Below are 223,896 nucleotides of genomic sequence, written 5' to 3'. Positions count from 1 at the left end.
TTCGAGGTGATGGGCAAGTTCGCGCTGAGCCTGGTCGACAAGCACATGCCGCAGCTGCGCGTGCCCTTCATCAAGGACGAGGCGGTGCCGTACTGCGTGCTGCTGGAGAACTCCGACAACGAGTCCGAGGACCACGCCCGCGCGCGCTTCGAGGCGCTGCTGGAAACCGCCTTCGAGGACGGCTGCGTGACCGACGCGGTGGTGGCAGAGAACCTCACGCAGGCGCACCAGCTGTGGCACATCCGCGAGAGCATTCCGCTCGCGCAGGCCGAGGAAGGTCTGAACATCAAGCACGACATCTCGATTCCCGTGTCGCGCATTCCGGCTTTCGTGGAAGAGACCGATGCGCTGCTCAGGCGCGAGATCGACGGCGTGCGCCTCGTGAACTTCGGCCACCTGGGCGACGGCAACCTGCACTACAACGTGCAGGCGCCGGAGAACATCGACACCAAGGCCTTCCTGAAGAACGAGGAAGAGCGCATCAACACGCTGGTGTACGACGCGGTCGAGAAGTTCGGCGGCTCGTTCTCCGCCGAGCACGGCGTGGGTTCGCTGAAGGTCGACAAGCTCGAGAAGCACAAGTCGCCGGTGGCGCTGGAGATGATGCGGGCGATCAAGCGCGGGCTGGACCCGAAGAACATCCTGAACCCGGGCCGGGTGATCCGCGTCTAGCGCGCGGGGTCGCGGGGTATTTCTCCCTCCCCTTCCGGGGGAGGGTCGGGGTGGGGGCACGGCGGCCTCGACCCATTCATTGCGCTCGTTGGGTGCTGCCCCCATCCCCCCCCTTCCCCCAAAGGGGGAAGGAGCAAGGCAAGACGCTCAGGCCGGAAAGTCTTCGCCGCGCAGCTCGATCGGCTGCCCATGCGGCGTGCGATCCGCCGCGTGGTCCCAGGCATGCCGATAGCGCGCGAGTTCGTCGTGCGAGCTCGCGCCCTTGCGGGCCACCAGCGTCTCCAGCGCCGCAAGCCAATGCCGGTAATAGGTCTCGCCCGTGTCCGGGTCGCCCGCGGCCTGCGCCATCGTGATCTGCGCGGCCAGCGTCTCGGCCCATTCGGGCCAGGTGAACAGGCCGCGCTCATGCAACGCGAGCGTCATCGCGAAGGCCTGCGCCTCCCACGGCGCGCTGAACACGGGCCCGTCGGCATCGCGCGGCATGCCGGGTGCGAGGGGCATGCGATCGCCCGTCATGCGGTGGCCTCCAGGTAGCTTTCCCACGCATCGACAGACACCGACAGGTTCTGCCGCGGCGCGGTGTCGCCCCACAGCTCGGCCTCGTCGAACGCCACCGTGTAGAGCCACTGCGGCTGCTCGCCGAGCCCCTGTGCATTCGCGTCGGCGAACACGTGGGCGCCATGCAGATGCACGACGGTGCCGCGCTTGCCCTGCACGTAGCCGGGCAGCCGCGTGTGATGGTCGACCTTGCCGAGGTGCATGCGCACCTGCTGGCCGAGAGTGAAGCGCGCCGGCGCCGGTTCGGGTCGTTCCGTGGGCGAGCCCTTCGCGAGCACGGCGGGCACGTTGGCCGCCTGCAGCACGCGGGCCACGGGCGCGGCCGGGTGGTGCATCTCGCCATCGGCGATCTCGTCGGGAAAGATCTGGCCGCGCTGCAGCATCAGCTGCTCGAGCGCGCCGAGCCAGATCTGGTAGTAGCTCAGGTCGCGGTAGTCGGGCAGCGTCTCGCGCACGGCGCGGCTCGCATCGATGTTCCACGAGCCGGTCGCGCCCATGGCCAGCACGAGCGCCAGCGCGCGCGGCTCCCAGCCGGCATGGAAGAGCTCGCCCTCGGCCTCCGGCACGACCTTGCCGAAGCCCGGCTGGCCGCCGAGGTCGGCCTGCGTGTCGTAGCTCATGCCGGGCTCCCCTGTGGCACCGGTGCGTCCACCAGCCGCGTGCCGATCATCGAATCGCGCGAGACCAGCGCGGCGAGCTCGTCTTCGCCCAGCCCTTCGGTGCCCGCGGGCCGCTGCGCAATCACGAGGTAGCGCACCTCGGCGGTCGAGTCCCAGACGCGGATGCGCGTGGCCTCGGGCAGCGTCACGCCGAAGTCGGCGAGCACGCCGCGCGGGTCTTTCACCACGCGCGAGCGGTACGGCGCGCTCTTGTACCAGGTGGGCGGCAGGCCCAGCACCGGCCACGGGTAGCAGCTGCACAAGGTGCAGACCACCATGTGGTGCAGGTCGCCGGTGTTTTCCACCGCCACCATGTGTTCGCCCTGGCGGCCCGTGTAGCCCAGCGAGGCGATGGCCGCCGTGGCATCGGCCAGCAGCCATTCGCGAAAGGCCGGGTCGACCCAGGCCCGCGCCACCACGCGCGCGCCGTTGCGCGGGCCGATGCGGGTCTGGTAGGTGTCGATCAGCGTGTCGAGCGCGGCGGGGTCGATGTAGCCCTTCTGCGTGAGCACGGTTTCGAGCGCGCGCACGCGCAGGTCCATCTCGCCGAGCGCGCCGTGGTCGTCCGGATGCGCGTGGGAATGGTCGTGGGAGTGGTCATGACCGGTCATCGGCCGATGCTAGCGCCGGACCGTAAAATTCCCAACATGACCTCGCCCGCCCGCCCCACCCGCTCCCAGTACGAAGACTTCATGCGCCACGTCGACACGCACGGCGTGTTCAAGAGCGACCGCACGGGCACCGGCACCAAGAGCGTGTTCGGCCACCAGATGCGCTTCGACCTGAACGAGGGCTTCCCGCTGGTCACCACGAAGAAGGTGCACCTGAAGTCCATCATCCAGGAACTGCTGTGGTTCCTGACAGGCTCCAGCAACAACAACTGGCTGAAGGAGCGCGGCGTGTCCATCTGGGACGAATGGGCCCGCGAAGACGGCGACCTGGGCCCGGTGTACGGCGTGCAATGGCGCAGCTGGCCCACGCCCGACGGCGGCCACATCGACCAGATTGCCGACGTCATCAAGACGCTGAAGAGCAACCCCGACTCGCGCCGCATCATCGTGAGCGCATGGAACGTGGCCGAGCTGTCGAAGATGGCGCTCATGCCCTGCCACGCGTTCTTCCAGTTCTACGTGGCACCGCCGCAGGCCGAGGGCGAGCGCGGCAAGCTCAGCTGCCAGCTCTACCAGCGCAGCGCCGACATCTTCCTGGGCGTGCCCTTCAACATCGCCAGCTACGCGCTGCTCACGCACATGGTGGCGCAGCAGTGCGAGCTCGACGTGGGCGACTTCATCTGGACCGGCGGCGACTGCCACATCTACAGCAACCACGCCGAGCAGGTGGCGCTGCAACTGAGCCGCACGCCCTACCCGTACCCCACGCTGAACATCAAGCGCAAGCCGGCGTCGATCTTCGACTACCAGTACGAAGACTTCGAGGTGCTCGACTACCGGCACCACGACCCGATCAAGGCGCCCGTGGCGGTTTGAGCCGATGAACACGCCCCGCATCAACCTCATCTTCGCGCGCGCAGCCAACGGCGTGATCGGCGCCGGCAACGCCATTCCCTGGCACCTGCCCGAGGACATGGCGCACTTCAAGCAGCAGACCGCCGGCGCGCCCGTGGTCATGGGCCGCAAGACCTGGGACTCGCTGCCGCCGCGCTTCCGGCCGCTGCCGGGCCGCCAGAACATCGTGGTGACGCGCCAGGCCGACTGGCAGGCCGAAGGCGCACAGCGCGTGGGCAGCCTGCAGGAGGCGTTCGCGTCCTGCGCGCAACCGGCGCTCCAGGAGGTGTGGGTCATCGGCGGCGCGCAGATCTATGCCGAGGCCGAGCCGCTCGCGCAACGCGCCGTCGTCACCGTGCTCGAGCGCGACTACGAAGGCGATGCCTACGCGCCTGAGCTCAACCCCGCCGCCTGGCGCGAAACGCAGCGCGAGTCGCATGTCTCGGCCAAGGAAGGCATCGGCTTCAGCTTCGTGACCTACGAGCGCGCCGCGTCCACCGCCCAGGAATGAGTTTCCGCGACCCGCACCACCCGCCCGCCCCGCCGCTGCGGCGACGGTCCGTGGTGGCGGGTGTGGGCGTGGCGCTGTTCGCCGGCCTGGCGCCGCTGCGCGCCGCGCAGGCCGCCCCCGAGGCGCTGGAGCCCGACGAAGAAGCGCTCTTCATGACCGGCACAGCGCGCCCCACGGCCGACGGGCGCCTCGAGCTCGACGTTCACGCATGGATCTTCGAGCGCGAGCACCGCTGGGGCCTGAACACCGCGCTGGCGCGCTACCTCGGCCTGAACCTGAAGAAGCTCTCGCCCGCCGCGCGGCTGCGCTTCAACCAGCGCACGGCGCTGTTCCACGCGGAGTCGGAAGAAGACAAGGTCATCGGCATCGATGTCGACGGCAGCCCCACGCGCATCACGATGCCGCCCTCGGGCAAGGACGGGCGCTGCAACCTGCGCACCGTCATCGATGCACCGCATGCACCGCTGCTGTCCATCTCTTCCATCTCTGCTACGGCGCCTGGGCAATGGGTGCAGTTCCATGGCGTCACGGGCCCGGGCGAGCTGCTGCACCGCTTCCGCGGCCAGGCGCTGATCGTGCCCGCGCAGGGCGTGTCGGTGATCTCGGACATCGACGACACCATCAAGCACACGCAGGTGCGCGACCGCCGCGAGATGCTGCTCAACACCTTCTCGCGCCGCTTCGAGGCGGCGCCTCGCATGGCGGGCTGGTACCGCGAACTGGCGAAGGCGCCCGACACGCGCTTTCACTATGTGTCAGCAAGCCCGATCCAGCTGTATCCGCCGCTGTCGGACTTCATTCCCAGCGCCGGCTTTCCCGCGGGCAGCATGCACCTGCGCGAGAGCACCACATGGCGCACGCTGGTACCGGGCGACGAGGATTCGCGCACGCACAAGCTCGGCGTGATCGAGCGGCTGCTGGCCGAGTTTCCGCAGCGCCGCTTCGTGCTGGTGGGCGACTCGGGCGAAGCCGATCCGGAGATCTATGCGCAGGCGTTTCGCGCGCACCCGCAACGCATCGACGCCATCGTGATCCGCGACGTGACCGGTGAAGACCGGCGCGCCGATCGCTACCGCGCCACCTTCGAGGGCATCGACCCGGCGTACTGGCACATCCTGCTGCCCGGCACCACCGCCTGGCCGGCCACGGCACGCAGCTGATCCGCAAACAAACCGGCACCTCGCCGATCTACCGGACGGCAGATGAAAACTTCGGTACAAGCGTGTGAAAGGCATGCGCCGCGCAGGGTCTAGGCGGCGTTTGGACAGCGCTAATTGTTTGTGCGCACAATGTCCTTCACGCCCTCAAACCCAAGGAGACGGCCCATGTCCATGGAGTTTCTTCGGACCATCGCCGAGCAGAGATTGCCATACGTCGTCCACACGCCAGCGGACATCGACAGGCTGCGCGTGCTGCGTGCGGCGCAGCTGGTGACGGCCTTCATTCCCCCGTCGGACCGCGCGCACGAGTCGCGCGCGATCCGTCAGCTGGCCCAGGTCGAATCGATCACCGTGAAAGGCCAGCTGGCCTTGAACAAGGCCACCTCGGCATTCATCGAACTCTGAGCAGGCGCTGCGTGAACAGGCGCCGTCAGACGACGCCCTGCGCCAGCATCGCGTCGGCCACGCGCACGAAGCCCGCGATGTTCGCGCCGTCGACGTAGCTCACGCGCTTGTCCTTGCCTTCGCCGTAGTGCATGCACGAGGCATGGATGCCCTGCATGATCTGCAGCAGCCGGCCGTCGACTTCCTCGCGCGTCCACGACAGGCGCGCCGCGTTCTGGCTCATCTCCAGGCCCGAGGTGGCAACGCCGCCCGCGTTGCTCGCCTTGCCCGGCGCATACAGCACGCCATTGGCTTCGAACACCTTCACGGCTTCCATGGTCGAGGGCATGTTGGCGCCTTCGGCCACGCAGACCACGCCGTTCTTCACCAGCGTGCGCGCGTCTTCCTCGTTGAGCTCGTTCTGCGTGGCGCTCGGCAGCGCCACGTCGACCTTCACGTGCCACGGCGTCGCGCCGGCCACGAAGCGCGCGCCGGTGCGTTCGGCGTAGTCGCTCACGCGGCCGTAGAGGTGATTCTTCACGTCCATCAACACGGCGAGCTTCTCGGGCGTGAAGCCGTCCTCGTCGATCACGGTGCCGCTGGAGTCGGACACCGTGACCACCTTCGCGCCCAGCGCCATGGCCTTCTCGACCGTGTACTGCGCCACGTTGCCCGCGCCCGAGACGCTCACGCGCAGGCCTTCGAAGCCGATGCCCTTGCGCTTGAGCATTTCCTGCGCGAAGTAGACGTTGCCGTAGCCCGTGGCCTCGGGGCGGATCAGCGAGCCGCCGAAGCTCAGGCCCTTGCCGGTGAACACGCAGTCGGCGCGGTTGGTGAGCTTCTTGACCATGCCGGCCATGAAGCCGATTTCGCGCCCGCCCACGCCCACGTCGCCCGCGGGCACGTCGGTGTCGGAGCCGATGTGGCGGAACAGTTCGCTCACGAAGGCCTGGCAGAAGCGCATCACCTCGCCCTGGCTCTTGCCCTTGGGGTCGAAGTCGGCGCCGCCCTTGCCGCCGCCCATCGGCAGCGTGGTCAGCGAGTTCTTCAGGGTCTGCTCGAACGCCAGGAACTTGAGGATCGACAGGTTCACCGACGGATGGAAGCGCAGGCCGCCCTTGTACGGCCCGATGGCCAGGCTGTGCTGGATGCGAAAGCCCCGGTTGACCTGCACCTCGCCGTGGTCGTCCACCCACGACACACGGAACATCAGCACCCGCTCGGGTTCGACCAGGCGCTCGAGCAGGCTGTGGGCCACGTACTTCGGGTGCTGCTCGATGTAGGGCCACAGGCTTTCCATCACCTCGGTCACGGCCTGCAGGTACTCGGGCTGTCCGGGGTTGCGTTGGGCGACATGGGCCAGGAAACCCCCGACGGATGCGTGCTTCATTCCAATCCTTTGTTCAAAATCGGTGCATAAGGTTATGCGGATCTTGCATTCTGCCGGATTGAAGAACCAAATTGAGGCACATAGCCCCATTACGGTGCAGACAAAGCGCGTGCGCCTTGCACTGCGGCCCAAAGAAGACAGTGGCGTGTCGTTTTTCGGAAAAAGGCTCAGGCCGCCGTCGCACCCATGCGGCTTTCCTGCTCGATCCAGCCCGCCAGCCGGGCGGCCGGCATCGGCCTGGCGATCAGGTAGCCCTGCAGCTCGTCGCAGCGGGCCGCGCGCAGCGTGTCGGCCTCCTCGGGCAGCTCCACGCCTTCGGCCACCACGCGCAGCCCGAGCGTGTGGCCCAGGCCGATGATGGCCCGCGCGATCGCCATGTCGGTCGGGTCGCCGAGCATGTTGTGGACGAAGGAGCGGTCGATCTTGAGCTTGTCGATGGGAAAGCGGTTGAGGTAGTTCAGGCTCGAGTAGCCCGTGCCGAAGTCGTCGATCGACAGCATCACGCCCAGCGACTTCAGCGCATGCAGCTGCGCCAGCGTGCGCTCGGCCGCGTCCATCAGCGTCGATTCGGTGAGCTCGATCTCGATGTCGCCCGGCGGCACGCCGTGGGTGGCGAGCGCCTTGCGCAGCACCTCGACCAGGTCGCCGTCGCGCAGCTGCAGCGCCGACATGTTGATCGACACCCGGATCGCGCCCAGCCCGTCGCGGCGCCAGGCGGCGTGCTGCGCGCAGGCCTGCTCGATGACCCAGGCGCCGATGGCCACGATCTGGCCCGACTCCTCCGCGATGGGGATGAACTCCGCGGGCGGCACCTGCCCGAGCTCGGCGCTCTGCCAGCGCAGCAGCGCCTCCACGCAGATCAGCTCGCCGCCGTGGGCGTCGATGCGCGGCTGGTAGTGCAGGCTGAGCTCGTTGCGCTCGATGGCGTGGCGTAGGCTGGACTCGCGCTGCAGCCGATGCTGGGCGCGCTCGTTCATCTCGGGCGTGAAGAAGCGCGCGGTGTCGCGCCCGCTGGCCTTGCTCTGGTACATCGCCACGTCGGCATGCCGCATGAGGGCGTCGATGTCCTGCGCGTCGTCGGGATAGACCGCGATGCCGACGCTGCACGAGACATGGATCTCGGCGCCGTCGATGTCGTGCGGCTGCCGTATCAGCCGGATCAGCCGGCGCTCGACCAGCGCCAGGATCTCCTCGCCGTCGGCCACGTTGTTGAGCACCACCACGAACTCGTCGCCGCCGAGCCGGCTCACGGTGTCGCCCGGCCGCACGGCCTGGCTCATGCGGGTGGCCACCGAACGCAGCAGCGCGTCGCCCACATGGTGGCCCAGCGAATCGTTGATGTTCTTGAAGCGGTCCAGGTCGATGAACAGCACGCCCACGCGCTGCCCCTTGCGCTGCGCCTGCTGCAGCGCGAGCCCCAGGCGCTCGATGCACAGCGAGCGGTTGGGCAGCTCGGTCAGCACGTCGTGGTGCGCCAGGAAGCGGATGCGCGCCTCGCTGCGCTTGCGGTCGCTCACGTCGATGGAGGTGAAGATGTAGTGCGAGATGCGCTCCGGCCCGTCGCGCACCACGCTGGCGACCAGCCACGCGGGGTAGCAGTCGCCGTTGCGCCGGCGCACGCTGACCTCGCCCTGCCAGGTGCCGCGCTGGTCGAGCACCGGCCAGAGATCGGCGAACAGCATGCTGTCGTCGCTCATGAGCTGCTCGGGCGGCTCGCCGACCAGGTCGGCCAGGTCGTGGCCCGTGAGGCGGCACAGCGCCCGGTTCACCGTGAGGATGCGGTGCTGCTCGTCGATGATCAGGATGCCTTCGGAGGAGGCCTCGAACACCTTGGCCCAGAGCATCAGCCGCTGCTCCATCAGCTTCAGGTGGTTGATGGGCGTGAAGGCCGTGAGCAGCGCGTCCTGCCCGTGGTAGACCAGCCGCCGCGCCGACAGCACGGCCCACGAAGGCTCCGCGCCCCCGAGCCAGCGCACCTCGAACTCGTCGACGGCGCCGCGGTCGGCCAGCTGCTGGAAGAAGCGCGAGCGCACGCCGGGCGCCACGCCCAGCGCCCACGGGTCGCGCGTGACGCCGCCGAGCCAGGCCTGCGCGCTGGGGTTGGCGTTGAGCACCTCGTGGTTCGGAATGGCCGTGACCATCAGCGGAATCGGAATGGCCGCGACCAGGTCGCGCTGCGCCTCGGCCGCGCGGGCGCTGGCCGCAAGCTCCTGCTGCGCCTGGCGCTCGCGGTCGAGCTGCGCGAGCATGTCGTTGAAGCCCAACACCAGCGAACCGATCTCGTCGCCGCTGTCCCAGTGCGCGCGCAGGCTGTGGTCGTTGGTGCGGCGCACCGTGTCGACCACGCCCGACAGCCGCCGCAGCGGCAGCGAGATCTGGCGCGCCACGTAGAACACCGCCGTGAGGATCATCAGCAGCAGGAAGAGCGCCGTGCCCAGGTGCAGCCACATGCGCGCGAAGAAGCCCTTCTCGCGCGAAGTGAGCATGGCGTCGAGCTCGCCGATGGCGCCGGACCAGGCGTTGTCGAGCTCGCCGAACAGCGCCTGCTGGGCCGTGTCGAACGCGGCCAGGCCGCGGCTGTTGCCACTGTTGTCGCTGCTGTCGCTCGACTCCAGCACGTTGCGCGAGGCCCGCCGGAAGGCGTCGATGCTTGCCAGCAGCCGCGCGCGCGACGGTTCGAGCCGTGCCTGCAGCGGCCCCTTGGCGGCGGCGAAGGCCTCCGCGTAGTCGCTCCTGATGCTGGCCGCGATGGCGTCGATGCGCCCTTCCAGGATGAAGTACTGCGTGCGCGCCTCGGTGGCCGCGAGCGCCTTCGCACCGGGGGCGTGCAGCCGCGCGGCCATGTCGGAGCCCAGCTCGAGCAGCTCGGGAAAACGCAGCAGCACCAGCGACATCGTGTAGTAGCTGTCGAGGTCGGGGTCGAGGATCAGGTTCGACTGGTTGCCGATGCGCGTGACCAGCGCGCGCCCCTGCTCGAGCGCCGCGCGCGCAGCCGCCTCTCGCCCGGCGGGGCCGGCCTCCTGCACCGACGCCAGCGCGTCCTTGAACTGGCGGCTGAGCTCGGCGCTTTGCATGCCGTCGCCGTACTGCTGCTCGAGCCGCTCCAGCGCCTGTGGCGGCGCGGCATGGGCGCCCTGCCAGCCGGCGGTGGCCAGCAGGGTCTCGCGCATGCGGTCGATGTAGGCCGCGCCGGCCATCTCCTTGCGGCCGAAGTCGATCGCGATGAATTTCTCGCTGATCAGGATGCCGCTGATGAAGATGACGGCACTCAGGTCCAGCAGATAGATGACCAGCAGCTTGCGGCCAACGCTGAGCCGGCTCAGGCGACGGGTAACGAATTGCACCATATCCCTCCAGGATCGGGCTCATGCATGCAATCTTTAGGCCTCTTTTGCGCGGATCGCGACAGATCGTTCGGAATGCGCGCCGTCGGACCCGAAAAAGCCGGAGCGAGGTTACCAGGCGTAGCAACGGGGCCGTGGTTTTCGGATGCTGGCCGCGGCCCTTTGCTAAGCTGTCCGCCGACTCAACGAAACCAGTGCCGTCCAAACGATCGGCACGCCGACAGCCCCATGAAAATCGCCACCTGGAACGTCAACTCCCTCACCGCGCGCCTGCAGCACGTGCTCGACTGGCTCATTGCCAACCCGGTCGACGTGCTCTGCCTGCAGGAGCTCAAGATGACGGACGACAAGTTCCCCCTCGAGGTGCTCAAGTCGGCCGGCTACGAGGCCGCGGTGTTCGGCCAGAAGACCTACAACGGCGTGGCCATCCTGAGCCTGGCGCCGATGCGCGACGTGGTGAAGAACATCGGCGGCTTTGCCGACGAGCAGTCGCGCGTGATCGCGGCCACGGTCGAGACGCCCACGGGCCCGCTGCGCGTGATCAACGGCTACTTCGTGAACGGCCAGGAGCCGGGCTCTGAAAAGTTCGCCTACAAGATGAAGTGGCTCGAGGCGCTGCACGAGCTGGTGCGCCAGGAGATGGCCGCGCACCCGAACCTGGTGCTGCTGGGCGACTTCAACGTCACGCCCGAAGACCGCGACAGCTTCGACCCCGTGGGCCTGAAGGAAACCATTCACCACACGACCGAGGAGCGCAACCATTTCAAGGCGCTGCTGGAGCTGGGCCTGACCGACAGCTTCCGCATGTTCGAGCAGCCCGAGAAGAGCTTCTCGTGGTGGGACTACCGCATGCTGGGCTACCAGAAGAACCGCGGCCTGCGCATCGACCACATCCTGGTGAGCCAGCCGCTGCTGCCGCGCGTGAAGGGCTGCGTCATCGACCGCGTGCCGCGCAAGTGGGAAAAGCCGAGCGACCATGCGCCGGTGGTGCTCGACCTCGACCAGGGCGCCTGAGCCGATGGCCGCGCTCACCCGCACCGCAGGCCGCCTCGCTTGGGTGGCGGCCGCGCTCGCGCTGTCCGCCTGCTCGCTGCTGAAGCCTTCGGACAAGGCGGAAAGCGGTACGGCGGCCACTTCGGAATCGCCTGCCGACGAAGCCTCGAGCAGCGGGCGCGAAGTGGCCACCGTGCGGCTGATCACCGCGCAGACGCCCGCCGTGCGGGCCTACCGCAAGATCGGCGCGCGCCACATCTACAACAAGTACGCCAGCCGCATCTACAAGGGCAAGATTCCGCCGCTGGTGTATGCGGTGGTGGTGGTCGAGACCGACATCGACGCGACCGGCAAGGTGGTCCGCGTGGGCTTCAGCCGCACGCCGAGCCACGCGCCCGAGGTGGCGCCGATGATCGCGGAGCTGATCAAGGCCACGTCGCCGCTGCCCAGCCCGGGCAAGCTGGGCGCGCACACCTACGTGGACACGTGGCTCTGGGACAAGAGCGGCAACTTCCAGATCGACTCGCTGACGCTGGGGCAGCGCAGCAGATAGACAGAACGGCAGGTCGACGGAAGCGCTCCAAAAGAAAAAAGGCCCTGAGGGCCTTTTTCATTCGATGCCGAGTTCCTGGATCTTCCGGGTGATGGTGTTGCGCCCGATGCCCAGCTTCTGCGCGGCCTCGATGCGGCGGCCCCGCGTGTTGGCCAGCGCCGTGAGGATCAGCCTCGACTCGAAGCGGCGCGAGAGCACGTCCCAGACGTCGGTGCGGCCGGCCGCCAGCAGCGCCTGGGCCTCGACCTCGAGGCCGCTCTCCCAGCTGCTGACGCCCGCGTGGGCTTCGGCGGTTTCGGCGACGGCATGCGCGGCAGGCGCCGCTTCGCCGCCCGCCACCGGCGGCGAGGCCATCGGTTGATGCGGTGCCGGAACCGGCGCGGCAGCCAGAGCCTCGGGCGCATGGATGGGCGCATGAACCTCGGCACCGCCGGCCATCACTTCAGGCGGCAGGTCCTTGGCTTCGATCAGTTGCGCCGGCGCCATCACCGTCAGCCAGTGGCAGATGTTCTCGAGCTGGCGCACGTTGCCGGGGAAGCTGAAGGCCGCGAGCTTGGCCAGCGCCGCATCGGAAATGCGCTTGGGCTCCACGCCGAGCTGACGCGCGCTCACCTGCAGGAAGTGGCGCGTGAGCGCGGGCACGTCTTCGCCGCGTTCGCGCAATGCCGGCAGGCGCAGGCGGATCACGTTGAGGCGGTGGAACAAGTCTTCGCGGAAGCCGCCGAGCTTGACGCGCTGCTCCAGGTCCTGGTGGGTCGCCGCGATCACGCGCACATTGGCCTTGACCGAGTTGTGCCCGCCCACGCGGTAGAAATGGCCGTCGCTCAGCACGCGCAGCAGGCGCGTCTGCAGGTCGAAGGGCATGTCGCCGATTTCGTCGAGGAACAGCGTGCCGCCCTCGGCCTGCTCGAAGCGGCCGCGGCGCATGGTCTGCGCGCCGGTGAAGGCGCCGCGCTCATGGCCGAAGAGTTCGCTCTCGAGCAGGTCCTTCGGAATGGCGGCGGTGTTGATGGCCACGAACGGGCCGTTGGCGCGCGGCGAGTGCTTGTGCAGCGCGCGTGCGACCAGTTCCTTGCCCGAGCCCGATTCGCCGGTGATGAGCACCGTGACGTTGCTCTGCGAGAGCCGGCCGATGGCACGGAACACGTCCTGCATGGCGGGGGCCTGGCCGAGCATCTCGGGCGCGGCGACCATGCGCTCTTCGGCGACTTCCTCGCGCTGGCTCTCGTCGACGGCGCGGCGAATGAGCTCGACCGCGCGCGGCAGGTCGAAGGGCTTGGGCAGGTATTCGAAGGCGCCGCCCTGGAAGGCCGAGACGGCGCTGTCGAGGTCGGAGAACGCCGTCATGATGATGACGGGCAGGCCGGGGTGCTTGGCCTTGATCTTGTCGAGCAGGTCGAGCCCGGAGCCGCCGGGCATGCGGATGTCGCTCACCAGGACCTGCGGCCCTTGCTGTTCGTCGTCGGCCGCCTGTTCGAGTGCGGCAAGCACTTCGCGCGTGTTCGTGAAGCTGCGTGTCGGGAGGTCTTCGCGCAGCAGAGCCTTCTCGAGCACGAAGCGAATCGATTGGTCGTCATCAACTATCCAGATCGGCTTCATGCATCTCCTCTGTTGCCGGGTGCTGCGCTAGGGCAGCGGTATCAATATCTTGAAATCGGTTCGGCCCGGGACGCTGTCGCACTCGATCACGCCGTGATGCTGTTGCACAAAAGTTTGTGCGAGCGTCAATCCCAGCCCGGTCCCGCCTTCCCTGCCCGAAACGAGCGGATAGAAGATGCGGTCCTTGATCGTGTCCGGCACACCCGGTCCATTGTCAATGACATGCAATTCCAGTGCCAGTCGATACCACTGCTTGTTGAAGATCACCTGGCGGGCCACCCGCGTCTTGAAAGTGATCTGCGCATCGCCCGCCGCGCGCCGCTCGGCCAGCGCCTGCGCCGCGTTGTGCGCGATGTTCAGCGTGGCCTGGATGAGCTGCTCGCGGTCGCCGCGAAACTCGGGAATCGAGACGTCGAAGTCGCGCTCGATGTGCAGGTCGCGCGGGAACTCCGCGAGGATGACGGAGCGTACGCGCTCGCACACCTCGTGGATGTTCACGTCGCCCACCACGTGCGGGCGCCGGTGCGGCGCCAGCAGCCGGTCGACCAGCGTCTGCAGCCGGTCGGCCTCGTGGATGATGACCTGGGTGTATTCGATGAGGTCGCGCGACTCGACCTCCATCTGAAGCAACTGCGCCGCGCCGCGGATGCCGCCCAGCGGGTTCTTGATCTCGTGCGCGAGGTTGCGGATGAGTTCCTTGTTGGCCTGCGCCTGGTCGATGAGGCGCTCCTCGCGGTCCTGGCGCACCTGCTGCTCCAGCGGCGACATCTCGATGATGAGTTCGCCCTTCTTGTCGCCGTGCGCCAGCGTCACCTGCACCGGCATCAGCTCGTGGTTCACGCGGCGCAAAAAGGCCTCGTAGCGCAGCGTTGCAAAGTCGTTGCTGCTGGCGCCATCGAGGGCCGTGCGCAGCACCTGCGGCTCATGGAAACATGCGCCGAACTGGGAACCCTCGAGCGTGCGCCGCGAGGTGCCCAGTGCGTCTTCGAGACCTGCATTGGCAAACAGCACGGAGCCGTCGCTGTTGACCACCGCGATCAGCGTGGACAGCAGGTCGAAGGACTGGAAGCGCAGGTTGGCGCCGTTCGCCTTCTTCCCGAACACCATGTTATTGGGGCTGCTTGACGGGCAGGCGGCCGATTTCGCGGCGGATGCCGGCGATGTCGCTCTCGTTGCGCGCCAGCTCGGCCTTCATTTCGGCAACACGGTCCAGGTACTTCTGGTAGTTCTTGCCTTCGCTGCCCTGCTTCTCGGGCTCGCCGTTGTTGTATTCCTTCTGCAGCTCGGCCTGGCGCGACTCGGCCTTCTTGAGCTCGGACTCGAGCACCGAGCGCGCCTCGCCGTCGCGGGCACGCTGGTCGACGCCTTCGACGCGCGGGCTGCCGGCCGGCGCACGCGCCGCGGAAGAGCCCGACGACGATGCGGAGCCGCCGCCCGAAGGCTTGGTGCCTTGCACGACCGTCACGTTGCCGCCTTCGAGCAGCTTGCAGCCCTTTTGCTGGGCCACGGAGGCGTTGTTGGTGTATTCGTTGCCGCAGCGCCAGACGCGTTCTTGCGCGAGCGCCGGCAGCGCGATCAGGGATGCGGCCAGGAAAATGAGAGAAGCAGTCTTCATGTGTATCGGGTGGATGGCGCGACAAAGGCGCATTTTCGTGCAATTCGACGCCACTGGTGACAAGATGTTCCGCCCCCATGAAAAAGGACGGCCGAGGCCGTCCTTTCGACTTACATCCCCTCGGAAGGCCGAGGGGAATGGCTGCGTCGCCGTGGCGATTACAGCGAGTAGTACATGTCGAACTCGACGGGGTGCGTCGCCATGCGGAAGCGCGTGACTTCCTGCATCTTCAGTTCGATGTACGCGTCGATGTAGGCATCGGTGAACACGCCGCCCTTGGTCAGGAACGCACGGTCCTTGTCCAGGTATTCCAGGGCCTGGTCGAGGCTGTGGCACACGGTCGGGATCAGCGCGTCTTCTTCCGGCGGCAGGTGGTACAGGTCCTTGCTGGCGGCTTCGCCCGGATGGATCTTGTTTTCCACGCCGTCGAGGCCGGCCATCAGCAGCGCGGCGAAGCCCAGGTACGGGTTCATCAGCGGATCGGGGAAGCGCGCTTCGACGCGGCGGCCCTTGGGGTTGGCCACGAACGGAATGCGGATCGAGGCCGAGCGGTTCTTGGCCGAGTAGGCCAGCTTCACCGGGGCTTCGAAGCCGGGGACCAGGCGCTTGTAGCTGTTGGTGCCGGGGTTCGTGATGGCGTTCAGGGCACGTGCGTGCTTGATGATGCCGCCGATGTAGTGCAGAGCGAAGTCGCTCAGGCCGGCGTAGCCGTCGCCTGCGAACAGGTTCTTGCCGTCCTTCCAGACCGACTGGTGCACGTGCATGCCGGAGCCGTTGTCGCCGACGATGGGCTTGGGCATGAAGGTGGCGGTCTTGCCGTAGGCGTGGGCCACGTTGTGGATCACGTACTTCTGCAACTGGACCCAGTCGGCGCGCTGGACCAGCGTGCTGAACTTGGTGCCGAGTTCCATCTGGCCGGCGTTGGCCACTTCATGGTGATGCACTTCGACCGGGATGCCGAGCGATTCGAGCACCAGGCACATTTCCGAACGCATGTCCTGGAAGCTGTCGACCGGAGGAACCGGGAAGTAGCCGCCCTTGACCGCCGGACGATGGCCGGTGTTGCCGTGTTCGTATTCCTTGTCGGTGTTCCACGAGGCTTCTTCGGAGTCGATCTTCACGAAGCAGCCCGACATGTCGTTCTTCCAGCGAACGCCGTCGAACACGAAGAATTCGGGTTCCGGACCGAAGAAAGCGGTGTCGCCCAGGCCCGAAGCCTTCATGTAGGCTTCCGCGCGCTTGGCGAGCGAACGCGGGTCGCGCTCGTAGGCCTTGCCGTCGGCGGGGTCGATGACGTCGCAGGTCAGGATCATCGTCGTCTCTTCGAAGAACGGATCGATGTTCGCGGTATTCGGGTCGGGCATGAGCTGCATGTCCGAAGCTTCGATCCCCTTCCAGCCGGCGATGGACGAGCCGTCGAATGCGTGGCCCGAGGTGAATTTGTCTTCATCGAAATGAGACACGGGCACGGTCACGTGCTGCTCTTTGCCGCGGGTGTCGGTGAAGCGGAAGTCGACGAACTTGACCTCGTTTTCCTTGACGAGCTTGAGTACATCGGCGACGGTCTTTGCCATCAGTTTCTCCTGAGTTGGATGGTGGTTAGGAATACGGGGACGAGGGATGCAGTTTCTGTGCCATTGTCACCTCAGGCGATGAGGCTTTGGTGAACACTGCAAACCCCAAATAAAGGCAGTAATTCCCTATTTTGGTGCGATTGAAATTAACGCACCAATTCAGGGCCAAGCTTCGCATCGAAACCGTGCAGGCCTTCGATCAGCTGCGCATAGGCCGCATCGAGCCGGCCGGGGTCGCCCTTCACGCCCAGCTCGATATGACGGCCATATTCGGGGTGATCGACGCTCGGCAGGCTGAACACCTTGATGCCGGCGTGCTGGTCTTCGATGGCCTGCATCAGCGGGGTCAGGGTGGCCTCCATGGCACCGAAAACGATCACGGACTTCTCGGCGACCGCGTTTCGGGTGAAAAGATCGGCGTAGCGGCCGTCGAGCACGGACTCGACCATCGGCCAGGCCATGACCGGGAAACCCGGCACGAAATGCACGTCGCCGACGCTGAAGCCGGGGATCTTGTTGTACGGGTTGTGGATGAGCGCGGCGCCCTGCGGAAACACGCCCATGTTGAGCCGGTGCACGTTGTCCGACCGGTCGGGCTCGTAGGGCACGCCCTGCTCGCGCGCCGTGTCCTGCATGCGCTCGCGGATCAGCAGCTCGGCCTCGGGGTGCAGCGCGAGTGGCACGCCCAGCGCCTTGGCCGCGCACTGGCGGGTATGGTCGTCGGGCGTGGCGCCGATGCCGCCGGTCGAGAAGACGATGTCGCCCGAGGCGAAGGCGCGGGCGAGCGCGGCGGTGATGCGCGCCGGCTCGTCGCCGACGTACTCGGCCCAGCTCAGCTGCAGGCCGCGCGCGGCGAGCAGCTCGATGACCTTGGCCATGTGCTTGTCGGCCCGCTTGCCGGAAAGAATCTCGTCGCCGACGACGATGAGACCGAATGCGCGTGTCATGGTGAACCCCATTGAGAAAGAGCGGCCCGGTTGGCTTGCGCGGTCTGCGCGGCCTCCAGGGCCGGCATGCCGGTCGCGCCCGACGCCGCGGCCGCCGCGCGCTGCGCGCGCAGTTGCGCGAGCGCGTCGAGGCAGTAGTGGGCGAACCAGAGCGCCGAGAAGGCGAAGACCAGTGTGTAGATCCAGATGGCGATCGGCACCAGCACGAAGAAGGCGGCGGCAAACAGCAACCCCGACGCCCAGACGATGCTCGGCGCGGCGCCCAGGTAGCCGCACAGCACGCCGACGCACAAGAGCGGCACGCGGTGCGCGCGAATCAGCGCGGCGCGCTCCTCGGGGTTGGCGTGCTCGGCCAGCGCGTCGAAGCTCATCACGCGGTAGGTGAGCCAGCCCCAGATCAGCGGCGGAAGAATGAGCACCAGCGGCGGAATGAGCCACAGCGGCATCGACACCACCAGCGCAACCAGTGCCAGCACGGTGACGCCGAGCGAGCGCATCACACTGCCGAAGAAAGAGGCGCCCTTCTTCTGCTCGAGCGAGGGAAAGCGCCGTTCGGCCACCAGCTTGGTGAGCGCCGGCGCCATGAAGCCGGCCACGATGAGCAGGCAGATCACCACGATCAGCGGCGTGGCCGCCAGCACCACGACCATCGGCGCGAGCACGCCGGTGATATCGCCGGAGAACAGCCGGCCGATCCAGGCCCAGAAGCTCGAGAGCAGCGGCCAGGCGTCGAGTGCGCCGTGCGTCCAGGCCACCGCGCCATCCCAGAAGAAGTACCCGAGCCCGGCGGCCAGCACCACCATCAGGCCCAACGGCAGGAGCGACAGCACGATCACGCGCGGCAGCATGCAATACGCGACCGCGCGCCAGAAGGAGTCGAGGAGCAGGCGCATGAGGCAGCGAGGATAACGCCTCGGGCGAGGCTGTCAGGGGCCGGAGCCCCTCAGCCGCGACCGACCATTCGCTTCAGGCCGAGCCACTGCTGCGCCCAGAAGCCGCGCCCGTACTCGCGCACGCGGCCGTCGCCGCCGGGTTCGACCTGGTCGCGGATGCCCGTGGGGTCGTAGCGGTTCTCGAAGTTGGCGGTGCCGAACATCATGTCCCACCACGGCAGCAGCACGCCGAAGTTGTGGCCGCCGAGCGTGCTCTTGCCGTTCGACTCGTGGCCCAGGCCGATGCTGTGGTGCAGCCGATGGAAGCGCGGGCTGATCCACAGCCGCTCGCCAAGGGCACCGAAGCTCAGCCGCAGGTTGGCGTGTTGCAGGCTCTCGCTGAGCTGCGTGAACGCGACGAAGGCGATGAACTGCCCCGGCGCCACGCCGATGAGCTGCGCCACGACCACGATCAGCGTGTCGTGCACGATGTCGTCCAGCAGGTGGTTGCGGTCGTCGCTCCACATGGTCATCTGGCGCTGCGAGTGGTGCAGCGAATGCAGCCCCCACCACCAGTTGAACTGGTGCTGGCCGCGGTGGATCCAGTAGCCGACGAAGTCGAGCACCACCAGGTAGATGGCAAACGCGAACACCGGCACGTCGGTCACGCCGGGCCACACCTCGTCGAGGTGGAAAGTGCCCCACCCCGCCGTGCGCAGGCCGCCCATGGCGTCGTCGAAGAAGGGCTGCAGCGTGAAGAAGATGGCCAGCCGGAACAGGCCGAGCCGGTGGATCAGCGTGTAGAGCACGTCGATGCGGATGGCGTGCCGGTCGACCACCGGCTCCACCGAGCGCCAGCGCTGCAGCGGGCCGATGACCGCGATCAGCACCACGATCTGGATGGCGCCGACCAGCAGCCAGCCGGTGGCGTCGAAGGCGTCCTCGGTCCAGCCGCCCAGGCCCACCGCGAAGACCAGCGGCTGCACCACGGTTTCGAAGAACCAGCCTTGCATGGCCGAAAAGATGTCCGTCAACCAGTCGATCACGACACAAGCCTCAGGGATGGGATGCGATCCAGGCGCGGAAATCGGGGTGCTGGCGCAGGGTCTCGAAGCAGAAGCCCTTGGCCTTGAGGCCGACGATCAGCGGCTCGAGGTTGGCCGGCGCCCACGGGTCCTTGCGCGACCAGATGCCCAGGTGCGCGAGCAGGATGTCGCCGGGGCGGATGGTGTCGAGTGCCTGCGTGAGCAGCCTGGCGTTGCTGAACTTCTCGCTCGGCAGTTCGTCGCCGAGGAAACCAGCAGGCGCCCAGCCGACGTACTTGTAGCCGCAGCCCTCGGCGGCGGCCAGCAGCGCGGGAGAGGTCTTGCCGCCCGGCGCGCGGTACAGCGGCAGCGGCTTCTTGCCGGTGATGGCGGCCAGCCGGTCGGACGACTTGCGGATGTTGGCGCAGTACTCGGCCGCGGTCCAGGTCGATTCCTTGCCGTCCTGCGGCCCGGCCGACGGCTTGATGCGAAAGCTCGGCGGCGTGCCCTTGACGTCGGCGCGCCAGTAGGCGTGGTCGTAGGTGTGCGAGCCGAACTCGTTGCCTTCGGCCGCCCTCGCCTTCCACCAGGCGGCCCAATGGTCGTCGAGGCTGTCGCCGTCGGTCTGGGTGCGCTCGGCGGCGGCAAAGAAGGTGACGCGCACGTTCTGGCGCTTGAGCACGTCGGCCACCAGCGGGGCGATGCCCATGTGGCCGGTGTCGAGGGTCAGGTAGACCGGCTTTTCGCAGCTGGCCGCGCCCTGCGCCGCCCAGGCGGCGGGCATGACGCTGCCAGCCAGCAGCAGCGCGAGCGCCGCGCCGGCGATCTTACGTGCGCTTGCCATGGTCCAGGGTCCAGACGCCGTGCGGCGAACGGCCGACGTTGACCTGGCGCACGACCTTCTGGGTCACGAGGTCCACCACCGTGAGCTTCTTGGCCCAGCGCGAGGTCACGTACAGCGTCTTGCCGTCGGCCGACACGTCCATGCAGTCGGGGCCGCCGGGCACGGCGTAGTTGGCCACCACCCTGAGCGTGCCCAGGTCGATGCGGCTGATGGTGTTGGCCACGCGGTTGCTCACGAACACCGTCTTGCCGTCGCCGGCCGAGCGGAAGGCGTGGGCGCCCTTGCCGGTGGGAATCTTGCCGACCAGCTTGGGCTCGGCGCCGGCCACGTCGTACACCTGCACGCCGTCGCCGCCGGTCAGGCCGACCAGCAGGGTCTTGTCGTTGTGCGTGCCGAAGATGTCCGCCGGCATCGGGCCGGTGGCGGTGCGCCACTTCACGGTCTGCGTGGGCAGGTCGACGGCGATCATCTCGTCGCTGTCCTGCATGGTCACGTAGGCGATGGTGCTGGTGTTGTCGATCCAGATGTGGCTGGGCGTCTTGCCGGTGGCGATGCGCTTGGCCAGCTTCAGGTCCTTGCCGTCCCAACGGTACACGTCGACGTGGTTCAGGCGGTTGCCCGCCGTGACGAACCACTTCATGTCGCGCGAGAACTGCAGCTGGTACGGATCGATGATGCCGTAGACCACGCGCTGCACTTCGGCCGTCTTGGGGTTCAGGAAGGTCAGCGAGTCGCCCGCCGAATTGGCCACGATGACCGACTTCTCGTCGGGCGTCATGTAGAGGTGGTGCGGCTCCTTGCCGGTGGCGATGCGCTGCTTTTCGGTCCAGTCGACCGGGTTGATCACGCTCACGCTGGCGTCCAGCGAGTTGAGCACGAAGATCGGAGGGGGTTCGGCCGGGGCGGCGGCGGCGGCCGTCGCATGTACCGAAAAGGCCGCAAAACAGGCAAGCAGGAAGGCCGCAAGGCGGCCGTTCGGTCGGGCAGAAAGTCGCAAGGGGAGGTTCCGGGAGAGAGCTTGGCGAGATTAACGGTCGAGCCTTAAGACTGGCTGACCATCCGGGGGCTCTTTCTCGCGCTTATTTAGGGGGTTTGGCGGGTTTGGCAGGGGCCCGCAGGCCCGCCACCTCGTCGGCGGTCAGCCAGCGCCACTGTCCCGGCGCCAGCTCGGCCGGCAGCGCCAGGTCGCCGATGCGCGAGCGGTGCAGCCCTTCGACCCGGTTGCCGACCGCGGCCAGCATGCGCTTGACCTGGTGGTACTTGCCCTCGGTCAGCGTGAGCCGCAGGTGCAGCGGGCTGTCGGACTCGCAGGCGGCCGCGCGCACGGGCTTGGGGTCGTCGTCGAGCACCACGCCGGCCAGCAGCTTGGCGATCTGCGCCTCGTCGATGGGGTGCTTGGCCGTCACCTCATAGACCTTGGGCACGTGGTGCTTGGGCGAGCCCATCTTGTGGATGAACTGGCCGTCGTCGGTCAGCAGCAGCAGCCCGGTGGTGTCCTGGTCGAGCCGGCCGATGGCCTGCACGCCCTGCACCGCGCCCTTGTTGGGCCGCAGCCGCAGCGGCGACGGCAGCAGCGTGTAGATGCTCGGGTAGGTCGAGGGCTTCTGCGAGCACTCGGTGCCGGCCGGCTTGTGCAGCATCAGGTAGGCCTTCTCGTGGTACGCCCACGGCGTGCCCTGCACGGTGTAGAGCAGGCCTTCGGGGTCGAGGTCGGCGAACGGGTCGGTCACGGCCTGGCCGTCGATGGTCACGTGGCCCTGCTGGGCAAGGCCCGCGCACACGCGGCGCGTGCCGAAGCCCTGGGTATAGAGGATGTCTTGCAGATGCATGGGAAATGAAAAAAACGGCCGCGCCGCCAAGGGCCCGACCGCCTTCTAGTGTGCCGCAGGATCAGTAGCCTGCCGCCAGGCCGGTGTTGCGGCGCGGGTCGTTGGCGCCGTAGAAGCGGTTGTTGCCCACCGGCTTGCCGCCCAGCGCGGGTGCGCCCACGATGATGGCCGCCAGGTGGTTGGCCGGTTGCGGCACACCGAGGTTGTGGCCCATGTCGGTCAGGATCTTGCGCGTGTCGGGGCTGATCGCGAAGGTCTCGACGTTGGTGACATCTGGCAGCCATTGCTGGTGGAAACGCGGCGCGTCGACGGCTTCCTGCACGTTCATGCCGTAGTCGACCACATTCAGGATGGTGTGCAGCACGGCCGTGATGATGCGGCTGCCGCCCGGCGTGCCGACCACGAACACCGGCTTGCCGTCCTTGGAGACGATGGTCGGGCTCATCGAGCTCAGCGGGCGCTTGCCCGGGGCGATGGCGTTGGCCTCGCCCTGCACCAGGCCGTACATGTTGGGCACGCCGATCTTCGAGGTGAAGTCGTCCATCTCGTTGTTCAGCAGCACGCCGGTCTTGGCGGCCGTGACCTTGGCGCCGAACCAGTCGTTCAGCGTGTAGGTCACGGAGACGGCATTGCCCCACTGGTCGGTGATCGAGTAGTGGGTGGTGTTGCTGCCTTCATGCGGCGCCACGCCGGGCTTGATGTCCTTGGAGACGCCGGCCTTCTTCGGGTCGATGGCCGCGCGGATCTTCTCGGCATAGCCCTTGTCGAGCAGGCGGTCGAGCGGGTTCTTCACGAAGTCGGGGTCGCCCAGGTAGCTGTTGCGGTCCACGTAGGCGTGGCGCATGGCTTCGATCTGGTAGTGCACCGACTGGGCCGAGCGAAAGCCCAGGTCCTTGAGCGGATAGCCCTCGAGGATGTTGAGCATCTCGCAGATGATCACGCCGCCCGAGCTGGGCGGCGGTGCCGACACCACGCGGTAGCCGCGGTAGTCGCACTCCACCGGCGCGAGTTCGCGCGTCTTGTACTGGTCGAGGTCGGCCTGCGTGATGATGCCCTTGCCGGCCTGGCTCGACGCCACGATGGCATCGCCCACCCAGCCCTTGTAGAAGCCGTCGGGGCCGTTCTTGCTGATGGTGCGCAGCGTCTTGCCGAGGTCTTTCTGCACCAGCTTCTGGCCGACCTGGAAGGGCTCGCCCTTGTTCAGGAAGATGGCGCCGGAGACGGCGTCCTTCTGGAAGTCGGCGGTGGAGGTCCACAGCATGTCGATGTCGCCCTGCTCCAGCGCGAAGCCCTTTTCGGCCAGCTGGATCGAGGGCGCGATGAGGTCGGCGCGCTTCATGGTGCCGTACTTCTCGCGTGCGTATTCCATGCCCGAGACCGAGCCGGGCACGCCCACGGCCAGGTGGCCGTTGGTGCTCAGGCCCTTGACGACGTTGCCGTCCTTGTCGAGGTACATGTTGGCCGTGGCGGCCAGCGGTGCCTTCTCGCGGAAGTCGAGGAAGGTCTTGCGCCCGTCGGCCAGCTGCACGGTCATGAAGCCGCCGCCGCCGAGGTTGCCCGCGGCGGGGTACACCACCGCCAGCGCATAGCCTACGGCCACGGCCGCGTCGACGGCATTGCCGCCGCGCTTGAGCACGTCGACGCCGACCTTGCTGGCCAGGTGCTGCGCGCTCACGACCATGCCGTGCTCGGCCGCGACCGGCGCCTGCGACGCGGCATTCGACGCGCCGGCGGCCAGCGCGAGCACCGCCGCCACGGCGGTGCTCAGCTTGGGTGTCCATTGGATTTGTTGCATGTAAAAGTCTCCTCTGTGGGTGCGATGAAGAATCGGGTGCGGGGATGTCGTCTGGAAGGGCTTGAGAGCCTTGAAGTTCAGGCCGTGAGCAGCGCCTTGCGCCGCAGGCTCGCCAGTGCCAGCGCGACCTGCTGGCGAGAAAACTCCTTCACCGCCGACGGCTCGGTCAGCGGCTTGTCGTCCTTCACGAAGCGCAGGCGGTCGCTGCGCACTTCGCCCTCGAGATGCTCGGCGAGCGCCTCGTGCGAATGCGTGCCGTCCAGCAGCGGCAGCAGGCTGCGCTCGAGCAGCGACAGCACGACCGACTCATGCCACTGGTTGCAGATGCTGAAGGCCTCGCCCGCGCTGTGCCCTGCCCCTGCGCGCAAGGCGGAAGACGAGCGCACGGCAGGCAAGGCACGGGGCTGCTCGGACACCGCGGCGACCGCGGGCACCGGCGTGCGGCGGATGCGCAAGGCGCCGAGGATCAGCAGTTCCTCCAGCATGGCCATCACCACGGGCTCGACGGCGGCCGAGGGCTGGTCCGTGAGCTTCGACGCGCCTTCGATCAACGCCCGCGGCGACATCGATGCGGGGTAGTTCGCTTCGAGCAGGCCGGCCACGGCCTTGTGCACCGGCAGCCGCAGCGTGACCTTGAGGCCGCGGATGGCATGGCAAGGCTGCTCGCGCGCGTCGAGCGTCAGCGCGCCGCCGCCTTCGGCGGAGAACAGGCCCGCGAACTCGAGCTCGCGGATGCGTGCCGGATCGAGCCGGTAGCGGATGCCGGCGGCATTCGCCTGCTTCACCAGCACCGTCTGGCGGAAGGTGCGATTGACCAGGAAGTCGAGGTACTGCTCCATGAGGATCTGGCTGCCGCCGCACTCGCGCAGCAGCGGGCCGTGCACCTTCTCGCCGTAGTTCTGCACGAACATGGTCGAGGGCTCGGCGTCGCACAGATAGGCCAGGCCCTGCGCATCGGCGCGCGCGACGAACTCCTTGAAGTAGCACGGCGCGTTGCAGGGCTCGAGGAACTCGTGCAGCAGGTAGGCGCTGTTGGCGCTGCGCACGATCGGCATGGTCTCGTCGAGCGTCTTCTTCAGCACGCTGTCGGCGCGGGCCGACTGCTCGAGAAATTCGAGCATGCCGCGCGCATAGGAGAGCTTTTCCTCGGGCGTGTCGCGCGGGCCGCCGCGCAGGATCATGGCGTCGCGCACGATCTCGCGCGCCTTCCAGCCCGGGTAGACGTTGTAGCTCACGTAGGCCACCCCGTTGTGCGCGAGGTTCTGCGCGCAGATGCGCAGGATCGCCTCCTGTACCGGGCCGGGCACCCAGCTGTACACGCCATGGCAGACGATGTAGTCAAACTGGCCGAACGAGGCGTCGATCTGCGAAATGTCGAAGACCTTGAGCTCGATGTTCGACAGCCCCGCGCGCTCGATGGCCGCCACGCCCTGCGCCACCTGCACCGGCGACAGGTCGACACCGACGGCACGGGCTTCGGGGTGGCGCGCCGCAAAAGGAATCAGGTTGCCGCCTGCGGCACATCCAAGCTCGAGCACGCGGGCTTTGGATGGGTCGGGAGCGTCGAGTCCGAAGAGGTAGGCCAGCGCTTCCAGGTGCTCCATCGCCGACTGAGGGAACGGGTGCGACTCGTAGGGCACCTCGTCGTAGTAACGGGTCAACGTGGAGGTCAGGGAATCCGGCACGGGTGTCCTTGTTCGGGATCTGGCAGGCAAGACGCCTTGCCTTGTGTAGCGGCAGATGCTTGCAGCGAGTGCAACGTGACAGCGCTGGCCGACTATAGCGTTGCGTCCGGGCAAAAAAAAGCGGGGCCGTGCGGGGCAGCGAAGGACAGCCGCGTGCAAGGCAAAAAAAAGCCCAGCCGTGTGGCTGGGCTTCAAAAGCCTATCGGCGTGGCGCGCGTCAAGGCCCCCGCACAGGTTGACCAGCGGGGGACGGCTTACCCGTCAAGGAGAAATTCGAGGCGGTGGTGCAATTAGCGACCGAAGTGGTGCCGCAAGTGGTGGTGGAACTGCTGGAGGTGATGGGCCGCAGCCAGTCGGCGGCGGCCTCTTCGGGCCACATGGCGCGCAACCGGTCGTCGCGCCACAGGTCGCGCGCGACTTCTTCGAGTTCGAGCACATCCACCGTGTGCCAGCGCTGCTGCAGCCGGTGCGCGCAGGCAGCGATCCAGAGCGTGGCGGGCATTTTTTCCATGCGCCCAGTTTACTGTATATTTGTACAGTCTTTCAATAAGGATGTTCGCCATGCCCGAAGCCGAGGAAACCACTGCGCCACCCAACCTTGCGCTCAAGGAAGCGCTGGCCTGGATCTCGAAATTCGCTCACGCGTGGAAGGCGATCGAGCCGGCGCCAGGAAGCCTGAGCATCGACGGCTTCATCATCTGGGGACCGGTGCTCTACGAGAAGCACAGGCATGAGGATCCGGTGCTGCTCGCAGGGCGGCTGTTCGGCAATTCGGGGCACTACTTCAAGTATCTCTACCCGGGCCGCCAGCGCAGTTCGAACGATGCCCGGTCTTAGAATGCCCCGATGAATTGGCGCACACTGCTTCCGCTTGCCCTCCTGGTCCTGGCCGGCTGCTCGACTCCCCCCAACGAAGTGACACAGGTGCGCGAAGGCGTCCTGCGCGCCATGACCTACGTACAGGCCTCGGACTACTGCGACGCAAGAAGCAAGTCACCGCGATGGCTTGGCAAGGCGCCTGCGGAACAGGGTGTCCTGTTCCAGTGCAACTGAAGAACTGCTGAGCCGCAATCTCCGGGCACTGCGCAGCGCCCGATGGGGCCAAAGCTCGCCCTGAGCCAAGGAATGGCCCGGTACGGGCGACTCTGACGTACCTTATCGCCGCGGCATGGAACAGAGAAACGAAAAAAGACCCTGCCAGCGGTTCGCGGCAGGGTCCGAGTTTCAGGTCAAGCGCCAGCGTTTGCAGCTGACGTCAACCGTCCGAGATAGTGGTGGAGCTGGGGGGATTTGAACCCCCGTCCGCAAGCCTTCATCGCGCAGTTCTACATGTTTAGTGATCTGATTTAAGTCTCGCTTCCGGAATCGCGCAGTCACACGCTACACCGGACGCCAGCACCCTATTTTCTTGCCCCGACCCAAGGTACCCGGATCGGAGCCAGCCCATGTAATTATCCTTGCAGCCGGGAGGTCAGGATTGCTCCAGACCCCCTTGCCCAGCCCATCGGCCAACTGTTGCAAGGCTCACTGGCAATTAAGCAGCGAGTGCGAAACGTTCGTCGTTTGCAGTTAGTTTGTTTGAATCTGTTTTACGAGCGCATTCAGCTCGACATGCCCCGCTGCGATTCCGAACCCACGTCGAAACCAGTGCAGCCCCAAGCGACCTATTTTAGGCGCTATTGAGCAACTTCAAGAGCTCAAGAGGTGAAGAGATTGAAGCATCTGCGTTCCAGAGCGTCGCGTCGGCCTGGGAACCCATGTAGCCATAGGTGGCGGCGACCGTTTTCATGCCCGCGGCGCGGCCCGCAATGATGTCTCGCTCGTCGTCGCCGACGTAGATGCACGCCTCGGACGCCACGCCGAGCCGGCGAGCGGCCTCGTGCAGCGGCTCCGGGTGGGGTTTCGCGAAGGGCGTGGTGTCGCCGCTCACCACCGCGCCCGCGCTGGCGAACAGCGGGATCGCGCGCGTCAGCGGATCGGTGAAGCGCATCGACTTGTTCGTGACGACGCCCCACAGCAACCCCTGCTCCCGCAGCGTCTCGATCAGCACCTGGATGCCCTCGAACACCTGCGTGTTGAGCAGCATGCGGCGCTCGTAAGTCACGAAGAACTCTTCGCGCAGCACCTCGAACTCCGGCGACTCGGGCGTGATGCCGAAGGCCACGCCGAGCATGCCTCGCGCGCCGGCGCCGGCCATGGGTCGATAGCGCTCCAGCGGGTACGACGCAAGGCCGCGATCGGTGCGCATCTTGTCGGCCGCGGCACCGAGATCGGGGGCGCTGTCGATCAGCGTGCCGTCCAGGTCGAACAGCACGGCTTTGGTCTCGGCGCCCATCATCCTTGCGATTCCTGCTTTGTTGGCTCCGCGGGCTTCTGCGTGGCGAACATGTAGTTGACGCTGGTATCGCCGCTGAGCCAGTACCGCCGGGTCAACGGGTTGTGCTCCATGCCGCGGGTGTGCCGCAGGTCCAGGCTGGCAGCACGGCAATAGCCGGCCAGTTCGCTGGGGCGAATGAGCTTTGCATATTCATGCGTGCCGCGCGGCAGCATGCCCAGCACGTACTCGGCGCCCACGATGGCCAGCATGAAGGACTTCAGGCTGCGATTGATGGTCGAGAAAAACACCCAACCGCCGGGCTTCACGAGCGTGGCGCAGGCCTGGATGACCGAGGCCGGCTGCGGCACGTGCTCCAGCATTTCCATGCAGGTGACCACGTCGAAACTGCCCGGCTGCTCGGCGGCCAGCGCCTCGGCGCTGATCTCTTGGTACTTCACGCCGCGCGTACCTGCCTCAAGCGCATGCAGTTGCGCGACCTTGAGCGCCTTGCCGGCGAGGTCGATGCCCAGCACGTCGGCGCCCTTGCGCGCCATCGAATCGGCCAGGATGCCGCCACCGCAGCCGATATCGAGCACACGGCGCTGCGAAATAGGCGCAATACCGTCAATCCATTCCAGTCGCAAAGGATTGATTTCATGCAGCGGGCGGAATTCGCTCTCCAAATCCCACCAGCGGTGCGCGAGTTCTGAAAACTTGGCCAGTTCGGCCGGATCGGCATTCACGTTTTCTGTCATGCACAGATTATGAAACGAGCAATGTCCGATAAACGCCGGATGGACTTTGGCAAAGGCCAATCGCCAATTCGACGGCCATAAAAAAACCCCGCCTGAGCGGGGTTTTCATGGTCGATGGAATCGATCGATCAGTTGGCGCGGGTGCCAACCACTTCGATTTCCACGCGACGGTTCTTGGCGCGGCCTTCCTTGGTGCGGTTGTCAGCCACTGGCTGCTTCTCGCCCTTGCCTTCGGTGTAGACGCGGTTGCGTTCGATGCCCTTCGAGACCAGGAAGGCCTTGACGGCTTCGGCGCGACGCACCGACAGACGCTGGTTGTAGGCGTCCGTACCGATCGAGTCGGTGTGGCCCACAGCGATGATGACTTCGAGGTTCACACCACGGATCTTCTCGACCAGATCGGTCAGCTTGGCGCGACCTTCAGGCTTCAGAACCGACTTGTCGAAGTCGAAGAAGGCGTCAGCAGCGAAGGTCACCTTGTTGGCGGCGACTTGCGGTGCGGCCGGAGCAACCGGAACGCCAGGGGTCGGAGCAACAGCGGCCGGAGCAGCAGGAACCAGAGCACCGTCGCAACCAGCGGCAGCCGTAGCAGGCGTCCAGTTGGCATCGCGCCAGCACAGTTCATTCGTGCCGTTCTTCCAGACCAGTTCGCCGGTGCCGTTTTGCCAGTTGTCGATCGTAGGACCGCCGTCCGCAGCGGTGACACGGGTCTGCGCGCCGGCGGCAGTGGCGAGCGCAGCGACTGCAAACATCATCGCCACTTTATTCAGTTTCTTCATGGTTCTCCTCTTGGGGAAAAAGCCGCAGCCGCGCTGCGAATCAAGGACGCTTTAAGTGACCACCACCCAAAACGTTGAGGCGATTGTGCCATAGGGTCTTTGGCAAACAGGCCGCTGGACACTCGGGAAACGTAGGACGGAGGCGGAATAGGCGCCTTGTGTTGCGGCGGTGCGACACCCCTCACAGCGTAAAATTTCGGGTTCCTGCCGCCAGCCCCTTGCTCATGACCTCCTTCGCAAAAGAAACCCTGCCCATCAGTCTCGAAGAGGAAATGCGCAGCAGCTATCTCGATTACGCGATGAGCGTGATCGTGGGCCGAGCGCTTCCCGATGCCCGTGACGGCCTCAAGCCGGTACACCGCCGCGTGCTCTACGCGATGCACGAGCTCAACAACGACTGGAACCGGCCGTACAAGAAATCGGCCCGTATCGTCGGCGACGTCATCGGTAAGTACCACCCCCACGGCGACCAGTCGGTCTACGACACCATCGTGCGGCTGGCCCAGGACTTCTCGATGCGCCACATGCTGGTGGACGGCCAGGGCAACTTCGGGTCGGTCGATGGAGACAACGCGGCCGCAATGCGTTATACGGAAATCCGGCTGGCGAAAATCGCGCACGAAATGCTGGCCGATATCGACAAGGAAACTGTCGACTTTCAGGACAATTACGACGGCTCCGAAAAAGAGCCCAAGGTCCTGCCGAGCCAGCTGCCGAATTTGCTGGTCAATGGCTCCGGCGGTATTGCGGTCGGCATGGCCACCAATATTCCGCCGCACAACCTCAATGAAGTGGTGGACGCCTGCCTCCACCTGCTGCGCAACCCCGAAGCCAGCATCGACGAGCTGATGGAGATCGTGCCCGCGCCCGACTTCCCCACCGCCGGCATCATCTATGGCATCAACGGCGTGAAGGACGGCTACCGCACCGGCCGCGGCAAGGTCGTGATGCGCGCCAAGTGCCACTTCGAGGACATCGACCGCGGCCAGCGCCAGGCGATCATCGTCGACGAGCTCCCCTACCAGGTCAACAAGAAGACGCTGCAGGAGCGCATGGCCGAGCTGGTGCACGAGAAGAAGATCGAAGGCATCAGCCACATCCAGGACGAGTCCGACAAGTCGGGCATGCGCCTGGTGATCGAGCTCAAGCGCGGCGAAGTGCCCGAGGTGGTGCTCAACAACCTGTACAAGCAGACGCAGCTGCAGGACACCTTCGGCATCAACATGGTGGCGCTGGTCGACGGCCAGCCCAAGCTGTGCAACCTGAAGGACCTGATCCAGGTCTTCCTGCAGCACCGCCGCGAAGTGGTCACGCGCCGCACCGTCTTCACGCTGCGCAAGGCCCGCGAACGCGGCCACGTGCTCGAAGGCCTGGCGGTGGCGCTGGCCAACATCGACGAGTTCATCCGCATCATCCGCGAGTCGCCCACGCCGCCCGTGGCCAAGGCCGAGCTCATGACGCGCAGCTGGGACAGCAAGCTGGTGCGCGAAATGCTCACGCGCTCGCGCGCCGACGGCGGCGTGATCAACGCGGACGACTACCGTCCCGAAGGCCTCGAGCGCGAATACGGCATGGGCGGCGACGGCCTCTATCGCCTGTCGGAAACGCAAGCCCAGGAAATCCTGCAGATGCGTCTGCAGCGCCTCACCGGCCTCGAGCAGGACAAGATCGTTGCCGAGTACAAGGACGTCATGGCAGAGATCGACGACCTGCTCGACATCCTGGCCAAGCCCGAGCGCGTCTCGACCATCATTGGCGACGAGCTCGGCACCATCAAGCAGGAGTTCGGCCAGTCGAAGGTGGGCGCGCGCCGCAGCCAGGTGGAGCACAGCGCCTACGACCTCTCGACCGAAGACCTGATCACCCCGACCGACATGGTGGTGACGCTCTCGCACAGCGGCTACATCAAGAGCCAGCCGCTGGGCGAGTACCGCGCGCAGAAGCGCGGCGGCCGCGGCAAGCAGGCCACCGCCACCAAGGAAGACGACTGGATCGACCAGCTCTTCATTGCCAACACGCACGACTACATCCTGTGCTTCTCCAACCGCGGCCGGCTCTACTGGCTCAAGGTGTGGGAAGTGCCGGCGGGCTCGCGCGGTTCGCGCGGCCGCCCCATCGTGAACATGTTCCCGCTGCAGGAAGGCGAGAAGATCAACGTCGTGCTGGCGCTGACCGGCGAAAAGCGCGTCTTCCCGGCTGACCAGTACGTGTTCATGGCGACCTCGATGGGCACCGTCAAGAAGACCGCGCTCGACGAGTTCAGCAACCCGCGCAAGGGCGGCATCATTGCGGTGAACCTCGACGAGGGCGACTACCTGATCGGTGCCGCGCTGACCGACGGCAAGCACGACGTGATGCTCTTCAGCGACGGCGGCAAGGCCGTGCGTTTCGACGAGGAAGACGTCCGTCCGCTGGGGCGCAATGCACGCGGCGTGCGCGGCATGTCGCTGGACCCGGGACAGGGCGTGATCGCCATGCTGGTGGCCGAGGACGAGCTGCAAAGCGTGCTCACCGCCACGGAAAACGGTTACGGAAAGCGCACAAGCATTACCGAATACACGCGTCACGGCCGCGGAACCAAGGGCATGATTGCGATTCAACAGAGTGAGCGCAACGGCAAGGTCGTGGCTGCCACTCTCGTTCATGCCGATGATGAGATCATGCTCATCACCGACAAGGGTGTGCTCGTGCGCACCCGGGTTGCCGAGATTCGCGAACTGGGTCGCGCAACGCAAGGCGTTACGCTCATCGGTCTCGACGAAGGCGCCAAACTCAGCGGTCTTCAACGCATTGTCGAAAATGACGCCAACGGCGAATCTGAGCCGGACGCGGACGATGCATCCTCATCTTCAACGGAGAATCCTCAGTGAAAAAAATCAAACTCGCACTTCTGACGGTCGCCCTGGCTGGCAGTTCCATGGCCGCAATGGCCCAGGACAAGGCCGCGCTCATCAAGCAGTTCATCGACATCCAACGCCCCGGCATCGAATCGCTGGCGCGCGGCCTGGTCGAGCAGTCGAGCGCTCCGATCGCACAGGCGGGTTCGCAGTACCTGCAGACGCAAGTGCCCGAAGCCAAGCGTGAATCGGCCGCCAAGGCTGCCGACGCAGAGCTGAAGAAGTACTTCGACGACGCCTACCCGATCGTTCGCGACAAGGCCATTCAACTGGCTCCTGGCGCACTGACCCCGCTGCTCGAGCAGAACTTCAGCGAAGACGAGCTCAAGCAACTGCTGGCCTGGATCAACTCGCCCCTGAGCAAGAAGTACCAGGACCTGAACCCGAAGATGCAGACCGCACTGACGGAAAAGCTCGTGTCCGACACGCGCGCCAGCATCGAACCCAAGATGCGCGCACTCGACGAGAACGTTGCCAAGGCACTCGGCGCCCCCACCGAAGCCCCCGCAGCCAAGGCTCCCGCCAAGGCACCAGCCAAGAAGTAAGACCAACGTGACCCAGCAGCAGCAGACGCCGGCCGGCAAGCGCCCCTACAACTTCTCGGCCGGTCCGGCTGCTATGCCGGAGGCGGTGCTGCAACGCGCCGCCGCCGACATGCTCGACTGGCAGGGCAGCGGCATGAGCGTGATGGAAATGAGCCATCGCGGCAAGGAGTTCGGTGCGATCTGCACCCAGGCCGAAGCCGACATCCGCACGCTGCTGGCCATCCCTTCGAACTTCCACATCCTGTTCATGCAGGGTGGCGGACTGGGCGAAAACGCCATCGTGCCGTTGAACCTGTCGCGCGGCACCGCCGCCGACTTCGTCATCACCGGCAGCTGGAGCATCAAGTCGCACAAGGAAGCGCAGCGCTATTGCACGGCGCGCGTGGCCGCGAGCAATGCCGACGACCAGCACACCAAGCTTCCCGATCCCTCGACCTGGCAACTTGCCAAGGATGCCTCGTACGTGCACGTGTGCACCAACGAGACCATCAACGGCATCGAGTTCCAGCAACTGCCCGACCTGGCCGCGCTCGGAAGCGACGCGCCGCTGGTCATCGATTTCTCGTCGCACGTCGCCTCGCGCAGCGTCGACTGGTCGCGCGTGGGCCTGGCCTTCGGCGGCGCCCAGAAGAACCTCGGCCCCGCCGGCCTGACCATCGTGGTCGTGCGCGACGACCTGCTGGGACGCGCACTCGAGATCTGCCCGAGCGCGTTCAACTACAAGACCGTGGCCGACAACAACTCCATGTACAACACCCCGCCGACCTGGGGCATCTACATGGCCGGACTCACCTTCCAGTGGCTGTTGCAGCAAAAGGAAGGCGAGTTCACCGGCGTGGCCGCCATGGAGCAGCGCAACATCGCCAAGGCGAAGCTGCTGTACGACTTCATCGACGGTTCCGACTTCTACGCCAACCGCATCGATGCGAGCTGCCGTTCGCGCATGAACGTGCCGTTCTTCCTGGCCGACGAGGGCCGCAACGAGGCCTTCCTGGCGGGCGCACGCAAGGCGGAGCTGCTCCAGCTCAAGGGCCACAAGTCGGTCGGCGGCATGCGCGCCAGCATTTACAACGCCATGCCGCTGGAAGGGGTGCAGGCCCTCGTGGGCTACATGCGAGAATTCGAGCGATCGCACGCCTAGTCGCGCGCCCCCGCTCAGTTGCTCGCACCGATGACCGATTCCGCACCCACACCACCCTCTTCTCCTTCCGATAAATCCGAAAGCCTGTCCGATCTGCGCGTGCAGATCGACTCGCTCGACCAGCGACTGCTGAGCCTGCTCAACGAGCGGGCCCACGTGGCCGAACTGGTGGGCGAGGTGAAGAAGCGCGAGGGCACGCCGTTCTTCCGCCCCGATCGCGTGGCGCAGGTCATCGACAAGATGCAGAAGAGCAATGGCGGTCCGCTCAAGGACCTCCATGTCGCGGCCATCTGGCGCGAGATCATGTCGGCCTGCCTGGCGCTCGAGTCGCCGCAACGCGTGGCCGTGCTCGGCCCCGAAGGCACCTTCTGCGAACAGGCCGCCATCGAGTACTTCGGCGGCGCCGCCGACCTGATCTACTGCGCCAGCTTCGACGAGGTGTTCCACGCCACCGCCGCGGGCAGCGCCCAGTACGGCGTGGTCGGCGTCGAGAACTCGACCGAAGGCGTGGTGACGCGCTCGCTCGACCTGTTCCTGCACTCCCCCACCCACGTCGTCGGCGAAGTCAGCCTGCTGGTGCGCCACCACCTGCTGCGCAGCAGCAATTCGCTCGAAGGCGTCGAGGCCGTGCTGGCCCATCCGCAGGCGCTGGCCCAGTGCCAGACCTGGCTGTCCAAGCACCTGCCCAACGCCGAGCGGCGCGCCGTGTCGAGCAACGCCGAAGGCGCCCGCCTCGCGGCCACCAACCCGGCCTGGGCCGCGCTGGCCGGCGAACGCGCTGCCACCCGCTTCGGCCTGCACATCGTGGCGCATGCCATCCAGGACGACTCGTACAACCGCACCCGCTTCTCGGTGATCTGCCTGCCGCAGACGCTGGCCATGCCGCCGGCCTCGGGCCGCGACTGCACGAGCCTGATCGTCTCGGTGCCGAACCGCCCCGGCGCCGTGCACGACCTGCTGGTGCCGCTGAAGGCCAACAACGTGTCGATGACGCGCTTCGAGTCGCGCCCCGCGCGCACCGGCCAGTGGGAGTACTACTTCTACATCGACCTCGACGGCCACCCCTCGCAGCCCAACGTGGCCGCGGCGCTGGCCGAGCTGCGCGGTCTCTGCGCGTTCTACAAGGTGCTCGGCGCCTACCCCGTCAAGGCCTGAGCGGCAGGCAAGCAGAAGCATGTTCGAACAACTGGGACTGATCGGCTGCGGCCTGATGGGCGGCTCCTTCGCGCTCGCGCTCAAGCGCGCCAAGCTGGTGAAACGCGTGGTGGGCTACAGCAAGTCGCCCTCCACCACCGAACGGGCGCGCCAGCTCGGCGTGATCGACGTGGCCGCGCCTTCCGCGCTGCTGGCGGTGTCGGGCGCCGACATCGTGCTGCTGGCGGTGCCGGTGGCCGCATCGGAAGCCACCTTCAAGGCCATCCGCCACGGCATCTCGGCCGACACGCTGGTGATGGACGTCGGGTCGACCAAGGGCGACGTGATCGAGGCGGCGCGCAACGGGCTGCAAAAGCAGTTCTCCAGCTTCGTTCCAGCGCATCCGATCGCCGGTAAGGAGCTGTCGGGCATCGAGCACGCCGAAGCGTCTCTCTTCACCGGCCGCCAGGTCGTGCTGACGCCGGTCAAGACCACGCTGCGCTCCAACGTGCAGCGCGCCTCGCAGGTGTGGAGCGGTATCGGCGCCAACGTGATCACCATGACGCACGAGGAGCACGACGGCGCCTTCGCCGCCGTGAGCCACCTGCCGCACCTGCTGGCCTTCGCGTACATCAACGGCCTGGCTGCGCAACCGCTGGGCGAGCGTTTCCTGAGCCTCGGCGGCCCCGGCTTTCGCGACTTCTCGCGCATTGCCGCGAGCGACCCGGTCATGTGGCGCGACGTGCTGATGGCCAACCGCGAGCAGGTGCTGCAACAGTCGCAGGCCTTTCGCAAGGCGCTGGACGACTTCGAGGCACTCCTGAAGGCGGGCGACATGCAGGCCATCGAGCAGTCGATCGCGGCCGCCAGCAAGACGCGTGCACGCTGGAAGCCGGCCACCGACACCTCGTCGCAGCAGCAGGACGCCTGACATGTTCTCGACAGCCTTCCTCGACCTCCCGCCCCTCGCGGGCGCTGCCGGCACGGTCCGGCTGCCGGGCTCCAAGAGCATCTCCAACCGCGTGCTGCTGCTCGCCGCGCTGGCCAGCGGCACCACCACCATCCACGACCTGCTCGACTCCGACGACACCCGCGTGATGCTCGACGCCCTGCGCGCACTCGGCTGCGGCGTGGTGCGCGACACGACCGATGCAACCGACGCGGCCGGCGGCAGCACGCTGCGCGTGACCGGCCTCGGCGGCCAGCTGAAGCCCGGCGGGGCGCTGCTTGCGCTGTTCCTGGGCAATGCCGGCACGGCCATGCGGCCGCTGACGGCGGCGCTGTCGCTGCTGGGCGGCGAGTTCGAGCTCAGCGGCGTGCCGCGCATGCACGAGCGCCCGATCGGCGACCTGGTGGACGCGCTCACCCAGCTCGGCTGCCGCATCGATTACCTCGGCAACCCTGGCTACCCGCCACTGCGCATCCACCCCGTGCCGCACGGCGAGCTGATGCTCGACACCCCGATCCGCGTGCGCGGCGACGTGTCGAGCCAGTTCCTCACCGCGCTGCTGCTGGCGCTGCCGCTCGCGGCGGCCGGCGACATCGTGATCGACGTGGTCGGCGAGCTGATCTCCAAGCCCTACATCGAGATCACGCTGAACCTGCTGGCCCGCTTCGGCATCCAGGTGCGGCGCGACGGCTGGGAACGCTTCACCATTCCCGCCGGCAGCAGCTACAGCTCACCGGGCGACATCCACGTCGAGGCCGACGCCTCGTCTGCTAGCTATTTCATAGCGCTGGGCGCAATAGCGACGGGCGTGTTGGGCAAAAATGGCATCCGCATCGAAGGCGTGGGCGCCGATTCGATCCAGGGCGACATCCGCTTCATCGACGCGGCCCGCCAGATGGGCGCGCTGGTCGACAGCGGCCCGAACTGGCTCGAGATCCGCCGCGGCGCCTGGCCGCTGAAGGCCATCGACGTCGACGCGAACCACATCCCCGACGCCGCCATGACGCTGGCCGTGATGGCGCTCTATGCCGACGGCCCGACCACGCTGCGCAACATCGCGAGCTGGCGCGTGAAGGAAACCGACCGCATCGACGCCATGGCCAACGAGCTGCGCAAGCTCGGCGCCAGCGTCGAGGCCGGCCCCGACTTCATCCGCGTGCACCCGCTGGCGCAGGCCGGCTGGCGCCCGGCCAGCATCCGCACCTACGACGACCACCGCGTGGCCATGTGCTTCTCGCTGGCGGCGTTCAATCCGGCCGGCGTGCCGGTGCGCATGCTCGATCCGCACTGCGTCGCCAAGACCTTCCCCGACTACTTCGAAACCCTGTTCTCGGTGGCCGAGGCCGCCGTGGTGCCGGTGATCTGCATCGACGGGCCGACCGCCTCCGGCAAGGGCACGCTGGCCGCAGAAGTGGCGCGGCTGCTGGGCTACCACTACCTCGACTCGGGCTCGCTGTACCGCGTGACCGGCCTCGCGATGCGACGCGCCGGCTTGACGGCCGAAACCCAGCACGAAGCGCAGATCGCCGCCATGGCGGCCGCCCTGCCCCTGCAGTTCACCGAGGGCAAGGTGCTGCTGGCCGGCGAGGACGTCAGCGAGGACATCCGCACCGAAGCCGCCGGCATGGACGCCTCCCGTGTCTCCACGCTGCCGGCCGTGCGCGCGGCCCTCCTGGCACTCCAGCAGCGCTTCCGTGAACTGCCCGGCCTGGTGGCCGACGGGCGCGACATGGGCACCGTGATCTTCCCCGACGCGACCCTCAAGGTGTTCCTCACGGCCAGCGCCGCGCAGCGTGCCGAACGGCGCCATAAGCAGTTGATTTCAAAGGGTATTTCGACTACACTCGACAGTCTTCGCTCCGACTTGGAAGCACGTGACGCCCGGGACTCTTCCCGCAGCGTCGCCCCTCTGAAGCCGGCGCAGGATGCTCGCCACCTCGACAACTCCCAGCTTTCCATCGAGCAATCGATCGACCAGGTGTTGGACTGGTGGCAAGAAATTCAGCCGTTCAAGCTAGCTTGAACGGTTGGAAGTGACAGCTTTTCAGGTCCGCTTGAAAAGCTGGCGCCCGACGGAACATCCAAAGATGTTCAGCGGGTGCATACCGCTCCAGCAGGCTCTCTTCGCGCGACAGCGCACCGGCCTGCTGGTTGTTCAACGAACCCGGGCTCACGCCCACCAAACCGCCGTCTACAGACCCACAGCAGCCGCACGCAATTTCGCAAGAGCGCCTGCCAACCCTGCCTGACGGAAGGAACCATAAATGTCTGAATCTTTTGCCGATCTGTTCGAAGAGTCCCTGAAGCGTTCCGAAATGCGCACCGGCGAGGTCATCACGGCCGAAGTCGTGCGTGTCGAACACAACCACGTCGTCGTCAACGCTGGTCTGAAGTCCGAAGCGTATGTGCCGATCGAAGAGTTCAAGAACGACAAGGGCGAACTCGAAGTTCAGGCCGGCGACTTCGTTTCCGTTGCCATCGGCAGCGTTGAAAACGGCTACGGCGACACCATCCTCTCGCGCGACACCGCCAAGCGTCTGGCTTCGTGGCTCGCCCTGGAGAAGGCACTGGAATCGGGCGACTTCGTCACCGGCACCACCAGCGGCAAGGTCAAGGGCGGCCTGACCGTCCTGGTCAACGGCATCCGCGCGTTCCTGCCGGGCTCGCTGATCGACACGCGTCCGATCAAGGACCTGACCCCGTACGAAAACAAGACCCTCGAATTCAAGGTCATCAAGCTCGACCGCAAGCGCAACAACGTCGTGCTGTCGCGCCGTGCCGTGGTCGAAGCCAGCATGGGCGAAGAACGCGCCAAGCTGATGGAAACGCTGAAGGAAGGCGCAGTCGTGCGCGGCGTGGTCAAGAACATCACCGAATACGGTGCGTTCGTGGACCTCGGCGGCATCGACGGCCTGCTGCACATCACCGACATGGCATGGCGCCGTGTTCGCCACCCGAGCGAAGTCGTTCAGGCCGGCCAGGAAATCACCGCCAAGATCCTCAAGTTCGACACCGAAAAGAACCGCGTCTCGCTGGGTCTGAAGCAAATGGGTGACGACCCGTGGATGGGCGTTTCGCGCCGCTACCCGCAATCGACCCGCCTGTTCGGCAAGGTCACGAACATTGCCGACTACGGCGCGTTCGTCGAACTCGAACCCGGCATCGAAGGCCTGGTGCACGTCTCCGAAATGGACTGGACCAACAAGAACATCGCTCCGAACAAGATCGTCTCGCTGGGCGACGAAGTCGAAGTCATGGTCCTGGAAATCGACGAAGACAAGCGCCGCATCAGCCTGGGCATGAAGCAGTGCAAGGCCAACCCGTGGCAAGAGTTCGCTCAGAACACGAAGCGTGGCGACCGCGTCAAGGGCCCGATCAAGTCGATCACCGACTTCGGCGTGTTCGTGGGTCTGGCTGCCGGCATCGACGGCCTGGTTCACCTCTCGGACCTCTCGTGGAACGAAGCCGGCGAAACCGCCGTTCGCAACTACAAGAAGGGCCAGGAAGTCGAAGCGATCGTGCTGGCTGTGGATGTCGACCGCGAGCGCATCTCGCTGGGCATCAAGCAACTCGACAGCGACCCGTTCACCACGTTCACCACCGTGAACGACAAGGGCCAGATCGTGACCGGCAAGGTCAAGACCGTGGACGCCCGCGGCGCGGAAATCGACCTCGGCGAAGACATCATCGGCTACCTGCGTGCTTCTGAAATCTCGCGCGACCGCGTGGAAGATGCCCGCAACGTGCTGAAGGAAGGCGACGAAGTCACCGCCATCGTCGTGAATGTGGATCGCAAGACCCGCAACATCCAGCTGTCGATCAAGCAGAAGGACATGGTCGACGAACAAGGCGCCATGGCCAGCCTGAGCCAGCAGTCGGCACGCGAGAACGCGGGCACGACGAGCCTGGGCGCCCTGCTGCGCGCCAAGCTCGACAACAGCGACAACAAGTAAGCTGAGTCCGAAGACAGAGCAGGCCCTGGGGCCGCTCTGTCTTTTTTTTCGTCCACGTTTTTGTTTGGCCTATGACACGCTCAGACCTCGTCGAAGAACTCGCAGCGCGTTTTGCACAGCTCACGCACCGCGACGCCGAATACGCCGTCAAGACCATCCTCGACGCGATGAGCGACGCACTGGTGCGCGGACACCGCATCGAGATCCGTGGCTTCGGCAGCTTCTCGGTCAACCGGCGTCCGCCGCGAATCGGCCGCAACCCGCGTTCGGGCGAGAGCGTGCAGATTCCCGAAAAGCGGGTGCCGCACTTCAAGCCCGGCAAGGCGCTGCGCGAAGCCGTCGACGCGAAGACCGCGGAGCTCGACGCCGGCAAGGAAGCCGTGGCCCGCAAGGGCTGACGGCACGGACGGCAAGGCTGCCCCGATGGCTGCAAACGTAGAATCGTCCCGCCAACGGGAACGTGCATGAAATACCTCCTGTGGCTGCTCAAGGCAGCCATTTTTTTTACGCTCTTCGCTTTCGCGCTGAACAACCAGCACGACGCGACCGTGTACTTCTTCTTCGGCACCTACTGGCGCGCGCCGCTGGTGCTCGTGGTGCTCGCGGCCTTTGCCGGCGGGCTTGTCGTCGGTGCACTGGGCATGCTGCCCGGCTGGTGGAAACACCGCGCCGCCGCGGCGCAGCTGCCGGCCACCACCGAAGCCCAGCCACCCGTGCCGTTGGCCGCCTCGCCTGCGACCGCAGCGGCGCCGTCCATCACCGCCACCGACCTTCCCGCCGTACGTCAACATGGACTTTGATCCCAGCTGGCTGCTGATCAGCCTGCCCGTCGCCTTCGTGCTGGGCTGGCTCGCATCGCGCTTCGACATCCGGCAACTCAGGCTGGAGAACCGCCAGGCGCCCAAGGCCTACTTCCGCGGCCTCAACTTCCTGCTCAACGAGCAGCAGGACCAGGCCATCGACGCGTTCATCGAGGCCGTGCAGAACGACCCCGACACGCAGGAGCTGCACTTCGCGCTCGGCAACCTGTTTCGCCGCCGAGGCGAGTACCAGCGCGCGGTGCGCGTGCACGAGCACCTGCTGGGCCGCGGCGACCTGAGCCGCAGCGACCGCGAACGCGCCCAGCACGCACTGGCGCAAGACTTCCTGCGCGCAGGCCTGCTCGACCGCGCCGAAGCCGCGCTGCAGAAGCTCGAAGGCACGCGCTACGAGAACGAGGCCCGCCTGTCGCTGCTGGCCATCTACGAACGCTCGCGCGAATGGGCGCAGGCCGCCGACGTGGCGCAAAAACTCGACGAGTCCGACCAGGCCAGCTACAGCACGCGACGCGCGCACCACCTGTGCGAACAAGCCACCGAACGCGTGGCCGCCGGCGACCTGCCCGGTGCCACGAAGCTGCTGGTGGCGGCGGTCGACCTGGCGCCGCAGGCACCGCGTCCCGCCATCGACACCGCCAACCTGCAGCTGCGCAACGGCGACGCGAACGCGGCCTTCGACACGCTCGTGGCCCTGAGCGACACCGCACCGCTGGCGCTGCCGCTGTATGCCGCCACGCTGCAGCAAGCCGCCGTGGCCGCGCACCGCGAAGCCGACGCGCTCGCGTTGCTGCAGCGGCGCTACGTCGAGTCGCCCTCCATTGACGTGCTCGAGGCCATGATCGCCCTCGGCGGCACGCCGAGCGCCACCGCCGAGGCACCGGACCCCGCGCCGCGCGACGGCTACATCGCGCACCTGGCGCAGCAGCCCTCGCTGGTGGCCGCCTCGCGCTGGCTGGCGGGCGAGCGCTTCGAGCACGAGCAGTTCCACCCGCAGGTGCAACGCGCGCTCGACCAGGCCACGCGGCCGCTCATGCGCTACCGCTGCGCCGCCTGCGGTTTCGAGGCGCACCAGTACTTCTGGCACTGCCCCGGCTGCCAGGCCTGGGACAGTTATCCGCCGCGCCGCGTCGAGGAACTTTGATCACGGTTTTGAACAATGGTCACGCGAACGCAGGCCATGCTTTCGCGCGTCAACGCCCCGCTCCCTGCCCCCGTTGAGCCCAAGCCGGCGTTCTTGTCGGCTGTCAGTCATATCAACAAATCAGGGAGTAAAAAAATCATGTTCAAGAAGATCCTGGCCGCCACGGCCATGCTGTTCGCGGTCGCATCCTTCGCGGCCGTCGACGTCAACAAGGGCACCGCCGCCGACCTCGACGGCATCAAGGGCGTGGGCCCGTCGATGTCCAAGCGCATCCTCGAGGCGCGCAAGGAAGGCGAGTTCAAGGACTGGCCCGACCTCATGCAGCGCGTGAAGGGCGTGAAGGAAAAGAGCGCGGCCAAGCTGTCGGCCGAAGGCCTCACGGTCAACGGCCAGAGCTTCGGCAGCGCGGCACCGGGCACCGCCAAGGAAGCCAAGGCGAGCAAGGCCGCCAAGCCCTGATCTCCCCGCGCATCGACGCCAAGCAAAGCCGCCTTCGGGCGGCTTTTTCATGCGTGCACCAAGGCAGGGAAATGCCTCAGAGATGGCCCGGAATTTGCACGTATGCTCATTTTCGTTTTCACTTTCATACGTTCCGGAGAGCCCATGAATCACAAGTTCGGCATCGCCCTCGCTGGCCTGACCCTCGGCGCCGCAGCCTTCGCGCAGACCAAGTGGGACCTGCCCACCGCCTACCCGGCGAGCAACTTCCACACGGAGAACATCACGCAGTTCGCCAGCGACGTGGACAAGGGCAGCGGCGGCAAGCTGAAGATCACCGTGCACTCCAACGCCTCGCTGTTCAAGGCGCCCGAGATCAAGCGCGCGGTGCAAGGCGGCCAGGCCCAGCTCGGCGAGATCCTGCTGGTGAACTACCAGAACGAATGGCAGATGTTCGGTGCCGACGGCATCCCGTTCCTGGCCGACAGCTACGACGCCGCCTGGAAGCTCTACCAGGCGCAGAAGCCCGTGCTCGAGAAGAAGCTCGCCGAGCAAGGCATCGTGCTGCTCTACACGGTGGCATGGCCGCCCCAGGGCATCTTCGTGAAGAAGGAAATCGCGTCGGCCGCCGACCTGAAGGGCGTGAAGTGGCGCGCGTACAGCCCGGCCACCGCGCGCATCGGCGAACTGGTGGGCGCACAGCCCGTCACGGTGCAGCAGGCCGAGCTGTCGCAGGCCATGGCCACCGGCGTGATCGAGTCGTACATGTCCTCGGGCTCCACCGGCTACGACACCAAGACCTACGAGTACATCAAGAACTTCTACGACACCCAGGCGTGGCTTCCAAAGAACGCGGTGCTCATGAACAAGAAGGCCTTCGACGCGCTCGACAAGCCCACGCAGGACGCGGTGCTCAAGGCCGGGGCCGATGCCGAGAAGCGTGGCTGGGACCTGTCGAAGAAGAAGAACATCGAGTACCTCGATCTGCTCAAGAAGAACGGCATGGCGGTGCACGTGCCCTCCGCGCAGCTGAAGGCCGACATGAAGAAGGTCGGCGACACCATGATCAAGGAGTGGACCGAAAAAGCCGGTGCCGAAGGTCAGGCCGTGGTCGACGCCTACAAGAAGATGTGAGGCGGACTCGAACTGCTCCCGATGCGCAAGACGCTTGATCTTCTCTACATGAGCGCCGCCGCATTGGCGGCGCTTTTCATGGTCGGCCTGCTGGTGATGGTGCTCCTGTCCATCCTCGGCCGCCAGCTTCACTTCAACATTCCGGGCATCGATGCCTACGCCGGCTACCTGATGGCCGGCGCGGGTTTCCTGGCGCTGGCGCACACGCTCAAGCGCGGCGAACACATCCGCGTGACGCTGGTTATGCAGAACCTCGGTCCCGCGGCGCAGCGCTGGCTCGAGCGCTGGGCCATGGCGGCCGCGGCGCTGCTTGCGCTGCTGTTCGCCTGGTACAGCGTGCGGCTGGTGTGGCAGTCGCTCGACTACCACGACATTTCCACCGGCAACGACGCCACCCCGCTGTGGATCCCGCAGCTGTCGATGGCGTTCGGCGCCCTCGTCTTCGCGGTCGCCTCGCTCGACGAGTTCGTGATCGAATGGCGCGGCCGCCCTGCCAAGGCCCCCGAGACGGAGGCGCTTCGCCATGAGTGACATCGCCGTTGCCGGCCTCCTGATCGCCACGCTGTTCCTCATCCTGGGCAGCGGCGTGTGGATCGGCCTCACGCTCTCGGGCGTGGCATGGATCGCCATGCAGATCTTCTCGTCCCGCGCCGCCGGGGACGCCATGGCCGTGACCATCTGGGGATCGGCCTCCAGCTGGACGCTCACCGCGCTGCCGCTGTTCGTGTGGATGGGCGAGATTCTGTTCCGCACGCGGCTGTCGCAGGACATGTTCAAGGGCCTCGCGCCCTGGATGCAAAGCCTGCCGGGCCGGCTGCTGCACACCAACGTGGTGGGCTGCGCGGTGTTCGCCGCGGTCTCGGGCTCGAGCGCGGCCACCTGCGCCACCATCGGCAAGATGAGCCTGCCCGAGCTCAAGCGCCGCGGCTACCCCGACGACATGGTCATCGGCACGCTGGCCGGCGCCGGCACGCTCGGCCTGCTGATTCCGCCGTCGATCATCATGATCGTCTACGGGGTGAGCGCAGACGTGTCGATCGCGCGGCTGTTCATCGCGGGCGTGATCCCGGGCATCCTGCTCGCGGTGCTGTTCTCGGGCTACATCGTGTTCTGGGCGCTGCGCCACCCCGACAAGGTGCCGCCGGCCGACGCCAAGCTGCCTTTCATGGAAAAGCTCAAGGCCTCGATGTCGCTGATCCCGGTGGCGCTGCTGATCCTGTCGGTGCTCGGCTCAATCTACGCGGGCATCGCCACGGCGACCGAGGCGGCGGCCGTGGGCGTGGTGGGCGCGATGGTCATTTCGGGCGCGCAGGGCTCGCTGACCTGGCACAGCTTCAAGGAAGCGCTGCTCGGCGCCACGCGCCTGTACTGCATGATGGCGCTGATCCTCGCGGGCGCGGCCTTTCTCACGCTGGCCATGGGCTACATCGGGCTGCCGCGGCACCTGGCCGAATGGATCGGCTCGCTCGGCCTGTCGAAGTTCCAGCTCATCGTGATGCTGGCGGCCTTCTACGTCGTGCTGGGCTGCTTCCTGGACGGCATTTCGATGGTGGTGCTGACCATGGGCGTGATCATGCCGACCGTCACCGCGGCCGGCATCGACCCGATCTGGTTCGGCATCTTCATCGTGCTGGTGGTCGAGATGGCGCAGATCACGCCGCCGGTGGGCTTCAACCTGTTCGTGCTGCAAGGCATGACCGGCAAGGACCTGCTGTACATCGCGCGCGTGACGCTGCCGATGTTCTTCCTGATGGTGGCGGCGGTGCTCATCATCTACTTCGTGCCGCAGCTGGTGACGTGGCTGCCGCAGCAGATGGCGCCCTGACAATCGGGGCATGCTGCTTCCGATTCTTGCCATCTGCATCGGCGCCTCCGTGGGCGCGCTGGCCCGCTGGGGCCTCGCCCTCTGGTTCGGCGCGGGCGGCCTCGTGCCCTGGGGCACGCTGGCGGCCAACCTGATCGGCGGCTACCTCATCGGCGTGGCCATTGCCGCCTTCCAGCTGCTGCCCGACCTCGACCCGGTGTGGCGGCTGGCGCTGGTGACCGGCTTCCTGGGCGGCCTGACCACCTTCTCGAGCTTCTCGGCCGAAGTGACGACCATGCTGCTCGAAGGCCGGCTGGGCACCGCCATGCTGACGGCCGGGGCGCATCTGGGCGGTTCTCTCTTCTGCACCTGGGTCGGCATCCGCACCGTGCAGGCCTTTTCGGCCTGAAGGACGAAAAAAAACGCCTTATGTCTTGCGGTTATAGATAAGGCCTTCCATAGGGTCGGCCGATAGAATCGACCCCAATGCCCCTGGTCTTTCTCGTCGCTCTCCCATTCATTGCCAGCGTGCTGGCCGCGTTGATGCCGTCCAACGCGCGCAACAGGGAGTCGACCCTGGCGGGCCTGGTCGCGCTGGGCTGCGCCATCCAGACCGCATGGCTCTTTCCGCAGATCGCGCATGGCAACGTGCTGCGCCAGGAAATCGAGTGGCTGCCGGCCCTCGGCCTGAACCTCGTGTTCCGCCTGGACGGCTTCGCCTGGCTGTTCTGCATGCTGGTGCTGGGCATCGGCGCGCTGGTGGTGCTCTATGCGCGCTACTACATGTCGGCCTCCGACCCGGTGCCGCGCTTCTTCTCGTTCTTCCTCGCGTTCATGGGCGCGATGATGGGCGTGGTGCTCTCGGGCAACATGATCCAGATGGTGCTGTTCTGGGAGCTCACCAGCCTCTTCTCGTTCCTGCTCATCGGCTACTGGCACCACCGCCGCGACGCGCGGCGCGGCGCGCGCATGGCGCTCACCGTCACCGGCGCGGGCGGGCTGTGCCTGCTGGCCGGCGTGCTGGTGCTGGGGCGCATCGTCGGCAGCTACGAGCTCGACGTGGTGCTGGCCTCGGGCGACATCGTCCGCGCGCATGCGCTCTACCCGGCCGTGCTGGTGCTGGTGCTGCTGGGCGCCTTCACCAAGAGCGCGCAGTTCCCGTTCCACTTCTGGCTGCCGCGCGCCATGGCCGCGCCCACGCCGGTGTCGGCCTACCTGCACTCGGCCACCATGGTGAAGCTCGGCGTGTTCCTGATGGCGCGGCTGTGGCCCGTGCTTTCGGGCACCGAGCAATGGTTCTGGATGGTGGGCGGCGCGGGCGCCATCACGCTGCTGCTGGGCGGCTTCGCGGCCATGTTCCAGCGCGACCTGAAGGCGCTGCTGGCCTACTCGACCATTTCTCACCTCGGCCTCATCACGCTGCTGCTGGGCCTGAACAGCCCGCTCGCGGCGGTGGCGGCGGTCTTTCACGTGATGAACCACGCGACCTTCAAGGCGTCGCTGTTCATGGCGGCCGGCATCATCGACCACGAGACCGGCACGCGCGACATCCGCAAGCTCAGCGGGCTGATGCGGCTGATGCCCATCACGGGCACGCTGGCCATCATCGCCAGCGCCTCGATGGCCGGCGTGCCGCTGCTCAACGGCTTCCTGTCGAAGGAAATGTTCTTCGCCGAGACGGTGTTCATCCAGGCCACGCCGTGGATCGACTTCAGCCTGCCGGTGATCGCCACCATCGCGGGCATCTTCAGCGTGGCGTATTCGGCACGCTTCGTGTTCGACGTGTTCTTCGGCCCGCCCTGCGGCAACGACGTGCCCAAGCACCCGCACGAGCCGCCGCACTGGATGCGCGTGCCGGTCGAGCTGCTGGTGCTGGTGTGCCTGGTGGTGGGCGTGGCGCCCGCCTGGTCGGTGGGCCCGATGCTGGCGGCCGCGGCCGCGCCGGTGGTCGGCGGCGTGCTGCCCGAGTACAGCCTGGCCGTGTGGCACGGCTTCAACCTGCCGCTCGTGATGAGCTTCGTGGCGCTCGCGGGCGGCGGTGTGCTGTACCTGCTGCAGCGCCGCCGGCGCGCGCAAGGCGGCCTCGAGAACACGCCGCTGCTGCACCGCTTCGACGGCCAGGTCATCTTCGAGCACCTCATCGCGCTGCTGAGCGAAGCCGGCCGCCGCAGCCGCCGCCTGTTCGGCACGCGCCGCCTGCAATGGCAGTTGCTGCTGCTGGTGGTCGTGGCCGTGGCGGGCGCCGGGGCATCGCTGTGGGCCACGCCGGCCGCGCCCGGCACGCGCGAGCTGCTGCCCTTCTCGCCGATGTTCGCCATGACCTGGATCATCGGCGGCACCTGCGCGCTGGCCGCCGCGTGGCAGGCCAAGTTCCACCGGCTCGCCGCGCTCATGCTGGCCTCGGGCGCGGGGCTGGTCTCTTGCGTCACCTACATCTGGTTCTCGGCGCCCGACCTCGCGCTCACGCAGCTGGTGGTCGAGGCCGTGACCACGGTGCTGATCCTGCTGGGCCTGCGCTGGCTGCCGATGCGCAGCAAGGACGTCATCCAACCCGCGCGCGCGCGGCTGCGCCCCTGGGGCCGGCGCGGCCGCGACCTGCTGGTGGCCACCGTCGCCGGCGGCGGCATGGCCGCGCTGGCCTGGGCCATGATGACGCGCACCTTCCCCCAGAGCATCTCGCCCTTCTTCCTCGAACGCGCGCTCACCGAAGGCGGCGGCACCAACGTGGTCAACGTGATGCTGGTGGACTTCCGCGGCTTCGACACCTTCGGCGAAATCACCGTGCTCGGCGTGGTGGCGCTCACCGTGTACGCGCTGCTGCGGCGCTTCCGCCCCGCCATCGAATCGATGGCGCTGCCGGTGCAGCAGCGCCTGCAGGTCGACGACGGCAGCAGCGACCTGCTGAACCCGCGCCGCGCCAAGGACACCGCCATCGGCTACCTGATGGTGCCCGCCGTGCTGGTGCGGCTGGTGCTGCCGCTGGCGGCGCTGGTCTCTGTCTATTTCTTCATGCGCGGCCACAACGCGCCGGGTGGCGGCTTCGTCGCCGGGCTGGTGATGTCGGTCGCGCTGGTGCTGCAGTTCATCGTGTCGGGCACCGAGTGGGTCGAGGAGCACCTGCGCATCTACCCGCGCCGCTGGATCGCCATCGGCCTGCTGCTGGCGCTGTGCACCGGCGGCGGCGCGGTGGTGTTCGGCTACCCCTTCCTGACCACGCACACCGCGCACCTGCACCTGCCGCTGCTGGGCGAAGTGCACGTGCCCAGCGCCCTCTTCTTCGACATCGGCGTGTTCGCGCTGGTGCTAGGCGCCACCATGCTGATCCTCACCGCGCTGGCCCACCAGTCCGTACGAAGCCACCGCTGGGCCGACGAGCAGGCCGAGAAAGAAGCCCAGGCCGCGGCCGAAGGCGCGGAGGGAGCGCACTGATGGAAATCGTGCTCGCGCTCGCCATCGGCGTGCTCACCGGCTCGGGCGTGTACATGCTGCTGCGCCCGCGGACCTTCCAGGTCATCATGGGCCTGACGCTCATCTCCTACGCCGTGAACCTGTTCATCTTCAGCATGGGCCGGCTCAAGGTCGACAGCGAACCCGTGCTCATCAAGGGCTTCGAGGCCACGCTGGCCAACACGGCCGACCCGATGCCGCAGGCGCTGGTGCTCACCGCCATCGTGATCGGCTTCGCCATGACGGCGCTGTTCCTGGTGGTCATGCTCGCCTCGCGCGGCCTCACCGGCACCGACCACGTGGACGGTGAAGAACGGCAGGAGGCAGAGTGAACGAAATCTTCCACCTGCTCGACGAGCTGCTCGAGTTCAGCATGCCGCACCTGGTGGCGGTGCCCATCCTCGTGCCCATGCTCACGGCCGCGCTCATGCTGCTGCTGGGCGAGAACCGCCGGCGCACCAAGTCGGCCCTGAGCGTGGTCTCGGGCCTGGTCGGCCTGCTGGCCGCGCTGGCGCTGCTGCGCTGGGTGAACGCGGCCGACACCGGCGGCGGCCCCGGCTCCATCGGCGTCTACCTGCCGGGCAACTGGCGCGCGCCCTTCGGCATCGTGCTGGTGGCCGACCGGCTCTCCACCATGATGGTGGCGCTCACCGGCGTCATCGCCTTCGCGGCCTCCATCTATTCCACTTCGCGCTGGGACCGCGCGGGCGTGCACTTCCACCCGCTGCTGCAGTTGCAGCTCATGGGGCTGAACGGCGCGTTCCTCACGGGCGACCTGTTCAACCTGTTCGTCTTCTTCGAGGTGATGCTCGCGGCCTCCTACGGCCTGCTGCTGCACGGCTCGGGCCGGCTGCGGGTGCAGGCCGGGCTGCACTACATCGCGATCAACCTGGCGGCCTCGTCGCTGTTCCTGATCGGCGCGGCCATCCTCTACGGCGTGACGGGCACGCTGAACATGGCCGACCTGGGCGCGCGCATCGCCGAGCTCGCGCCGGGCGACCGCGGCCTGGTGCATGCGGCGGCCGCCATCCTGGCGACGGCCTTCTTCGCCAAGGCGGGCGCGTGGCCGCTCAACTTCTGGCTGGTGCCGGCGTACAGCGCGTCGGTGTCGCCGGTGGGCGCGGTGTTCGCGCTGCTCACCAAGCTGGGCATCTACACCATCCTGCGCCTGTGGACCGTGCTCTTCGCGCCCGACACCGGCGCCTCGGCCGCCTTCGGGCAGGCCGCGCTCGTGGGGGTCGGGCTGGCCACGCTGTTCGTGGGCGCCATCGGCATCGTCGGCACGCAGCGGCTGTCCAACCTCGCGGGCTTCAGCGTGCTGGTCTCGGCGGGCACGCTGCTCGCGGCGGTCGGCCTCGGCCAGCCGGCGGTGTGGGCCGGCGCGCTGTACTACCTGCTGAGCTCCACGCTGGCCGTGAGCGCCTTCTTCCTGCTGACCGACATGATCGAGCGCTGGCGCAACGCCGGCATGAGCGTCGCGCCGCACGAGGTGGCGGGCAATGCGCCCTACCTGGCCGAAGACCTGCGCGTGCTGTCCGACGTGAACCTCGACGACGAAGCCCAGGCGCTCTACGGCCGCGCGATTCCCGCGGGCGTCGCCTTCCTGGGCCTGAGCTTCATGGGCTGCACGCTGCTGCTCGCGGGGCTGCCGCCGCTGTCGGGCTTCGTCGGCAAGTTCGCCATGCTGTCGGGCCTGCTGGACACCCCCTCGCCGGGCACCGCCGGCTGGACCTTCCTCGGGCTGCTGATCGTCTCCGGCTTCCTGACGCTGATTGCGCTGAGCCGCACCGGCATCCGCCACTTCTGGACGCAGCCGCACGCCACCATGCCGTCGCTGCCGGCGCTCGAGGTGCTGCCGGTGGCCGGCCTGCTCGCGGCATGCGTGGCGCTGACCGTGTGGGCCGGGCCCGTCATGCAGCACGCCGAAGCAACGGCCGCCGGCCTGAAGACGCCCACCGCCTACCGCAACGCCGTGATGGGCGCGCGGCAGGTGCCCAACCCCGTCAAGCACGAAGGCACGGCCCCATGAAGCGCCTGATTCCTTCCCCGCCGCTGTCGTTCGCGCTGTTCGTCGTCTGGATCCTGCTCGAGCAGTCGCTGGAGGCCGCCACGCTGCTGTCGGCCGTGGTGCTCGCCATTGCCGTGCCGCTGCTCACAAAGGGCCTGCGCCCGGCGGCCGTGCGCATGCGCCGGCCCGGCGTGGCGCTGCGGCTGTCGTTCCTCGTGACCTTCGACATGCTCAAGTCGGCGTACGACGTGGCGCGGCTGCTGCTCACGCGGCGCAGCGCGGGCATCGGCTCGAAGTTCGTGCAGATTCCGCTGGACATGCGCGACCCCAACGGGCTCGCGGTGCTGGCCATGGTCATGTGCCTCACGCCCGGCACCGCATGGGGCGAAGTGTCGTTCGACCGCAGCATGCTGCTCATCCACGTGTTCGACCTCGACGACGAGGCCGCCTTCGTCGCGATGATCAAGCAGCGCTACGAACGCCCCCTGATGGAGATCTTCGAGTCATGACACCCATCCTCTTCTGGGCCCTGAAGTTCGCGCTGTTCCTGCTGGCCGTGGCCATGCTGTGCGCGCTGTCGCGGCTGCTGATCGGCCCCACCGCGCAAGACCGCGTGATGGCCCTCGACTGCCTCTACATCAACGGCATGCTCATGATGCTGGTGCTGGGCATCATCTACGCGAGCAACGTGTACTTCGAGGCGGCCATGCTGATCGCGCTGTTCGGCTTCGTCGGCTCGACGGCCATGGCCAAGTTCCTGCTGCGCGGCGAGGTGATCGAATGAGCGCCGCGCCGTGCCGGGCATGGGGGCAGCCATGAACGACTTCATCGTCGGGCCGCTGCCGCTGTGGGCGGAGATCATCACCGCGGTGTTCGCCGTGCTGGGCGCGGCCTTCGCGGCCATCGGCTCCTTCGGGCTGGTGCGCCTGCCCACCTTTTTCCGCCGCATCCATGCGCCCACGCTGGGCGCGACGGTGGGCGTGTGGTGCATGACGGTGGCCACCACCGTCTACTTCTCGGTGCAGGGCTTCAGCCTGTTCCTGCACGCGGTGCTGATCGTGCTGTTCATCGCGCTCACCGCGCCGATCACCACCATCTTCCTGATGCGCGCCGCGCTCTTCCGCGAACGGCAAAAGGGCGGCGACGTGCCGCCCGAGGCGAAGCCGAAGCTGCAGAAGGGCAAGTCCTGACAGCGGCAGCGGCAATCAGACCGCGACTGGACTGAACCGCGCCGCTCAACTCGGCTGCAGCTGCTGCATTTCCTTGGCGCGCGCCACCTCGACCTCGCGCGGCAGCGTCACCGCGTTCTTCACCGCGAGGATCTCGGCCATGACGCTCACCGCGATCTCCGGCGGCGTCTTGCTGCCGATGTAGATGCCGATGGGCCCGCGCAGCCGCGCGAGCGATTCGTCGGTCTGCTCGAAATGCTCGATCATGCGGTCGCGCCGCGCGTCGGCGTTGCGGCGCGAGCCGATGGCGCCGACGTAGAAGGCCTCGCTCTGAAGCGCCTCGAGCAACGCAAGGTCGTCGAGCTTGGGGTCGTGCGTGAGCGCCACCACGCAGCTGCGGCGGTCGGGCTTGAATGCGAGCACCGCGTCGTCGGGCATCTCGGTGGTGATGTGCACGCCGGGCAGCGACCATGCGGTGCGGTACTCGGCGCGCGGGTCGCACAGGGTCACGGCGAAACCGCTGAACTTGGCCATGGTCGCGAGGTACTCGGCGAGCTGGCCGGCGCCGATCAGCAGCATGCGGTACTCGGGGCCGAAGGTGTTGGTGAGCTGGGTGTCGTTGACCGTGAGCTCGTCGGGCGCCTTGGCTTCGGCGAGCCGCACCGCGCCGGTGGCAAGCGTCACCGTGCGCTGCATGAGCTTGCCCTGCTCCAGCTGCCCGACCAGCAGGTCGAGCGACGCGGCATCGGGCGCGTATTCGAGCAGCAGCTCCAGCGTGCCGCCGCAGGGCAGGCCGAAGCGGTGCGCCTCGTCGGCGGTGATGCCGTACTTCACCAGCGCGGGGGGCGCACCCAGCGGCACGTCTTCGCCCTTGCCGTGGGCATGGCTGTAGCGCGAGATCAGGTCGTCCTCGATGCAGCCGCCGGAGACCGAGCCGACCACCGCGCCGTCTTCCGCCAGCGCCATGATCGAGCCCACGGGCCGCGGCGACGAGCCCCAGGTGCGCACCACGGTCGTGAGCAGCGCGCGCTTGCCGGCGCGGCGCCAGTCGCGCAGCGTGCGCAGCACCATGACGTCGAGGTTTTCCATGATGGCGCGGCCCGTTCCCTCAGCTGGCGTCGCCGCCGGTGGCGGCATCGTCCTTCTTGCCGAGGCCCATCTTCTTCATGAGGCCCGACATCATCCCGGCCTTCTCGGCCGGTGCTTCGCCGGCCTCCGCGGCGGGCGCGGGTGGCGGGCCGTAGCGGCTTTGCATCTCGGCTTCGAAGCGCTTGAAGAAGTCGTCGGCGGTCGACTTGGCGGCGCCGTCGATCAGGCGCTGGCCGAGCTGGGCGATCTTGCCGCCGACCTGGGCCTGCACGGTGTAGTCGAGTTCGCAGCCGGCGGGTGGCGATGCGGCCTCGGCCTCGTGCGCGACGGCTGCATCGGTGGACTCGGTGGCCTCCGTGGATGAGGCTGCCAGCGGCTTGAGCGTGACGCTCGACGCGCCCTTGGCGAACCCCGCCACGCCGCCCTGCCCCTCGAAGCTCAGCTTGTAGCCGTTGGGCGCCACGATGTCCGACAGCACCACCTTGCCGCTGAACTTGGCCGACACCGGGCCGATCTTCACCGCGAGCGCAACGCTGTAGGTGTTCTCGCCCGTGAGCTCGAACTTGTCGCAGCCCGGGATGCATTTCTTCAGCGTCTCGGGGTCGTTGAGCGCTTCCCAGGCCTGTTGTTGGGTGACGCCGAGTTGGCGGTTTCCGAGCATTTCCATGGTGGGTTCCTTCTTTGTCTTTCCTGGCGCGCTACCTGCCGGACCGCATCAGGGCGGCGAGGCTGGCGGCCAGCTGTTCGAGCGCGCTGAGATTGTGAACCGCGAGCATCGCGTCTGCATGGCGGTGCAGCACGGCGGCCCCACGGGCCAGAGGGGCGTAGCCCTCGAAGCGCAGCAGCGGGTTGAGCCACAGCAGCCGGCGCGAATGGCGCTTGAGCCACAGCAGCTCCTGCTCCAGCTGCGCGGGCTCGCCGGTGTCCAGCCCGTCGCTGATCACCAGCACCAGCGTGCGGCGGCCGGTCAGGCGGCGGGCGTGGGCGCGGCGCAGCTCGCCCAGCGAACTGCCCAGGCGCGTGCCGCCCGCGAAATCGTCGATGGCCAGGCTGGCCGCGCCGAGCATGGCGTCGGTGTCGGCCAGCCGGAAAGCGGGCGTGAGGTCGCTCAGGCCGGTGCCGAAGGCGAACACGTCGCGCCGGCCCGCGCGCCGCGTGGACGCGTGCAGAAAGGCCAGCAGCAGGCGCGCATAGCGCTCCATGGAACCCGACACGTCGACCAGCACCAGCAGCGGCAGCGGCTGCTCGCGCCGGGCCAGCCGGGGCAGCCGCAGGATCTCGCCGCCCGTGCGCGCCGCCTCGTGCAGCACACCGGGCCAGTGCATGCGCGCGTGCTGGCGGCCGGCGTCGCCGGCCACGCGCAGGCGGCGCGACGGCAGCTCGGGAATGGGCAGGCGGATGTCGCGCGCGAGCCGCTCGACCAGCCGGTACTCGGCCGCGCCCAGCGCGTTGAAGTCGGCATGCTGCAGCCGCTGGCGGTCGCTCGACGTCATGGCCGCGTCGAACTCGATCTCGCGGTCGGGCTTGGCCGGCGCGGCCGGCTTGCTGGGGCTGCGCGGCGCGGTCAGGGCCTCGCGCACGCGCGGGCGGCGTTTCGAGGGTTCGGCCTTGCCTTCGGCGCTCGGCAGCATCTGCGCGAGCAGCTTGTTGGCCAGCTCCGGGTCCCGGAACCAGGCGTCGAACAGCTCGCGGAACACCATGCGGTCCTGTTCGCGGCTGACCATCACCGACTCCATGGCGGCGCTCAGGTCGAGCTTGTCGGCCACGCCCACCAGCATCGCGGCCTCGGCGGCCAGCGCGATGCGCATGGCGTCGGTGCGCACGCCGGCGCGGCGCAAGGCGCGGCCGAAGGCGGCGATGTTGCCGGCGAGCTTGCCGCTGCGGACATCGCCGAGTTGCGGGATGCCGGCCACGCGGGTTGGCTCGGCCACGCGGGTCTTGTCGGTCATTCGCGCACGCGGCGCGCTCAGCGCGCGGCCGGCTCCTCGGGCCGGAGCAGGTCGGACGCGAGTTCGCGCGTGAGCGCCGCCACGTCGTCGCGCTGCTTGAAGAGAATGCCGGCGGTGTCGACCACCACCTCGGGGTCGAGCTCGACCGTGTCGAGCGCAATCAGCGCCCTGGCCCACTCCACGCTTTCGGCGATGCCGGGCGCGCGCTGGAAGGCGTTGACGAACGGCGCCTCGCGCAGCCGCGCGACAAAGGCCGAGACCTGCGCCGACAGCTTCTCGCCGGCCTCGGGCACGCGGGCGCGCACGATGGCCAACTCGCGCTCTCGCTCGGGGTAGTCGAGCCAGTGGTACAGGCAGCGGCGCTTGACCGCGTCGTTGAGCTCGCGCGTGCGGTTGCTCGTGAGAATGGTGACGGGCGGCACCACGGCGCGCACCGTGCCCAGCTCGGGAATGCTCACCTGGTATTCGCCCAGGTACTCGAGCAGGAAGGCCTCGAAGGGCTCGTCGGCGCGGTCGACCTCGTCGATCAGCAGCACCGCGCCGGGCAGCGGCGTCTGCAGCGCCTGCAGCAGCGGCCGGCGAATGAGGTAGTGCGGCTGGTAGACCTCGGCCTCCACGTCGCGTGCGGCGCCCGAGGCTTCGGCCGCGCGCATGTGCAGCAGCTGCGCGGCGTAGTTCCACTCGTAGAGCGCCTCGCGCTGCTCCAGCCCGTCGTAGCACTGCAGGCGCAGCAGCTCGCGGCCCAGCGCGCTCGACAGTGCCTTCGCCAGTTCGGTCTTGCCGACGCCGGGCTCGCCTTCGAGCAGCAGCGGGCGCTGCAGCTTGAGCGCGAGGAACACGGCCGTGGCCAGGCGCCGGTCGGCAAAGTAGCCGGCCTGCACCAGGCCTTCGGAAAGCGAATCGATGGTCGGAAAGATCATGGCGAAGCGTAGCGGAAGACCCTTGGAAGACGCGAGGAAGCCGCGTCTTCCGGCCCGTGCTCGGCAAGCCCCGCGGCTCAGCCCAGCGCCTTGGTCACCGCGCGCTGGGTCAGCACGCTGATCAGGTTCGCGCGGTAGGCCGCCGAGGCGTGCAGGTCGCTGTTCAGGTCGCTCGCGTCGATCTTCACGCCGGCCGCGGCGGCGGCGGTGAAGCTCTTGCCCAGCGCGTCCTCGAGGCCCGCATGGCGGAACACGCCGTTGCCCGCGCCGGTGATCGCCACGCGCACGCCGCTGTCGTACTGCGCGAGGAACACGCCGACCAGCGGGAAGTGCGAGGCCTTCTGGCGCAGCTTTTCATAGACGGCGCGCTTCGGAATCGGGAAGCGGATCGCGGTGATCAGCTCGTCTTCTTCGAGTGCCGTGGTGAACAGGCCCAGGAAGAAATCGTCGGCCGCAATTTCGCGCTTCGTCGTGACCACGGTCGCGCCCGTGCCCAGCACCGCGCTCGGATAGCACGCCGCGGGGTCGTTGTTGGCCACCGAGCCGCCGATGGTGCCCATGGCACGCACCTGCCGGTCGCCGATGCGCGAGGCCAGGTCGGCCAGCGCCGGAAAGGCGGCCTTCACGTCGGCGTTGTTCGCCACGTCGAGGTGGCGCGACATGGCGCCGACGGTGATGGCGTCGCCGCTCTTGGTGATGCCGGTGAGTTCCTTGATGCCGCCCAGGTCCACGAGTTGTTCGGGGGCCGAGAGCCGCAGCTTCATCGAGGCCAGCAGGGTCTGGCCGCCCGCCAGCGGCTTGGCGCCCGCTGCAACGAGCCTGGTCGCGTCGGCCACGGAAGCGGGCCGTTCGAGTGTGAAGGCGTACATGGTGTGTGGTTCCTTCTTTGTTGTTCAGGGTGCCGGACGGCCTTGGGTGCTGGCGGCGAGCGCGGGCTGCTGCGCCATCGCGTCTTTCGCGGCGCTGCCGCTGCCCTTCTGCATCGCTTCCCAGACGCGGCTGGACGATGCGGGCATGTCGAAGTCCTTCACGCCCAGCGGCGCCAGCGCGTCGAGCACGGCGTTGATCACGGCCGGCGGCGAGCCGATGGCCCCCGCCTCGCCGCAGCCCTTGGTGCCCAGCGGGTTGTGCGTGCAGGGCGTGCACACGGTGTCGAGCTTGAACTGCGGGAACTCGGCGGCGCGCGGCATGGCGTAGTCCATGAAGCTGCCGGTGAGCAGCTGGCCGGTCTCGTTGTCGTACACGCAGTTCTCCAGCAGCGCCTGGCCGATGCCCTGCACCAGCCCGCCGTGCACCTGGCCCTCGACGATCATCGGGTTGATGATGGTGCCGAAGTCGTCCACCGCGGTGAAGCGGTCCACGCGCACCTCGGCGGTCTGCTTGTCGATCTCGACCTCGCAGATGTAGGTGCCGCCCGGGAAGGTGAAGTTGGTCGGGTCGTAGAAGGCGGTTTCGTTCAGGCCCGGCTCGAGCTTGTCGAGCGGGTAGTTGTGCGGCACGTAGGCCGTGAGCGCCACCTGGCCGAACGGGATCTTCTTGTCGGTGCCCTTGACCGTGAACTCGCCGTTGGCGAACTCGATGTCGGCGTCGCTCGCCTCCATCAGGTGCGCGGCGATCTTCTTGGCCTTGGTCTCGATCTTGTCGAGCGCCTTCATGATGGCCGCGCCGCCCACCGAGATGGAGCGCGAGCCATAGGTGCCCATGCCGAAGGGCACGCGGCCGGTGTCGCCGTGCACCACGTCGACGTTGTCCACCGGAATGCCCAGCCGCGCCGCCACCACCTGCGCGAAGGTGGTCTCGTGGCCCTGCCCGTGGCTGTGCGAGCCGGTGAACACCGTCACGCTGCCGGTGGGGTGCACGCGGATCTCGCCGCACTCGAACAGGCCCGCCCGCGCGCCCAGCGCACCGGCGATGTTCGACGGCGCAATGCCGCAGGCCTCGATGTAGCTCGAGTAGCCGATGCCGCGCAGCTTGCCCGCGGCCTCGCTCTGCGCCTTGCGCGCCGGGAAGCCGTCGACCTCGGCCAGCACGCGGGCCTTGTCCATGCAGGCATGGAAGTCGCCCGTGTCGTACTGCAGCGCCACCGGCGTCTGGTACGGGAAGGTGGTGATGAAGTTGCGCTTGCGGATCTCGTCCTGCCCCTGGTTCATTTCCCAGGCGCAGCGCGACACCAGCCGCTCCAGCAGGTAGGTGGCCTCGGGCCGGCCCGCGCCGCGGTAGGCATCGACCGGCGCGGTGTTGGTGAACCAGGCATCGACCTCGACGTAGATCTGCGGCGTGGTGTACTGGCCCGCCAGCAGCGTGGCGTAGAGGATGGTCGGCACCGCGGTCGAGAAGGTCGACAGGTAGGCGCCCAGGTTCGCGTCGGTGTGCACGCGCATGGCGAGGAACTTGCCCTGGCTGTCCATCGCCATCTCGGCGTGGCTCACGTGGTCGCGGCCGTGGGCGTCCGACAGGAAGCATTCCGAACGCTCGGCCGTCCACTTGATGTTGCGGTTGAGCTGCTTGGCGGCCCAGGTCAGGCACACGTCCTCGGCATACAGGAAGATCTTGGAGCCGAAGCCGCCGCCCACGTCGGGCGCGATCACCCGCACCTTGTGCTCGGGCAGGCCCAGCACGAAGGCCGTCATGAGCAGGCGCTCGACGTGCGGGTTCTGGTTGGACACGTACAGCGTGTAGTCGTCGGTGCCCCGGCTGTAGCTGCCGATGGCCACGCGGGGCTCGATGGGGTTCGGAATGAGCCGGTTGTTGACCAGGTCGAGCTGGGTCACATGCGCGGCATTGGCAAAGGCCGCATCGACCGCCGCCTTGTCGCCCAGCGCCCACTTGTAGCACTGGTTGTCGGGCGCCTCGTCGTGCAGCGTGACGCCGCTGGCCTTCTTCGCGGCATCGGCCACGCTCACGAGCGCGGGGTGCACGTCGTAGTCGACCACCACCGCCTCGGCTGCGTTCTTCGCCTGCTCGACCGTCTCGGCCACCACCATGGCCACGTGGTCGCCCACGTAGCGCACCTTGTTGATTGCCAGGATCGGGTGCATCGGCTCCTTCATGGGGGTGCCGTCGGGGTTGTTGATGAGCCAGCCGCAGGGCAGCCCGCCCATCTTGCCCTCGATGTCCTTGCCGCTGAAGATGCCGACCACGCCGGGCATCTTCATGGCCTCGGCGATGTCGACCGACTTGACGGTGGCGTGGGCGTGCGGCGAGCGCACGAAGACCGCATGGCTCTGGTTGGCCAGCGTGATGTCGTCGGTGTAGTTGCCCGCGCCGGTCAGGAAGCGATAGTCTTCCTTGCGCCGCAGCGCCTCGCCGATGTGGGGCAGGTTCGAGAAGTCGGAAGCACCCATGATGTCGCTCCCTTCACGCGGTGACGGTGGTCTTGACGGGGGTGCCCGAGGCCATGGCCTCGCCGCCCATCTTCACGGCTTTCACGATGTTCTGGTAACCCGTGCAGCGGCACAGGTTGCCGTCGAGCAGTTCGCGGATTTCCGACTCGCTCGACCTGGGGTGGTGGGTGCACAGGTCGATCGCGCTCATGACCATGCCCGGGGTGCAGAAGCCGCATTGCAGGCCGTGGCATTCCTTGAAGGCTGCCTGCATCGGGTGCATGGTGCCATCGGCCTCGGCGATGCCCTCGATGGTGGTGATGTCCGCGCCGGCCGCCTGCGCGACCAGGATGTTGCAGGACTTGACCGCCCTGCCGTTCACATGGACGGTGCAGGCGCCGCACTGGGCGGTGTCGCAGCCGACGTGCGTGCCGGTGAGGTGGAGGTGCTCCCGGATGGCTTGGACGAGGAAGGTGTTGGGAGGAGCGTCGACCGTGACCTGGCGGCCGTTGACCTTGAAAGCGACCTGCATTTGGCTGTCTCCGTGAAAGGTGATGGCTGGTTCAGCGAAGCATCTTGGATGCCGGCCTCTCGCACTATCCTAGGCAAAAACCCTTGACACTTGCACAGACCGCGCGAAATTCTCAAAATGAAACAGCTTGCCGCCCGGCGAGCCGGGAAATGCCGCCCCGCCCGCGAAAACACACGATGACCGCCACTCTCGTCTCGCCATCCCCAGAGGGTTCCCTCGCCCGTTCCCTGGCCATTTCCCAGGCCCGCCGCGCGCTCATCGAAGGCGAACCCCAAGGCGCGCGCCCGCATGCATGCATCGACTCCTGGATCGCGCGCTCCTGGCAGCGCTGCATCGAGGCCGGGCAGCAGCCGCGGCAGCGGGTCCATTTCGACCCGGTGAGCCGCTCGGGCAGCCGCGACGTGGCCGAGCGCAACCGGGCGCTGGTCGCGGCGGCGCGCCCGGTCATCGACCGCCTGTCGCGCGCCATCGCCGACACCCGCTACTTCGCCATCCTCACCGACGCCGAGGGCATCGTGGTCGACGTGGGCAACCTCCCCGCCGGCACCGACGCCGCCAGCCGCTGCGCGCGCGACATCGGGCGCATCGGCGTCGACCTGTCGGAGCGCGCCATCGGCACCAGCGCCATCGGTACCGCGCTGGCCGAGCAGGAATCGGTGTGGCTGCACCGGGGCGAGCATTTCTTCGACGACACCAGCGTCTACAGCTGCGCCGGCGCCCCGCTGTTCGGCCCGCGGGGCGACTGCATCGGCATGCTCGACCTGACCGGCGTGCAGACGGTGGAGCGGCCCGAGCTGCGCCACCTGACCACCCTGTCCGCCCGCAGCATCGAGAACATGCTGGTGATGCGCGAACCCTGCGAGCTGCTGCTGCACCTGGCCTGGCCCGGCTGCGCGGCCAGCGAGGCCACCGAGGGCCTGCTGTGCATCGACGCCGAAGGCCGCGTCACCGGCGCCAACGCGGCGGCGCGGCAGATGCTGCACCAGCCGCTGGCACGCAGCGAGCACGCCCTGCTGTTCAACGACCTCTTCGCCCTGCCGCTGCACATGATGTTCGATGCGGCCCGCCGCGGCGACCCGGTGCTCGAGGTGCCGCTGTGGTCGGGCCTGCGGGTGCAGGTGCGGCCCCACCGCAACGGCGCCGACATTCCGCCGGGCGCGCCGGCGGCCGAGGCGCAGCCGCGGCTGCGCGACGTGGAGACCGCGCTGATCCGCAAGGCGGTGGCCGATGCGCGCGGCAACGTGGCCGAGGCGGCCCGGGCATTGGGAATCAGCCGCGCGACCGTCTACCGCAAGCTATGGCGCGGCCGCACGAGCGGCGCGCCGGACTGAGGGCTTTCATTCGGCTTTCGCCCGGCCGCTTCGGCCTTCCTTCTTCTTTCCTTTTTCTTCTTGCTTCAGGCACCGACCGGCACCTTGTCCAGGAAGCCCGTGACCGTGCGCAGCTTGCCCGCGTCGAGCTGCACGAAGTCCGTTCCCTGGATCAGGTCTTGCGCGCCGCTCGGGCCCAGCGTCCACGAAAAGCGCAGGTGGTCGCCATGCGCATCCGCCTTGCCCAGCAGGTTGAAGCGGAAGCCCGGAAAGCGCTGGTGCACGGCGCCGACCAGTGCGTTGATCTGCGCATGGCCGCTGGCCTGCGCCATCGGGTCGACGTAGTGGGCGTTGGCGGCCCACCCGGCTTCGATCAGCGCGGCGCGGCGCGCGGCGTCGGTTTCGTTCCACACGGCGATGTAGCCCTGGGCGATCGCGGTGGCGTCGTGTGCGGCGGTGTTCATGGTGACGATTCCTTTCGAGGGGTTCGACCCGCAACATCGCGGGGTGAAGGAATGGTCGCGCCGCACGCGAGGCGCGTCGATGACGTGGCAGGTTATGCGGCGCCTTATGCGGCCGTGTCCATCGTCGCGTTCGCATCGAGCGGGAACACCGGCCGGCGCACCTTGCCGAACGGGAACAGGCCGTAGTCCGAACTCGTCACGCCGGGGCTGTCGCACTCCACCAGCGCGGACGACAGCGGCCCGAACACCGGCCGGCAGTACATGCGCGACTTCAGCAGCAGGAAGCGCTCGGTGCGCGGGTCGAGCCCCGCGCATTCGAACACGCCGATGTCCCACGGCTCCTGCGTGCGCTCGGTCACCACGATGCGCGCGGCGCCGATGTCGAACAGCACCGTGCGGCCCATGCTGCTGCGCTGGCCGGTGTAGGTGGGGCCGGTGATGACGTAGTCGCCGTCGCTGATGACGCGCACCGTGCCGGTCAGGCGCACCGGCGTCTTCGACAGGCCGATGCCCGCGAGCGACACCTTGTTGCCCAGCGCCACCGTCACCTCGGCGCCCTCGCCCGCCGCGATGAGTTCGGCCACCGCCTCGGGGTCGCACAGCGGGCCCACGCCGATGCCGTGCAGGCCCTGCGCAAGCGCCTCCTGCAGCACGTCCATGGTGTCGCAGCTGCCGCCCGACATGCAGTTGTCGCCGTGGTCGAGCAGCAGCACCGGGCGCGCCGCGCCGTGGGCGATGAGCTTGGCGCGCGCGATCGATTCGGCCAGCGGTTCGCTGCGGTAGATGAAGGCCTCGCGCTCGGCCCACATCTGCGCGGCGATGCGGTCGGCCGTGGCCTGCGCGCGCTCGGGCGACTGCGCATCGACCGCGATCACGCTCATGCACGGCGTCGCGATGTCCGACAGCGAGAAACCCGCCAGGATCGACACCGCGAGCGACTCCGACTTCTCCGCCGCCTGCGCCGCCTCGATGGCGCGCTGCATCGCGCCGGTGAACGACGCGCTGCGCAGCGTGTGCGCCATCAGGGGCAACTGGCGCCAGCGCATGTGCGGCTGGCTGCGCCCGGCCAGCAGGTCGAACATCAGGCGCCCGGCATGGTCGCCGGTTTCGTACATGTCGATGTGCGGGTAGGTCTTGAAGCCGACGATCACGTCCGCGTTCTCCACCATCTCGGGCGTCACGTTGGCGTGCAGGTCGAGCGCCACGCCAATGGGCACGCCCGGCGCGGCGGCGCGCAGGCGCACCAGCAGGTCGCCCTCGCCGTCGGCGCTGTTCTGCGCCACCATGGCGCCGTGCAGGTCGAGCAGGATGGCGTCGCAGCCCGGCGCGGCATCGACGATGCACTGCGTGAGCGTGCTGTAGGCCTGTGCATCGACCGGCCCGCTCGGGTTGGCCGAGGCCGACACCGGCGTCACCACCGTGGCGCCCGCCGCCTCGGCCAGGTCGATGAAGGCGGACATCGCGGTGCGCATGCCCTTGTTGTCGGTGTAGGCCTGCTCGCCGAAGGTCGGGCCGTCGGGCCCGAAGGCCGCGAGCGGCGTGGGCACGGGCGAGAAGGTGTTGGTCTCGTGGTTGAGGCGCGCGATCAGCACTTTCATGCGGCGACCTCCTCGACCACGACCGCGCTCTGCAGCATCGCCTGCAGCAGCACGTTGCACCCGGCTTCCAGGTGGTCGGGCTGCGCGTCCTCGATCTCGTTGTGGCTGATGCCGTCCAGGCAGGGCACGAAGATCATGGCCGCGGGGCACACGCGCGCGAGGTACACCGCGTCGTGGCCCGCGCCGCTGATCACGTTCATCCAGGTCATGCCCTGCGCCCGCGCGGCGTCGCGCACGGCGGACACCAGTCGGGGCGTGAAGGGCTGCGGCGGGAAGTACACCACCTGCTCCACCGTCGCCTCGACCTTGCCCTTGGTGGCGATGCGCTGCACCGCTTCGCGCATGGCGGCGTCCAGCGCCGACAGCACCACGTCGTCGGCCGCGCGCAGGTCGACGCTGAGCTTCACGCGGCCCGGAATCACGTTGCGGGAATTGGGATAGTTGTCGATCCAGCCGACCGTGCCGCGCGCATGCGGCGCGTGGGCCAGCGCGATGCGGTTCACCTCGATCACCAGTTCGGCGGCTGCCAGCAGCGCGTCCTTGCGCAGCTCCATCGGCGTGGGGCCGGCGTGCGCCTCCATGCCTTGCAGCACCACGTCGTACCAGCGCTGGCCGAGCGCGCCTTCGACCACGCCAATCACGCGCTCGTTGGCTTCCAGCACCGGGCCTTGCTCGATGTGCGCTTCGAAGTACGCGCCCACCGGCGAAGCCGTTGCCGACGGCGCCACGCTGCCCGCATAGCCGATGGCCGCGAGCGCGTCGGACACGCTCACGCCTTCGGTGTCGCGCTGCGCCAGCGCGTGCTCCAGCGTGAAGGCGCCGGCGAACACGCCCGAGCCCATCATCACGGGCACGAAGCGCGAGCCCTCCTCGTTGGTCCACACGGCCACCTCGATCGGCGCCTCGGTCTGCACCTTGGCGTCGTTCAGGCTGCGGATCACCTCGAGGCCGGCCAGCACGCCGTAGTTGCCGTCGAATTTGCCGCCGGTGGGCTGCGTGTCGATGTGGCTGCCGGTGGTGACGGGCGGCAGCGCGTTGTTGCGACCGGCACGGCGCGCGAAGATGTTGCCGATGGCGTCCACGCGGACCTCGCAGCCCGCCTCGCGCACCCAGCGCGTGAACAGGTCGCGGCCCTGGCGGTCGAGCTCGGTCAGTGCGATGCGGCAGACGCCGCCTTTTTCGGTGGCGCCCAGCTGCGCCAGTTCCATCAGCGAGGCCCAGAGGCGCTGGCCGTCGATGCGGAGTTCGGTGTGTGATGTCATGGTGGTGCGGAAAGAAAGAGGGGTTGGCGGGCGCCTCAGGCGAGGCCCACGCCCAGGTAGCGGTCCTTGACCTGGTGGTCGGCCACGAAGTCGGCGTTGGCGGCCTCGTGCACGATCACGCCCTGCTCCACGATGTAGTGGCGGTCGGCCAGCTGCACGCAGACCTCGAGGTTCTGCTCGACCAGCAGAATGGCCACGCCGGCCGCCTTGATGGTCTTGAGCTGCGCGACGATCTCTTCGACGATCACCGGCGCCAGGCCTTCGACCGGCTCGTCGAGGATCAACAGGCGCGGATGGTTCATGAGCGCACGGCCGATGGCCAGCATCTGCTGCTCGCCGCCCGAGAGCTGCCCGCCGCCGTTGCGCCGGCGCTCCTTCAGGCGCGGAAAGATGCGGTAGATGTCATCGAGCTGCCAGGGCGATTCGCGCCGCTGGCCGAGCAGCAGGTTCTCTTCCACCGACAGCAGCTTGAAGACGCCGCGGTGCTCGGGCACCAGGCACACGCCGCGCTGCGCGATGCGGTGCGGCGGCTGGCCCGCGACGTCGGCGCCCTGGAAGCGCACGCGCCCGCCGGTCGGCAGCACGGCGCCGGCAATGCTCTTGAGCGTGGTCGACTTGCCCGCGCCGTTGCGCCCCAGCAGCGTGACCAGCTCGGCCTCGCCCACGCGCATCGACACGCCCTGCAGCACGTGGCTCTTGCCGTAGTGCGCGTGCAGGCCTTCCACTTCGAGGATGTGGCCGGTGCTCATGCTTTTCCTCCGGTGATCATGTTGCCCAGGTAGGCGGTGCGCACGCGCGCGTCGGCGCGGATGTCGCCCGGCAAGCCCTCGGCCAGCACGCGGCCGAGCTGCATCACGGTCACGGTGTCGGAGATGTCCATCACGATGTTCATGTTGTGCTCGATCAGCACCACGGTGTGCGCGTCGCGCAGGCCGCGGATCAGCTGCTTCATGTCGTCGAGGTCGTCGATGCCCATGCCCGAGGTCGGCTCGTCCAGGAAGATCGCCTTGGGCCTGGCGGCCAGCGCCATGCCCACCTCGAGGCGGCGCTGCTGGCCGTGCGACAGCACGCTGGCCGGCGTGTCGGCCAGCCGCTCCAGGCCGACGCGCGCGAGCACCTCGGCCACCGTCTCGGCGCAGGCGCGCTCGCCCACCGGCGCGCGCCAGCAGTTCATGGCCTGGCGCGGTGCAACGCCCTGCGCCGCCACGCGCAGGTTCTCGCGCACCGACAGGCTCGCGAACAGGCTCGTGACCTGAAAGGAGCGCGCCATGCCGCGCTGCACGCGCTGGTGGTCGGGCTCGCGCGTCACGTCGTGGCCGTCGAACATGATGCGCCCGCCCGTGGTGGTGCCGGTGCCCGTGAGCATGTGGAACAGCGTGGTCTTGCCAGCGCCGTTCGGCCCGATCACCGAATGCACGGTGTTGCGTTTGATCTTCAGGTCGACGCCGCCCAGCGCGGCGAACTTGCCGTAGTGCTTGGTGACGCCGACGGCTTCGATGAGAACGTCGCTCATGCTTTTTCTCCTTGCGCGGCGCTTGCGGCGGAGGCCGCCTTGGGGTCGGGCACGGCCTTGCGGAACACGCGGCGCCATGCGCTTTCGCCCAGGCCCCAGAGCCCGCGCTGCATGCCGATGCTCACGCCGATCAGCAGCAGGCCCAGCAGCAGCAGCCAGCGCGGCCACAGCGTGGAGAGCCAGTCGGCCAGCAGCACGTAGAAGGCCGAGCCCAGCACCGACGCGAACAGGTTGCCGGTGCCGCCGATCACGGTGATGACCAGGATCATCTCGCTCGTGTGGTACTCGGCGTTCGACAGCGGCGCGATGCCGGTCATCATGGCGTGCAGCCCGCCCGCCAGGCCGGTGACGGCGCCGGAGATCACGAAGGCCAGCAGCTTGAAGCGCTTGAGGTCGTAGCCCACGGCGGCGGCGCGGTCCTCGTTGTCGCGGATGGCCAGCAGCGTGCGGCCGAAGACCGAGTCGGTCACGCGCAGCAGCAGCGCGAATGCAAGGAGGAACATCACGGCCACGAAGGCGTAGTACTTCCACGGCGTGTCCATGAAGGCCGGGCGCGGCACGTCGAGCAGCCCGTTGTCGCCGCCCGTGAGGCCCGAGGCGGTGTACGCCACGAAATAGAACATCTGCGCGAAGGCCAAGGTGAGCATCACGAAGTAGGTGCCGCGCTGGCGAATGGCCACCCAGCCGACCACCGCCGCGCCCAGCGCGCCCATGCCGATGGCCGCGAGCAGGGCCAGCGGCATCGGCAGCTGCAGCCGCGTGAGCAGGATCGCGATGGTGTAGCTGCCCAGCCCGAAGAAGATGCCCTGGCCGAACGACAGCAGCCCGGTGTAGCCCAGCAGCAGGTTGCAGCCGACGGCGGCCAGCGCGTAGATGAGCACCTCGCTCGCGAGCGAACCCGAGCGCAGCACCAGCGGCAGGCCCAGCGCGACGATCAGCGCCAGGAGGAAGGAATATTTTCTTGGCATGGCGTGGTCCTCATCCTCTGCGGCCGAGCAGGCCATGCGGGCGCAGCAGCAGCACGGCTGCCATGGCGACGTAGATCATCAGGCTCGCACCCGGCGGCCAGATGGTGCTCATGAGGCTCTGCACGATGCCGATCAGCAGGCCGCCGACCAGCGCCCCGCCGAAGCTGCCGAGCCCGCCGATCACCACCACCACGAAGGCCACGCTGAGCGCCTCGACGCCCATGAACGGCTCGGCCCCGCGAATGGGCGCGGCCAGCACGCCGGCCAGCGCCGCGGTGGCCGCGCCCAGCGCGAACACCAGGCTGAACACGCGGAACACGTTGATGCCCAGCAGCGACACCATCTCGGTCGACTCGCTGCCCGCGCGCACCGCGCTGCCCAGGCGCGTGCCTTCGAGCACCCACCACAGCAGCACCGCGAGCACGGCGGTGAAGCCGATCACGAAGAGCCGGTACTTCGGGTAGATGAAGCTGCCCCACATCACCACGCCCTGCAGCAGGTCGGGCGTGGGCACGCTGTTGCCCAGCGGGCCCCAGAACACGATCACGATCTCCTGCACCGCCAGCGCAAGGCCCACGGTGACGAGGATGTGGAACTCGTGCGCCTTGGCGTACACGCGGCGCAGCAGCAGCTTCTCGGCCAACCAGCCCAGCGCGCCCACGGCGAGCGGCACCACCACCAGCGCGGCCCAGAAGTTCAGGCCCCACTGCATGGCCTGGTAGCACAGGTAGGCGCCCAGCAGGTAGAAGGCGCCGTGCGCGAAGTTCACGAAGCGCAGCAGGCCGAAGACGATGGACAGGCCGACGGCCAGCAGGAAATACAGCATGCCGATGCCGATTCCGTTGATGGTCTGGAGCAGGTAGACGGTCATAGGGATGGGTAGTGGTGGCGCGGTGGCGCGGCCCTCCTCCCTTTGCAGCCAACCTGCAAGGGATCCGGAGGCCGCACGCAGTGGGCAAGCCCGGGCGTCAGCCCAATTTGCAGCCGGTCTTGTCCGCGGCGAGGAACGACTTGCCCGAACTCACCACGTCGACGTAGTCGGCCGGGTTGGCCATCTTCGACTTGGCCTTGCCCTTGAGCAGGTAGTAGTCCTTGATGACCTGGTGGTCGGCCTTGCGGATTTCCTCGGTGCCGGTGAGGCCGTCGAACTTCATGCCCTCGAGCGCGGCGATCACCGCCTTGGGGTCGACCGTGCCGGCCTTCACGATGCCGTCGATCAGGATCTTGGTGCAGATGTACGAACCCGCGAGGCTGTAGTTGGGCACGATCTTCAGCTTGTCGGCCGTGCGCTTCACCAGGTCCTTGTTGAGCGTGGTGTCGGCCGTGTGCCAGTACTGCGCACCGAAGTAGACGCCGTCGCACAGGTCGGCGCCGAGCTCGTCGAACTGCTCCAGGCCCGAAGCCCAGGCCATGAGGATCGTCATGTTCTTGTGCATGCCGAAGCTCACCGCCTGGCGCAGCGCGGCGGACGACTGCGCGCCGAAGTTCAGCAGCAGCAGCACGTCGGGCTTGGCGGCCATGGCGTTGGTGAGGTAGCCGCTGAATTCCTTTTCATTGAGCGAGTGGTAGCTGTTGCCCACGTGCTCGACGCCCTTCTCCTGGAAGATGTTCTTGGCCGCGCTCAGCAGGCCCTCGCCGAACACGTACTGCGGCGTGATGGTGTACCAGCGCTTGGCCTTGGGCATGGAGGCGATCAGCGGGCGCACGGTCTGCTCGATGGCACCGAAGGTGGGCACCGACCAGCGGAAGGTGGCGGGGTTGCAGTCCTTGCCGGTGATCTCGTCGGCGCCCGCGGTGGTGATGAACAGGCCGCCGGCCTTCTCGGCTTCCTTGCCCATGGCCAGCGCTTCCGACGACAGGATGCCGCCCGCGAAGAACTTGGCGCCCTGCTGCTGCGAGGCTTCCTGCACCTTGCGCACCGCGGTGGCGGGCTTGCCCTCGGTGTCGAGCACCGTGTAGGCCAGCGGGCGCTTCAGCACGCTGCCGTACTGCTCGATGGCCAGCTTCATGCCCAGGTCGGCGAACTTGCCGTTGGCCGCGAAGGCACCCGACATCGGCACCGGGCAGCCGAACTGGATCGTCTGCGCCGACTGCGCGAAAGCGCCGCGGCCCGTGAGCAGCGAGGCGGGGGCAGCCGACAGGGCGGCCAGCTGAAGAAGGTGTCTGCGTTGCATGGAGTTCTCCGGTCGAGGTGGGGATGAGGGTGGGGGTGGGACGGAACGTGGGGGAAAGAAGGAAAACGGGGTGCCAGCGATCGCGGGCAAATTTAAGCGGATAAATAGGATTAATATGCTGGTAAAAACCCGCAAGCAAGGCTTGTGCCCACCACCCGACCGGAGCCCTCGATGCCGCCGTTTAAGATCGCCCGCTGTTGCGCATCCCGCGCATCTCCCGATGGGCATGGAGCGTTTCAATGAGAGTGGGACAGAACCGTCCTAAACGGCAAAAGCTCTCGGACGTCATCGTCGAAGACGTCAAGCGCTGGATCGTGGCGGAGCGCAAGCAGCCCGGCGACCGGCTGCCGAACGAGAAGGAACTGATCGAGCTTTTCGGCTATTCGAAGAGCACCGTGCGCGAGGCGCTGAAGGCCCTGGAAGTGCGCGGCCTCGTGTCGATCCGCACCGGCCCCGGCGGCGGCGCGTACCTGCAGCAGGTGTCGGTGGACCATGCGTCGGAGCCGCTGCGCAACTTCCTGCACTTTCACCACCTCGACGGGCACCACATCTACCAGCTGCGCAAGGCGCTGGAGCCTGAACTGGCCGTGAGCGTGGTGGGCAAGCTGACGCCGGAGCAGTTCGGCAAGCTCGAAGAAAACATCCGCCTGTGCACCGTCGAGCCGACCAACGAGGACGAACTGCGCACCCAGCGCGAGGCCGAGCTGGCCTTCCACACGATGCTGGCCGAAAGCTGCCCCAATCCGGTGCTGTCCTTCATGTGCCGCTTTCTCAACGACCTGCTGCGCGACCTCGTGGTCTACAAGAAGGCGCTCGACCATCACCACTTCGGCGAGACCAACGTCGACTACCACACGCAGTTGCTGGCGGCCTACCGCAAGGAAGACGCCGACGAGGTGCGCCGGCTGATGGCCGAGCACATGGTCGATGCCGAGCACCACATGCACGAGATGGAAGCGCACATCGGGGCGAAGCACCTGCTGCTGCCGAGCGGACAGCGCTGAGCCGCCCTCTGTCTTCTTTTTACTTGTGCGGGCGCTGGTGCGCCTGCGCCAGGCACGCCTGGAACGCCAGCACCGCGCGTGACGGCTTCGGCGAGCGGCGCAGCAGGCTCACGAAGCGGCACGCATAGTTGAAGCGCGCCGGCAGCACCGGCTGCATGAGCCCGCGCTGCTCGAAGACCTGCGCGTAGTGATCGGGCAGGAAGCCGAGAAAGCGCCCCGACAAGATCAACGTGGCGATGGCTTCCTGGTCGAAGCCGGTCGCCTTGCGCGAGAGCTTCGCGCGGTGGCTCAGCTCCATGTTGGGCGAGTGGTAGCCCAGCCCCGCGAAATGGTGCTCGCGCAGCTTGGCCCAGGTGAGCTTTGCGTGGCCGGCGCCGAACAGCGGATGCCCCGCGCCGCAGTACAGCAGCATGGTCTCGTCGAACAGGTCGGCGTACACCAGGCTCTTGGAGCTGCGGTGCGCCGGGATGATGCCGATCTGGAAGTTGCCCTCCAGCACGCCCTGCTCGATCGCGTTGATCGACCCCACGTGCAGCGCCAGGCTCACCTCGGGCGCGATCTCGGTGAAGCGCGCAATGGCTTCGCCGATGCGCGCCTGCGGGTTGGTGGCGGTCTTGTCGAACACCGCCACCTCGAGCTGCCCGCCCATGCGGTTGTGGATGTCGTCGATGCTGCCGCGAAAGGCGTCGACCGAGGCCAGCAGGCGCAGCGTCTCGTCGTACACGCGCTGGCCCTCGGCCGTGAGCGCGAAGCCCGCGCGCCCGCGCCGGCACAGCACCAGGCCGAGCCGCGTCTCCAGGTCCTTCACATGGCGGCTCACGGTGGAGGTGCCGATGTTCAGCTCGAGCTCGGCGGCCGCCATGCCGCCGCAGTCGACCACGCTCTTGAACACCTTGAGCAGGCGCAGGTCCATGTCGCTGAGCTGCCCCAGAACGGCGCGGTTGCGGGTGCCGGCGGCACCGTTTTGGGCTTTCTCTTTTACTTGCATGAACTGTCAAGTGAACATTGATATTGCGCCATTCTCCACACTGAAGGCTGTGCGAACAATCGGCACACCTCATCACCCCTCCGGAGCCCGCCCTTGCGGGAATCGCCATGACCCTTGCCACCCCCGCCCTCGAACCCACGCCCGCCGTCCGCACCGACGCCGCCTGGCTCGACGCGCACTGGATGCCCTACACCGGCAACCGCAACTTCAAGGCCGATCCGCGGATCATCGTGGAGGCCAAGGGCGCCTACTTCACCGACGCCGACGGCCGCAAGATCTTCGACGGCCTCTCCGGCCTGTGGTGCTCGGGCCTGGGCCACGGCCGCCCCGAGATCACCGAGGCGGTGAGCCGCCAGATCGCCAAGCTCGACTACTCGCCCGCCTTCCAGTTCGGCCACCCCGCCTCGTTCGAGCTGGCCAACAAGATCAAGGAACTCACGCCCGCGGGCCTGGACTACGTGTTCTTCACCGGCTCGGGCTCCGAGGCCGCCGACACCTCGCTGAAGATGGCGCGCGCCTACTGGCGCACCAAGGGCCTGTCGAGCAAGACCCGCCTGATCGGCCGCGAGAAGGGCTACCACGGCGTGAACTACGGCGGCATCTCGGTGGGCGGCATCGCGGCCAACCGCAAGCTCTTCGGCCAGGGCATCGAAGCCGACCACCTGCCGCACACGCAACTGGCCTCGAACGCCTTCACGCGCGGCATGGCCGACAACGGCGCCGAACTGGCCGACCGCCTGCTCGACCTGATCGCGCTGCACGACGCGTCGAACATCGCGGCCGTCATCGTCGAGCCCTTCGCGGGTTCGGCCGGCGTGGTGATCCCGCCCAAGGGCTACCTGAAGCGCCTGCGCGACATCTGCACGGCCCACAACATCCTGCTGATCTTCGACGAGGTCATCACCGGTTTCGGCCGCTGCGGCGCGTTCACCGGCGCGGAAGCCTTCGGCGTGACGCCCGACATCATGAACATCGCCAAGCAGGTCACCAACGGCGCGCAGCCGCTGGGCGCCGTGGTCGCCAGCAAGGAGATCTACGACACCTTCATGGCCGCCGGCGGCCCCGACTACATGCTCGAGTTCCCGCACGGCTACACCTACGGCGCACACCCAGTGGCCTGCGCCGCCGGCATCGCCGCGCTCGACGTGCTGCAGAAGGAAGACATGATCGGCCGCGTGCAGACGCTGGCGCCGCACTTCGAGAACGCCGTGCACAGCCTGAAGGGCAGCAAGCACGTGAACGACATCCGCAACTACGGCCTGGCCGCCGGCCTCACGATCGCCGCGCTGCCGGGCGAACCGGCACGCCGCCCGTACGAGATCGCGATGAACTGCTGGAAGAAGGGCTTCTACGTGCGCTACGGCGGCGACACCATCCAGCTCGCGCCGCCCTTCATCGCGGAGAAGGCGGAGATCGACCGCATGGTGAACGCGCTGGCCGACGCGCTCGCAGAAACGGCCTGACCCGCGACGGACCGTGGCCTCATCGGAGGCCGGGTCCTACAGGCGGCGCGCCGGCCGCCTTCCAATAATCGGCGGGATGACGGCACTGCGCAGCGACATTCCCGCCCGCCTCGACCGCCTGCCATGGTCCCGCTGGCACTGGCGCGTGGTGATCGCACTGGGCGTGGCCTGGGTGCTCGACGGCCTCGAGGTCACGCTGGTGGGCTCGATCGGCGCGGTGCTCGAGCGGCCCGACACGCTCGGGCTCACGGCCGGCGAGATCGGCCTGTCGGGCTCGGTGTACGTGGCCGGCGCGGTGCTCGGCGCCCTGCTCTTCGGGCGGCTCACCGACCGGCTCGGCCGCAAGAAGCTGTTCCTGATCACGCTGGTGGTCTACACCATCGGCACGCTGGCCACGGCGTTCTCCCCCAACTTCGCCTTCTTCGCGCTGTGCCGCCTCGTCACGGGGCTGGGCATCGGCGGCGAGTACGCGGCCATCAACTCGGCCATCGACGAACTCATTCCGGCGCGCGTGCGCGGGCGCGTCAACCTGGCCATCAACGGCAGCTTCTGGATCGGCGCGGCGCTGGGCGCGGCGCTCAGCCTGGTGTTGCTCGACGCGCGCGTCATAGGCCCGGTGTGGGGCTGGCGCGCCGGCTTCGCGCTGGGCGCGGTGCTGGCGGTGGCCATCTTGCTGGTGCGGCGCGACGTGCCCGAGAGCCCGCGCTGGCTCATCGCGCACGGCCGCGCCGATGAAGCCAAGCGCATCGTCGACCAGATTGAAGCCGAGATCGAGGCGCAGCACGGCCCGCTGCCCGCGCCGCAGGGCCATGTGAACTACACGGCCGCGCGCGCCCACAGCCCGTCGATGCGCGAAGTAGCGCGCGTGCTGCTGCAACGCTACCGGCAGCGCAGCGTGGTCGCGCTGGCGCTGATGGTGTCGCAGGCCTTCTTCTACAACGCCATCTTCTTCACCTACGCGCTGGTGCTCACGCGCTTCTATGCCGTGCCCGAGGCCAGCGTGGCGCTCTACATCTTTCCGTTCGCGCTGGGCAACGTGCTGGGGCCGCTGCTGCTGGGCCCGCTGTTCGACAGCGTGGGCCGGCGCAAGATGATCGCGCTGACCTATGTGCTCGCGGGCGTCGGCCTGGCGTTCACGGGCTGGGCCTTCATGATGGGCTGGCTCGACGCGCGCAGCCAGGCGCTGTGCTGGTCGGCGGTGTTCTTCCTGGCCTCGGCGGCGGCCAGCTCGGCCTACCTCACGGTGAGCGAGGTGTTCCCGCTGGAGATGCGCGCGATGGCCATCGCGATCTTCTATGCGGTGGGCATGGGCGCGGGCGGCTTCGCGGCGCCGCTGCTGTTCGGCCTGCTGATCGAGACCGGCAGCCGCGGCGCGGTGATGGTGGGCTACGGCATCGGCGCCGTGCTGGTCATCGTCGCGGGGCTGCTGGCCTTGCGCTATGCGGCCGACGCGGAGCGCAAGCCGCTGGAGGAAGTGGCGCCGCCGCTGTCGTCGGAAGCGGGCGGCGAGCGCTGAGTTCGACCGGGCGCAACCGGGCAGGACTACAGCGCGATCAAAGCGCGACTACAACGCGACTACAGCGCGCAGGTGCGAAAGCCGAAGAAGCCGTCGTCCCGGCCCGGCAGCGCAAAGCCGCGGCGGCGCGGTGAACGCAGCCGCGCCCGCGTCGCGAACGACGCACCGCGCAGCACGCGCGCGCGCCCGAAGCCGGCGGCCGGATCGAAATCGGTTCCCGCGCTCCACGGGTCGGCCCGGTAGCCCGGCCAGGGCTGCAGCGTGCCCGCGGTCCATTCGTGCACGTCGGCCCAGCGGAAGCCGCGCCGCGCAGCCGTATGCGCCGCGATTTCCCATTCGACCTCGGTCGCGATGCGCCGCCCGGCCCAGCGCGCCCAGGCGTCGGCCTCCCACCAGCTCAGGTGCACCGCGCTGTGGTGGCCGGCCGCGCGCACGGTCGCACCGAAGCGCTGCTGCAGCACCGAGCCGCCCGTGCCATGGCGCCCCACGCCGATCTGCTCGACGTGGCGCGGGCCGCGCCGCCCGTCGACCTGCGCGGCCAGCCAGCGCCAGCCGTCGCCGTGCCACAGCTCCTCGCGGTCGTAGCCGCCGTCGTCGACGAACTCGATGTACTGGTTCCAGGTGACGGGCTGCGCGTCGATCTCGAACTCGGGCACTTCCACCCGGTGCGCCGCGCGCTCCTGCGAGAAGGCGAAGCCGTTCTCGGGCATGCCCAGCTCCCAGCGCGTGGCCGGCAGCAGCAGCGGCTCGCGCGTGACGGCGATGGGCGCCTGCTCGACGCCCAGCGGCAGCCCCAGCGTCTGCGCCATCACCACGAACTGCTCGCCGCGCAGGTCTTCGTGGAACAGCGCGAGACGGTAGAAGTACAGGCCCGCGTCGGTCTCGGCCGCGTGCTCGAGCAGCTCGAGCGTGCTCTCCAGCGTGTCGAGCATGTAGGCCTTGGTCTGCGCCAGGTCGGGCAGGTCCGGAATGCCGCGCAGCGCCTGGGGCAGCTGCACGGTGCCCCACCAGTCGTCGGCGCCGGGCTCGATGGCCGCGAGCCGCGTGGGACGCACCGGGCAGTCGGCACCGAAGGCGCGCTGCGTGTTGCGCCCGATCCACCACTCGGCAAACCAGCCGATGTGCCCGGCCAGCCAGATCGGCGGCACGACGTCCGGCGCCGCGGCCACCGGCATGTGCTCGCCGAGCGCCTGCTCGTAGAGCGACAGCAGGTGCAGGGTGTGGTTGCGCGCGTCGATCAGCGCCAGCGAGAGCAGGTCGCGGCCTGCCCGGCAGATGTCGGGGGAGTCGATCGATTGGGACGTCGCCACGGCCGGAGCCGGAGGGGGTCGCGGTGTCTGGGCCATGGGGGATTATGGCCACGCTGCGCCCCCCGGGTACGCCCCGAAAGACACTTTGCATTACGTCGATAGAATTCGTCCCGCCTCACGCACCCGACCCGCTGGCACACAAGGCCAGTGCGTCGGGTGCCGTCGTATATGGGGGCATCCAATACAAAAATGGAGATGTAATGCAAGGCTTGCTCAAGCTGTCCCGGGCCATCGACTGGCTCAACGCCCAGGTGGGCAGATACGCCATCTGGCTGATCCTGGCCGCCACGGCGATCAGCGCCCTCAACGCGATCGTGCGCAAGGTGTTCAACACCAGCTCCAACGCGTTCCTCGAAGTGCAGTGGTACCTGTTCGCGTGGTCGTTCCTGATCGCCGCTGGCTTCACGCTGCTGCACCGCGAACACGTGCGCATCGACGTGCTCAACAGCCGCCTGTCCAAGCGCAAGCAGGTGTGGATCGACATCATCGGCTTCACTTTCTTCCTGACGCCGCTGTGCATCACGGTGCTGTGGCTGTCGATGCCGGTAGTGATCCAGATGTACCAGTCGGGCGAAATGTCGGGCAACTCGGGCGGGCTGATCCGCTGGCCCGTGTGGGCGGCGCTGCCGGTGGGCTTCGTGCTGCTGCTGCTGCAGGGCTGGTCCGAACTCATCAAGCGCATCGCGTTCCTGCGCGGTGAAGGCCCCGACCCCATGGGCCGCCTGACCGACAAGACGGCCGAGGCCGAACTCATCGAAGCGCTGCGCCTGCAGGCCGAGGCGGACGCCGCCAAGGCCGCGCCCGGCACGTCCCCCGTGGCCGCCAAGCCGCAACACTGAACGGCCGAGCAGACACACACACCATGGAATTCATTGTTGCCAACTTCGCCCCGATCATGTTCGCGGGGCTGATCTGCTTTCTGCTGCTGGGCTTCCCGGTGGCATTCAGCCTCGGGGCCTGCGGCCTGTTCTTCGGTTTCGTCGGCATCGAGCTCGGCGTGTTCCAGTCGTCGGTGATGGCCTGGCTGCCCCAGCGGCTGATCGGCATCATGGCCAACGACACGCTGCTGGCGGTGCCCTTCTTCACGCTCATGGGGCTGATCCTCGAGCGAAGCGGCATGGCCGAGGACCTGCTCGACACGGTCGGCCAGGTGTTCGGCCCGATGCGCGGCGGCCTGGCGCTGGCGGTGATCTTCGTCGGCGCGCTGCTGGCGGCCACCACCGGCGTGGTGGCGGCCTCGGTCATCTCGATGGGCCTGATCTCGCTGCCCATCATGCTGCGCTACGGCTACGACCGCCGGCTGTCCAGCGGCGTCATCGCGGCGTCCGGCACGCTGGCGCAGATCATCCCGCCCTCGCTGGTGCTGATCATCATGGCCGACCAGCTCGGCAAGAGCGTCGGCGACATGTACAAGGGCGCCTTCCTGCCCGGCTTCATGCTGATGGGCCTGTACGTGCTGTACGTGGTGTTCCTCGCGATCTTCAGGCCGGCGCAAGTGCCAGCGCTGCCGCCCGAGGCGCGCACCTTCCGCCAGCCCAACGGCAGCGGCGGCTACGCGTCGCTGGTGGGCCTCACCGCCCTGTCGGCCGTGGTGGCGGTCTGGCTGGCGCGCAACATGGCGGCGGTGCACAGCTGGTTCCAGGGTCACGAAGTGACCTCCGTGGCCACCGACGAGAAAGTGGTGGTCGCCATGTGCGGCGGCGTCTTCGTGGCACTGGTGATCGCGCTGGTCAACAAGGGCCTGAGGCTCAACCTGCTGTCGCGGCTGGCCGAACGGGTCACCTTCGTGCTGATCCCGCCGCTGCTGCTGATCTTCCTGGTGCTGGGCACCATCTTCCTGGGCGTGGCAACGCCCACCGAAGGCGGCGCCATGGGCGCCATGGGCGCGCTGGTCATGGCCTGGGTGCGCCGGCGCATGAGCTTCTCGCTGCTCAAGCAGGCGCTGGCCTCGACCACGCGTCTTTCGAGCTTCGTGATGTTCATCCTGATCGGCGCCACCGTGTTCAGCCTGGTGTTCCAGGCGGCCGACGGCCCGATCTGGGTCGAGCACCTGCTGTCGTCGCTGCCCGGCGGCCCGGTGGGCTTCCTGATCGCGGTGAACGTGCTGGTGTTCTTCCTGGCGTTCTTCCTGGACTACTTCGAGCTGTCGTTCATCGTGGTGCCGCTGCTGGCGCCGGTGGCGCACAAGCTGGGCATCGACCTGATCTGGTTCGGCGTGCTGCTCGCGGTGAACATGCAGACCTCGTTCATGCACCCGCCGTTCGGCTTCGCGCTGTTCTTCCTGCGCTCCGTCGCGCCCGAGAAGCAGTACGTGGACCGCGTGACCCAGAAGGTCATGGAGCCGGTGACGACGATGCAGATCTACAAGGGCGCGATCCCGTTCGTGCTGATCCAGCTCACCATGGTGGGCGTGCTCATCGCCTTCCCGCAGATCGTGACGGGCGCGCTCGACAAGGAGATCAAGGTCAACCTGGACGACATCGGCGCGCAGATGCGCGACAGCCTGAAGCCCGAAGGCGACGCCACGCCCACCGACCCGTACGGCACGCCGGAAGAAGCCGCGCCGGCGGTCGAGCCGACCGTCCCTGGTGCTGGCGCCGGTGCGGCACCGGCCGCCCCCGCCACGCCGGAGCCGCCGGCCGAGAGCACCGAGAGCGACCCCATGAAGGCCATGCAGGACGCGCTGAAGCCGCAGAAGCCCTGAGGCGGACTGAGGCGGCGCGGCAACCAGACCGGGGTTCACCGAGCCCCGCGAAGCCCCATGAAAAAAGGCCGGACTGCGAAAGCAGTCCGGCCTTTTTGCTGGCTGGCTGGCCGCGAACGGCCCGGCCAGCGGGTCCTCAGATCTTGACCGTGTTCATGTACTGGTTGAACGGGTATTCCGAGAAGCGGTTCCACAGGATCTGGTCGCGCTGGAATGCGCGCATGTCCTGGTGGATTTTCTTGAAGTCGGGCGACTTGGCTTCGTGCTCGGCGAACACTTCCATCGAGGCCTTGAAGCCCGCGTCCATGACGGCCTTGGGGAACGGCTTCAGCTGGGTCTTGGCAGCCACGAGGCGCTTGAGCGCGACAGGGTTGTAGGCGTCGTACTTGGCGATCATGTCGCGCGCGGCAACCTTGGTCGCTGCGTCCAGGATGGCCTTGTTCTCGTCCGACAGCTTGGCGAATGCCTTGTTGTTGATGAAGAACTCGAGGTCGGCGCCGCCTTCCCACCAGCCGGGGTAGTAGTAGTACGGGGCGACCTTGTTGAAGCCCAGCTTCTCGTCGTCGTAGGGGCCGACGAACTCGGCGGCGTCCAGCGTGCCCTTTTCGAGCGCCTGGTACACGTCGCCCGCGGGCATGTTCTGCGACACCACGCCCAGCTTGGCCATGGCCTCGCCGAACACGCCGCCGCCCATGCGCATCTTCAAGCCCTTCAGGTCTTCGACCGTCTTGATTTCCTTGCGGTACCAGCCGCCCATCTGCGTGCCGGTGTTGCCGGCGCTGGCGGTGCGGAAGTTGTACTGCGCGAAGAAGGCGTCGAGCAGCTTGCGGCCGTTGCCGTAGTCCTTCCAGGAATCGGTCTGGCGCGCGGTCAGGCCGAAGGGCACTGCGCAGCTGAAGGCGAAGATCGGGTCCTTGCCGGTGAAGTAGTAGGCCGCGGTCTGCGCCATTTCGAGCGTGTCGGCCTGCAGGGCATCGACCACGCCGAACGCGGGCATCAGTTCACCCGCGGGGTGGACCGAGATCTCGAACTTGCCGCCCGACAGCGCCTTGACCGTCTTCGAGAGCATCTCGGCGCTGCCGAAGATGGTGTCGAGGGAACGGGGAAAGCTCGACGCGAGGCGCCAGCGAATCGCGGCTTGCGCGTGAACGGCCGGCGCGATGCCAGCGGCCAAAACGCCGGCGATGCCGGCGTTTTTGATGAGGGAACGACGATCCATTGAATGCACTCCGAGTTCTTGGAAAAAACGAAACGCGGCTTGTGACCGCGTTGGGGACTTTTGTGTAAGTCTTCTTGATTGTAAAAACGCGCTTACAGGTGCCCGGCGGGGGTTTACCCTGCGCTGGAAACGTAGCGCTGGCGAATGGCGGCCTCGATGCCCGCCGCGTCCAGGCCGATGCCCGACAGCAGCTTGGCCGGGTCGCCATGTTCGATGAATCGGTCGGGCAGGCCCAGCTGCAGCACCGGCTTGTGCACGTTCGCGGCCTGCAGTGCTTCGAGCACCGCACTGCCCGCGCCGCCCATGATGGCGCCCTCTTCGAGCGTGACGATCGCGTCGTGCGTGGCCGCCACCTTCAGCAGCAGCTCGACGTCCAGCGGCTTGGCCCAGCGCATGTTGACCACCGTGGCGTCGAGCGATTCGGCGGCGGTGAGCGCAGGGTACAGCAGCGTGCCGAACGCGAGGATGGCGATGCGCTTGCCTTCGCGGCGAACCTCGCCCTTGCCGAACGGCAGCGCGTCGAGCGACAGGTGCGGCGCCACGCCGGCACCCGCGCCGCGCGGATAGCGCACCGACACCGGGTGGTTCTGTTCGTAGGCACTCGACAGCAGCTGGCGGCATTCGCGCTCGTCGGCCGGGCACGCGATGCTCATGTTCGGAATGCAGCGCAGGAACGGAATGTCGTACGCACCCGCGTGCGTCGCGCCGTCGGCGCCGACCAGGCCCGCGCGGTCGAGTGCGAACACCACCGGCAGGTTCTGGATCGCCACGTCGTGGATCAGCTGGTCGTAGGCGCGCTGCAGGAAGGTCGAGTAGATCGCCACCACCGGCTTGAGCCCTTCGCAGGCCAGACCGGCCGCGAAGGTCACAGCGTGCTGCTCGGCAATGCCGACGTCGTAGTAGCGCTCGGGGAAGCGCTTCTCGAACTCCACCAGCCCCGAGCCTTCGCGCATCGCGGGCGTGATGCCCACGAGGCGGCCGTCGGCGGCGGCGGTGTCGCACAGCCACTGGCCGAACACCTGCGTGAAGGTCTGCTTGACCACGGCGGTCGACTTGACCAGCCCCACCTGCGGATCGAACTTGCCGGGGCCGTGGTAGGCCACCGGGTCGGCCTCGGCCAGCTTGTAACCCTGGCCCTTCTTGGTGACCACGTGCAGGAACTGCGGGCCGTCCAGGTGCTTGAGGTTTTCGAGCGTGGGCACCAGCGAGTCGAGGTCGTGGCCGTCGATCGGGCCCACGTAGTTGAAGCCGAACTGCTCGAACAGCGTGGCCGGCACGACCATGCCCTTGGCATGCTGCTCGAGGCGCTTGGCCAGCTCAAACAGCGGCGGTGCGTTGCGCAGCACGCTCTTGCCCACGTTCTTGGCGGCGGCGTAGAAGTTGCCGCTCATCAGCTGCGCGAGGTAGCGGTTGAGCGCGCCCACCGGCGGGCTGATCGACATGTCGTTGTCGTTCAGGATGACCAGCAGCTTGCAGTCGCACACGCCGGCGTTGTTCAGCGCCTCGAAGGCCATGCCGGCCGTGAGCGCGCCGTCGCCGATGATGGCCACGGTGTGGCGGTCCTCGCCCTTCTGCTTGGCGCCCATGGCCATGCCCAGGGCGGCCGAGATGCTGGTCGACGAGTGCGCCGTGCCGAAGGTGTCGTACTCGCTCTCGGTGCGCTGCGGAAAGCCCGAGATGCCGCCGAACTGGCGCAGCGTGGGCATGCGCTCGCGCCGGCCCGTCAGGATCTTGTGCGGGTAGGTCTGGTGGCCCACGTCCCACACCAGCCGGTCGTGCGGCGTGTTGAACACGTGGTGCAGCGCGACCGTGAGCTCGACCGTGCCGAGGTTGGAGCTCAGGTGGCCGCCGGTGCGCGAGACGTTGTCGAGCACGCAGGCGCGCACCTCGTCGGACAGCTGGCGCAGCTGGGCCCGGTCGTACTTGCGGATCGGCGCGGGGTCGTGGAGTGTGGGGAGCAACGGAGCCATGAGGAGGTTTGTTCTTTTCTCTCAGCGGTCGCGATCGACCACCATGTGGGCCAGCGCGCGCAGGGCGGCCGTGTCGGCCAGGCCGCTCCGGTCCAGCGCGGCGAGCGCGTCCGCCAGCAACTGGCGGGCCTGGGCCCGCGCGCCGTCGAGGCCGAGCAGCGAAACGTAGGTGGGCTTGTCGGCCGCGGCGTCCTTGCCGGCGGTCTTGCCCAGGGTTTGCGAGTCGGCGGTGACGTCGAGGATGTCGTCGACCACCTGGAACGCGAGGCCGATGGCCGCGCCGTAGCCGCGCAGCGCGTCCAGCGCCGTGGCGCTGACGGGGCCGCAGGCCGCGCCCATCTCGACGCTGCCCTGCAGCAGCGCGCCGGTCTTCAGGCGGTGCATTTCGCGCAGCTGCGCTTCGTCCAGTGCAATGCCCACGCTGGCCAGGTCGATCGCCTGGCCGCCGGCCATGCCCTGGCTGCCCGCGGCGCGCGCGAGCAGGCGGCACAGCGTGGCCTGGGTGGCGGGGGAAATCTCGTCGCCTTCGGGCGTCAGCAGCTCGAAGGCCAGGGCCTGCAGCGCGTCGCCGGCCAGCAGCGCGTCGGCCTCGCCGAACTTCACGTGCACCGTGGGCTTGCCGCGGCGCAGCACGTCGTTGTCCATGCACGGCAGGTCGTCGTGCACCAGCGAATAGGCGTGGATCAGCTCGGTGGCGCAGGCCGCACGCAGCGCCGCGGCAACGTTGCCGCCGACGGCTTCGCTGGCGGCCAGCACCAGCAGGGGCCGCAGCCGCTTGCCGCCGTCGAGCACGGCGTAGCGCATGGCGTCGCCCAGCAGCACGGGGGCATCGACGCCGACCCAGCGCGACAGCGCCGACTCGACGTTCGCCAGATGGGGTTCGCTCCAGCCGGCCAGGGTCTTCGCGTCCCAACGGGGGGAATTCATCGTGGTGGCGGTGCTCATTCGGCCGCCCAGACCTTCAGGCTGCCCGCGTCGAGCACCTTGATCTGGTCTTCGACCGCCTGCAGCTTGTCGCGGCAGAAGGCGAGCAGCGCGGCACCGCGCTGGTAGCTGCCGAGCAGCTGGTCGAGCGGCAACTGGCCCGATTCGAGTTCCGCGACCAGTTGTTCCAGCTCCTGGAGCCCGGCTTCGTAACTGGCGGGCAGCGGACCGGTGTCGGGCGTCGCCGCCGGGCTGGACGTGGAAGGAGAAGGCACCTTGGGCATGCAAGCGAAACGTGGGTGAAACCGGGCATTTTAGGGCGGGGACCAAAACAGGGGTCCCCGGGTACAATGCGAACTTCTCTCGTTGACGAAGTCAGCGCACCTCTTCGGGCCGCCGATCCACACAGGCGGCGCCTTTCCGTTCTTTTTCCTTTCCTCCCTGTGGGGAGCTTGGTCAGGTCCTCCATGTCTGATTTAAGTCTTCAACTGCAGCAGGCCACGAGCCAACTTCCAGTTTCCGCGTATTTCGACGAGGCCCTGTATGCCCGCGAAATGCAGAACCTTTTTGCGCGAGGGCCCCGCTACGTCGGCCATCGCCTGGCCGTGCCCGAACAGGGCAACTTCCACACCCTGCCCCAGGAGCACCAGGGCCGCGCGCTGGTGCACACGCCCAAGGGCGTGGAGCTGATCTCCAACGTCTGCCGCCACCGCCAGGCCCTGATTCTTCAGGGCCGGGGCCAGCTCGACAACCAGGCCGGCGGCAACATCGTCTGCCCGCTGCACCGCTGGACCTATGCCGCGAGCGACGCCCGCACCACCGGCACGCTGATCGGCGCCCCGCATTTCGATCACGACCCCTGCCTGAACCTGCACAACTACCCGCTCACCGAATGGAACGGGCTTTTGTTCGAGAAGAACCCGGACGGCTCGGGCCCCGACGTGGCGGCCGACATGGCCGGCCTCGGGCCGCAGGCCGACCTCGACTTCTCGGGCTACGCGCTCGACCGCGTCGAGCTGCACGAGTGCAACTACAACTGGAAGACCTTCATCGAGGTCTACCTCGAGGACTACCACGTCGGCCCGTTCCACCCGGGGCTGGGCAGCTTCGTCACCTGCGACGACCTGCGCTGGGAGTTCAAGCCGCGCTATTCGGTGCAGACGGTGGGCGTGGCCAACCGCCTGGGCCGCGCCGGCAGCCCGGTCTACCAGAAGTGGCAGGAGCAATTGCTCAAGTACCGCGACGGCAAGCCGCCGAAGTACGGCGCCATCTGGCTGACCTACTACCCGCACGTGATGGTCGAGTGGTATCCGCACGTGCTCACGGTGTCGACCCTGCACCCCGTGAGCCCGACCAAGACGCTCAACATGGTCGAGTTCTTCTACCCCGAGGAAATCGTCGCCTTCGAGCGCGAGTTCGTCGAGGCCCAGCAGGCCGCCTACATGGAAACCTGCGTGGAGGACGACGAGATCGCCGAGCGCATGGACGCCGGGCGCCGCGCGCTCATGCTGCGCGGCGACAACGAGACCGGGCCCTACCAGAGCCCGATGGAAGACGGCATGCAGCAGTTCCACGAGTGGTACCGCGTGGCCATGCAGAACAAGATCGCGTGACGCTCGCCCTGGTGCCCGCCGCGCGAACGCATCCAGCAAGTCCCGGGGCCACCCGGGCACCTCTTTCTCCCCCTTCCCTTTCATAAAGTAGAGACGATGCAAGCGCTCTGGATGGTGCTCGGCGCCTTTTTGTTCGCCACGATGAGCGTGGTCGTGAAGATCGCCTCGGCGTGGTTCAACAGCGGCGAAATGGTGCTCGGCCGCGGGCTGATCGGCATCGTCTTTCTCTGGCTGCTGGCGCGCAACCGCGGCGTGTCGCTGGCCACCCGCTACCCCGGCATGCACGCCTGGCGCAGCACCATCGGCGTGGTGTCGCTCGGCGCGTGGTTCTATGCCATCGCCCACATGCCGCTGGCCACCGCCGTCACGCTCAACTACATGAGCAGCGTGTGGGTCGCGGCCTTCCTGGTCGGCGGCGCGCTGCTGGCCTGGGTGCCCGTGCCCGGGCGCGACGGCCGGGTGGAGCGCCCGCCGCTGCAGGGCGTTCTGGCCATGACGGTGCTCACCGGGTTCGTGGGCGTGGTGCTCATGCTCAAGCCCAGCGTCAACGGCAACGAGGGCTTCGCGGGCCTGCTGGGCCTGCTGTCGGGCCTCACGGCCGCGTTCGCCTACATGCAGGTGGTGGCGCTGTCGCGCATCGGCGAGCCCGAGCTGCGCACCGTCTTCTATTTCGCGGTCGGCTCGGCCGTGGCCGGCGCCTTCGCCACGGCCGCCACGGGGTTTTCGGGCGGCGGCGCATGGACGTGGCAGCATGCGCTGTGGCTGCTGCCGATCGGCTTGCTGGCCGCGCTCGGACAGCTGTGCATGACGCGCGCCTACGCCACCGCCAAGACGCAAGCCGGTACGCTGGTGGTCGCCAACCTGCAGTATTCGGGCATCGTCTTCGCGGCGTTCTACAGCGTGGTGGTGTTCGACGACCACATCGACAGCGCCGGCTGGGGCGGCATGGCCCTGATCATTGCGAGCGGCATTGCTGCAACCGTGTTGCGGCAACGGGCGGTGCCCAAGGCGCCGGCCGAAGAGCACTGAACCTCATTTTTTCGAAGGAGCACGCGCCATGTACACCACCCTCATCTCCGTCGAACAACTCCAGCAGCTGCAGGCGGGCGATCAGCCCTTCATGGTCTTCGACTGCAGCTTCGACCTCATGAAGCCCGACGCCGGCGCGCAGCAGTACGCCGCCGCGCACATCCCGGGCGCGCACCACGCCAACCTCGACACCGACCTGAGCGCCAGGCACGGCGCCCCCGGCGCGCACGGCGACGTGGTGGTGGCGCAGGACGACGGCGTGCCGGCCTCCGGCGGGCGCCACCCGCTGCCCAGCCGCGAGAAATTCGCGCAGTGGCTCTCGGGCATCGGCTTTGCCAACGGCATGCAGGCCGTGGTGTACGACCGCAACGGCGCCAACTACTGCGGGCGCCTGTGGTGGATGCTCAAGTGGATGGGCCACGACGCCGTGGCCGTGCTCGACGGCGGCCTGCAGGCCTGGCAGGCCGCGGGCGGCGAGGTCACGAACCGCGAGGAGCCCGCGCGCTTCCAGTCGAACTTCGTCACGGGCGAGCCCATTGCGAAGCTCGTCACCACCGCCACGGTGGTGCGCCGGCTCGGCCAGCCTGACCAGAACCTGATCGATGCGCGTGCCGGTGCACGTTACCGTGGCGAGGTGGAACCTCTGGACCCGATTGCCGGTCACATCCCCGGGGCACTCAACCGCCCCTTCGCCGAGAACATCGGTCCCGACGGCAAGTTCAAGCCGGCATCGCAATTGCGTGCCGAGTTCGAATCGCTGCTCACGGGACGCGACCCGGCGAGCGTTGTCCACCAATGCGGCAGTGGCGTGAGCGCCGTGCCCAACCTGCTCGCGATGCAGATCGCGGGCCTGGGGACGACCGCGCTCTATGCCGGCAGCTGGAGCGAATGGAGCAACACGCCGGGGCTGCCGACCCGGCAAGGCGCTGAACCATGACATCGACGAATCGACGACTCCGGACACTGCAACGCACCACCGGTCTCGCACTGGCCGCCGCCCTCTTCGCGGCCGCCCCGTTCCTCACGGCCCAGGCGCAACAGCAGCACGCGCACGTGCACGGCCAGCTCAAGCTCGACGTGGCCGTCGACGGCCCCACGGTGGTGATCGACATGGAGTCGCCGCTGGACAACATCGTGGGCTTCGAGCGCGCCCCCAAGACCGACGCCGAGAAGAAGGCCGTGGAAGAAGCCGTGGCCCAGCTGCGCGCGGCCGACAAGCTCTTCGCGATCGACCCCGCGGCCAACTGCAAGCTCGGCCCGGTCGACCTGCGCTCCGGCGCGCTTGGCCTGGGCAACCCCGACCCCGCCGAACCCGCCGGCCATGCCGACCTCGACGCCACCTTCTCCTTCAACTGCACCAACGCGGGTGCCGCCAAGTTCATCGACGTGAACCTGTTCGGCGCGTTCAAGGGCCTGCGCCAGATCGACTCGCAGATCGCCTCCGCGCAAGGCCAGTTCAAGCGCCAGCTGAAGCGCCCGGCCGGAGCGCAGGCCGCGCAGCCCGCCCGCCTGAGCTGGGGCAAGTAGCACGTGAGCACCACCCATCAGGCGGCGTCGGCAGCGGCGGCCGGCTCGCCCCTGCGCGTCGTGCTCGCCGCCGAGGCGCTGCGCTTCACCTGGCCCGGCGGCAAGACGCCGTGCATCGACATCGAGGCCTTTCGCATCGCGGCCGGCGAATCGGTGTTCCTGCACGGCCCGAGCGGCTGCGGCAAGAGCACGCTGCTGTCGCTGCTGGCCGGCGTGCTGGTGGCCGACGAAGGCCGCGTCATGCTGCTGGGCCACGACTGGTCCCAGCTCTCGGGCACCCAGCGCGACCGCAGCCGCGTGGCGCACGTGGGCTACATCTTCCAGCAGTTCAACCTGCTGCCCTACCTGAGCGTGCTCGACAACGTGCTGCTGCCCTGCCGCTTCTCGGCCCGGCGTGAAGCGCAGGCCTCGCGCAACGGCAACTCGCGCGCGGAGGCCGAACACCTGCTCGACCAGATGGGCCTGGACCGCAACCTGTGGAAGCGCCAGGCGCTGCAGCTTTCCGTGGGCCAGCAGCAGCGCGTGGCCGCGGCGCGCGCGCTCATCGGCCAGCCCGAGGTGGTGATTGCCGACGAACCCACCTCCGCGCTCGACGAGGACCGGCGCGAAGCCTTCCTCGACGTGCTGCTCACGGCCTGCGTGGAAAACCACAGCGCGCTGGTGTTCGTGAGCCACGACCAGCGCATTGCGCAGCGCTTCGCGCGGCACGTGCTGCTGCCCGAGATCAACCGCGCAGCGACCAGCGCCATGGCGGTGGACGCATGAAGGCGCTTTTCTCCATTGCCTGGCGCAGTGCCTGGAACCGCCGCTTCACGCTCGCGCTCACGGTGTTCTCCATCGCGCTGTCGACCTTCCTGCTGCTGGGCGTGGAGCGCATCCGCACCGAGCTGCGCGAGAACTTCGCGTCGTCCGTCTCGGGCACCGACCTGATCGTAGGGGCGCGCACCGGCTCCACGCAACTGCTGCTGTACTCGGTGTTCCGCATCGGCGCGGCCACCAACAATATCTCCTGGAAGAGCGTGCAGGCGCTGCAGGCGCACCCCGGTGTCGACTGGGTGGTGCCGCTGTCGCTGGGCGACTCGCACCGCGGCTTTGCGGTGCTGGCCACGTCCACCGACTACTTCACGCGCTTTCGCTACGGCGACAGGCAACTGCTGAAGATGCGCGAGGGCAAGCCCTTCAGCGAACTGTTCGACGCCGTGGTCGGCGCCGAGGTGGCCGACAAGCTCGGCTACCACGTGGGCCAGAAGATCACGCTCGCGCACGGCAGCGGCGAGCTCAACGTGGCCGAGCATGCCGACAAGCCCTTCACCGTGGTCGGCGTGCTCGCGCGCACCGGCACGCCGGTCGACCGCACGGTGCACATCGGCCTGGCGGCCATGGAAGCCATCCACCTCGAATGGGTGGGCGGCGCGCCCATGCCGGGCGTGCACATTCCGGCCGAGCAGGTGCGCAAGTTCGACCTCACGCCCAAGAACGTGACGGCCGCGCTGGTGGGCCTGAAGAACCGCGCGGCCGTGTTCGGCGTGCAGCGCTGGATCTCCACCTACACCGGCGAGCCGCTCATGGCCATCCTGCCCGGCGTGGCGCTCGACGAGCTGTGGAGCGTGATCGGCATCGGCGAGAACGCGCTGCTGCTCATGTCGGCGCTGGTGGCGCTGGTGAGCCTCGCGGGGTTGGTGTCGGTGGTGATGGCGGGGCTGAACGAACGCCGCCGCGAGCTCGCCGTGTTGCGCGCCGTGGGCGCCGGCCTGCGCCACGTGCTGGCCCTGCTGGCGCTCGAAGGCGCGATGGTCACCGTGCTGGGCGTGGCCTTCGGCCTGGTGATGGCGGTGCTGGGCATCGCCCTGCTCTCGCCATGGCTGCAGGCGCAGTTCGGGCTGACACTGAGCCTGTCCGAACCTACACTGAACGAATGGCTGCTGATGGCAAGCCTGCTGGTCGCCGGCTGGTTGGCAAGCCTGCTGCCCGGCATCCGCGCCTACCGCCTCTCCCTTGCCGACGGCCTCTCACCGAGAATCTGAACCATGCCTATCGCCAACGCAACGACCTCCAAGGCCTTCCTGCGGCTTTCCATGCTGATCGCCGGCGCCGGCCTCGCGGCCGCCGCCTGGTCGGCCGAGCCCGCCGCCAAGGACACCACCGCCACCAACCCGCTCGGCGGCAAGGCAGCGCCGCCGGCCGCCGCCAAGGCCACGCCGGGCCAGCCGCGCCAGATCACCTGGGAAGAACTGGTGCCCAAGGACTGGGACCCGGCCAAGGAGTTCAAGGGCCTCGACCTGGGCGCGCTCGACGACGGCGACCCCAAGGCCAACGAGCTGCTCATGAAGATGCAGGAGGTGTCGAACAACGCACCGACCAACCCCTCGATGAACGGCGTGGAAGTGAAGATCCCCGGCTTCATCGTGCCGCTCGAGGAAGCCAAGGGCGAGGTCACCGAGTTCCTGCTGGTGCCCTACTTCGGCGCCTGCATCCACACGCCGCCGCCGCCGGCCAACCAGATCCTGCACGTGGTGCCGCAGAAGGGCGCCAAGTTCCGCGCCATGGACACCGTGTGGGTCACCGGCAAGCTGCAGACGCTGCGCAACGACTCCATGATGGGCGTGAGCGGCTACCACGTGAGCGCCACCAACGTCACCAAGTACACGGGCGGCGCCAAGTAAGGGACCGCTCGCGTGAGCCGGGTGGCCCGCGGCCTCCCGGCCGTGTGGTTCTGCGCCGACAGGCTTGACGGCGCGCCACCGACACAGACCGTTGCATCCGCGGCGCAGGCTTTGTCATCGCCTGTTGCCGCGCGCCGTTGAAAGAGTTCCGGGCACGACACCGGTGTTCTCATGGAACTCGAGATGACAAACAACAACCTCGCCCCGCGACTGCTGACGATCTCGCTGTGCATCGGCGCACTCGTTCTCGCAGGCTGCGACAAGACCCCTGTCACGCCCAGCCAGCCGGTCGTGGCCGGCGATCCGGCGACCGGCATCCCCGCGCCTTCGGTGCCGCAGACGCCCGCGGCAGCCGCGCCGGCCGCAGCGGTGCCAGCCGCCTACACGCCGCCTGCCGCCGAACAGCTCTACCAGATGGTCGCGCCCATCGCGCTGTACCCCGACAAGCTGGTGGCACAGATCCTGGCCAGCGCCACCTACCCCGAGCAGATCACCGCCGCGCACGCGTGGCTCGGCCAGAACCGCAGCCTCAAGGCCGGTCCGCTGGCCGATGCGGCCAACCAGCAGCAGTGGGACCCGAGCGTGAAGTCGCTCACCGCCTTCCGCCCCGTCGTGGACCAGCTGGCTGGCAACATCCCGTGGACCACGGCGCTCGGCGAGGCCTACTACAACGACCCGGCCGACGTGATGAACGCGATCCAGGTCATGCGCCAGCGCGCCGCCAAGGCCGGCCGCCTGAAGAACAACGACAAGCTGCGCGTGGCCAGCGCCGCCACGCCGCGCAACTACGTGCCCGCACCGGACATGCAGGCGATGTACGGCGGTCCGGCCGTGATCGAGGCGCCGCAGGAGCTCATCACCATCGAGCCCGTGCAGCCCGACGTGGTGTACGTGCCGGCCTATGACCCGCAGGTGATCTACGGTGCGCCGGAGCCGGTGTACCCGGGCTATGCGTACGCGCCGCCGGTGGAAGTGGCACCGGGCTACAGCGGCGGCCAGCTGGCCGCGGCCGGCGTGCTCGCCTTCGGCGCCGGCGTGGTGGTCGGCAGCGCGCTCGAGCGGCACGGCTGGGGCTGGAATTCCTGGAACGTGAACTGGGGCGCGCCGCGGGCCCGCGGGCGCGACCGCGACCGTGGCGCACCGCCGCCGCAGGCCTTCGCGCGGCCCGCCGTCGTCTACAACAACAGCACCTACATTTCGCGCTCGACCACCGTGGTCAACAACGTGAACGTGCGCAACCCGAACATCAACAACGGTGGCGGTCGCGGCGGTGTGCCGCCCAACTTCGCGGCGGGGCCGGCCTTCGCGCAGCAACAACAGGCGCAGCAGGCACAACAGCAGCAGGCCATGCTCGCGCAGCAGCAGCAACAACAGCGCCAGCAACAGCAGGCCGCGATGGCACAGCAACAGGCCCAGGCACAGGCTCAGCAACAACAAGCCCAGCAGCGCGCGCAGCAGCAAGCCCAGCAACAACAGGCACAGCAACAGCAAGCCCGTCAGTTGCAGGCGCAGCAGCAACAGGCGCGCGACCAGCAGCAGCAAGCGCGGCAACAGCAGGAGCAGCAACGCCGCCAGCAGATGCAGCAAGCCCAGCAGGCGCAACAACAGGCCCAGCAGCAGGCACGCGGCGGCAACCCGCCGGGGCTGCAACAGCAGCAACAGCAAGACCCGCAGCGCCGCCAGCAGCTGCAGCAGGCCCAGCAAGCACAACAGGCCCAACAGCAGGTGCAGCAACAGGCGCGCGGCGGCAATCCGCAAGGACCGCAACAGCAGCAACAACAGCAACTTGCCCAGCAACAGCAACGCCAGCAGCAGCAGGCCCAGCAAGCCCAGCAGCAGGAGCAGCAACGGACCCAGGCCGAGCAGTCACGGCGCCAGCAACAGCAGCAACAGGCAGCCCAGAACCAGGCGCAACAGCAGCAAGCCCAGCAGCAGGCCCAGCAACGCGCGCAGCAACAGGCGCAACAGCAACAACAGCAGGTCCAGCGCCAGCAACAGCAGCAGCAAGCGCAACAACAGGAGGCGCAGAACCAGGCTCGGCAGCAGCAACAGGCGCAGCAGGAGCAGATGCGCCGCCAGCAACAGGCTCAACAGCAGGCACAGCAGCAGCAAGCCCAGCAACAGCAGGCGCAGCAAGCGGCGGCAGCCCAGCAGCAGGCCGCCCGGGCTCAGCAACAACAGCAGCAACAGCAACAGGCGATGCAGCAGCAGCGCCAACAGCAGATGCAGCAACAACAGCAGATGCAACAAGCCCGCGCACAGCAGCAGGCCCAACAAGCACAACAGGCCCAACAGGCCCAACAGCAGCAGCACCAGCAACAACAAGCTCAGCAGCAGCAGGCCCAGCAGCAACAGCGGGCGGCCGCGGTGGCGGCAGCCGCGCAACGCCAGCGTCCGCCCCGCCCCGGCGAGCCCGGACAGCAGCCCTGACGTTGCGCTGTCAGCGAGCGGTCAACCGAACGCTCAGCGCTTGACGCGCGCCGTGCCCTTCTTCGCCGCGACAGGTGCAGGGGCCGGCGCAGAGACCGGCGGGGTCTTGCGCCTGCGCGAGACCACCGGTGCAGGTGCCGGCGTCATCATCGGTGCCTCGCGCGCCGACTTCATGTGCCCGCTCTCGCCAATCGTCATGCCCACGATGCGCGCCAGCTGCCGGCTCACGCTCACATAGGCATGGCCGAGCCGGCTGTCGAAGTACAGCGAGTCGCCGCGCCCGAGGCGCACCACCTCGCCGTTGTCGAAGTGCACGTCGATCTCGCCTGAGAGCACATAGGCGAACTCCTCGCCCGCGTGCCGCACGAAATCCTCGGGCCCGTGAACCTCGCGCGCGTGCACCGTGCCGACGATCGGGCTCATCTGCTTGCCCGCCGCCGTGGTGCCCAGGAACTCGTAGGCAATGGCCAGCCCGCGGTACACCACGCCCTTGCCCGCCCGCGTGACCACCGGCCCGTCGAGCTGCGCGGGCTTGACGCCAGCGCCCGCGAACATGGCGTTCATGTCCATGTCGAGCGCACTGCCCAGCGCGGTGAAGTTCTCGTAGCCCAGCGCGAGCTGGCCGCGCTCCGCGCGCGAGATGGTGGTGATCGACACGCCCGAGCGTTCGGCCAGCTGCGCCAGCGTCCAGCCGAAACGCTTGCGCGCGGTGCGCAGCCGATGGCCGAAAGTGGTGCGGTCCAGGGTGGGAGGCTGCTCCCTGGGCCTGGCTGCCGGCTTGTTCCCTGTGTGTGGATTCACGCGCGTCTTTCTCTTGTGATGCAGGCAGATTCTGCCAGCCCCGCCGCGCGCCATCCATGCCAACCCGGGTGACGCGGGCCCGGAAGTTGCGTATACGCAAATTGCGTGAACGCAAATTTCACCGATACGGTGCGCCATGGTTTCCCCTTGGTGGGGTTCTTTTTATTTGCGTATCCGCAAATTTGTTCCTACACTTTTCGCCGATGACATCTTCCACACCCACTCCTGTCGCGGCCGATTTCCTGATCATCGGCGGCGGCATTGCCGGGGCCTCGGCGGCCCACTGGCTGGCACCGCATGCCCGCGTGATCCTGCTGGAGCGCGAATCGCAGCCCGGCTACCACTCCACCGGCCGCTCGGCCGCCCTCTTCATGGAAAGCTACGGCACGGCGCAGGTGCGCGCCCTTACCATGGCCAGCCGCGCCTTCCTCGAACACCCGCCCGAAGGCTTCTGCGAGCACCCGCTGCTCACGCCGCGCGGCGCGATGATGGTCGCGGGCGCCGAGCACATGGCCGAGCTCGAAGCCCACTGGGAGGTGCTGCGCGCCATGGACACCGGCGCCTCGCGCCTGAGCGGCGAGCAGGCCCGCGAGAGGGTGCCGGTGCTGCGCCCCGACCAGGTGCTGGGCGCCGTGTACGAGCCCGACGCCGCCGACATGGACGTGCACGCCATCCACCAGGGCTACCTGCGCGGCATGCGGCGCGCCGGCGGCCAGCTGGTGTGCGATGCGGGCGTGACCTCCATCGAGCGCGTGGGCGAACGCTGGCGCGTGGAGGCCGGCGGCAACGTGTACGAGGCGCCGGTGGTGCTCAACGCGGCGGGCGCCTGGGTCGACACCGTCGCGCAGCTGGCCGGCGTGCCGCCGCTGGGCATCGAGCCGCGCCGCCGCTCGGCCTTCATCTTCGCGCCGCCCGAAGGCGCGAACGGCAAGGCCGACGAAAGCGTGGCGCGCTGGCCCATGGTGTTCGGCGCCGACGAGGGCTGGTACATCAAGCCCGACGCCGGCATGCTGCTCGGCTCGCCCGCCAACGCCGACCCGGTCGAGCCGCAGGACATCCAGCCCGAAGAGCTCGACATCGCCATCGCCATGCACCGCATCGAGGAGGCGACCACGCTCAGCATCCGCCGCCCCACGCGCACCTGGGCCGGCCTGCGCTCCTTCGTGCCCGACGGCGACCTCGTGGGCGGCTTCGAGCCCGGCGTGCCCGGCTTCTTCTGGGTGGCGGCGCAAGGCGGCTACGGCATCCAGACCTCGGCCGCCATGGGCGAGGCCTGCGCCGCACTCGCGCGCGGGCTGCCGCTGCCCGAGCGCATCGCGTCGTTCGGGCTCACGGCCGAGATGCTGGGCCCGCAGCGCTTGCGCGCGGCCAAGGCCGACTGATACAGCAGCTACGGCTGATGCGCCCGCTACCCGTCCCCAAGAACAACCCTTCCTCACGAGTCCCCACCATGCGTGTCTTCAGTGCCTCCCTCGCCACCGAAACCAACACCTTCGGCCCGATGCCCACGGGCATCGCCTCCTTCCAGGACCGCGGCTACTTCCCCGCCGGCCAGCACCCCGATGCGCTCACGCTGTACTCGGGCCCGCTGTGGGCGGCGCGCATCCGCGGCAAGGAAAAGGGCTGGACGCTGCTCGAAGGCATGGTGGCCGGCGCGCAGCCCAGCGGCACCACCACGCGCCACGCCTACGAGACGCTGCGCGAGGAAATGCTGAACGACCTGCGCGCCGCGCTGCCGGTGGACATGGTGCTGCTCGGCCTGCACGGCGCGATGGTGGCCGACGGCTACGACGACTGCGAAGGCGACATGCTGCAACGCGTGCGCCAGATCGTCGGGCCCGGCGTGGTGATCGGCGCGGAGCTCGACCCGCACAACCACCTCACGCCCGCGATGGTGGACAACGCCGACGTGATGATCTCCTTCAAGGAGTACCCGCACACCGACATCCTGGAGCGCGGGCTGGAGCTGGTCGACATCTGCGCGGCGGCGGTCGAGGGCAAGGTCAAGCCGGTGGCGGCGGTGGTCGACTGCGACATGATCGTCACGGTGCACACCTCGCGCGAGCCGGCGCGCGGCTTCGTGGAGCGCATGCAGTCGCTCGAAGGAAAGGACGGCGTGCTGACCGTCTCGCTCACGCACGGTTTCTCTTGGGGCGACGTGCCCGAGATGGGCACCAAGGTGCTGGTCTACACCGACGGCGACCAGGCCAAGGCCGACGCGCTGGCACGCCAGCTGGCCGACGAGGTCATCGCCATGCGCGACGGCCTCACGGTGAACTACCCCGGCATCGACGCCTCGCTCGACGAGGCGCTGGCCTTCGACGGCGGCCCCGTGGTGCTGGCCGATGGCGCCGACAACCCCGGCGGTGGCGCGGCGAGCGACTCCACCTTCATCCTGAAACGCATGCTGGAGCGCGGCATCGGCAACGCGGCGCTCGGACCGATGTGGGATCCGATCGCGGTGCGCATCGCCTTCGACGCGGGCGTGGGTGCGCGGCTGCAGATGCGCATCGGCGGCAAGATCAGCCCGCTGTCAGGTGACCCGCTGGACCTCGACTGCACGGTGAAGGCGCTGAAGCACGACCTGGTGATGACGGGCCTGTCGAACACGCCCATTCCCATGGGCGACTGCGCGCTCGTGGAGGTCGGCGGCATCGACATCGTGCTGATCACGCGGCGCAACCAGGCCATGGGCACCGACATGTTCACGCAGCTGAGCTGCGACCTGGCCACGAAGAAGATCGTGGTCGTGAAGTCTTCGCAGCATTTCTATGCGTCGTATTCGAAGGTGGCCAAACACGTCATCTACGCGGGCGCGCCCGGCGCCGTGACGCTCGACCTGAACACGCTGCCCTACCGCAAGGCACGCCTGCCCAAGTGGCCGATCGGCGCCGCGGCCTGAGCGCCTTCCTTCTTTTCTTCTTGCCCCTTTCCTGACTTTCTTTCGCCCCCACCGACCGGAGAACCGACGATGAAACGACGAACGCTTGCCGCCCTCGCTGCCCTGGCCATTTCAGGCGCCTTTGCCGCGGGCCTTCCCGCGCTCGCCCAGACACCGCCCAAGACCCTGAAGGTGGTGGCGCATGCCGACCTGAAGATCCTCGACCCGACCTTCACCACGGCCTACATCTCGCGCAACTTCGGCTACATGGTGTACGACACCCTGTTCGCACAGGACGCCACGGGCAAGCCGCAGCCGCAGATGGTCGAGAAGTACACCACCTCGAAAGACGGCAAGCAGTGGAGCTTCACGCTGCGACCGGGACTGAAGTTTTCCGATGGCAGCGCCGTCACCTCCGCCGACGCCGTGGCCTCGCTGCAGCGCTGGGCCGCGCGCGACAGCCTGGGCCGCGCCATGACGGCCGTCGGCGCCGAGTGGAAGGCCACCGACGCGCGCAGCTTCACGCTCACGCTGAACGAGCCCTTCGGCATGGTGCTCGACGCGCTGGCCAAGCCCTCGGGCTTTCCGCCGGTGGTGCTGCCCGAGCGCCTGGCCAAGATGCCGGCCACCGCGCCGCTGCCCGAAGTGCTGGGCTCCGGCCCCTTCATCTTCAAGCGCGACGAATGGGTGCCGGGCAACAAGACGGTGTTCGTGCGCAACCCCAACTACGTGCCGCGCAGCGAGCCGCCGAGCGGCCTGGCCGGCAGCAAGAAGACCAGCTTCGACCGTGTCGAATGGCTCTACCTGCCCGACGCCAACAGCGCCGTGTCCGCGCTCAAGCGCGGCGAGGTCGACTTCATCGAGCAGCTGCCGCCCGACTACATTGCGCCGCTGCGCGCCGACACCAACATCAAGATCGGCTCGGGCGGCGCCTACCAGGCCTTCCTGGTGATGAACCAGCTGCACGCGCCCTTCGACAACCCGAAGGTTCGCCAGGCGCTGATGCAGGCCGTGAACCAGGAACGCTTCGTGGCCGCCATGGGCTTCCCGCTGGACATGCGCATGGCCTACTGCGCCACCTACTTCATCTGCGGCAGCCCCAACGACACCTCCGCCGGCGCCGAGCCCTACCGCAAGGCCGACGTGGCCAAGGCCAAGAAGATGCTGGCCGACGCCGGCTACAAAGGCGAGAAGGTGGTGCTGATGGTGCCCAGCGACGTGCCCTACCTCAACGCCGAGGCGCTGATGGCCGCGCAGACCATGAAGAGCATCGGCATCAACGTCGACGCGCAAAGCATGGACTGGGCCTCCATCGGCGCGCGCCGTGCCAAGCGCGACGCGGCCGACGCAGGCGGCTGGAACATGTACGTCACGGTGGCCGGCGAGTTCGACGCCAACTCGCCCATCGCCAACGCCTACCTGGGCGCGGCCTGCGGCAACACATTGCCCGGCTGGCCCTGCGACAAGCCGCTGGACGAGTTGCGCACCGCCTGGCTGAAAGAGACCGTGCCGGCCAAGCGCAAGGAACTGCTCGACGCCTTCCAGGCCCGCGCCTTCGAGGCCGTGCCGTACATCAACGCGGGCCAGTACTCGGCCGCGAACGCCGCGCGCTCGAACCTCAAGGGGCTGGACAAGCTCTGGGCCGGCATGCCCGTGTTCTGGGCGCTCGACAAGTAAGCCCGGCGAACGGCGCGCACAGGGCACCCCATGGGCTACATCGTTCGACGCTTTCTCTCCACGCTGCCGGTGATGGCGGTGGTGGCCGTGGTGGTGTTCCTGCTGATCCACCTCTCGCCGGGCGACCCGGCCGCGCTGATCGCGGGCGACCTCGCCACCACCGAGGACATCGACAAGCTGCGCGCCGCGCTCGGCCTGAACCTGCCGCTGTGGCAGCAGTTCACGCTGTGGCTGGGCAAGCTGCTCACCGGTGACCTGGGCACGTCCATCTTCACGCAGGTGCCGGTGGCGCAGTTGCTGGGGCAGCGGCTGGAGCCCACGGTGTCGATCGCGGCGCTCACCATGCTCATCACGCTGGTGGTGGCGGTGCCGCTGGGCACGCTCGCGGCCTACCGCGCGGGCAGCTGGATCGACCGGCTGGTGATGCTGTTCGCGGTGCTGGCCTTCTCGGTGCCGGTGTTCCTGGTCGGCTACCTGCTGGTCTACACCTTCGCGGTGCAGCTGCCGTGGTTTCCGGTGCAGGGCTACGCGCGCTTTGCCGACGGGCCGCTGCAGTGGCTGAATTCGCTGGTGCTGCCCTGCGTGAACCTGGCGCTGGTGTACATCGCGCTGGTGACCCGCATGACGCGCGCCACCGTGCTGGAGGTGCTGCACGAGGACTACATCCGCACCGCGCGCGCCAAGGGCCTGGGCGTGCTGCCGGTGCTCGGGCATGCGCTGCGCAACGCGGCCATTCCCATCGCCACCACCATCGGCGCGGGCATTGCGCTGCTGATCGGCGGCGTGGTCGTCACCGAGACGGTGTTCGCCATTCCGGGCGTGGGCCGGCTGGTGATCGACTCCGTGCAGCGCCACGACTACCCGGTGATCCAGAGCGTGCTGCTGCTGTCGGCGGGCGTGTACGTGCTGATCAACCTGCTGATCGACCTGAGCTACCGCCTGTTCGACCCGCGCATCCAGTACTGAGAGCCCCACGCCATGTCCACGGTACTTCCCTTGAACACCATGCCCGCTCCCGCCCCTGCATCCGCCGACACGGCCGCCGACGAAGCGCCCTTCGTGCCGCCGCGCTGGCGCTGGGTGCGCAAGCATCCGACGCTGATCATCGGCGCGCTGCTGCTCATCGCCGTGGCCGTGCTGTCGCTGGCCGCGCCGTGGATCGCCACGCACGACCCGCAGGACATCGACCCGCTCGCGCGCATGCAGCCGCCTTCGGGCGAACACTGGTTCGGCACCGACGCGCTGGGCCGCGACGTGTTCAGCCGCGCCGTGTGGGGCGGGCGCGTGTCGATGATCGTGGGCGCCGCGGTGGCCGTGCTGGCCACCTGCTTCGGCGTTGCGCTCGGGCTGGTGTCGGGCTTCGTGCGCTGGGCGGACGGGCCCATCATGCGGGTGATGGACGGCCTCATGGCCATCCCCGGCATCCTGCTGGCCATTGCGCTCATGGCCGTCACGCGCGCCAGCCTCGCCACGGTGATCGTCGCCATCACCGTGCCCGAGATTCCGCGCGTGGTGCGGCTGGTGCGCTCGCTGGCGCTCACGCTGCGCGAGCAGCTGTTCGTGGAGGCCGCGCACGCGGTGGGCACGCGGCTGCCGGCCATCCTGCTGCGCCACGTGCTGCCGAACATCGTGGCGCCGCTGGTGGTGCAGGCCACTTTCGTGGCGGCGGCCGCGGTGCTGACCGAGGCCGCGCTCTCGTTCCTGGGCGTGGGCGTGCCGTCGCAGACGCCGAGCTGGGGCAACATGATGGCCGAGGGCCGCAACTTCGTGACCGTGGCGTTCCACATCATCCTGTACCCGGGGCTGCTGCTGGCGGCCACGGTGCTGGCCATCAACCTGCTGGGCGACGGCCTGCGCGATGCGCTCGACCCGCGCCTGGCACGCCAACTGTGAGCAACGCGCCATGAGCATCACCATGTCCCACACCGCGCTCGCACCGGGCGAACCGCTGCTCGAAGTCGACAACCTGCGCACCCACTTCCACACGCTGGCGGGCGTGGTGCGCTCGGTCGACGGGGTTTCGTACACCGTGCGCGCGGGCCGCACGCTGGGCGTGGTCGGCGAATCGGGTTGCGGAAAGAGCGTGACGGCGCTGTCCATCCTGCGGCTGGTGCCCACGCCGCCGGGCCGCCACATGGGCGCCGTGCGCCTGCGCGGCGCCGACCTGATGCAGCTGAGCGAACGCGAGATGCGCCAGATTCGCGGCAACCGCATCTCCATGATCTTCCAGGAGCCGATGACCTCGCTGAACCCGGTGCTCACCGTGGGCCGGCAGATCGCCGAGACGGTGCAGTTGCACCAGAAAGCCAGCCGCGCCGACGCGATGAAGCGCGCGGTGGAAATGCTGCGCGTGGTGCAGATCCCCGAGCCCGAGCGCCGCGTGAACGAGTATCCGCACCAGCTGTCGGGCGGCATGCGCCAGCGCGTGATGATCGCGCTGGCCCTGGCCTGCAACCCCGAGGTGCTGATCGCCGACGAGCCCACCACCGCGCTGGACGTGACCATCCAGGCGCAGATCCTCGACCTCATCAAGCGGCTGCAGAAGGAGCTGGGCATGGGCGTGGTGATGATCACGCACGACTTGGGCGTGGTGGCCGAGAGCTGCGACCGCGTGGTGGTGATGTACGCCGGCAAGAAGGTGGAAGAAGCCGACGTGATCGACCTGTTCGACCGCCCCTTGCACCCCTACACCCGCGCGCTCATGGCCTCGATGCCCGCGATGAACACCGCGAGCACGCGGCTCACCGAGATACCGGGCCTGGTACCGGCCGCGCACGAGCTGGGCCGCGGCTGCGCCTTTGCGGCGCGCTGCGGCCATGCGCGCGAACGCTGCCGCACCGAGACGCCGCAGCTCTCGCAGCAAGGCAGCGACCACGTGGTGGCCTGCTTTGCGGTCGAGGAACACTGGGAACAACCGGCCCGCGCCGAGGAGATGGCCGCATGACGACGACCGCCGAAACCGCAGCGCCCCTGCTGCAGGTGCGCAACCTGCGCAAGCACTACACCTCGCCCAAGCGCTGGCTCGCCAAGGCGAAGCCGCCGATCCAGGCGGTCGACGGCGTGTCGTTCTCGGTGGCGCGCGGCGAAACGCTGTCGCTGGTGGGCGAGTCGGGCTGCGGCAAGACGACCACGGCGAAGTCGGTGCTGCGGCTGGTGGAGCCCAGCGCGGGCTCGGTGCGGCTCGAAGGCGAGGAGTTGCTGTCGCTCTCGGCCGAAAAGATGCGCCTGCGCCGGCGCGACCTGCAGATCATTTTCCAGGACCCGTATGCCTCGCTGAATCCGCGCCTCACGGCGGGCGACATCGTGGCGGAGCCGTTGCGCAACTTCGGCATGGGCGCGGCGGCCGAACGGCGCGAGCGCGTGCAGTGGTTGTTCTCGCGGGTCGGGCTGCGGCCTGAAGCGGCGAAGAAGTTTCCGCACGAGTTCTCGGGCGGCCAGCGGCAGCGGCTGGGCATTGCGCGCGCGCTGGCATTGAACCCCAAGCTCATCGTGTGCGACGAGCCCGTGTCCGCGCTGGATGTGTCGGTGCAGGCGCAGGTGGTCAACCTGTTGATGGACCTGCAGGCCGAACTGGGCATTGCCTACCTGTTCGTGGCGCACGACCTGGCGGTGGTGCGGCACATCAGCCATCGCGTGGCGGTGATGTACCTGGGCCACATCGTGGAGGTGGCCGACCGCGACACGCTGTTCTCCGCGCCGCTGCATCCGTACACCGAGATCCTGCTGTCGGCCGTGCCGGTGCCCAACCCGCGCACGCCCGCGCGGCGCATGTTGCTGCAGGGCGATCCGCCGAGCCCGGCCAATCCGCCTTCGGGGTGCCGCTTTCATACGCGTTGCCCTATGGCGCAGGCTGTGTGCAAGGAGCAGGTGCCTGAGCTGGGAGAACGCACTTCTTCTTCCAGTGGCGGTCATTGGGTTGCTTGCCACTTTCGATGAGATGAAACGCGGCTGTTCAGGGTGCGCTCACGCCGACGGGGTGGGCGTTATCCGGAGCAGTTGTTGATCGGGCGAGCACTCAGAGCGTGCCCTCGTGCACAGGGCATCGGGTGCTCACCGCAGCGAAATAAAGGAGGAGCGAAGCGGGGGACATTCGCGGAGGGGAGTACCCGGTGGCCTGTGCACGCGCCCTGAACAACAGCGCCAAGAACGACAGCGCCAAGAACGACAGCAAACAAACAACATCGCCTGAAAAACTGAAAGGACAGAAATGAACGAACCAGTCCCCCACTACGACCTGCTGATCCACGGCGGCACCGTCATCGACGGCACCAAGGCGCCGCGCTTCGACGCCGACGTAGGCATCGTCGACGGCCGCATTGCCGCCATCGGCAACCTCACAGGCCACACAGCCGAACAGACGATCGACGCCACCGGCCGCATCGTCGCGCCCGGCTTCATCGACTCGCACACCCACGACGACCAGGCGGTGCTGTCGCAAGCGCAAATGCCGTTCAAGGTGTCGCAGGGCGTGACGACAGTGGTGGCCGGCAACTGCGGCATCAGCGCCGCGCCGCTGCGCATCGACATGGAACTGCCCATGCCACTGAGCCTGCTCGAATCGCCAGCGGAAGGCCGCTTCACGAGCTTTGCCGCGTACCTCGACGCGCTGCGCGCCACGCCGTCATCGGTGAACGTGGCGGCGATGGTGGGCCACTCGACACTGCGCGCCGTGGTCATGAGCGACCTCGACCGCCCCGCGAACGACACCGAGATTGTCGCCATGCAGGCGCTGGTCGAAGAAGCCATGCAGGCCGGTGCCATTGGCATGTCGACCGGCACGTTCTATCCGCCGGCCGTGAAAGCCACGACCGAGGAAATCATCGAGGTCGGCCGCCCGCTCAGCGCGCGCAAGGCGCTGTACGTGACACACATGCGCGACGAAAGCGACCGCGTGATGGAGTCGCTGGAAGAAACCTTCCAGATCGGCCGCGCGCTCGACATTCCGGTGGTGGTGTCGCACCACAAGGTGCAGAACACGCAGAACTTCGGCAAAACCAAGGTCACGCTGCCCTTCATCCAGGAGGCGATGAAGCACCAGTGCATCGGGCTGGACTGCTACCCGTACACGGCCGGCTCCACCATGATCCGCACCGACCGCGGAATGATGGAAGGCCGCGTGCTCATCGCCTCCAGCGTGCCGCACCCCGAATGCGCCGGGCGCGACCTGAAGGACATCGCGGCCGAATGGGGCGTGTCGGGCGAAGAAGCGGCCCAGCGGCTGCAGCCCGGCAGCGCGATCTATTTCATGATGGACGAGGACGACGTGCAACGCATCCTCGCGTTCGACGAAACCATGATCGGCTCCGACGGCATTCCGCTGGGCGACAAGCCGCACCCGCGCCTGTGGGGCACCTTCCCGCGCGTGCTGGGCCACTACAGCCGCGACGTGGGGCTGTTCCCGCTGGAAACGGCCGTCTGGAAGATGACCGGCCTGACCGCCCGCAATTTCGGCCTGCATGAACGCGGCACGCTGAAGCCCGGCCACCACGCCGACGTGGTGATCTTCAACGCCGCGACGGTGCGCGACACCGCCAACTACGACACGCCGACGCAGCCGGCCGAAGGCATCGACGCGGTGATCGTGAACGGCGCGGTGACCTGGCGCCACGGCACGCACAGCGGCGCGCGCAACGGGCAGGTGATCACGCGGCGGGAACCCGCCTGAAGCAGGCGCAATGCCGCCTACGCGCCTACGACCAGTCGGCGGCATTGCGCAGGCGAATGCCGCTGGCGTGCACCGATGAGTTCCACGCGGGCTTGAGGGGACGCAGGGACTCCACCACCCTCAGCTCGGTCCGGCACGCCGCAAGCTCGGCTTTCAAGTCGGTGATCCGGGTCGCCCGGCTCGGCACGACGGTGGCCGACGAGACCCACATGCCCACATCGTCGATGTCCTGAAAACCGTCGAGGGGAAGCTCGTAGCGAGTGAGCGTCTCGCGCTCGATGCGCTGCAGCCAAGACGTCTCGATGTACGCAACGGCAGAAGTGCCGGGCGGCGTGTCGCCCAGCCATGTCTGCCGATCGGCCGCGGTCGTGCAGTCGCGCGCCCACAGCACGATGCGCGGGCACTCCCGGGGGAAGAGATAGAGCCGCTGATGGTCCTCGGCAATCGCCCAGACCAGGGGACCGTTGAGCCATTGCATGCCCGGGGGTCGCAAGGCGGGTGTTCGTACCGGGCGAGGCACGAAGCAGTCGATGTCAGCGTTGTCGCTGAAGTGAAACAGGCGCATGCCGCAGCGTAACCGCGGCGGGCTGACAGGCTGGCAGGCAGACCTGCAGCGCGACGTTCAGTCCGGTGCGTTCATGACCCGGTCGAACTCCTCGTCGGCCGGCACGTTGTCGGCGTCGAGCTCGCTCGCGTCCGTCAGGTCGATGCCTGTTTCCTCGGACAGGTCGTCGGACACGTCGCTGTCCGGTTCTTCGAAATCATCGGCGGGCGTGTTGTCCTCTTCGTCCTCGGCGGACGAAGCGGCTCGTGCGGTGGCGTCGATGTTGTTCATGATCGGTTCCTCGGCTGATTTCTGACAGGCCCCCTATGGTGCGCCTGTTTCAGCCGCCGCGGCTCATCCGGCACGCAGCGTCGGTGTCGGAAAGTTTCCCGCCGCCCTCGCGATCCGCCTTCAGTCCTTGTGCACGTGGCCGGGTTCGCCGTGCCCGGGGTCGTCATGGTCGTGGGCGTGCTCGCTGTGCGCGGCGCCTTCGTGACCGTGGTCGTGCCCGTGTTCACCGTGCGCCAGGCGGCTCACGCCCGTGACCAGCACGATGCCGGCGGCCAGCCAAATGATCTGCGCGGCCGTCTGGCGCGCGGGCAGGCGCTTTTGCAGCTGCGGAATCAGGTCGGCCAGCGCCACGTAGACAAAACTGCTGCCGGCCAGCACCAGGAAGTACGGCAGCCAGCTGTGCAGCTGGTCGACCAGCCACCAGCCCACGATGCCGCCCAGCGCGGTCATGGTGCCGGCAAGCGACACCTTCACCAGCGCGGCGCGCTGGTTGGCCGAGCTCTGGCGCAGCACGACGAGGTCGCCGATGTGGTGCGGAATTTCGTGCGCCAGCACGGCCAGCGCGGCCACCAGGCCCAGGCGCATGTCGGCGGTGAAGGCCGAGGCGATGAGGATGCCGTCGCCGAAGCAGTGCACGCTGTCGCCGGTGAGCACGGCCCAGCCGCCGGTGCGGGGGGCGGGATCGTGCGCGTGGACATGGCCGTGGCCATGGTCTTTGCCATGCTCATGTCCGTGGTGCTCGTGCGCGTCGCCGTGGTGGTGCTCGTGCCCGTGGTGCCACAGCTCGGCCTTGTCGAGCAGGAAGAAGAACACCAGCCCGAACAGCAGCACGCCGAACAGCAATGCGGGCTCGATGCGGCTTTCGAAGGCCTCGGGCAAGAGGTGCATGAAGGCGGTGGCCAGCAGCGCGCCGGCCGCCAGGCTCAGCAGGTGCTGCGGGTTCACGCCGCCCGAGCCGCTGCGCACGCCCACCTTCAACAGGAGGGCCGCGAGCCAGACGCTGCCGATGCCGGAGACCAGGGTCGCCGCGATGATGACTATCAAATTCATAGCTGCTTGCGCAAGAGGGACGGCCGTCGAGACGGTTTCAGGGCCGTTGCCCGTTCATAAAAAGAGAAAAGGCCGTCATGGGACGGCCTTCGGCGGGGGTGTGGCTGCGAGGCGCCGCGGTCAGGCGACGCCATTGGCTTTGAACCAGGCCGTGGCGCGTTGCCAGCCGTCGTCCGCCGCGCTCTTGACATAGCTGGGGCGGTAGTCGGCATGGAATGCGTGGCCTGCTTCGGGGTACACGACGAAGCTCGATGCCTTGGCCGCCGGAGTCCCATTGGCCAGAGCAGCTTTCATCTTATCAACCGTGTCAAGGGGGATGCCCTGGTCTTTTCCGCCGTACAGCCCGAGCACCGGCGCCTGCAGGTTGGCGGCCACGTCGACGGGGTGTTTCGGGGTCAGTGCGCTGGCCGTGCCGACCAGCCGGCCGTACCAGGCCACGCCCGCCTTGACCTTGCCGGTGGCCGCGTACAGCCACACGATGCGCCCGCCCCAGCAGAAGCCGGTGATGCCGGCCTTGGCGGTGTCGCCGCCGTTGGCCCTGGCATAGGCCAGCGCGCCGTCGAGGTCGGCCATGACCTGCGCGTCGGGCACCTTGCTGACGATGTCGGCCTGCAGCTTCGGAATGTCGGTGTAGCCGCGCGGGTCGCCCTGGCGCGCATACAGCTCGGGCGCGATGGCCAGGTAGCCGAGCTGGGCGAAGCGGCGGCAGATGTCGGCGATGTATTCGTGCACGCCGAAGATCTCCTGGGTCACCAGGATCACCGGCAGGCCGGTCTTGCCCGCGGGCGCGGCCGCATAGGCGGGCACCTCGAAGCCGCCCACGGTGTATTTGATGGGGCCGGCCTTCAGGCCTTCGGTCGAGGTGGCGATGGCGGTCTGCGCGGCCACCGGCAGCACGGCCGCCGCGTAGCCCACGCCGATGGCGGCCTTCAGCGCGGTGCGTCGCGTGGCGCCCTGCTCCGTGCTGTCGCCGGGGCGCAGCGAATCGAAGTCGGAACGGCGGTCGTCGAGGGACATGGATGAGGCTCCAGTTGAGTCGTCGGACAAGGGGCGTTGCGCTGAAAAACGCACGCCGCAATGTAGGCCAAATCAGCCGGTGGCTCCATGTCCCGAAATTCGGTGGGGTTGGTCCGGGCCTCGGACCACGCGGACCGCGCGGACCGCGGCCCCCTGGAACATTCAGTCCGCCCGGTACGCGCGGCGTGCCAGCGCGGCGGCCAGCACCTGCGCCGGGTCGATCAGGTCCAACCCCGCCACGGCGAGCGAGCCCTGCAGGCCCAGCGGCACCTCGGTGCAGCCCATGATGATGGTGACGGGGCCATGCCGCTCGGCGAGCCGCAGCGCCACGTCGGAAAAGCACTGCTCGGCCAGCGGCATGTTGCCGGCCTTCACGCCTTCGAAGATGCCGCGCGTGATGGTGCGGCGTTCGTCGGCCAGCGGCACGTGGCAGCCCAGGCCGGCCTCGGCCAGCGCCTGCTCGTACAGGCGCACGCGGTAGGTGCCTTCCGTGGCCATGAGCGCCACGTCGCGCGCGCCCTGCTCGGCCAGCTGGCGCGCGGTTTCGCGCGCCATGTGCAGCAGCTCGACCTGCGGAAAGCGCGCCTGCAGGCTGCCATGCCAGGCATGCGCCGTGTTGCAGGCGATGGCCACGGCCCGGCTGCCCAGCGCGGCCAGCCGACCCAGCGCCTGCAGCATCGGCTCCAGCGGCTGGTGCGCGCCCTGCTCCGCCGACGCCAAGGCGTCGGTGCGGTCGGGCACCGGCACCTGCGCCAGCCAGTGCTCGGGAAAGGACTGGTCGCGCACCGGCTCGCCCCGCGCGCGCATCTGCTGCGCGCAGGCCTGCACGAAGAGCCGCACGAAGTCGGCGCCCGCCGCGGGGCCCATGCCCCCCAAGATGCCGACCACTTGCGTCACTGCGATGTCCTTTTCTTCAATGGCCCGCGATCAGGTCGCCGGCTTGTCGCTGAGTGCCTTGAGGTTCTGCTTCAGCTGCTCGCTCATGGGCAGGTTCAGGGGAACGTTCTTCGGCGGGATCGGCTGCATGAACCACTTGGTGTAGAGCTTCTCGAACTCGCCGCTCTTCATCATGGCGCTGAAGGTGTCGTCCACCAGCTTCTTGAAGGCCGGATCGTCCTTGGGCAGCATGCAGGCGTAGGGCTCGACCTGCAGCGACTCGCCCACCACTTCGTAGTCGGCCGGTGCCTTGGAGTTGGCGATCAGGCCGAACAGCAGGATGTCGTCCATGGCGAAGGCCACGGCGCGGTCGCTTTCCACCAGCAGGAACGAGTCGGCGTGGTCCTTGCCGAGCACGATGTCCATGCCGAGGTTCTTCTCGCTGTTGTACTTGCGCATGACCAGCGCGTTGGTGGTGCCGGTGGTGCTGGCCACGGTCTTCTTGGCAAGGTCGGCGTAGTCCTTGATCCTGGAAGACTTCTTCACCAGCAGGCGCGTGCCGGTATAGAAGTGGTTGATGGCGAAGGCCACGTCCTTGCCGCGCGCGGTGTTGTTGGTGGTCGAGCCGCACTCCAGGTCGACCGTGCCGTTGGTGATCAGCGGAATGCGGTTCTGCGAGGTTACGGCCATCAGCCCGACCTGCAGGTTGGGCTTGTTCAGCTTCTTCTTCACCGCCTCGACGACGGCGTTCGACAGCTCCACCGAGAACCCGATCGGCTTGTTGGGGCCGTCCAGGTAGCTGAAGGGCACGGACGACTCGCGGTAGGCGAGCGTGATCTTGCCGGACTCGGCGATCTTGGCCAGCGTGTCGGCGGCTTGTGCGGCCGGTGCCGTGAAGAGCACCGCGGCGGCCAGGGAAGCCATCAGGACGGAGAGTTTCATTCGAGCCTTCATTCGGTTGGATTGAACAGAAGGCCAGTGTAAGAAGGAGTGACACAAAGCGACAATTCCAAATGAACCCTGACCTATGCCCAAAGCTGATGGGTGGGGTTTCTTTTGGCATTTCCGCGGCGCGCCGGGCGCACCTACAGTCACGGCTGTCTTCTCAACCAACCGGAAAGTTGCCCCAATGCATGTGTGTGTGCTCGGTGCCGGCATCGTGGGCTTGGCCACCGCCTGGCAGCTCCAACGCGAGGGCCATCAGGTCACCGTGATCGACCGCGCCGCCCCCGGCGCGGGTGCGAGCGGCGGCAACGGCGCGCAGCTGAGCTACTCGTACGTGCAGCCGCTGGCCGATCCGTCGATCTGGACGCAGCTGCCCAAGCTGCTGCTCTCGCCCTCCTCGCCGCTCAAGCTGCGCCCGCAGCTCGACCCGCTGCAGTGGCGCTGGGGCATGGAATTTCTCGCGGCCTGCAACGCCCGGACCTCACGCGACACCACCGAGAAGCTGCTGGTGCTGGCCGCCTCGAGCCGCGCAGGGTTCGAGGCGATGCGCGCCGACATCGCGCCCGACTGCGACTTCTCCGCCACCGGCAAGCTGGTGCTGTACGCCAGCTCGGCGTCGCTGGAAGGCGCACGCGCGCAGCTCGAGCTGCAGCGCGCCCTGGGCAGCGAGCAGCGGCTGGTGACGCCCGACGAATGCATCGCCATCGAGCCCGCGCTTTCGAGCTACCGCGGCCAGATGGCCGGTGCGGTGTACACGCCGAGCGAGTGCGCGGCCGATTGCCTGAAGGTGTGCGCCGAGCTGATGCGTGCCCTGAGCGCGCGCGGCGTGCGCTTCATGCTGGGCGCCGACATCCATGGTTTCGCGCGCAGCGAGAACCGCATTGCGGCGGTGCGCACGAGCGAAGGCGACGTGCAGGCCGATGCCTTCGTGATGGCGCTGGGCTCGGCCTCGCACAAGCTGGGGCGCATGCTGGGCACGTACCTGCCGGTGTACCCGCTCAAGGGCTACAGCATCACGGTGGAGGTCGACCCCGCGCCCGGTGCCGCGCCGAGCGTGAGCGTGACCGACAGCGCGCGCAAGGTGGTGTTCGCGCGCATCGGCTCGCGCCTGCGCGTGGCCGGCATGGCGGAGCTGGTGGGACACGACGCGAGCATTCCGGCCGCACGCATCGAGACGCTCGCGGCCGCAACGCGCGCCGTGTTCCCGAACGCGAGCCGGCTGGAAGAACTGAGCCCGTGGACGGGCATGCGGCCCGCCACGCCGAAGGGCCTGCCGATCATCGGACGGCTGGAGAGCGCGCCGTCGAACATGCTGTTCAACACGGGCCACGGCGCGCTGGGGTTCACACTGGCCTTCGGGTCGGCGCTGAAGATCGCGCAGGCGCTGCAGGCCTGACGCGCCCACAGCGCATCGCGAGCGACAGCAGCACCACGCTCGACACCCCGCTGGCGACCGTGCACAGCGCGGGAACCCATCGCGTGAAACCCTCGGACGATTTCATGGCGAAGGCGAAGGCAATCTCGAGGATGCCGGCCACGCCGAGCATTGCCCATGCCCTCTGCGGCGAGCCGTTCAAGCCCGGACCGCGGCCACGGCCACGGCCGCTGCCGGCGTGACACGGAACGAGATGCCGAGCCGGTTGAAGGCGTTCATCAGGCCGATGGCGTACGTGAGGTCGGCCAATTCCTTGGCGCTGAACTCGGCCGCGGCGGCGTCGTAGTCGGCGTCGGGCACGCCGGTGTCCGAGACGCGCGTGACGCTCTCCGCCCAGGCGAGCGCCGCACGTTCGCGGCGGCTGAAGACCGCGCCGCCGTCTTGCCACACCGCCACCAGCACGAGCTTGTCCACCGCGAGGCCGCCCTTGAGCAGATCGCGCGAATGCATGTCGATGCAGTAGGCGCAGCCGTTGATCTGCGAGATGCGCAGGTACACGAGGTCGACCAGTTCCTTGGGCAGGCCGCTTTTCCGGAGGGCGAGGTATACGCCGCCGAAGGCCTTGTAGCCCTCGGGTGAGGCTTGGGTGTAGTCGATGCGATGGCTCATGGGAAGTCCTTGGATGCAGGGGTTGGAAAGGACTTCATCGTTCCGCGTCTTGGCCCAGTCCAGAAGAACCAAGAATGGGCTTTGTGCATGGGCCATCCGGCCGGGCGCTACAGCAGGCGCGCGATGCGCCGGCCGAGCGTCTCGGCCTCGGCCTGCGACGCGACGTTGGTGAAATTCAGCAGGATGGCCGGCGTGCCTTTCCTGCCCGTTGTCCAGTGCGACAGTGCCTCCGCGTACAGCCCGTCTTCACGCATGCGCGCCGCGAGCGCGCGGTCCGACTGGCGGCCCTGCAGCCGCAGGATGAGGTGCATGCCCCCGGGCTGCGGGTCGATGCGCACGTGCTTGCCCAGCGCGCTTTCCAGGCCCGCCGTGGTCGCGGCGCGGCGCTCGGCGTAGAGCTTGCGCATGCGCTGGATGTGGCGCGCGAAGTGGCCCTCGGTGATGAAGGCCGTGACGATCGCCTGCGTGAGCGCGGGGCTGCCGCCGACGAAGGCATGCAGGATCTGCTCGAAGCGCTCGACCTGCGCCGGCGGCACCACGAGGTAGGCCAGCCGGACGCTCGGAAACAGCACCTTGCTGAAGGTGCCCGCATAGAGCACCCGGCCGTCGCGGTCCAGGCTCTTCAAGGCCGGCAGCGGGCGGCTCACGTAGCGGTACTCGCCGTCGTAGTCGTCCTCGACGATCCATGCCTTGTTGCGCGCCGCCCAGTCCAGCAGCGCCGCGCGCCGGGGCAGCGACAGCGACACGCACAGCGGGCTCTGGTGCGCCGGCGTGACCACCGCGGCGCGCGCCTTCGGTGCCAGCCGGATGCCTTGCGCGACGTCCAGGCCCTGCGCGTCCACCGGCACCGCAACGGACTCGATCTGCATGTGCCCCAGCAGCTCCCGCGTGGGCGGGTAGCCCGGGTCTTCGAGCCACACGCGGTCGCCGGCCTTCAGCAAGGCAAGGCCGATCAGTTCCATGGTGTGGCGGTAGCCCGAGGTCACGAACACCTGCGACGGCGCGCAGTTGATGCCGCGCGACACCTGCAGGTAGGCGGCGATTTCCGCGCGCAGCATCGGCGCGCCGTAGACCGTGGGGTGCGTCATGTCGAGCGGCTGCATCGCGCGCACGCAGCGCGCGCCCAGCCGGGCCCAGATCTTCCGGGGGAACGCGTCCAGCGCGGGCAGCCCCATCTGGAACGGCCGGATCGAATCGGGGCGAAAGCTCATCGCGGCGTGGCCGCCCTCGGGCACAGGTGCGGGCCTGGCCACCGGCATGCGCGGCTTGAGGCCCGGCGTCACGATGGTCCCGGCCGGGCCGCGCGTCTGCGTGTAGCCCTCGGCGGCCAGCAGGGAGTAGGCGACCTCGACGGTGCCCCGCGCCAAGCCCAGTTCCTTCGCCAGCGCACGCGCGGCGGGAATGCGGTCGCCGGGCTTCAGCAGGCCGCTGGCCATGGCGTTGCGCAGGCGGTCGTAGATCTGGCGGTAGTACGGCTCCGCCGCCGCGGGGTCCAGGGGCGGGACGGGACTGGTCTTGTCGATGGTCATGGTGCGAGGCCTTTGCCCGCGGATCATGGACCAGTTTCAATCGCCATTCATGTGCCCGGGTACGGGGCCATGGCGGCCGCTGCAGCTTGCTGGATCGCGCTAGATCGTGCTTTCGATCGCCTGCTGCATGCAGCGCGTGATGCCGCGCACCGCCACCGAGTCGGGCCGCGCGGCGAAGCGAAGCGCACGGATCGGCACCGGGATGTGCGGCTCCAGCGTGAGCACGTCGACCTTCTCGCGGTCGGCCGACCTTGCCGTGCAGCCGTCGACCAGCGCCACGCCGATGCCGTGGTGCGCCATGGCCAGCGCCGCGTGGTAGGTCTGCACCGTCACCACCGCCTGCTGGAAACCCACGCCAGCCTGCCGGCAGGCCTGGCTCAGGCTGGTGCCGACCGGGTCGCGGCTGTCCAGCCCGATCACGGGTTGCTTCACGAGGTCGTGCAGGGCCGCCGAGCCGTTGCGCACCAGCGCGCGCGGCAGCATGCCCTTGGGCGCGATGCACACCATGCGGCTGTCGGCCAGCGTCTCCTGCGTGAGCGAGGGATGCACCGCGGGGCTGAAGGCGAAGCCCACGTCGGCCTCCTGCAGCAGCAGCGCCGACATGATCTGCGGCGAGTGCAGCGACTCGACCGTGATCTTGTAGCCCGGGTACTTTTCGCGAAACGCCTTGAGCGCGCGCGGCAGGATGTCGTAGCTCAGCGCCAGCACGCTGAGGATGCGCAACTCGCCGGTGTCGCCCGCGGTGCGCAGGTTGGCCGCGAGCCGCTGCACCTCGTCGAGCTGCGCGAACAGCCGTTCGATGTGCGGGTACAGCGTGAGCGCCTCGGTGGTCGGCGTGAGCCGGCCCTTGGCGCGCTGGAACAGCGGAAAGCCCAGCTGCAGCTCGGCGTGCTGCAAGGTGCGGCTCACTGCCGGCTGCGTGATGTTGATGAGCCGCGCCGCCGCGCTCACGCTGCCCGTGAGCATGATCGCGTTGAAGACCTCGATGTGGCGCAGGCGCATCGCGGGCGGTGGGTCAGTTGCCGTTGGCGGTCTTGCCGCGGGCGATGTCCATCACCATGCGCGTGCCCAGGTACAGGCGCGGCTCGATGGAATCGACCAGCACGTACTCGGCATCGGCCGAGTGCGCGCCGAAACCCTGCAGGCCGAAGCGCTCGATGACCGGCGCCTTGGTCTTCAGCGCCGCAAAGGCCGCGTCGGTGCCGCCGCCGGCGGCCTTGTCGTCGGCACCCAGCGGCAGGCCGAGCTCGTCCTTGTAGATCTGCTGCGCATGGCGGGCCATGGCGCGCGAGGCGTCGGTGGCTTCCAGCGGCGGACGGCGGCGCTCGAACTTCAGCTCGACCTTGGCTTCGGGAATGAGCTGCTTCTTCACGCGCTCGTTCACCTGCTGCTCGATGCGGTCGTAGTCGCTCACCTTCAGCACGCGCACGTCGGCGCCGGCCGTGGCGCTGGCCGGGATCACGTTGCGGTTGCTGCCCGACTTGGAGATGGTCCAGTTCATCTTCAGGCCGGTGGCAGGGTCGGACAGGTCGCGCATCTGCAGGATCTGGTGCGACAGCTCGTACAGCGCGTTCACGCCCAGTTCGGGCGCCGAGCCCGCGTGCGAGGCCTTGCCCGCCACGTGCAGCGTGACCGAGGCAATGCCCGCGGTGGCCAGCGAGAGCTTGTCTTCCTTCACGTAGGCGCCTTCGAAGGACATGACGGCGTCGTGCTCGGCGCCCATGCGCGTGATGAGCGCGCGCGCGCCGGGCGAGCTGATTTCTTCGTCGCCGTTGATGAGCACGGTGAGCGTGCCGTATTCCTTGAACTTCATCGCCTGCAGCATCGACACGATGTGCGTGATGACCGCAATGCCCTGCTTGTCGTCGGCAATGCCCAGGCCGTAGGCCTTGTCGCCCTCGACGCGGAACGGCTGCTTGTTGAGCATGCCCACGGTGTAGACCGTGTCCATGTGCGCGATGAGCAGGATCTTCTTCTTGCCCGTGCCCTTGAAGGTGGCGCGCACCACGCGGCCCATCTTCTCGGGCGTGTCTTCCATGCGGTAGGCCTCGGCGCTCGGGTCGATCAGCTCGACCTCGCCGCCCAGCGCCTTGAACTTGGCGGCGATGAGGTCGGAGATCTTCTCGAGCCCGTCGAGGTCGCGGCTGCCCGATTCGATGGAGACCAGCTCCTTGAGCGTCTCGAGCAGCGCGGGCTTTTCCTTGGCGGCGAGCGCGGTGATGCCGGCGTCGGGCGCGGCGCAGGCGGTGCCGAGGAAGGCAGCGCAGGCGGCGAAGACGGCGGCAGGCAGGAATGAACGATGCGGGAATTTCATGGGTATGCGATTTCTTTCGTTGTCTCTTGTTGCTTGTGTGTTCAGTGCGCCTTGTCCCAGTTGGGGCCGACACCGATCTCCGCCAGCAGCGGCACCTTCAGCGCGGCCACGCCGGCCATGAGACGGGGGATCTCGGTGCGCACCCATTCGACTTCGGCCTCGGGCACTTCGAACACCAGTTCGTCGTGCACCTGCATGATCATCCGGGTGCCGCGCTTCTCTTCGTCAAGCACGTTCTGTACCTTGACCATGCTGAGCTTGATCAGGTCGGCCGCGGTGCCCTGCATCGGGGCGTTGATGGCCGCGCGCTCGGCGCCGCCGCGGCGCGGGCCGTTGGGCGAGTTGATCTCGGGCAGGTACAGGCGGCGGCCGAACACGGTCTCCACGTAGCCCTGCTCCTTGGCCAGCGCCTTGGTCTCGTCCATGTAGGCCTTCACGCCCGGGTAGCGCGCAAAGTAGCGTTCGATGTACGAGGCCGCGGCCTTGGTCTCGATGCCGAGGTTCTTCGCCAGGCCGAAGCTGCTCATGCCGTAGATCAGCCCGAAGTTGATCACCTTGGCATAGCGGCGCTGCTCGCTGGACACCTGGTCGGGCGTGGAGCCGAACACCTCGGCGGCGGTCGCGCGGTGCACGTCGATGCCTTCGGTGAAGGCGCGCAGCAGCGACTCGTCGCCGCTGATGTGGGCCATGATGCGCAGCTCGATCTGCGAGTAGTCGGCGCTGGCGATCACGCTGCCCGCCGGCGCCACGAAGGCCTCGCGCACACGGCGGCCTTCGGGTGTGCGGATCGGGATGTTCTGCAGGTTGGGGTCGTTGCTGCTCAGGCGGCCCGTGACGGCCACGGCCTGCGCATAGTGCGTGTGCACACGGCCGGTGCGCGGGTTGGCGAGCTGGCCGAGCTTGTCGGTGTAGGTGCCCTTGAGCTTCGACAGGCCGCGGTGCTCCAGGATCTTGGCCGGCAGCGGATAGTCTTCGGCGAGCTTTTCCAGCACTTCCTCGTCGGTGCTGGGCGCGCCGCTCGGCGTCTTCTTGACCACGGGCAGGCCCAGCTTGGTGAAGAAGATCTCGCCGATCTGCTTGGGCGAACCCAGGTTGAAAGGCTGGCCCGCGATCTCGTAGGCCTCCTGCTCCAGCGCCATGATGCGCGTGCCGAGTTCGTGGCTCTGCGCGGCGAGCGTGGGCGCGTCGATCAGCACGCCGTTGCGCTCGATGCGGTAGAGCGCCTCGCTCGAATCCATCTCGAGCTGGTAGATGAAGCGCAACTGCGCGTTCTTCTCCAGCTGGGGCCACAGCGTGTTGTGCACATCGAGCGTCTGGTCGCTGTCTTCGCACGAGTACTCGGCGGCCTTGGCGATGTCGACCTGGCTGAACGAGATCTGGTGCGCGCCCTTGCCGCACAGGTCTTCGTACGAGATGCCGCTGCGGCCCAGGTGGCGCTCGGCCAGGCTGGAGAGGCCGTGCGGGCGGTGCACCTCGAGCACGTAGCTCTGCAGCATGGTGTCGTGCGCGTAGCCCTGCACCTCGATGCCGTGGTTGGCGAACACGTGGCGGTCGTACTTGATGTGCTGGCCGAGCTTTTTCTTCCCGGCGTTTTCAAGCCACGGCTTGAGCCTGGCGAGCACCTCGTCGATGGGCAGTTGCTCGGGTGCGTCGGGGTAGTTGTGCGTGAGCGGAATGTAGGCCGCCTCGCCCGGCGTGACGCTGAAGCTCACGCCGACGATCTGCGCGACCATCTCGTCGAGCGAGGTGGTCTCGGTGTCGACGGCGGCCAGTTCGGCAGCGTCGAGCTTCGCGAGCCAGCCGTCGAGCTGTTCCCAGGTGGTGATGGTGTCGTACTTGAGGTTGCTCGCGGGCGCGGCGGCTTCGAGCGCGGCGATTTCGGAAGGCTCGTCGAACAGGCCGCCCTGGTCGGTGTTGACGGCGGCCTTCGAGGCCGACTTCTTCTTGAGGCTTTCCTCGATCAGCTCGGGCGGCACTTCCTGCGCCTCGAGCCCCTTCACGAGGCTCTTGAAGCCGAACTTCTCGTAGAAGGGCTTCAGCTCGCCGGTCTGCGGCGCGCCGACCGGCAGGCCTTCGAGCGACGGCAGCCCGGTGACGTGACCGTCGAGGTCGCAGTCGGTGCGGATGGTCACCAGGCGCCTGCTCAGCGGCAGCTTGTCGAGCGCGTTGCGCAGGTTCTCGCCGGCGGCGCCCTTCACCTCGGCGGCGCGTTCGACCAGCGCGTCGAGCGAGCCGTATTCGGCCAGCCACTTGGCCGCCGTCTTGGGGCCGACCTTCGGCACGCCGGGCACGTTGTCGACCGTGTCGCCCACCAGCGTCTGGTAGTCGACCATGAGGTTGGGCGGCACGCCGAACTCGGCCGTCACGCCGGCCACGTCGCGCCGCTTGCCGTTCATGGTGTCGATGATGGTGATGTGCTCGTCCACCAGCTGGCTCAGGTCCTTGTCGCCGCTGGAAACGATCACCTCCACGCCCTGCGCCGCGGCGATCTTGGCGAGCGTGCCGATGACGTCGTCGGCCTCCACGTCGGGCACGGTGAGCACGGGCCAGCCGAGCAGCTTCACCACTTCGTGGATCGGGTCGATCTGGCTGCGCAGGTCGTCGGGCATCGGCGAGCGGTTGGCCTTGTACTCGGGGTACCAGTCGTCGCGGAAGGTCCTGCCGGGGGCGTCGAAGATGCAGGCCGCGTAGTCGGCGCGCACCTCGCGGCGCAGCGCGGTCATCATGTTGATCATTCCCCGGATCGCGCCGGTCGCCGCGCTCTTGGGGTCGCCGGGCACCGCCCGCAGGTCGGGCATGGCGTGGAAGGCGCGATAAAGGTAGCTCGAGCCATCGACGAGCAGCAGCGTTTTCTTGTCGGTCATCGCGGCATTTTGCCGTGCGCGCGACAGCGCCCGGAACCACGACGACGCGAGGTGGCAACCGACGCCCCGAAACCGGTGCCGCGCCTACAATCGGCGCATGCCTAGCTCCTCACTCCTGGTCGCCCGCCGCATCCTGCTGGCGCTGGCTTTCGCAACCCCCTTTGCCGCCGTCCAGGCGCAGCAACCCGCGCCCGCCGCGGCACCCGCTGCCTCTGCGCAAGGGGCCCCGGGGGAACCGCTACAAAATCAGGAGCAGGCCAAGGGCGAAGGCCGACGCAACCAGAAGATCGAGAACATCCACACCGAAGACAGCGGTGCCTCGGTCGACGAAGTGCGCTACGGCGGCCGCACGCAGAGCATCAACGTCAAGCCGAAGTCGAACATGCCGGGCTACGAAGTGCTGCCCGCCGACCAGGCCACGGGGCGCCAGAATTCCTCCGAGACCGGTGCCAACGGCGCCCGCGTCTGGAACGTGATGAAGTTCTGATGGCCGTGCGTTCTTTCGTCTTCGCTTTCGTTTCCACCTTCGTTTCCGTTGTCTCAGCGGCAACGCCGCGCTGAGCACCCCATGGCAGTCTTTACCGAAGTCGGTTTCGGCGAGGCGGACGCGCTCGTCCAACGCCTGGGCCTGGGCCCGCTGCGCGAACTGCGCGGCATCGAGGGCGGCATCGAGAACACCAACTACTTCGCCACCACCGAGTCGGGCGAGTTCGTGCTGACGCTGTTCGAGCGCCTGAGCGCCGAGCAGCTGCCTTATTACCTTTGCCTCATGAAGCACCTGGCCGGTGCCGGACTGCCGGTGCCCGCTCCGGTGGCCGGTCCGCCCGCGGTCGAGAAGACGAAAAAGGGGCAGATGGCCCTGCCCTCCGCCGACACCGATTGCGACCTGCTCCACCTGGTGGCCGGCAAGCCGGCGGCCGTGGTGCAGAAGCTCTCGGGCCGCAGCGAGCTCTCCCCCGGCGCCGCGCACTGCGCCGAGCTGGGCGCCATGCTGGCGCGCATGCACGTCGCCGGGCGTGACTACCCGCGCATCCAGCCCAACCTGCGCGGCCTGCCCTGGTGGAACGAGACGGTGCCCGTGGTGCTGCCGTACATCGAGGAAGCGCAGGCCGGCCTGCTGCGCGCCGAGTTGGCCTACCAGAACCACATTGCCGATTCATCGGCCTACGCGGCGCTGCCGCGCGGCCCGGTGCACGCCGACATGTTCCGCGACAACGTGATGTTCGCGACCGGCGACGGTGCCGACGCCGCGCCGCGCCTGACCGGCGTGTTCGACTTCTACTTCGCCGGCACCGACACCTGGCTGTTCGACCTGGCCGTGTGCCTGAACGACTGGGCCATCGACCTGCCAACCGGCCGCCACGACGCCGAGCGCGCCGAGGCACTGCTTTCGGCCTACGAGACCGTGCGCGCGCTGAACGCGTCCGAGCGCGCCCTGTTGCCCGCAATGTTGCGCGCCGCCGCGCTGCGCTTCTGGATCTCCCGCCTCTGGGACTTCCACCTGCCGCGCGAGGCGAGCATGCTCAAGCCCCACGACCCCACGCACTTCGAACGCGTGCTGCGCGACCGCGCCACCCACCCGCACGTCATGGCCCAGGCCTTCGAGCCCGCCCTGGCTGCCTGACCCGAACCCATGAAACTCAACCTCGTGCCGGCGCGAACCGGCGCCGAATGGGTCCGCCTCGGACTCAAGACCTTCTGGCGGCAGCCGCTGGCCTTCATCTCGCTGTTCTTCCTGCTGATGGCGGTGATCTCGACGGTGTCGATCGTCCCCATCCTCGGCAGCCTGCTGGCACCGGGCCTGGTGCCCTTCATGACGCTGGGCCTGATGGTGGCCACGTCGGTCGCGTACACCGACAACGCCGAAGGCGTCGGCCGCGCCGGTGACGCGCAGCGGCCCACGGGCTCGGCGATGTTCGTGGCGGTGTTCGCCGCGATGCGCACCGAATGGCGCTCGCTGGTGGTGCTGGGCGTGATCTCGGCCGTGTTCTTCGTGCTCGCCGTGCTGGTGACCACGCTGGTCGACGGCGGCCAGCTCGCGCGCGCCTACCTGCTCGACGACCCGCTCACGCCCGAGATCGTGGCGAGCAGCGACTTCCAGGTCGCGCGCATGCTGCTGATGTGCCTGAACCTGCCGCTGTCGCTGGCCATGTGGCACGCCCCCGCACTGGTGCACTGGCACCGCGTGGAGCCGGTGAAGAGCATCTTCTTCAGCATCGTCGCGCTGTTTCGCAACTTCGGCGCCTATGCGCTGTTCGGCATCGCGTGGTTCGGCGTGTTCCTGCTGGCCGGCATCGCGATGGGCCTGCTGGCCACGCTGCTGATCGGCGTCGGCGCGCTGGGCGCGGGCGGCGCCGCGCTGGCGGTGGGCAACATCCTGATCGTCGGCACGGCGCTGGTGCTGGCGGCCATGTCGCTGAGCTCGACCTGGTTCACCTTCCGCGACACCTTCGACGCGAACGGAACCAACTGACGGACCGGGCAGGCAGGCGCCCCGCCTGCCCTGCTTTCGCGATCAGCCCGGCCGTTGCGCATCCTTGCGCAGGCTCGCGAACAGCGACCACGCCATTCCGGCCAGCAGCAGCAGGCCGACACCCAGAGCCCCCCACAGCCACCACTTGCGCGACGGTTCCTGCGCGGGAACCGGCGGCTGCGCGACGGCAGCGACCGCCGCGTCGACAACCGCCGCGGGCAGCCGCACCGACGCGTTGCCGGCGGCCACGGGCTTGTCGGCCGCATAGCCCGGAATCAGGGTGGACAGCGCCAGCGGCGCGCCGGGCTCGCTGCCTTCGACCGCACTCTTCTCGGGCGCCGCGCGCCATGCGAGCGAGAACGGCGCCGCACCCTGGGCGAGGAACACCAGCGTGCGCGGCACCGCGCCCACGGACACGGTGGGCGGCGTCGCGCCCAGCAGGCTGACCGGGCCCGCGGTGCGCAACCGCAAGCGCGCGTGCACCGCACCGTCGAGCGCCAGCACCGGCGAACGCACTTCGCCGCCGGCCTGCGCGAGCCGGTACACCACGGTGTCGACCAGCGGCGTCTCGTCGGGCCCGCCGGGCTGCGGCACGGCGCGGCGCTGCGGGTGCCGCAGGGCATAGAGCGGATTGCGCGGCACCGGCTGCTGCGGCTGCACCGCGGCCGACGTGGCATCGGACAAGCCCGAGATGCCGACCTGCGCCAGCGTGTTGACGTCGGCCAGGTCGATGCGCAGGCTCTGCACCGGCACGCCGCGCGGCAGCAGGTAGTCGCAGTGGTCGACGCCACAGCGCTCGGGCTTGAGCGCCGCGGACCATTCGATCGGCGCGACGGGCTCCACGTCCTGCACGCTGTCGACGCCCACGCGGGTCAGCACCGCACCGTTCTTCGGGTCGCTCCAGCGCAGCCGCAGGAAGCGCGCGCGTACGTTGTCCAGCTCGACCGCGAGACGCTCGATGGCCTGGCCACCATGGGCGAGCCGCACCAGTTGTTCTTCGCCGCCCACCGGCCGCCACTGGCGCAGGTCGTCGCTGGCTTCGAGGTGAAAGGCGAACAGGCCGCGCGTGTCGGGCGAAATCTCGAAGCGGGCCTGCAGCAGGCTGCCCTTGACCTGGCTCACGTCGATGAGCCACTGCGCCGCGTCGTCGCTGCCGACGGGCTTGACCGCCTTGCTCTCGAGCTTCAGCGAGCCATCGGGCCGCACCGAGAACGCGAGCGCCGTGTCGCCCGGCGCCGCGCTGGCGACGCTGCCGGGCAGCGCGAAGATCGGCACGTTGCGCGAGGCGGTCTGCGGCGTGGCGGCCTCGTTGCGCAACCAGGCGTAGGGCACGGCATGGCCCGCGGCATTGCGCACCCGCAGGTCGCGCAGGTCGGCGTAGGCGGCACGGCCGTACAAGGCCAGCGGCAAGGTGAGGCGGTGATAGGGCCCTGCGCCTTCGAGCGTGATGGGTGCGCTGGGTGCGCTGGGTGCAGGTTGGGCAAGGGCAACTCCACCGGCCATCGCCACCAGCGCGGCGCCCGCGCGAAGCGTCCAGGTCATGCGCGCGCTCATGCGGCACCGCCTTCTTCTTCAGGCGCCGGCTGCGGCGCCGGCTGCGGCACCGGCTCTTCCTTCTTCGGCGGCACCGGCGCGAAGTAGCCCACCAGCAGCAGCAAGGCGCCGACCGCGATGAACGACACGATGCGGAACAGCCCGCCGCGGTCCGCCAGCTCGACGAAGAACAGCTTGAGCACCACCACGCCCAGCAGCGCCGCGCCCGCCACCCACAGCGTGCGCACGCGGCGCGAATGGCCGAGCACCATGGCGACGACGCCGCAGATGGCCCAGGTGATGGACAGCGCCGCCTGCGTGAGCCACGAGGCGTACAGCGCGTCGAAGCGCCACTCGACACCCGCGTAGTGGTGGCAGGTGCGCAGCACCATGCCCGTGAGCAGCGCCAGGCCCGTGAACCCGGCCGCGCCCTTCGCGGCCATCGGCTGGACGCGCGCGAACGAGCCTTGCGGCAAGGCGCGCCACCAGAGCACCAGCGCGAACAGCACCAGCCATTGCGCGAGTTCGAGCGGGTTGAGCAGCGGCACGTAAGGCAGCGGCGACGCATCGCCCGGGCTGACCGCATTGGTCACCCACGCCCACGCCAGCAGGTACACCGCCACCGGCGTGGCGGCGAACTCGAGGTAGGCGCTGCGGAATTCGGTGAGCGGCCAGCGCGGCAGCAGCGTGCGCGAGCGCAGCGCCCACAGCACCAGCGCGGGCACGATGGCCCAGCCCAGCAATTGCCAGCTCGACCATTCGGCGCCGACGCGGCCCAACTGCCACTGGCATTCGCGCGCGGCCAGCAGCAGGAAGAGCCAGAAGCCGGCGACGTGGAACGGCGCGAGCGCCGGGGCGTCGGCCCAGCGCTTCTGCGCGCGCAGCAGCCGCAGGTGCCATACCAGCGCCAGCGGCCATGCGATCCAGCCGAGCGCGCTCGACGGTACATAGAACAGCGTCGGCCCGCCCGCGATGCCGTAGGCGGCGATCAGGCCGAAGGCCGGCAGCGTGGCCAGCGTCGCCTTGCCGAGCTGCGACCAGTCGCGTCGGTACGCCACGATGGCGGCCAGCACCGAGGTGACGAGCACCACGGCCATCGTGCCGGCGGGAATGTGGCTCGCGAGGCCGTGGCGGTTGAGCACGCGAACGCTTTCGTCGAGCATGCCGAACAGCCACCAGCCCAGGCCCCAGACCACCGGCGCCCACAGCACCGCCGGAATGGCGCACCAGGCATTGGTCCAGCGCTTGCGCGCCGTGCCGACCGGCTCGCTCAGGCGCGGACGCGCCTCGTCGCGCAGCCAGTCGCCCGCGAGCAAGGCGGTCAGGCCCAGCACCACCGGGGTCCAGAAACCGAGATGGGCAAACGCCGGGCGCACCGCACCGGCGACGTCCGCCACGGCCACGTTGGCCACATCGGCCACGCTGACGCCGAACGCGACGGCGGCAATGACCTGCAGCACGCCCGCAAGCGCCGCGAGCGGGAAGTGCGCCATGCGCAGCGCCACCCACAGCACCACCGTGGCCGTCAGCGGCCACAGCAGCGCCACCTGCGCCAGGTTCAGCTGGAACAGCATCGCCAGGTGCAGCAGGCTCACGCCGGCAATCACGCCGATGCCGTTGCCGGCAGACCACTCGGGCTGCACGCCGCGTGCCAGCGCCGCGCGGTGCGCCTGCAGCATCGACCATGCCGCGCTGCCGAGCACGCTGAGCGCGATCAGGCATGCCGCGGCGGCGCCCTCCCAGCCGCTCTGCAGCACCTTCGCGTCGACCACCTCGCCGGTGCGGTGCAGCGTGGCGATGAAGCCCGCCACCGCCAGCGCCTGCATGCCGAAGCTCACGTAGCTCAGCGGCAGCAAGGCCAGCCGGATCGCCACCGCGAAAGTCACCGAAGCCAGCACGGCCGTGGCCGCAGCGGCCCACGGCGGCGTGAACCACTGCCACAGCAGCAGCGTGAGCGCGGCCATGCCGAGCCACGGCAGCGCGGTGCCAGCCAGCGCCTCGACGCTGTTGCCCGCGTCCAGCCTGGCGCGCCGGTGGATCGCCCACATCGCGAAGGCGCTCACCGCGACCAGCACCGGGCCGATCACCGAGCCGTCGAGCAGCGGATGCCCCGGTGCCGCGTCGAGCCGCGTGGCCTCGAGCAGCTTGAGCACCGCGCCGGCGAACACCACGAAGGAGAAGGCGCGCGCATAGCCGCGCCCCTGCCGCGCGCCCAGCCAGTACATGCCGGCCGCCTCGACCGCCCATGCCGCGCCGGTCCACTGCCCCTCGAGGCCGAGCGGAATGGCCAGCGTGCCGAAGATCACGCCCACGATGGCGTAGGCCTCCGCCAGCAGCGCCAGCCCCTTGGGCTGCGTGGCGAACACCAGCCGGCCCAGCAGCAGGTAGAAGGCCGAGAGCGCGAGCGCCGAGAAGGCGGCGCCGTATTCCCAGGGCCGCATCAGCAGCACCTGCATGCCGAAGGCGACCATCGGCGTGCCGAACACCAGCGAGCTGTCGACACGGCCCGCGCGGCGCAGCGTGTCGAGCGCGCGCGTGGCCAGCGGCTGCGCGGGCTGCACCGGTGCGTCGAACAGCGTGCGGCGCGCGAACAGCAGGCCGATGGCGGTGAACAGCAGGAAGAACACCACCAGGAAGGGCTCGATGGTGGCGAACTGGTCGTCGGTGTAGTACTTGTGCGCCCAGCCGGCCGCCAGCGTGAAGGTGCCGACGAAGCCGATCAGGTTGAGCACGCGCCAGGCCTTGAACCAGGCGATCAGCACGATGCCCACGTCGAGCACCAGCAGGTAGGTGAACAGGCCCACCGGCTGGTTCGAGCCGGTGGACGCCAGCACCGGCGCCGCGAAGCCTTCGAGCGCGGCCACGATGGCCAGCAGCGGCGCGTTCTGCAGCACGGCCAGCGCGGCGCTGAGCACGGCCACGCCGAACAGGAAGGCGAAGCCGACGCTGGCCGGCAGCAGCCCGCTGAGCTTCATGGCCGCGAGCGTCGTCAGGTAGAACACGCCGATGCCCGCGCCCTGCAGGATCAGCGCATAGCCCGCGCGCTTGTGGCGCAGCAGCCAGCCCAGCACCAGCAGGCCCGCGCCGACCAGCGCGACGGCCGCGTAGCGCAGCTCGATCGGCACGGTGACGCGTTCCGCCGTGTAGCGCAGCAGGAAGGCCAGCCCGAGGAACAGGATCAGCACGCCGAGCTTGACGAGCATGTTGCCGCCGAAGATCAGGTTGGCGATGGGTGCGGGCAGGCGGTCGCGCAGCGCAAGCGCCGGTGGTGGGGGCGGCGGCGGTGCGCGGCGAACCTGGGCCGGGGCCGGGGCCGGGGTGGGGACCGGTGCGGGCGCCGCGGCCTGCACCGGGGCCGGCACCAGGGGCGCGACGGGCTCCTGTGCCACGGGCGCCTTGGGCAGGCTCGCCTCGGCCAGCATCCGCGACAGGCGGGCCTGCTCGATCTCGGCGGCCCGCGACGCCAGCGTGGCCACGGGAAGCGGCGGCGCTTCCGGCAGCGGCGTGGCGCCCATCGAGGTGGCCATCGAGGTGGCAAGTTCGCCGGAAGACAGTTCGGGGATGACCGAGGCTTCGGACACTTCAGGCACTTCGGCGGCCGTCGCGCCCTGCGCCAGCCGGCTTTCGAGCGCGGCGACACGCTGCTCGAGCTCCGACACGCGTTGCTGCAGCTTCAGCACGCCGCCGCCGGGCGCGGTTGCAGCCGCATTTGCGGCGTTGGCGCCCGCATTGACCGCCGGCGTGCGCTCAGCCTCGGTGCGGTACGGCTCGGCCTTGTCTTTCTTCTTCCTGCCGACCAGCTGCGGCAGCGCGAACGCACCGACCACCGCAAGCACCAGCGCCACGGGCACCGATTCGAACAGCGCTCCAATGAAAAGGCCGGCAATGATGCCCAAGAACCACATCCCTGACTCCCCTTGTTTGGCGAGTGCGGAGTGTACGACCGTTCAAGGCAAAAGCGCCCGTTGCGCGCGTCCCGCCTACGTTGCGCGCTATAGCTTTAGTAGCAACTCAGATGGGCGTGAGCTTGGCCACCGACAGCGCCAGCCACTTCACGCCGTGGCGCGCGAACTTGACCTGCGCGCGCGCATCGTCGCCCGAGCCTTCCAGCGCGGTGACCGTGCCTTCGCCGAACTTGTTGTGGAACACCTGCATGCCCGAGCGCAGGCCGTGCGCGGGCGCGCTCTTCTGCGGCGGCACGGGCGGGCTGGCGAAGGTGTCCTTGTCGCGGTTGCTGCCGTAGCCGGTGCCCTGGCCGCCGCCATAACCGCCGCCGTAGCCTCCTGACCCGCCGCGCGTGCTGCCGTAGCCGCCGCCGTAGCCGAAGGCCGAGGGCGTGAAGCCCTGGTTCTTGGGGGTGAGCCACTTCAGCGCGCCTTCGGGCAGCTCTTCGAAGAAGCGGCTCTTGACGTTGTAGCGGGTCTGGCCGTGCAGCATGCGCGTCTGCGAATGGCTCAGGTACAGGCGCTTGCGGGCGCGCGTGATGGCCACGTACATCAGGCGGCGTTCTTCCTCGAGGCTCTCGAAGTCGCTCATCGAGTTCTCGTGCGGGAACAGGCCCTCTTCCATGCCGGTGATGAACACGCAGTCGAACTCCAGGCCCTTGGCGGCGTGCACCGTCATGAGCTGCACCGCGTCCTGCCCGGCCTGCGCCTGGTTGTCGCCCGATTCGAGCGCGGCGTGCGTGAGGAACGCGGCCAGCGGGCTCAGCGTTTCGCCGGTCTCGGCGTCGGGCGCGAGCGGCTCGTCGATCACCGGGCGGGTCAGGTCGATGCCCTGGCTCGCGGGCGACTGGCGCAGCTCGTCGACCGGCAGCGCCACGGCGTCGCGGCCGAAGCCTTCCTGCGTGACGAAGCTCTCGGCCGCGTTCACCAGTTCTTCCAGGTTCTCGATGCGATCGGCGCCTTCGCGGTCGGCCTTGTAGTGCTCCACGAGGCCGCTGTGGTCGAGCACCAGCTCGATGATCTCGCGCAGGCTCACGCCCTGCGTCTGCTCGCGCAGCACGTCGATCTTGGCGACGAAGCCCGTGAGGTTGGCGCCCGCCTTGCCGCCGACCACGCTCACCGCGTCGTGCAGCGAACGCCCGGCCGCGCGGGACGCGTCCTGCAGGGTTTCGAGCGTGCGCGCGCCGATGCCGCGCGGCGGGAAGTTGACCACCCGCAGGAAGCTGGTGTCGTCGTCCTTGTTCTCCAGCAGGCGCAGGTAGGCCAGCGCGTGCTTGATTTCGGCACGCTCGAAGAAGCGCAGGCCGCCGTACACGCGGTACGGCACCGACGCGTTGAACAGCGCCGTTTCGATCACCCGGCTCTGCGCATTGCTGCGGTAGAGCACGGCCATTTCCTTGCGCTCGAAGCCGTCGCGCACGAGCTGGCGCATTTCCTCGACCATCCACTGCGCCTCGGCCAGGTCGGTGGGCGACTCGTACACGCGCACCGGTTCGCCGGGGCCCTGCGTCGTGCGCAGGTTCTTGCCGAGGCGTTTCTTGTTGTGGCTGATGAGCTCGTTGGCGGAGTCGAGGATGTTGCTGTAGCTGCGGTAGTTCTGCTCCAGCTTGATCTGGTGGCGCACGTCGAACTCGCGCACGAAGTCGGTCATGTTGCCCACGCGCGCACCGCGGAAGGCATAGATGCTCTGGTCGTCGTCGCCCACAGCGATCACGCTGTTGCGCCCGGGCTCGAACTGGCCTCCGACGGTGTTGCCCGCCAGCATCTTGATCCACGCGTACTGCAGGCGGTTGGTGTCCTGGAACTCGTCGATCAGGATGTGGCGAAAGCGCCGCTGGTAGTGCTCGCGCACCGGGTCGTTGTCGCGCAGCAGTTCGTAGCTGCGCAGCATGAGCTCGCCGAAATCGACCACGCCTTCGCGCTGGCATTGCTCTTCGTACAGGCGGTAGATCTCGACCTTCTTGCGGTCGTCCTCGTTGCGCACTTCCACGCCGTCGGGGCGCAGGCCGTCTTCCTTGGCGCCGGCGATGAACCACTGGGTCTGCTTGGCGGGAAAGCGCTCGTCATCGACGTTGAACTGCTTCATCAGGCGCTTGATGGCCGAGAGCTGGTCCTGCGTGTCGAGGATCTGGAAGGTCGAGGGCAGGTTGGCCAGCTTCCAGTGCGCGCGCAGCAGGCGGTTGCACAGGCCGTGGAAGGTCCCGATCCACATGCCGCGCACGTTGACGGGCAGGATGGCCGTCAACCGCGTCATCATTTCCTTGGCGGCCTTGTTGGTGAAGGTCACGGCCAGGATGCCGCCGGCGGAGACCTGGCCCGTTTGCAGCAGCCACGCGATGCGGGTGGTGAGCACGCGCGTCTTGCCCGAGCCCGCGCCCGCGAGGATGAGCGCGTTGCCTTCGGGCAACGTGACCGCGGCGAGCTGCTCCGCGTTCAGGTTATGGAGCAGCGGCATGTCCGAAGGATTCGGGAGGGGGGCGTCAGCCGCAGGATCGTTAAACAACATCCTTCGATTGTAGAAACCACGGCGTATGCGGGTTATATGAAGATTCGGAAGACCCGGCTTCGCGAGACCGCGTAAACTCAATCACCGGGCCCAAGTTTCTTGCGCCCGGTTTTTTGTGGGCGTCTTCTTGCAAGAACGCACCGCGAAAGCCGGCCGGACCAAGCGCTCATTCGTTCCATTCAACGATTCCTTTCAGGAGCCTGGTCATGCAGATTTTCGATTACGACAACATCCTTTTGCTCCCGCGCAAGTGCCGCGTGGAGAGCCGCTCCGAGTGCGACACCAGCGTCACGCTGGGCGAACGCAGCTTCCGCCTGCCGGTGGTGCCCGCCAACATGAAGACGGTGGTCGACGAGTCGATCTGCCTGTGGCTCGCGCAGAACGGCTACTTCTACGTGATGCACCGCTTCGACCTGGACAACGTCCAGTTCGTGAAGGACATGCAGGGCAAGGGCGTGTTCGCCTCGATCTCGCTCGGCGTGAAGAAGCCCGACTACGACACCGTCGACCAGCTGGTGGCGCAGGGCCTGGTGCCCGAGTACGTGACCATCGACATCGCGCACGGCCACGCCGACAGCGTGAAGAACATGATCGGCTACCTCAAGCAGAAGCTGCCGAAGACCTTCGTGATTGCCGGCAACGTCGGCACGCCCGAAGCGGTGATCGACCTGGAGAACTGGGGCGCCGACGCGACCAAGGTCGGCATCGGCCCGGGCAAGGTCTGCATCACCAAGCTCAAGACCGGCTTCGGCACGGGCGGCTGGCAGCTGTCGGCGCTCAAGTGGTGCGCGCGCGTGGCGACCAAGCCGATCATTGCGGACGGCGGCATTCGCGACCATGGCGACATCGCCAAGAGCGTGCGCTTCGGCGCGTCGATGGTGATGATCGGCTCGCTGTTCGCGGGCCACGAGGAGTCGCCGGGCAAGACCGTCGAGGTCGACGGCGCGCTCTTCAAGGAGTACTACGGCTCGGCCAGCGACTTCAACAAGGGCGAATACAAGCACGTCGAGGGCAAGCGCATCCTCGAGCCCGTGAAGGGCAAGCTGGCCGACACGCTGGTCGAGATGGAGCAGGACGTGCAGAGCTCGATCAGCTACGCGGGCGGCCGCGCGCTGATGGACATCCGCAAGGTCAACTACGTCACGCTGGGCGGCGACAACGCGGGCGAACACCTGCTGATGTAAGCCCCCTGCCCTGGCCGCCGGTCAGGCTTCGAGCAGCTGCACCGCATGGCGGTGCAATGCATGGGCCGGATCGGCCAGTGCATCGACCACGTCGAAGTGGTTGAGCCCCGGCAGCACCTCGCACACCGGCACGGTGTTGCGGCCCCACGACTCGCGGATCATCGCGTTGTGGCGGATGAATTCTTCGCTCTCGCTGCCGCCCGCGACGGCGTAGAGCTGGCCGCGCTTCGGCGCGGGCCACAGCGCCGGGCTGGCGCGCAGCACGTCGGCGTCGGTCAGCTTCAGCGTGTTCACCAGGAACGGCGTGTGCTGCAGCGGGCGCAGGTCGTAGAGCCCGGAGATCGACAGCGCGTTGCGCACCAGTTGCACGGGCAGGTCGGGGGCGACCGCTTTCCAGTCGCAGGACAGCAGCGCAGCGGCCATGTGCCCGCCGGCCGAGTGGCCCGCGACGGTGATGCGCGAGGGATCGCCGCCGTAGGCCGCGACGTGGCGCCACGTCCACTCGAGCGCGCGCACCATCTGCATCACGATGCCGGGCACCGTGACCGGTTGCTCTGCAGTGCCGGGGCACAGCGCGTAGTTCGGTTGCACCACGCAGATGCCGCGGTCGTTGAACGCGGGTGAAATGAAGGAGTGGTCTTTCTTGTCCATCGCGCGCCAGTAGCCGCCGTGGATGAAGACCAGCACCGGCGCGTCGGGCACGGGTGCGGGGAAGACGTCGAGCGTTTCGTTCGTGCCGCTGCCGTAGGGAATGTCGATCCGCGCAGGCAAGGCATCGCGTGCGGCGGCGGAATCGCGGGCCCAGCGCTGGAAGTACGCGGGGTGGTCTTTCACCCGCGCGAGGTTGTTGTACATGCCTTCCAGCCAGGCGGGTTCGAACGAAGCCATGCGATTTTTCTCCGTGTTTCGCGAGGCGCGCATCTTGGCACGCCGGGGTGTGCGAAAACGGGAGTTCTGGCTAAAATTCGCTGTGCGTCGGGGGGGTAGCTCAGCTGGGAGAGCGCCGCGTTCGCAATGCGGAGGTCGTGAGTTCGATCCTCATCCTCTCCACCAGACCGACACAAAAAAGGCCTTGGCATCTGCCAGGGCCTTTTTCTTTTTCAGGGCTCAGGTATCGAGCGTCAGGTGCTGGCCGTGCAGCGCGGCCGCCGCTGGCGATGCAAGGAAGGCGATGGTCTGCGCGGCGACCGAGGTCGACACCCAGTCGGCCGGGTTCGCATCGGGCATCGCCTGGCGGTTGGCCGGCGTGTCCAGCACGCTGGGGGCGACGCTGTTCACGCTGACGCCGTGCGGCGCCGCCTCGGCCGCCATGGCTTCGACCAGGCGCTGCAGCGCGCTCTTCGATGCGATGTACGCGGCCATGGCCGGCAGGCCGCGCGCCGCCACCTTCGCCGTCACGGCAATGATGCTGCCGGCGCGGCGTTCGGTCATCGACGGCAGCACCGCCTGCGTGACGGCGACGAACGACCAGGCGTTGAGATTCATCATCCGGTCCCAGCTCTCGCGCGTGAGCGCATGCGTGGCCTCGCCCATCTCGAAGCCGCCGGCGATGTGGACCAGCGTGTCGATGCGGCCGAAGGACTTGAGCGCTTGCTGCGCGAGGCTCTTCATCTCGGAAGCGGAAGTCACGTCGCCCGAGAGCAGCAGGTGCTGCGAGTTGTCGAGACCGGGGAAGACTTCGGCGAGACGGCCCGCGTGGTGATCGACCAGCGCAAGGCGCGCGCCCTGATCGAGAAAGTGCTGTGCCACGGCCCGACCCAATGCGCCTGCGGCGCCGGTGATCAAGACATGGGGCGTGGTGCTTGCGTCGCTCATCGAAATTCTCCTGGTTGAAGGGCCCTGCCCTGTCGGTGATGACGCATCCTAACGTTGCGTCTGCAAATTTTTTGGAAAAGCTTCAGAACTGGTATATACTCGTGGTCTTGCCAGATAGCAGCAAACGCTGTCTAAGCAAGGGCTCTTAGCTCAGTTGGTAGAGCAGCGGACTCTTAATCCGTAGGTCGAGTGTTCGAGTCACTCAGGGCCCACCACCAACAAGCGCAGTAATGCTGAACCCGCCCGCTACCCACAAGGTAGCGGGCGTTTTTCATTGTGCTGCGCCCTGCCGCGCAGTCCAGTCGTCGACACAGCGCGCCAGCAGGTCGCGACGCGCTCCCACTTCCGCCATCAGGTACTGCCGTGCGTGTTCCTGCGCCAGTTCGTTCGACAGGAACCACTGCGCTCGCGCGTCGGTCCCTTGCGCAGGCGGCGCGTTCCACGTCGCATCGCGGTTGCCGAGGAACGCTTCCGTGACCGGCAGCCGCCCATCGGTCTTGCCGAGTTCGCACAACGCATCGCGCGGGCCGCCAAGATCGATGCGCACCCTCACGACCTCGTCGTCCGCCTCGATAGACGCACCGAGACCGCCCGATCGATGCACCTGCCAAAGCTGCGCAGCGGAGGCATTCCGAACCCAGCTCTCGAGGGCTCGCGCCAGACTCTCAAGAATGATCAGTTTGTTCATACGGGAATTTTTCACAGTTTTGCGGAGCACTTACCTCCTGCCCCGGATGCAACCTACAAAAGGACCCTATGCGCCGTGGCATCTTGCACATGCTGTCACGCACAGAAGAAGAACAACACCACAGGGACTGCAACTTCGAAGCCAAAGGCTCGTTCAACCCGCACAGGCGGGTATTTTTTTGCCTGGCCGAAATCAGCGCCGGCAACGACGTCCGCAGACAACGCATTGACACGGTCGCGGCGTATGCATTCAAGCGTGAGCTATATTTCCTCCCATGGAAAAGGCGTCCGACATAGGCAAACCCACCGTCCCCATCGACCTGATCGGGCCGGACCATTGGCCGCGCTCCAGGCGCGGCGGCGGGCGCACAACCAAAGTGATCCTCGCCGTCGTCGGCGGACTGGCCGCCGCCGGACTGATCGCCTACAACCTCTTCGGCGTCGGACGCTGACGCCTCGCTCTCCCTCAAACGAAAAAGCCCGCCGTCCGAAAGACGGCGGGCTTCGTTCATTGGCGCGGACCTCATCGCGATCCCGCCCTCATTGAAGCCGCGAGCCCTTGGGCAGGCGCTTCGCGAGCCACTCGTGCACGTCCGCACGGATGTTGCGGCCTTCGAGCAGAAAGTTCTCGTAGCGGCTCGGCACGTACGGCAGGTAGACCAGTGGCATGCCCGCTTCCTCCGGCGTGCGCGCGGCCTTGCGGTTGTTGCAGACCGCGCATGCGCTCACGAGGTTGGTCCAGGTCCACGGGCCGCCGCGCGACTCGGGCATCACGTGCTCGCACTGCAGGTCGCGTTCGTGGAACACGTTCGCGCAGTAGGCGCAGGTGTGGCGGTCGCGGCGCAGCAGCTTGCTCTTGGTGACGCTCGGAATCACGTCGAACAGGTTGATCTTCGACGCGCCGCGCAGCGCGATGATCGGCGCCACCTCGACGCGCGACTGCACACCGCGCGCCACGTTGAAGCCGCCACGCAGCGTGGCCAGCGGCAGGTCGCCGTCTTCCCAGGCGACCGAGCCGGTCGCGTAGTGCAACACCGCCTGCTCCAGCGAGATCCAGGCCTGCGGCGTGCCCTGAATATCGAGTTGCAGGACGTGAGGATGCATGTGTCGCCTCCTTTCGCGGCGATGGTTGGGATGAAGTTGAACGAAACGAAACCATGGGGTGCACGAACGGAATCGAACCGTCGTCAGCGGGACCACAACCCGCGGCTCTGCCATTGAGCTACGCGCACCATGAAAAACTGAAGGCCGGCCGGCTTACCACTCGCCGACCGCGCGAACGCGCTGGTCGAGATCGAGGCCTTCCGGCAGCGGATCGCATCCCGGCGAGGCGGCCGCGCATTCGCCTGCGCGGCGCGCGTCGACGGCAATGCCGAAGCGGCGGGCCAGGGCCAGCACCATGCGGCTGCGCGGCTGTGCCGGGCGCACGGTGATCATCCGGATCGGGGTGTTGCGCTTGCGCATGATGTGACTCCTTGGTTGTGTGACAGCTGACAAATAAAAAATGGCCCCACGTGCACGACTCGAACGTGCAACCCCTTGCTTCGTAGGCAAGTGCTCTCATCCATTGAGCTAACGCGGGTCGAAAACAAAAAGTGTCCGGTTACGGGTTCCGGCGCCGCCCAATCGTTGCGGCCGGTTTCCGCGGGAGAACCATCTGCATGGCCCGGTCCCGCTCGGGTTCGGTGATGAAAAAAACGGTGGCCCGCCTTTCCATTTCGGTTGTGTCCTCACGCGACGGGCAGCGCGCTGGGCGCTGCCCCGTACGACGTCGCTGCACAGGAGTGATCAGTTCCTGCACATCCCGCCAGACCGTCTACGCGGTGGGCACTGGCGGTGTGGTGAAGGCACACCCGAAATGGCAAACAAGCACGACAAAAACAAAAGCCAAAAACAAAAAGGCCCGGAACCTTGCGGTGTCCGGGCCTCTGCATGAGAGAGCTTGGAAGGTATGCGCCTATGCGCAACCTCCACCCGGTAGCACCTGATCCTCTGCTTTTCCAACGCGCAGGCTGGCTGCGGCTTGTGTCGAATACGCGTGGCTCTGGTGCTGATTCAGTCGGACCGACGGCATGCTGCCGAAACCACCACACGCCCAGACGCGCACGAGCGATCGGCCCGAGGCGGGTCGAATGCTGGTGAGGTGCAATGCGGTGTTCACGATGGTTCCTGAGTCAAAAATTGCCGCTGTCGGCTGTAACGGGTTGGAAAAAAGGGACGGCTTGGGGCCGCGAATGAAGGCAACTGTAAATAGTGTTTACGACGGCGTCAACAACCGGGACAATCTTTTCTTGTCTTGTTGTTGTTTTTGAACAGTGCCCAATATCACCGTCGCGCGTCGCCGCAATGCCCTCGCGCTGCACCGTCGTTTTCTCGAAGAGGCCGTGGCCGCCGGCCTGCCGGCCAAGGGGCTGGACCAGGCGTTTGCGAAGAAGATCGAAATCTCGCCGAGCATGTGGAGCCAGATCAAGAGCGCCCGGCCCATCGGCGACAACCTGGCGCGGCAGATCGAGCGGCACTGCGACGTCGAGCCCCACTGGCTCGACAAGGAAGACCGCCCCTCCGAAGTGCCCGACGCGGCGGAAGAGCGCTTCATCGCCGCTGCGCGCGAGGCATGGCGTACCGCCAATGCCAAGGGCAAGAAAGAGCTCGCCAGCTGGCTCAAGAAGCGCGCGCAGGCCGCCGCGGGCAACGAGCCTGCCCCCTAGCTCCCTGGCCCCCTGGCAAGCTGAAGGCCGTCAGCCCAGCTCGGGCGCGCTGCGCAAGATGGCCGCGCGCATGTCCTCGGGAATGGCGACGGCACGATGGGTCTCCAGCGACGTCGTCACGATCACCTGCGTCATCTGCATGCGCACTTCGCCGCCTTCGGCGCTGAAGCAGCGCACCGCCAGCGTCATCGAGCGCGAGCCCAGCCGCTGCACGGACAGGCCGAGCATCACCGGGTCGCCCATGCGGCTCACGGCGCGGAAATCGACGTCGAGCTTCACGGTCGGCAGGCCGATGCGGCGTTGCGCCACCAGCCCGTGGTAGCTGAGCCCCAGGCCTTCGTTGACCCAGTCCTCGATCAGCCCGTTGAGCATCACGAAGTACTGCGGATAGAAGACGATGCCCGCCGGATCGCAGTCGGAAAAGCGGATCAGCCGTGGCCGGCGGAACTCCGTGCTCGCAGCCGAAAGATCGACGTGGGTGCCCTCGCTCATGCTCAGCCCTCCTCGCCCGCCGGCTCGCCGCGCATCACGTGCACGCGCAGCAGGCCCAGTTGCGTGTGCATCTGCTTGACCGTCTTCATGTCCAGCCCCGAGAACATCTCGAGGATCCACTGCTCGTGCTCGCTCGCCATGGTCTCGAAGGTGCGGCGGCCCGCGGGCGTGAGGCTCACGATCCAGGCGCGGCGGTCGTCGGGGCTGGGCGCGCGCGCCACCATGCCTTCGCGCTCGAGCTCGTCCGTCAGGCCCGTCACGTTGCCGCCGGTCACCATCAGGTAGCGCGACAGCACGCGCATCTTCAGGCCGTCCTTGTAGCGGTAGAGCTGCGCCATGTAGTCGAAGCGCGCCAGCGAGATGCCGAAGCGCTCGCGCAGCCGGCGCCGGATCTCGGCCTCGATCTGCGTGGTGCTGGCCAGCATGCGCAACCAGAGCTTGAGCATCGCGTGGTCCTCGTGGCCCGCGCGAGCCTCGTGGCCGAGTTCTTCCGCGTCGCTCAGCACGGCGTGCGAGGCATCGTTGCGTGTCATGTCACTTCTCCCCCTGAAACCGAGATCGACTGCCCGGTGACCGACGCGGCGCCCGCACCGCAGAGCCAACGCACGGCATCGGCCACCTCGGCCGGCTGCACGATGCGGCGCTGCGGGTTCACGCTCGAGAACTCCGCCAGCGCATCGGCCTCGCTGCGCCCGGTCTTGCCGACCACGTTGGCGACGCTGTTGCGCAGGATGTCGGTGTCGGTGTAGCCCGGGCACACGGCATTCACCGTGATGCCCTTGCGCGCCACCTCCAGTGCCAGCGAGCGCGTGAGCCCGACCACGCCGTGCTTGGCCGCGGTGTAGGCCGCCACGTAGGCGTAGCCCTTCTGCCCCGCCGTGCTGGCGATGTTGACGATGCGGCCCCAGCCCGCGTCGAGCATGTCGGGCAACGCGGCCTGCGCGCACAGGAAGCTGCCCGTGAGGTTGACCGACAGCATGCGCTGCCAGAGCTCGAACGAGGTCTTGAGGAAGGGCGCGCTCTCGGCCGCGCCCGCGTTGTTGACGAGCACCGCGACCGGCCCGCGCGCGGCGCGGGCCTCGGCAAAGGCCGCCTGCACTGCCTCGGGGTTCGCCACGTCGGCGGCCACGACACCGTGCCCGCTGCCCGCGAGCGAATCGGCCACGCGCTGCAGCGCCTCGCGGTCGCGGCCCAGCAGCGTCAGCACGGCGCCTTCGGCGGCCAGGGTGCGGGCGATCTCGGCGCCAATGCCGCGTGCCGCGCCCGTGACGAGTGCGTGCCGGCCAGTGAGTGAATTTGTTTGCATACCTGAATGTTTTAGTTCTGAACCATTTTAGCGCGCGGTCCGTGCCCGGGTTGTCAGCGCATGAAACGGCCGCCGTTGAGGTCCAGCGTCGCGCCGGTCATGAAAGCGGCGGCCGGCGAGGCCAGGTAGACGACCGCCGCGGCCACTTCCTCGGGCAGGCCGAAGCGTCCGACCGGAATGGCTGCTTGCAACGCCTGCTGCGGCGCGGGCTCCATGGCCTCCAGCGGCGGACTCTGGATCGCGGCGGGCGCCAGCGCGTTCACCGTCACGCCGTGCGGCGCCAGTTCCTGCGCGAACGACCGCGTGAGCGCCAGCAGCCCGGCCTTGCTCGCGCCATAGTGCACACCGGTCGCGGCACTGGCCTGCTGCCCGGCCAGCGAGCCCAGGTTGACGATGCGCCCCGAACCGCGCTCGCGCATGTGCCGCCCGGCGATGCGGCAGCCGAAGAAGCTGCCGCGCAGGTTCACGGCCAGCACGTCGTCCCATTCCTCGGGCGTGATGTCCCACAGCGAGGTGCTCGGCGTGCGCGCCGCGTTGTTGACCATGATGTCGACGGCGCCGAAATGCGCGACCGCCTTGTCGAAGGCATCGCGAAACGCCGCCTCGTCGCGCACGTCGAGCCGCAGCGCAAGCCCGTCGATCTGCGCCGCCACGGCCTGCGCATTCGCCGGCTCGACATCGGCCAGCGCCACGCGCGCCCCGGCCTGCGCCAGCCCGCGCGCAATGGCCGCGCCCAGGCCCTGCCCCGCGCCCGTCACGAACGCCACGCGGCCGGCAAGCGGGAGCAGCGTTGCGTTCGCCATGCGCCTCAGGCCCTCGCGGGCCGGCCGTCCCAGGTCTGCGGACCCACGCCGCGCTCGCGCAGCTTGAACTTCTGCACCTTGCCGTTCTCGGTGCGCGGCAGGTCGGCCAGCACGTCGATGTAGCGCGGCACGGCGAAGTACGGCAGGCGGCCTTCGCAGAAGCGCACGAGTTCGGCGGGGTCGATGGCCACGCCCTCGCGCGCCACCAGCGCGGCCATCACCTCGTCCTCCGCCAGTTCGGAGCGCACCGGGTACACCGCGCACGAGGCCACGCCCGCGTGGCTCAGCAGCACCTGTTCGACCTCGAACGACGAGATGTTCTCGCCGCGCCGTCGAATCGCGTCCTTGATGCGGTCGACGAAACGGAACGCCCCGTCGGCGTCCTGCACCACGCGGTCGCCGGTGTGGAACCAGAGATTGCGCCAGGCCTCGACCGTCTTCCCGGGCATGTTGAAGTAGCCGCTCGCAAAGGCGTGCGGCTCGTCCGCGCGCAGCAGCAGCTCGCCGGCCTCGCCGGGCGGCAGGGCCCCGTCGTCCTCATCGGCCACGCGCGCCTGGAAGCCTGGCCGCAGCCAGCCCATGACGCCGCCGCGCGGCGAATCGGGCGCGGTGGCAATCGCGAAATTGGTCTCGGTCGAGCCGTAGCCTTCGAGCAGCGGCACGCCCGTGCGCGCCTTGAACGCCGCCCCCGCCGCGGAAGGCACGCCCGGCCCCAGGCCGATGCGCACGCGGTGATCGCGCTCGCCGGTCCCTTCGGGCTGCGCCAGCAGGATCGGCACCATCGCGCCCAGCAGGTACACCACCGTCGCGCCGCTCGCGCGCATCGACGGCCAGAAGCCCGAGGCGGAGAAGCGCGACTCGAACACCACTTCGGCGCCGGTCAGCGCAGCCTGCGCGAAGGTGTTGAGCGCATTGATGTGAAACAGCGGCAGCGTGGTGCACAGCACGTCGCCGGCGCCCACGCCGAGCACTTCCGCGCTGTTCACGCCCCACCAGAAATACTGCGCGTGCGGGCACATCACGCCCTTGGCCGGCCCGGTCGTGCCGGAGGTATAGAGGATCGCAAGCGGATCGCCGGGCTGCACGGCCGCGGGCGCGAGCGCCTCGCCGCCTTCGGGGTAAGGCGCCACGCGCACGCCCTCGGGCGCCTGCCAGTCCGCGGGCTCGCCCTCGCCCACCACCCAGATCTCGCGCAACGCGGTGCGCGCCAGGTCCGCCGTGGCAAGCCGCGACAGAAAGCCCGCCTCGATCACCAGCAGCTTCGCCTCGCTGTTCGCGAGGAAGTATTCGACCTGCGGCCCCATCGACGCCGTATTGACCGGCACCACCGCCGCACCCAGCCAACCCGCGCCCAGGAAGCTCTCGAGAAACTCGACACGGTTGCCGCACATCACGGCCACGCGGTCGCCGCGCACCACGCCGGCCGCTGCCAGCGCGCCGGCGCGAACGGCTGCTGCCTGCGCTGCGTCGCGGTGCGCCCACGCCCGCCCCGCGATCCGCAGCAGCGCGCGCGGGCCGAACAGCCCGGCCTGCCGCTGCAGCATCGCCGGCAGCGTGCGCTGCGCGGGCGGCACGGCGCGCGCGTCACTCGTCATCGTGCGTGCCTCCGCCAAGGTAGGTGGCCTGCACGCGCGGGTCGCTCGCCAGCTCGGCCGATGCGCCCGACAGCGCAATCTCGCCGGTTTCCAGCACATAGCCCTCGTCCGAGCTCTCGAGCGCGGCGCGCGCGTTCTGCTCCACCAGCAGGATCGACACGCCGTCGTCGCGCAGCTTGCGCACGATGGTCAGGATGTCGCGCACGATCAGCGGCGCCAGGCCCAGGCTGGGCTCGTCCAGCATCAGCAGGCGCGGCGCCGACATCAGCGCGCGCCCCACCGCCAGCATCTGCCGTTCGCCGCCGGAGAGCGTGTCCGCACGCTGCGAGCGCCGCTCGGCCAGCCGCGGAAAGCGGTCGTACACCGACTGCAGCCGTTTCTTCATCGCGTCGCCGCGCAGCCGCTTGGCATAGGCGCCGAGCTGCAGGTTGTCGAGCACGGTGAGCTCGCCGAACAGCTCGCGCTTCTCGGGCACCAGGCACAGGCCGCGTTCCACGCGCGCTTCCACGTCCAGCCCCTGCAGGTCTTCGCCTTCGAAGCGCAGCGTGCCCTTGCAGGGCAGCAGCCCCATCGCCGCGGCCAGCAGCGTGGTCTTGCCCGCGCCGTTCGGGCCGATCACCGAGATGATCTGCCCCGGCTGCAGGTCGAGCGACACACCGCGCACCGCCTCCACCTGCCCGTACGACACATGCAGGTCGCCAATCTCCAGCATCGCGGTCATTTCGTTACCCCCAGGCTTCTCACTTCGTGTACTTCTCCCACCCCCTGAAGGGGGCCCGCGCCTTCGGGCGGCCGTGCGGCGCTCATACGACGCTCCCCAGGTAAGCCGCCTGCACACGCTCGTCGGCGCGCACCGCCGACGGCACGCCCTCCACGAGCTTGGAGCCGAAGTTCATCACCACCAATCGGTCCACCAGTTTCATCACGAAGTCCATGTCGTGTTCGACGATGAGGATGGTCACGCCCTCCTCGCGCAGCTTGCGCAGCAGGTCGCCGAGTGCCATCTTCTCCTTGCGGCGCAGGCCGGCGGCGGGCTCGTCGAGCACCAGCAGCACCGGGTCGGCGGCCAGCGCGCGCGCAATCTCCAGGATGCGCTGCGTGCCCAGCGGCAGGCTGCCCGCCAGCTCGTGCGCGCGGTCGCCCAAGCCGATACGGTCGAGCTGGCGCTGCGCCTCCTGCAGGATCTGGCTTTCCTCGTTGCGGTCGAGCCGCAGGCCCGCCTTCAGGATGCCCGAGCGCGTGCGCGAGTGCGCGCCCAGCGCCACGTTGTCGAGCAGGCTCATGCGCGGCCTCAGCTTCACGTGCTGGAAGGTGCGCGCCAGGCCCAGCCGCGCCACCTGCCGCTGCGGCAGGCCGGCAATGTCGTGCTCCAGAAAGCGCACCTGCCCCGCGCTCATGGGCAGCGTGCAGGTCAGCAGGTTGAACATGGTCGACTTGCCCGCGCCGTTGGGCCCGATCAGCCCGACGATCTCGCCGGCCTTCACGTCGAAGCTCACGTCGTTCACCGCCACCAGCCCGCCGAAGCGCTTGACCGCGCCGTTGACCGACAGCACCGGCGATCCGCGTGCCGGCAGCGTGCGGTTGGCCAGCGGCTCGACCGGCGCCGCCTCGTGGCGCGACGGCCCCTGCGGCGCGCCGCGCCGGTGCGTCCAGCGGCGCAGCAGGCCCATGACGCCGCCGCGCGCGAAGTGCAGCAGCAGGATGAAGAGCGCGGCGAAGGCCACGGCCTCCAGCTGGCCGGCGCGCTGCGTGAGCATCGGCAGCACGTCCTGCAGGCCGTTCTTCAGCACCAGCACCAGCGCGGCGCCCACCAGCGCGCCCGCCAGTTGCCCGAGCCCGCCGGCCACCGCCATCAGCAGGTACTCGATGCTGGCGCGCACGTCGAAGGGCGACGGGCTCACGAAGCGGTTCATGTGCGCGTACAACCAACCCGCCAGCCCCGCGAACAACGCCGCCGTGACGAACAGCGACAGCCGCACGCGGTACGCATCCGCGCCCACGCTCGCCAGCAGCGTGGCACCGCCGCGCAGCCCGCGAATGGCGCGACCCGGCCGCGACTGCAGCAGGTTGTGGCTGAACAGGCAGGCCAGCCCCACCACCACCCAGATCAGGTAGTACATCGCGCGCGGGTCGGCCAGCGACCAGCCCGCCACCTGCAGCGCCGGAATGTTCGACAGCCCCGTGTGCCGGCCCAGCGCGTCGACGTTGCCGAACAGCATCGCAATCGACAGCCCCCATGCGATGGTGCTCAGCGGCAGGAAGTGCCCGCCGAGCCGCAGCGTGAGCATGCCGATGGCCAGCGCCGACAGCCCCGTGAGCAGCAGCGCGAACAGCAGCCCGATCCACGGCGACATGCCCTGCGTGGTGGTGAGCCATGCGGTCGCGTAGGCCGCGATGCCCACGAAGGCCGCCTGCCCGAACGACGTGGCGCCGCCCACGCCCGTGAGCATCACCAGGCCCAGCGCCACCAGTGCGCCGATGCCGATGTCGTTGAGCAGCGAGACGGTGAAGCTGCCCGCCACCACCGGCACCAGGGCCAGCACGGCGACGATACCGGCGATCCAAGCGCCGCGCTTCTTGAGATTCGCGTTCATTGGTCCACCTCGTCTTCTTCCTCTTCGGCGTGCGCGACCATGAAGGAGCGCAGCATGAGCACGGGAATCAGCAGGCTGAAGACGATCACGTCCTTCAGCGCACCGCTCCAGAACGAGGCGAAGCTTTCCACCACGCCGACCGCGAGCGCGCCCACGGCCGTCATCGGGTAGCTCACCAGCCCGCCGATGATCGCGGCCACGAAGGCCTTCAGGCCGATGATGAAGCCCGAGTCGTAGTACATGGTCGTCACCGGCGCAATCAGCACGCCGATGAGCCCCGCCAGCAGCGAGGCGCAGCCGTACGCCAACAGCGCCGTGCGCACCGGCCGGATGCCCACCAGCCGCGCGCCCACCCGGTTCACGGCCGTGGCGCGCAGCGCCTTGCCGGCCACCGTGCGCTCGAACACCAGGAAGAACAGCCCGCTCAGCACAATGGCCGCCCCCACCATCAGCACCACCTGGCCGCTGACGGTGAAGCCGTCGCCCAGCGTGAACACGGCGCTGGTCAGCGGCGTGGTGCGCGAGCCCTCAGGCCCGAAGAACAGCAGGCCCAGGCCCGACAGCAGGAAGTGCAGCGCCAGCGACACGATCAGCAGCACCAGCACCGACGCGTCCGCGATCGGCTGGAACACCACCCGCGCGAGCAGCGGCGCAATCGGCACCACCAGCAGCACCGCCACGGCGATGTGCACCGCCACCGGCACGCCGGGCCGCGCCGCAAGCCACGCCAGCACGCACGGAATGGCGGGCAGCACGCCCCACATCAGCACGGCCTTGGGAATGCGCGCGGTCTCGCCGCGCCGCAGCAGGCTGCCGATCTCGGTGGCCAGCGCCAGCGCGGCCAGCACCGCCACCATGCCGATGGTCGCCGGCACGTGGCCGGTTTCAAACGCCGCGAGCGACAGGGCCGCGAAGGCCGCGATGTCGCCGAACGGCACGAACACCACCCGCGTGACGGAAAAGATCAGCACCAGCCCGAGCCCGGCCAGCAGGTAGACGGCGCCGTTGGCCAGCCCGTCGGTGAGAAGAATGAGTGCCACGTCCCATGTCATCGCGCGGCCCTCCGGCAAAGCAAAGGCGAGCGGTTCAAGGTGCGAGCTTCCATTGGCCGTTGTCGAGCTTGACGATCACGCGGGCACGTTCGTCCACGCCGTAGAGGCTGCCGGGCTTGAAGCTGTAGACACCGTGCGTGCCCACCACTTCCCTGGTGCTGAAGATGGCATCGCGCAGGGCGACGCGAAACTCGGGCGTTCCCGGCTCGGCCTTCTTCATGGCGCGCGATGCGGCGTCCGCGAACACCAGCCAGCCGTCGAACGAGTAGGCCGAGAAGGCGTCGCTGGTCGGTGCGTTGTTGACCTTCTGGAACACGGCGCGGAACTCGGTCGCGATCTTCTTGGTCGGGTAGCTGTCGGGCAGCTGCTCGGCCACGATCACCGGGCCCGTGGGCATCAGCGCGTTCTGGCCGGAGGCACCCACCACGCGCACGAAGTCGGGGTTGATCAGCCCGTGCTGCCCGTACACGCCGCCCTTGAAGCCGCGCTCCTGCAGCGCCAGGAACGGCAGCGCGCCCGGCGTGCCGGCGCCGCCGGTCATCACCGCGTCGGGCCGCAGCGCCACGATCTTCAGCACCTGGCCCGTGACCGACGCGTCGGCGCGCGCATAGCGCTCGTTGCTCACCACCTTGATGCCGGCGGCCGGCGCGGCCTTCATGAGCGCGTCGTACACCAGGTCGCCCCAGGCGTCGGTGAAACCGATGTAGCCCACGGTCTTCACGTTGTTGCGCTTCATGCGCTCGACCACCGCGTCGATCATCAGTTGCGTGGGCTGCGCCACCGTCATCACCCACGGGTTCTCGTTGGGGTCGAGCAGGATGGGCGTGAGGCCGATCATCGGCGTCTTCGCTTCCTTGCCCACCTGCGCCATCGCAATGGCGGCCGGCACGCCCGAGGTGCCCATGAGCACGTCGACCTTTTCTTCCTCGATCAGCTTGCGCGCGTTGCGCCCGGCCGTGGTCGGGTCGGAACCGTCGTCGAGCACGATGAGCTGCACCTTGCGGCCGTTCACCTCGGGCTTGTAGGCCAGCGCGGCCTGCATGCCCTTGGCGTAAGGCACGCCCAGCGAGGAGTTCGGCCCCGACAGCGACACGCTCAGGCCGACCTTGAGGTCGGCCGCGAATGCGCTGGCAATGCCGCAGGCGGTCAGCGCCGCGGTGAGTGTGCCGCGCGTCAAGGTCTGCATCAGGCTCTTCATGTCGTAGCTCCAGTGAGGATGGTGGGAATGAACAGGAAACTCAGATGAACAACTGGATCGCCGGCAACGCACGCGCGGCGTTGAGCAGGTCGATGCGCTTCTCGCGGATGCGCCAGCCGCCGGGCGTGCGCACGAGGTGGTGGCGGGCCGTGCCGCTCAGCAGCACCTGGTCTTCGCCGCGCGCCTCCACGTACAGGAACGGCGTGCGCAGGCGCACTTCGTCGCCGCCCTGGTGCTCGATGCGCGAGGGCTGCAGCACGTGCTGGCTGTGGCTGGCCGGGTGCTGCGAGTGCGCGCGGGGGTTCTTCAGGCGCTCCACGCGCAGCTGCAGCAGCAGGCGGTCTTCGTAGGCCAGCGAGTTGTGCGAGAACGGATCGGCCTGCGCCGCGCCGAGCAGCGGCACCCAGTAGTGGCCGTCCTCCGCGAACAGGGCCAGCCATTCGTCGAAGCGTTTTTCGTCGAGCAGCGCCGCCTCGTGGGCGACCACGTCGCGCGGGTCCGTCATGGCGCGGCCTCCGCATTCAGGCCCGCCGCCATGGACTTCGCCCACGCGCGGAACTGGTTGCGCATCAGCAGTTCGTTGGTGCCGTTGGTGGTCACCGTGGCCTGCTGCGTCTCCGCCGGGTCGTGGTTGCGGTGCAGGCTCACCCATTCGTTGCCGCCGGCGCGCAGGCCCTGCTGGATGCTCTCGAACAGATGCACGTCGTCGTGCGCCACCACCGACATGGGCGAGAACACGAGGCGGTTGTAGCTCATGGCGCGCTCGAACAGCAGTGCCGGCGCGCCGGCCGCGCGGAAGCTCCAGGCTTCGATCAGCGTGCGGTTGGCCGCCAGCGGGCGGATCACGCGGATGGCCTGCGGCGAGCCCTTGACCGACAGGCTCGGATAGAACACCGAGTTCTGCGGCGAGCGCTGCAATATCTCCGTGGCGCGCGCCTCGCCGTGCGCGGCGCGCATCGCGGCCTCGTACGCGGGCAGCTGCGCGTAGTTGGAATGGATGCTGAAGTTCACCCCCAGCACGCTGTGGCCGTTGGCGAACACGCGCCCGCCCATCTTGTCGAAGAATTCGTAGCCCGAGCCGAAGGGCAGGATCTGCTCCATCGCCATGGGCTTGGGGTCGGTGGGCGCATGGCCTCCCCACAGTGCCTCGGCCGCCTTGGTGGCCGACTCGTGCGTGGACATCGGGTGCACCGTGTCGTTGATGTTCTCCAGGTACATCTTCCAGTTGCAGTGCACGATGTTGCGCAGCACGCCGCCGCCCACGCTCAGCTTGCCTTCGGGCGAGCGGTCGACCATGTTGTCGATGGCGCCCAGCACCTCGCCGAAGTAGCCCTCGAACGAAGGGCCGGTGTCCGACAGCCGCACGAACACGAAGTCGCGGTACACCTTCACATGCTTCACCGCCGACAGCCCCTGGCCCGATTCGCAGGCCTTCAGCTGCGTGCCTTCATAGCCGTTCTTCAGCGGCAGCCCGAGCGGCGCGCCGTCGAGCTTGTAGGTCCACGCGTGGTACGGGCAGCGGAAGAAACGGCCGGTGTTGCCGCTCTCGTCCGTCACCAGCTGCGTGCCCTTGTGGGCGCAGCGGTTGTAGAGCACATGCACGTCGCCGCCGGGCTGGCGCACCATGAGCAGCGGCCGCCCCGCGATGTCCTGCGTCACGAAGTCGCCGGGCTCGGGCACCTGGCTCGCATGGCCTAGAAAGACCCAGGTGTTGGCGAACAGGTGTTCCTGCTCCAGCGCGAAAAGCTCGTCGCTGAGGTACAGGTCGCGGTGCACCCGGTCGTCGCGGACCAGCGCCGCGACAAGATCGGGGCGGTTGCGGTAGGTGGTCATGGTGGTGCTCGGTGGCTCAGGCCGGGCTCAGGGAACCAGCTTCCACTGGCCCTTGGTCATCTGCACGATGACCACGCCGCGCTGGTCGGAACCGTAGCGGTCGTCGGGCTTGAAGGTGTACACGCCGTGCGTGCCCACCAGCTCCTTGGTGCTCACGATCGCATCGCGCAGCGCCGTGCGGTACTGCGGCGTGCCCGGCTCGCCCTTGGCCCGCGAGGCCGCATCGGCCAGCAGCAGGTAGGCGTCGTAGGTGTACGACGAGAAGGCATCGGTCGGCACCGCGCCGTTGACCTTCTGGTACGCGTTGCGAAAGCCCATCGACACCTTCTTGATCGGGTTGCTGTCGGGCAGCTGGTCGGCCACCAGCACCGGGCCGCTGGGCACCTGCAGGCCTTCGATGGAGGCGCCGCCCACGCGCACGAAGTCGGCGTTGATGAGGCCGTGCGTGCCGTAGATCCTGCCCTTGTAGCCGCGCTCGGCCAGCGCCAGGTAGGGCAGCGCGCCGGGCGTGCCCGAGTTGCCCGCGAACACCGCGTCGGGCCGCGCCCCGACGATCTTCAGCACCTGCCCGGCCACCGACGAATCGCTGCGCGCATAGCGCTCGTTCGCCACCACCTTGATGCCGGCGGTGTCGGCGCTCTTCACCAGCGAGTCGTAGGCCAGGTCGCCCAGCGCGTCCGAGAAGCCGATGAAGGCCACCGTCTTCACGCCCGACTTCTTCATGCGCTCGACCACGCCCGCCACCATGAGCGGGAACGGCTGCGACACCGTCACCGTCCACGCGCCCTCGGGGCCGGCGATGGTCACCGGCGTGGGCGAGATCAGCGGCGTGTTGAGTTCCCGCGCCACCGCGGCGATGGCCATGGCGCCCGGCACGCCCGAGGTGCCGATGAGCACGTCGACCTTGTCCTCGGTCACCAGCTTGCGCGCGTTGCGCCCGGCGGTGGTGGGGTCGGAGGCGTCGTCGAGCACGATCAGCTGCACCTTGCGCCCGGCGATCTCCGGGTGCTCGGCAATGGCGGCGCGAATGCCCTTCTCGTACGGAATGCCCAGCGCGGCCACGGGGCCCGACAACGAGCTGATGAAGCCGATCTTCAGGTCGGCGGCCATGGCTTGCGCGGCAGCCAGCGCGACGGCCGTGGCGGCGAGGATGCGAGTGATCTTTTTCATGTGAGGCGGTTCAGGCAGTTCAGGCGGTTGAGACGGGGTTCGGGCGATGCGTGCGGCTCAGGGAACGAGCTTCCATTGGCCCTTTTCGAGCTTCACGACGACACGCGAACGGTCGTCCGAGCCGTAGCGGTCGGTCGGCTTGAAGTTGTAGACGCTGTGCGTGCCCACCAGCTCCTTGGTGCTCACGATGGCGTCGCGCAGCGCCAGGCGGAACTGCGGCGTGCCCGGCTCGGCCTTGCTGTTGGCCAGCGCGCGCTGCGCCGAGTCGAGGTAGATCAGCCAGGCATCGAAGCTGTAGGCCGAGAAGGTGTCGGTGGGCGGCGCGCCGTTGGCCTTCTGGTAGGCCGCGCGGAAGTCCATCGAGATCTTCTTCATCGGGTTGCTGTCGGGCAACTGCTCGGCCACCACCACCGGGCCGGTGGGCGCCAGCAGGCCTTCGACCGACGGGCCGCCGACACGGATGAAGTCGGGGTTGATCAGCGAGTGCATGCCGTAGATCTTTCCCTTGTAGCCGCGCTCGGTGAGTGCCAGGTACGGCAGCGCGCCGGGCGTGCCCGAGGCGCCGGTGATCACCGCGTCGGGCTTCAGCGCCACGATCTTCAGCACCTGTCCGGCCACCGACGAATCGCTGCGCGCGTAGCGCTCGTTCGACACCACCTTGATGCCGGCCGTGGGCGCGGACTTCATGAGCGCGTCGTACACCAGGTCGCCCCAGGCGTCGGAGTAGCCGATGTAGGCCACCGTCTTCACGCCGGCCTGCTTCATCTTCTCGACCATCGCGCCCATCATCAGCGGCGCGGGTTGCGGCAGCGTCACCATCCATGCGCCCTCTTCGCCCGCCAGGTCGGCGTTGGCGATGGAGATCAGCGGCGTCCTGGTCTCGCGCGCCACGCCGGCAATGGCCAGCGAACCCGGCGCGCCGGCCGTGCCGATGATGACGTCGACCTTGTCCTCCTCGATCAGCTTGCGCGCGTTGCGCGCCGCCGTGGAGGGGTCGGACGCATCGTCGAGCTGGATCACCTGCACCTTGCGCCCCCCCACTTCGGCCTTGTAGGCAAGCGCGGCCTTCATGCCCTTGTCGTAGGGAATGCCGAGCGACGACACCGGCCCCGACATCGACGTGATGAAGCCGACCTTCAGGTCAGCGGCCCACGCGCCCGCGGTGCTCAGCGCACCGAGGCCCGCGGCGATGGCCGCGAGCGTGCGAATTCGGTTCAGGACTTTCATGGCGATGCTCCAGTGATGGTTTTGGACGAACGTGGGAAAGCAGGTATCAGGGGACAGGAATATTCAGAGGGCCAGGCTGCCGACGCTGGTGCCGCCGCACACGTAAAGCACCTGGCCGGTGACGAAGCTGTTGTCGGCGTCGGCAAAGAAACGCACGGCCCGTGCCACGTCGGCCGACTCGCCCAGGCGCTTGACGGGCACCGAGGCGGCGAGCGCGCGTTCCTTCTCGCTGCCGGCCTCGACGACGTCGTAGAACATGTCGGTGCGGATCGGTCCCGGGGCGACCACGTTCACCGTGATGCCGTCGGCCGCGAGCTCCAGCGCCCAGGTGCGCGCAATGCCCAGCATGCCGGCCTTGGTGGCCGAGTAGCTGGTGCGCGTGGCCAGGCCCAGCGCGGCGCGCGACGACAGCAGCACCACGCGGCCGAAGCGCTGTGCACGCATGGCGGGCAGCGCACCTTGCACGAGCTGGATGGCACAACCCAGGTGCAGGTCGACCAGCGCGTCGAGGTCGTCGAGCTTCACGTCGGGCAGCAGTGCCGCGCGGATCACGCCGGCGTTGTGCACGATGGTGGTCGGCGCAAAGCGCTCGACCAGCTCGCGCACGGCCTCGCCGGTCGCGGCGCGGTCGCTCAGGTCGGCTTCGATGCTGTGCAATTTCGGGTGATCGATCTCGGCCTTGCGGCGCGCGAGCGACACCACCTCGTAGCCCTGCGCGAGCAGGTCTTCGCAGATGGCCTTGCCGATGCCCGCGCTGCCGCCGGTGACGGCCGCGACCTTGGGTGCTGCGTTGCTCATGCCCGGCCTCCCTGTCTTGCCTGTCTTGCCCCCTCTCCCGCACGCGGGAGAGGATTGGGGTGAGGGTGCGCGCAATGTGCAGAGCCCTCATCCCCCGCCTTCTCCCGCAAGCGGGAGAAGGAGCCAAAGCCAACACGGCAGAGGGAACTCACAGCGAAGCTCCCACCAGCGCCAGCACGCGCAGCGGACTGCCGCTGCCCTTCTCGATCTTCAGCGGCGGGCAGATCAGCACCGCGCCGGCCGGCGGCAGCAGGTCGAGGTTGCTCAGGCACTGCAGGCCGTAGCGGCCCGCGCCGTGCATGTAGTAGTGGCACGGGTACGGCGGGCGCAGGTGATAGCCCTGCCCCGCGTCGGTGCCGATGGCTTCCGAGCCGAAGCCCAGCACGTCGCGCTGCTCCACCAGGAAGCGCACGGCCTCGGTGCTCGGGCCCGGCGTGTGCTGGCCGGTCTCGTCGAAGTTCTGGTAGGCCTCGGGGTCGCTGCGCTTGGACCAGTCGGTGCGCATCAGCACCCACGCGCCCTTCGGGATGCGGCCGTGCGCCGCTTCGTAGCGCTCGATGTCGGCCACGCTCAGCAGGTAGTCGTCGTTCGATTGCACGTCGGCCGAGCAGTCGATCACGCAGGCCGGGGCCACGAAGTGCTGCACCGGAATCGTGTCGACCGAGTTGTTCGGCAGGTCACGGCCCGAGATCCAGTGGATCGGTGCGTCGAAGTGCGTGCCCGTGTGCTCGCCGCAGGAGAAGTTGTTCCAGTACCAGCCCGGGCCGCGCTCGTCGTACTTCGACACTTCCTCGATGCGAAAGGGCCAGCACTGCCCCATTTCGGGCGGCAATGCGATCTGCGGGAACTCGGGCGTGAGCGTCTGCGTGAGGTCGATCACGCGGATGCGGCCGCTGGCCATGGCCGTCACCAGGCCGCCGAGGATCTCGGCGGCGGACATCAGTTCGGTTGTCGTTGTCATCGTGTGCTTCCTTTTGCTCAGCCGCCGGCGGCCAGTTCGCGCTCGAGCACCTTCGGGTTGTCGCGCCAGCGCTCCAGCCACTCCTGCGCCACGTCGCCGGGGTACACGTCTTCCACGCCGTCGCGCAGCGCCTTCACGATGGCGTTGGCCAGCGTGGCCGGCGCGAGCTTGGGCGGCGGCGTGTGCTGGTTCCATTCGTCGTCGATGGGGCCGGGGAACACGTTGATCACGCGGATGCCCGCCGGTCGCATCTCGGCGCGCAGGCACTGGGCCAGCGAATGCGCCGCGGCCTTCGACGCACTGAAGGTGCCGTGCGGCGGGAAGTTGCTGAGCGCGTAGATCGACAGCAGGTTCACCCACGCGGTCGCGCCCGTCTCACCGTCGGCCGAGCGGCCCTTCAGCGCCGGGCCGAACTCCTGCGCCAGGCGCAGCAGGCCGAAGTAGTTGATGTCCATCTCGGCCTTGGCCACGTCGGTGCCGCGCCGTGCGCCGATGCCGAAGGTGCGGTGCACCTCGGCGTTGTTGATCACGATGTCGACCTTGCCGCCGATGGAGCCGGCCAGCTCCGTCACCTGGCGGCCGTTGGTGAGGTCCAGCGGCACCAGCGTGACCTGCGGCAGCGCCGCGATGTCGTCGAGCCCGTCGCCCATCTTCTTCCAGGGCTCGGCATGGCCGACCCAGACGATGTCGGCGCCGGCCTTCACCAGCGCACGCACGATGGCCTGGCCGGTCTCGGTCTTGCCGTCGGTCACCAGCGCCTTGCGGAACTTGGGGTCGCTGGTCATCTCGCGCAGCATCTTGTCGTCGGCCATATGGGCACTCCCTTCATTCGGAAAACCAATGAGAACGGCCTGGCCCGCGCGGTCGAGGCGGGCGCCGACACGCACGCGCGTGGGCGCATCGCCGACCTCGCCGTGCAGGTGGACCATGAGCGTGGGGCCGGCATCGAGGTGCACCAGCCCCAGCCGCCAGGGCAGCCGTTCGCGAAAGAACAGGTCGTTGCTGTGGTGCAGCGTGGTGCTGCCGAGCAGCGCGCCCTCGCCGCTCTGTTCGCGCCAGCGCAGCGCGGCGGAAAGGCACTTGTGGCAGACCTCGCGCGGCGGGTACTGCACCGTGCCGCAGTCGTCGCAGGTCTGCAGCTCGAAGCGGCCTTCGGCGGCGGCGGCCGTGAGGCCGAGCGCCACGCGGCCACGCGCGCCGGGCGGCAGGTTCATCTGCCGGGTCCGCAGCACCGGGTTCTTGCGCGGGGGGCGCATCAGGGGCATGGTCATGGCGCCTCCGCCGGGCCGCCCCAAGGCAGGCGCGCGGCCCCCTCGGGGGGCAGAGCAGCCGCGAAGCGGCAAACGTGGGGGTACATCATTCCGGTCTCCCGAGGATGACGGCGCCTGTGCACAGGCAGCGGTCGTAGGTCACCATGCCGAAGCCGGCGACAAGGCCGAGCCGTGCGTCGGGCACCGTGCGTTGGCCTGCTTCGCCGGTCAGCTGGCGAATCGCCTCGACCATGCCGAGGAAGCCGCCGGCCGCACCGGCCTGCCCTGCGGACAGCTGCCCGCCGCTCGTGTTGTTCGGAAAGCTGCCGTCGAAGGTCATGGTGTTGGCCTGCACGAAGGCCGAGCCCTCGCCCTTCTCGCAGAAGCCGAGGTCCTCGAACTGCATCATCACGATGACGGGATAGTCGTCGTAGGTCTGCACGAAGTCGAGCGCGGCGGGCCGCACGCCGGCCTGCGCATAGAGGTCGTCGCGGTCCTTGCGCCAGCCGCCCTGCACCATCACCGGGTCTTCGGCGTAGGCGTTGTGGCGCTCGATGGCACCGCGGATCACCACGTGCGCCAGCCCCAGGTCGCGCGCGCGCTCCTCGCTCATCACCAGGAAGGCGTCGGCACCCGCGCAGGGCATGACGCAGTCGAACAGGTGGATCGGGTCGGAGATGGGGCGCGCGGCCATGTACTCGTCGAGCGTGAGCGCCTTCTTGAACATCGCGTTCGGGTTGCCCAGCGCGTTGGTGCGCTGGTCGACGCAGATGCGGCCGAAGTCTTCGCGCTGCACACCGTAGGTGCGCATGTAGTTGGCGGTGATGAACGCGAAGATCGAGTTGGGCCCGCCGGAGCCGTAGGGGTAGCTGGCGTCGCGCGCGAAGTTGCTGAAGCTGCCGAGCGTCTGGCGGAAGGAGTCGACGTGGTTGGTGTCGGCGCCCACGCAGGCCACGATGTCGGCGTCGCCCGCCTGCACCGCGCGGGCCGCACGGCGCAGGCACATCACGCCCGACGCGCCGCCGGTCGGCACATGGTCGAGCCAGCGCGGCGACAGGCCCAGGTGCTGCGTGACGCCCACGGCCGTGTCGGGCGCGAGCGAGAAGCTGCTGAGGCACAGGCCGTCGATCTGCTCCTTGGCTACGCCGCTGGCCTCGACCAGCGCCTCGAGGGCCTGGCCGATGAACCAGTGCGCGGTGCGCGTGGAGTAGCGCACGTAGGGCACGGTGACGGGCACCGCGACCGCGACGCCTTCGTAGGAAAGTCGCCGCTTCGTCATGCCTGACCTACCTGTCTTTTCTTCATCGCGCGGGTGTCGATGCAGTGGCCCTGCCCCGGCAGCGACTGCGCCATCTCGCGCAACTGGCCGCGCTGGATCTTCTGCGACGGCGTGAGCGGCAGCGCATCGACGAAGGCCACGTAGCCGGGCGCCTTGTAGTACGCCAGCTGCGCCAGCGCGTGCGCGACGATGCTGGCGGCGGTCTGCGCGGGCTGCGAGGCATCGGCGCCTTCGTGCATCACGATGCAGGCCAGCACCTCGTCGCCGCGCACCGCGTCGGGCGTGGCGGCCACGGCCGAGGCCTTCACCGCCGGGTGCTGGTTGAGCACGCTCTCTACCTCCACGGCCGAGATGTTCTCGCCGCTGCGGCGGATCACGTTCTTCTTGCGGTCGACGAAGAAGAAGTTGCCTTCGGCGTCGCGGCGCACCAGGTCGCCGGTGTGGAACCAGCCGTCGGCCCAGGCCTCGCGCGTGGCCTCGTCGTCCTTCAGGTAACCGGAGAAGAAGTAGCGCTTCGGGTCATGGCCCGACGAGCGCACGAGCAGCTCACCGGGCATGTCGGTGGCCGCGTCGTTGCCTGCTTCGTCGACCAGGCGGATCTCGACGAAGTCTTCCTGCCGCCCGAAGCAGCTGGTGCCCACCAGGCGCGGCTCGCGGTTGGCCATGATGCAGGCGGCCGCGCCGGTCTCGGTCATGGCCCAGGCCTCGACCAGCGGGAAGCCGAAGCGTTCTTCGAAGGGCGCGTGGTTCTTGCGATCGACGCCGGCGCCGAAACCCCAGCGGATGGCGTGGTCGCCGTCGGCCGGCGACGCGGGCGCGGACAGCAGCATGGCCGGCATCACGCCCAGGTAATGCACGATGGTCGCGCCGCTTTCCTTCGCGCTGGCCAGCCAGCTCCTGGGGTGGAAGCGGTCGAGCTGCACCAGGCAGCCGCCGGCCACCAGCACCACCATGGTGGAGAACGCCATCGCGTTCATGTGGTTGAGCGGCAGCGGCGTGATGACGCGTTCCGCGTCCCGGCGGATGCTGCACACGCCGTCGAGCGAGGCGTACCACTCGCCGGCGCGCAGGAAGTAGGCGTTGCTCAGGATGCAACCCTTGGGTCGGCCCGTGGTTCCCGAGGTGTAGAGCAGCCCGCATTCGGTGTCGGCGCCGATGGGTTCGTGGGCGCGCGGTGCGGCGGTCTTCGCTGCCGGCACGGCGTCGTCGGGGCCCATGGTCTCGAAAGCCACGCCGGCCTGCGCTGCTGCCGCGTGCAGGTCGGCGGCGCGGCCCGGCAGCGTCACGGCCAGGCCGATGTCGCTGTGGCCGATCAGGTAGACCAGCTCGGCCGAGCGCATCTCGGCATTGATGGGCACCACGCTGGCGCCCAGCGCGTTCAGCGCGAGCCAATGGAAGATGAAGGCCGGCCGGTTCTCCAGCAGCAGGCCGACGCGGTGGCCGTGCCCGTAGCCGGCTTGCGCATAGGCCGCGCGCAGGCGTTCGATCTGCGCGGCAGCCTCGCCCCAGCGGATGGCGCCGGCCTCGATGCCGTAGGCCGCGGCCGTCACCGATTCGGTGAACAGGAACTCGGCCTGCGGCGTGCGCGCCGCGGTGGCCTGGAAGACGCCGTGGACGGTGAAGGGAACGGTGAAGTCGTGCATCGCGTCCCTAGATGAAGAGTTGCACGGCCGGCAGGGCCGCGTCGCAGTTGAGCAGGTTGACGCGCTTGAGCGTCATGCGCAGCGCGCCGTCCTGCACCGTGAGGTGATGAAAGAAGGTGCCGACATAGAACTGCAGCTCGTCGCCCTGCGATTCGGTGTAGTGGAACGCGGTGCGCACCACGAAGCGGTGGGCCTCGGCGTCGAACTGCTCGACCACCGGCACCTGCAGCAGGTGGTGGCAGCGGCTGGCCGGTTGTTGCGAGAAGGCGCGCGGGCTCTTGAGACGCTCGATGCGCAGGTCGCGCAGCAGCTTGTCCTCGTAGAGGTGCGAGGTGTGGTTGAGGCCGTCTTCCTGGTCGGGCACGAGCGGGATCCAGTAGAACGCGTCGTCGGTGAAGAGCGCGTTCCATTCCTCGTAGCGGCGCGTGTCGAGCAGGTGCGCCTCGTTCACGACGAAGTCGACCAGATCCTGCTGAGTGATCTGGCGGGTGGTGTCAGTGCCGGCCATCACATCGTCTCCGTCATGCGCTGCACCCAGCTGCGGTACTGGTTGCGCATCGGCAGCTCGCTGGTGCCGCCGGTGGTGATCTCGCCGCCCTTCAGCTCCGACGCGTCGTAGTCGCGGTGCAGGCTGACCCATTCATTGCCGCTCGCGTGCAGCCCGGCCTGCATGCCGCGGTAGGCCTGCAGGTCGTCGTGGCCCACCACCGAGAACGGCGAGTTGATCAGGCGGTTGTACATGGTGGTGCGCTGCAGCAGCTCGGGCGGCGCGCCCTTCAGGCGGAAGGTCCAGCTCTCGATCAGCGTCCTGTCGGCCGAGATCGGCTTCACCACGCGGATCGCCTGGATCGCGCCCTTGATCGTCAGGTTCGGGTAGTACACGGTGTTGTGCCGCGCCATGCCGAGGATCTGCGCGGTCTTCTCCTCGCCGTAGCGCGCCTTCATGGCGTCGTCGTACGCGGGAATCGCCTTGTACTTGCTGTGGATGCTGAAGTGCACGCCCGTGAAGCTGTGGCCGTTGTCGTAGGTGCGGATGCCCATGTCCTCGAAGAACTTGTAGTCCGACATGAAGGGCACGAACTGCTCCACGGCCATAGGCTTGGGCGCGTCCTCGGGCTGGTCGGCCCACATGCGCTTGGCGGTGCCGGCCGAGGACTCGTGCGCCACCATGGGGTGCATGGTGTCGTTGAGGTTCTCGACGAACATCTTCCAGTTGCACTGGTGCATGAAACGCAGGCAGCCGCCCGCGATCTCGAGCTCGCCTTCGGGCGAGCGGTCGGCCATGTTGTCGATGGAGCTCAGCGAATCGCCGAAGTACGCGTCGAAGTCCGGCCCCGCATCGTTGATCTTCACGAAGATGAAGCCGCGGTGGCTGCGCACGTGCTTCACCAGCGTCAGGCCCTTGCCCGACTCGCACTCGTGCAGCTGCGTGTGCTCGTAGCCCGTCTTCAGCGGAATCGCCAGCGGCGCGCCGTCGGTCTTGAAGGTCCACGCGTGGTACGGGCAGCGAAAGAACTTGCCGGTGTTGCCGCACGGCCCGTTGACCAGCCGCGAGCCCTTGTGCGCACAGCGGTTCATCATGGCGCGCACGCTGCCGTCGGAGTGGCGCACGATGATCAGCGGGCGGCCCGCGATCTCGTTGCTGATCCAGTCGCCGGGCTTGGGCAGCTGGCTCTCATGGCCGACGTAGTTCCAGGTGTTGGCGAAGAAGTGCTCCTGCTCCAGCTCGAACAGCTCCTGGCTGGTGTACAGGTCGCGGTGCACCCGGTCGTTCTGCACCAGCGCGCGGATCGCATCGGGGTTGTCTCGGTACGCGGTCATGGTCTCGTGGCTCCTGGCTTCAGATGTCGAGCACCAGGCGCGCACCCTTGGCGCGCGAGATGCAGATCTGCATGACGGTGCCCTCGGCCTTCTCGCGGGCGGTCAGCACGTAGTCGCGGTGGTCGATCTCGCCTTCGAGCACGGGCACGGCGCACACGCCGCATTCGCCGCGCTTGCAGTCGAACATCGGGTCGCAGCCGTTCTCGATCAGGCAGTCGAGCAGGCTCTGGTCGGCCGGCACGGTGAAGCGCTGGCCCGACTGCGCCAGTTCCACCTCGAAGGGCTGGTCGCCGGCCTCGGCGACGACCTCGGTGAACAGTTCGAAGTGCACGCGGTCGTGCTCCCAGCCGCGTGCCTGCGTACGCTCGAGCACGGCGTCGAGCATGACCTTGGGGCCGCACACGTAGAGGCGGTCGCTCGCCGGTACGCCGTCGAGCAGCGCATCGATGTCCAGCGGCCGGCCGGCCTCGGCATCGGCATGCACGCGCAGGTCGTCGCCCAGCAGGTCTTGCAGCTCGGGCAGGAAGGCCATCAGGTCGCGGCTGCGGCCGGCGTAGTGCATGCGCACGGGCGCGCCCTCCGCGCGGCGGCGGGCCGCCATGGTGGCGAGCGGCGTGACGCCGATGCCGCCGGCCACCAGCACCGAGCCGCCGGGGCCGGTGTGCAGCGGAAAGTCGTTCTTCGGCGCTTCGACGGCCAGGGCATCGCCCTCTTTCAGCTGCTCGTGCATGAAGCGCGAACCGCCGCGGCCTTCGGCCTCCTTGCGCACGGCAATCACGTACTCGGTCGGCGCGTTGGTGGCGTTGCGCGCGGTCGCGAAGTTGATGAGCGAGTAGTGGCGCCAGTCGGTCTTGCCGTCGGGCAGCGACACCTGCACGCGGATGTGCGCGCCGGCCGCGAAGCCGGGCAGCGCGCGGGTGTCATCGGCGCGCAGGCGCAGCATGCGGATCAGCGGATTCAGTTCGCGCGCCTCGACGACGCGCAGTGCAAGGGTGGCTGAGGGTGCGGTCATCTTCTTTGTCTCTTCAGGCCAGTGCGTGCTGCGCCAGCGCGGCCTGCAGCTTGTGGCCGTGTTCGTCGGCCAGCGCCGCGTCGCGCAGTTCGCGCAGCGTGGCCGGTGCCAGTGCGGCGCCGGCGCGCTCGAAGGCGCGCATCACGGTGTCGTAGTTGCGCAGGCCGCGCTCGTGCGTGTCGCTGTAGCCCTTCACGAGCCGCTGGCACTGCGCGAGTTCGACGGCGAGTTCAGGGTTGCGCTGCGCGGTGGCGGCGATGCGCTGCAGCCATTCCTCTATGCGGCGGTTCTCGTCGGCATAGCGCATGGTGGACAGGCGCCAACGCTTCATGGCCGCCACGGTGCGCAGCATGAGGTAGCCCCTCAGCGAGCTGGTCTGGATCACGCGGCCGTGCTGCGTGAAGCGCTCGACGAGCTTCTTCGGCAGCGTCGAGCCCATGAGCCAGCGGCCGATGCCGCCGGGCAGCGTCTCGCAGATTTCCTGCAGGCGCGGGTGCATGTATTCGTTGATGGCCAGCACCTGGCCCGGCTGCACGCGCGCTTCGCCGCGCACGCGTTCGAAGCGGGTGGCACGGGTCTTGAGCGCGGCCACGCGCGCGGTGTCTTCGTAGGACATCCACAGCGCGAGATGGCGCGCGGTTTCGCGAAGCAGCCGGTGGTCGCCGGCCGGCAGGGCCGCGACGGCCGCCATGCGGTCGAGGTACAGGGCGGCGTAGGCCACGTCCTGGTAGTCGATGAGGCGGCGCACGCCTTCGAGCAGCAGGTCTTGCGCGGCTTCCGGAAAGCCGCGCTGCACGCGCTCGACCAGTGCGCGCACGGCCGGGTGGCGCGGCTGCGGCACTGGTGCGGTGGCCGCTGCCGGCTTGGCGGGCTCGCCGTCGTCACCGTCCTGCGCGCGATCGAAGGCCGCGCCGAAAGCCTTCAGGCTGGGCTTCACGCCGACGCCGCCGCGCTCGACGGTCGCCTCGAACTGCGCGCGGCTGAAAGGCAGCACGCCCGAACCCGCCAGCGCGCCGAACAGCACCGCGCTGATCACGCTGCCCGAGTCCTCGGCCGCCTGCGCCATGTCGAAGCGGATGAAGCGCTTGGCCGCCCTGGCCGTGTGCGCGAGCAGCTGGCCGCTGTCGACGCGCCCGTCACCGAGCGCGCTTTTCTCTGCAATCGAGAACACGCGGTGCGTGGAAGCGATCAGCGTGGTGCGCTCGCGCGTGACGAGGCCGCGCTGCACGGCGCGCCCGGCTTCCATGAGCTCCGATGCCAGCACCAGGTCGACGTCGCCCGGGAGCGGCATCAGCGCGAGCACCGGGCGGCCGCCGTCGGACGCGGCCTGCGCCATGGGATAGAGCTCGACGTAGTAGATGGTCGCGCCCGTGCGCTGGGCCACGCCCGGCACCGAGGTGGTCTGCGCAACGTAGCCGTTGGCCTCGCCCATGTCGACGATCCAGTCGGCCAGCACGCCGCCGCCCTCCCCGCCCATGGCGAGGATCGCGATCTTGATAGGTTGTGCGGTGCTCATTGCTTCAGAAGGCATAGGCTTCGCGGCGGCGCGCTTCGCCGCGCTGCAGCCAGCCGATGACGGCGGCGCGCACGCGTTCGCGCAGCACGTCCCAACGGCTCGGGTTGCTGACGATCTGCGCCTTGTAGAACGACGGGCACAGCACGGCGGCATGCGAGACCTCTCCGCACACGCCGCAGCCCACGCAGCTGTCGAGCACGGTGGCCACCGGGTCGGTGCGCAGCGGATCGGGGTTGGGCTTGATCGACAGCGACGGGCAGCCCGACAGGCGGATGCACGAGTGGTCGCCGGTGCAGGTGTCGGAGTCGACGCCGAACTTCTCGCGCACCATGCGCTTGCCGTCGGCCACGGCCTTGCGCACCAGCGGCTTCTCGCGGCGCTGCTTGTTGAGCATGCACTCCGACTGGGCGATCAGCACCTTCGGGCCCTTGGTCTTGGTGGTGAGCGCTTCTTTCAGCGCGTCGCGCATGCCGGCGACGTCGTAGGTGCGGCGCAAGGTCTTCACCCACTCGACGCCCACGCCGCGCACGGCGCGCTCGATCTCGTGGCCGGTGCTGCGCGTCTTGTTGATGGCCTGCGACGAGAGGATGTCCTGTCCGCCCGTGGCCGAGGTGTAGTTGTTGTCGACGACGATGGTGAGGTTGTCGCTCTTGTTGAAGACCGCGTTGGCCACGCCGCTGGTGAGGCCGTTGTGCCAGAAGCCGCCGTCGCCCATCATCGAGATCGCGCGCTTGCCGGCCGGCGCGTTGAGCGCCGCGGCGCCCGCGCCGCCCAGGCCGTAGCCCATGGTGGTATTGCCGATGTTGAACGGCGGCAGGATGGAGAACAGGTGGCAGCCGATGTCGGCGCTCACGTGGTGCGCGCCGAGTTCGCGCTCGACCAGCTTCATTGCGCTGAAGATCGGGCGCTCGGGGCAGCCGGTGCAAAAGCCCGGCGGACGGGCGTGCACCACTTCGCCCAACGCGGTGGACGGCAGCGCAGGCTCGGGCGCTGCGTCGACGCCGACCGCGGCGACTTCCATCAACGGGATTACCTTGCGAATGGGCGCAGGCACGGGCAGCGGCGCGAGCCGGTCGTAGCGCTCGCAGAAGCTGCGCGCGCCCTTCAGCAGTTCGGCCGCGGTGTATTCGCCGGCCACGGGCAGCATGTCCTTGCCGTGCAGCGCGGTGGTCGAACCGGCCTGGCGCAGGATGGTCGCGAGGTTCTGCTCGACGAAGTTGGGCTGGCCCTCTTCGACCACCATCACCGCGCGCTTGCCTTCGCAGAAGCGGATCACCTCGCTCTCGATGACCGGGTAGGCCACGTTCATCACGTACAGCGGCACCTGCGTGTTGCCGTACACGTCGGCCAGGCCCAGGCGTTCGAGCGCACGCAGCAGCGTGTTGTAGCTGCCGCCCTGCACGATGATGCCGATGTCGTCCGCGTCCTGCGAGAAGAACTCGTTGAGCTTGCGCTCCTCGATGAAGCGCACGGCGGCGGGCCAGCGGTCTTTCACCTTCTCCTGCTCGTGCACGAAGCTCGCCGGCGGCAGCACGATTCGGCCGACGTCGCGCTGCGGGTTCTCGAGCGCGTCCTTCAGCGTGAACTTGGCGCGCTTGTTGTCGCCCGCGATGAAGTGGCCGTGCACGTGGCACGCACGGATGCGCAACTGGAGCATCACGGGCGTGTGGCTGGCTTCCGAGAGATCGAAGCCCTGCTTCACCGCATCGACGATGCTCGGCAGGTTGGGACGCGGATCGAGCAGCCACATCTGCGACTTCATGGCGAACGCGTGGCTGCGCTCCTGCATGATCGACGAGCCCTCGCCATAGTCTTCGCCCACGATGATGAGCGCACCGCCGGTGACGCCGCCCGAGGCCAGGTTGGCCAGCGCGTCCGACGCGACGTTGGTGCCCACGGTGGCCTTGAAGGTGACGGCACCGCGCAGCGGGTAATTGACCGATGCCGCAAGAGTGGCTGCAGCAGTGGCTTCGCTGGCACTGTTCTCGAAACGGATACCCTGCTCGGCGAGGATGTCCTGCGCATCGGCCAGCACGTCCATCAGGTGCGAGATGGGCGCGCCCTGGTAGCCGGCCACGTAGGAAACCCCGGATTCGAGGAGGGCCTTGGTCACGGCCAGAATGCCTTCACCACGAAAGACATCTCCGCCAGAAAGCCGCAGCTTCTTGACTTCTTCGACGAACGAACGCTCAGCCATGTGGGTCCTTGTTGTCTATCGTGGAACGATGCGCTTCAACTGCCACATCATGCTTTCTATAATGTTGACAAATGAATGTATCCACAATCATGAATTACCCTAGACATGCAAACAGCGTGCCCGCCACATGCACCGGGTGCGTTCATGGCTGAGCCTTCGACGCCCGAGTCGCCTGCGCATCGCTTCGTCGACGACTACCTGCCGGCGCTGCTGGCGCAGGCCAGCCAGCTGATCTCCTCGGAGTTCCACGAGGTGGCGCGCCAGCAAGGGTTCTCCATCTCGGAGTGGCGTGTGATGGCCTCTCTTGCAGGCAGCGAGGCCGTCAGCATCGGCCAGCTCGCGCAGGTGACAGTGACCAAGCAACCCACGGTGACGCGGCTGCTGGACCGCATGGAAGCACGCGGACAGGTCGAGCGGCTGCCCCATGAAAGTGATCGCCGCATCACGCTGGTGCGCATCACGCGCAAGGGGCTGAAGGCGGTCGAGCACCTGATGGAACTGGCGCGCGATCACGAACGGCGCGTGCTGGAGCCCTTCGGGCTGCGGCGCGCCGAAGAGCTCAAGCAGACGCTGCGGCAGATGATCGACCTGCACGTGCATGTGCCGGTCGAGGAGCCGGGGGAAGACTGAGGCCTTGCGGCCTTGCCGCGCCCTCACTGCTGCTTCACTGCTCCTTCGCCGCTCAGCTGTCGGGCACGAGGACGGCGCGGCCGCGGTGGCCGCGTTGCGCGATCCAGTCGAGCGCGCGGGCCGCATCGCCGAGTGCGAAAGTCTCGACGTTCAAACGCAGACGGCCATCGGACAGCCTTGCAAGCAATTCGGGCGCGGCGGCACGGCCCGCCGATTCACGTCGAAACATGTTGAGCGGCAGAAGCGCCACATCGCGTTGCAGGAAGTGTGCAATGTCGAGTTGCAGCGTCGGGCCGGCGGTGTAGCCGATCAACACCGAGCGCCCACCGGGGCGCACCGCGGGAAGCACCTTCGCAAGCACGTCCCCGCCGACCGTATCGATCAGCAGGTCGGCGCTGCCGATGGGCGGTGCTTCCGCATTCGGATCCACCGCCGTCACTGCGCAGCCCAGGTTGCCCGCCAACTGCATCACGAGCGAGCCGACTGCGCCGCTCGCACCGGTCACGAGCACGTGTTCACCGGCCTGCAGCTTGGCGACGTCGTGCAGCGCAACCCACGCCGAAGTGCACGGAGAAAAGAACGCAGCGCCCAGCGCCATCGGCACACCGTCGGGCAAGAGGCCCAGCGCTTCGTCGGGCGCATCGACCCGTTCGCACCAGGTGCCGTCGAAGAGCGTGCCGAGCCCGCTGCCGCGCAGCCACACGCGCTGCCCGATGCCGTAGCGCTCGCTCGCAATGACGACACCCGCGGCCTCCACGCCCGGCGTGTAGGGCAACGGTGGATGGCGCAGGAAGCTGCCGCGCCACACCGTGCGGTCGATGTGCCCGACGGTTGCGGCTTCCATCCGCACGATGGTGCGGCCCGGTCGCGCGACCGGGTCGGCGACCTCTTCCAGCACGGGCACCGCATCGAAGCCGTGGATGCGCACGGCCTTCATGGCAGCGTCGCCAGGAAGTCGAGCACCGTGCGCGCGAAGGCCTCGGGCATCTGGTCGGGCAGCGGCACCATGCCGCCGTCGATGTCGGCGATGCGCGCGTGCGGCAAGTGATGCTGCAGCTCCGCCGCGTGCGGTGCCGCGAACGGATCGAGGGTGGCGCGAACGATCAGCGTGGGCTGCGCGAGGCGGCCGATGCGGTCTTCCATGCGGTACGACGCAACGGCGCGATGGCCCTCTTCGACATGCGCGACCTTCAACGCATCGCGCACGAAGGCCTCGAGCAGGTCGGGACGTCCCTTCGGATAGAAGCCCTGGCGCTTCTGCCACAGCGCAGCCAGATGGGAACCGTCTTCGCTGGGCGCGACCTCGTCGATGGGCGGGCGTTGCGCACGCGCGCGTCGGAACGGTTCGTCGGTGAAGGGGGTCGAGGACAGCACCAGGCCGCGGATGCGATCGGGAAACGCCGCGGCAAGCTCCACCGCCACGACACCGCCCGTGTGATGCCCCACCACGTCGGCCTGCCCGATGTTCAGCGCGTCGAGCAGTTCGCACGCCACGCGCGCCCATTGCTCGATGCTCGCGGGCACGCCGCCGTCCGCGGAATCGCCGAAGCCGGCCGTGTCCATCGCAATGGCGCGGCGGTGCGCGCCGATCAGCGGCAGCACCGCGCGGTACTCGGCCCAGCTGCGCGGCGACTGGTGCAGCAGCAGCACGGCAGGCGCATGCGCGTCGCCGCATTCCGCATAGTGCACCTGCCCCACCGACAGGTCTGCAAAGGCGCGCCGGATGCTCATGGCAAGGTCTCGCCGGCGGGCGCGCGCCACAGGCCCGCGTGCCGCAGTTCGCCGAGCGTGCGCGAGAGCACGTCGCGCCGGTAGGCCGCGATGTCGCGGCCTTCGTAGTTGTAGAAGCCGCTGCCGCTCTTCAGGCCGAGCCGCCCTTGCTCGACCATGCGAGCGACGATGGCGGGCGCGGTGTAGCGGCCGGCGTCGAGCGAGGCCGACATCTCTCGGCTGGCGTGGTGCAGGATGTCGCAGCCGCCGAAGTCGATGAACTCGACCACGCCCAGCGCGGCGAAGCGCAGGCCGAGGCCGTAGCGCGTGGCCTTGTCGATTTCTTCGGCGGTGGCAGCGCCTTCTTCGATCATGCGTGCGGCTTCGTTCATCACCAGCGCCTGCAGGCGCGGCACGATGTAGCCGGGCGACGCGCCGCAGACCACGGGCAGCTTGCCGATGTCTTCCATCAGCGCCTTGGTGCGCGCGAGCACGGCGGCGTCGGTGCCGGGGTGGCAGCTGAGTTCCACCACCGGGATCACGTAAGCCGGGTTGAGCCAGTGCATGTTGAGGAAGCGCTCTGGCAGCCGCACGAGTGCGGCCAGCTGCGTCACGAGGATGCTGCTGGTGGTCGAGGTGAGGATGGCGTCGTCGCGGCAATGGCGGTTGAGATGCTCGAACGCCTCGCGCTTGGCTTCCATGGTTTCGGGCACGCCTTCGAACACGAGTTCGGCGGCGGCCAGGGCCTGCGGCGCGGCCGCGGCATCGACGAACTCGACGCGCGCGGCGATGCGCGCGACCTGCGAGGCGTCGATCACGCCGAGTTGCGCGAGGCCCGAGAGGCTGGCCTCGATCTCGGCCTTGGCCTCGTCGCGCAGGCGCTGCCATGCGTCGTCGCCGCGCGGGCGCAGGTCGATCAGCGAGATCCGGCGCCCGGCATAGGCGAACGCGATGGCGATGCCACGCCCCATGCGGCCCGCGCCGACGGCCGCGAAGCGCGGCAGCGCAGCGTCATTCGCCATCGTGCAGCCTCTGCTTGAGCTGGGCGGCGCTCAGGTCGGCCAGGCCCAGGCTTTCGAAGGTGCGAGGTCCGCGGCGCAGGTCGCGGCCCAGGAAGCCGCCGACGATGGCCAGCAGGCCGTGCGCGATGGGCGCGTCCACGCCCGCATGGCGCGCGGCCGAAGCGAGGAAGGCCAGGCCGAGCTCGGTGTCCTCGGTGATGTAGCGGTGCGTGTGCAGGTCGATGTTCTCGCGCCAGTCGCCCGACTTCACGAGCTGCTTGTGCGCGTCGCCGTACATCCACTGGTCGTTGTTGTAGTGGTCGGCCAGCGGATAGTGCGGCGCGCCCTGCCCGAAGGCTTCGCGCACGGCCATGCGTTCCTGGTCGAGCCTGTCGGTCACGTCGCGCACGGCGCGCTGCGTGCCTTCGTTGTGGATGTCCCAGCGCTCGAAGTGCTGCAGCGGCGCGGCGTTCATCACCATCAGCGGCGGGTGGATGACGGGGCCGGCGTTCATCAACGCACCCGAGAGCGCATCGCCGCAGCCGTGCACGGCCGGATAGGCCTTGCGGATCACCTCGATGGCCTGCGCCTCCTTGCGCGCCGGGTACACGCCGGTGGGCAGGCGGATGGCGCGGATGGTGACGTTCACCTCGCGCTCGCCGTGCTTGCGCGCCAGGTAGGGCAAGGTGCCGGTCTCGGCCCAGGCGACGTCGGCACGGCTGCCCGCCTCCTTCACCGTCCTTGCCATCACGTAGCTGCCGAAGGTGCCCGGCGGCAGGAACACGACCTGGCCGTCGGCGAGGTGCGGCGCCATCGCGAGCGCGATGTCGTGCTGGGCGATGGCGGGCGTGGGGATGACGATCAGCTCGGCGCCCTTCAGGGCGGCGCCGATGTCGGCGGTAGCCAGCGCGAGGGGGACTTCGCGGGCACCGGCGGCGTCTTTCAGCGTGATCGCGCCGGCGCGGACGACGGGCTCCAGCGCGGCGGCGTCGCGGCGCCACAGGCGCACCTCGTGGCCGGTTTCAGACAGGTCGGCGGCGGCCGCGTAGGCGCCATGACCACCCCCAAGAATCGCAATTTTCATGTCGAAAGTCGAAAAGCAGGTGTCGATGAACCGGCGGCCGCAGGACGGACCCGGGGAAGCAATGCGCTATTACATTACTTTTCATCGATTCAGGTGTCAACCAAAATCGGTCGATACGCTGCTGCTCGGAAACCCGAAATGAAAAAGCCCGCGTTCGTGAGAAGCGCGGGCTTTCGAGGGGCGAGGCGGCTGTCAGGCCGCTGGCCGGGGATCAGCGGCTGGGCTTGAACGAGCGCTTTTGCGCGTCGCGGGGCACGAACACCTTGCCCGGGCCGCCATGGCCTGCGCCATTGCCGCGGGGCGCGAAGCCTTCACGCGGAGCGAAACCTTCGCGGGGAGCGAAACCCTCACGCGGAGCGAAGTCACGGCCACCGCCGTTGCCGCCGCCGCGCGGGGCGTTGTCGCCCCAGCCCGGCTTGCGACCGTAGCCGCCGCCGTTGCCGCCTTCGTCACGGCCGCCGCCGAAGCCGGCGTTGTGACCGCCGCCATGGCCATGGCCCTGGCCGCCGAAGCCACCGCCGCGCGGTGCCGGGGGACGCGAACCGCGGTCGTTGAAGCCGCTGGCGCCTGCGTAGTTGTTGTTGCCGCCGCCGAAGCCGCCGGCATTGCCACCGCGATGACCGCCGCCGCCGCCGAACTTGCGGTCACGCGAATGGTTGTCGCCGCGGCCGCCGCGGAACTCGCCTTGCGGCGGGCGCGATTGCGGCATGCGCTGTTGCGGCTCCATGCCCGGCACCACTTCCGCCTGGAATTGCTGGCGGCTGTAATGCTCGATGTCCATGATCTTGCGGCGATCGCGGAACTCGGCAAACGTGACGGCGATGCCGTCGCGGCCGGCACGGCCGGTGCGGCCGATGCGGTGGGTGTAGTCCTCGGCCTTCATCGGCAGGCCGAAGTTGAAGACGTGGGTGATGGTCGGCACGTCGATGCCGCGGGCGGCAACGTCGGTGGCCACCAGGATCTGCACCTGGCCCTGGCGCAGCGCCATCAGGCGGCGGTTGCGCAGGCCCTGGCTCAGGGCGCCGTGCAGCGCCACGGCGCTGAAGCCGTCTTGCTGCAGGTCGTTGGCGAGGCCGTCGCACTCGACTTGCGTGCTCGCGAACACGATGGCCTGGTTGATGGTGGTGTCACGCAGCCAGTGGTCCAGCAGCTTGCGCTTGTGCTGGCTGTTGTCGGCCCAGAACAGCACCTGCTTGATGTTGGCGTGCTTTTCTTGCGGGCTGTCGATGGTCACGCGCTGCGGCTCGCGCATCACGCGCTGGGCCAGCTGCTGGATGCGCGGCGCGAAGGTGGCGCTGAACATCATCGTCTGCTGGCGCTCGATGGTGAGCTGGTTGACTTCGGCCAGGTCGTCCGAGAAGCCCAGGTCGAGCATGCGGTCGGCTTCGTCGACGACCAGGAACTTGACCTGGTCGAGCTTGAGCTGTTGCGAGCGCTGCAGGTCGAGCAGGCGGCCGGGCGTGGCGACCACGAGGTCGGCGTTCTGCAGCTTGGCGATCTGCAGCTGGTAAGGCATGCCGCCCACCACGTTGGCGATGCGCAGGCCGCGGCAATGGCGAACCAGTTCGATGGCGTCGTGCGCAACTTGCTGCGCGAGTTCGCGCGTCGGGCACAGGATCAGGGCGCCGGGGGTGGCGGCCTTGAAGTGGCGCGCGTTGGTGGGGTCCTTGCGCTTGGGCTTCTTCGGCACGGCTTCGCCGCGGGCAGCGGCTTCGGCGGCCAGGCGCTGGAACTCGGCCTTGGCTTCGGCTTCGGCTTCGGCCTGGCGCTTCAGCAGCGTGTGCAGCACGGGCAGCAGGAAGGCTGCGGTCTTGCCCGAACCGGTCTGGCTGGAGACCATCAGGTCGACAAAACGGGCCTTGCCGTCCTGGCCGGCTTCGCCGCCCATGGCGAGCGGGATCACCTTGTCTTGCACGGTGGTCGGCTGGGTGAAGCCCAGGTCGGCCACGGCGGCGATCAGCTCGGGTGCGAGGCCCAGTTGGATGAAGCCGTTGGGCTTGGCGGGTTCTTCAGCGGCGGCCACTTCGGGAGCGGCTGCATCCAGCGCCTCGAGGATGGGCGCTTCGGACACGGTGTCCGAAACAGCGGTGAATTCGTTGTGGGTAGCGGATTGCACAGGCGCGAACTCGCCCTGCGCTTCAAAAGCGTCGGTCATGAATATCAATCTCAAACGCGAGCGCTGCCGTAGGCAGGCGCCCCGTTGGTGGTTAAAAACATCAACCATCCAACGACATTTCAGCTTCCGGCTGACGCCTGAGGCTGCGGCCCTTTTTGATCAGCGAATGCGATCGGGCGCGGTGTGCAAGATAGGGAGATGCAAGAGACGCTGGCCGGACTTGAAATACCTGTCCGATCAGCGAAGCCTGCGATTATGGCATGGATCCGGGTTTTTACCTAATCCCATTCCTCGCGCAGGCTGTGACTTGCTTCACAGCCTGCAGGCCAACTCAATCCACGAGACGCAGGAAGGTCTCGCGGTAGTGCGCCAGTTCCTCGATGGACTCGTGCACGTCGGCCAGCGCGGTGTGCGCCTGCTGCTTCTTGAAGCTGTTGTAGGCCGTGGGTTTCCAGCGCTTGGCCAGCTCCTTCAGCGTGCTGACGTCGAGGTTGCGGTAGTGGAAATACGCTTCCAGCTTGGGCATGAACTTGACCAGGAAGCGCCGGTCCTGCCCGATGGTGTTGCCGCACATCGGCGAGCCGCTGCGGGGGATGTACTTGGCGATGAATTCCAGCAGCTGCTGCTCGGCGGCGGCTTCGTCCAGCGTGGAGGCCTTGACCTTGTCGATCAGGCCGCTGCGGCCGTGGGTGCCCTTGTTCCAGGCGTCCATGGCGTCGAGCACGGCGTCGCTCTGGTGAATGACGAGCACCGGGCCGTCGATGCGGGGCGTGAGGTCGGGGCCCGTCACGACCACGGCGATTTCGAGCAGGAACTCCTTTTCAGGGTCCAGGCCGCTCATTTCGCAGTCGAGCCAGACCAGGTTCTGGTCGCTTTTCTTCAGGGTCGGCACTGCGGCCGGGGGCGTCGGGTCGAGGGATTCAGGCATCGCAGGATTGTCGTCGAAGGGCTGCGGCGCCAGATACCGAGGGCTAAACTCGCCGCCTTATGTCCTATTCGCTCATCTTTACTGCAGCTTTCGCCATTGCGCTGGTTGCGGGCTTGATCGTGGAGTTCTGGCTGGCATCCAGGCAGATGCGCCATGTGGCACAGCATCGCGCCGCCGTGCCGGCCGGTTTTGCGCAGAGCATCACGCTGGCTGCGCACCAGAGGGCTGCCGACTACACCGCCGCCAAGACCCGGCTCAACATCATCGAGATGGCCGTCAGCGCAGCAATACTTCTAGGCTGGACGTTGCTTGGCGGACTCGACTTGCTCAACAAGCTCCTGCTGGCCTGGATGGGCGGTGGGATGCTGCAGCAGATTGTGCTCATCGCCTCCTTTGCGGCCATCGGCGGCCTGCTCGGACTTCCCTTTTCGCTCTGGCGGATCTTCAAGCTCGAAGAGAGCTTTGGCTTCAACCGGATGACCGTCAAGCTCTGGCTGCTGGATACGGCCAAGTGGACCGTGGTGGGCGCGGCCCTGGGCCTCCCGTTCGCAGCACTGATCCTGTGGCTGATGGCCGCGGCCGGCCCGATGTGGTGGCTGTGGGCCTGGGGCGCGCTCACGTTCTTTCTGCTGCTGTTGCAGGTGATCTATCCCCTCTTCATCGCCCCTTGGTTCAACAAGTTCACCCCGCTCGACGACCCCGTGCTGCAAACGCGCGTGATGGCCCTCCTGAAGCGCTGCGGCTTTGCATTCAAGGGGTTGTTCGTGATGGACGGCAGCACGCGCAGCGCGCACGCCAATGCCTACTTCACCGGTTTCGGCGTCAGTAAACGCGTGGTGTTCTACGACACGCTGCTGAGCCAACTGGACGCCGCCGAGATGGAAGCTGTGCTGGCACACGAGCTGGGCCACCTCAAGCACCGGCATCTCTGGAAAAGCCTCGTGATGACATGTCTTCTGAACCTGCCGGCATTCGCACTGCTGGGCTGGGTTTCGACACAGGTCTGGTTCTATGCGGGGCTGGGTGTGCGGCCCGACATGACGGCCCCGAACAATGCCCTGGCGCTGCTCCTGTTCATGCTGGCCGTGCCGGTTTTCAGCTTCTTCATCGCTCCGATGTTCTCGCAGCTGTCGCGCAAGAACGAATTCGAAGCCGACACCTACGCAGTGGCGCAAACCAGCAGCACCGCACTTTCGGCTGCGCTGCTCAAGCTGTACAAGGACAACGGCGCCACCCTCACGCCCGACCCCGTGTTCGTCAAGTTCTACTACTCGCACCCTCCCATATCCGAGCGCCTGGCCCACATGGCCGCGGCATGACCCCTCACCTCCAAAGCAGCCCACCATGAGCAGCATGTTCAAGCCCAAAGACTGGAAGAATCTTCCTCCCCGCAAGGCGCTGAGCGCCACCGAGATCGTGGCGAGCCTGGCGCGCCTCGACGGCTGGAAGCTCACCGGCGACGGCGCAGACGTCGCCGTCGAGAAGACCTTCACCTTCGCCAACTACTTCGAGACCATCGCCTTCGTGAACGCGCTGGCCTTCGTGGCGCACACGCAAGACCACCACCCCGACCTGTCGGTGCACTACAACCGCTGCGTGGTGCGCTTCAACACGCACGACGTGGGCGGCCTCTCGGTCACCGACTTCGACTGCGCCCGTCAGGCCGACGCACTGGTCGCCGCCCCCGGTGCCGCCGCATGACGGAACACGCCCTTGGCTAAGCCGGGCCGCGCCGCCGCTTCCGCGGCCACCGCCGCGAAGAACCTCCAGGAAGGCCTGGTCATTGCCAGCCACGGGCGCCACTGCATCGTCGAGACGCCCGACGGCGAACGGCGCATCTGCCATCCGCGCGGCAAGAAGAGCCAGGCCGTGGTCGGCGACCGCGTGCACTGGCAGGCCAGCGAGGACGAAGGCACCATCGAGCAGGTGCTGCCGCGGCGCAACCTGTTCTACCGGCAGGACGAGATCCGCACCAAGTCGTTCGCGGCCAACCTCGACCACGTGCTGATCCTCATCGCGGCCGAGCCGGAGTTCTCCGAACACCAGTTGGCGCGCGCGCTGATCGCGGCCGAAGCCGAACGCATCACGCCGATCATTGCGCTCAACAAGAGCGACCTGGTCGAGCCCTTCGAGCGCGCCTGGACCAAGCTGGCGCCCTACCGGCGCATGCACCACGGCGTGCTGCCGCTGTCGCTCAAGGCCTCGGGCGAAGCCGACTACGCGTCGCTGATGAAGCTGCTCGCCGGCAAGTCGACGCTGGTGCTCGGGCCGTCGGGCGCGGGCAAGAGCACGTTGACCAACCTGCTGGTGCCCGGCGCCACCGCGTTCACGCAGGAGATCTCGCAGGCGCTGAATTCAGGCAAGCACACGACCACGAGCACCACCTGGTACTGGATCGACGCAGCCCGCACCACGGGCCTGATCGACTCGCCGGGCTTCCAGGAATTCGGCCTGAACCACATCGAGCCGATGCAGCTCGCCGGCCTGATGCCCGACATCGCCGAGCACATGGGCGACTGCAAGTTCTACAACTGCACGCACCTGCACGAGCCGGGCTGCGGCGTGATCGCGAACGTGGGAACGGCCGGCGCGCCCGGTGCCATCAGCCCGAGCCGCTACAAGATCTACGGCGAGCTGTTCGCCGAGCTCAGCCAGAAGCGGTACTGAGGCCGCGCTTCAGCGCAGCCAGATCCGGTACGACCTCCACGTCGGGTCGAACACCAGGTCCAGCGTCACCGGCAGGTCCATGTCTTCCTGCAGCGATTGCGCGTGCGTGATCGCTGCAGCCTCATCGGCCACCTGGAAGTGAACGGTGCGAACGCCCTCCTCCAGCACGACGTGCGTGCAGCAGCCTTCTTCGTGTTTCTGCAGCAGCGCGGTCAGCCGGTCTTCGTAGAGGCGGGCCTCTTCCAGCTCCTCGCCCGACTCCACCGGCATCGCCGCCGACAGCCGGTGGCCGAGGTCTGCGCGGCCCAGCAGCGCGGTGGCGGAGTCGTTGCGCATCACGACCACCTCGACCTCGCTGCCGTCCGCAGCCTCGCGCGTGGCGCTCAGGCCCGACCAGGCGTGCTCGCCCATGGGGAACACACCGGTGTGGCCAAGGTCGTCGCGCCAGAAGGCATCGAACACGGGCGCGAAGCCATCGAGCGGCACGCCGTCGAAACCCTCGCTGTCGCCCGCATCGACATAGTCGACCGGACCGACCTTCACCGCGGTGTCGTACTCGCCCAGGATGTGGTCGAGCATGATGAGGCTCATGTGGCGCGCGTGGTCCTGCATGTCCATGGGAATCGGCTTGGCGAAGCCGATTTCCAGCGCCACCAGGCCGTCGTACGGTTCGTGCTTCACAAGAATGTCGGCGCTCGCCAGCTCGAAGCCGTCCATGCGGATCGCGAAACTGTCGTTCGCGCGCTGGCGGAAGGCCTCCACCTCGATCGGGGCGAGCGCGGGGCTGCTCTGCGCCAGCGCCATCACGTCGCCGAAGTCGTCCATCGAGCCATGCGCGGTCAGCACGAGCTTGAAGGCGGGCGGATCTCCGGCCACCTCGGCAGCCAGCCGCGGAAAGAGGGGCTGCAGCAACGCGTTGAGCGCTTGCACCAGGTCGTGGGCCGGCAGCGTGCGCAAGTTGTCGATCTCGGCACTCACCGCTTGCCAGAAGCCTGCACAGGCCGCTGCGCGCGGATCGGAGTCGGGGGTGGTCATTGCCGGGGGTCTTTCAGGAGGCGGGGTCAAGAATGTCCTGCAGGTGCTGCACCAGCAGGCTGCATTGCTCGCGCGTGCCGATGCTGATGCGCAGGTACTGCGCGATGCGCGGCTGCTTGAAGTGCCGCACCAGCACCGCGCGCTCGCGCAGCAGCGCCGCCAGCTCGGCGGCATCGCGCTGCGGATGGCGCGCGAAAACGAAATTGGTCTGCGAAGGCAGCACCTCGAAGCCCAGGTCTTCAAGTTGCAGCACGAGGCCTTCTCGGGTGTCGGCGATCTTGGCGCAGGTGCTGCGGAACCACGCCTCGTCGTCCAGCGAGGCCACCGCACCGGCCGAGGCCAGCCGGTCGATCGGGTAGGAATTGAAGCTGTCCTTGACGCGCACGAGCGCGTCGATCAGGTGCGACTGGCCGCAGGCAAAGCCGACACGCAGGCCGGCCAGTGCGTGCGCCTTGGAGAGGGTCTGCACCACCAGCAAGTTGGGATACCTGTGGACCAGCGGCAGCGCGCTCTGGCCGCCGAAATCGACATAGGCCTCGTCGACCAGCACCACGCGGTCGGGGCAAGCGTCGAGCAGTTGCTCGATGCGCGCGAGCGGCAGGCCGATGCCGGTCGGCGCGTTCGGGTTGGCGATCACGATGCCCGCGCAGCCGTTGCGGGCACGCGCCGCGATGGCGTCGACGTCGATGCGCAGGCCCTCGTCCACCGGCTGCAGCTCGCAGGCGATGCCGTAGATCTGCGCATAGACCTTGTAGAAGCTGTAGCTCACGTCGGGCATCAGCAGCGGCTCGGCTTGCTGGAAGAACGCGAAGAAGGCGTGCGCAAGGACTTCGTCGGAGCCGTTGCCGGCAAACACCTGCTCGGGCTGGAGACCGTGCCGGCGCGCGACCGCTTCGCGCAGCGCGAGCGAGGTCGGGTCGGGATAGAGCTCCAGGCCGCTCTCGGCGGCACGCCGGATGGCCTCGACCGCGACGGGCGACGGCGGGTACGGGTTCTCGTTGGTGTTGAGCTTGACGAGGTTGGCGATGCGCGGCTGCTCGCCGGGCACGTAGGGCTCGAGCGCGGCGATGCGCGGGCTCCAGAAAGCCGGCACGGGGTGGGTCATGGGGTTGTTCCTTCGCTCAGCCCAGCAGGCGAGCCAGCGTGAGCAAGGCCAGCAGCACCATCCACATCACGACCGAACGCCAGACCAGGCCCACGACGCTGCGCAAGTGGGCGGGCTCGGGCTCCCGGCCGGGCGTGCTGCCGCTGTCGAAGCGGCTGCCGTCGGCCACCGGTTCGCCGGCCTGGGCACGGGGCAGCGGGTCGGCCACCGGGATCGGCCGCAGCGAACCGCCGCCAAGGCGCACGTTCACCGCGCCCGACGTGGCCGCGAGGATCACGCCGTCGTTCTCGTTGGGAAAGCGCTGCGCGTCGTTGCGCCAGCAATCGATCGCCTCTTCGAAGCTGCCGACCACCGCGAAGCCGAGCGCGGTGATGCGCGCGGGCAGCCAGTCGATCGCATGCCATGCGCGGTCCGCGGCCTCCTGCGCGGAAGCGCTCGAGGGCTGCAGCGCGGCGCCGTTCTTGTGCGCCCAGTAGCGCGAGACGAATTCGCTCATGCGGTAGAACACCGCGCCCGCGGGACCCAGGCCGATGGCCGCGACGATCGAGAACCATGCCAGCACGCCGAACACGTGGCGGTGCGCGGCGATCACCGAATGCTCGATGACATGGCGCACGATTTCGCTGCGCGGCAGATCGGCCGCATCCACACCCTGCCAGTGCGCGAGCAGCGAGCGCGCGAGCGGCTCGTCGCGTTCGTCGAGCGCGTCGCGGATGTCGGTGAAGTGGTGGCTGAACTGCCGGAAGCCGAGCGTGACGTAGAGCACCGCGATGCTCCAGAGCACCGCAAAAGGAAGGCCGAGCGTGAGCACCAGCAGCCAGTGGATGCCCAGCGAAAGAAGGGTTGGCACGAACACCGCGAGGCCCCAGGCGATCCATCCGTGATGCGGCTTGCCCGCGTCGAAGTTGCGGCTGGTCCAGCGCGTCCACGCCAGGACACCGCCGTACACGGGATTGCGCGGGCCCAGCGGGCGCACCTGCTCGATCAGCAACGCGCACAGGATGGCAAAGAAGCTCATCCTTCGATGATAGCGAGAGCGCTTGAAGGTTCAGGCGCCGTTCGCAAGAGACTCAGGCGGCGAGGAAGCGGTAGAGATTGCGCAGCATGCCGGCCGTCGCGCCCCAGACGAAGCGTTCGTCGGGCCCGTCCTGGTACGGCATCGAATACCACTCGCGCCGGCGGCCGTCGACCGCGCTCACGGAATGGCGGCGGTGGTTGGCGGGGTCCATGAGCCAGGCCAGCGGCACCTCGAAGGCCTCGGCCACCTCATAGGGATTGATGGTGAGCTCGAAGTCGGGCTGCACCAGCGCGACCACCGGCGTCACGATGAACGAAGTCACCGTGGTGTAGGTCGGAAGGCTGCCCAGCACTTCGATGTACTGCGCCGAAAGACCGACCTCCTCCCACGCCTCGCGCAGTGCGGCCGCGGCGATGTTGGCGTCTTCCGGATCGACACGGCCGCCCGGAAACGCGACCTGCCCCGAGTGGTTCGACAGGTGCGTGGTGCGCTCGGTCAGCAGCACGGCCGCACCTTGCGGGCGCTGCACGACCGGCACCAGCACCGCGGCCAGCGCGGGCGGGCGGTCGACCATGTTGGGCTCGCGGCGCAGTTCGGGGGTCCACGCCGGCGGCGTGGCGAATCGTGCGCGCAGGGCCTGCGCCGTCAGCTGGTCGGCCGCTACCGCGGGCAAGCCGTCGCTGCCGTCCACGAACGGCGCCTCGCGCGGGTCGAACTGCAGCAGCGTGGGCGGCACCACGGCATTGACGGGTTCGACGGGAACGGGTTGCATGGAGGCGGCGGCGGTGTGGGTCAAGAGAGGAAGCGGCCCGGGGGCGGGACAGGTAGGGAGTAGAGCGTAAAAATGCGGCGCTGTCTTTTGGTGTGCGGCGCCGTGCGCAGCGCCAATGCAAAAAGCCGCCAGAGCGGCGGCTTTTTGTGCACGACAGGACTGCTTACTTGGCAGCAGCCGTCGACTTGCTCGGCAGCTTTTCCTTGATACGTGCCGAGCGGCCGCTGCGTTCACGCAGGTAGTACAGCTTGGCGCGGCGCACATCGCCACGGCGCTTGACTTCGATGCCGGCGATCAGCGGGCTGTAGGTCTGGAACGTACGTTCCACGCCTTCGCCGCTGGAGATCTTGCGCACGGTGAAGCCGCTGTTGAGGCCACGGTTGCGCTTGGCGATCACGACGCCTTCGTAGGCCTGCACGCGCTTGCGGGTGCCTTCGACGACGTTCACGCTGACGATGACCGTGTCACCAGGCATGAAATCGGGAATGGTCTTGCCGAGGCGGGAAATTTCTTCCTGCTCGAGGGTCTGGATGAGGTTCATGATTTCCTGATAGTCGATCGTGTCGGGCTACACAAAAGGCGCCTTGGGCCTTCAACGACGGATCGCTGAAGAGACCGGCGCGGCCGGGCAGAGGATCGGGGAACCGCCGATTATAGCTTTTTTTTCAGCACGGCCTCATCGGCCTTGCCAAGACGGCCCGCTGCACGGGCTGCGTCGATCAGTTCCGGCCGCCGCGCGGCCGAGATGGCCAGGCGCTGGTCACGCCGCCAGCGCTCGATCTGCGCATGGTGACCTGAGAGCAGCGGCGCCGGCACGCCCTGCCCGTTCCACTGCTCGGGCCGCGTGTAGTGCGGGCAGTCGAGCAGGCCGTCCAGCGCGGGATTGAAGCTGTCCTGCACGTGGCTGGCCTCGTCGCCGAGCACGCCGGGCTGCAGGCGCGCCACGGCGTCGAGCAGCGCCATGGCCGCGATTTCGCCGCCGGACAGCACGAAGTCGCCGAGGCTGATCTGGTGGGTGACGCGGGTGTCGATGAAACGCTGGTCGATGCCTTCATAGCGGCCGCAGACCAGCACCGCGCCTTCGCTGGCCGACCAGCGTTCGACCGCCTCGTGCCGCAGCGCCTCGCCGATGGGCGAGAACAACACCACGGGCGCCTGCGAGCCGCGTGCCGCGAGCGCCGCATCGAGGCAGTCGGACAAGGGCTCGGCCATCATGACCATGCCGGGACCGCCGCCGAACGGCCGGTCGTCCACGCGCCTGTAGTTGCCCTGCGCAAAGTCGCGCGGATTCCACAGCACGACCTCGACCTGCTTCGATTCGTAGGCACGGCGCGTCACGCCGCTGGCCATGAAAGGCGCGAACAGCTCGGGAAACAGCGTGAGAACGTCGAAGCGCATGCCGCGCGGTCGCCGGTCAGTATTCGGGTTGCCAGTCGACCGTGATCAGGCGGCCGGGCAGGTCGACCTTGTCGACGAAGACCGAGACGAAAGGCACCATGCGCTCGATGGCCTTGCCGTCTTGCTCGGCAGTGAGCACCAGCGTGGTCTGCGGGCCGGTGGCGAGCAGCTCGCGCACCGCGCCGAGCACGACGCCTTCGCGGTTGACCACCGACAGGCCGATCAGGTCGACCCAGTAGTACTCGTCGTCGCCGGCCGTGGGAAAGCTCGAGCGCGGCACGAACACACGCGCGCCGCGCAATGCTTCGGCCGCATTGCGATCGGGCACGTCGTCGGACGTGGCGACGATGCAGTCGGAATGTTCTTTGGCTTCGCGGATCGCGAGCCGGAAAGCGCTGCTTGCCGAGGCTCCGGGAGCCTGCAGGAACCAACGCTTGGAAGAAAAGAGCGCCTCGGGTTGGGCGCTGTGGGGCAGGACCTTGAACCAGCCCTTGATGCCCCAGGCATCGGCGATGCGCCCTACTTCAATCGCGTCCGCCGGCAATTCGGCGGTTTCGAGGGCAGGCAACATCGCCGTGCGGCCGGCTTAAGCCGCCGCCTTGGGAGCTGCCGAAGCAGCTTGCTTGATGATGCGCAGGACCGTGGGCGAAGCTTGTGCGCCGACGCTCTTCCAGTACGCCAGGCGGTCCTGGGCGATACGGATGCTTTCTTCGTTTTCCTTGGCGGTCGGGTTGTAGAAACCCAGGCGCTCGATGAAACGGCCATCGCGGCGAACGCGCTTGTCCGACACGACGATGTTGAAGAACGGACGGCCTTTGGAGCCGCCGCGGGAGAGTCGAATGACGACCATGATTTATCCTTGGGTGGTCAGCAGGCCTTATGGATGAAGAAGAGGCCCGCTCACAATGTTCTTCCAGCGTCGAGACACGCGACATGGCCACCCGGCCAGCGACACGCTGAAAAGCCCGCGATTATAGCCCGACAAGCGTTTCCTCCGAATTTCGGCCTCGCGCCACCTGCTTTCATCCGCATGCCCCTCACCCTGCGCCCCAGTCGCGACGAAGACGTTGCAGCCATCACGGCCATCTACGCCCACCACGTGCTGCACGGCACCGGCACCTTCGAAACGGAGCCTCCCTCCCCCACCGACATGGCCGCCCGCCGCGCCGACGTACTGGCCAAGAATCTGCCGTATCTCGTGGCTGAAGAAAATGGCGAAGTGTTGGGTTTTGCCTACTGCAACTGGTTCAAGCCGCGTCCGGCCTACCGTTTTTCGGCCGAGGACTCGATCTACATGTCGGAGTCAGCGCGCGGCAAGGGTCTGGGCGCCAAGCTGCTGGCAGCGCTGTCGCAGGCCGCCGAAGCGGTGGGCGTGCGCAAGCTGATCGCGGTGATCGGCGACTCGGCCAACGCCGGCTCCGTCGGCGTGCACCGCAGCCAGGGCTTCACGCACGTGGGCGTGCTGAAAGACTGCGGCTGGAAGTTCGGCGAATGGCGCGACGTCGTGCTGATGGAAAAGGTGCTCGGCGAAGGCAGCACCACCAAACCCGAATGAAGCCGAATGACGCCGAATGGCACCGACTGATTCCCGAATGAAAAACAAGACCACCGCCGCCTGGCTCTCCTTCCTGGGCGGCCCGCTCGGCCTGCACCGCTTCTACCTGCGAGGCATGGGCGACTGGCTCGGCTGGCTGCTGCCGATTCCGACGGCGCTGGGCGTCTACGGCATCGAGCGCGTGCGCATGTACGGCGTGGACGACGGCCTGAGCTGGGCGCTGATTCCGCTGCTAGGCTTCACCATCGCAGGCTGCGCCTTGATGGCCATCGTCTACGGGCTGATGACGCCCGAGAAATGGAATGCCCGCTTCAACACGAGCGCGCCGGAAGACGCGGCGCCCGGCCAGACGAACTGGTTCACCATCGGCGCGGTGGTGCTGGCCCTGTTCTTCGGCAGCACGATCCTGATGGCCAGCATCGTGTTCAGCTTCCAGCGCTACTTCGAGCACCAGATCGAAGAGGGCCGGAAGATTTCGCAGTAGCGGACGGGCCGCGATCGGCCCCGATCAGCACCGGCAAAGGTCTTTAGAAGACCTGCAGGCTGATCCAGTAGGCAATCGCCGCCACGAAGGCCGACGCCGGGATCGTGAAGATCCAGGCCCACACGATGTTGCCCGCCACGCCCCAGCGCACCGCGCTCGCGCGCTGCGTGGAGCCCACGCCGACGATGGCGCCGGTGATGGTGTGGGTGGTCGACACCGGAATGCCCAGCGCGGTGGCCAGGAACAGCGTCAGCGCCCCGCCCGTCTCGGCGCAGAAGCCGCCCACGGGCTTGAGCTTGGTGATCTTCTGGCCCATCGTCTTCACGATGCGCCAGCCGCCGAACATGGTGCCCAGCGCAATCGCGGTGTAGCAGCTCACGATGGTCCAGGTCGGCGGGTTCGCGTCGCTGGCCGAGGCGTAGCCGGTGGCGATCAGCAGCATCCAGATGATGCCGATGGTCTTCTGCGCGTCGTTGCCGCCGTGACCCAGGCTGTACGCGCCCGCGGACACCAGCTGCAGCCGGCGAAACCAGCGGTCCACGCGCGACGGCGTGGCGCGCCGGAAGCCCCAGGCCACCACGACCATCATCATCGAGCCCAGCAGGAAGCCCAGCAGCGGCGACACGAAGATGAACGCCACCGTCTTCCAGATGCCCGAGGCCACGAGGCCGGCGGTGCCGGTCTTGGAGATCACCGCGCCCACGATGCCGCCGATCAGCGCGTGCGACGAGCTGCTCGGAATGCCGTAGTACCAGGTGACCAGGTTCCAGCTGATGGCACCCACCAGCGCGCCGAACACCACGTGCACGTCGACCACCCCGGGCTGGGCGATGCCCTTGCCCACGGTGGCGGCCACGCTCAGGTGGAAGATGAAGATCGCGACCAGGTTGAAGAAGGCCGCGAACACCACGGCCTGCCCGGGCTTGAGCACCCCGGTGGAGACCACCGTCGCAATCGAATTGGCGGCGTCGTGGAACCCGTTCATGAAGTCGAACAGGATCGCCAGCGCGACCAGCACCACCACCACCCAGAGGGCGACCTGTACCGTTGCCATCGGTCGCTACCCGCTCAGGAATTCTCGAGGACGATGCCCTCGATCACGTTGGCCACGTCCTCGCACTTGTCGGTGATCGTCTCGAGCAACTCGTAGATCGCCTTGAGCTTGATCACCTCGCGCACATCGGGCTCCTCGCGGAACAGCTTGCTCATGGCGCTGCGCATCACGCGGTCGGCGTCCGACTCGAGGCGGTCGATTTCCTCGCAGGTCTTCAGCGTGGCCTCGGCCACGGCCGGGTCGGCGATCTTGCCGAGGAACTTCACGGCGTCCTTCAGGCGGTCGCAGCACTTCACGCTCAGGGCCGTGAGGCGCACGATCTCGTCGGTCATGTGGCGCACGTCGTACAGCGCCATGGTCTCGGCCGAGTCCTGGATCAGGTCGGCCACGTCGTCCATCGTGTTGATGAGCTTGTGGATCTGCTCGCGGTCGATGGGCGTGATGAAAGTCTTGTGGATCAGCCGGTTGACGTCGTGCGTCACGCGGTCGGCCGCGCGCTCGGCGTTGTCGACGTCGCGGTTGTACTGCTCGCGCAGGTGCACGTCGCTGTAGTTGGCCACCAGTTGCTCGAACGCGCGCGCCGCCTCGACGATGCGCTCGGCGTGCTGGTTGAACATCTCAAAAAAATTCCCCTCGCGGGGCAGCAGCTTGCCGAACATGGCGCTCTCCTGGAATCTCGGGTCTCGCCCTGCCACAGGCGTGTGACAGGGTCGTGAAAAACCGCACAAGTGTAATGGGAGGGCGAACCCGCACCGCGCCGGCGGGGTTCCCGCCGTGCGGCCGATCGTCGGCGGCGCTCAGTTCCGGATGCGTTCGATGACCTGGCCCGACACGCGCGACAGCGCCACGCGCGGCACCTTGTCGGGTGCGATCTCGGCCAGCGGCTTGAGCACGAAGGCGCGCTCGCGCATGCGCGGGTGCGGCAGGGTCAGCGTGGGCGTGTCGATCACCGAGTTGCCGTGCATCAGCAAGTCGAGATCGAGCGTGCGCGGCGCATTGGGGAACGGCCTCTCGCGGCCGGCCTGCGTCTCCAGGCGCTGCATGGCGATGAGCAGCTGCTCGGCGTCCAGGCCGGTGCGCAGGGCCACCACGGCATTGATGAAATCGGGGCCGGTGGCATCGACCGGCGCGCTGCGATAGAGCGACGAGCGGGCCGTGACCTGCGTGCGCTGCAATGCGCCCAGCGCGTCCATGGCCGCCTTGACGGCCGCCTCGGCGTCGCCGAGGTTGGCGCCGATGGCGACGAAGGCCTGCACGGTCGGATAGTCCTCGCGCACGCGGCTGGGGCCCCGGCTGGGCGCGCGGCGCGCAGGCGGCGCGCCCCGGGCACCCGCGGGCTTGGCACCCGCAGGTTTAAGTCCTGCGGGTTTAGCTCCTGCGGGCTTGACTCCTGCAGGCTTGGCGCCCGCGGACTTCGCACCCGCAGGCCGTGCGCCCGCCGGCTTGCCGGCCGCTTCACGCGACGGCTTCCCCTGGGGGGCGCTGCTTTTCTTGCCGTCCTTCGGCTTGTCGGACGCGCTCATGCGCCTTCGGCGCTCCCGCCGCCCTCACCACCGCCACTGCCACCTCCCGCGGGACGCGGCTTGCGGCGGCGCCGGCGCTTGCGCGGCACGGCTTCGCCATCGGGCGGCACGGCGCCGGCTTCGACTTCCAGCTCGTCGTCCTGCTCGGTCTCGGAGTTGGCGCTGGCGTCGGCGTCATGCAGGCGCATGGCCGGTTCGCCGCGCGGCTTGGCGGGGGCCTTGGGCGGCTGCGCCGTCTCGCGCACGCGCACACGCTGGCGCACCTTCTGCTCTTCGCGCACCTGCTCCAGCAGATCCTGGCGGCGCACGTCGTCGGCGGTGCTGAATTCCTGCCACCACTCGGCAATCGCCTCGCCCACCTCGCCCACATCGGCGCGCAGGCGCATGAAGTCGAAGGCGGCGCGAAAGCGCGCCTGCTCGACCAGGCTGTAGGGCGTGGAGCCGGTGCGCTTGTCGAAGCGCGGCTGCATCATCCAGATCTCGCGCATGTCGGCGGCCAGCTTGCCGCGGCCCGACACGTCGCCGATGCGCGAATTGAACACGTCGTCGATGGCGTCCTGCAGCGCCGGGAACGGCGGCTGCGCGCGCTGGCCGTGGCGGCCTTCCTGGCGCTGGGCCCAGCCGTCGCGCACGTCGGCCCACAGCACGCAGGCCAGCAGGAAGCTGGGCGCCACGGGCTTGCCTTCGCCCACGCGGCGGTCGGTGTCCTGCAGGGCGGCCTTCACGAAGGGCTGGTCGGCGCGCTCCACCACCACGTCGAGCAGCGGGTAGATGCCGCGCGCCAGGCCGAGCTTGTTGAGCTGCTCGATGGTGGCAATGGCGTGGCCGGTCTGCAACAACTTGAGCATTTCGTCGAACAGGCGACTCTGCGGCACGTCGGCCAGCAGCTTGCTCGACTCGATCAGCGGCGCCGCCGTCTTGGCTTCCATCTTGAAGCCCAGGGCCGCGAGCTTGGCCGAGAAGCGGATGGCGCGAATGATGCGCACCGGGTCTTCTCGGTAGCGCGTGGCCGGGTCGCCGATCATGCGCAGCGTGAGCTTCTGCGCGTCCTTGATGCCGTTGTGATAGTCCACCACCACCTGGTTGGCCGGGTCGTAGTACATGGCGTTCACGGTGAAGTCGCGGCGCGCCGCGTCTTCTTCCTGCGGGCCCCAGACGTTGTCGCGCAGCACGCGGCCGCTGGCGTCCACGGCGTGCTTCATGCTCGCCAGTTCGCCCTTGCTGGTGCGCTCGTTGCCCGACACCTGCTCGGCGGCGGTGTTGTCCATGTAGGCGCGGAAGGTCGAGACCTCGATCACCTCATGTTCGCGGCCGCGCCCGTACACCACGTGCACGATGCGAAAGCGCCGCCCGATGATGAAGGCGCGGCGAAACAGCGACTTCACCTGCTCGGGCGTGGCGTTGGTGGCCACGTCGAAGTCCTTGGGGCGCAGCCCCAGCAGCAGGTCGCGCACCGCGCCGCCCACCACGTAGGCCTCGTAGCCGGCCTGCTGCAGCGTGGTGACCACGTTCTTCGCGCGTTCGTCGACCAGGGCCGGATCGATCTTGTGGACCTCCGCCGGCACCTCCTGGCGCTTGCCGAAACGGCTCGCGCCCTGTGTGCCGCCGGCGGACTTGCCGAGCAGCTTGTCGATGAATTTCTTGATCATTGTTGGTTGGAAGCCTTGTTCGCTCTTTTATTCGTTCTCGAGCATGGAGCGGATCAGCGGAATGGTGATCGCGCGTTGCGTCTGCAGGGCATAGCCGTCGAGCTGCGTGAGCAGCTCCATCAGGCTGCCGAGGTCGCGGCTGAAGCGGTGCAGCATGTAGTCGAGCACATCATCGGACAACATCACGCCGCGCGCGTCGGCGGCCTGGCGCAGCACCGCGCGGCGTTCGCTTTCGCTCAGCACGTGCAGGTGGAAGACATGGCCCCAGCCGAGGCGGGTGCGCAGGTCTTCGCGCAGCGGCAGGTCGGCCGGCGGCAAGGCGCCGGCGGCGACCACGCCGCGCTGCAGGGTCTGTGCGTTGACGAACCAGTTGAAGGCCGCGTGCTGCTGCACGGCGGTGTAGAGGTGCACGTCGTCGAGCAGGACGGCGCCCCAGCGCTCGTCGAACTCGGGCGGCTCCAGCAGGCCGGCGTGCAGCCAGCCCACGCTGGCGCCCTGCTCGCGCAGTGCGACACGCACCGATTCGAGCAGATGGGTCTTGCCGCTGCCGCCGTCGCCCCACAGATAGGTCGGCACCGGCGAGTGCAGCGCAGGGCTGCCGGCGCCGCCCACCCACACTTGCAGATGGCGCAGCGCCGCCTCGTTGGGGCCGGCAAAAAAGGCGTCGAAGCTGGGGCCCGTCGCAATGCCGATATCGAGCGCGAGCTGTTTCATCCCGGGAAGGTTCATGGAGGGGGCCGCGAGGGCCCTTAAAATCGTGAGGAATTCTATCGGGCCGGCCACCATGGTTACCGGCGACCCCTTCAGCTCCTACTATTCGCGTTCTTTCGCGTCCTTTCGCGGCTTTTCGCGTCCTTCCCGACCTCGACCACCCATGACTTCCCCTACGCCCACCCCCCTCAGCTACAAGGACGCCGGTGTCGACATCGATGCAGGCGACGCCCTGGTCGACCGCATCAAGCCGCTGGCCAAGAAGACCCTGCGCGAAGGCGTGCTGGCCGGCATCGGCGGTTTCGGCGCCCTGTTCGAGGTGCCCAAGCGCTACAAGGAGCCGGTGCTGGTGAGCGGCACCGACGGCGTGGGCACCAAGCTCAAGCTGGCGTTCGAATGGAACATGCACGACACGGTCGGCATCGACCTGGTGGCCATGAGCGTGAACGACGTGCTGGTGCAAGGCGCCGAGCCCCTGTTCTTCCTGGACTACTTCGCCTGCGGCAAGCTGGACGTGGAAACGGCCGCCGCCGTCATCGGCGGCATCGCCCGCGGCTGCGAAATCTCCGGTTGCGCGCTGATCGGCGGCGAAACCGCCGAAATGCCCGGCATGTACCCGGCCGGCGAGTACGACCTGGCGGGCTTCGCGGTCGGCGCGGTCGAGAAGTCGAAGATCCTCACGGGCCAGAACGTGAAGCCTGGCGACGTGGTGCTGGGCCTGGCCTCGGCCGGCGTGCATTCCAACGGCTTCAGCCTGGTGCGCAAGGTGATCGAGCGTGCCGGCGCCGACCTGCCCGCCACGCTCGACGGCAAGCCCTTCCGCGAAGCCGTGATGGAGCCCACCCACCTGTACGTGAAGCCCGTGCTCGAGGCGCTGGCCAAGCACCCGATCAAGGCGCTGGCCCACATCACCGGCGGCGGCCTGCTCGAGAACATCCCGCGCGTGCTGCCCGAAGGCACGGCCGCCCACCTGAAAAAGGGCAGCTGGCCGCAGACCGAGCTGTTCGCCTGGCTGCAGAAGGTGGCCGGCATCGACGACATCGAGATGAACCGCACCTTCAACAACGGCATCGGCATGGTGGTGGTGATCGATGCGGCCGAAGCCGCCGCCTGCGCCGCCACGCTGCGCGCCGCCGGCGAATCGGTGCATGAAATCGGCGTGATCGCCGCGCGCGGCGAAGGCGCAGCGGTGATCGTCGGCTGAGCGCCGGCTGCTCCGTCCACTTATTGAGCAGAGCAAGCACCGCCCGGATGGCCAAGAAGCCGCAACCCATCAACCCCGCCCTGACGGCGGCTCCCATCCACCGCCCCACCGCCTCGCGCGGCGTGATGGTCGCAAGCTACCTGCTGATGCTGGCGGCGCTGCTGCTGGTGATGTGGGAACACCTGCTGCCGGGGTTGCTGTGCGTGTGCATCGGCTTCCTGGCCACGCGCTGGTTCGCCCGCGTGCTCGGCGGCGGCCTGCTGCGCATGCCGGCGCTGAACAAACGCCCCGCGCGCGCCCAGGGCTGGGCCAACGTGCTGGCCGTCATCGTCGTGCTGCTGGGCCCCATCGCGCTGCTCACGCTGGCGCTGTCGCAGGCCCGCGAATACATCGTCGACGCGCCCGACCAGTACCGCGAACTGCTCGACTACACGGCGCGCACGGTGCTCGAGCTGCGCTCCAAGCTGCCGGTCGAGATCGCGGCCTACCTGCCCGAGGGCGCGGCCGAAATCCAGCGCGTGATCGCCAACTACCTGCGCGCGCAGGCTGGTTCGCTGGCCATGGCGGGCCGTGCCTGGCTGCATGGGCTGCTCTTTTCCTACGTGGGGCTGATCGTCGGCGCGCTGGCCGCCGTGTCGCACACGCCGCTGCGCCGCCTGCCGCTGGCCGAGCAGCTGCACCAGCGCGTGCAGACTTTCGGCGAAGCCTTCGGCCAGATCGTGGCGGCGCAGTTCTGGATCGCCGCCTTCAACACGCTGCTGACCGCCGTCTTCCTGCTGTTCCTCATGCCGATGTGGGGCGCGCACCTGCCGTACACGCCGGCGCTGATCACCCTCACCTTCCTGGCCGGGCTGGTGCCGATCGTGGGCAACCTGGTCTGCAACTCGGTCATCACGCTGGTGGGGCTGTCGGTGTCGCCGGTGACGGCCGCGGCCTGCCTGATCTTCCTGATCGTGATCCACAAGGCCGAGTACGTCATCAACGCCAAGGTGGTCGGCGCGCGCACGCAGATGAGCGTGTGGGAACTGCTGGCCGTGATGTTCGTGGCCGAAGCGGTGTTCGGCCCGGCCGGGCTGGTGGCGGCGCCGCTGTACTACGCGTACCTGAAGAAAGAGCTGCAGGCGGCTTCGCTGGTCTGACGGGCAGGCGGGCGGGGCGAGCAGGGCCCAATGTCCGGATCTGATCGATTCTGGTCCGCTCCCGAGCGGCCCATGGGCTGGTAACGCAGAACAATAGTGGGCATCATCCACTTTGCCGCTGCGAGCCCCGCCATGAAAACCTGTCTGATTGTGATCGACGCCCAGGAATCGTTCCGCCAGCGCGCGTACTGGAACGAAGCCCTGGGCAGCGCCTACCTGGCCCAGCAGAACGCCCTGATCGCGGGCTGCGCCGCCTCCGGCGTGCCGATCGTGCGGGTCTTGCACACCGACGAGCCCTCCGACGCCAGCAACCCCTTCGCGCGCGAATCGGGCCATGTGCGCCCCATCGGCGGCCTCGCCGACTTCGCGGCCGCGGCCACCTTCACCAAGCACCGCCACAGCGCGCTGGTGAACAGCGGGCTCGACGTCTGGCTCACGCAGAACGGCATCGGCCGGCTGATCGTGAGCGGCATCCGCACCGAGCAGTGCTGCGAGACCACCACGCGCCATGCGTCCGACCTGGGCTGGGAGGTCGACTACGTGATCGACGCCACGCTCACCTTCGACATGCTCCAGCCCGACGGCAAGCCGCTGTCGGCCGCCGACATCAAGGCGCGCACCGCCACCGTGCTGCAGGGCCGCTTCGCCACCGTGTGCACCGTGGCGCAGGCGCTCGAGCGGGCCGTGGCATGAGCGGCGCCACGCTGCGCGTCTCGATCCTGGCTTTCGACGGCGTCGAGGCGCTCGACTTCGCCGGCCCCTTCGAGGTGTTCACCACCGCCAGCCGCGTCGCCGGCCGCCTGCAGCCCGGCTCGGCCTCCCCGTTCGCCGTGGCTTCCGTCGCCGAAGCGGCGCACGGCCAGCCGGTGCAGGCGCGCGCCGGCCTGCAACTGCTGGCCGACCACACGCTGGCCGACAGCCCCAAGGCCGATGTGCTCATCGTCCCCGGCGGCGTGGTCGACGCGCCGCTCGCCAGCCCCGCCACCCTGCGCTGGATCGCCGCGCAGGCCGCGGGCGCGCAAGTGGTCGCCTCGGTGTGCACCGGCGCCTTCCTGCTGGCCGCCAGCGGCGTGGTGACGACCGACGCCGTCACCACCCACTGGGAAGACATTGCCGACCTGCGCGCGCAGTTCCCCGCGCTCGACGTGCGCGACGGCGTGCGCTGGGTCGACAACGGCCGCATCGTGAGCTCGGCGGGCATCAGCGCCGGCATCGACATGAGCCTGCACCTGGTCGAGCGGCTGGCCGGGCGCGAACTGGCCGAGCGCACCGCGCGCCAGATGGACTACGCATGGACCCGAGAACCCCGAACCTCCCCCACACACCCCACCTCCCCGCCCGCGCACCCATCCGCGTAGTCTTCGTGCTGCTGCCCGGCAGCCTCGTGCTCGACTGGGCCGGGCCGGCCGAGGCGCTGCGCATCGCCAACCAGCGGCTGCGCGCCATGGGCCAGCCCGAGCGCTTCACCATCGAATTCGCGAGCCCGCGGCCAACCTCCATGAGCTCGGTCGGCGTGGCGATTTCCGGCCTCGCGCCGCTGCCCACGCAGTGGGACGGCCCCGGCTGGGTGGTGCTGGTGGGCCTGCCCGGCGACGCCATCGCCACCGACAACCCCGAAGCGCAAGAGTTGCTGCACTGGCTGCGCGGCCTGCGCTTCGAGCGCGACCGGCTGGAGCTGGTGACCGTCTGCGCCGGCGCCGTGCTGGCCGCGCATGCCGGCGCGCTCGCGGGCCGGCGCGCCACCACGCACCACCATCACCTGGGCGAGCTGCGCGCGGTGGAGCCGCGCTGCGACGTGGTCAGCAACCGCGTGTTCGTGATCGACCCGCCGGTGTACAGCAGCGCGGGCGTCACGACCGGCATCGACCTGGTGCTGCACCGCATCGCCGAGTTGTGCGGCGAAGCGCTGGCGGCGCAGGTCGCGCAGACCATGGTGGTGGCGCTGCGGCGCGGCCCGCACGACCCGGAGCTGTCGCCCTTCCTGGCCTACCGCAACCACCTGCATGCCGCGCTGCACCGCGTGCAGGACGCCGTGAGCGAGCAACCGCAGGCCGACTGGAGCGTGCCGCGCATGGCCGAGGTGGCGCACACCTCGGCGCGGCACCTCACGCGGCTGTTCGTCGAGCATGCCGGCGTGGCGCCGCTGGCCTACCTGCGCCGGCTGCGGCTGGCCACGGCGCAGCTCGCGCTGGCCTCGGGCGCGAGCGTCACGCGGGCGGCGGAGCAGTCGGGCTTCGGCTCGGACACGCAGCTGCGCCGCGCTTGGCACCAGTTCGGCCTGCCGGGCTCGCCGTCGGAGGCGAGCCCGATGCCCGCCGCCTGACCGCGCTCAGTGCCCTGCACCCGCGGAGCTCACGGGGCCTGGGGGGCTCACGACGCCCGCCGGTGCGGGCCCGGGCACGCGCAGCAGCTTGTCGCCGCCGATCTCCAGCAGCCGGTTGGCCGCATAGCTGTTCTGCGAATCGGGCTCCAGCGCCGCGCTCACCAGCGGCGACAACGGCTGCGCCAGCGGCACGTAGAAGCTGCCGGGCGGCACCACCGCGCGCCCCGGGCGCAGCCGCACGCGGAAGACGCGGACCGCCTCGCCGTCCTCGATGGCGCCGCGCGCGTCCTGGCGCCGGCCGTCGTTCTGCGACAGCACCTCGTAGCGCTCCACCGGCCACGGCGCGGCGTTGCCGATGCGCTCCACGCGCACGCCCAGCATCTGCAGCCGCTGCACGGCCACGCTCTCGCTGGCCGCGAGCAGGTAGCCGCAGGGACGCGGGCGCGCATTGGCGATCTTCAACGGCTCGGCGGCGCGCCAGTCGACGTCGACCGGCTTGTCTTCCCCGGTCTTCGCGTCGAGAAAATCGAGCCGCTGCCGCGCGGGCGTCTGCCAGGCCTCGACCACCACGTCGCCGTGGCAGGCCTCGGCACTGGCGCGCTGGCCGGCCTGGGCCGTGAGCTGCACCAGCGCCGGGCCCTGCTTCGCGGCGGTCTCGATCACCGTGGTGGCGGCCAGCACCTGCGTGTGCACGCGGCGCGCGAAATGCGCGCGGCCGAGCCCCACGCCGCGCACCTCGAGCAGCAGGCTCACGGCCTGGTGCAGGGCGCTCACGTTGCGGCCGGTGTCGGGCTGCACGCCGCCCATCGACACGCTGCGGTCGTCGGCCTTGCCGCCCGAGGTGGTGTGGTACTTGAAGCCCTCCAGGCCGGCCTGCGTGAAGGCGGCCTGCACGGCGTCGACGTAGTCGCGCTGCGCGCTCGCGGCAATGGCGGCATCGAGGTTGCCGACCGTGGCGGGCTGCAGCAGGCCGTCGTACTTCATGACCGCGCCGAACTTCTCGATCCAGCGCCCGCCCACGGTGAACTCGTGCAGGTCGAGCACCACCTGCGGCTTGTAGCGCAAGGTGGCGGCCGCCAGCGCGCGCGCCTCGGGCGTGCGCAGCAGCAGGTGGTCGCGGTTCACGTCGATGCCGTTGGCGGTGACGCGGGTGAACTGCTCGGCGCCGTCGGGGTTGCCGCGCGGCACCAGCACCAGATTGACCTTTTTCAGCAGCGCCGCGCCCGGCTCGCCGGCGAACTGCTGCGCCAGCGCCAGCACGGCCTCGCCGCCGGCCGGCTCGTTGCCGTGCTGCTGCCCGATCACCATCACCGTGGGGCGCGCCGGGTCGATGCGGCCCTCGTCGGCCAGCAGCACCACGGACATCTCGCGGCCCTGCTGCGACACCCCCAGCCGCTCGACGCGCACATGCGGCGACTGGCGCGCCAGCTCTTTCAGGAAGGCCTGCACTTCGGCGTGCGAAGCGAAGTCGGTGCGCCCCTCGCGAAAGCCCGGCGTGGCGTAGCTCACGGGCGGGTCCGGAAAGCGCGCGGCGATGGCCGGCGGCTCGACCCATGCCTTGGCGGGATCGAACTGGGCGTGGGCCGAAGCCGCAGCCAGCAGCGCAAGGCCGAAGACGCACAGCGGCCGGTGTCGGAGGAGGAAGGCGCGGGGCATGGCGCGCATTTTCCACGCGGCGGGCCCGCCAGCGGTTCAGCGAACGTTCAGTTCACTCGGCGGACGGTTCGCTGCTGCAGGCCCGCGCACGCGCCAGCAGCAGCACCCGCTCGCGCGTGTTGCGCGTGAGCGCGGCGGCGCGGTCGAACTCCCGGCGCGCCTCGTCGCGGCGGCCGAGCTTGAACAGCAGGTCGCCGCGCACGGTCGGCAGCAGGTGGTAGCCCTTCAACGCGGGCTCGGCCAAGAGCGCGTCCACCACCTCCAGCCCGGCGGCCGGCCCGAAGGCCATCGACAGCGCCACCGCGCGGTTGAGCTCGACGATGGGCGACGGCGCGAGTTCGGCCAGCGCGTCGTACAGCGCGGCAATGCGGGCCCAGTCGGTTTCGCCGGCGGTGCGCGCGCGGCCATGGCAGGCGGCAATGGCGGCCTGCAGCGCATAGGGGCCGAGCGCGCCGCCCAGCGATTCGGCACGCGCCAGCGCCGCAAGGCCGCGGCGAATCAGCAGCTGGTCCCAGCGCGCGCGGTTCTGCTCGAGCAGCAGCACCGGCTCGCCCGAGGCGCCCACGCGCGCGGCGGTGCGCGAGGCCTGGATTTCCATCAGCGCCACGAGGCCGTGCACCTCGGCCTCCCCGGGCACCAGCTCGGCCACGATGCGGCCCAGGCGCAGCGCTTCCTCGCACAGCGCGGGGCGCATCCAGTCGTCGCCCGCGGTGGCCGAGTAGCCCTCGTTGAAGACCAGGTAGATCACTTCGAGCACCGACGCGAGCCGTGCCTCCAGCTCGTGGCGGCGCGGCACCTCGAAGGGCACGCGCGCCTCGGCCAGCGTGCGCTTGGCGCGCACGATGCGCTGCGCCACGGTGGCCTCGGGCACGAGGAAGGCACGCGCGATCTCGTCGGTGGTGAGGCCGCCCATCACCCGCAGCGTGAGCGCCACGCGGGCCTCGGTCGACAGCACCGGGTGGCAGGCGGTGAACACCAGCCGCAGCAGGTCGTCGCCGATGTCGTCGTCGAGCGCCGCATCGACCGCGTCGGCGAAGTCGGCCTGCGCGATGTCGTGTTGCGCGTCGAGCTCGCGGCCGATCTCGCCGGCCTTGTGCTCGGTCAGCTGCCGGTGGCGCAGGCGGTCGAGCGCGCGGCGCTTGGCCACCGCGGTGAGCCAGGCAGCGGGGTTATCGGGCACGCCGGATTCACGCCATTGCTCGAGGGCGCTGACCAGCGCGTCCTGCGCCAGCTCTTCGGCCAGGCCCACGTCGCGCACCATGCGCGCGACGGTGGCGATGATCTTCGCGGACTCGATGCGCCACACCGCCTCCAGGGTGCGGTGGATGGCGTCCTGGCGGGCCACGGGCTCAGGCCCCGGTCTTCCTGACGGTCTGCATCGAGGCGAACTCGGCGGTCACCGCCCGCACGTCGGCCGGGTAGTCGTCGAACTCCTGGATCTGGCGCACCTCGATCACCTCGTTGTCGCCGCCCGGGCAGCGCGTGGCCCATTCGATGGCGTCGGCGCGCGAAGGCACGTCGATCACCCAGAAGCCGCCCAGCACTTCCTTGGCCTCGGCGAACGGGCCGTCGACCACCTTGGGCTTGCGGTCCTTGAAGCTCACGCGCGCACCCATCGAGGGCGGGTGCAGGCCGTCGCAGCTGATCAGCACGCCGGCCTTCTGCATCGACTCGTTGTAGGCCATCATGGCCGAGACCGCGTCGACGTCGTCGGGAATGGTGCCGGGCGGGGCGCTCTCGTAGCCGTGGGGAATCATCAGCAGCATGAATCGCATGGTGTGTCTCCTGGGGATCGGTCGCGTGGGGTTCGGTCGCCGTGCGGCGGCGTCTTCAGTTGCCGCCCTTGGCGCGGGCCTCGGACTCGGCGCGCCGGCGGTCTTCCTGCGCGAGCAGCTCGGGCGTCATCGCGTCGCCGAAGTCGGCCGCTTCGAACACCTGGCGGATCTCGATCTCGCCCTCCTGGAACGGGCTGCGCTTGATCCACTCGATGGCTTCTTCCTTCGACTTCACCTGGAACAGCCAGAAGCCGGCCAGCAGTTCCTTGGTTTCGGCGAACGGGCCGTCGATGACGGTGCGCCTGGTCGGGCCTTCGCAGCGCACGCGCACGCCCTTGGAACTGGGGTGCAGGCCTTCGCCGGCCAGCAGCACGCCGGCCTTGACCAGTTCTTCGTTGAACTTGCCCATGGCCGTGAGTATTTCGGTGCTGGGCATCGCGCCGGCTTCGGAATCCTTGTTCGCCTTGACCAGAATCATGAATCGCATGTCGTTTCTCCTGAAGGTTGATGAGGTTGGAAGCGGCGTCTTGAAGTTGCCTGCTCCTGTTCACACGTCGCGCGAGCGGATGCCGGATCGACACGGGTGCATCGATCTGCTTGTAATTTTGTGTTTCAAGAGCCGGCGTGCCCGGCCGGTCAGGACAGGTCGGCGCAAAACCGCAGCACGTGGCCGTCGGGCTCGCGGATCGCGAATTCGCGCAAGCCCCAGGGCTGCGACACGGGCGGCTCGATGACCGTGACGCCGCGCTTCACATAGGCGGCATGCAGGCCGTCGATGTCCTTGCCCACGTGGATCACGATCTCGCCGCGCCAGGGCCTGGCGTCGCGCGCGCTGCATTGCCACAGCCGCAGGTAGACCGGGTCGCCGTAGCTGCGGTCGCCCTTCTTCACACGGGCGTAGCTGGGCGGTTCGCCGGCGATGAAGTCGAGTTCGAAGCCCAGCACGTCGCGAAACCAGCGCGCCGCGCGCGAGACGTCCGACACCGGCAGCACCGGCTGCACGCCATGGAATTCATGCAGGGTGCCCAGGTCGGGCGCCGGGCTCACACCGGCCTTGGCGCTCATCAGTTGGCCATTCGGCGCAGGGCGGCGACGCGTTCGGCGACCGTGTCGATGTCCAGCGCGTCGTCGGCGTTCGCCAGGTAGGTCTCGAGGTCGCGCACGGCCTGCGCGGTGTTGCCCTGCTCGGCATGCGCCGTGCCGCGGTCGCGGTACTCGCCCCAGGCGGTGGGCAGCAGCACGACGAGGCGGTCCTGCACCGCGATGATGCGCTGCCAGTCTTCCTGCGCGTGGTGCACTTCCTTCAGGTTGCGCAGCATGCGCGCGATGATCTCGCGCGGGCTGGACGGCTGCAGGTACAGGCCCAGCGGCACGTCGAAGTCGCCCACCAGCCCGTTGCTGCGCTTGTAGGGCTCCAGCCGCTCGCCCAGCTCCTCGCGCGAGAGCGACTTGCCGGTGAACGGGTCGATCACCACCTGCCCCTTGGGCAGCGTCACCTTCAGCATGAAATGCCCCGGGAACCCGACGCCGCGCGCCTGCAGGCCCAGGCCCTGCGCCAGCTCCATCCACAGCACGGCCAGCGAGATCGGAATGCCGCGGCGGGTGCGCAGCACGGCGTTCAGGTAGCTGTTGTCGGGGTCGTAGTAGTCGTTGACGTTGCCGCCGAAGTTCAGGTCGTTGAAGAAGAACTGGTTCAGCGCGCGCAGGCGGGCCAGCGGGGCGGCGTCGGGGGGCAGGCGGCGCTTCAGGCGGGCCAGCAGCTGGTCGACGTCGCCCAGCACCTGCTGCACGTCGAGCTCGGGGTATTCGTCCTGCGCGAGGCTGGCGGCGGCTTCGAGCAGCGGAAAGTGTTCGTCGCTGCTCACGAGCGATTCGAAATATTCCAGTGCGGTGGGAAGCTGAAAGCTGAACGTCATGTGTCTTTGTAGAGGAGCCTGCGCGGAGCGTCAAGGACGCGGCGCCCCGCTCGAGGGCCGGCGGGGGGTCGACGCAGGTTCAGCGCAGGTTCGATGAAGGTTCAGCGGCGGATGAAGCTGCGCAGCCGCACGCCCGCCGCCGCCAGCACCGCGAAATAGAGCAGCGCCGAGGCGGCAATGAGCGCGGCCAGCAGGCCGATGCGCGCCAGCCGGTGCTCGCGCAGGCCGATCCAGTCGAAATGCTGCGAGCCCCACACCAGCAGGGCCGCCAGCAGCAGCGTGCCGGCCAGCACCTGCAGCGCGAACTTGCCCCAGCCCGGCTCGGGCTTGTAGCTGCCGCGGCGCATCAGGCCGGCCAGCAGCCAGGTGGAATTGACCAGCGCGCCGATGGCGATGGTCAGCGTCAGCGCCGCGTGCTGCAGCACCGGCACCAGGAACACGTTGAGCACCTGCGTGAGCACCAGCACGCCGACCGCGATCAGCATGGGGGTGCGCGTGTCGTGCTTGGCGTAGTAGCCGGGCGCGAGCACCTTCACCGCCACGATGCCGACCAGCCCGACGCCATAGCCCATGAGCGCCAGCGTGGTGCGGCCCACGTCCTCGCCGGTGTAGGCGCCGTTGTGGAACAGCACGGCCACCAGCGGCTTGGCGAACAGCAGCAAGGCGACGGCGCAAGGCGCCGACAGCAGCACCACCAGGCGCAGGCCCCAGTCGAGCAGCGCCGAATAGCGCGCGTCGTCCTTGGCGGCGCGGGCGCCGGCCAGCTGCGGCATCAGCACCACGCCCAGCGCCACGCCGAGCATGGCGGTGGGGAATTCCATCAGCCGGTCGGCGTTGGTGACCCAGGTGACGCTGCCCACGGCAAGGTGCGAGGCGATCTGCGTGTTGATGAGCAGCGAGATCTGCGCCACGCTCACGCCCAGCAGCGCGGGCAGCATCAGCTTGAGCACCTTGCGCGTGGTCGGGTCGGTCCATGCGGCGCGCAGCGCCTTGAAGCTCGCGCCGATGCGCGGCAGCAGGCCGAGTTTGCGCAGCGCCGGAATCTGCAGGGCGAGCTGCAGCACGCCGCCGACCAGCACGCCCACGCACTGCGCGTAGATCGGCTCGATGCCCCAGCGGCGAAACAGCGGCGCGCCGACCGAGATCGACAGGATCAGCGCGATGTTCAGCAGCACCGGCGAGGCCGCCGGCACCGCGAACTTGCGCCACGTATTCAGAATGCCGCCCGCCAGCGCCACCAGCGACATGAAGCCGATGTACGGGAACATCCAGCGCGTCATGACCACGGCGGCGTCGAAACCCGGCAGGCCGCTGGCCATGGCCCAGACCAGCAGCGGCGCACCGAGCACGCCGGCCACGCACACGATCACCAGCGTCCAGGTGAGCAGCGTGGCGACGTGGTCGATCAGTTGCTGCGCGCCCTCCTCGCCCGCTTCGGTCTTTTGCGCGGCCAGCACCGGCACGAAGGCCTGGCTGAAGGCGCCTTCGCCGAACACGCGGCGAAACAGGTTGGGAATGCGAAAGGCGACGTTGAAGGCGTCGGTCAGCGCGCTCACGCCGAACACCGAGGCAAACAGCACGTCGCGCACGAGGCCCGTGATCCGCGAAGCGAGGGTCAGCAGGGAGACGGTGGAGGCGGATTTGAGCAGGGACACGGGGGCCGAGTGTAGGGCCCGGCAAGTGCCCGAACGGGCCCGTCGGGCGGTGGATTGGGAGGAATCGCCAACCCGGCCTATAATGGAGGGCTTTGCTGCATCATCCTCAGACACCTAAGGACTAAATCATGGCATCCGCCAAGCCCAAGAAAAAGAACCCGCGCCTCGCCTCCGGCCGTAAGCGCGTCCGCCAGGACACCAAGCTCAACGCTGCGAACACCTCGCTGCGCTCCAAATACCGTACCGCGGTGAAGAACGTCGAAAAGGCTGTTCTCGCTGGCGACAAGACCAAGGCAAGCGAACTGTTCGCGAAGGCCCAGAGCATCGTCGACACCGTCGCCGACAAGGGCATCTTCCACAAGAACAAGGCAGCCCGTGACAAGAGCCGCCTGTCGGCCAAGGTCAAGGCCCTCGCCCTCGCGCCTGAAAAGGCCGCCGCCTGACACCTGTCAGGCAAGCCCGGACCGGAATTCTCCGGTTCGCCGTTTGATCGGGGTGCGCTGCAGCTAAAGTGAAAAACCGCCTTCGGGCGGTTTTTTCATGGGCGCTCGGTTCGCGATCGCTTGATTGCGCGTGGTTGCGAACCGGCAAGCCCAAGAAAAAAGGCCGCTCAGGCCTTTTTCGGGGGGATCGGTGCGTCGGGCACCAGGCAGGCCTCGGCGACCTGCAGGTCGTTGTCCCTGGCGAAGTTCACGCAGAAGTCCCAGGCCATCGGCTCGGCATCGCGCAACGCGCGGTTCACGACCACGCACTTCACACCGTTGATGGTCGTGGGAATGCACCAGGGCGAGTAGCTCAGGTGGCTGCCCGGATACGCCCCACCGGGGCGGAAGGAACACATCACGCCGGCCAGACGCTCGGCCCAATCGCTCGGGCGAAAGGTCCGGCCATCCTTGGTGATGCCCTGGATGAAGATTTCTTTGGCTGTGGGGGAAATCATCGTTGATAGAGGCGACCGGAGCAGGTGCTGCGGTGCAACAACCGATTCTATCCGCGCCACTTTTTGCATCCTGAACATGGGGCATTGCTGCGATGCGCAATCCTCAACAAAGCCGTCAAACGAGCCGCCTAGAATTCGCGTTCCCTTTCTGGAGATACCGAATGAGCGCCACTGCCCAGCCCACCTCGCCCCACGTCATGAACACCTACGGTCGCCTGCCGATCGCGCTGTCGCACGGCCAGGGTTGCCGAGTCTGGGACACCACGGGCAAGGCCTACATCGACGGTCTCGGCGGCATCGCCGTGAACACGCTGGGCCACAACCACCCCGAGCTGGTGCCCGCCCTGCAGGACCAGCTGACCAAGCTGATCCACAGCTCCAACTACTACCACGTGACCGGCCAGGAACAGCTCGCCACCAAGCTGACCGAGATTTCCGGCCTCACCAACGCCTTCTTCTGCTGCACCGGCCTGGAGGCCAACGAAGCCGCCCTGAAGCTGGCGCGCAAGTTCGGCCATGACAAGGGCATCGAGCGCCCCGAGATCGTGGTCTACGAAGCCGCCTTCCACGGCCGCAGCATCGCCACCCTGTCGGCCACCGGCAACCCCAAGGTGCAGGCCGGCTTCGGCCCGCTGGTCGAGGGCTTCATCCGCGTGCCGTTGAACGACATCGAGGCGCTGAAGAAGGCCACCGAAGGCAACCCCAACGTGGTGGCCGTGTTCTTCGAAACGATCCAGGGCGAAGGCGGCATCCACCCGATGCGCGTGGAATACCTCAAGCAGGTGCGCGCCCTGTGCGACGAGCGCGACTGGCTCATGATGATCGACGAAGTGCAGTGCGGCATGGGCCGCACCGGCAAGTGGTTCGCCCACCAGTGGGCCGATATCAAGCCCGACGTCATGCCGCTGGCCAAGGGCCTGGGCTCGGGCGTGCCGATCGGCGCCGTGGTGGCCGGCCCCAAGGCCGCCAACATCTTCGGCCCGGGCAACCACGGCACCACCTTCGGCGGCAACCCGCTGGCCATGCGCGCCGGTGTGGAAACCATCCGCATCATGGAAGAGCACAAGCTGCTCGAGAACGCCGCCACCGTGGGCGCCCACCTGAAGGCCGCGCTGGAACGGGAAATCGGCGGCCTGCCGGGCGTGACGGACATCCGCGGCCAGGGCCTGATGCTGGGCATCGAGCTCGACCGTCCGTGCGGCGTGATCCTGAACCGCGCCTGCGATGCCGGCCTGCTGCTGAGCGTGACCGCGGACAAGGTGATCCGCCTGGTGCCGCCGCTCATCCTGAGCATCGCCGAGGCCGACGAGATCGTCGCCATCCTCGCGCCCATCGTCAAAACCTTCCTGTCGGAGCCTGCCGCCCAATGACGAACGCCACGACGACCACGCCCCACGCGATCCGGCACTACCTGCAGTTCTCGGACCTCTCGGCCGACGAGTACACGTACCTCTTCGATCGCATGGCGATCATCAAGAAGAAGTTCAAGACCTATGAAAAGCACCAGCCGCTGACCGACCGCACGCTGGCCATGATCTTCGAGAAGGCCAGCACGCGCACCCGCGTGAGCTTCGAGGCCGGCATGTACCAGCTCGGCGGCAGCGTGGTCCACCTGACCACCGGCGACAGCCAGCTCGGGCGCGCCGAGCCCATCGACGACAGCGCCAAGGTCATCAGCCGCATGGTCGACCTGGTGATGATCCGCACCTACGAGCAGACCAAGATCGACGCCTTCGCGGCGCACTCGCGCGTGCCGGTCATCAACGGCCTGACCAACGAGTTCCACCCCTGCCAGATCCTGGCGGACATCTTCACCTACATCGAGCACCGCGGCTCGATCCAGGGCAAGACGGTGGCCTGGGTGGGCGACGGCAACAACATGGCCAACACCTGGCTGCAGGCGGCCGAGATCCTCGGCTTCACCGTGCACGTCAGCACGCCCAGCGGCTACGAGGTCGACCAGTCGATCGCCGGCATCCGCTCGGGCGACAGCTACAAGGTCTTCAAGGACCCGATGGAAGCCTGCCGCGGCGCCGACCTCGTCACCACCGACGTCTGGACCAGCATGGGCTACGAGGCCGAGAACGAGGCGCGCCGCAAGGCCTTCGCCGACTGGTGCGTCGACGAGGACATGATGCGCGTGGCCCAGCCCGGCGCCCTCTTCATGCACTGCCTGCCCGCCCACCGCGGCGAGGAAGTGCAGGCCGAGGTCATCGACGGCCCGCAGTCGGTCGTGTGGGACGAGGCCGAGAACCGCCTGCACGCCCAGAAGGCGCTGATGGAGTTCCTGCTCCTCGGCCAGCTCTGATCCGACGCAGCAGCAACAGCAAAAGCAGCAAGGCCACCGCATGTCCGATTGCCAGCAATGCGGCGCCTGCTGCGCCAGCTACCGCGTCGATTTCAGCGTGCATGAACTCGACGACAACGGCGGCCACGTGCCGTCCGGCCTCGCCGTCGACGTGAACGACGCCATCTGCCGCATGCGCGGCACCGACCACACCCCCATGCGCTGCGCCGCGCTGGGCGGCAAGATCGGCCAGGCCGTGAGCTGCGGCATCTACGAGTGGCGGCCCAACCCCTGCCACGAATTGCAGGCCGGCAGCGACGCCTGCGAGCGCGCGCGGGCCCGGCACGGGCTGCCGGCGCTGTCGTCGCTGCACTGACCCGTTCAATTCACGGGTTCAACTCGTCACGTGCTGTGTTGGAAATAACCGACACCACGACCCCTCGGCCGGCGCTAACTTCGCGCCATGGCTTCCTCACATCCGCAACGCATCTGGGACATTTCGCCGCCCGTGCATGAGGGCGCGCCGGTCTTTCCCGGCGACACGCCCTACCAGCAACGCTGGGCCGCGACCATCTCGCCGGGCTGCCCGGTGAACGTCAGCGAGATCAAGCTCTCGCCCCACATCGGCGCGCACGCCGACGCGCCGCTGCACTACGACCCCGAAGGCCAGACCATCGGCCACGTCGACCTCACGCCCTTCCTGGGCCCCTGCCGCGTGATCCATGCGATCGGCAAGGGCGCGCTGATCGAGTGGGAGCACATTGCCCACGCGGTGGACAGCCACCTGCCGCCGCGCGTGCTGGTGCGCACCTACACCACCATGCCCGTCGGACACTGGGACCCGCTGCTCGCGGCCTACGCTCCCGCCACCGTCGAGCGCCTCGCGGCCATGGGCGTGAAGCTCATCGGCATCGACACCGCCAGCATCGACCCGGCCGACAGCAAGACGCTGGAAAGCCACCAACGCATCCGCCGCCTCGACCTGCGCGTGCTCGAGAACCTCGTGCTCGACGACGTGCCCGAGGGCGACTACGAACTCATCGCGCTGCCGCTGAAGCTGGTCAGCGCCGATGCCTCTCCCGTTCGCGCCGTGCTGCGCGAACTCCCCCGCTGAAACCTCCCCGCTTATGACGACCCTTGCAGACTGCCGCGCGCTCGACGCGCAAGACCCGCTGCGCGCCCTGCGCGACCAGTTCACCATTCCCGCGGACGTGCTGTACCTCGACGGCAACTCGCTCGGCGTGATGCCCAAGGCCGCGCCCGCGCGCATCGCCGAAGTGGTCACCAGGGAATGGGGCGAAGGCCTCATCCGCTCGTGGAACACCGCGAGCTGGTTCGACCTGCCGCAGCGCCTGGGCGACAAGGTGGCCCGCGTGATCGGCGCCGCGCCCGGCGAAGTGGTGTGCACCGACAGCACCTCGGTCAACCTCTACAAGGTGCTGTTCGCGGCCCTGTCGCAGCAGAAGGACAGCGACCGCAAGCTGGTGGTGAGCGAGCGCAGCAACTTCCCGACCGACCTCTACATTGCCGAGTCGCTGTGCCGCGAGCGCGGCTTCACGCTCAAGCTGATCGACGCGAGCGAACTGCAAGGCCCGGATTCGGTGCTGAGCGACGAGGTGGCCGTGCTGATGCTCACGCACGTCAACTACCGCACCGGCGCCATGCACGACATGAAGGCCATCACCGCCGCCGCGCACGCCGCGGGCGCGCTCACGGTGTGGGACCTCGCGCACAGTGCGGGCGCCGTGCCCGTGGCGCTGAACGACGCCAATGCCGACTACGCCATCGGCTGCGGCTACAAGTACCTCAACGGCGGCCCCGGCGCGCCGGCCTTCGCCTGGGTGCACACGAAGCACGCGGGCCAGTTCGAGCAGCCGCTGTCCGGCTGGTGGGGCCACGCGGCGCCCTTCGAGTTCACGCCGCACTACCGCCCCGCGCCGGGCGTGGGCCGCTACCTGTGCGGCACGCAACCGATCATTGCGCTGGCCGGCCTGGAATGCGGCCTCGACACCGTGCTCGCGGCCGAAGCCTTCAACGGCGACCAGGGCGCGATGGCGGCGCTGCGCACCAAGTCGCTCGCGCTCACCGACATGTTCATCCGGCTGGTGGAAGAACGCTGCGCCGGCCAGGGCCTGTCGCTGGTCACGCCGCGCGATCACGCGCAGCGCGGCTCGCAGGTGTGCCTGAGCCGCAAGAACCCGGAAGATCCGCAAGGCGGCTCGGGCGCCTACGCCATCGTGCAGGCGCTGATCGCACGCGGCGTGATCGGCGACTACCGCGCCGGCGATTCGCAGATGCCCGACATCCTGCGCTTCGGCTTCACGCCGCTGTACATCGGTTTCGAGGACGTGTGGAATTCGGTCGAGCACCTCGTGCAGGTGCTGGAAACCGGCGAATGGAAGCGCGAGGAGTTCAACCGCAAGAACGCCGTGACCTGAGCCGCGCCCCAACCCAACACGACCACCCCACACGACCACCCCCGACGACCACGACCACCCCATGAAACGCAAACTGTTCGCTTTCTCCGCCGCGCTGCTGATGCTGGCCACGCCCGCCCTTGCACAGCAGCCGAACTTCTCGCTGCCGCAGCTCAAGGCCTTCGTCGCCCTCTCGCCCGACGCCTTCCGCCAGGAGATCAAGAGCCAGGGCTTCTCCTACGCCGACAAGACCGTGACCGAGGAGATCAGCATGATCGAGTACGAGAAGTTCGTCGACGGCCAGACCACGCACCTCATGAAGTCCACCTACGTGGAAAGCCGCGGCAGCGAGAACAGCATCCAGCTCTCGCTGACCGACAAGGCCGCCTTCGAGCGCCTCGTGAAAGAGGCGCGCGACGCGGGCTTCGTGCCGGCCGAGAACGGCCGCATCCCGGGCGGCGAGACCTACCAGCAGTTCAAGCGCAAGAACGAGGCCGTGCGCTTCGTCTACCCGAAGAAGGAATCGGGCATGGGCCTTCCCACCTACACCGCCGTGGTCTGGCGATGACCTGCCAGCCGACATCATGAGCACCGACAAGACACCCGAGAACATCGTCCACGAAGAAAAGGCGCAACTGGACTTCAGCAAGTCCATGAGCTACGGCGACTACCTGCACCTCGACGAGATCCTCAACGCCCAGCATCCGCTGTCGCCCGCGCACGACGAGATGCTGTTCATCGTGCAGCACCAGACCAGCGAGCTCTGGATGAAGCTCATGCTGCACGAGCTGCGTGCCGCCACGAAGTGCATCGCCGAAGAAAAACTGGCTGATGCCTTCAAGATGCTCGCACGCGTGAGCCGCATCATGGAACAGCTGGTGAGCGCATGGACCGTGCTCTCCACCATGACGCCGCCCGAGTACACGGCCATGCGCCCGTACCTCGCCAACTCCAGCGGCTTCCAGAGCGCGCAGTACCGCTGCATCGAGTTCGCGCTGGGCAACAAGAACGCCGCCATGCTCAAGCCGCACGCGCACCGCGCCGACCTGCTGGCCCAGGTCGACCAGGCCTACCGTGCGCCCTCGCTGTACGACGAGTCGCTGCGCCTGCTGGCGCGCCACGGCCTGCCCGTGCCGGCCGACCGGCTGCAGCGCGACTGGACGCAGCCCTACGAGTCGAGCGAAGGCGTCGAGGCCGCATGGCTCGCGGTGTACCGCGAACCGCACGCGCACTGGGACCTGTACCAGCTCGGCGAGAAGCTCACCGACCTCGAAGACGCATTCCGCCTCTGGCGCTTCCGCCACGTGACCACCGTCGAACGCGTCATCGGCTTCAAGCGCGGCACCGGCGGCACGGGCGGCGTGAGCTACCTGCGCAAGATGCTCGATGTGGTGCTGTTCCCGGAGATCTGGAAGATCCGCACGGACCTCTGAGTGCATGAAGGGGGAGGAGAACGAAGTTCATCCACCCTCCCCTCCATACCTCCCCAACTCGCTCTCGATCTGTTCAATGGTCGGCAGATTCGTCTGCAGTTCCCTCGGAAGAGATTCGACCAACTGGTACTCCGCGATGCCGATGGGCCTGTTCGAATCGCGCAGCGCATATTCCGCAACGATGCGGTTCTTCGTCTTGCACAGCAGCAAGCCGATCGTCGATGCGTCCTCCTTCGACTTGAGCTGAGCATCTATCGCCGTCAGATAGAAGCCCAGCTGTCCGGCGTGCTCGGGCCTGAATGCGCCGGCCTTCAGTTCGATCACCACATAGCAATGCAGCTTCAGGTGGTAGAAAAGAAGATCGATGAAGAAGTCGTCCCCGCCCACCTCGATCGGAACCTGGCGTCCGACATAGGCAAAGCCCGCACCCAGCTCCAGCAGAAAGCGCGAGATGTGCTGCACCAGCGCCGCTTCAATCTCGCGCTCCCCGGCTTCCTGGCCAATGCTCAGGAAATCGAGCATGTACGGATCCTTGAGCGCTTGTTGGGCGAGGTCGGAACCCGGTGACGGGAGCCGCTCAGTGAAATTGCTCACCCCTTTCCCTTCCCGCTCGAGCAACCTGGCCTCGATCTGGATGTTCAGGACGTTGCGCGACCACCCATTTTCGACAGCGCGCTGCGCGTACGCCAGCCTCAGTTCGGTGGTCTTGAGCTTGCTCAGCAATACGAGGTTGTGGCCCCAAGGCAAATGTCCAACAGCCTGTTGGACAATTTTCTCGTCCGCCCAAGCCTCTGCAAACGCCCGCATGTACATGAGGTTCGCGCGCGAGAACCCCTTCATCTCGGGAAAGGCCGTCCGCAGGTCATGGGCGAGCGCCGGGTGGAAGCTCGGGAGCCCCAAGGGCGGAGCGCGAAAGATTATTGAAGGCGCCCTTGCCTTGTCGACGCTCCGGTACTCGAGGAACTCGCGCAATTCCTCGAAAAATTCCGCCCTCCTACAATCCGCGCGGCACCGGCACTTCAAGACTCGACAAGGCTTCGCGATCCGTCGTTCGGCCTTGTGCTGCGGGGATACCCCGTGGTGGACGGATGGCTACGCATTTCGGCGCGCAAGCGCGTCTGCGCTCACGCGCAGCACAGCTGGCGCATCACCGGCTGGTTGAAGGGCCGGTGCCACCCACCTTCAATCGGGCCCCTCACTTCATGCCGCGTGAACCGAGCTACAGGGAATGGATGTCACGCAGCCTTGCGCGTGCCTTGCTGGCCGACGCAAGGCAGCCCGGCGGCACGGCACCCGGCGCGTTGCGCGCGCGCGCCGCGGCCACGCTCGGTGCCGATGCGCCGTGGCTCAAGGCCTTTGCCGATGCGCTCGGCCAACGCTCGCAAGCCACATGGCAGCGCACCGACCTGCCCGCGCTGGCCAGGGCGATCGACGACATGCCGGCGTTCGACGCGGCCTTCGCGCAGGACGAAGCGCCGCGCGTGCGGCGCATCATCCTGCGGCCCGCGGAGATGTTCCCGCGCCCCCTGGGCCTCGACCACTTCGCGCTGCCGCGCATTCCCACGCTGGCCGAGCTCGCGCAATGGCTGGAACTCGATGCGGAGCGCTTGGCCTGGCTCACCTCGCCGGCGCAAGCTTTGCGCACCTCCCATGAACACGACGCACCGAGCAGCGCCCCCACCTCGCACTATCGCTACCAGCTGCAGCCCAAGCGCCTGGGCGGCTTGCGCCTGCTCGAGATTCCCAAGGCCGACCTGAAGCGCGCGCAGCGCCGCATCCTCGACGACCTGCTGCAGTACGTGCCCGTGCACGAGGCGGCGCACGGCTTCGTGCAAGGCCGCTCGGTGGCGAGCCACGCCGCCGCGCACGCGGCCAAGGAGGTCGTCATCGGCTTCGACCTGCGCGACTTCTTCCCCGCCGTTCGCGCCTCGCGCGTGCACGCGACATGGCGCACGCTGGGCTACCCCGACGGCGTGGCGCGCGCGCTCACGGCGCTGTGCACGCACCGCACCGGCGCCGCGGTGATCGAGCGGCTGCGCGACGACGGCGGCCTCGACTGGATGGGCGCCAAGCGCCTTGCCGCGCCGCACCTGCCGCAGGGCTCGCCCTGCTCCCCCGCGCTGGCGAACCTCTGCGCGTTCCGCCTCGACCTCCGGCTCGAAGGGCTGGCGTGGGTGTTCGGCGCAACCTACACGCGCTACGCCGACGACCTGGTGTTCTCCGGCCCGGCCTCGCTGCGCGCGCGCTTCACCGCCTTGCGCACCTGGGTCGGCGGCATCGCGGCCGACGAGGGCTTCGAGCTGCATCCGCGCAAGGTGCGCTGCATGCCGCAGCACCGCCAACAGCGCGTGACCGGCGTGGTGGTCAACGACAAGGCCAATGCGCCGCGCGAGGAGTTCGACCGGCTCAAGGCCACGCTGCACCGGTGCGCGCTGCACGGCCCCGCGGGCCAGAACCGCGCGCAGGTGCCCGACTTTCGCGCGCACCTGCTGGGCCGCATGGCATGGGTCGGGCAGTTCAACCCGGCACGCCATGCGCGGCTCTTGCGCATCTTCGAGCGCATCGCGTGGCCGAGCGCAAGCCCAACGCCCTCATGAAGCTGGGGTGTCACGGATTGCCCGTTCGGCGCAAAGCGCTACAGTTTTGAAAACAACGGAGATCCCAGCATGAACGACACCCGGTTCACACCCGACGAGCTCTCCACCCTGCGCGAACATGGCGTCGTGCTGTTCGCCGGCCGCGTGATCTTCGACGCGCAGCCGCCGATGCCCGAGGCGCAGATCGCCGCGGTGCAGGCCGCATGCGCGGGCCCGATCCCCGAAGCCTTGCTCGCGCTGTGGACCACCACCGCGGGCGGACGGCTCGACTACGACCTGTCGCTCGAGATGAACGGCAACCTCGAAGGCATCAGCTGGACCGAGCTGTTCTGGAACGGCAACGACGGCTACCACGACCTGCAGGGCTGGATCGAGCACGAGCTCGAACTGGCCGAGGAAGCCGCGCAGGAAGGCGGCACGCCGTGGAGCGGCAAGCTCACGCACCTGCCCTTCGGCGGCTTCGAGTACACCGACCGCATCTACGCGGTGGTCGAGCCCGGCGCCGAGCAAGGACAGATCGTCGCCTGGAAGAAGGGCCTGCCGCCGGCCTGGACGCATGCGCTGCACGAAGACAGTGTGAACACCGTCGCCGCCGACCTGCACGGCGCCTTTGCCGCGCTGCACCTCGACGAAGACCCGCTCGCGCCCACCAGCGACTATTTCTCGGGCCAGACGCTGCTCGAATACCTCGACGACCGGCACGAGGAACACGGGCTCGACCTCGACCTGATGGACAAGCTGGTCGCGTTCTACAGCCGCGCCGTGGTCGACTGGCGCACGCCGCTGGCCGAAGGCACGCTGCGCCACCATGCGTCGCTGGCGCGCGTGGCGCTGCGCCATGCCATCGGGGCGGACGACGGCGAGCTGGTCGCGCAGCTGGCCGCAGCCGGCGTGGGCTTCGACGGCCCGCTGCAAGGCAGCGCGCTCGCCACCGACGTTGCCGTGGGGCATGGCGCCTTCGCCGCGGCCGCCGCGCTGGTGCGCGCGGGCGCACCGGTGGCGGCCGACGCGCTGCGCAACATCGACGGGCAGATTTCGCCCGAACTCACGCAGGCACTGCTGGACAACGGCGCGGAGCCCAACGTGCAGGCGATCGTGAAGTGCGCGGCCTGCGGCGCGCCCGCGAGCGCGCACCTGATCGCGCAGGCCTGCACCGCGGCGGGCATCGACGTGCCGCCGGCCTTCATCGAAGACCGCGACGCGATGCTGCTCGACCTGGAGGGCACGCTCGTGAAGATGCAGGGCGGCGCGTACAGCCACTACCTCGGGCAGGAAGGCATCGCGCAGCGCATCGAGCACCTGCGGACGTTCAGGCTCTGAACGGGCTGTAAACGGGCTCCGAAGCGCGCGGCGGGCGCGCGCATCGACCGCCGCTCAGCCCGCGTACAGCCACGGCTGGTCGAGCAGCTTCGCGCCCAGCAGGCGCATCGCCATGTCGCGCCCGAGCCGCACGGCGCCGGTCGCGTGGAAGATCTCGCCGTTGCGGCGCGCCCGCGCCTGCACTTGCGCGTTGCGCGCCCAGCGCGCGTCCGCATAGCGCGCGAAGGCGGCCGGCACTTCGGCCGCGCCGCCGCCGCCGAGCGCATCGGCCAGCGCCACCGCGTCCTCGATCGCCATGCCCGCGCCCTGCGCGAGGTACGGCACCATCGGGTGCGCCGCGTCGCCCACCAGCGCCACGCGCTCGTGCGCCATGTCGGCCGCGCAGGTCATGGGCGCGCGGTCGCCCAGCGACCAGGCGCGCCAGCCGGGCATGGCGTCGAGCAGCGACTGCAGGCCGACACAGCTGCGGCCCATGGCCTGCTTCAGCGCGGCGATGCTGCCGGCCTGGTCCCAGTCGCGCGCATCGCCGGCGGGCGCCGACTCGGCGATCACCACCACGTTGAGCCAGTCGCCGCCGCGCACCGGGTACGCCACCGCGTGCAGCCGCGCGCCGAGCCACACCCGCACCTGCCTGCTGCGCAACGCAGCAGGCAGCGCGGCCTGCTCGGCCATGGCGCGCCAGGCCGTGTGGCCGGTCACGCGCGGCGGCTGTTCGGCCGAAGGGGTGTCGAGTTGCCGGCGCACCATGCTCCACAGCCCGTCGGCCCCGACGATGGCCTCGCCTTCCCAGGCGCGCGCGTCGGTGCTCGACAGGCAGACCAGATCGTCGCTGGTCTCGACCTGGCGGATCAGCGCGGCCGTGACCAGCGTGCCGTTGCCGCGCGCGCGCACGGCGTCGAGCAGCAGGCCGTGCAGGTCGGCGCGGTGCACGCAGAAATAGGGGGCGCCGTAGCGCTGCTGCATCGCATCGCCGAGCGGCATGCGGGCGATTTCGGCACCGCTCTCGGCGCCGTGGACCACCAGCGCGTCGGGCCGCGCCGCGATGGCCGCGAGCTGCGTGCCGAGGTCGAGTTGCCGCAGGCGCCGCGTGGCGTTGGGGCCGAGCTGCACGCCGGCGCCGATTTCACCGAAGGCCGCGGCCTGTTCGAAGACGTCGGCGCGGTGGCGTTGACGGGAAAGCGCCAGTGCGGTGGCCAGCCCCCCGATGCCGCCGCCGGCGACGAGGATGTGCGCGGGCATCGGGCTCAGCGGCTGTGCGTGGACGGCAGCGCGCTGGCGGTGGACTGGCTCGTGGCCTGGTCGGCTTCCGGTTGCTTGAAGGGTGTCTTGGGTGCGCAGCTGCCGCAGCTGTCGCACGAGCCGCAGCCCGAGGTCTTGGCCAGCGAGGCCGCCAGTTCCTTCGCACGGGCTTCGTCGACCCAGCCCGCGCGGTGCGTGCCGGCCGCCAGCTTCTGCGCGGCGCCGCGCCGCCAGCCCGCGGGCATCCAGCGCCAGACCGCGTAGAACGCGGCGGCCGCGACGATCAAACCGACGATCAGTTGCTGTGCCATTTCTTCGTCAACCTTTTGTTCAAGCCTTTCAGCGCCGGTTTTACCCCGCCCCGAGTGCCACTGCAACGCGGTAGGTGATGAAACAGGCTCCATAGGCCAGCGCGAACAGGTAGCCCGCCATGATCCACACGTACTTCCACGAGCCCGTTTCGCGCTTCACCGCGGCCAGCGTGGAGATGCATTGCGGCGCGAACACGTACCAGACCAGCAGCGACAGCGCGGTGGCCAGTGTCCAGCTGCCGGCAATCAGCGGCTCCAGCGTGCCGGCCACGTCGTCGCCGGTGGCCGAGAGCGCGTACACCGTGCCCAGCGCGCCCACCGCCACTTCGCGCGCCGCCATGCCCGGCACCAGCGCGATGGAGATCTGCCAGTTGAAGCCGATGGGCGCGAAGATGTACTCGAGCCCGCGCCCGATCATGCCGGCCAGGCTGTACTGGATGGCCGGGCCGGTCGCGCCTTCGGGTGGCGACGGGAAGGTCGACAGGAACCACAGCAGGATGGTCAGCGTGAGGATGATGGTGCCCACGCGCTGCAGGAAGATCCATGCGCGCTCGTACAGGCCCAGCGCCAGGTTGCGCGGGTTCGGCCAGCGGTAGGCGGGCAGTTCCATCAGCAGCGGCGAGTGCGAGGTGTTGTCGCGAAAGCGCTTCATCACCCAGGCCACGGCCATCGCCGAGACGATGCCGAACACGTACAGCGCGAACAGCACCACGCCCTGCAGGTTGAACACGCCGCCCACGGTGCGCGCCGGAATGAAGGCCGCGATGAGCAGCGCGTACACCGGCAGCCGCGCCGAGCAGGTCATGAGCGGCGCGATCATGATGGTGGTGATGCGGTCGCGCCAGTTGCTGATGGTGCGCGTGGCCATCACGCCGGGAATGGCGCAGGCGAAGCTCGACAGCAGCGGAATGAACGAGCGCCCCGACAGCCCCACCGTGCCCATCACGCGGTCCAGCAGGAAGGCCGCGCGCGGCAGGTAGCCCGAGTCTTCCAGCGCGAGGATGAACAGGAAAAGAATCAGGATTTGCGGCAGGAACACCACCACGCCGCCCACGCCCGCGATCACGCCGTCGGCCAGCAGGCTCTGCAGCATGCCTTCGGCCATGTGCGTCTTGACCAGGCCGCCCAGCGCCTCGGTGGCGGCCTTGATGGCGTCCATGGGCACGTTGGCCCAGCTGAACACGGCCTGGAACATCAGGAACATGGTGACGGCCAGCACCAGCATGCCCCACACGGGGTGCAGCACCACGCGGTCGATGCGGTCGCTGGTGGCCAGGCTGCCCACCGGCTCCATCACCGCCAGGCCGAGGATGCGGCGCACCTCGCGCTGCGTGGCCAGCACGTCGTCGAGTTCGGGCGCCTGCCAGGTCTGCGGCGCGGCGGCGGCCACGGGCGTGTCGAGCGCCTCGAGCAGGCCCTTGGCGCCGCCGGTGTGCACGCCCACGGTCTCGACCACCGGCATGCCCAGCTCGCGCGAGAGCACCGCCGTGTCGACCGTGATGCCCTGCTTCCTGGCCATGTCGGTCATGTTCAGCGCCATCACCATCGGCAGGCCGAGGCGCTTGGCCTCGAGCACCAGGCGCAGGTTCAGGCGCAGGTTGGTGGCGTCGGTCACGCACACCAGCAGGTCGGGCAAGGCTTCCTTGCTCTGGCCGGTGACGATGTCGCGGGTCACGGCCTCGTCGGCGCTCAGCGCGTTCAGGCTGTAGGCACCCGGCAGGTCGAGCACGAACACGCGGCGGCCCGACGCGGTGCGCAGCGTGCCTTCCTTGCGCTCGACGGTCACGCCGGCGTAGTTGGCCACCTTCTGGCGGCTGCCGGTCAGCAGGTTGAACAGCGCGGTCTTGCCGCAGTTGGGGTTGCCCAGCAAGGCGATGCGGCCCGGCTGCGCGGTGGGCGCGAGGCGCCCCGGCCCCTGGATGACGGCCTCAACCATGGTTCGCGGCTCCCGGCGTGACGTGGATCAGCGCGGCCTCGTGGCGGCGCAGCGCGAAGGTGGTGTGGCCCAGGCGAACGGCCAGCGGCTCGCGGCCCGGCAGGCCGCTGGCGACGATGCGCACCGCCTCGCCCGGCACGAAGCCGATTTCGGTCAGGCGCAGGACAAGTTCACGGTCGTCCGCGCCGTCGGGGCGGGCCACGTCGAGCACGGTGGCCCATTGGTTGTTCGGAAGCTGGTCAAGGCGCAGGGCGGCGGATGCCGGCGCTGCGCCAGAGTCGTTGGTTTGCACGGTGAGAGTGCGCCTCGAATATCGGGCGCGCCAGTAAGCAAAACCTGGATGCTAGCAATTCTCACTCGCGAAAACCTGACCATCCCTCAAAAATGGGGACTGCAGAGCCAGAAACACCGAGGAACCGGCGCTGCCGGGCCTCCGGTGTTGCCCCCGGCAGGGGGGCAGGAGAAGCGGTACGAAGTGCGCGAAGCCCGGGGGCGGGCCTAGTTCAGGCCCAGCATGCCGCGCAGCTTGGACAGGTCTTCGGCCAGCGTGTTGACCCGGCCGGCCAGCAGCTTGCGGTCGCGTTCGCTGAGCTTGGAGTAGGTTTCGAAGCCGCCGTCGGCCGTCTTGTACTTGGCCAGCGTGTCGAACACGACCTTGAAGTTGGCGTCGGTCTTGTCCGAGAAGGCCTTGTTTTCCTTCACCACCAGCGGGCGCAGCAGCTCGACGATCTTGAAGGCGCCCTCGAAGTTCGACTGGAAGTCCCACAGGTCGGTGTGGCTGTAGCGGTTTTCCTCGCCGGAAATCTTGGTGGCGGCCACCTCCTCCATCAGCACGGCGGCGCCGCCCACCACCTTCTCGGGCGGGAAGGTCAGCGCGACCAGGCGCTTCTGCAGCTCGAGCACGTCGGCCAGCAGCTTGTCGGCCACGGGGTTCAGGTCTTTGGTGCTCTTTTGCGTCCACAGGCCGTACTCGATGCGGTGGAAGCCGCCGAAGGCCGGGTCTTTCTCGGCCTTCTCGTGGTCGTCGGCGCGCGAGTCGATCGACTTGTCGAGGTCGTTGAAGAGCTCCGCCACCGGCTCGATGCGCTCGTAGCTGGTGCGCGTGGGCGCATACAGCTTCTTCGCCTTCTCGATGTCGCCGGCCTTCACCGCGGCGGTGAAGGTGCGGGTGTCCGCGGCCAGCTTGCGCACGTTCTCGGCCACGTAGATCTTGTAGTCGGAGATCGGTCCGACCAGCTCGAGCGGCGACACGGCGGCCTGCGCGCCCACGGCATAAAGCCCGGCGAAGCCTGCAACGAAAGTGGCGAGGAAGTGGCGGCGGAACTGCACGGTCATGGATCTCCCGGTTCTAGGGTGGTTGAAAAACTTGTGGCCCTGGCGGCGCCTCAGGCGGCCATCAGGCTGCGCCCCAGCCAGTCGCGCTCGTCCTGCACGCCGGGCAGCGTGAAGAAGAAGCCGCCGCCGATGGGCTTGATGTATTCCTCGAGCGGCTCGCCGTCCAGGCGCTTCTGCACGGCGATGAAGCCGTTCTCCAGGTTGGCCTGGTAGCAGATGAACAGCAGCCCCATCTCGAGCTGGCCCGACTTGGTGACGCCGTTCGAATAGTTGAAGGGCCGGCGCAGCATCAGGTTCCTGTCCGAAGCCCTGGTGCGCGGGTTGGCCAGGCGGATGTGCGCGTCCATCGGCGTGGCCTTGCCTTCGGGGTCCTTGGCGTAGTCGGGCACGTCGTGCTCGGTCTTGCCGCCGTCCATGGGCGCCCCGGTGGGCTTCAGGCGGCCCATGATCGCCTCCTGCTCCTGCAGCGGCGTGCGGTCCCAGCGCTCCACGAAATTGCGGATGATGCGCACCGCCTGGTAGCTGCCGCCCACGGTCCAGGCCGGCTCGTCGCTACCGGGCTGCACCCACACGAGGGTGTCCATGAGCTTGGCGTCGGCCGAGTCGGGGTTCGCCGAGCCGTCCCTGAAGCCGAGGAAATTGCGCGCGCTCTCGGCCGGCTTGCCGGGCACCGCCGGAATCGGCGGCACGGTGCCTTCCTGCTTCCAGTGCAGCACCAGCAGGTCGGGCGTGTTCTTGATGATGTCGCGCAGCGCGTGGATGTTGGTGTCGGGCGTGTTGGCGCAGAACTGGATCGACAGGTCGCCATGGCACAGCGCGGCGTCCAGCGCGTCGTTCGGGTGGCGCTGCATCTGGTTCAGGCGCACCGGCTTCTTCTTGGCGAGGCCGAAGCGCTCGTCGAACAGCGACGTGCCCGCCGACACCGTCACCGTCAGCCCGTCGGGCTGCACCACCGGCCCGAGGATGCCGGAGCCCGCGGGCGGCAGCTTGGGGTCGGGGTCGGTCTGCGCGCCGCCCTGCGTGAGGAAGGCGATGCGCTCGGTGAGCGTGCGGAACAGGCGCTCCAGGTCGGCGCGGTTCTCGGCCAGCACGTAGAACGAGGCGATCATGCCGGCCGTCGGGCGCGGCGTGACGATGCCCGCCTGGTGCTTGCCGCGGAACGCCACGCGGTCTTGCGTGTGGGTGCTTTGCGGGGCGTCGGTGACCTGCGCGCCGCTGTCGGTGGACGTGCCTGCGGTGGCCGCCGTGGCCGTCGTTGCCGCATGGCCCGGACGCGCCGCGGCGGCGAGCCCCGCGAATGCGGCACCGGCCGCGCCGATCATGCGGCGGCGGTTCGGGGACGCGGGTTGCCCTTCGGCGGGCGCGGATTCGTTCTTCGGCTTTTCCATGGGGATTCTTCCGGGTTCTGCTTTCGGCCTGCGGCTCACTCGAGGCCGAGCGCCGCATTCACCTTGCCGAGTTCCTCGGCCAGCGCGCGCACGGGTTCGGCCAGCGCCTTGCGTTGCGCCTCGTCCAGCGGCGCGGGCTTGAAGCCCTCGCCTTCGCGGTAAGGCGCCAGCGCGGCGTCGAAGGCCGCGAAGCGTTCGTCCACACTCTTCTGCAGCGCGGGCGCGGCCTTCACCAGCAGCGGCTGCAGCAGTTCCGACATCTTCTTCGTGCCTTCGTAGGTGCCTTGCAGGTTCACGAGTTCGGCATGGCCGTAGTGGTCTTCGCCGCCCGCGGGCAGGTTGTCGGCCACGCGGCGCAACAGCTTGGAGGCCGAACCGGCCAGCCGCTCGGGCGGCATGTTCAGCCCGCGCAGGCGCTCCTTGAGCACGCCGATGTCGGCCATCAGCTGCTCGACCACGGGCGCGAGCGACTTCAGGTCGTTCTGGCTGTACAGCGCGTACTCGATGCGATGGAAGCCGGTGAAGCCGGCATCGGCCTCGCGCTTCTCGAAGTAGTCGGCGCGCGCGTTGATGCGCGTGTCGAGGTCGGCGAACAGCTCGGCCATGGGCTCGATGCGCTTGTAGGCCTGGTGCGCCGGCGCGTAGAGCGCGCGCGCCTGCGGCAGGTCGCCGGCCTTCACGGCGTCGGCCAGCGCGCGCACCGCGTCGTCGAACGTGCCGGCCTCCAGGCGCAGGAACACCTGGTACTCGGCCAGCGCGCCCACGTAGTTGACCAGCGAGGGGCGCGCAGCCTCGGCATCGGAGGCGGCCGAGGGCGTCACGCGCAGCTTGCCGCGCGGGTTGCTCAGCAGGCCGCAGGTGATGGCGAACTCGCCCTGCTGCAGCTTGACCGTCATGGTCTGCGAGAAGCCCGGCGCGATGTTCTCGCGCTCTTCCACCACCATCACGCCGTCGAGAATTTCCCACTCGAGCGCGCGGTTCGACTTGTTGACGATGGTGAAGGTGGTGCGCCCCGCGGGCACGGTGATCTCGTTGGGCTCGCAGGCGTTTCCCTGGATGGTGACGGTCACGGCGTTGTCGGCCGCCTTGGCCGGCGCCTTCTTGGCCTCGTTCGAGGCGTACCAGAAGGCCGCGAGGCCGGCGACCACCAGCAGGGCCGAGGCGGCCACCGCCAGGCGCATCAGGTGGGACGAGGAAGCTTTGGGTTCGGGAGAAGAAGACATGGAAGGGTTTCAGCGGGCCGCGGCCGCGCGTGGCGCCGGGGCGGGTGCCGAGCGCAGGAACAGGAACAGGGCGACGGCCAGGAAGGCCAGGTAGACGACGACCTCGCCCACCACGGGCGCGGCCTGGTAGCCCAGCAGGCCCGAGAGCACGGCGCCCACGGGGCTGTCCATGGGCAGCGTGTCGCTCATGTCGAACACCACCGCCTGCAGGTGGTTCCACACGCCGCCTTCGTGCAGCTTGCGCAGCACGCCGGCCAGCAGGCCCGCGGCCACCAGGAGAATGAACAGGCCCGTGAAGCGGAAGAAGCGGCGCAGGTCGAGCCGCACGCCGCCCGAATACAGGCCCCAGCCGACGATCACCGACACCGCGATGCCGGCCAGCGCGCCCACGGGCGCCTCCCAGCCGCTGCTCTGCTGGAACACGGCCAGCAGGAAGAACACCGACTCCAGGCCTTCGCGCGCCACGGCGAGGAACACCATGCCGATCAGCGCCCAGCCCTGGCCGTCCGCGCCCTTGTGCAGCGCCTTGTCGATGGAGGCCTGCAGCTCGCCCTTGATGGAGCGCGCGGCCTTGCGCATCCAGAACACCATCGAGGTCAGCATGACCACGGCAATGAGCCCGACCACCCCTTCGAACAGCTCCTGCTGCTTCTGCGGAAACTCCGCCGCCAGCAGCTGCAGGCCCGCGCCCGCGAACAGCGACAGCGCGGTGGCCAGCAGCACGCCGACCCACACCGCGGGCATCAGCGCGCCGCGCCCGCTTTGCTTGAGGTAACTGGCAACGATGCCGACGATCAGCGCGGCTTCGATGCCTTCGCGCAGCATGATGAGAAAGGGGATGAGCATCGGCTTCGGAATTCAGGGCAGGACAAAGCCCTCCGGAGCCGGCACGTTCAGCAGCGCTCGACGCCCGGCTTGGGTCTGCGGAGGAGCGTTCGAGGATACCCCATCAAATAAGAGACATTCTCATTAAGGGGCTTTACTTACCGAATGGTAATGATTTCCCTGCCCTCGGCGGCAGGGGCTGCGCGGGGCTCAGACGGCCAGTTCGACGATGCGCGCGCTGACCGCGTCGCCGTCGATCAGCAGTTCGGCCACCGCAATGGGCAAGGTGAAGCGGCGCGGCCCCGCGCTGCCGGGGTTGACGTAGAGCACGCCGCCGCGCTCCTCGATCTTCGGCTTGTGCGAATGGCCGGAGACGACCACGCGCACGCCGGCGCCCTGCGGGTCGATGCCGAGCTGCGCCAGGTCGTGAATGGCGTAGAGCTGCACGCCGCCGAACGCGACGAGTTCGGTCTCGGCGATGCCGCCGGCCCATGCCTCGCGGTCGTTGTTGCCGCGCACCACGGTCAGCGGCGCCAGCTCGCGCAGCGCGTCCAGGATGCCGGCGTTGCCGATGTCCCCGCCGTGCACGATGAAGTCGCAGCCCCGAAGCGCCTGCACGGCCTGCGGGCGCAGCAGGCCGTGGGTGTCGGAGATGAGTCCGACCCGGGTCACGGCATCAGGCCGCGAGCAGCTGGCGCAGCACGAACGGCAGGATGCCGCCGTGCTTGTAGTAGTCGACCTCGATCGGCGTGTCGATGCGCAGGCGCACCGTCACCTCCTGGTGCGTGCCGTCGGGGCGGTGCACGACCAGCTTCACGTCCATCTGCGGCTTCAGCTCGCTGCCGATCACCACGTCGATCTGCTCGTCGCCGGTGAGGCCCAGCGTCTGCCACGAGTCGGCGCCGCGGAACTGCAGCGGCAGCACGCCCATGCCGACCAGGTTGGCGCGGTGGATGCGCTCGAAGCTGCGCGCCACCACGGCCTTGATGCCCAGCAGCTGGGTGCCCTTGGCGGCCCAGTCGCGCGACGAGCCGGTGCCGTACTCCTCGCCGCCGAACACCACGGTGCCCACGCCCTGCTCCATGTACTTCATGGCGGCGTCGTAGATGAACATCTTCTGGTTGCCGGGCTGGAACAGCGTGACGCCGCCCTCTTCCTGCGTGCCGTTGGCGTCCGGCGGAATCATGAGGTTCTTGATGCGCACGTTGGCGAAGGTGCCGCGCATCATCACGTCGTGGTTGCCGCGGCGCGAGCCGTAGCTGTTGAAGTCGGCCTTGGCCACGCCGTGCGCCTTCAGCCAGATGCCCGCGGGCGAGCTTTCCTTGATGGAGCCGGCCGGCGAGATGTGGTCGGTGGTGATCGAGTCGCCGAACAGCGCCATGATGCGCGCGCCCTTGAAGCCCGCGTCCGACGCGTGCGGCTTCATCTTGAAGCCCTCGAAGAACGGCGGCTCGGCAATGTAGGTGGAGGTGGGCCAGTCGTACACCTGCCCATTGGTGCCCTTGATGCTGCTCCAGAACTTGCCCGGGTCGGTCTTGACCTTGTCGTAGTTCGCGCGGAACGACTTGGCGTTCATGGCGTAGCGCAGGTTGTCGTCGATTTCCTTCGGCGTGGGCCAGATGTCGCCCAGGTACACGTCCTTGCCGTTCTTGCCCTTGCCCACCGGCTCGGTCATGAGGTCGGTCATGACGTTGCCGGCAATGGCGAAGGCCACCACCAGCGGCGGCGAGGCCAGGAAGTTGGCCTTGAGGTTCGGGTGGATGCGCGCCTCGAAGTTGCGGTTGCCCGACAGCACGGCCGCGCCGATCAGGTCGTTCTTGGTGATCGCCTCGTTGATCTCGGGCGTCAGGTCGCCGGCATTGCCGATGCAGGTGGTGCAGCCGTAGCCGGCCAGGTAGAAGCCCAGCTTCTCCAGGTACGGCAGCAGGCCCGCCTTCTCCAGGTATTCGGTGACGATGCGCGAGCCCGGGGCCAGCGAGGTCTTCACGTGCGGCTTGACCGTGAGGCCGGCCTCCACCGCCTTCTTGGCCAGCAGGCCGGCGGCCAGCATCACGCTGGGGTTGGAGGTGTTGGTGCACGAGGTGATGGCCGCAATGAGCACGTCGCCGTTGCCGATGGTCACCTGGCCTGCACCGCCCTTGGGTGCCGCGGGCGCGGTGGCGCTCACGTGGGCGGCGGCCTTGGTCGAGCGGTTGGCCACCATCTCCTCGAGGTCGCGCGGCGAGCCGGGCGGCGGCGCGGCGGCTTCGCCGTCACCGGTGTTGCCGGCCGTGATCAGCGGGTAGCGCAGCTTGAGCTTGTCGGCCGGCTGGTTGAAGCCGTTGGCGTCGTTGGGCTTGCTGTAGAGCTCCGAGAACTTGGTCGACAGGTGGCCCAGGTCGATGCGGTCCTGCGGGCGCTTCGGGCCGGCCAGGCTGGGCGACACGGTGCCCAGGTCGAGCCGCACGATCTTGGTGTAGTCGATGTCGCCGGGGGCGGGCATGCCGTACAGGCCCTGCGCCTTGTAGTAGGCCGCGAAGCGCTCGACCTCTTCCTTGGTGCGGCCGGTGCCTTCGAAATACGCCACCGTCATGTCATCGACCGGGAAGAAGCCCATGGTCGCGCCGTACTCGGGCGCCATGTTGCCGATGGTCGCGCGGTCGGGCACGGCGATGGAGGCGGCGCCCGGGCCGAAGAACTCGACGAACTTGCCCACCACCTTCTCGGCGCGCAGGATGGCGGTGACGTACAGCACCAGGTCGGTGGCCGTGACGCCTTCGCGCAGCTTGCCGGTGAGCTCGAAGCCCACCACGTCGGGCGTCAGCATGTACACGGGCTGGCCCAGCATGGCCGCCTCGGCCTCGATGCCGCCCACGCCCCAGCCGACCACGCCCACGCCGTTGATCATGGTGGTGTGGCTGTCGGTGCCGACCAGCGAGTCGGGGTAGTAGACGGGCACGTCGGCCTTGTCGTTCGGGCTCGTGTAGACGCCGCGCGCAAAGTACTCAAGGTTGACCTGGTGCACGATGCCGAAGCCCGGCGGCACGACACGGAAGGTGTCGAAGGCCTGCATGCCCCACTTCATGAACTGGTAGCGCTCGTTGTTGCGCTGGAACTCCAGCTTCATGTTCAGGTCGAGCGCCTTGGGCGTGCCGTAGTAGTCGACCATCACCGAGTGGTCGACCACCAGGTCGACGGGCACCAGCGGCTCGATGGTCTTGGGCGACTTGCCCAGCTTCTCGGCCACGCTGCGCATGGCGGCCAGGTCGGCCAGCAGCGGCACGCCGGTGAAATCCTGCAGCACCACGCGGGTCACGACGAAGGGGATCTCGTCGACGCGCTCCGCGTTGGGCGCCCAGTGGGCCAGTTCTTCCACATGCTTGGGCGAGACCTTCTGGCCGTCGCAATTGCGCAGCACCGACTCCAGCACGATGCGGATGGAAACCGGCAGGCGCTCGATGGTCGGGTACTGCTTGGCCAGCTCCTTCAGGGACCAGTACTTGCCGGACTTGCCCGATGCGGTCTTGAAGGTCTTGAGGGTGGACGCAAAGGCGTGTGCCGGGGCTTTGGCCATAGAGGAACTCCTGTTTGTTCGTGGAAGCTCCTCAAAGATAGCAGTTAACAATGTCAGCCGTTGTAGTCGGGCTTCCCCGTTCTCGCCTTTCGGAGCCTTGTTTCTTATCGCGAAAAATGCCGGATGAAGGGGCGTCGCCGGCATGGCGCGATGTCACCAGCGACCGGCCGGCGCGAGCCCGGCGGCCGGGCCCGCGCCGCCGCGGGTGCGGCGCAAGCCGGTCCATTGCAGCTCGGCCAGCACGACCACGCAGACCGCCTGCGCCAGCACCCACGCCATGCCCAGCGCCGTGACCGGGAACAGGCCGCTCACCAGCAGCGCGATGCAGGCCGCCGCCCAGCCGAAGTTGCCCGCGACCACGAGCCCGATCGGCGTGCGCGGCGGGGTGCGGCGGCTGGCCATGAAGGCGGCGGCCGCGGCGTACGCCAGCAGGAACATGCCGGTGCCCATGAGCAGCGGCGCCGGCAGTCCGGTGAGCGCGGCCAGCGCGCCGGTGAATGCCACCTGCAGCGCGCCGGTCGCGGCACAGGAGGCGGCGTCGGCCCACATCACGTTGGGCAGGAAGCGGGGGGATGCGAAGACGGTCATGGGGATCTCCTGGAATCGTCGGGGTTGGTACGCGGCGGGCCGGTCCCGCCGCGTTGGAGCCCATGATTCCGCCCGCCGGGCATGGCGTCGATGACCTCGCAGGTCATGGCGGCGCGGCGCGGCCACGCCAGAATGCGGCTCCATGAACACCACCCGCTCCCACCCGTCCAAGGCCGGCCAGCCCGGCGCGCGCGACCCGTTCGGCGCCCACCTGCGGCACTGGCGCACCCACCGCCGCCTGAGCCAGCTCGACCTGGCGCAGGAGGCCGAGGTGTCCACGCGCCACCTGAGCTACGTGGAAACCGGCCGCGCCGCGCCCAGCCGCGAGATGGTGCTGCGCCTGGCCGAGCGGCTGGAGGTGCCATTGCGCGAGCGCAATGCGCTGCTGGTGGCCGCGGGCTTCGCGCCGATGTACCGGCAGCGCTCGCTCGACGACCCGGCCATGGCCTCGGCGCGCCGCGCCATCGACCTGGTGCTGAAGGGCCACGAGCCCTTCCCCGCGCTGGCCGTGGACCGGCACTGGAACCTGGTGGCGCACAACGCGCTGGTGCCGCTGCTGATGGAAGGCGCCGCGCCCGAGTTGCTGAAGCCGCCCATCAACGTGCTGCGCCTGAGCCTGCACCCCGACGGCGTGGCCCCGCGCATCGCCAACCTCGCGCAGTGGCGCACCCACCTGCTCGAACGGCTGCTGCAGCAGATCGCGGCCACCGGCGACGCGGTGCTGCAATCGCTGCACGACGAACTGGCGGCCTACCCCGCTCCCGCCGTGAGCCACGACGCGCCGGTGCTCGACACCGCGCTGTCGGCCGTGGCCGTGCCCTTCCAGGTGGTCATGCCCAGCGGCGTGCTGAGCTTCATCAGCACCATCACCATCTTCGGCACGCCGGTGGACATCACATTGCAGGAACTCGCGGTGGAGTCGTTCTTTCCGGCCGATGAGCAGACGGTTGCGGCGCTGACTGCGCTGGCGGCGCAGATTGCCCAGCAGGGGCAGCAGGGACGTCCAGGCCAGCAGGAGAAGCAGCCCGGCTGAGGTCGGCCCTGCCGTCCGCGCCGCGCGGCGGGCCTTCGAAGTCGTCCACCTGGATGACCTTGTCGGCCGCCTTCAGGTAGGCGAGCGCCAGTTCGGGGTCGGGCGCCGAGCGCGCCGCCTCCTCGAGCGAGTTCGTGCGGCGCAGCACCTTGTTGAGCGCGGCCGTGGTGTCGCCGAGCTGCGCGCCCAGCTGCATCGCGTGCATCAGGTCGCGCAGCCCGCCGGCCGCGGGCTCGCTGAGGTCGGGCGCCAGGCGCTCGACGATGCGCGGGTTCTTGCGCAGCAAGTCCGACAGCTCGAGCAGTTGCACGTCGCGCAGCGGCGCCAGGTGCGCGGTGCGGCGCCGCACCAGCGCGCCGATCACGCGCCGGCCGGCCGTCGGCAGGTTGCCGTAGAGGTCGCGCAGTATCTTGCCGGCCTCGTCGAGCTGAAGGCGGATCGCGGCGCGCGCGAACGGCAACAGTTCGGGCGACGCATCGACGCCGTAGCGCCAGATGCACGCGCTCGCCAGGTACAGGTGCGCGAGCACGTCGCCCAGCCGGGCCGACAGCAACTCCATGCGCTTGAGCTTGCCGCCGAGCATGCCCATCGCAAGGTCGGCGGTGAGCGCGTACTTGGCGCTCATGCGCGCGAGCAGCCGCGCCTCGTGTTCCAGCTCCCGGGGCGGCTCGCCGAGCACCGGCGCGCCGAACACGCTGTGCCACAGGTTGGTTGCCACGTGCTTGCCGTGCGCGATGAGGGCGCGGCCCAGCGCCGTCTCGTCCTTGGCCTGCACGGCCGCCATTTCGTCGAGCACATGCGGATGGCAACGCACCGCGCCCTGCCCGAACACGATGAGCGCGCGCGTGAGGATGTTCGCGCCTTCCACCGTGATGGCGATCGGCGCCTGCCGGTACGACACGCCCAGCAGGTTCGACGGGCCGTAGATGATGCCCTTGCCGCCGAGGATGTCCATGCCGTGGTTCACCGCGCGGCGCCCGGCTTCGGTCAGCTGCACCTTGAGGATGGCGCTCGCCACGCTGGGCCGCTCGCCCTTGTCGAGCGCGGCCGCGGTGAAGCGGCGCGCGGCATCGCTCGCGTAGAGCTCGGCCGACATCTGCGCGACCAGCCCCGCAACCGCGTGGAACCTGCCCACCGGCATGCCGAACTGCTCGCGGATCTGGCCGTAGCCGTTGCTCACGTACAGCGCCGTCTGCTGCATGGCCGAGCCCAGCGCCGGCAGCGAAATGGCGCGGCCCGCGGCCAGGCATTCCATCAGCATGCGCCAGCCCTGGCCCACCTGCTTCTCGCCGCCGATGATCCAGTCCATCGGCACGAACACCTGGCGCCCGTGGATCGGGCCGTTCATGAAGGCGCTGTCCATCGGGCGGTGGCGCCGGCCGATCTCCATGCCCTCGTGCGGCACGGGAATCAGCGCGCAGGTGATGCCAAGGTCGCGCTGGCCCTCGGGCCGGCTCTGGTCGACCGCATGGAAGGCCAGGCCGACCACCGTGGCCACGGGCGCCAGCGTGATGTAGCGCTTGTCGAAATCGACCAGGAAGCCGCGCGTCATGCGGCCGTTGAATTCGCGCTCGACGACCACGCCGCGGTCGGGAATCGAGGCGGCGTCGGAGCCCGCATAGGGCGAGGTCAGGCCGAAGCACGGCAGCTCGCGACCGTCCGCCAGGCGCGGCAGGTAGTGGTCTTTCTGCGCGTCGGTGCCGTAGCGCAGCAGCAGTTCGGCCGGTCCGAGCGAGTTGGGCACCATCACCGTGACGGCCGTCGCCACGTTGACGGTGGCGATGCGCGCCACCACCGTCGCGTGCGCGTAGTGGCCGAAGCCCAGGCCGCCGAATTCCTCGGGAATGATCATTCCGAAGAAGCGCTTCTCGCGCAGGTAGCGCCACACCTCGGGCGGCAGGTCGCGCGCCTCGTCGATGGCGTGGTCGTCGAGCATGTGGCACAGCTCGCGCACCTCGTGGTCGAGAAAGGCCAGTTCGCGGGCGGTGAGCTTGTTGGGCCCCACACCGGACAGCACGTCGAAATCGGGGTTGCCCGCGAACAGCCGGCCCTCGAAGCCGACGGTGCCCGCCTCGAGCGCGGCACGCTCGGTGTCGCCCAAGGGCGGGAGCGCCTTGGAAAAGGGATGCATGGCCCATCGACCGATGAGTTTCGCCAGAGGCATGGTTGTCTCCTTCCGCGACAGAGCGCGCGGACCGACACCATTCTTGGGACGTGCGACCGCTCGCGCGGGACGGCCAAGGGCCTTCCTGCGTGTCGGACGGGCTCGACTAGCGTTTGCCGGGCGGCGGCGCGGCAGACACCGCGGCCGGGTCTTTCCAGCCGTACTCCACATAGCGCCGGATGATCAGGCAGCCCGGCGGCGAATCGATCAGCGAGACCGACGAGGTGGGCTCCTTGGCGTCGGTGTACACGGCGTAGTTGGGCAGCAGCCGGGTCATCTTGTAGCTGGCCAGCTCCTGCTGCGCGACGCTCTCGCAGGTGAACGGCGCGACCGAAATGCGCTCGGCCGACACCGTGCAGGCGCCGCTCTCGTCGGGAATGGCGGTGATCGACGCGGCCACGCCGGCATTCGGGTACTGCATGCCGATCAGCGAGAACATCGGGCCGGCGTCGGGGCGCTTGCGGTCCCAGTCGAGCAGCACGTCGTGGCTGCGGCTGCCCTGCACCGTGAGCGACGACAGGCGCGAGATGGCCGGCAGGCAGCGCTTGATGCCCACGCTGGTGGCGGCGCGCGTGAGCGTGTCCTGCGGCGGCGCGGGCGGTGCCGGCGGCACCAGCACGCCCTGTGCGCACACGGTGCCGGCGGCGGCCCATGCCAGGGCGGCCGGAAGCCATCGCAACAGTGCCTGGGTGTTCATGGCGGTCCTCATGCGTAAAGTTTGTCGATGGCCGCGGTGTAGGTGCGCACGTTGGCCTCTGCCTCGGGGTCGAGCGTGGCGATGAACCGGCGTGCGCGCTCGCGGTAGGCCGGCAGGTCGGCGTCGTGCACGGCGAACGCGTGCTGCAGCGCGCGGCCGCCCTCCTCGCAGTCGAAGCCGCGGTAGCGGTAGCCGCAGCCGCCGACGAGGTGCGAGTTGTGCACCAGCGGATAGCCGCCGTACAGGGCCTCGTAGTACAGGTAGTTCTGCGCGTTCTCCCAGTGGTGCGCGAACACCGCCTCGACCTTGCCGGGCATCACCTGGTACACCGGAAAGCGCCCCTCGAAGGTGGCCAGGCCGTGCTGCACGAGGTCCAGGCTCTGCGCGAAGCCCACGAACAGCGGCTTGTCCTTCAGGTGGAAGCTGTTGTAGACCCACATCTTCTCGATCAGCCGCGGCTGCGCGCGGTGCGCCGCCTCGCAGCCGAGCATGGGAATGAAGCTGGTCTTCACCATGCAGATGTTGGGCTCGAAGATGGCCACGCGCCACTGCTTGCGGCCGGGCACGTAGGCAAAGGGCGCGCTGTCGGGCGCGCTGTCGGGCGCGCCGACAGCGGCACGGGCCATCGCCCGCTCCAGCACCATCGGACTCCACAGGTGCGGCACGAGGCGCACCGGCGCGCGGAAGGTGCTCTCGAAGTACGGCTTGCACGACACCTCGTACTCGGGGATGGTCCAGACTTCGTCGTACGGCGCGCCCGAGATCAGCAGGCCGTGCGGCTTGTCGAAGATCATGCGTTCGATGTCGATCACGTAGTCGTTGCCCACGCGCATCGAGACGATCTTGCCGCCGCGCCCGCGAAACGCCAGCGACCATTCGCGCGCGAGCTGCGCGCTCATCTCGATCATGAGATCGAGCTCCTGCCCCGCCGTGGCCATGTCGATGACGGGCACCGGCGAATCGGCCAGGAAGCTGGTGGCGTCCGCCGGCCCGCCGTCGCCGCCGCCGGCCACCAGCACGGCGCTTTGCACGCGCGGCGAACGCAGCAGCAGCATCACGAGGAACAGGCAGTTCTGGTAGACGCCGTTCTCCCACAGGCTCTGCTCGCCCTTGCGGATGAAGATCGACACGCCGACCTTGAGGCGCGCCGGCATCGGGGTGCGTTGCGTGTCGCTCATGCGGCCTTGGCGCCGTCGGCGCGGAACGCGGCGTTGCCGCCCGCCAGATGCAGCAGCCGCTGCGCATAGCCGTCGATGTTCGCGGCGTTGAACGGATCGACCGCATCGAACACCCGCTGCGCGCGCGCACGGTGTTCGTCGAGTTGCGCGTCGTGGCTGCGCACGGCCTGCAGCAGCTGCCGCGCGCCGGCGGCAATGTCGAAGTCGGGGTAGTAGTAGCCGGCCTCGCGCAGCCAGGGCGAGTTGTGCACCAGCGGGTAGTTGCCGTACAACGCGTCGAGGTAGCTGTAGTTCTGGTCGTTCTGCCACTGGTGCGAGACCACCGCGTCGGCGAACTGCACCATGAAGCCCGCGAAGTCGTTGCGGCCGTGGAACACCGCCTTGTGCTCGCGCACGAGGTCCAGCGAGTTCGCCAGGTACAGCATGGTCGGGTGGTCCTTGATGTGCAGGGTGTTGAGCACCTGCATCGAACTCACGCACGCGGGGTCGGCGCGGTAGGCGGCGTCGCACACCAGCATCGGCACGCTGCTCGACTTCACCACCGAGATGTTGGGCTCGAAGATCGCCACGCGAAAACCCGGCTGCTCCGCGGTGCGCGGCGTGTAGCCGAAGCGGTAGCCGGCCGCCTCGACCTCGGCGATGCGCTGCGCCAGGAACTGCGGCGACCAGAGGTACGGCACCTCGAACACCGGGCACCGGTGCAGCGTGCGCATCATCGGCGTGAAGGCCTCGTCCTTGGGCAGCAGCCACACCTCGTCGCAACGCCCGGGCTTGCCGAAGTGGCCCTTGTCGGTGAACACGATCGGCTCGGCCAGCGCCACGAAAGGCTGGCCCACGCAATGGAACGCCACGCGGCCGCCGCAGGCACGGAAGTAGGAGAGCCATTGCACGTCGAGCGCGCCGGCCATCTCGATGACCACGTCCAGCGCGTCGCTCAGGTCGCGGGCGCGGCCGAAGCCGAGCCCCATGGCGGCGATGTCGACCTGCGGCGGCATGTGCGGCTGGTCGCCGGCGTCGACCAGCGTCACCGACTCGACGAAGCCGATGCGCTGCAGCAGCCGCGCAAGGAACAGGACGTTCTGTCCCATGCCGTTTTCCCAGATGTTCTGTCCGGCGTGGGTAAGGACCGAAATGCCGATTCGCATAGTTTCCAAGTGTGAACCAAAACAAAGCGGCTCCCGCACCACCGGCGCGGGAGCCGCCCCCAGGCCAACTGCTTCAGTGACTTACTTCCACTTCCAGCCGATGCCGGCGTTGATGCCCCACTCCTTGCCCGTGGTCGACAGGCCCGCGCCCCAGGACATCTTGCCGTCGTCCGACAGCGCCTTGAAGGTCAGCGCCACCGCGCTGTAGCCCTTGTAGCTGCCGAAGCCCACGCCCACGGTCTTCTCGCCGGGGTACAGCGTCGGCAGGTAGGTGCCCGCCATCGCGAAGGCCATGGCCGTGCCCGAGTACGCGATGCGCGCCACGTCGCCCACCTGGCTCTGCACCTGGTTGAGCTGGCCGAGGTTGACCGCGTCGGTCGGCAGCACGCCCGGCGCCACGTTGCTGATGCGCGTGCCGCCCGGCGCCTGACCGTTGCCCAGCATCACCTGGTTGTAGTTGACCGAGCCGTCGGGGTTGGTCGCGTATTGCACGCTGCCCGCCTTCGCGGACTCCGAGGCCGCCTTCAACTGGGCGACGTTGGTCGCATCGCTGTCGGCGGTGCCGGCGGCCACGCCGGTGATCTGGCGGAACTGGCCGCTGTCCGCATTGCCCACCGACACCGCGGCCTGCGTGCTGGTGGTCGCCTGCACGGCCGCCTGCTGCTGCGCCGTCGCGCCGACCGGCACGTAGCCGGCCACACCCGCGGCGGTCGAGGCCACCGAGCCCGAGCCCAGCGCCACGCCGCCGCTTTGCTGGACCACCGCGCCGAAGCCGATGGCCGTGCCCTTGGAGATGTCCTGCGCCTGGCTCAGCTGCGTGCCACCGGCGTCCGCGTTGTCGCCCAGCGCCACGCCGCCGCCGCCCGCGCGGGAGTTCACGCCGATCGCCTGCGAGCCCGTGGCCAGCGCCCCGGTGCCGATGGCAATCGCGTTCGCCCCCGTGGCCTGTGCGCCGAAGCCCACCGCCACCGCGCCGTCGGCCGTGGCCTTGGCGCCATTGCCTGACGCGAAGGCATTCGCGCCGCTGGCCACCGACTGCGGGCCGATCGCCACCGCCTCCTGGCCCGAGGCCAGCGAATCCGCCGCCGTCGAGTTGGCGTGGAAGTACTTGGTGCCCGTGTTGTAGATGTTGTTGACCGACGTGCTCAGGCTGTTGGCGTTGACGTTGGTCGTGCTCAGGCCGGAAGACAGGTTGCCCATGCCCGTCGACAGGCTGGCGATGCCGCTGGTGGCAGTGCTCAGGCCCGTCGAGGTGGAGGTGGACAGGCTGGCGACGCTGCTGTTGGTCGTGCTCAGGCCGGTCGAGAGGCTGCCGATGCCGCTCGTTGCCGTGCTCAGGCCGGTGGAGGTCGATGTCGACAGGCTTTCGAGGTTGCTGTTGGTCGAGCTCAGGCCGGTCGACAGGCTGCCGATGCTGCTCGTCGTGGTGCTCAGCCCCGTGGACAGGCTGTTGATGCCGCTCGTCGCCGTGCTGAGGCCGCTCGACGTGGAGCTCGAGAGGCTTGCCACGCTGCTGTTGGTGGTGCTGAGTCCCGTGGACAAGCTGCCGATGCCGCTGATCGCCGTGCTCAGGCCGGTCGAGGTCGAGGTGGACAGGCTGTCGATGCTGCTCGTCGCCGTGCTGAGCCCCGTCGAGGTCGAGGTCGAGAGACTCGCGACGCTGCTGTTGGTGGTGCTCA

General features: G+C 68.4%; 209 protein-coding genes, 4 tRNA genes, 1 other RNA gene and 1 pseudogene (1 of these 215 running past the window's edge). 82 read left to right on the top strand and 133 right to left on the bottom strand.

Features of this window, described 5'->3' with window-relative positions; all coding sequences use genetic code 11:
* Positions 1-672: the final stretch of an FAD-binding oxidoreductase gene (locus BM013_RS07240; protein ID WP_093124654.1), read on the top strand. The gene continues 756 nt to the left of window position 1, outside the view; 672 of the gene's 1,428 nt are visible here — the last part of the coding sequence; its start codon lies off the left edge, out of view; its stop codon occupies positions 670-672.
* 147 nt (positions 673-819) lie between these two features.
* Here BM013_RS07240 and BM013_RS07235 read toward each other — a convergent pair whose 3' ends face one another.
* Genes BM013_RS07235 through nthA form a run of 3 tightly spaced genes read right to left on the bottom strand, consistent with a single transcriptional unit; the run spans position 820 to position 2,500 of the window.
* On the bottom strand, positions 820-1,188 hold the full coding sequence (locus BM013_RS07235; protein WP_093124651.1) for a nitrile hydratase accessory protein: 369 nt from the start codon (positions 1,186-1,188) through the stop codon (positions 820-822).
* A complete protein-coding gene (gene nthB, locus BM013_RS07230; RefSeq protein ID WP_093124648.1) occupies positions 1,185-1,850 on the bottom strand; it encodes a nitrile hydratase subunit beta in 666 nt (221 codons plus the stop codon). The genes BM013_RS07235 and nthB overlap by 4 nt, the downstream gene beginning before the upstream one ends.
* Positions 1,847-2,500, bottom strand: coding sequence for a nitrile hydratase subunit alpha (gene nthA / locus BM013_RS07225; RefSeq protein ID WP_093124644.1), 654 nt, complete (start codon positions 2,498-2,500; stop codon positions 1,847-1,849). Before nthA ends, nthB begins: the two co-directional genes overlap by 4 nt.
* 36 nt (positions 2,501-2,536) lie before the next feature.
* Here nthA and BM013_RS07220 point away from each other — a divergent pair, with 36 nt between their 5' ends.
* The 4 genes from BM013_RS07220 to BM013_RS07205 all read left to right on the top strand — a co-directional run bounded on the left by BM013_RS07220 (position 2,537) and on the right by BM013_RS07205 (position 5,470).
* The gene (locus BM013_RS07220; RefSeq protein WP_093124641.1) at positions 2,537-3,376 is read left to right on the top strand and encodes a thymidylate synthase; all 840 of its coding nucleotides are present in this window, start codon (positions 2,537-2,539) and stop codon (positions 3,374-3,376) included.
* 4 nt (positions 3,377-3,380) lie between these two features.
* Entirely contained in the window at positions 3,381-3,905 is a 525-nt protein-coding gene (locus tag BM013_RS07215) for a dihydrofolate reductase (RefSeq protein ID WP_093124638.1), read from the top strand.
* Complete coding sequence (locus tag BM013_RS07210) at positions 3,902-5,065, top strand: phosphatase domain-containing protein (protein WP_093124635.1); 1,164 nt, start codon at positions 3,902-3,904, stop codon at positions 5,063-5,065. Before BM013_RS07215 ends, BM013_RS07210 begins: the two co-directional genes overlap by 4 nt.
* Positions 5,066-5,230: 165 nt before the next feature.
* Positions 5,231-5,470, top strand: a complete 240-nt coding sequence (locus BM013_RS07205; protein WP_093124632.1) for a hypothetical protein — start codon at positions 5,231-5,233, stop codon at positions 5,468-5,470.
* 25 nt (positions 5,471-5,495) lie between these two features.
* Here BM013_RS07205 and gdhA read toward each other — a convergent pair whose 3' ends face one another.
* The gene (gene gdhA / locus BM013_RS07200) at positions 5,496-6,839 is read right to left on the bottom strand and encodes an NADP-specific glutamate dehydrogenase (RefSeq protein WP_093124629.1); all 1,344 of its coding nucleotides are present in this window, start codon (positions 6,837-6,839) and stop codon (positions 5,496-5,498) included.
* Between the two features lie 167 nt (positions 6,840-7,006).
* Positions 7,007-10,186, bottom strand: coding sequence for an EAL domain-containing protein (locus BM013_RS07195; RefSeq protein ID WP_093124626.1), 3,180 nt, complete (start codon positions 10,184-10,186; stop codon positions 7,007-7,009).
* Between the two features lie 225 nt (positions 10,187-10,411).
* Between BM013_RS07195 and xth the strand changes: the two genes are divergently transcribed.
* Together xth and BM013_RS07185 are read left to right on the top strand one after the other, a co-directional pair.
* Complete coding sequence (xth, locus tag BM013_RS07190) at positions 10,412-11,197, top strand: exodeoxyribonuclease III (RefSeq protein WP_093124624.1); 786 nt, start codon at positions 10,412-10,414, stop codon at positions 11,195-11,197.
* Between the two features lie 4 nt (positions 11,198-11,201).
* A complete protein-coding gene (locus BM013_RS07185) occupies positions 11,202-11,729 on the top strand; it encodes a hypothetical protein (protein ID WP_093124621.1) in 528 nt (175 codons plus the stop codon).
* A 57-nt stretch (positions 11,730-11,786) separates the two neighbouring features.
* Here BM013_RS07185 and ntrC read toward each other — a convergent pair whose 3' ends face one another.
* The 13 genes from ntrC to BM013_RS07120 form a co-directional block, all read right to left on the bottom strand.
* Entirely contained in the window at positions 11,787-13,328 is a 1,542-nt protein-coding gene (ntrC, locus tag BM013_RS07180) for a nitrogen regulation protein NR(I) (protein WP_093124619.1), read from the bottom strand.
* A gap of 27 nt (positions 13,329-13,355) precedes the next feature.
* Positions 13,356-14,435 carry a nitrogen regulation protein NR(II) gene (gene glnL / locus BM013_RS07175; RefSeq protein ID WP_093124616.1) on the bottom strand — a complete coding sequence of 360 codons (1,080 nt, stop codon included), beginning with the start codon at positions 14,433-14,435 and terminating at the stop codon, positions 13,356-13,358.
* A gap of 1 nt (position 14,436) precedes the next feature.
* The gene (locus tag BM013_RS07170; RefSeq protein ID WP_093124614.1) at positions 14,437-14,943 is read right to left on the bottom strand and encodes a hypothetical protein; all 507 of its coding nucleotides are present in this window, start codon (positions 14,941-14,943) and stop codon (positions 14,437-14,439) included.
* Positions 14,944-15,101: 158 nt separating this feature from the next.
* Complete coding sequence (gene glnA / locus BM013_RS07165) at positions 15,102-16,517, bottom strand: type I glutamate--ammonia ligase (RefSeq protein WP_093124612.1); 1,416 nt, start codon at positions 16,515-16,517, stop codon at positions 15,102-15,104.
* Positions 16,518-16,663: 146 nt separating this feature from the next.
* Positions 16,664-17,464 carry a competence/damage-inducible protein A gene (locus BM013_RS07160; protein WP_177206360.1) on the bottom strand — a complete coding sequence of 267 codons (801 nt, stop codon included), beginning with the start codon at positions 17,462-17,464 and terminating at the stop codon, positions 16,664-16,666.
* A complete protein-coding gene (locus tag BM013_RS07155; protein ID WP_093124607.1) occupies positions 17,461-18,357 on the bottom strand; it encodes an EI24 domain-containing protein in 897 nt (298 codons plus the stop codon). The genes BM013_RS07160 and BM013_RS07155 overlap by 4 nt, the downstream gene beginning before the upstream one ends.
* A 50-nt stretch (positions 18,358-18,407) precedes the next feature.
* Positions 18,408-19,382: a sterol desaturase family protein gene (locus tag BM013_RS07150; protein ID WP_093124605.1), complete on the bottom strand. Its 975-nt coding sequence runs from the start codon at positions 19,380-19,382 to the stop codon at positions 18,408-18,410.
* A 10-nt stretch (positions 19,383-19,392) separates the two neighbouring features.
* Positions 19,393-20,205 carry a polysaccharide deacetylase family protein gene (locus tag BM013_RS07145; RefSeq protein WP_093124603.1) on the bottom strand — a complete coding sequence of 271 codons (813 nt, stop codon included), beginning with the start codon at positions 20,203-20,205 and terminating at the stop codon, positions 19,393-19,395.
* Entirely contained in the window at positions 20,189-21,202 is a 1,014-nt protein-coding gene (locus BM013_RS07140) for a YncE family protein (RefSeq protein WP_093124601.1), read from the bottom strand. Before BM013_RS07140 ends, BM013_RS07145 begins: the two co-directional genes overlap by 17 nt.
* Before the next feature lie 82 nt (positions 21,203-21,284).
* A complete protein-coding gene (locus tag BM013_RS07135) occupies positions 21,285-22,034 on the bottom strand; it encodes a pseudouridine synthase (RefSeq protein ID WP_093125212.1) in 750 nt (249 codons plus the stop codon).
* 61 nt (positions 22,035-22,095) lie between these two features.
* Complete coding sequence (gene ggt, locus BM013_RS07130; RefSeq protein ID WP_093124599.1) at positions 22,096-23,829, bottom strand: gamma-glutamyltransferase; 1,734 nt, start codon at positions 23,827-23,829, stop codon at positions 22,096-22,098.
* Positions 23,830-23,906: 77 nt separating this feature from the next.
* Positions 23,907-25,514, bottom strand: a complete 1,608-nt coding sequence (locus BM013_RS07125; protein ID WP_093124596.1) for a class I SAM-dependent methyltransferase — start codon at positions 25,512-25,514, stop codon at positions 23,907-23,909.
* A 217-nt stretch (positions 25,515-25,731) separates the two neighbouring features.
* On the bottom strand, positions 25,732-26,025 hold the full coding sequence (locus BM013_RS07120) for a hypothetical protein (protein ID WP_093124594.1): 294 nt from the start codon (positions 26,023-26,025) through the stop codon (positions 25,732-25,734).
* 50 nt (positions 26,026-26,075) lie between these two features.
* On the opposite strand from BM013_RS07120, the gene BM013_RS07115 reads away from it, so the two are divergent.
* Complete coding sequence (locus BM013_RS07115) at positions 26,076-26,351, top strand: hypothetical protein (RefSeq protein WP_093125210.1); 276 nt, start codon at positions 26,076-26,078, stop codon at positions 26,349-26,351.
* A 435-nt stretch (positions 26,352-26,786) separates the two neighbouring features.
* Here the strand turns inward: BM013_RS07115 and ssrA are convergent.
* The 4 genes from ssrA to ompA form a co-directional block, all read right to left on the bottom strand.
* Positions 26,787-27,171, bottom strand: a transfer-messenger RNA (tmRNA) gene (ssrA, locus tag BM013_RS07105).
* A gap of 12 nt (positions 27,172-27,183) precedes the next feature.
* Positions 27,184-27,852 carry an HAD family hydrolase gene (locus BM013_RS07100; RefSeq protein WP_177225429.1) on the bottom strand — a complete coding sequence of 223 codons (669 nt, stop codon included), beginning with the start codon at positions 27,850-27,852 and terminating at the stop codon, positions 27,184-27,186.
* Positions 27,849-28,586 carry a bifunctional 2-polyprenyl-6-hydroxyphenol methylase/3-demethylubiquinol 3-O-methyltransferase UbiG gene (gene ubiG, locus BM013_RS07095; RefSeq protein WP_093124589.1) on the bottom strand — a complete coding sequence of 246 codons (738 nt, stop codon included), beginning with the start codon at positions 28,584-28,586 and terminating at the stop codon, positions 27,849-27,851. Before ubiG ends, BM013_RS07100 begins: the two co-directional genes overlap by 4 nt.
* Positions 28,587-28,714: 128 nt before the next feature.
* Positions 28,715-29,365, bottom strand: coding sequence for an outer membrane protein OmpA (gene ompA, locus BM013_RS07090; RefSeq protein ID WP_093124587.1), 651 nt, complete (start codon positions 29,363-29,365; stop codon positions 28,715-28,717).
* Between the two features lie 224 nt (positions 29,366-29,589).
* Here ompA and gyrA point away from each other — a divergent pair, with 224 nt between their 5' ends.
* The 21 genes from gyrA to mnhG all read left to right on the top strand — a co-directional run bounded on the left by gyrA (position 29,590) and on the right by mnhG (position 51,964).
* Positions 29,590-32,235 carry a DNA gyrase subunit A gene (gyrA, locus tag BM013_RS07085; protein WP_093124584.1) on the top strand — a complete coding sequence of 882 codons (2,646 nt, stop codon included), beginning with the start codon at positions 29,590-29,592 and terminating at the stop codon, positions 32,233-32,235.
* Between the two features lie 47 nt (positions 32,236-32,282).
* On the top strand, positions 32,283-32,807 hold the full coding sequence (locus BM013_RS07080; protein ID WP_256219788.1) for a DUF2059 domain-containing protein: 525 nt from the start codon (positions 32,283-32,285) through the stop codon (positions 32,805-32,807).
* Between the two features lie 73 nt (positions 32,808-32,880).
* The gene (serC, locus tag BM013_RS07075; protein ID WP_256221426.1) at positions 32,881-33,948 is read left to right on the top strand and encodes a 3-phosphoserine/phosphohydroxythreonine transaminase; all 1,068 of its coding nucleotides are present in this window, start codon (positions 32,881-32,883) and stop codon (positions 33,946-33,948) included.
* 30 nt (positions 33,949-33,978) lie between these two features.
* Positions 33,979-35,103: a prephenate dehydratase gene (pheA, locus tag BM013_RS07070; protein WP_093124577.1), complete on the top strand. Its 1,125-nt coding sequence runs from the start codon at positions 33,979-33,981 to the stop codon at positions 35,101-35,103.
* A 19-nt stretch (positions 35,104-35,122) separates the two neighbouring features.
* Positions 35,123-36,013 (top strand): prephenate dehydrogenase, encoded by an 891-nt coding sequence (locus tag BM013_RS07065; RefSeq protein WP_093124574.1) that lies wholly within the window; start codon positions 35,123-35,125, stop codon positions 36,011-36,013.
* Position 36,014: 1 nt separating this feature from the next.
* Positions 36,015-38,054, top strand: a complete 2,040-nt coding sequence (locus BM013_RS07060; RefSeq protein WP_093124572.1) for a bifunctional 3-phosphoshikimate 1-carboxyvinyltransferase/cytidylate kinase — start codon at positions 36,015-36,017, stop codon at positions 38,052-38,054.
* 241 nt (positions 38,055-38,295) lie between these two features.
* Positions 38,296-39,984 (top strand): 30S ribosomal protein S1, encoded by a 1,689-nt coding sequence (rpsA, locus tag BM013_RS07055; protein ID WP_081266812.1) that lies wholly within the window; start codon positions 38,296-38,298, stop codon positions 39,982-39,984.
* A 71-nt stretch (positions 39,985-40,055) separates the two neighbouring features.
* Positions 40,056-40,382: an integration host factor subunit beta gene (locus tag BM013_RS07050; RefSeq protein ID WP_093124570.1), complete on the top strand. Its 327-nt coding sequence runs from the start codon at positions 40,056-40,058 to the stop codon at positions 40,380-40,382.
* A gap of 66 nt (positions 40,383-40,448) precedes the next feature.
* Entirely contained in the window at positions 40,449-40,784 is a 336-nt protein-coding gene (locus tag BM013_RS07045) for a LapA family protein (protein ID WP_093124567.1), read from the top strand.
* A complete protein-coding gene (gene lapB / locus BM013_RS07040; RefSeq protein WP_093124564.1) occupies positions 40,774-41,943 on the top strand; it encodes a lipopolysaccharide assembly protein LapB in 1,170 nt (389 codons plus the stop codon). Before BM013_RS07045 ends, lapB begins: the two co-directional genes overlap by 11 nt.
* A gap of 138 nt (positions 41,944-42,081) precedes the next feature.
* Positions 42,082-42,402 carry a ComEA family DNA-binding protein gene (locus tag BM013_RS07035; protein WP_093124562.1) on the top strand — a complete coding sequence of 107 codons (321 nt, stop codon included), beginning with the start codon at positions 42,082-42,084 and terminating at the stop codon, positions 42,400-42,402.
* A 144-nt stretch (positions 42,403-42,546) separates the two neighbouring features.
* Positions 42,547-43,515 carry a TRAP transporter substrate-binding protein gene (locus tag BM013_RS07030; RefSeq protein ID WP_093124559.1) on the top strand — a complete coding sequence of 323 codons (969 nt, stop codon included), beginning with the start codon at positions 42,547-42,549 and terminating at the stop codon, positions 43,513-43,515.
* Between the two features lie 21 nt (positions 43,516-43,536).
* On the top strand, positions 43,537-44,046 hold the full coding sequence (locus BM013_RS07025) for a TRAP transporter small permease (RefSeq protein ID WP_093124557.1): 510 nt from the start codon (positions 43,537-43,539) through the stop codon (positions 44,044-44,046).
* Entirely contained in the window at positions 44,039-45,340 is a 1,302-nt protein-coding gene (locus BM013_RS07020) for a TRAP transporter large permease (RefSeq protein ID WP_093124554.1), read from the top strand. The genes BM013_RS07025 and BM013_RS07020 overlap by 8 nt, the downstream gene beginning before the upstream one ends.
* A gap of 10 nt (positions 45,341-45,350) precedes the next feature.
* Positions 45,351-45,728, top strand: a complete 378-nt coding sequence (gene crcB / locus BM013_RS07015) for a fluoride efflux transporter CrcB (RefSeq protein ID WP_093124551.1) — start codon at positions 45,351-45,353, stop codon at positions 45,726-45,728.
* A gap of 77 nt (positions 45,729-45,805) precedes the next feature.
* Positions 45,806-48,748, top strand: coding sequence for a monovalent cation/H+ antiporter subunit A (locus BM013_RS07010; protein WP_093124548.1), 2,943 nt, complete (start codon positions 45,806-45,808; stop codon positions 48,746-48,748).
* On the top strand, positions 48,748-49,098 hold the full coding sequence (locus BM013_RS07005) for a Na+/H+ antiporter subunit C (RefSeq protein WP_093124545.1): 351 nt from the start codon (positions 48,748-48,750) through the stop codon (positions 49,096-49,098). The genes BM013_RS07010 and BM013_RS07005 overlap by 1 nt, the downstream gene beginning before the upstream one ends.
* 41 nt (positions 49,099-49,139) lie before the next feature.
* Positions 49,140-50,795 (top strand): monovalent cation/H+ antiporter subunit D, encoded by a 1,656-nt coding sequence (locus BM013_RS07000; protein WP_093125205.1) that lies wholly within the window; start codon positions 49,140-49,142, stop codon positions 50,793-50,795.
* Positions 50,792-51,283 carry a Na+/H+ antiporter subunit E gene (locus BM013_RS06995; RefSeq protein ID WP_093124542.1) on the top strand — a complete coding sequence of 164 codons (492 nt, stop codon included), beginning with the start codon at positions 50,792-50,794 and terminating at the stop codon, positions 51,281-51,283. Before BM013_RS07000 ends, BM013_RS06995 begins: the two co-directional genes overlap by 4 nt.
* Positions 51,280-51,558, top strand: a complete 279-nt coding sequence (locus tag BM013_RS06990; RefSeq protein WP_093124539.1) for a K+/H+ antiporter subunit F — start codon at positions 51,280-51,282, stop codon at positions 51,556-51,558. The genes BM013_RS06995 and BM013_RS06990 overlap by 4 nt, the downstream gene beginning before the upstream one ends.
* 31 nt (positions 51,559-51,589) lie before the next feature.
* Complete coding sequence (mnhG, locus tag BM013_RS06985; protein WP_093124536.1) at positions 51,590-51,964, top strand: monovalent cation/H(+) antiporter subunit G; 375 nt, start codon at positions 51,590-51,592, stop codon at positions 51,962-51,964.
* 45 nt (positions 51,965-52,009) lie between these two features.
* Here mnhG and BM013_RS06980 read toward each other — a convergent pair whose 3' ends face one another.
* From BM013_RS06980 to BM013_RS06950, 7 genes are all read right to left on the bottom strand, one after another.
* Complete coding sequence (locus BM013_RS06980) at positions 52,010-53,032, bottom strand: XdhC family protein (RefSeq protein WP_093125203.1); 1,023 nt, start codon at positions 53,030-53,032, stop codon at positions 52,010-52,012.
* A gap of 19 nt (positions 53,033-53,051) precedes the next feature.
* Complete coding sequence (locus BM013_RS06975; protein WP_093124533.1) at positions 53,052-53,699, bottom strand: SRPBCC family protein; 648 nt, start codon at positions 53,697-53,699, stop codon at positions 53,052-53,054.
* Between the two features lie 31 nt (positions 53,700-53,730).
* A complete protein-coding gene (locus BM013_RS06970) occupies positions 53,731-54,945 on the bottom strand; it encodes a vWA domain-containing protein (RefSeq protein WP_093125200.1) in 1,215 nt (404 codons plus the stop codon).
* A 53-nt stretch (positions 54,946-54,998) separates the two neighbouring features.
* Positions 54,999-55,901 carry an AAA family ATPase gene (locus BM013_RS06965; RefSeq protein WP_093124531.1) on the bottom strand — a complete coding sequence of 301 codons (903 nt, stop codon included), beginning with the start codon at positions 55,899-55,901 and terminating at the stop codon, positions 54,999-55,001.
* Between the two features lie 77 nt (positions 55,902-55,978).
* Positions 55,979-56,770 carry an FAD binding domain-containing protein gene (locus BM013_RS06960; RefSeq protein WP_093124528.1) on the bottom strand — a complete coding sequence of 264 codons (792 nt, stop codon included), beginning with the start codon at positions 56,768-56,770 and terminating at the stop codon, positions 55,979-55,981.
* Positions 56,771-56,794: 24 nt separating this feature from the next.
* Positions 56,795-59,245 (bottom strand): xanthine dehydrogenase family protein molybdopterin-binding subunit, encoded by a 2,451-nt coding sequence (locus BM013_RS06955; RefSeq protein ID WP_093124525.1) that lies wholly within the window; start codon positions 59,243-59,245, stop codon positions 56,795-56,797.
* 13 nt (positions 59,246-59,258) lie between these two features.
* Entirely contained in the window at positions 59,259-59,756 is a 498-nt protein-coding gene (locus BM013_RS06950; RefSeq protein WP_093124522.1) for a (2Fe-2S)-binding protein, read from the bottom strand.
* A gap of 176 nt (positions 59,757-59,932) precedes the next feature.
* Here BM013_RS06950 and BM013_RS06945 point away from each other — a divergent pair, with 176 nt between their 5' ends.
* Positions 59,933-61,087 (top strand): helix-turn-helix domain-containing protein, encoded by a 1,155-nt coding sequence (locus BM013_RS06945; RefSeq protein ID WP_093124519.1) that lies wholly within the window; start codon positions 59,933-59,935, stop codon positions 61,085-61,087.
* Positions 61,088-61,152: 65 nt separating this feature from the next.
* Here BM013_RS06945 and BM013_RS06940 read toward each other — a convergent pair whose 3' ends face one another.
* From BM013_RS06940 to BM013_RS06905, 8 genes are all read right to left on the bottom strand, one after another.
* A complete protein-coding gene (locus BM013_RS06940; RefSeq protein WP_093124516.1) occupies positions 61,153-61,530 on the bottom strand; it encodes a nuclear transport factor 2 family protein in 378 nt (125 codons plus the stop codon).
* A gap of 104 nt (positions 61,531-61,634) precedes the next feature.
* The gene (locus BM013_RS06935) at positions 61,635-63,128 is read right to left on the bottom strand and encodes a M81 family metallopeptidase (RefSeq protein ID WP_093124513.1); all 1,494 of its coding nucleotides are present in this window, start codon (positions 63,126-63,128) and stop codon (positions 61,635-61,637) included.
* Positions 63,125-64,390, bottom strand: a complete 1,266-nt coding sequence (locus BM013_RS06930; protein WP_093124511.1) for a Zn-dependent hydrolase — start codon at positions 64,388-64,390, stop codon at positions 63,125-63,127. The genes BM013_RS06935 and BM013_RS06930 overlap by 4 nt, the downstream gene beginning before the upstream one ends.
* 35 nt (positions 64,391-64,425) lie before the next feature.
* The gene (locus BM013_RS06925; protein ID WP_093124509.1) at positions 64,426-65,139 is read right to left on the bottom strand and encodes an ABC transporter ATP-binding protein; all 714 of its coding nucleotides are present in this window, start codon (positions 65,137-65,139) and stop codon (positions 64,426-64,428) included.
* The gene (locus BM013_RS06920) at positions 65,136-65,903 is read right to left on the bottom strand and encodes an ABC transporter ATP-binding protein (protein WP_093124507.1); all 768 of its coding nucleotides are present in this window, start codon (positions 65,901-65,903) and stop codon (positions 65,136-65,138) included. Before BM013_RS06920 ends, BM013_RS06925 begins: the two co-directional genes overlap by 4 nt.
* The gene (locus BM013_RS06915; RefSeq protein ID WP_093125197.1) at positions 65,900-66,871 is read right to left on the bottom strand and encodes a branched-chain amino acid ABC transporter permease; all 972 of its coding nucleotides are present in this window, start codon (positions 66,869-66,871) and stop codon (positions 65,900-65,902) included. The genes BM013_RS06920 and BM013_RS06915 overlap by 4 nt, the downstream gene beginning before the upstream one ends.
* A 10-nt stretch (positions 66,872-66,881) precedes the next feature.
* Positions 66,882-67,742, bottom strand: coding sequence for a branched-chain amino acid ABC transporter permease (locus BM013_RS06910; RefSeq protein ID WP_093124505.1), 861 nt, complete (start codon positions 67,740-67,742; stop codon positions 66,882-66,884).
* 97 nt (positions 67,743-67,839) lie between these two features.
* Positions 67,840-69,045 (bottom strand): ABC transporter substrate-binding protein, encoded by a 1,206-nt coding sequence (locus BM013_RS06905; protein ID WP_093124502.1) that lies wholly within the window; start codon positions 69,043-69,045, stop codon positions 67,840-67,842.
* A gap of 239 nt (positions 69,046-69,284) precedes the next feature.
* On the opposite strand from BM013_RS06905, the gene BM013_RS06900 reads away from it, so the two are divergent.
* Positions 69,285-70,049 (top strand): FadR/GntR family transcriptional regulator, encoded by a 765-nt coding sequence (locus BM013_RS06900; protein WP_093124500.1) that lies wholly within the window; start codon positions 69,285-69,287, stop codon positions 70,047-70,049.
* A gap of 19 nt (positions 70,050-70,068) precedes the next feature.
* Here BM013_RS06900 and BM013_RS06895 read toward each other — a convergent pair whose 3' ends face one another.
* Positions 70,069-71,037 carry a LysR family transcriptional regulator gene (locus BM013_RS06895; RefSeq protein WP_093124498.1) on the bottom strand — a complete coding sequence of 323 codons (969 nt, stop codon included), beginning with the start codon at positions 71,035-71,037 and terminating at the stop codon, positions 70,069-70,071.
* Between the two features lie 107 nt (positions 71,038-71,144).
* Between BM013_RS06895 and BM013_RS06890 the strand changes: the two genes are divergently transcribed.
* Both BM013_RS06890 and BM013_RS06885 read left to right on the top strand, forming a co-directional pair.
* A complete protein-coding gene (locus tag BM013_RS06890) occupies positions 71,145-72,500 on the top strand; it encodes an omega-aminotransferase AptA (RefSeq protein ID WP_093124495.1) in 1,356 nt (451 codons plus the stop codon).
* Between the two features lie 76 nt (positions 72,501-72,576).
* Positions 72,577-74,016 (top strand): MFS transporter, encoded by a 1,440-nt coding sequence (locus BM013_RS06885; RefSeq protein ID WP_093124492.1) that lies wholly within the window; start codon positions 72,577-72,579, stop codon positions 74,014-74,016.
* A gap of 59 nt (positions 74,017-74,075) precedes the next feature.
* Here the strand turns inward: BM013_RS06885 and BM013_RS06880 are convergent, their stop codons facing one another.
* Positions 74,076-75,362: an SUMF1/EgtB/PvdO family nonheme iron enzyme gene (locus BM013_RS06880; protein ID WP_093124489.1), complete on the bottom strand. Its 1,287-nt coding sequence runs from the start codon at positions 75,360-75,362 to the stop codon at positions 74,076-74,078.
* Between the two features lie 164 nt (positions 75,363-75,526).
* Between BM013_RS06880 and BM013_RS06875 the strand changes: the two genes are divergently transcribed.
* Together BM013_RS06875 and BM013_RS06870 are read left to right on the top strand one after the other, a co-directional pair.
* Positions 75,527-76,165 carry a TRAP transporter small permease subunit gene (locus BM013_RS06875; protein WP_093124486.1) on the top strand — a complete coding sequence of 213 codons (639 nt, stop codon included), beginning with the start codon at positions 75,527-75,529 and terminating at the stop codon, positions 76,163-76,165.
* 23 nt (positions 76,166-76,188) lie between these two features.
* Entirely contained in the window at positions 76,189-78,030 is a 1,842-nt protein-coding gene (locus tag BM013_RS06870; protein ID WP_093124483.1) for a TRAP transporter large permease, read from the top strand.
* Positions 78,031-78,166: 136 nt separating this feature from the next.
* Here BM013_RS06870 and BM013_RS06865 read toward each other — a convergent pair whose 3' ends face one another.
* The 4 genes from BM013_RS06865 to xseB all read right to left on the bottom strand — a co-directional run bounded on the left by BM013_RS06865 (position 78,167) and on the right by xseB (position 82,427).
* On the bottom strand, positions 78,167-79,249 hold the full coding sequence (locus BM013_RS06865) for a TRAP transporter substrate-binding protein (RefSeq protein WP_093124480.1): 1,083 nt from the start codon (positions 79,247-79,249) through the stop codon (positions 78,167-78,169).
* A gap of 113 nt (positions 79,250-79,362) precedes the next feature.
* Positions 79,363-81,219 (bottom strand): 1-deoxy-D-xylulose-5-phosphate synthase, encoded by a 1,857-nt coding sequence (gene dxs, locus BM013_RS06860; RefSeq protein WP_093124477.1) that lies wholly within the window; start codon positions 81,217-81,219, stop codon positions 79,363-79,365.
* A gap of 21 nt (positions 81,220-81,240) precedes the next feature.
* Positions 81,241-82,146, bottom strand: coding sequence for a polyprenyl synthetase family protein (locus BM013_RS06855; RefSeq protein WP_093125195.1), 906 nt, complete (start codon positions 82,144-82,146; stop codon positions 81,241-81,243).
* A 14-nt stretch (positions 82,147-82,160) separates the two neighbouring features.
* Positions 82,161-82,427, bottom strand: a complete 267-nt coding sequence (xseB, locus tag BM013_RS06850) for an exodeoxyribonuclease VII small subunit (RefSeq protein ID WP_093124474.1) — start codon at positions 82,425-82,427, stop codon at positions 82,161-82,163.
* A 183-nt stretch (positions 82,428-82,610) separates the two neighbouring features.
* Here xseB and BM013_RS06845 point away from each other — a divergent pair, with 183 nt between their 5' ends.
* The 8 genes from BM013_RS06845 (at position 82,611) to BM013_RS06810 (ending at position 91,405) form a co-directional block, all read left to right on the top strand.
* On the top strand, positions 82,611-83,756 hold the full coding sequence (locus BM013_RS06845; RefSeq protein WP_093124472.1) for an aromatic ring-hydroxylating oxygenase subunit alpha: 1,146 nt from the start codon (positions 82,611-82,613) through the stop codon (positions 83,754-83,756).
* A gap of 96 nt (positions 83,757-83,852) precedes the next feature.
* Entirely contained in the window at positions 83,853-84,785 is a 933-nt protein-coding gene (locus tag BM013_RS06840) for a DMT family transporter (RefSeq protein WP_256219785.1), read from the top strand.
* A gap of 28 nt (positions 84,786-84,813) precedes the next feature.
* Positions 84,814-85,722, top strand: a complete 909-nt coding sequence (locus BM013_RS06835; RefSeq protein WP_093124469.1) for a sulfurtransferase — start codon at positions 84,814-84,816, stop codon at positions 85,720-85,722.
* Positions 85,719-86,312 (top strand): DUF2796 domain-containing protein, encoded by a 594-nt coding sequence (locus tag BM013_RS06830; protein WP_093124467.1) that lies wholly within the window; start codon positions 85,719-85,721, stop codon positions 86,310-86,312. The genes BM013_RS06835 and BM013_RS06830 overlap by 4 nt, the downstream gene beginning before the upstream one ends.
* Before the next feature lie 3 nt (positions 86,313-86,315).
* The gene (locus tag BM013_RS06825; protein WP_093124464.1) at positions 86,316-87,077 is read left to right on the top strand and encodes an ABC transporter ATP-binding protein; all 762 of its coding nucleotides are present in this window, start codon (positions 86,316-86,318) and stop codon (positions 87,075-87,077) included.
* Positions 87,074-88,336, top strand: a complete 1,263-nt coding sequence (locus BM013_RS06820) for an ABC transporter permease (protein ID WP_093124463.1) — start codon at positions 87,074-87,076, stop codon at positions 88,334-88,336. The genes BM013_RS06825 and BM013_RS06820 overlap by 4 nt, the downstream gene beginning before the upstream one ends.
* 3 nt (positions 88,337-88,339) lie before the next feature.
* A complete protein-coding gene (locus BM013_RS06815) occupies positions 88,340-88,975 on the top strand; it encodes a DUF3299 domain-containing protein (RefSeq protein ID WP_093124461.1) in 636 nt (211 codons plus the stop codon).
* A 183-nt stretch (positions 88,976-89,158) separates the two neighbouring features.
* Complete coding sequence (locus tag BM013_RS06810) at positions 89,159-91,405, top strand: DUF3300 domain-containing protein (RefSeq protein ID WP_256221408.1); 2,247 nt, start codon at positions 89,159-89,161, stop codon at positions 91,403-91,405.
* A 33-nt stretch (positions 91,406-91,438) separates the two neighbouring features.
* Here the strand turns inward: BM013_RS06810 and BM013_RS06805 are convergent, their stop codons facing one another.
* The gene (locus BM013_RS06805; protein ID WP_256221407.1) at positions 91,439-92,206 is read right to left on the bottom strand and encodes a helix-turn-helix domain-containing protein; all 768 of its coding nucleotides are present in this window, start codon (positions 92,204-92,206) and stop codon (positions 91,439-91,441) included.
* A gap of 203 nt (positions 92,207-92,409) precedes the next feature.
* On the opposite strand from BM013_RS06805, the gene BM013_RS06800 reads away from it, so the two are divergent.
* From BM013_RS06800 to BM013_RS06765, 8 genes are all read left to right on the top strand, one after another.
* Complete coding sequence (locus BM013_RS06800; protein WP_093124457.1) at positions 92,410-93,588, top strand: NAD(P)/FAD-dependent oxidoreductase; 1,179 nt, start codon at positions 92,410-92,412, stop codon at positions 93,586-93,588.
* 68 nt (positions 93,589-93,656) lie between these two features.
* Positions 93,657-95,108: a M81 family metallopeptidase gene (locus tag BM013_RS06795; RefSeq protein ID WP_093124455.1), complete on the top strand. Its 1,452-nt coding sequence runs from the start codon at positions 93,657-93,659 to the stop codon at positions 95,106-95,108.
* Between the two features lie 69 nt (positions 95,109-95,177).
* On the top strand, positions 95,178-96,764 hold the full coding sequence (locus BM013_RS06790) for an ABC transporter substrate-binding protein (RefSeq protein WP_093124454.1): 1,587 nt from the start codon (positions 95,178-95,180) through the stop codon (positions 96,762-96,764).
* Positions 96,765-96,794: 30 nt separating this feature from the next.
* Positions 96,795-97,730, top strand: coding sequence for an ABC transporter permease (locus BM013_RS06785; RefSeq protein ID WP_093124453.1), 936 nt, complete (start codon positions 96,795-96,797; stop codon positions 97,728-97,730).
* A gap of 12 nt (positions 97,731-97,742) precedes the next feature.
* On the top strand, positions 97,743-98,657 hold the full coding sequence (locus BM013_RS06780; protein ID WP_371268840.1) for an ABC transporter permease: 915 nt from the start codon (positions 97,743-97,745) through the stop codon (positions 98,655-98,657).
* A gap of 10 nt (positions 98,658-98,667) precedes the next feature.
* Complete coding sequence (locus tag BM013_RS06775; RefSeq protein ID WP_093125189.1) at positions 98,668-99,708, top strand: ABC transporter ATP-binding protein; 1,041 nt, start codon at positions 98,668-98,670, stop codon at positions 99,706-99,708.
* Positions 99,705-100,700, top strand: a complete 996-nt coding sequence (locus BM013_RS06770; RefSeq protein ID WP_093124449.1) for an ABC transporter ATP-binding protein — start codon at positions 99,705-99,707, stop codon at positions 100,698-100,700. Before BM013_RS06775 ends, BM013_RS06770 begins: the two co-directional genes overlap by 4 nt.
* Positions 100,701-100,971: 271 nt before the next feature.
* The gene (locus BM013_RS06765) at positions 100,972-102,429 is read left to right on the top strand and encodes an N-acyl-D-amino-acid deacylase family protein (protein WP_093124446.1); all 1,458 of its coding nucleotides are present in this window, start codon (positions 100,972-100,974) and stop codon (positions 102,427-102,429) included.
* A 25-nt stretch (positions 102,430-102,454) separates the two neighbouring features.
* On the opposite strand, the gene BM013_RS06760 is transcribed toward BM013_RS06765, so the two are convergent.
* The 6 genes from BM013_RS06760 to BM013_RS06735 all read right to left on the bottom strand — a co-directional run bounded on the left by BM013_RS06760 (position 102,455) and on the right by BM013_RS06735 (position 107,149).
* Positions 102,455-102,994, bottom strand: a complete 540-nt coding sequence (locus tag BM013_RS06760; RefSeq protein ID WP_093124445.1) for a DUF6886 family protein — start codon at positions 102,992-102,994, stop codon at positions 102,455-102,457.
* A gap of 57 nt (positions 102,995-103,051) precedes the next feature.
* Complete coding sequence (locus tag BM013_RS06755; RefSeq protein WP_093124443.1) at positions 103,052-103,264, bottom strand: hypothetical protein; 213 nt, start codon at positions 103,262-103,264, stop codon at positions 103,052-103,054.
* Between the two features lie 120 nt (positions 103,265-103,384).
* Positions 103,385-104,314 (bottom strand): ZIP family metal transporter, encoded by a 930-nt coding sequence (locus tag BM013_RS06750; RefSeq protein ID WP_093124442.1) that lies wholly within the window; start codon positions 104,312-104,314, stop codon positions 103,385-103,387.
* Positions 104,315-104,434: 120 nt separating this feature from the next.
* Positions 104,435-105,331 (bottom strand): dienelactone hydrolase family protein, encoded by an 897-nt coding sequence (locus BM013_RS06745; protein WP_093124441.1) that lies wholly within the window; start codon positions 105,329-105,331, stop codon positions 104,435-104,437.
* Between the two features lie 162 nt (positions 105,332-105,493).
* Entirely contained in the window at positions 105,494-106,234 is a 741-nt protein-coding gene (locus tag BM013_RS06740; RefSeq protein ID WP_093124440.1) for an aspartate/glutamate racemase family protein, read from the bottom strand.
* A 24-nt stretch (positions 106,235-106,258) separates the two neighbouring features.
* Complete coding sequence (locus tag BM013_RS06735; RefSeq protein ID WP_093124438.1) at positions 106,259-107,149, bottom strand: transporter substrate-binding domain-containing protein; 891 nt, start codon at positions 107,147-107,149, stop codon at positions 106,259-106,261.
* A gap of 187 nt (positions 107,150-107,336) precedes the next feature.
* On the opposite strand from BM013_RS06735, the gene BM013_RS06730 reads away from it, so the two are divergent.
* Positions 107,337-108,548 (top strand): D-amino acid dehydrogenase, encoded by a 1,212-nt coding sequence (locus BM013_RS06730; RefSeq protein WP_093124437.1) that lies wholly within the window; start codon positions 107,337-107,339, stop codon positions 108,546-108,548.
* Here BM013_RS06730 and BM013_RS06725 read toward each other — a convergent pair.
* The 6 genes from BM013_RS06725 to polA form a co-directional block, all read right to left on the bottom strand.
* Positions 108,496-108,699 (bottom strand): DMT family transporter, encoded by a 204-nt coding sequence (locus tag BM013_RS06725; RefSeq protein ID WP_093124436.1) that lies wholly within the window; start codon positions 108,697-108,699, stop codon positions 108,496-108,498. The genes BM013_RS06730 and BM013_RS06725 overlap by 53 nt on opposite strands.
* A gap of 26 nt (positions 108,700-108,725) precedes the next feature.
* Positions 108,726-109,196, bottom strand: coding sequence for a carboxymuconolactone decarboxylase family protein (locus BM013_RS06720; protein ID WP_093124435.1), 471 nt, complete (start codon positions 109,194-109,196; stop codon positions 108,726-108,728).
* A gap of 107 nt (positions 109,197-109,303) precedes the next feature.
* Complete coding sequence (locus tag BM013_RS06715; protein WP_093124434.1) at positions 109,304-110,725, bottom strand: MocR-like pyridoxine biosynthesis transcription factor PdxR; 1,422 nt, start codon at positions 110,723-110,725, stop codon at positions 109,304-109,306.
* A gap of 99 nt (positions 110,726-110,824) precedes the next feature.
* A complete protein-coding gene (locus BM013_RS06710) occupies positions 110,825-111,727 on the bottom strand; it encodes a LysR family transcriptional regulator (protein ID WP_093124433.1) in 903 nt (300 codons plus the stop codon).
* A gap of 13 nt (positions 111,728-111,740) precedes the next feature.
* Positions 111,741-113,039 (bottom strand): M20/M25/M40 family metallo-hydrolase, encoded by a 1,299-nt coding sequence (locus BM013_RS06705; RefSeq protein ID WP_093124429.1) that lies wholly within the window; start codon positions 113,037-113,039, stop codon positions 111,741-111,743.
* Positions 113,040-113,080: 41 nt separating this feature from the next.
* A complete protein-coding gene (polA, locus tag BM013_RS06700) occupies positions 113,081-115,903 on the bottom strand; it encodes a DNA polymerase I (RefSeq protein WP_093124427.1) in 2,823 nt (940 codons plus the stop codon).
* A gap of 97 nt (positions 115,904-116,000) precedes the next feature.
* Here polA and BM013_RS06695 point away from each other — a divergent pair, with 97 nt between their 5' ends.
* The 3 genes from BM013_RS06695 to BM013_RS06685 all read left to right on the top strand — a co-directional run bounded on the left by BM013_RS06695 (position 116,001) and on the right by BM013_RS06685 (position 118,376).
* The gene (locus BM013_RS06695) at positions 116,001-116,390 is read left to right on the top strand and encodes a hypothetical protein (protein ID WP_093124424.1); all 390 of its coding nucleotides are present in this window, start codon (positions 116,001-116,003) and stop codon (positions 116,388-116,390) included.
* A gap of 81 nt (positions 116,391-116,471) precedes the next feature.
* Positions 116,472-117,527, top strand: coding sequence for a homoserine kinase (locus BM013_RS06690; protein WP_093124422.1), 1,056 nt, complete (start codon positions 116,472-116,474; stop codon positions 117,525-117,527).
* Between the two features lie 9 nt (positions 117,528-117,536).
* A complete protein-coding gene (locus BM013_RS06685; RefSeq protein ID WP_093124419.1) occupies positions 117,537-118,376 on the top strand; it encodes a BPSS1780 family membrane protein in 840 nt (279 codons plus the stop codon).
* Between the two features lie 42 nt (positions 118,377-118,418).
* On the opposite strand, the gene BM013_RS06680 is transcribed toward BM013_RS06685, so the two are convergent.
* The 3 genes from BM013_RS06680 to BM013_RS06670 all read right to left on the bottom strand — a co-directional run bounded on the left by BM013_RS06680 (position 118,419) and on the right by BM013_RS06670 (position 126,359).
* A complete protein-coding gene (locus tag BM013_RS06680) occupies positions 118,419-119,918 on the bottom strand; it encodes a DUF3999 domain-containing protein (RefSeq protein WP_093125187.1) in 1,500 nt (499 codons plus the stop codon).
* Between the two features lie 8 nt (positions 119,919-119,926).
* The gene (locus BM013_RS06675; RefSeq protein WP_093124417.1) at positions 119,927-123,814 is read right to left on the bottom strand and encodes a DUF2339 domain-containing protein; all 3,888 of its coding nucleotides are present in this window, start codon (positions 123,812-123,814) and stop codon (positions 119,927-119,929) included.
* A gap of 106 nt (positions 123,815-123,920) precedes the next feature.
* Positions 123,921-126,359, bottom strand: a complete 2,439-nt coding sequence (locus tag BM013_RS06670; RefSeq protein ID WP_093124414.1) for a UvrD-helicase domain-containing protein — start codon at positions 126,357-126,359, stop codon at positions 123,921-123,923.
* A gap of 206 nt (positions 126,360-126,565) precedes the next feature.
* Between BM013_RS06670 and BM013_RS06665 the strand changes: the two genes are divergently transcribed.
* A complete protein-coding gene (locus BM013_RS06665; protein WP_093124411.1) occupies positions 126,566-127,543 on the top strand; it encodes a GMP reductase in 978 nt (325 codons plus the stop codon).
* Positions 127,544-127,564: 21 nt separating this feature from the next.
* Here BM013_RS06665 and BM013_RS06660 read toward each other — a convergent pair whose 3' ends face one another.
* Positions 127,565-128,431, bottom strand: coding sequence for an alpha/beta hydrolase (locus tag BM013_RS06660; RefSeq protein WP_093124409.1), 867 nt, complete (start codon positions 128,429-128,431; stop codon positions 127,565-127,567).
* 89 nt (positions 128,432-128,520) lie between these two features.
* Between BM013_RS06660 and BM013_RS06655 the strand changes: the two genes are divergently transcribed.
* A tRNA-Ala gene (locus BM013_RS06655) sits at positions 128,521-128,596 on the top strand.
* 54 nt (positions 128,597-128,650) lie between these two features.
* On the opposite strand, the gene BM013_RS06650 is transcribed toward BM013_RS06655, so the two are convergent.
* The gene (locus BM013_RS06650; protein WP_093124406.1) at positions 128,651-129,358 is read right to left on the bottom strand and encodes an SDR family NAD(P)-dependent oxidoreductase; all 708 of its coding nucleotides are present in this window, start codon (positions 129,356-129,358) and stop codon (positions 128,651-128,653) included.
* A gap of 139 nt (positions 129,359-129,497) precedes the next feature.
* Here BM013_RS06650 and BM013_RS06645 point away from each other — a divergent pair.
* Positions 129,498-129,573: transfer RNA gene (locus BM013_RS06645), tRNA-Lys, on the top strand.
* Between the two features lie 56 nt (positions 129,574-129,629).
* Here BM013_RS06645 and BM013_RS06640 read toward each other — a convergent pair.
* Complete coding sequence (locus tag BM013_RS06640; RefSeq protein WP_093124403.1) at positions 129,630-130,046, bottom strand: hypothetical protein; 417 nt, start codon at positions 130,044-130,046, stop codon at positions 129,630-129,632.
* 274 nt (positions 130,047-130,320) lie between these two features.
* On the opposite strand from BM013_RS06640, the gene BM013_RS41170 reads away from it, so the two are divergent.
* A complete protein-coding gene (locus BM013_RS41170) occupies positions 130,321-130,497 on the top strand; it encodes a hypothetical protein (protein ID WP_177206351.1) in 177 nt (58 codons plus the stop codon).
* Between the two features lie 88 nt (positions 130,498-130,585).
* Here the strand turns inward: BM013_RS41170 and BM013_RS06635 are convergent, their stop codons facing one another.
* From BM013_RS06635 to BM013_RS06620, 4 genes are all read right to left on the bottom strand, one after another.
* Complete coding sequence (locus BM013_RS06635) at positions 130,586-131,149, bottom strand: HNH endonuclease (RefSeq protein ID WP_093124400.1); 564 nt, start codon at positions 131,147-131,149, stop codon at positions 130,586-130,588.
* A 54-nt stretch (positions 131,150-131,203) separates the two neighbouring features.
* Positions 131,204-131,277, bottom strand: a tRNA-His gene (locus tag BM013_RS06630).
* Between the two features lie 25 nt (positions 131,278-131,302).
* On the bottom strand, positions 131,303-131,509 hold the full coding sequence (locus BM013_RS06625; protein ID WP_093124397.1) for a short-chain dehydrogenase: 207 nt from the start codon (positions 131,507-131,509) through the stop codon (positions 131,303-131,305).
* Positions 131,510-131,550: 41 nt separating this feature from the next.
* Positions 131,551-131,627: transfer RNA gene (locus BM013_RS06620), tRNA-Arg, on the bottom strand.
* A 733-nt stretch (positions 131,628-132,360) separates the two neighbouring features.
* On the opposite strand from BM013_RS06620, the gene BM013_RS06615 reads away from it, so the two are divergent.
* On the top strand, positions 132,361-132,753 hold the full coding sequence (locus tag BM013_RS06615) for a hypothetical protein (RefSeq protein WP_093124395.1): 393 nt from the start codon (positions 132,361-132,363) through the stop codon (positions 132,751-132,753).
* Between the two features lie 30 nt (positions 132,754-132,783).
* Here BM013_RS06615 and BM013_RS06610 read toward each other — a convergent pair whose 3' ends face one another.
* The 23 genes from BM013_RS06610 to BM013_RS06500 all read right to left on the bottom strand — a co-directional run bounded on the left by BM013_RS06610 (position 132,784) and on the right by BM013_RS06500 (position 158,500).
* On the bottom strand, positions 132,784-133,245 hold the full coding sequence (locus BM013_RS06610) for an acyl-CoA thioesterase (protein ID WP_093124392.1): 462 nt from the start codon (positions 133,243-133,245) through the stop codon (positions 132,784-132,786).
* A 2-nt stretch (positions 133,246-133,247) separates the two neighbouring features.
* Positions 133,248-133,778 (bottom strand): MarR family winged helix-turn-helix transcriptional regulator, encoded by a 531-nt coding sequence (locus BM013_RS06605; protein ID WP_093124389.1) that lies wholly within the window; start codon positions 133,776-133,778, stop codon positions 133,248-133,250.
* Complete coding sequence (locus BM013_RS06600) at positions 133,775-134,551, bottom strand: SDR family NAD(P)-dependent oxidoreductase (protein ID WP_093124387.1); 777 nt, start codon at positions 134,549-134,551, stop codon at positions 133,775-133,777. The genes BM013_RS06605 and BM013_RS06600 overlap by 4 nt, the downstream gene beginning before the upstream one ends.
* Before the next feature lie 53 nt (positions 134,552-134,604).
* Entirely contained in the window at positions 134,605-135,354 is a 750-nt protein-coding gene (locus tag BM013_RS06595) for an SDR family NAD(P)-dependent oxidoreductase (RefSeq protein WP_093124384.1), read from the bottom strand.
* A gap of 5 nt (positions 135,355-135,359) precedes the next feature.
* Positions 135,360-136,949, bottom strand: a complete 1,590-nt coding sequence (locus BM013_RS06590; RefSeq protein ID WP_093124382.1) for an ATP-dependent acyl-CoA ligase — start codon at positions 136,947-136,949, stop codon at positions 135,360-135,362.
* Complete coding sequence (locus BM013_RS06585) at positions 136,939-137,670, bottom strand: ABC transporter ATP-binding protein (RefSeq protein ID WP_093124379.1); 732 nt, start codon at positions 137,668-137,670, stop codon at positions 136,939-136,941. Before BM013_RS06585 ends, BM013_RS06590 begins: the two co-directional genes overlap by 11 nt.
* 82 nt (positions 137,671-137,752) lie before the next feature.
* Positions 137,753-139,543, bottom strand: a complete 1,791-nt coding sequence (locus BM013_RS06580) for a branched-chain amino acid ABC transporter ATP-binding protein/permease (RefSeq protein ID WP_093124376.1) — start codon at positions 139,541-139,543, stop codon at positions 137,753-137,755.
* A complete protein-coding gene (locus BM013_RS06575; protein WP_093124373.1) occupies positions 139,540-140,595 on the bottom strand; it encodes a branched-chain amino acid ABC transporter permease in 1,056 nt (351 codons plus the stop codon). Before BM013_RS06575 ends, BM013_RS06580 begins: the two co-directional genes overlap by 4 nt.
* Before the next feature lie 34 nt (positions 140,596-140,629).
* Positions 140,630-141,793, bottom strand: a complete 1,164-nt coding sequence (locus BM013_RS06570; protein ID WP_093124371.1) for an ABC transporter substrate-binding protein — start codon at positions 141,791-141,793, stop codon at positions 140,630-140,632.
* A 40-nt stretch (positions 141,794-141,833) separates the two neighbouring features.
* On the bottom strand, positions 141,834-142,298 hold the full coding sequence (locus tag BM013_RS06565; protein ID WP_093124368.1) for an aromatic-ring-hydroxylating dioxygenase subunit beta: 465 nt from the start codon (positions 142,296-142,298) through the stop codon (positions 141,834-141,836).
* The gene (locus BM013_RS06560; protein WP_093124365.1) at positions 142,295-143,626 is read right to left on the bottom strand and encodes an aromatic ring-hydroxylating dioxygenase subunit alpha; all 1,332 of its coding nucleotides are present in this window, start codon (positions 143,624-143,626) and stop codon (positions 142,295-142,297) included. The genes BM013_RS06565 and BM013_RS06560 overlap by 4 nt, the downstream gene beginning before the upstream one ends.
* Before the next feature lie 27 nt (positions 143,627-143,653).
* On the bottom strand, positions 143,654-144,796 hold the full coding sequence (locus BM013_RS06555) for an ABC transporter substrate-binding protein (RefSeq protein ID WP_093124363.1): 1,143 nt from the start codon (positions 144,794-144,796) through the stop codon (positions 143,654-143,656).
* A gap of 57 nt (positions 144,797-144,853) precedes the next feature.
* Positions 144,854-146,023 carry an ABC transporter substrate-binding protein gene (locus BM013_RS06550; RefSeq protein ID WP_093124361.1) on the bottom strand — a complete coding sequence of 390 codons (1,170 nt, stop codon included), beginning with the start codon at positions 146,021-146,023 and terminating at the stop codon, positions 144,854-144,856.
* 63 nt (positions 146,024-146,086) lie between these two features.
* The gene (locus BM013_RS06545; protein WP_093124358.1) at positions 146,087-146,821 is read right to left on the bottom strand and encodes an SDR family NAD(P)-dependent oxidoreductase; all 735 of its coding nucleotides are present in this window, start codon (positions 146,819-146,821) and stop codon (positions 146,087-146,089) included.
* Positions 146,822-146,969: 148 nt separating this feature from the next.
* Complete coding sequence (locus tag BM013_RS06540) at positions 146,970-147,782, bottom strand: cyclase family protein (protein ID WP_093124355.1); 813 nt, start codon at positions 147,780-147,782, stop codon at positions 146,970-146,972.
* Positions 147,783-147,799: 17 nt separating this feature from the next.
* The gene (locus BM013_RS06535) at positions 147,800-149,053 is read right to left on the bottom strand and encodes an SDR family NAD(P)-dependent oxidoreductase (protein ID WP_093124353.1); all 1,254 of its coding nucleotides are present in this window, start codon (positions 149,051-149,053) and stop codon (positions 147,800-147,802) included.
* Positions 149,054-149,138: 85 nt separating this feature from the next.
* The gene (locus BM013_RS06530) at positions 149,139-150,311 is read right to left on the bottom strand and encodes a thiolase family protein (RefSeq protein ID WP_093124350.1); all 1,173 of its coding nucleotides are present in this window, start codon (positions 150,309-150,311) and stop codon (positions 149,139-149,141) included.
* Positions 150,308-151,954 (bottom strand): AMP-binding protein, encoded by a 1,647-nt coding sequence (locus tag BM013_RS06525; RefSeq protein ID WP_093124347.1) that lies wholly within the window; start codon positions 151,952-151,954, stop codon positions 150,308-150,310. The genes BM013_RS06530 and BM013_RS06525 overlap by 4 nt, the downstream gene beginning before the upstream one ends.
* Before the next feature lie 7 nt (positions 151,955-151,961).
* Positions 151,962-152,462: an aromatic-ring-hydroxylating dioxygenase subunit beta gene (locus BM013_RS06520; protein ID WP_093124344.1), complete on the bottom strand. Its 501-nt coding sequence runs from the start codon at positions 152,460-152,462 to the stop codon at positions 151,962-151,964.
* The gene (locus BM013_RS06515) at positions 152,462-153,775 is read right to left on the bottom strand and encodes an aromatic ring-hydroxylating dioxygenase subunit alpha (protein WP_093124341.1); all 1,314 of its coding nucleotides are present in this window, start codon (positions 153,773-153,775) and stop codon (positions 152,462-152,464) included. The genes BM013_RS06520 and BM013_RS06515 overlap by 1 nt, the downstream gene beginning before the upstream one ends.
* Before the next feature lie 19 nt (positions 153,776-153,794).
* Positions 153,795-154,787: a PDR/VanB family oxidoreductase gene (locus BM013_RS06510; protein WP_093124338.1), complete on the bottom strand. Its 993-nt coding sequence runs from the start codon at positions 154,785-154,787 to the stop codon at positions 153,795-153,797.
* A gap of 13 nt (positions 154,788-154,800) precedes the next feature.
* A complete protein-coding gene (locus tag BM013_RS06505; RefSeq protein WP_093124335.1) occupies positions 154,801-156,303 on the bottom strand; it encodes an indolepyruvate oxidoreductase subunit beta family protein in 1,503 nt (500 codons plus the stop codon).
* Between the two features lie 4 nt (positions 156,304-156,307).
* Positions 156,308-158,500, bottom strand: a complete 2,193-nt coding sequence (locus BM013_RS06500) for a thiamine pyrophosphate-dependent enzyme (RefSeq protein ID WP_093124333.1) — start codon at positions 158,498-158,500, stop codon at positions 156,308-156,310.
* 144 nt (positions 158,501-158,644) lie between these two features.
* Between BM013_RS06500 and BM013_RS06495 the strand changes: the two genes are divergently transcribed.
* Complete coding sequence (locus tag BM013_RS06495; protein WP_093124331.1) at positions 158,645-159,130, top strand: MarR family winged helix-turn-helix transcriptional regulator; 486 nt, start codon at positions 158,645-158,647, stop codon at positions 159,128-159,130.
* A gap of 52 nt (positions 159,131-159,182) precedes the next feature.
* On the opposite strand, the gene BM013_RS06490 is transcribed toward BM013_RS06495, so the two are convergent.
* From BM013_RS06490 to orn, 6 genes are all read right to left on the bottom strand, one after another.
* On the bottom strand, positions 159,183-160,067 hold the full coding sequence (locus BM013_RS06490) for a quinone oxidoreductase family protein (protein ID WP_093124329.1): 885 nt from the start codon (positions 160,065-160,067) through the stop codon (positions 159,183-159,185).
* A complete protein-coding gene (locus BM013_RS06485; RefSeq protein WP_093124326.1) occupies positions 160,064-160,861 on the bottom strand; it encodes an alpha/beta fold hydrolase in 798 nt (265 codons plus the stop codon). The genes BM013_RS06490 and BM013_RS06485 overlap by 4 nt, the downstream gene beginning before the upstream one ends.
* A complete protein-coding gene (locus tag BM013_RS06480; RefSeq protein ID WP_093124324.1) occupies positions 160,858-161,862 on the bottom strand; it encodes a 3-hydroxybutyryl-CoA dehydrogenase in 1,005 nt (334 codons plus the stop codon). The genes BM013_RS06485 and BM013_RS06480 overlap by 4 nt, the downstream gene beginning before the upstream one ends.
* On the bottom strand, positions 161,852-162,925 hold the full coding sequence (locus BM013_RS06475) for an NAD/NADP-dependent octopine/nopaline dehydrogenase family protein (RefSeq protein WP_093124321.1): 1,074 nt from the start codon (positions 162,923-162,925) through the stop codon (positions 161,852-161,854). The genes BM013_RS06480 and BM013_RS06475 overlap by 11 nt, the downstream gene beginning before the upstream one ends.
* A gap of 211 nt (positions 162,926-163,136) precedes the next feature.
* Complete coding sequence (locus BM013_RS06470) at positions 163,137-165,080, bottom strand: DEAD/DEAH box helicase (protein ID WP_093124318.1); 1,944 nt, start codon at positions 165,078-165,080, stop codon at positions 163,137-163,139.
* A gap of 292 nt (positions 165,081-165,372) precedes the next feature.
* Positions 165,373-165,969: an oligoribonuclease gene (gene orn / locus BM013_RS06465; protein ID WP_093124316.1), complete on the bottom strand. Its 597-nt coding sequence runs from the start codon at positions 165,967-165,969 to the stop codon at positions 165,373-165,375.
* Positions 165,970-166,028: 59 nt separating this feature from the next.
* On the opposite strand from orn, the gene BM013_RS06460 reads away from it, so the two are divergent.
* Genes BM013_RS06460 through rsgA form a run of 3 tightly spaced genes read left to right on the top strand, consistent with a single transcriptional unit; the run spans position 166,029 to position 168,636 of the window.
* Positions 166,029-167,288, top strand: a complete 1,260-nt coding sequence (locus BM013_RS06460) for a M48 family metallopeptidase (RefSeq protein ID WP_093124313.1) — start codon at positions 166,029-166,031, stop codon at positions 167,286-167,288.
* A gap of 25 nt (positions 167,289-167,313) precedes the next feature.
* On the top strand, positions 167,314-167,670 hold the full coding sequence (locus BM013_RS06455; RefSeq protein ID WP_093124310.1) for a 4a-hydroxytetrahydrobiopterin dehydratase: 357 nt from the start codon (positions 167,314-167,316) through the stop codon (positions 167,668-167,670).
* Positions 167,671-167,682: 12 nt separating this feature from the next.
* The gene (rsgA, locus tag BM013_RS06450; RefSeq protein WP_093124308.1) at positions 167,683-168,636 is read left to right on the top strand and encodes a ribosome small subunit-dependent GTPase A; all 954 of its coding nucleotides are present in this window, start codon (positions 167,683-167,685) and stop codon (positions 168,634-168,636) included.
* Positions 168,637-168,645: 9 nt separating this feature from the next.
* On the opposite strand, the gene BM013_RS06445 is transcribed toward rsgA, so the two are convergent.
* From BM013_RS06445 to rpsP, 8 genes are all read right to left on the bottom strand, one after another.
* Positions 168,646-169,671 carry a hypothetical protein gene (locus tag BM013_RS06445; protein ID WP_093124305.1) on the bottom strand — a complete coding sequence of 342 codons (1,026 nt, stop codon included), beginning with the start codon at positions 169,669-169,671 and terminating at the stop codon, positions 168,646-168,648.
* Between the two features lie 13 nt (positions 169,672-169,684).
* Positions 169,685-170,776 (bottom strand): histidinol-phosphate transaminase, encoded by a 1,092-nt coding sequence (hisC, locus tag BM013_RS06440; RefSeq protein ID WP_093124303.1) that lies wholly within the window; start codon positions 170,774-170,776, stop codon positions 169,685-169,687.
* Positions 170,777-170,792: 16 nt separating this feature from the next.
* Positions 170,793-171,794, bottom strand: a complete 1,002-nt coding sequence (locus tag BM013_RS06435; RefSeq protein WP_093124300.1) for a CobD/CbiB family protein — start codon at positions 171,792-171,794, stop codon at positions 170,793-170,795.
* Between the two features lie 52 nt (positions 171,795-171,846).
* A complete protein-coding gene (locus BM013_RS06430) occupies positions 171,847-172,566 on the bottom strand; it encodes a CoA pyrophosphatase (RefSeq protein ID WP_093124297.1) in 720 nt (239 codons plus the stop codon).
* Positions 172,567-172,729: 163 nt separating this feature from the next.
* Positions 172,730-173,107 (bottom strand): 50S ribosomal protein L19, encoded by a 378-nt coding sequence (gene rplS, locus BM013_RS06425; RefSeq protein WP_093124295.1) that lies wholly within the window; start codon positions 173,105-173,107, stop codon positions 172,730-172,732.
* 110 nt (positions 173,108-173,217) lie between these two features.
* Entirely contained in the window at positions 173,218-173,964 is a 747-nt protein-coding gene (gene trmD, locus BM013_RS06420; protein WP_093124292.1) for a tRNA (guanosine(37)-N1)-methyltransferase TrmD, read from the bottom strand.
* Between the two features lie 16 nt (positions 173,965-173,980).
* The gene (gene rimM / locus BM013_RS06415; RefSeq protein WP_093124289.1) at positions 173,981-174,535 is read right to left on the bottom strand and encodes a ribosome maturation factor RimM; all 555 of its coding nucleotides are present in this window, start codon (positions 174,533-174,535) and stop codon (positions 173,981-173,983) included.
* Between the two features lie 15 nt (positions 174,536-174,550).
* Positions 174,551-174,814 (bottom strand): 30S ribosomal protein S16, encoded by a 264-nt coding sequence (rpsP, locus tag BM013_RS06410; protein WP_093124286.1) that lies wholly within the window; start codon positions 174,812-174,814, stop codon positions 174,551-174,553.
* 180 nt (positions 174,815-174,994) lie between these two features.
* On the opposite strand from rpsP, the gene BM013_RS06405 reads away from it, so the two are divergent.
* Positions 174,995-175,519 carry a GNAT family N-acetyltransferase gene (locus BM013_RS06405; protein ID WP_093124284.1) on the top strand — a complete coding sequence of 175 codons (525 nt, stop codon included), beginning with the start codon at positions 174,995-174,997 and terminating at the stop codon, positions 175,517-175,519.
* A 37-nt stretch (positions 175,520-175,556) separates the two neighbouring features.
* On the top strand, positions 175,557-176,003 hold the full coding sequence (locus BM013_RS06400) for a TM2 domain-containing protein (protein ID WP_093124281.1): 447 nt from the start codon (positions 175,557-175,559) through the stop codon (positions 176,001-176,003).
* 43 nt (positions 176,004-176,046) lie between these two features.
* On the opposite strand, the gene BM013_RS06395 is transcribed toward BM013_RS06400, so the two are convergent.
* The 5 genes from BM013_RS06395 to hda form a co-directional block, all read right to left on the bottom strand.
* Positions 176,047-177,057: an inorganic phosphate transporter gene (locus BM013_RS06395; RefSeq protein ID WP_093124279.1), complete on the bottom strand. Its 1,011-nt coding sequence runs from the start codon at positions 177,055-177,057 to the stop codon at positions 176,047-176,049.
* Between the two features lie 14 nt (positions 177,058-177,071).
* Positions 177,072-177,716 carry a DUF47 domain-containing protein gene (locus tag BM013_RS06390; protein WP_012746613.1) on the bottom strand — a complete coding sequence of 215 codons (645 nt, stop codon included), beginning with the start codon at positions 177,714-177,716 and terminating at the stop codon, positions 177,072-177,074.
* 138 nt (positions 177,717-177,854) lie between these two features.
* Positions 177,855-178,580: a 2-amino-4-hydroxy-6-hydroxymethyldihydropteridine diphosphokinase gene (gene folK / locus BM013_RS42180; protein WP_371279630.1), complete on the bottom strand. Its 726-nt coding sequence runs from the start codon at positions 178,578-178,580 to the stop codon at positions 177,855-177,857.
* A complete protein-coding gene (gene pcnB, locus BM013_RS06380) occupies positions 178,577-180,229 on the bottom strand; it encodes a polynucleotide adenylyltransferase PcnB (protein ID WP_093124276.1) in 1,653 nt (550 codons plus the stop codon). Before pcnB ends, folK begins: the two co-directional genes overlap by 4 nt.
* A gap of 27 nt (positions 180,230-180,256) precedes the next feature.
* On the bottom strand, positions 180,257-180,943 hold the full coding sequence (gene hda, locus BM013_RS06375; RefSeq protein ID WP_256219780.1) for a DnaA regulatory inactivator Hda: 687 nt from the start codon (positions 180,941-180,943) through the stop codon (positions 180,257-180,259).
* Between the two features lie 160 nt (positions 180,944-181,103).
* Between hda and purM the strand changes: the two genes are divergently transcribed.
* The 5 genes from purM (at position 181,104) to BM013_RS06350 (ending at position 185,606) form a co-directional block, all read left to right on the top strand.
* Complete coding sequence (gene purM / locus BM013_RS06370; protein ID WP_093124272.1) at positions 181,104-182,144, top strand: phosphoribosylformylglycinamidine cyclo-ligase; 1,041 nt, start codon at positions 181,104-181,106, stop codon at positions 182,142-182,144.
* 47 nt (positions 182,145-182,191) lie between these two features.
* A complete protein-coding gene (locus BM013_RS06365; RefSeq protein WP_093124269.1) occupies positions 182,192-183,283 on the top strand; it encodes an AI-2E family transporter in 1,092 nt (363 codons plus the stop codon).
* A 132-nt stretch (positions 183,284-183,415) separates the two neighbouring features.
* On the top strand, positions 183,416-183,976 hold the full coding sequence (locus BM013_RS06360) for an isochorismatase family protein (protein WP_093125182.1): 561 nt from the start codon (positions 183,416-183,418) through the stop codon (positions 183,974-183,976).
* Entirely contained in the window at positions 183,973-184,641 is a 669-nt protein-coding gene (locus tag BM013_RS06355; RefSeq protein ID WP_093124266.1) for a DJ-1/PfpI family protein, read from the top strand. Before BM013_RS06360 ends, BM013_RS06355 begins: the two co-directional genes overlap by 4 nt.
* On the top strand, positions 184,575-185,606 hold the full coding sequence (locus tag BM013_RS06350; protein WP_093124264.1) for a GlxA family transcriptional regulator: 1,032 nt from the start codon (positions 184,575-184,577) through the stop codon (positions 185,604-185,606). The genes BM013_RS06355 and BM013_RS06350 overlap by 67 nt, the downstream gene beginning before the upstream one ends.
* Positions 185,607-185,612: 6 nt before the next feature.
* Here the strand turns inward: BM013_RS06350 and BM013_RS06345 are convergent, their stop codons facing one another.
* The 7 genes from BM013_RS06345 to murJ form a co-directional block, all read right to left on the bottom strand.
* Complete coding sequence (locus BM013_RS06345) at positions 185,613-187,262, bottom strand: M14 family metallopeptidase (protein WP_177225428.1); 1,650 nt, start codon at positions 187,260-187,262, stop codon at positions 185,613-185,615.
* A 52-nt stretch (positions 187,263-187,314) separates the two neighbouring features.
* Complete coding sequence (locus BM013_RS06340) at positions 187,315-188,607, bottom strand: RNA polymerase sigma factor (protein ID WP_093124259.1); 1,293 nt, start codon at positions 188,605-188,607, stop codon at positions 187,315-187,317.
* A gap of 4 nt (positions 188,608-188,611) precedes the next feature.
* A complete protein-coding gene (locus BM013_RS06335) occupies positions 188,612-189,037 on the bottom strand; it encodes a YciI family protein (RefSeq protein WP_093124256.1) in 426 nt (141 codons plus the stop codon).
* A gap of 55 nt (positions 189,038-189,092) precedes the next feature.
* Positions 189,093-189,524, bottom strand: coding sequence for a YciI family protein (locus BM013_RS06330; RefSeq protein WP_093124253.1), 432 nt, complete (start codon positions 189,522-189,524; stop codon positions 189,093-189,095).
* A 149-nt stretch (positions 189,525-189,673) separates the two neighbouring features.
* The gene (locus BM013_RS06325) at positions 189,674-190,102 is read right to left on the bottom strand and encodes a bleomycin resistance protein (protein ID WP_093124251.1); all 429 of its coding nucleotides are present in this window, start codon (positions 190,100-190,102) and stop codon (positions 189,674-189,676) included.
* The gene (locus BM013_RS06320; RefSeq protein WP_093124248.1) at positions 190,102-190,953 is read right to left on the bottom strand and encodes a SirB1 family protein; all 852 of its coding nucleotides are present in this window, start codon (positions 190,951-190,953) and stop codon (positions 190,102-190,104) included. The genes BM013_RS06325 and BM013_RS06320 overlap by 1 nt, the downstream gene beginning before the upstream one ends.
* Positions 190,954-191,054: 101 nt before the next feature.
* Positions 191,055-192,608, bottom strand: coding sequence for a murein biosynthesis integral membrane protein MurJ (gene murJ, locus BM013_RS06315; protein WP_093124245.1), 1,554 nt, complete (start codon positions 192,606-192,608; stop codon positions 191,055-191,057).
* A 128-nt stretch (positions 192,609-192,736) separates the two neighbouring features.
* Between murJ and rpsT the strand changes: the two genes are divergently transcribed.
* The gene (gene rpsT / locus BM013_RS06310) at positions 192,737-193,051 is read left to right on the top strand and encodes a 30S ribosomal protein S20 (protein ID WP_007831346.1); all 315 of its coding nucleotides are present in this window, start codon (positions 192,737-192,739) and stop codon (positions 193,049-193,051) included.
* 167 nt (positions 193,052-193,218) lie between these two features.
* Here the strand turns inward: rpsT and BM013_RS06305 are convergent, their stop codons facing one another.
* A complete protein-coding gene (locus BM013_RS06305; protein ID WP_093124243.1) occupies positions 193,219-193,548 on the bottom strand; it encodes a DUF3579 domain-containing protein in 330 nt (109 codons plus the stop codon).
* A 161-nt stretch (positions 193,549-193,709) separates the two neighbouring features.
* Here BM013_RS06305 and BM013_RS06300 point away from each other — a divergent pair, with 161 nt between their 5' ends.
* The 7 genes from BM013_RS06300 (at position 193,710) to kynA (ending at position 199,685) form a co-directional block, all read left to right on the top strand.
* Positions 193,710-194,918 carry an aspartate aminotransferase family protein gene (locus BM013_RS06300; protein WP_093124240.1) on the top strand — a complete coding sequence of 403 codons (1,209 nt, stop codon included), beginning with the start codon at positions 193,710-193,712 and terminating at the stop codon, positions 194,916-194,918.
* On the top strand, positions 194,915-195,856 hold the full coding sequence (gene argF / locus BM013_RS06295) for an ornithine carbamoyltransferase (protein ID WP_093124237.1): 942 nt from the start codon (positions 194,915-194,917) through the stop codon (positions 195,854-195,856). Before BM013_RS06300 ends, argF begins: the two co-directional genes overlap by 4 nt.
* Before the next feature lie 40 nt (positions 195,857-195,896).
* Complete coding sequence (locus tag BM013_RS06290; RefSeq protein WP_093124234.1) at positions 195,897-196,211, top strand: YkgJ family cysteine cluster protein; 315 nt, start codon at positions 195,897-195,899, stop codon at positions 196,209-196,211.
* 87 nt (positions 196,212-196,298) lie between these two features.
* Positions 196,299-196,949, top strand: coding sequence for an arylformamidase (gene kynB, locus BM013_RS06285; protein WP_093124232.1), 651 nt, complete (start codon positions 196,299-196,301; stop codon positions 196,947-196,949).
* 13 nt (positions 196,950-196,962) lie between these two features.
* Positions 196,963-198,273, top strand: a complete 1,311-nt coding sequence (kynU, locus tag BM013_RS06280; RefSeq protein WP_093124229.1) for a kynureninase — start codon at positions 196,963-196,965, stop codon at positions 198,271-198,273.
* Positions 198,274-198,334: 61 nt separating this feature from the next.
* Complete coding sequence (locus BM013_RS06275) at positions 198,335-198,820, top strand: hypothetical protein (protein ID WP_093124227.1); 486 nt, start codon at positions 198,335-198,337, stop codon at positions 198,818-198,820.
* A 16-nt stretch (positions 198,821-198,836) separates the two neighbouring features.
* Complete coding sequence (kynA, locus tag BM013_RS06270; RefSeq protein WP_093124224.1) at positions 198,837-199,685, top strand: tryptophan 2,3-dioxygenase; 849 nt, start codon at positions 198,837-198,839, stop codon at positions 199,683-199,685.
* Between the two features lie 27 nt (positions 199,686-199,712).
* Here the strand turns inward: kynA and BM013_RS06265 are convergent, their stop codons facing one another.
* Entirely contained in the window at positions 199,713-200,525 is an 813-nt protein-coding gene (locus tag BM013_RS06265) for a PDDEXK nuclease domain-containing protein (RefSeq protein ID WP_093125179.1), read from the bottom strand.
* A 392-nt stretch (positions 200,526-200,917) separates the two neighbouring features.
* Here BM013_RS06265 and BM013_RS06260 point away from each other — a divergent pair, with 392 nt between their 5' ends.
* The gene (locus BM013_RS06260) at positions 200,918-202,282 is read left to right on the top strand and encodes a reverse transcriptase family protein (RefSeq protein ID WP_177225427.1); all 1,365 of its coding nucleotides are present in this window, start codon (positions 200,918-200,920) and stop codon (positions 202,280-202,282) included.
* A gap of 69 nt (positions 202,283-202,351) precedes the next feature.
* Positions 202,352-203,602 carry an SMI1/KNR4 family protein gene (locus BM013_RS06255; RefSeq protein ID WP_093124219.1) on the top strand — a complete coding sequence of 417 codons (1,251 nt, stop codon included), beginning with the start codon at positions 202,352-202,354 and terminating at the stop codon, positions 203,600-203,602.
* A 54-nt stretch (positions 203,603-203,656) separates the two neighbouring features.
* On the opposite strand, the gene BM013_RS06250 is transcribed toward BM013_RS06255, so the two are convergent.
* From BM013_RS06250 to BM013_RS06200, 11 genes are all read right to left on the bottom strand, one after another.
* Positions 203,657-204,841, bottom strand: a complete 1,185-nt coding sequence (locus BM013_RS06250) for an FAD-dependent monooxygenase (RefSeq protein ID WP_093124217.1) — start codon at positions 204,839-204,841, stop codon at positions 203,657-203,659.
* Positions 204,842-204,846: 5 nt separating this feature from the next.
* Positions 204,847-205,152, bottom strand: coding sequence for a DUF6587 family protein (locus tag BM013_RS06245; RefSeq protein ID WP_093124214.1), 306 nt, complete (start codon positions 205,150-205,152; stop codon positions 204,847-204,849).
* Positions 205,153-205,192: 40 nt separating this feature from the next.
* Positions 205,193-207,088 (bottom strand): ferrous iron transporter B, encoded by a 1,896-nt coding sequence (locus tag BM013_RS06240; RefSeq protein WP_093124211.1) that lies wholly within the window; start codon positions 207,086-207,088, stop codon positions 205,193-205,195.
* The gene (locus BM013_RS06235) at positions 207,081-207,380 is read right to left on the bottom strand and encodes a FeoA family protein (protein WP_093124209.1); all 300 of its coding nucleotides are present in this window, start codon (positions 207,378-207,380) and stop codon (positions 207,081-207,083) included. Before BM013_RS06235 ends, BM013_RS06240 begins: the two co-directional genes overlap by 8 nt.
* Before the next feature lie 206 nt (positions 207,381-207,586).
* Positions 207,587-208,423 (bottom strand): iron uptake system protein EfeO, encoded by an 837-nt coding sequence (gene efeO, locus BM013_RS06230; RefSeq protein WP_093124206.1) that lies wholly within the window; start codon positions 208,421-208,423, stop codon positions 207,587-207,589.
* Between the two features lie 50 nt (positions 208,424-208,473).
* Positions 208,474-209,811 carry an iron uptake transporter deferrochelatase/peroxidase subunit gene (efeB, locus tag BM013_RS06225; RefSeq protein WP_093124203.1) on the bottom strand — a complete coding sequence of 446 codons (1,338 nt, stop codon included), beginning with the start codon at positions 209,809-209,811 and terminating at the stop codon, positions 208,474-208,476.
* A 35-nt stretch (positions 209,812-209,846) separates the two neighbouring features.
* Complete coding sequence (gene efeO / locus BM013_RS06220) at positions 209,847-211,034, bottom strand: iron uptake system protein EfeO (RefSeq protein WP_093124201.1); 1,188 nt, start codon at positions 211,032-211,034, stop codon at positions 209,847-209,849.
* Between the two features lie 9 nt (positions 211,035-211,043).
* Complete coding sequence (gene efeU / locus BM013_RS06215; RefSeq protein WP_093124199.1) at positions 211,044-211,880, bottom strand: iron uptake transporter permease EfeU; 837 nt, start codon at positions 211,878-211,880, stop codon at positions 211,044-211,046.
* Between the two features lie 189 nt (positions 211,881-212,069).
* The gene (locus tag BM013_RS06210) at positions 212,070-212,531 is read right to left on the bottom strand and encodes a metallophosphoesterase family protein (RefSeq protein WP_093124197.1); all 462 of its coding nucleotides are present in this window, start codon (positions 212,529-212,531) and stop codon (positions 212,070-212,072) included.
* Between the two features lie 4 nt (positions 212,532-212,535).
* Entirely contained in the window at positions 212,536-215,412 is a 2,877-nt protein-coding gene (locus BM013_RS06205) for an aconitate hydratase (protein ID WP_093124195.1), read from the bottom strand.
* 153 nt (positions 215,413-215,565) lie between these two features.
* Positions 215,566-216,000, bottom strand: a complete 435-nt coding sequence (locus tag BM013_RS06200) for a hypothetical protein (RefSeq protein WP_093124193.1) — start codon at positions 215,998-216,000, stop codon at positions 215,566-215,568.
* Positions 216,001-216,142: 142 nt separating this feature from the next.
* Here BM013_RS06200 and BM013_RS06195 point away from each other — a divergent pair, with 142 nt between their 5' ends.
* Positions 216,143-217,033, top strand: a complete 891-nt coding sequence (locus BM013_RS06195; RefSeq protein WP_256221405.1) for a helix-turn-helix domain-containing protein — start codon at positions 216,143-216,145, stop codon at positions 217,031-217,033.
* A gap of 49 nt (positions 217,034-217,082) precedes the next feature.
* Here the strand turns inward: BM013_RS06195 and BM013_RS06190 are convergent.
* The 5 genes and pseudogenes from BM013_RS06190 to BM013_RS06170 form a co-directional block, all read right to left on the bottom strand.
* Positions 217,083-219,197 (bottom strand): annotated as a pseudogene (locus tag BM013_RS06190) (acyl-CoA dehydrogenase); the annotation flags it as partial.
* A gap of 106 nt (positions 219,198-219,303) precedes the next feature.
* A complete protein-coding gene (locus BM013_RS06185; protein ID WP_093124187.1) occupies positions 219,304-219,894 on the bottom strand; it encodes a hypothetical protein in 591 nt (196 codons plus the stop codon).
* Positions 219,895-219,902: 8 nt separating this feature from the next.
* Positions 219,903-221,072 carry a DUF2827 domain-containing protein gene (locus BM013_RS06180; RefSeq protein WP_093124184.1) on the bottom strand — a complete coding sequence of 390 codons (1,170 nt, stop codon included), beginning with the start codon at positions 221,070-221,072 and terminating at the stop codon, positions 219,903-219,905.
* Entirely contained in the window at positions 221,069-222,217 is a 1,149-nt protein-coding gene (locus BM013_RS06175; RefSeq protein ID WP_093124181.1) for a DUF2827 domain-containing protein, read from the bottom strand. The genes BM013_RS06180 and BM013_RS06175 overlap by 4 nt, the downstream gene beginning before the upstream one ends.
* An 81-nt stretch (positions 222,218-222,298) precedes the next feature.
* On the bottom strand, positions 222,299-223,759 hold the full coding sequence (locus BM013_RS06170; RefSeq protein ID WP_256221404.1) for a YadA family autotransporter adhesin: 1,461 nt from the start codon (positions 223,757-223,759) through the stop codon (positions 222,299-222,301).
* Positions 223,760-223,896: the final 137 nt, after the last annotated feature.

The organism is Variovorax sp. OK605 (assembly GCF_900115445.1).
In the GTDB taxonomy this organism is placed as follows: Bacteria; Pseudomonadota; Gammaproteobacteria; order Burkholderiales; family Burkholderiaceae_C; genus Variovorax.
This window is presented reverse-complemented; position numbering and strand designations above follow the sequence as displayed.

Bases quoted from the DNA above. Each gene is read 5' to 3' on its own strand.
- BM013_RS07235 (WP_093124651.1), bottom strand. From the start codon at position 1,188: ATGACGGGCGATCGCATGCCCCTCGCACCCGGCATGCCGCGCGATGCC.
- nthB (WP_093124648.1), bottom strand. From the start codon at position 1,850: ATGAGCTACGACACGCAGGCCGACCTCGGCGGCCAGCCGGGCTTCGGC.
- nthA (WP_093124644.1), bottom strand. From the start codon at position 2,500: ATGACCGGTCATGACCACTCCCACGACCATTCCCACGCGCATCCGGAC.
- BM013_RS07220 (WP_093124641.1), top strand. From the start codon at position 2,537: ATGACCTCGCCCGCCCGCCCCACCCGCTCCCAGTACGAAGACTTCATG.
- BM013_RS07215 (WP_093124638.1), top strand. From the start codon at position 3,381: ATGAACACGCCCCGCATCAACCTCATCTTCGCGCGCGCAGCCAACGGC.
- BM013_RS07210 (WP_093124635.1), top strand. From the start codon at position 3,902: ATGAGTTTCCGCGACCCGCACCACCCGCCCGCCCCGCCGCTGCGGCGA.
- BM013_RS07205 (WP_093124632.1), top strand. From the start codon at position 5,231: ATGTCCATGGAGTTTCTTCGGACCATCGCCGAGCAGAGATTGCCATAC.
- gdhA (WP_093124629.1), bottom strand. From the start codon at position 6,839: ATGAAGCACGCATCCGTCGGGGGTTTCCTGGCCCATGTCGCCCAACGC.
- BM013_RS07195 (WP_093124626.1), bottom strand. From the start codon at position 10,186: ATGGTGCAATTCGTTACCCGTCGCCTGAGCCGGCTCAGCGTTGGCCGC.
- xth (WP_093124624.1), top strand. From the start codon at position 10,412: ATGAAAATCGCCACCTGGAACGTCAACTCCCTCACCGCGCGCCTGCAG.
- BM013_RS07185 (WP_093124621.1), top strand. From the start codon at position 11,202: ATGGCCGCGCTCACCCGCACCGCAGGCCGCCTCGCTTGGGTGGCGGCC.
- ntrC (WP_093124619.1), bottom strand. From the start codon at position 13,328: ATGAAGCCGATCTGGATAGTTGATGACGACCAATCGATTCGCTTCGTG.
- glnL (WP_093124616.1), bottom strand. From the start codon at position 14,435: ATGGTGTTCGGGAAGAAGGCGAACGGCGCCAACCTGCGCTTCCAGTCC.
- BM013_RS07170 (WP_093124614.1), bottom strand. From the start codon at position 14,943: ATGAAGACTGCTTCTCTCATTTTCCTGGCCGCATCCCTGATCGCGCTG.
- glnA (WP_093124612.1), bottom strand. From the start codon at position 16,517: ATGGCAAAGACCGTCGCCGATGTACTCAAGCTCGTCAAGGAAAACGAG.
- BM013_RS07160 (WP_177206360.1), bottom strand. From the start codon at position 17,464: ATGACACGCGCATTCGGTCTCATCGTCGTCGGCGACGAGATTCTTTCC.
- BM013_RS07155 (WP_093124607.1), bottom strand. From the start codon at position 18,357: ATGCGCCTGCTCCTCGACTCCTTCTGGCGCGCGGTCGCGTATTGCATG.
- BM013_RS07145 (WP_093124603.1), bottom strand. From the start codon at position 20,205: ATGGCAAGCGCACGTAAGATCGCCGGCGCGGCGCTCGCGCTGCTGCTG.
- BM013_RS07135 (WP_093125212.1), bottom strand. From the start codon at position 22,034: ATGCATCTGCAAGACATCCTCTATACCCAGGGCTTCGGCACGCGCCGC.
- ggt (WP_093124599.1), bottom strand. From the start codon at position 23,829: ATGCAACAAATCCAATGGACACCCAAGCTGAGCACCGCCGTGGCGGCG.
- BM013_RS07120 (WP_093124594.1), bottom strand. From the start codon at position 26,025: ATGGAAAAAATGCCCGCCACGCTCTGGATCGCTGCCTGCGCGCACCGG.
- BM013_RS07115 (WP_093125210.1), top strand. From the start codon at position 26,076: ATGCCCGAAGCCGAGGAAACCACTGCGCCACCCAACCTTGCGCTCAAG.
- BM013_RS07100 (WP_177225429.1), bottom strand. From the start codon at position 27,852: ATGATGGGCGCCGAGACCAAAGCCGTGCTGTTCGACCTGGACGGCACG.
- ubiG (WP_093124589.1), bottom strand. From the start codon at position 28,586: ATGACAGAAAACGTGAATGCCGATCCGGCCGAACTGGCCAAGTTTTCA.
- ompA (WP_093124587.1), bottom strand. From the start codon at position 29,365: ATGAAGAAACTGAATAAAGTGGCGATGATGTTTGCAGTCGCTGCGCTC.
- gyrA (WP_093124584.1), top strand. From the start codon at position 29,590: ATGACCTCCTTCGCAAAAGAAACCCTGCCCATCAGTCTCGAAGAGGAA.
- BM013_RS07080 (WP_256219788.1), top strand. From the start codon at position 32,283: ATGGCCGCAATGGCCCAGGACAAGGCCGCGCTCATCAAGCAGTTCATC.
- serC (WP_256221426.1), top strand. From the start codon at position 32,881: ATGCCGGAGGCGGTGCTGCAACGCGCCGCCGCCGACATGCTCGACTGG.
- pheA (WP_093124577.1), top strand. From the start codon at position 33,979: ATGACCGATTCCGCACCCACACCACCCTCTTCTCCTTCCGATAAATCC.
- BM013_RS07065 (WP_093124574.1), top strand. From the start codon at position 35,123: ATGTTCGAACAACTGGGACTGATCGGCTGCGGCCTGATGGGCGGCTCC.
- BM013_RS07060 (WP_093124572.1), top strand. From the start codon at position 36,015: ATGTTCTCGACAGCCTTCCTCGACCTCCCGCCCCTCGCGGGCGCTGCC.
- rpsA (WP_081266812.1), top strand. From the start codon at position 38,296: ATGTCTGAATCTTTTGCCGATCTGTTCGAAGAGTCCCTGAAGCGTTCC.
- BM013_RS07050 (WP_093124570.1), top strand. From the start codon at position 40,056: ATGACACGCTCAGACCTCGTCGAAGAACTCGCAGCGCGTTTTGCACAG.
- BM013_RS07045 (WP_093124567.1), top strand. From the start codon at position 40,449: ATGAAATACCTCCTGTGGCTGCTCAAGGCAGCCATTTTTTTTACGCTC.
- lapB (WP_093124564.1), top strand. From the start codon at position 40,774: ATGGACTTTGATCCCAGCTGGCTGCTGATCAGCCTGCCCGTCGCCTTC.
- BM013_RS07035 (WP_093124562.1), top strand. From the start codon at position 42,082: ATGTTCAAGAAGATCCTGGCCGCCACGGCCATGCTGTTCGCGGTCGCA.
- BM013_RS07030 (WP_093124559.1), top strand. From the start codon at position 42,547: ATGAATCACAAGTTCGGCATCGCCCTCGCTGGCCTGACCCTCGGCGCC.
- BM013_RS07025 (WP_093124557.1), top strand. From the start codon at position 43,537: ATGCGCAAGACGCTTGATCTTCTCTACATGAGCGCCGCCGCATTGGCG.
- BM013_RS07020 (WP_093124554.1), top strand. From the start codon at position 44,039: ATGAGTGACATCGCCGTTGCCGGCCTCCTGATCGCCACGCTGTTCCTC.
- crcB (WP_093124551.1), top strand. From the start codon at position 45,351: ATGCTGCTTCCGATTCTTGCCATCTGCATCGGCGCCTCCGTGGGCGCG.
- BM013_RS07010 (WP_093124548.1), top strand. From the start codon at position 45,806: ATGCCCCTGGTCTTTCTCGTCGCTCTCCCATTCATTGCCAGCGTGCTG.
- BM013_RS07005 (WP_093124545.1), top strand. From the start codon at position 48,748: ATGGAAATCGTGCTCGCGCTCGCCATCGGCGTGCTCACCGGCTCGGGC.
- BM013_RS07000 (WP_093125205.1), top strand. From the start codon at position 49,140: ATGCCGCACCTGGTGGCGGTGCCCATCCTCGTGCCCATGCTCACGGCC.
- BM013_RS06995 (WP_093124542.1), top strand. From the start codon at position 50,792: ATGAAGCGCCTGATTCCTTCCCCGCCGCTGTCGTTCGCGCTGTTCGTC.
- BM013_RS06990 (WP_093124539.1), top strand. From the start codon at position 51,280: ATGACACCCATCCTCTTCTGGGCCCTGAAGTTCGCGCTGTTCCTGCTG.
- mnhG (WP_093124536.1), top strand. From the start codon at position 51,590: ATGAACGACTTCATCGTCGGGCCGCTGCCGCTGTGGGCGGAGATCATC.
- BM013_RS06980 (WP_093125203.1), bottom strand. From the start codon at position 53,032: ATGGAAAACCTCGACGTCATGGTGCTGCGCACGCTGCGCGACTGGCGC.
- BM013_RS06975 (WP_093124533.1), bottom strand. From the start codon at position 53,699: ATGGAAATGCTCGGAAACCGCCAACTCGGCGTCACCCAACAACAGGCC.
- BM013_RS06965 (WP_093124531.1), bottom strand. From the start codon at position 55,901: ATGATCTTTCCGACCATCGATTCGCTTTCCGAAGGCCTGGTGCAGGCC.
- BM013_RS06960 (WP_093124528.1), bottom strand. From the start codon at position 56,770: ATGTACGCCTTCACACTCGAACGGCCCGCTTCCGTGGCCGACGCGACC.
- BM013_RS06955 (WP_093124525.1), bottom strand. From the start codon at position 59,245: ATGGGTGCTTCCGACTTCTCGAACCTGCCCCACATCGGCGAGGCGCTG.
- BM013_RS06950 (WP_093124522.1), bottom strand. From the start codon at position 59,756: ATGCAGGTCGCTTTCAAGGTCAACGGCCGCCAGGTCACGGTCGACGCT.
- BM013_RS06945 (WP_093124519.1), top strand. From the start codon at position 59,933: ATGACCGCCACTCTCGTCTCGCCATCCCCAGAGGGTTCCCTCGCCCGT.
- BM013_RS06940 (WP_093124516.1), bottom strand. From the start codon at position 61,530: ATGAACACCGCCGCACACGACGCCACCGCGATCGCCCAGGGCTACATC.
- BM013_RS06935 (WP_093124513.1), bottom strand. From the start codon at position 63,128: ATGAAAGTGCTGATCGCGCGCCTCAACCACGAGACCAACACCTTCTCG.
- BM013_RS06930 (WP_093124511.1), bottom strand. From the start codon at position 64,390: ATGACATCACACACCGAACTCCGCATCGACGGCCAGCGCCTCTGGGCC.
- BM013_RS06925 (WP_093124509.1), bottom strand. From the start codon at position 65,139: ATGAGCACCGGCCACATCCTCGAAGTGGAAGGCCTGCACGCGCACTAC.
- BM013_RS06920 (WP_093124507.1), bottom strand. From the start codon at position 65,903: ATGAGCGACGTTCTCATCGAAGCCGTCGGCGTCACCAAGCACTACGGC.
- BM013_RS06915 (WP_093125197.1), bottom strand. From the start codon at position 66,871: ATGCCAAGAAAATATTCCTTCCTCCTGGCGCTGATCGTCGCGCTGGGC.
- BM013_RS06910 (WP_093124505.1), bottom strand. From the start codon at position 67,742: ATGACCGTCTACCTGCTCCAGACCATCAACGGAATCGGCATCGGCATG.
- BM013_RS06905 (WP_093124502.1), bottom strand. From the start codon at position 69,045: ATGCAACGCAGACACCTTCTTCAGCTGGCCGCCCTGTCGGCTGCCCCC.
- BM013_RS06900 (WP_093124500.1), top strand. From the start codon at position 69,285: ATGAGAGTGGGACAGAACCGTCCTAAACGGCAAAAGCTCTCGGACGTC.
- BM013_RS06895 (WP_093124498.1), bottom strand. From the start codon at position 71,037: ATGCAAGTAAAAGAGAAAGCCCAAAACGGTGCCGCCGGCACCCGCAAC.
- BM013_RS06890 (WP_093124495.1), top strand. From the start codon at position 71,145: ATGACCCTTGCCACCCCCGCCCTCGAACCCACGCCCGCCGTCCGCACC.
- BM013_RS06885 (WP_093124492.1), top strand. From the start codon at position 72,577: ATGACGGCACTGCGCAGCGACATTCCCGCCCGCCTCGACCGCCTGCCA.
- BM013_RS06880 (WP_093124489.1), bottom strand. From the start codon at position 75,362: ATGGCCCAGACACCGCGACCCCCTCCGGCTCCGGCCGTGGCGACGTCC.
- BM013_RS06875 (WP_093124486.1), top strand. From the start codon at position 75,527: ATGCAAGGCTTGCTCAAGCTGTCCCGGGCCATCGACTGGCTCAACGCC.
- BM013_RS06870 (WP_093124483.1), top strand. From the start codon at position 76,189: ATGGAATTCATTGTTGCCAACTTCGCCCCGATCATGTTCGCGGGGCTG.
- BM013_RS06865 (WP_093124480.1), bottom strand. From the start codon at position 79,249: ATGGATCGTCGTTCCCTCATCAAAAACGCCGGCATCGCCGGCGTTTTG.
- dxs (WP_093124477.1), bottom strand. From the start codon at position 81,219: ATGGCTCCGTTGCTCCCCACACTCCACGACCCCGCGCCGATCCGCAAG.
- BM013_RS06855 (WP_093125195.1), bottom strand. From the start codon at position 82,146: ATGAATTCCCCCCGTTGGGACGCGAAGACCCTGGCCGGCTGGAGCGAA.
- xseB (WP_093124474.1), bottom strand. From the start codon at position 82,427: ATGCCCAAGGTGCCTTCTCCTTCCACGTCCAGCCCGGCGGCGACGCCC.
- BM013_RS06845 (WP_093124472.1), top strand. From the start codon at position 82,611: ATGTCTGATTTAAGTCTTCAACTGCAGCAGGCCACGAGCCAACTTCCA.
- BM013_RS06840 (WP_256219785.1), top strand. From the start codon at position 83,853: ATGCAAGCGCTCTGGATGGTGCTCGGCGCCTTTTTGTTCGCCACGATG.
- BM013_RS06835 (WP_093124469.1), top strand. From the start codon at position 84,814: ATGTACACCACCCTCATCTCCGTCGAACAACTCCAGCAGCTGCAGGCG.
- BM013_RS06830 (WP_093124467.1), top strand. From the start codon at position 85,719: ATGACATCGACGAATCGACGACTCCGGACACTGCAACGCACCACCGGT.
- BM013_RS06820 (WP_093124463.1), top strand. From the start codon at position 87,074: ATGAAGGCGCTTTTCTCCATTGCCTGGCGCAGTGCCTGGAACCGCCGC.
- BM013_RS06815 (WP_093124461.1), top strand. From the start codon at position 88,340: ATGCCTATCGCCAACGCAACGACCTCCAAGGCCTTCCTGCGGCTTTCC.
- BM013_RS06810 (WP_256221408.1), top strand. From the start codon at position 89,159: ATGACAAACAACAACCTCGCCCCGCGACTGCTGACGATCTCGCTGTGC.
- BM013_RS06800 (WP_093124457.1), top strand. From the start codon at position 92,410: ATGACATCTTCCACACCCACTCCTGTCGCGGCCGATTTCCTGATCATC.
- BM013_RS06795 (WP_093124455.1), top strand. From the start codon at position 93,657: ATGCGTGTCTTCAGTGCCTCCCTCGCCACCGAAACCAACACCTTCGGC.
- BM013_RS06790 (WP_093124454.1), top strand. From the start codon at position 95,178: ATGAAACGACGAACGCTTGCCGCCCTCGCTGCCCTGGCCATTTCAGGC.
- BM013_RS06785 (WP_093124453.1), top strand. From the start codon at position 96,795: ATGGGCTACATCGTTCGACGCTTTCTCTCCACGCTGCCGGTGATGGCG.
- BM013_RS06780 (WP_371268840.1), top strand. From the start codon at position 97,743: ATGTCCACGGTACTTCCCTTGAACACCATGCCCGCTCCCGCCCCTGCA.
- BM013_RS06775 (WP_093125189.1), top strand. From the start codon at position 98,668: ATGAGCATCACCATGTCCCACACCGCGCTCGCACCGGGCGAACCGCTG.
- BM013_RS06770 (WP_093124449.1), top strand. From the start codon at position 99,705: ATGACGACGACCGCCGAAACCGCAGCGCCCCTGCTGCAGGTGCGCAAC.
- BM013_RS06765 (WP_093124446.1), top strand. From the start codon at position 100,972: ATGAACGAACCAGTCCCCCACTACGACCTGCTGATCCACGGCGGCACC.
- BM013_RS06760 (WP_093124445.1), bottom strand. From the start codon at position 102,994: ATGCGCCTGTTTCACTTCAGCGACAACGCTGACATCGACTGCTTCGTG.
- BM013_RS06755 (WP_093124443.1), bottom strand. From the start codon at position 103,264: ATGAACAACATCGACGCCACCGCACGAGCCGCTTCGTCCGCCGAGGAC.
- BM013_RS06750 (WP_093124442.1), bottom strand. From the start codon at position 104,314: ATGAATTTGATAGTCATCATCGCGGCGACCCTGGTCTCCGGCATCGGC.
- BM013_RS06745 (WP_093124441.1), bottom strand. From the start codon at position 105,331: ATGTCCCTCGACGACCGCCGTTCCGACTTCGATTCGCTGCGCCCCGGC.
- BM013_RS06735 (WP_093124438.1), bottom strand. From the start codon at position 107,149: ATGAAACTCTCCGTCCTGATGGCTTCCCTGGCCGCCGCGGTGCTCTTC.
- BM013_RS06730 (WP_093124437.1), top strand. From the start codon at position 107,337: ATGCATGTGTGTGTGCTCGGTGCCGGCATCGTGGGCTTGGCCACCGCC.
- BM013_RS06725 (WP_093124436.1), bottom strand. From the start codon at position 108,699: ATGCTCGGCGTGGCCGGCATCCTCGAGATTGCCTTCGCCTTCGCCATG.
- BM013_RS06720 (WP_093124435.1), bottom strand. From the start codon at position 109,196: ATGAGCCATCGCATCGACTACACCCAAGCCTCACCCGAGGGCTACAAG.
- BM013_RS06715 (WP_093124434.1), bottom strand. From the start codon at position 110,725: ATGACCATCGACAAGACCAGTCCCGTCCCGCCCCTGGACCCCGCGGCG.
- BM013_RS06710 (WP_093124433.1), bottom strand. From the start codon at position 111,727: ATGCGCCTGCGCCACATCGAGGTCTTCAACGCGATCATGCTCACGGGC.
- BM013_RS06705 (WP_093124429.1), bottom strand. From the start codon at position 113,039: ATGAAATTCCCGCATCGTTCATTCCTGCCTGCCGCCGTCTTCGCCGCC.
- polA (WP_093124427.1), bottom strand. From the start codon at position 115,903: ATGACCGACAAGAAAACGCTGCTGCTCGTCGATGGCTCGAGCTACCTT.
- BM013_RS06695 (WP_093124424.1), top strand. From the start codon at position 116,001: ATGCCTAGCTCCTCACTCCTGGTCGCCCGCCGCATCCTGCTGGCGCTG.
- BM013_RS06690 (WP_093124422.1), top strand. From the start codon at position 116,472: ATGGCAGTCTTTACCGAAGTCGGTTTCGGCGAGGCGGACGCGCTCGTC.
- BM013_RS06685 (WP_093124419.1), top strand. From the start codon at position 117,537: ATGAAACTCAACCTCGTGCCGGCGCGAACCGGCGCCGAATGGGTCCGC.
- BM013_RS06680 (WP_093125187.1), bottom strand. From the start codon at position 119,918: ATGACCTGGACGCTTCGCGCGGGCGCCGCGCTGGTGGCGATGGCCGGT.
- BM013_RS06675 (WP_093124417.1), bottom strand. From the start codon at position 123,814: ATGTGGTTCTTGGGCATCATTGCCGGCCTTTTCATTGGAGCGCTGTTC.
- BM013_RS06670 (WP_093124414.1), bottom strand. From the start codon at position 126,359: ATGTTGTTTAACGATCCTGCGGCTGACGCCCCCCTCCCGAATCCTTCG.
- BM013_RS06665 (WP_093124411.1), top strand. From the start codon at position 126,566: ATGCAGATTTTCGATTACGACAACATCCTTTTGCTCCCGCGCAAGTGC.
- BM013_RS06660 (WP_093124409.1), bottom strand. From the start codon at position 128,431: ATGGCTTCGTTCGAACCCGCCTGGCTGGAAGGCATGTACAACAACCTC.
- BM013_RS06650 (WP_093124406.1), bottom strand. From the start codon at position 129,358: ATGAGCGACGCAAGCACCACGCCCCATGTCTTGATCACCGGCGCCGCA.
- BM013_RS06640 (WP_093124403.1), bottom strand. From the start codon at position 130,046: ATGAACAAACTGATCATTCTTGAGAGTCTGGCGCGAGCCCTCGAGAGC.
- BM013_RS41170 (WP_177206351.1), top strand. From the start codon at position 130,321: ATGGAAAAGGCGTCCGACATAGGCAAACCCACCGTCCCCATCGACCTG.
- BM013_RS06635 (WP_093124400.1), bottom strand. From the start codon at position 131,149: ATGCATCCTCACGTCCTGCAACTCGATATTCAGGGCACGCCGCAGGCC.
- BM013_RS06625 (WP_093124397.1), bottom strand. From the start codon at position 131,509: ATGCGCAAGCGCAACACCCCGATCCGGATGATCACCGTGCGCCCGGCA.
- BM013_RS06610 (WP_093124392.1), bottom strand. From the start codon at position 133,245: ATGAGCGAGGGCACCCACGTCGATCTTTCGGCTGCGAGCACGGAGTTC.
- BM013_RS06605 (WP_093124389.1), bottom strand. From the start codon at position 133,778: ATGACACGCAACGATGCCTCGCACGCCGTGCTGAGCGACGCGGAAGAA.
- BM013_RS06600 (WP_093124387.1), bottom strand. From the start codon at position 134,551: ATGCAAACAAATTCACTCACTGGCCGGCACGCACTCGTCACGGGCGCG.
- BM013_RS06595 (WP_093124384.1), bottom strand. From the start codon at position 135,354: ATGGCGAACGCAACGCTGCTCCCGCTTGCCGGCCGCGTGGCGTTCGTG.
- BM013_RS06590 (WP_093124382.1), bottom strand. From the start codon at position 136,949: ATGACGAGTGACGCGCGCGCCGTGCCGCCCGCGCAGCGCACGCTGCCG.
- BM013_RS06585 (WP_093124379.1), bottom strand. From the start codon at position 137,670: ATGACCGCGATGCTGGAGATTGGCGACCTGCATGTGTCGTACGGGCAG.
- BM013_RS06580 (WP_093124376.1), bottom strand. From the start codon at position 139,543: ATGAACGCGAATCTCAAGAAGCGCGGCGCTTGGATCGCCGGTATCGTC.
- BM013_RS06575 (WP_093124373.1), bottom strand. From the start codon at position 140,595: ATGACATGGGACGTGGCACTCATTCTTCTCACCGACGGGCTGGCCAAC.
- BM013_RS06570 (WP_093124371.1), bottom strand. From the start codon at position 141,793: ATGAAGAGCCTGATGCAGACCTTGACGCGCGGCACACTCACCGCGGCG.
- BM013_RS06565 (WP_093124368.1), bottom strand. From the start codon at position 142,298: ATGACGGACCCGCGCGACGTGGTCGCCCACGAGGCGGCGCTGCTCGAC.
- BM013_RS06560 (WP_093124365.1), bottom strand. From the start codon at position 143,626: ATGACCACCTACCGCAACCGCCCCGATCTTGTCGCGGCGCTGGTCCGC.
- BM013_RS06555 (WP_093124363.1), bottom strand. From the start codon at position 144,796: ATGAAAAAGATCACTCGCATCCTCGCCGCCACGGCCGTCGCGCTGGCT.
- BM013_RS06550 (WP_093124361.1), bottom strand. From the start codon at position 146,023: ATGAAAGTCCTGAACCGAATTCGCACGCTCGCGGCCATCGCCGCGGGC.
- BM013_RS06545 (WP_093124358.1), bottom strand. From the start codon at position 146,821: ATGAGCAACGCAGCACCCAAGGTCGCGGCCGTCACCGGCGGCAGCGCG.
- BM013_RS06540 (WP_093124355.1), bottom strand. From the start codon at position 147,782: ATGACAACGACAACCGAACTGATGTCCGCCGCCGAGATCCTCGGCGGC.
- BM013_RS06535 (WP_093124353.1), bottom strand. From the start codon at position 149,053: ATGACCATGCCCCTGATGCGCCCCCCGCGCAAGAACCCGGTGCTGCGG.
- BM013_RS06530 (WP_093124350.1), bottom strand. From the start codon at position 150,311: ATGACGAAGCGGCGACTTTCCTACGAAGGCGTCGCGGTCGCGGTGCCC.
- BM013_RS06525 (WP_093124347.1), bottom strand. From the start codon at position 151,954: ATGCACGACTTCACCGTTCCCTTCACCGTCCACGGCGTCTTCCAGGCC.
- BM013_RS06520 (WP_093124344.1), bottom strand. From the start codon at position 152,462: ATGGCCGGCACTGACACCACCCGCCAGATCACTCAGCAGGATCTGGTC.
- BM013_RS06515 (WP_093124341.1), bottom strand. From the start codon at position 153,775: ATGACCGCGTACCGAGACAACCCCGATGCGATCCGCGCGCTGGTGCAG.
- BM013_RS06510 (WP_093124338.1), bottom strand. From the start codon at position 154,787: ATGACCGCACCCTCAGCCACCCTTGCACTGCGCGTCGTCGAGGCGCGC.
- BM013_RS06505 (WP_093124335.1), bottom strand. From the start codon at position 156,303: ATGAGCACCGCACAACCTATCAAGATCGCGATCCTCGCCATGGGCGGG.
- BM013_RS06500 (WP_093124333.1), bottom strand. From the start codon at position 158,500: ATGGCTGAGCGTTCGTTCGTCGAAGAAGTCAAGAAGCTGCGGCTTTCT.
- BM013_RS06495 (WP_093124331.1), top strand. From the start codon at position 158,645: ATGGCTGAGCCTTCGACGCCCGAGTCGCCTGCGCATCGCTTCGTCGAC.
- BM013_RS06490 (WP_093124329.1), bottom strand. From the start codon at position 160,067: ATGAAGGCCGTGCGCATCCACGGCTTCGATGCGGTGCCCGTGCTGGAA.
- BM013_RS06485 (WP_093124326.1), bottom strand. From the start codon at position 160,861: ATGAGCATCCGGCGCGCCTTTGCAGACCTGTCGGTGGGGCAGGTGCAC.
- BM013_RS06480 (WP_093124324.1), bottom strand. From the start codon at position 161,862: ATGGCGAATGACGCTGCGCTGCCGCGCTTCGCGGCCGTCGGCGCGGGC.
- BM013_RS06475 (WP_093124321.1), bottom strand. From the start codon at position 162,925: ATGAAAATTGCGATTCTTGGGGGTGGTCATGGCGCCTACGCGGCCGCC.
- BM013_RS06470 (WP_093124318.1), bottom strand. From the start codon at position 165,080: ATGACCGACGCTTTTGAAGCGCAGGGCGAGTTCGCGCCTGTGCAATCC.
- orn (WP_093124316.1), bottom strand. From the start codon at position 165,969: ATGCCTGAATCCCTCGACCCGACGCCCCCGGCCGCAGTGCCGACCCTG.
- BM013_RS06460 (WP_093124313.1), top strand. From the start codon at position 166,029: ATGTCCTATTCGCTCATCTTTACTGCAGCTTTCGCCATTGCGCTGGTT.
- BM013_RS06455 (WP_093124310.1), top strand. From the start codon at position 167,314: ATGAGCAGCATGTTCAAGCCCAAAGACTGGAAGAATCTTCCTCCCCGC.
- BM013_RS06445 (WP_093124305.1), bottom strand. From the start codon at position 169,671: ATGACCACCCCCGACTCCGATCCGCGCGCAGCGGCCTGTGCAGGCTTC.
- hisC (WP_093124303.1), bottom strand. From the start codon at position 170,776: ATGACCCACCCCGTGCCGGCTTTCTGGAGCCCGCGCATCGCCGCGCTC.
- BM013_RS06435 (WP_093124300.1), bottom strand. From the start codon at position 171,794: ATGAGCTTCTTTGCCATCCTGTGCGCGTTGCTGATCGAGCAGGTGCGC.
- BM013_RS06430 (WP_093124297.1), bottom strand. From the start codon at position 172,566: ATGCAACCCGTTCCCGTCGAACCCGTCAATGCCGTGGTGCCGCCCACG.
- rplS (WP_093124295.1), bottom strand. From the start codon at position 173,107: ATGAACCTCATCCAGACCCTCGAGCAGGAAGAAATTTCCCGCCTCGGC.
- trmD (WP_093124292.1), bottom strand. From the start codon at position 173,964: ATGCGCTTCGACGTTCTCACGCTGTTTCCCGAGCTGTTCGCGCCTTTC.
- rimM (WP_093124289.1), bottom strand. From the start codon at position 174,535: ATGTTGCCTGCCCTCGAAACCGCCGAATTGCCGGCGGACGCGATTGAA.
- rpsP (WP_093124286.1), bottom strand. From the start codon at position 174,814: ATGGTCGTCATTCGACTCTCCCGCGGCGGCTCCAAAGGCCGTCCGTTC.
- BM013_RS06405 (WP_093124284.1), top strand. From the start codon at position 174,995: ATGCCCCTCACCCTGCGCCCCAGTCGCGACGAAGACGTTGCAGCCATC.
- BM013_RS06400 (WP_093124281.1), top strand. From the start codon at position 175,557: ATGAAAAACAAGACCACCGCCGCCTGGCTCTCCTTCCTGGGCGGCCCG.
- BM013_RS06395 (WP_093124279.1), bottom strand. From the start codon at position 177,057: ATGGCAACGGTACAGGTCGCCCTCTGGGTGGTGGTGGTGCTGGTCGCG.
- BM013_RS06390 (WP_012746613.1), bottom strand. From the start codon at position 177,716: ATGTTCGGCAAGCTGCTGCCCCGCGAGGGGAATTTTTTTGAGATGTTC.
- folK (WP_371279630.1), bottom strand. From the start codon at position 178,580: ATGAGCGCGTCCGACAAGCCGAAGGACGGCAAGAAAAGCAGCGCCCCC.
- pcnB (WP_093124276.1), bottom strand. From the start codon at position 180,229: ATGATCAAGAAATTCATCGACAAGCTGCTCGGCAAGTCCGCCGGCGGC.
- hda (WP_256219780.1), bottom strand. From the start codon at position 180,943: ATGAAACAGCTCGCGCTCGATATCGGCATTGCGACGGGCCCCAGCTTC.
- purM (WP_093124272.1), top strand. From the start codon at position 181,104: ATGACTTCCCCTACGCCCACCCCCCTCAGCTACAAGGACGCCGGTGTC.
- BM013_RS06365 (WP_093124269.1), top strand. From the start codon at position 182,192: ATGGCCAAGAAGCCGCAACCCATCAACCCCGCCCTGACGGCGGCTCCC.
- BM013_RS06360 (WP_093125182.1), top strand. From the start codon at position 183,416: ATGAAAACCTGTCTGATTGTGATCGACGCCCAGGAATCGTTCCGCCAG.
- BM013_RS06355 (WP_093124266.1), top strand. From the start codon at position 183,973: ATGAGCGGCGCCACGCTGCGCGTCTCGATCCTGGCTTTCGACGGCGTC.
- BM013_RS06350 (WP_093124264.1), top strand. From the start codon at position 184,575: ATGGACCCGAGAACCCCGAACCTCCCCCACACACCCCACCTCCCCGCC.
- BM013_RS06345 (WP_177225428.1), bottom strand. From the start codon at position 187,262: ATGCCCCGCGCCTTCCTCCTCCGACACCGGCCGCTGTGCGTCTTCGGC.
- BM013_RS06335 (WP_093124256.1), bottom strand. From the start codon at position 189,037: ATGCGATTCATGCTGCTGATGATTCCCCACGGCTACGAGAGCGCCCCG.
- BM013_RS06330 (WP_093124253.1), bottom strand. From the start codon at position 189,524: ATGCGATTCATGATTCTGGTCAAGGCGAACAAGGATTCCGAAGCCGGC.
- BM013_RS06325 (WP_093124251.1), bottom strand. From the start codon at position 190,102: ATGAGCGCCAAGGCCGGTGTGAGCCCGGCGCCCGACCTGGGCACCCTG.
- BM013_RS06320 (WP_093124248.1), bottom strand. From the start codon at position 190,953: ATGACGTTCAGCTTTCAGCTTCCCACCGCACTGGAATATTTCGAATCG.
- rpsT (WP_007831346.1), top strand. From the start codon at position 192,737: ATGGCATCCGCCAAGCCCAAGAAAAAGAACCCGCGCCTCGCCTCCGGC.
- BM013_RS06305 (WP_093124243.1), bottom strand. From the start codon at position 193,548: ATGATTTCCCCCACAGCCAAAGAAATCTTCATCCAGGGCATCACCAAG.
- BM013_RS06300 (WP_093124240.1), top strand. From the start codon at position 193,710: ATGAGCGCCACTGCCCAGCCCACCTCGCCCCACGTCATGAACACCTAC.
- argF (WP_093124237.1), top strand. From the start codon at position 194,915: ATGACGAACGCCACGACGACCACGCCCCACGCGATCCGGCACTACCTG.
- BM013_RS06290 (WP_093124234.1), top strand. From the start codon at position 195,897: ATGTCCGATTGCCAGCAATGCGGCGCCTGCTGCGCCAGCTACCGCGTC.
- kynB (WP_093124232.1), top strand. From the start codon at position 196,299: ATGGCTTCCTCACATCCGCAACGCATCTGGGACATTTCGCCGCCCGTG.
- kynU (WP_093124229.1), top strand. From the start codon at position 196,963: ATGACGACCCTTGCAGACTGCCGCGCGCTCGACGCGCAAGACCCGCTG.
- BM013_RS06275 (WP_093124227.1), top strand. From the start codon at position 198,335: ATGAAACGCAAACTGTTCGCTTTCTCCGCCGCGCTGCTGATGCTGGCC.
- kynA (WP_093124224.1), top strand. From the start codon at position 198,837: ATGAGCACCGACAAGACACCCGAGAACATCGTCCACGAAGAAAAGGCG.
- BM013_RS06265 (WP_093125179.1), bottom strand. From the start codon at position 200,525: ATGAAGGGGTTCTCGCGCGCGAACCTCATGTACATGCGGGCGTTTGCA.
- BM013_RS06260 (WP_177225427.1), top strand. From the start codon at position 200,918: ATGTCACGCAGCCTTGCGCGTGCCTTGCTGGCCGACGCAAGGCAGCCC.
- BM013_RS06255 (WP_093124219.1), top strand. From the start codon at position 202,352: ATGAACGACACCCGGTTCACACCCGACGAGCTCTCCACCCTGCGCGAA.
- BM013_RS06250 (WP_093124217.1), bottom strand. From the start codon at position 204,841: ATGCCCGCGCACATCCTCGTCGCCGGCGGCGGCATCGGGGGGCTGGCC.
- BM013_RS06245 (WP_093124214.1), bottom strand. From the start codon at position 205,152: ATGGCACAGCAACTGATCGTCGGTTTGATCGTCGCGGCCGCCGCGTTC.
- BM013_RS06240 (WP_093124211.1), bottom strand. From the start codon at position 207,088: ATGGTTGAGGCCGTCATCCAGGGGCCGGGGCGCCTCGCGCCCACCGCG.
- efeO (WP_093124206.1), bottom strand. From the start codon at position 208,423: ATGACCGTGCAGTTCCGCCGCCACTTCCTCGCCACTTTCGTTGCAGGC.
- efeB (WP_093124203.1), bottom strand. From the start codon at position 209,811: ATGGAAAAGCCGAAGAACGAATCCGCGCCCGCCGAAGGGCAACCCGCG.
- efeO (WP_093124201.1), bottom strand. From the start codon at position 211,034: ATGTCTTCTTCTCCCGAACCCAAAGCTTCCTCGTCCCACCTGATGCGC.
- efeU (WP_093124199.1), bottom strand. From the start codon at position 211,880: ATGCTCATCCCCTTTCTCATCATGCTGCGCGAAGGCATCGAAGCCGCG.
- BM013_RS06205 (WP_093124195.1), bottom strand. From the start codon at position 215,412: ATGGCCAAAGCCCCGGCACACGCCTTTGCGTCCACCCTCAAGACCTTC.
- BM013_RS06200 (WP_093124193.1), bottom strand. From the start codon at position 216,000: ATGACCGTCTTCGCATCCCCCCGCTTCCTGCCCAACGTGATGTGGGCC.
- BM013_RS06195 (WP_256221405.1), top strand. From the start codon at position 216,143: ATGAACACCACCCGCTCCCACCCGTCCAAGGCCGGCCAGCCCGGCGCG.
- BM013_RS06185 (WP_093124187.1), bottom strand. From the start codon at position 219,894: ATGAACACCCAGGCACTGTTGCGATGGCTTCCGGCCGCCCTGGCATGG.
- BM013_RS06180 (WP_093124184.1), bottom strand. From the start codon at position 221,072: ATGAGCGACACGCAACGCACCCCGATGCCGGCGCGCCTCAAGGTCGGC.
- BM013_RS06175 (WP_093124181.1), bottom strand. From the start codon at position 222,217: ATGCGAATCGGCATTTCGGTCCTTACCCACGCCGGACAGAACATCTGG.